This is a genomic window from Streptomyces sp. NPDC048370 (assembly GCF_043200825.1).
Lineage (GTDB): Bacteria > Actinomycetota > Actinomycetes > Streptomycetales > Streptomycetaceae > Streptomyces.
Window position 1 is genome coordinate 417,230 of the sequence record NZ_JBICYI010000003.1, and the last position, 225,881, is coordinate 643,110.

The window sequence follows — 225,881 nt, forward strand, 5'->3', positions numbered from 1 at the left end:
CGAGATCGACACCCGCACGCTGGAAGCGACCGGTGCCACGCTGAGCTACGACATCCGCCCGGGCGGGTCCGGCGGGGCCGGCGGGTCCGGCGGGTCCGGCGAGCCGGCGACCGCACCGCTGTTCCTGATCGGTTCGCCCATGGACGCGTCGGGCTTCCTGACCCTGGCGTCCCACTTCACCGACCGGACCGTCATCACCTACGACCCCCGGGGCATGGCCCGCAGCGTCCGCACCGACGGCGCGGCCGAGTCGACGCCCGAGGAGCACGCCGACGACCTGCGCCGGGTCATCGAGGCGGTCGGGGCGGGCCCGGTGGACGTCTTCGCCAGCAGCGGCGGCGCCGTCAACGCGCTCGCCCTCGTGGCGGGCCGCGGCGACCTCGTGCGGACGCTCGTCGCCCACGAGCCGCCGACGGTGCAGGTGCTCCCGGACCGGGAGGCGGCGCTCGAGGTCTGCGCGGACATCCGCGAGACCTACCTGCGCGCGGGGATGGGCCCCGCCATGGCGAAGTTCATCGCCGTCAGCGTCCGGAAGGGCCCCTTCCCGACGAACTGGGCCGACGAGCCCGCCCCCTCGCCCGCCGCCTTCGGCCTGCCGACCGAGGACGACGGCTCGCGCGACGACGCGCTGCTCGGGCAGAACCTGCGCACGTGCACCGGTTACGTCCCCGACTTCGACGCGCTCAGGGCCGCGCCGAGCCGCATCGTCGTCGCCGTCGGCGAGGAGTCGGAGGGCGAGCTCGCCCACCGCGCGGGCGTGGAGGTCGCCGCCGCACTGGGCACGGAGCCCGCCGTGTTCCCCAGCCACCACGGCGGCTTCCTGGGCGGCGAGTACGGCCAGCAGGGCGCGCCGACGGAGTTCGCGAAGGCGCTGCGGGACGTACTGGAGGCCTGAGAGGCGCTCGGACGGCCCGGGTTCTGGAGGCGCCGGGTCCTGGAGGCTCCGTACGGGTCCTAGGCGCGCTCGCCCAGGACCCGCACCGCCTCCACGATCAGCTCCCAGAAGCCGGGGACGTCGACCTCCATGCCCACGTCCGCGTTCGGCGAGCGGCCGGTCACCCCTTGCAGGTCCACGACCGTCGCGCCGCGCGTGTACGTGCCGGTCAGCTCGATCGAGACCGCCGCCCGCACCAGGCTGATCAGCGACGGGTCGATCAGGTGCGCCACGGTGAGAGGGTCGTGCAGCGGCGGGGCGTCGAAGCCGTACACCTCGCGGTAGGTGGCGGCGAAATAGGTGAGCAGCTCGACGCAGAGCCGGGAGAGCGGGGTGCCGAGCGCCGCGATCCGGGCGACGACGTCGGGGGTCGCCCGGGCCTGGTGGGTGGCGTTGAGCCCGAACATCGTGACAGGCAGCCCGCTGGAGAAGACGATGTCCGCCGCCTCCGGGTCGCAGAGGATGTTGAACTCGGCCGCCGGGGTGGTGTTCCCGCGCCCGGTCGAGCCGCCCATCAGCACGATCCGCTCGATCCGGGGGGTCAGCTCCGGGTGGGCGAGCAGGAAGGTGGCGATGTTGGTGAGCGGCCCGGTCGGGACGAGCGTCACGGGCGCCGGGTGCGCGAGGAGGGTGTCCCGGATCAGGGTGCGGGCGTCGCGCGGGTCCTGCGGGACGTCGGGCTTGCCCTCGCCGAAGCCGGGGCCGTCGAGCCCCGAGCCACCGTGGATGTCCTCGGCGACACGCTGTTCGCGGTCCTGCGCCCCGTGCAGGGGCCGGTCACTGCCGGCCGCGATCGGCACGTCGCGGATCCCGGCGACGGAGCAGACGCGGCGCGCGTTGAGGGTGGTCTTCTCCACGGTCTGGTTGCCCGCCACGGTGGTGACGGCCAGCAGCTCGACGGCCGGATGGGCGGCGGCGAGGAGGATGTTGAACGCGTCGTCGTGACCGGGATCGCAGTCGAGGATCACGGGTACGGGCATACCTCCACCGTCCCACAGCCCCGCCCGCCCGTCACGAGTCGCGGGACGGGCGGGCGCGCCGGGTACGGGCCCGGTCGACCGTCGGTGACGTCCTGAGCGCGGCGCTCGTCGGAGGGCGTCATGAGCCCTTGGCGCTGCGCGCCGCGCGCACGGCGGCCGCCGCGTCCACGTCGCCGAGGCCGGGGTGTCGAGCCTGTACGGCTGGAGGGCGGTCGAGTCGTTCCCGGCGGCGGCGACGACCACCGCGCCCTTGGAGTTGGCGGCGGAGATGGCCTGGTTGAGGATGCCGCCCTTGAGGAGACGGGCCATCAGGCCGGACTCGCCGAGGGAGAGGTTGATGACGTCGGCGCCGTGTTCGGCGGCCCGGACGATGCCCTTGGCGGCCCGGTCGACAACCGGCCGCAGCGGCACGCATCTTGAGAGCGCTAAGCGCATTGTTCTAGTAGAGTACGAACAATCGCTCGACCGGGAGGTTTCCATGAACCACGCCCCGACCCCTGGCGCACTCCACGCCCCGACCCGGCTGCGCGCGTTCGCCGCGCTGCCCTTCCTGCTCGCGCTCGCGCTGCACCTGACCGTGCTCGCGGTGTCGGGCGACCGGCTGCCCGACCCCCTCGCCACCCACTTCGCCCCCGACGGCCGTGCCGACGGCTGGACCGACCCGACCGCGTTCGCACTGATCAGCGCCGGTCTCCTCGTCGGCCTCGGCACCGGCTGGACCCTGCTCGTTCGGCGCGCCGCGCTCTGGGGCGCGTGGCTGACCGCCGGCGCCACGGGGGCGCTGTTGGCCCTTCTCGTACGGGACAACCTCGACGCCACCGACCCGGCGCAGGTCGTCTCGCCGCTCGCCAACCTCACGGTCGCGGCGGGCGCGGGCGGGATCGCCGCGCTCGTGGGGTGGGCGCTGACCCGGCTCGTACCGCCCGAGGACGCGCCCCGGGAGACACCGGATCGGCAAGGGGAGACGCTGCCGCTCGGGCCGAGCGAGGTCGCCGGCTGGTCGCGCGTCGTGGACTCGCGCCCGATGGGCGTCACGGGCGCGGTCCTGGTGGCGGCCGCCCCGGTGGCCCTGCTCCTGACGCCGTGGCCGGTCGGGCTCGCCCTCGCCGCCGGTGGCGTCCTCGTCCTCGGCACGGCCCGGGTCAGGGTCACGGTCGACCGGCGCGGTCTGACCCTGCGCCCGGCGCTCGCACCCTGGCCCCGTGTGCGGGTCCCGCTCGACGAGGTCACGGGCGCGAGCGCCCGGGAGATCGACGCCTTGGCGGAGTTCGGTGGTTGGGGCTACCGCGTCCGCGCCCACCGCACGGGCATGGTCATGCGCTCGGGCGAGGGTCTGGTCGTACGGCGGGAGGGCGGCCGGGAGTTCGCGGTCACCGTGTCCGACGCACGGACGGCCGCCGCCCTGTTGAACACCCTGGCCGAACGGCGTGGGAGGGTCTGACCATGCTCTTCCGGGTCGACCCCGCCTCCGCCGTACCGCTCGGCGACCAGATCGCCGCCTGCGTGCGCGGGGCCCTCGCCGACGGTTCGGCGAGCCCCGGCGAGCGCCTCCCGGCCGCCCGGGAGCTCGCCGACTCGCTGGGCGTCAACGTCCACACCGTCCTGCGCGGCTACCAACGCCTGCGCGAGGAGGGCCTGATCGAGCTCCGCAGGGGCCGGGGCGCGGCCATCGTCCCCGGCGCCCCGGTGGGCGCCCGCGCCCGCCTCGCCGAACGGGCCAGGGAGCTCGTCACCGAGGCCAGGGGCCTTGGCCTGACGGACGACGAACTGCTCTCCCTGGTCCGCGGCGAACTCCTCTGACTCAGCCGCGCTTCGTGGGCGCCCCGACGCAGGCCCACCGGTCCCCGTGCCCCGTCCACCGGAAGACGGCGGAGCCGTCGGGGCTCACCCCGAAGAGCCCGCCGCTGCCGAACACGAACGTCCGGCCGGGCTCGGCCCTTTGTCCGCGGACGACAAGCCGCCCCGCCCCCCGCTACCGCAGCGTCCGCACCGGCGCCCCCGCCAGGAACGCCTCGATGTCCTCCACCGCCTGGCCGAAGTAGCGGTCGTAGTTCCCCCGCGTCACGTACCCCAGGTGCGGAAGCGCCAGGACGTTCGGCAGGGAACGCAACGGGTCGTCGGCCGGGAGCGGCTCCGTGGGGAAGACGTCGAGGCCGGCGCCGGCGATCCGGCCCTCGCGGAGGGCGTCCAGCAGGGCGGGCTCGTCCACCAGGCCCGCCCGTGAGGTGTTGATCAGGTACGAGGACGGGCGCATCGCCCGCAGTTCGGTCTCCCCGATCAGGTTCCTGGTCCTCTCCGAGAGGACCATGTGCAGGGAGACGAAGTCCGAGCGCTCCAGCAGCTCCCGCTTCTCCGCCGCCCGCGCGACCCCGTGCTCCGCCGCCCGCTCGTCCGTCAGGTTCGGGCTCCAGGCGACGACCTCCATGCCGAAGGCGAGCCCCACCCGCGCCACCCGGCCGCCGATCTTGCCGAGGCCGACGAGTCCGAGCGTCCGGCCGGCCAGGTCCGTGCCGACGGTCGACTGCCAGGGGCCGCCCTCGCGCACCGCCCGCGCCTCGGCCGGTACGTGCCGGGCGAGGCCGAGGATCAGCGCCCAGGTCAGCTCGGCGGGCGGCTCGGAGCTGCTGGCCGTACCGCAGACCGTGATCCCGAGCGCGGCGGCCGCCGCCAGGTCGATGGAGGCGTTGCGCATTCCCGAGGTGACCACGAGCCGCAGCCGGGGCAGGCGCTTCAGGAGCTCGGCGTCCAGCGGGGTCCGCTCCCGCATGACGACGAGGATCTCGCAGTCCTCGACGGCGGCGACGAGCGCGTCCCGATCGGTGAGGTGCTCGTGCAGGACGCGTACGTCGACGCGGTCGGCGAGCGGGCTCCAGTCGGCGGAGGAGAGGGCGACGCCCTGGTGGTCGTCGAGTACGGCGCAGCGGTGCTTCATGCCCTCATGATCGCGCGGCGGGGCGATCGTACGACAGGGGGCCGGGCCGTGCGTCGCGGTGCTGCGGCAGCCGGGTGACGGTAGGCGATCGGACCTGCCCGGAGCGACAAACCCACCACCCGACCGGAGAATTGGCCTGATTTGTACCACGGAGGGAGAACGCATGAGCTCGACGGACCTCCCCGCCGATGTGCCCCGCCAGGTGGCGCATGCGGAGGTGAGCCGAAAGCCGGCCGTGCCCACGATGACCTGGGTGACCCTGGCGCTGATGACCACCGCCTCGGTGGCGAGCCTGCGCGCCGCGCCCACGATGGCCGTCTACGGCCTGGCCTGTGTGTTCCTCTACCTCGTCCCGGCGATCGTGTTCCTGCTGCCGACCGCGCTCGTCTCGGCGGAGCTCGCCTCGGGATGGAGCGGTGGTGTCTACCGCTGGGTCTCCGAGGGCCTCTCCAAGCCGCTCGGATTCCTCGCGGTCTGGTGCCAGTTCGCGATGACGATCTTCTACTACCCGAGCCTGCTCGCCTTCGTCGCCTCCACCATCGCGTACATCATCGATCCGGCGCTGGCCGCCAACGGCCTCTACACCGCGATCGTCATCATGGTCCTGTACTGGACGGGCGTCTGGGTCTCGTCGCGCGGGACGAAAGCCCTCGCGGGGCTCTCCAGTTGGGGCCTGATCATCGGCACGCTCGTCCCCGGCACCGTCCTCGTCGTCCTCGGCCTGGTCTTCCTCGGCCAGGGCAACCCCTCGGCCGCGCCGATGACCTCCAGCCATCTGCTGCCGCAGTGGACGGGCCTGGCCAGCCTCGTCCTGATCGTCAACAACTTCCTCTCGTACTCGGGCATGGAGATGAACGCGGTCCACGTCTCCTCGCTGAAGAACCCGGGCAAGGAGTACCCGAGGTCGATGTTCCTGGCCGTCGGGCTCGTGCTGCTGATCTTCATCCTTCCGGCGCTCGCGATCAGCTGGGTGGTCCCGGCGGACAAGCTCAGCCTGACGGCCGGTGTGATGCAGGCGTTCCAGGCGTTCTTCTCGTACTTCGGTGTCGGCTGGATGACCCCGATCGCCGCCGTGATGCTGATCGCCGCCTCCCTCGGCGGCATGCTGACCTGGCTGGCCGGGCCGTCCAAGGGCCTGCTGGAGATCTCCCGCAGCGAGGGCTATCTGCCGCCGTTCCTGCAGAAGCTCAACAGGTTCGGCATCCAGCAGAACATCCTCGTCACCCAGGGCGTGGTCACCTCGGCGATCGCCCTCATGTACGCGCTGATCCCGAACGTGTCGAGCGTCTACTGGATCTTCTCGACGATCACCACCCAGGTGTATCTGATCGTCTATCTGCTGATGTTCGCCGCCGCGATCCGGCTGCGGAGGACCAAGCCCGACCACCCCCGCGGCTACCGGGCGCCCGCCCTCGTCCTGATCTGCAGCGTCGGTCTGCTGTCCTCGCTCGCCGCGCTCGCCATCGGCTTCGTCCCGCCCTCGCAGTTCGGCAGCGGCAGCGTCTGGTCGTACGTCCTGCTCATCGGCGCCGGCCTGGTGATCCTGGGCCTGCTGATCCCGTGGCTGTTCCTGAAGTTCCGCAAGCCCGGCTGGCGTACGGCCGCCGCGAGCTCCCCGCCCGGCACGCCCACCGCCACCGGAGGCGCCTCATGAGCCCCACCCGGTTCGCCTCCCAACACAAGTGGATCTACCTCGGCGCGATCGTCGTCCTGGTCGGCATGGTGATCGTCGGCCTGGTCCAGTACCGCGCCGTGAAACGCGACAACCAGACGGCCGCCAAGGCCGACGAACTCGCCGAGGAGCTGGCGAAGGCCGGCTACCCGGTGCCCGACCAGGAGACCACCGAATTCCTCCTCGGCACCGACGGCGGCGATGTCTGCGAGGACCCGGGCAGCGCCCTGACGAAGGCGCTCAGCCGCCTCCAGCAGCTCTCCAACGGCGCCACGGGTCCCGGCGCGCGGCCGGTCATCGCCGACAGCGCGGCGATCGGCGCGGAACGGATCGTGCTCCAGGTCTACTGCCCCGACAAGGTGGACGACTTCGACGAGAGCGTCGCGGACCTCAAGACCGACGAAACGGTACGCCGATGAGTACGCCAGGATCCCCCGACTCCCCCGACTCCCCGGACCGCTCGGGCTCTTCGGGTTCCAACGGCGAACTCGAAGCGCTTCGGGCGCGGATCGCCGCCCTGGAGACGGAGGCCGAGGCCGCGAAGGCCCGGCCGCCGCGCCACCGGCTGCGCTCCTTCTTCGCCGCCCTCCTGATCGTCCTCGGCTGCGTCCTCGCCCCGCTCGGCATCGTCGCCGCCTGGACGGCCGACGAGGTCGGCGACACCGACCGTTACGTCGCCACGGTCGCCCCGCTCGCCTCCGACCCCGACGTCCAGGCCGCCGTGGCGAACCGGGTCACCGGCGCGGTCATGGAACACATCGACCTGAACGCCCTCCTGGAGGGCGTGGCCCCCGACCAACGCCCGCTCCTGGCCAAGGCCCTGGGCCGGCTCGGGAGCTCCCTGGAGAGCGCGGTCCAGAGCTTCGTCCACGACAAGGCGGAGGAGATCGTCGCCTCTGACGCCTTCGAGACGGTCTGGACCGACGCCAACCGGGCGATCCACACCTCGGTCGTCCGCGCCCTGACCGGCAGCGGCGAAGGGGCGGTGGAGATCAAGAACGACACGGTGACGCTCGACCTCGCGCCCGTGATCGAGCGGGTCAAGCAACGCCTGGTCGAGTCCGGGCTCACCGTCGCCGAGAAGATCCCCGAGGTGCACACCGACTTCACGGTCCTCAAGTCCGACGACATCGGGAAGGTGAAGACCGGCTTCCGGCTCCTCCAGCTGATGGGCCTGTGGCTGCCGGTGCTCGCCGTGCTGCTCGCGGCGGCCGGTGTGCTGCTCTCCGCCCACCGCCGCCGCTCCCTGATCGCGGCGGCCCTCGGCTTCGCCGCGGCGGCGGTGATCCTCGGCATCGGCCTGACCGTCTTCCGTACGGTCTATCTCAACGCCCTGCCCGAAACCGTCTCGCAGGCCGCGGCCGGCTCCGTCTACGACGCCATGATCCGGCTGCTGCGGACGACGATCCGGATGGTGGTGGTCCTGGGGATCGTGCTCGCCCTGGCGGCCTGGCTGTCCGGGCCCGGGCGGTGGGCCACGGTGGTCCGCCAGTTGTGGGACTCGGGCATCGCGGCGACCCGGACGACGGCCGACCGCGTGGGTCTTCGCACGGGCCCGGTCGGCCCGTTCGTGGCCCGGCACCGGGTGTGGATCACCTGGATCCTGGTGGCCGCGGCGGTCGTCACGTACGTCCTCTGGGACCGTCCGACGGGCTGGGTGGTCGTGGGCCTGGCGCTGGCGCTGCTCTTCGCGCTGGCGGTGACGGCCTTCCTGGCGGAGGGGGAGGGGGCGGGGGAACGGGAGCCCGATCCCGTAGGGAAACCCACGTAGGGCTCACTTCCCGGTCTCGCCGATCTCCCCGGTCTCGCCGATCTCCCCGATCCGGACGAGGGCGAGGGTGATGTTGTCGGGTCCGCCCGCGTCGATGGCGGCCTTCCACAGCTCGAAAGCCGCCTTGCCGTCGTCGTGCAGGCGCAGCAGCTCCTCGATCTCCTCCTCGGGCACGGGGTCGGTAAGACCGTCGCTGCAGACGAGGTAGCGGTCGCCGGGGGCGAGCGGGAAGTCGGCGACGTGCGGGACGACGGCGTCGTACGTGTGGCTGCCGCCGAGGGTCTGGGTGACGGCCGATGTGGTGCGGTGCCCGGGCGCGGGCGGCGGGCTGTCGTCCACGCTGACCTGGCGGAGGCCGTTCCCGGAGGCGTGGAAGACCTTGCTGTCGCCGACGTTGAACGACAGGAGCGACTCCGGCAGGACGAGGGTGCCGGCGACCGTCGTACCCATGGTGGCCAGCTCGGGGCGGCTCTCGGCGGCCGCGTACACGGCCCGGTTGCAGACCTGCAGGGCCTCGCCGACCGTCTCCGTACCGTCGAGCGCGGGCCCGAGCGCGGCGAGCCGCCGGACCACCAGGGCACTGGCCACCTCACCGGCAGGCTGCCCGCCGAGCCCGTCGGCGACGGCCACGAGGAGGGGCCTGTCCAGCGGGAACAGCAGGGTCTGGGGGCTGTCGGTGACCGTCCCGCACAGGGTCCAGGGTCCGACGACGAGGCTGTCCTCGTTGTGCTCGCGCAGGAGCCCGGCGTGGCTCAGGGCGGTTACGGCGATGTAGGGGGCCACGGCTCCGCCTCCTCGTCCTCACGGCCCGTACGTCCCTCCCTCACCCCCATTGTCGCTCCGGCATGCGGGGTGCGGCCCGGCGTCGCACGCTGGTCTCCTGAGCCGCCTGTCCGCCGGGGAAGGCCGGGGAAGGCCGAGGAAGGGACGTCCGTCGATGTTCGCGAGGCTGAGCACGTACCAGGGGTCACCGGTTCCGCCCGACGGCGACCTGACCGCCAAGTCCGAGGCGATCGTCAAGCTGGTCGAGAACCTCCCGGGCTTCCGGGGCGCGTACTACCTGGTGGACCGGGAGACGGGCAAGGCGCGGTCGCTGACCCTGTGGGAGGACGAGGACGCGATGGTGGAGAGCGAGGAGGAGGCGGCCCGGGTCAGGGCCGAGTCGTCCCAGCGGGAGGGGCAGCAGGTGGTCTCGGTGGACCACTTCGAGGTGGCCTTCGTCCGCCTGGCTCCGTAGCGCGTCGAGGAGCTGATCCGATCGGCGTGGCCGCCGCCCACACCGGGCGGCGGCCACACCGTCATGGTCGGTCCGTCATGGGCGGACCGTCACCGTCAGGCGGCGCGGCGGGCGTGCGTGCCCTGGCCCGGGTCGCCGTAACCCAGGTCCTCGCACGGGTACTCGTCGCCGTAGCCCATGTCCTTGCAGGGCTCCTTGCGGCTGTTCGTCAGCCGGGCGGTCACGCTCTCGTGGTCGGCGTCGACGACGTACGGACCGGAGACGGGGTCGGCGGGCAGGACGTACCCGCTGGGGACTGCCGTCTCGCGCACGTAGTACGTGCCCTCGTCGAGGTCCTCGAAGGCGCAGACGCCCACGCTGCTCGTGGTGCACGCGGTCCCGACCCGGTGGTCCGGGTTGATGCCGATGGTCTGGAGGCCGGTGGTGTCATTGGTCTCCTGCCAGAGTTCGAACACCGCGCCACCGAGCGGCTGTCCGGTCTTGGCGTCCACCTTGGTGACGGTGAGGGAGCCGTCGACGGGCGGGACCGTGGTGGGGGTGTTGGCGGCCTGGACCGTCACGCCCTGGGCGGCGTTCTGCTCGGTCAGGACCAGCGGCCCGAAGACGTTCGGGTCGGGCAGGTCGTAGCCGTCGGGGGCCCTGGTCTCCTGCCAGTAGTACGTCCCGGTCTCCACGGTCCGCGAGCAGGCACCGTCGGTGTCGGTGGTGCACAGCGCCCCCACCTGCGTGTCGGGGTCGCCGCCGTTCGGCTGGAGGCCGGCGGTGCCGTTGGTCTCCTCCCACAGCTGGAACCACGCCCCCGCGAGCGGCGCGCTCGTCCCGGAGTCCGTCTTGACCACCTTCACCACACCGGTGACGGGCTGCGGCGCCCCGCAGTCGGGCAGGTCGCCGGTGAACGGGTACGCGTGGAACTCCTGGCCTCCGCCGCCCGTGGCGGCGCTGGTGTGGGTGAGCGAACCGGTGGTCAGGAAGCGCCCGTTGATGCCCGGCAGGGTGACGGTGGTGGTCGAGGACTGCTCGCCGAGCAGGAAGCTGCCCTGGAACTGTCCGGTGCCCGACAGGTTGACCGTCGTCGCGTCGGGGATGTTCCACAGCAGCCGCTCGCGGTAGGCGTTGAGCGGGTCGGTCCTGTCGTCGATGCCACCGCTGTAGGTGTTGATGGTGCGGTCGGCGCCCAGGACGTTGACGAGGATCGTCGCGTTCGCCGGGATGCCGGCGAAGACGACACCCTGCTGCTGGCCGTTGGTCCGGGTCATGTCGAAGTCGACGTTGAAGACCTGGAGCGCCGAGCTCCCGTCACCGGTGAAGAGCGTCCGGTGGTCCTGGTTGACGGCCGTGCCGGTGGGCGTCCGCGGGGTGCCGTCGACGCGGGCGTAACAGCGGCTCGCGGTGGTCAACCGGTCCCGCAGGGCGGTGTACGGGGCGGTGGCGTCGGCGTCCTTGACGAGGCTGCCCTTCACCACGCCGGTGACCGTACCGGCATGGCGTACGACTCCGGCCTCGGCGAGGACCTGCTGGTCCGTCGCGACGGTGATGTCGCCGCCGGTGGTGAGCCAGTCCGTGCCGGCTTCCGGGGGGACGCGGGATCCGACGCCGGCCTCGCCGACGTTGTAGTTCCGGCCTGCCCGGGGGTTCTTGTCCATGTCGAAGTCGTCGAGGACGACGACCCGTCCCTCGGCCTCCGCCGCGGAGCCGCGGACGAGGAAGTCGTCGCCGACGAAGACGTTGATCGCGTTGTCCCGGTGGACGATGTCCTTGTTGTTGATCCCGGGGAAAGGACCCGGCGGGCAGTCGCCGGGCACGCAGGGCCCGAGCCCGCCCGGGAGCGGCGCGGCCTGCGCGGGCGTGGCGCCGGGACCGAGGACGAGGACGGGTACGGCCGCGAGGGCGGCGGCGTAGGCGAGTCCGGCGGCTTTGGCGCGCGTTCTGGCGCGCGCCCGGAGCCGGACACTCGTGGGTGTTCTCATGATTCGGAGTCTGTGATTCCGCCCTCGGGCCCACCACGGGAGGCCCTCGGCGTTGGGCCTTCCGGCAGCCCCGCTCACCGGAAGGCATGAGCCCACCCCGCCAGTCGGCTCAAGCACGGCCCCCAGCGCCGGCGCGTCCCACCGACGTCAGTCGTCGACGGCCGCCGGGGCCGCCGTCAGCCGGGTTCGATGGTGAACAGCCCCAGGGTCCCGGTCAGCAGGAAGAGCTGGCGCAGCTGATCCGGGACGGGGCCGACCAGGACGAGCCGCTGGTGGCTGAAGTGCGCGGCGAGCAGTTCGTGGAGGAAGGAGGAGTCCCCGAATCCGACCTGGGAGATGTCCAGGACGGTCTGCCGACTCCCCTCGTGCCGGGCATCGGCGAGGGCCTCGTGCAGACACAGCACGCTCTCGATGTCGAACTCGCCGCTCGCGGAGAGCAGAGCCGTGCCGGGCTCGGGCGAGGGTTCCCGCACGACCCACGCCGTACGGACCGGCGCCCTGTAGGTCCGCCGCCGATTGTTCTCGATCATCATGGCGAGTCCCTCAGCCGGAAGAACCCCGCGATGGATCACCTGCGCGCACCTCCATTGTCCCGCACGCCGTGCGGTGAAGGGCGGTTCGGGCGGCGAATGGCTTGGGGGGCGCGGGGTATACCGGTCGCGACCACGGGGGTACGGGGCAAGGGGGGAACGGGCATGGCTCGACGGGGCGACAAGGACCGGCTCGGCTGCACGATCTTGGCGGTGGTGCTCCTGCCGTTCATCGTCGGCCTGGCCTACGTGCTGGTGATGGCGGTCTGGCGGATCGGCCGAGCCCTCTTCACCCGGGGCATTCCGCTGCTGGCCTCGGGGGACGCGGGCGCGTGGAAGCTCGTCCTGTTCCTGAGCCCCCTGGTGGCCACGATCGCCTTCATCATCTGGCACGCGGGCAGGGACGGGCCCAGCCCGGTGCCCGGCCGGAGGGTCTATCAGGGCGAGGACTGGGTCTGGCAGCCCGACAGCCAGGAGCTCCCCGGCACCCGCCCGGGCCCCGGGAACCCGCCGACCCCGAAGCCGACCCCGAAGCCGACCCCGAATCCGAAGCCGCGAGACGGCGTTGGAGGCCCAGACCGCTGACCTGGGACCTGGGCTGTTGTCAGCTGAGGCCGAGGTCGAGGCAGACCACGAGCACACAGAGGTCCGCTGGCGACGTCCCCGGCGTGCCGGCCGAGCCGTCGCCGTCCGGGGTCGTGGGCGCGGCCGGCTGCGTGGACGGCGTGTCGGCCGGGGCGGCCGGGGCCGCAGGCGCCGCCGGGGCCGCGGTGGCCGGGGATGTCCTGGCCGGCTGCGGGGCGGCGGCCGCCGGGACCGTCGTACGAGGCTGGGTGCGCGGCTGCGTGGCCTCGCGGGGCGCGGTGGCGTCGTACGGGCGCGGGCCTTCGGGCGGGAGCGCCTGTGCGGGAGCCGCGGGCGAGTCAGGCGTGGACGAGTCGGACGTGGGCGTGGGAGGCGTCGGCGAGGAAGGGCGCGTGCCCGGCGGTATGGACGTCGGCCGGGTGTCCTGGCCCGCTTCTTCCCCGGTGGAGCCGAGGCCCGCGTTCTCCGGCGCCGTGGCCGCCTGTGCCTGGTCGCCCGACTGCCGGTCCATCGCGGCCACGGTCAGACCGCCGCCCACGAGTGCGAAGGCGGTCGCGACCACGGCCCGGCGCTGGTTCTTCCGCCACCGCTCACGCTGGCGACGCCGCGCCGCCCGCCCTTCCGGCACGGTCGGCACATCGACGAGGTCCTCGGCCTCGACCGCGGCCGTCGTGGCCATCGCGGTTGCAGGGGCCGCCGTGACCGTCGTCGCCATGGTGGCCGAGGCCGGGGCGATCCGACCGCCGACGAAGTCCGGGGCGATGTCGGGGGCGTACGCACCGCACCCGGGGCACACCAACGCGCCGTTGAGGTGCCGCCGACACGAGGAGCAGTAGTCCATTTCCCGGTTCCCGGTCTTCCTGAGTTGACATGCCGTCGACCCGCCGGGGCGGCGGTCCGGTCACGTGCGCAGAGCGATCGAGCGGCCAGTCACGCTAACGAAGCTCTCGAAAGACTGTGCGCAGCCTGTGTGAGGCTCCTGTGGGGATTCCCCCGGGTTCGGATGACAGGGCGGATGTCGGACACGGTCGTGCGGCGTGGTGCGGCGTCGTGCGGTGTCGTGGCGCGTCGTGCGGCGGCGTGGCGCATCGTGCAGTGTCGTGCCGTCTCGTGCAGCGTCGTACAGATCCGTGAGCCGGATCAGCAGCCGGAGAGTTCCGGAACCGAGTGCCTGGTCAGGCCTCCCGGGGGCCGGCGGCTTCCACGGCTAGCCTCCGGATCATGCTGCGTATCGCCGACACCCGTACCGGCCACCTCGTGGAGATCCCGTCCGTCAGCCGCCATCTGCTGAGCATCTGCGTCCACCTGCCGCTCGGCGACACCGGGATCGGCATGACGGACATGCGGGCGCTCCTGGTCGGTGACGTACTGGCGCGCACGGCGGAGTTGCACGGCCTGCAGTCCCGTACGTTCCTCACCACGCCGGACCTGCCGGAGGAGCGGGCCGTGGCGCTCGATCGCGTCATGTCCGCCCTTGGGATCCACCCGCCCGCCACCGTCGGTGTCCACCGTCCGAACGGAACGCTCTGCGCCACCGCCGACGTTCACGTCCACGCGCACGCTTCCGCGGTGCGGGACGAGGCCGGCGGGGTACGCGTCGAGGTGGGGGAGATCGGCCCGGCGGCCCCGGAGGGGACCGATCCGCTGGCGGTGAGGCTGCTCGTGCTCGGCCACGCCCACCGCACGCCGGTCACGGTCACCGGGACCGCGCTCGACGAAGCCCGGCGGACGCTGGAGCACTGGCGGCAGCTGGTGGCCGGCTGGGCACAGGAACCGTCCAGGCCGGTCCCCGCCGACGTGCTGCGGGACGCCCATGCCCTGCTGGCCGACGATCTCGGCGTACCCGCCGTCCTGGACATGCTGGTCACCCTCGCGGAGAGCGCCGACGTAGCGGCCGGTGCCAAGTTCGAGACGTTCGCGTTCCTCGACCGCGTCCTCGGCCTCGACCTCGCGCGCGAGGTGGGCCACCAGCACCGGGCGGCGACGTAGAACGTCGGGGTGCATGGGCCTCACGGAGGCGGTCGTCACAACGGCCCCAGCGCATTCACTCCGCCGAGGCCGCCCTTCCGGATCGTCACACGTGAGCGTGGCCGATCCTGCTTCGATTCTACGACTTCGCCCGTCGTGCGGCCTCGTCGTCCGGGCGCTCCGTCTCAGCCGCCGCGTTCCTCCTCCTCGGCCTCCATGCGCCTGATTCCCTGGTGCGTCAGGGAGACCATCGAGGGTGTGTTGCCCGGCTCCCAGTCGACGCTGATCAGGCCCTCGCCGGCGAGATAGGTGCAGGCGGCGGCCAGGTCCTCCTCCGGGATGCGCAGGTCGTTGCGGAGCTTCCGCCCGGGGACTCCGAGGAGACGGTTGCCTTCGGTGGCTTCGTAGAGGGCGGTCAGGACCCGCTCGCGGTAGACCTGTCGCTCGCGGAGGGTCGCCATGATCGAGTCCTTGGGTTCCTCGGGTGCCTTGGGTTCATGCGACGGCCCGATGCTTCTCAGACCTCGTCGACGTGGGTGCCGATGTGGGCGGACGGTCTGCTGGCGGTGAGCCAGGAGCGGGCGGGGCCCGCGACGGACCGGGTGTTGACCGTGAGGTGGAGCCTGGTGCCGCCGTCGGGCGCGGGGTAGCTGCGCTGTTCCGTCCCGGCGAAGGAGTGCCGGAGCACTTCGGCGACCGCGCGGGCGGCTTCGGGGGTGGCGGCGACGATACGGATCTCGGCGTGTCCGGCCGAGGGCAGGGTGGCGGTGTCGGCGGGGTACAAGGGCGTGGTCCCTTCGAGGGCGAGCGAGAGGCCGGGCGGGTGGGTTGTCCCGGGTGTCGGGTGCCCCACCCGCGGCCTTCGGTCGGAGGAGTGGTCCGAGGGGGTGGTTCGAGGTCGTCAGGAGCCGGTCAGGCCGTCAGGGCCGTCAGGGCCAGGTGCCGGCGACCTTGCGCCGCGAGGCCTGTTCCCTGAGGCGGGAGGCCTGCTGCTCCCTGGGGCGCGAGGCCTGCTCCGTCGGCGGGTGGGGGCCGTGGCCGGGGGGCCGGCTGATGGCCGGGTAGGCGTCGCTGAAGTGGTAGGCCGCGATGCGTGAGTCGTGCTGGGCGTTGAGCCGATGGATCAGGCGGATGCCGAGCACGATCAGGAAGGCGCCTGCCGCGAGCGTGATCAGGGTCTCCATGGGGGGTCATCTCCGGGTGTTCCCCGGCAGGGGGATCATCCGCGAGCCGACGACCGGGTGACGGAGGGGCGCCGGGGCGGACCCGCCGTCGGTCTCCCAGGAGTCCTCGCCGATGCGGGCTTCCTTGCGGCTACGGGCGTCCAAGCTGTTCCGGGCGTCCCGCATACCGCGGCCGGTCGCCGCTTCGTCGGACATCAGCACACCGGCGGTGAGGACGCTGCCGGGCAGGGCAGCGGCGTCCATCAGCCGGGCGGCCGCGGCGGGTTCGGTCTCGGGCGGGATCACCAGCAGGTCGCAGCGGCCGACGGTGTACGAGAGCAGGATCAGCTTGTCGGGATCCTGTTCCGTGAACCAGCCGACGTGTACCAGGTGCCCGGTGACGGGGACCTTGTGCGGTACGACGGGCCAGGTGGTGGGGTTCACCATGACGCGTGTGACGCGTCCGAAGTTCCCCTCCAGCGCCTCGACCAGTGAGGGAAGCTCGGCGGCGAGGTCGCGCGAACGAGGCCACCAGGCGCCGTCCAAGAGGCCGGCGAGGGTGGTCTTCGGCGTCAGCGACAGGCGCGCCGAAAGCGGGGGAGCGAGGGTGGCGGTCATGATGCGGACCCGTCTCCGGGCCGCCCTGCAGGGCGGCCCAGTGCCTTGATCGCCGGAAACGACGTCCGCGTGGGAGCGGGTGTTCGAGTTACTCCCGGTACCTCCACCGTACTCCGCCCCATGGCCCGGCGAGTCGTTTCTGACCAGGCGATTTCCCGCCGGGCGGACCGGGAGGAGGAGCAGCCCCGCCCCAACGCCGCGGAGTACCGTGAGACCACGGCGCCATCTCGCCGGCCATGAGGTGTCGGCGGCCCGCGTAGGCAGGCGGACGACCATGGCCGAATCTGACGTTCCCACCCCTCGCGAGCTCGGGAAGCTCCTTCCGGACGAGATCCACCGAGCGGTGAAGCCGGGCACGGCCGTGCTCCGGCTGCGGACGACGCACTCCCGCGAAGGCGTCCTCGACGGCGCCTGGTGGCCCCGCTCCCGTGACGTCGCGACCGAGCTGCCCGCCCTGATCCAGGCGCTCACCGCGCACCTCGGCCCCATCACACGGGTCGGCCTGGACACCGCCGCGTGGGATGAGGTGCCGACCCGGGTGGTCGTCGACGGCCGACTCGTGCACCTCGACTCCTTCCCCGTCGGGGACGACACCGTCCTCATCACCCGTGGCGACAACGACCACTTCGCGCTGCTCGTGGTCCCGCCCCGCACCACCGCCGACGCGGCCCGCCTGGCGATGGCCCGTGCGGTCGACGCAGCCAACATCACCTCCGCCGCACAGATCCTCATCGCCCCTGTTCCCGACAGCGACTCCACCGAGTTGACCCGGTGAAACCCGCCGCGGCGTCCCGCGTTGGTGCCGTGGGCGACCAGGAGGCAGTCTGGGAAGGAGCAGGTCGCAAGCCACGACCCGGCCGAAGGAGCTCAGGATGATCGGGATGGCGGATATCCGTGAGTGGCGTGCACAGGACGTGATGGACGCCGGAGGGCACAGGATCGGAGTGCTCGAGGCGATCTACGTGGACACCAGCACGGACGAGCCGGCCATGGCCACGGTCCAGATCGGCCTGCCGACCCGCCACCGCCTGGTCTTCGTCCCGCTCGACGGGGCGGTCGTCGGGCCGGGCTATGTGAGGGTCGCGCACGACAAGGCGCTGGTGAAGCAGTGCCCTTCGATCGGCATGGACGACGTGCTCCCCTTCGAGGATGAGGGAGCCGTCTTCCAGCACTACGGCCTGGCCTACCAGCCGGGGCCGAACGGCGAGCGGCAGTTGGCCCGCCGCTGAGCCCGGCTCGACCGAGGAGGTGTCCCTCGTGGTTCTCGTCCTGGCCCTGATCGTCGTCGCGCTGGTGCTGGGCATCATCGGCGCCACCGCCGAGGGGCTGCTCTACCTGCTGTTCATCGGCATCGTCGTGCTCGCGGTGGCCATCGTCTACGTCGGCATGCGCCTGCGCCACTCCCAACGCCCGCGCCTGCGCTGACCCGTCACGCGCTGATCCGTCACACGCTGATCCGTCACGCGCTGATCCGTCACACGCTGATCCGTCACGCGCTGACCCGTCACGCTCGCTCGGGGCCGCCGACGGCCTGCGGGTAGCGGAACAGGCCGGCCGGGTCGTACCGGCGCTTGACCGCGACCAGGCGCTCGTAGTTGGCGCCGTAGTAGGCGTGCTGCCAGTCGCGCAGGTCCGGGTCGGGGAAGTTGACGTAGGCCGCGTCGGTGTGGAACCGGCGGCGGAGCGTGCGGTACATCGCCCGGGTCTGCTCAAGGAGCGCGTCCACGTCGGCGGGTGCCGTGCCGGGCTTCCACTGGGTGCCGATGTCGATCACGAACGTGGCTCCGCGGTGGGGGTAGGCGGTCTCGTCCGGGCGCGGCGCGCCGCTGGAGCCGCCCATGGCGAAGAGCGTCACATAGCCGGGGGCCTTGGCCGGTCCCGGACGCCACGAGCGGGCCCACTCGACCACCGCGGTCACGGTGTCCGGGGTCACCCACCGGTCGGGGACGAGGGACTTGCTGGCGTGGGACTCCACCGGCAGGGTGCCCTTGAGGAAGCCCTGCGCGTCCCAGAAGCTCTGCTCCTCGACGAACGCCTTGGTCGGACCCAGCTTCAGCAACGCCCCGAGGACGGCGCGCAGCGCCTCCTCGGAACCGAGCCGGTGCCCGAGCACCGACACGGAGGTCGTACCGTCACCCGCCTTCTTGAAACCGACGCGCAGATCGAAGTCGTTGCCGAGGTCCGCGTCGAGGACGTGCTGCACCTCGTCCATCACCCGTACGCCCGCCTCCAACGCGAAGGTCAGGTCGAAGACGGTGGCGCGCAGCCGGTTCACCGGTACGGCGTCGAAGACGAAGGCGGTGTTGATGCCGAAGTTGCCGCCCGCCCCGCCGCGGCAGGCCCAGAACAGGTCGGCGTTCTCGTCGTCGGCGGCCCGCACCACGGTCCCGTCGGAGAGGACGAGACGCGTCTCGGCGAGCCGGTCGCAGGTCAGGCCCCACTTGCGGTCGTTGAACCCGAGCCCGCCCCCGAGCGTCAGGCCGGCCACACCGACGCCGGGGCAGCGCCCGCCGGGGAAGTACAGACCCGAGTCCCGGGCCGCGTACACGTCGGAGTTGGTGGCTCCACCGCCCAGGTGCAGGCGGTCTCCCCGCGGCACCACGTTCTTGATCGGCCGCAGACTGATCACCAGGCCGCGCGTGGTCGAGAACCCGGCGTAGCTGTGGCCGCCGGAGCGCGCCGCGAAGGGAACCCCGTGCTTCGCGCACCAGCGGACCGCCGCCGCCACGTCGCCCTCGGAGGCACAGCTCAGCACCCCGGCGGGACGGACGGAGGCGTAGCGCCGGTTGTTGGCGTCGGCATGGGCGGCGTAGTCCTGATCACCCGGGCGGTACAGCCGCGCGGCCGGGCTCACCGACCGGCGCAGCTCCCGCCAGGCGGCGGGCTCGGGGCGCGGTCCGGCGGCGGCCGCCACAGGCTGCTGCCCGCCATGTCCCCAGGCCAGGGCGGCCCCGGCCGCTGAGGCCGCGCCGCCGCGCAGGACGACTCGTCGGCTGATTCGGCTGTTCTGCACCGCAGTTCCCTTTCGCCGTCACTCCATGACCGGGGCTCACGATGGAGCGGAGGGTGGAGGCGCGGGAACCCTGACACTCGAGGCCGGTCGCGGTTCACGCGAACGAGCGCGGCGGACCGGGCATCCGCTCAGTGCCGAGCAGCGGTCATCGAGCAGCGGTCATCGAGCAGCAGTCACCGAGTGGATGAAGTCCCGCAGCCGCTCGACGTAGAGGCGCATGTTCTTGTGCGCGATGTCGGTGTCCGGATGGCGGCTCGCCAGGTGCAGCCCCTCGTGGAGCCGGTTGACCCAGACGCAGGCCTGGGTGCCGTACGACACCCGGATCAGGCCGTGGACCGTCCAGTCGACCCACCGCTCCGAGCCGGGAAGGGCACGGCCGTCGACGAACGAGACGATCGAGTACAGGTCCGGGGACGTCGGGCGGAAGTCCGGACCGAGCAGGTCGAGCACGCGGGCGAGGGGGACGCGGGACAGCCTCCGGTTGGCGCGCAACTGGTCGCGCACGTTCCGCAGCGCGGCGGGGAAGTCGGGCACCTGGGCCGCGGCCAGCTCGACGGGGGCGCCGCCGACGTACCAGCCGACGGACTCCGACCACTCCGACTTCGCCCGTGTGTGGAAGGGCACGACCGTGCGGTACACGGTCTGTCCGTCGAGCTCGTGGGCGATGAGGCCGGTGGCGGCGAGGAGTCCGATGAGGCTTCCGCCGTAGGGCCGGCAGTACGCCTCGAACGCGGCGGCGGCGTCCGCGTCGACGAGCATCTCGCTCATGAGCGTCTGGGGCGCCAGGGTGCCCGGATCCTGGCCGAGGTCGATCGGGAAGCTCGGGAGCCCTCCGCCGCACCGGCGGATGAACTCCCGCCAGTGGGCGACGATGTCGTGCTCCTCGTCGATCCGGTCCGCGTCCTCCCGCTCGACCTGGCAGAAGTCGACGTAACTGCCGGGCGGCGGGGTGTCCCGCACGGCGCACCGCTCGACTCCGGCCGCGTAGAGCTCGTGGACCTCGGCGGGCACCCGCTGGAGGGAGTACGAGTCGACGTTGCTGTGGTCGAAGGCCATGTACACGCTGGCGCCGTCGTCCCTGACGACCGCCGCGTACAGGAAGTTGGGCCACCCGAGCGAGTCGGCCGCGACGTCGAACCGGTCCTGGAGGTGCTGGACGAGGCCCGCCGCGTCGGGGAAGTCGCCGACCGACTCGCGGTGCAGCGTCACGTCCCGGGCGTCGAGCGTGAACCGCCGCATCTCGTCCCCGACCCAGCGGAACCCGCTGCGCAGCGTCTCGTGCCGCAGCGTCCAGCGGCGCAGCGCGTCACCAAGGGCGTCGAGATCGACCCTGCCGGGAACGTCGAACGCGATACCGAGCCAGGTCGGTACGAACAGCCCGCCCTCACGGACGCTCCTGGACGTCCTGATGTGGGATTCCTGGAGGTACGCCGGGGGGCGGGAGTCCTCGGGCAGCGCGGCGGCCTTGGTGACGGTGGCCGCCGAGAGCGACCATTCCACGAGCCGCCCGGGCCTGACCTCGCACCGCTGGATGTCTGTGACACGCACGACGGGCTCCGATCACGGGGGGAGAGGTCACCACCTGCGCGGCACCCGAACCAACAACGACACCGGAGACGTCGGGTCACACCACGGGCGAGTTCGGACGTGGCGAGGTCAGGCCGCCGCCTCCGCCCGTGCGCGGCTCCGGGTCTCCTGTCGTACGACTCGCCGGCGCCGGGACGGCATGCCCAGGGTCGGGTTGGCGACGCCCCAGGCCGCGCCCTTGCAGATCAGTTCCTTGTAGCGGGCGGCCAGGCGGCCCGTCAGGGCCTTGTCGACCGCTTGGTCGTCGGCGGTGACGAACTGGATCAGGCCCTCCTTGCGGCCGAGGGAGATGCACTGCTGGGAGTAACGGATGGAGACCTGGGGGACCTTGGTGTCGGCGAGACGGGCGGCGATGGCGTCGGCGGCCTGCCAGGCCATGGGGACGCCCGAGGCGCAGGACATGCGCAGCGGCTTGTCGCCCGGGCCGATCGCCATCGCCGCGTCGCCCACGGCGTACACGTCCGGGTGGGAGACCGAGCGCATCGTGGCGTCGACCGTGATCCGGCCGTCGTCGGCGAGCTCCAGGCTGGTGGCCGCGGCGATCGGGTGGACGGCGAAGCCGGTGGTCCAGACGGTGACGTCGGCGGGGACGGTCCGGCCGTCGGCGGTCGTCAGGCGGTCCGCCTCCACGGCGTCGACCGCGGTGTTTTCGTGGACCGTGATGCCGAGTCCGTCCACCACCTTCCGCAGGTGGCTGCGGCCCTTCTCCGAGAGCCAGTCGCCGAGGGCGCCGCGGGCGGCCAGGGCGACGTCGAGGTCGGGGCGGGCCTCGGCGATCTCGGTCGCGGCCTCCAGGCCGGTCAGGCCGCCGCCGACCACGACGACGGTCCGGCCGGCGTCGAGGGCGGCCAGGCGGTCGCGGAGGCGCAGGGCGCCGGGTCGGCTGGAGATCTCGTGGGCGTGTTCGGCGGTGCCGGGGACGCCCCCGTCGTTCCAGCCGCTGCCGAGGGCGTGGACGAGGGTGTCGTACGCCAGTTGCTCCCGCTCGTGGCCGTTCGCGGCGGCGACCGTCACCGTCTTGCGGTCCACGTCCACGGCGGTCACCTTCGCGAGCTTCAGCTCCACACCCGTGCCCGCGAACATCTCGCCGAACGGGCGGGGCCTGAGGTCCTGGCCGGCCGCGATCTGGTGCAGCCGGACGCGCTCGACGAAGTCGGGCTCGGGGTTGACGAGGGTGATGGTGACGTCCTCGTGGTGCAGCCGCTTGGCGAGGCGGCCGGCGGCGACGGCACCGGTGTAGCCGGCTCCGAGGACGACGATGCGGTGCTGCATGTCCGTGCTCCTGTCTGGGCGGGGGCTGCCGTTGTCCGGCGTGGTCTCGCACCTTGAACCGGACAGCCCACCGATCCCTGACAGGATCCTGATGTGACCCGCGTCACATAGGCTCCACGCCCCCTCAGAGGGTGTGGAGCGGCCCCTCCCCGTGGTCCGAGGCGGCCCACTGCTCGGTGGCGCGGACGAGCTTGTCGGGGTTGACCTGGCTGCGGATCGCGGCGATGCCGTCCGCGGTGACCTCCAGGCAGGTGATCGCGACGACCCGGCCGTCCACGACCGCCACGATGGCGGGCCCGCCGTTGGCGGTCGTGGCGTAGATGTCGGGCGCGCCGCCGACATGGGCCCGCTTGGCCGGGCTGGGCTTGAACAGGCCGCGCATGAACGTGGCGACCGCGCGCGCGCCCTCGAACGCCTTCGCGCGCGCCAGGACCTTCCCACCACCGTCGCCGACCGAGACGGCGTCCTGGGTGAGCAGCCGTACGAGGGGTTCGGTACGGCCGCTGGTCGCCGCGGCCAGGAACTCCTCGACGATCCTCCGGGCGGCGACCTCGTCGATCTCGGTGCGTGCCTTGCCGTCCGCGATGTGCTTCTTGGCCCGGTGGTAGGTCTGCTGGCTGGCGGCCTCGGTGATCTCCAGGATCTCGGCGATCTCCCGGTGCGGGTGGTCGAAGGCCTCGCGCAGCACGTACACCGCCCGCTCGCCCGGCGACAGGCGCTCCAGCAGCACGAGGACGGCGTACGACACGGAGTCGCGCTGCTCGGCGGTGTCGGCGGGGCCGAGCATCGGGTCCCCGGCGAGCAGCGGCTCGGGGAGCCACCTCCCGACGTACGTCTCGCGCCGGGCGCGCGCGGAAGTGAGCGCGTTGAGGCACCAGTTGGTGAGGACCTTCGTCAGCCAGGCCTCGGGCACCTCGATCCGCCCGACGTCGGCCGCCTGCCAGCGCAGGAACGTTTCCTGTACGGCGTCCTCGGCCTCGCTCGCCGAGCCGAGCAGCCGGTAGGCGATGGCCTCCAGCCGGGGCCTGGCACTCTCGAACCGGTCCACGTCACTCGCGATCAAGGCCATGCCGCGATCCTAGGCGCCCGACGGACGGAGGCCCAGGTCTCTGGCCCGGGCCCTCGTGGGTGCTTGAGACGGCCTAGGCTCCGGCGAGCCCGGCGGAGCCTGGGCGTCGGCGGACGAGGAAGCGTACGCTACCCGGGCCCGTTCGTTCTGGGGTCAGTCTCGAAGAGCGCGGGTCACGCCGCTTGAGTACACCTACTCATCCCCGCCCTCCCTCCGTACCTGGTCGGAGCCGACGTCAGGCGTCGTTGCGGGGGACCACCAGGCCGGATTCGTAGGCGAGGATCACGAGTTGGGCGCGGTCGCGGGCGTGGAGCTTGGTCATGGACCGGTTGATGTGGGTCTTCGCGGTCATCGGGCTGATCACCATCCGGTCGGCGATCTGGTCGTTGGACAGGCCCTGCGCGACCAGGGTGACGGCCTCGCGTTCCCGGTTCGTCAGCTCCTCAAGACCCGTGCGGGCGCCGGTGTCGAGTGGCTGGGCGACGTACCGGTTGATCAGTTTGCGGGTGATCGACGGGGCGAGCAGGGCGTCTCCGCGCGCGGCGACGCGTACGGCGTGGAGGAAGTCCTCCGGCACGATGTCCTTGACGAGGAAGCCGGTCGCGCCCGCGCGAAGTGCGTCGAAGACGTACTCGTCGAAGCCGTAGTTGGTGAGGATGACGACGCGCACGCCGGCCAGGGCCGGGTCCGCCGCGATGTGCCGGGTCGCCTCGATGCCGTCCATGACGGGCATCTGGACGTCGATGAGCGCGATGTCGGGCAGGAGTTCCCTGACCAGGGCCAGGCCCTCTCGTCCGTCGCCGGCCTCGGCCACCACCTCGATGTCGTCCTCGAGGTCGAGGAGGGCGCGGAATCCGCTGCGGAGGAGCGGCTGGTCGTCCACCAGCACGACACGGATCATGACGTCCGCTCCACGGGGAGTTCGGCCTGGACGGTGAATCCGCCGCCCGGGAGTGGTTCGGCGCGCAGTCGGCCACCGAGAGCGGTGACCCGCTCGCGCATGCCGAGCAGCCCGAAGCCGGCCGTGGGGGAGGTGCCAGGCGATGCCTTGCCGTCGTCGTCGACGCGTATCGCGACGGCGTCCGGACGCCAGTCGATCCCGACCGACGCCGTGGCGGCGTGCGCGTGACGGGCGATGTTGGTGAGCGACTCCTGCACGATCCGGTAGACGGTCCGGTCCACCGCGGTCGGTACGTCGTGTCGCTGTCCCCCGACCGTCAGAGTCGCGTCCAGGCCGATCGCGCGAGCCTGTTCCACCAGGTCCGGGATGTCGTCGAGGCCGCGTGGCGGGGCCGTGTCGTCGTCGCGCAGCGCCTCCAGCGTCGCGCGCAGTTCCCGGCTCGCCTCACGTCCGGCCGTCTGGATGGCCAAGAGGGCCTCCGGCACGTCCTCACCCCGCCTGCGGGCCACATGGACGGCGACGTCCGCCTGCACCTTGATGATCGAGATCTGGTGAGTGAGGGAATCGTGCAGTTCCCGCGCGATGCGCAGGCGCTCGTCATCGGCACGGCGCCGTGCGGTTTCCTCCCGGGTGCGCTCGGCCTCGTCCGCCCGCTGCTCGGCCTGCCGCAGCGCCTCGCCCGCGGCCCCGGCGGCGATCAGCCAGGCGATCTCCAGCGCGCCCCGGGACTGCGCGAGCGCCTCACTCATGTCGTGCGTGCCCGAGACCAGGGCGGCGACAGGGAGGGCGGCGAGCATGGCGACGCTCGCTGCGATCGTGAGGGTACGGCGGCCGGCCCGTACGGCCGCGTACACGGCGAACAGGTAGGCGACGGCGGCCACGTCGAAGCCGGCCGCCTGGTACCCGACGGCGCACAGGCCGGTGACGGCCAGGACGGCGATCGGGGCACGGCGGCGCGCGACGAGGACGAGGCCGCCGGCCGTGAGGAGCGCGTAGCCGAGCAGGTCGACCGGGCCGAGGCCGGTGGTGGAGTGCCGGCCGGAGAGGCCGGTGACCAGCAACGCGGCGGCCACGCCGATGGCGATCGCGCCGTCCGTGACGGCCGCTCGTCCATCGGCTCGCAGGCCGGACCGTGCTGTGCTGCTCATGCGCGCAACCTACCCACGTACCGCCTCTGCCGAGTCCGTCCCAAGGACGAGGGGCCGGCTACCGCGCGCGCGGTACATCCGCGGTGTCTGCCGCTTCCGTGGCAGCGCGAAGTGTCCGCGTCCGTCGGACGACCGGAGGTGGGTCCGGCGGACATGCTCGGAGGACATTCCGTCGCAGGAGGAGAAGGAGTACGCCATGTCCGTCCGATACGCGCTTGCCGAGGTCCAGCCGGTCGCCGCCAGTGTCTTCCACGTGAGCGCCGGGCGGGCGGGCGCCACCACGGCCGCAGTCCTCGGGCTGATCGGAGTGGTCGCCGGCTGGCGGGCCCTCCGTCGTGCTTGGCGCCCCGGGGCCGTCGTCGCCCTGTCGGCGGGGTTGATCGCCATGGTTCTCGGTGGCCTCGTCGCGGCCACCGCCTCCGGCGGCCTCGGCACCGGCAACGGCCTGGGCGGGGCCTATGTCGGCCTGTTGGTGGGGCTGATCGCGACCACCCTCGGCGGACGGGCCCTGACCCGCTTCCGACCGACCGGCTGACACCTGCCGAAGTGTGACCCGCGTCACACATGCCGCCTGTCAGGAATCGGGTCGCTGTCCCGCTCAAGTCACCGAGAGCCCAGCGGAGCGAACCGACAGGAGCATCACATGAAGCACCGCATCGTCGTCCTCGGCGCCGGCTATGCCGGGTCCTACGTGGCTGGGAACCTGGCCCGCCGACTGTCCCCGGCCGACATCGAGATCACCGTGGTCAACGCTGTGCCGGACTTCGTCGAGCGGCTGCGGCTGCACCAGCTCGCGGCCGGCCAGGAGATGGGAACCACGAAGCTCGCCGACATCTTCGCGGGCACGGGGATACGGCTGCGCCTGGCCCGTGTCAGCGCCATCGACCCCGAGCGCCAGGTCGTCGCCGTGGCCGGCGCGGACGGCGCTGAGGAACTCGGCTACGACACGCTTCTCTACGCGCTCGGCAGCCACGGTGACGACCGGAGCGTGCCCGGCGCGGCTGAGCACGCCTTCGACGTCGCCGCCCGGCCCTCGGCGCTGCGCCTGCGCGAGCGTCTGGACGGCCTGCGGGAGGGCGGGAGTGTGGTGGTCGTCGGCGACGGGCTGACCGGCATCGAGACCGCGACCGAGATCGCCGAATCCCGGCCCGGCCTGTCGGTGGCGCTGGTCGCTCGTGGCGAGTTGGGCGCCCGGCTCTCCGCCGGAGCCCGCGGCCACCTGCGTCTGGCCTGCGACCGGCTGGGCATCACCGTCCTGGAGCACACCGGCGTCGAAGCCGTCGAAGCGACGCGGGTACTGCTCGCCGACGGTACGGCCCTGGCGTCCGATGCCACTGTCTGGACGGCAGGCTTCGCGGTCGCCCCGATCGCCGCCGCTGCCGGGCTGGAGGTCACCGAGAGCGGTCGGATACTCGTCGACCGCACCATGCGCTCGCTCTCGCACCCGAACGTCTACGCCGCCGGAGACAGCGTCCATGCCATCGGTGCCAACGGCCTGCCGCTGCCGATGTCCTGCGCTTCGGCCGGTTCCACCGGCATGCAGGCCGTGAAGGCCATCGTGGGACGCCTGACCGGCAGCAAGATCGGGCACGTCAAGCTGGACTACGTGGCCAACCACATCAGCCTCGGCCGGCAGGACGGGATCCTGCAGATGGTCGACCACGAAGGACGGGCGAAGCCGAAGTACCTGAGCGGCCGGAAGGTCGCGCGGATCAAGGCGGGCATCCTCAAGATGTCGCTGTGGGCCAGCTCGCACCCGACCTTCTGCCTGCCCACGCGCAGGCGCCACCTCGGCGCCGCGCCGGATGCGTCCGCCGAGGGCGCGACCTCGTACGCGAGCCCGTCCGCGACCCCGAACGCGAGCCCGTCCGCGATCCCGAACGCGAGCCCGTACGCGTCGGATGCCCGGGCCGACAGGGCGGCCGCGTAGCCGCCTAGGGTGGTCCGCGTGGACATCACCGCCAGCGATCGGTTCGACACCAGCCGGTTCGAGGCCAGCCGGAACCGGCTGGCCTCGCTCGCGTACCGTCTGCTCGGCTCGGCCTCCGACGCCGAGGACGCCGTTCAGGACGCGTTCCTGCGCTGGCAGGCCGCCGACCGGGAACGGATCGACGTGCCGGAAGCGTGGCTGACCAAGGTCGTCACCAACCTGTGCCTCGACCGGCTCCGCTCGGCACAGGTGCGTCACGAGCGAGCGGCCGGCGCTTGGCTGCCCGAGCCGCTCCTGGAGGGCGACCCGATGCTCGGCCCGGCCGACACCTTCGAGCAGCGCGAATCGGTTTCCTTGGCCGTGCTGACCCTGATGGAGCGCCTCTCGCCGGTCGAGCGGGCCGTCTACGTCCTGCGCGAGGCCTTCTCGTACAGCCACGCGGAGATCGCCGCGATCCTCGACATCACCGAATCGGCGAGCCAGCAGCATGCCCACCGGGCCCGGATCCGGGTCGCGGCCGAGCGCCGCCGAGGCGGTGAGGCCGACCCCGCGTCCGCGCGTCGGGTCGTCGAGGAGTTCCTCGCCGCCGCCGCGTCGGGGCGCACCGAACGGCTGGTGGCGCTGCTCACCGACGACGTGATGGCACTCTCGGACGGCGCAGGGCTGGCCAAGCGGCTGCTGCGGTACAAGACGCCCGAGCAGGTTGCCTCGCACGTGCGGGCCGGCTTCAAGCCGACGGAGGCGAAGCGGCGGCTGGCAGGCGGCTCACCCACGTTCCATTTCGCATGGGTCAACGGCTCCCCGGCGGTCCTCGCCGTGCTCGACCACCGGGTCGTGGGCGCCGTGGCGTTCGAACTCCGTGAGGGGAAGGTCGCGTCCCTCCGCGGCATCGCCGCGGCGGGCAGGCTCACGCGCCTCAGCGAGGCGTGGCGGCGGTACGAACCCGACGCGCCGGTCATCGGCTCATGGTGACCGGATCGGCCGACCAGTTCTTCGACCGTACCTACCCAGCTGGTACGGCGTGACCGCGCCGGCGAGCCGGTGCGGCGGGAGCGGCGGGAGCAGGTAAGAGCCCGCCGGCCGAGCAGTGTGCCGAACAGCCCCCGAATCCCTGGTGCGATCGTCCACTGTGTACGGCCTTCCGGGGGACGTCAGACTGCCCGTATGACTGACACCGAACTCGTGGCATCCGCTCGGCTGCGCTCGGCACCGCTGGGCTTCGGCGCCGGCGCTCTGGTGGGTGTGCTGGGCGGGATGATCGGTCTGGGCGGCGCGGAGTTCCGACTCCCGCTCCTGATCGGGATGTTCGGCTTCGCGGCGCTGTCGGCCGTCATCCTGAACAAGGCGATGAGCTTGGTCGTCGTGGTCACCGCGTTGCCCGCGCGCCTGGCCGCCGTCTCCTTCGGCGAGCTCGGCGCCCACTGGTCGATCGCGGTCAACCTGCTGGCCGGGAGTCTGCTCGGCGCATGGGCGGGAGCCTCGTGGGCCGTGCGGATGCGGTCCGCCACCCTCTACAAGGTCCTCGCGATCCTCATGGTCGGCATGGCTGCCGCCCTCGTCGTCACGCACACCACCGCCGTGGGATCGCTCGCCCTGCCGACCGTCGTCCAGGTGGTGGCCGGAGTGGCCGCCGGGTTCGGCATCGGGGTGGTCGCCGCGATCATGGGCGTCGCGGGCGGCGAGCTGCTGATCCCCACGATCGTCCTGCTGTACGGAGCGGACATCAAGCTGGCGGGAAGCCTGTCCCTGCTGGTGTCCCTCCCCACGATGCTCGTCGCGTTCGCCCGCTACAGCCGCGACGGCAGCTTCGCCGTCCTCCGCGCCAACCTGCGCTTCGCCGGACTCATGGCCACGGGCTCGATCGCCGGTGCGCTCCTCGGCGGACTCCTGCTCGGGGTCATCCCCGACCTGGTCCTCATCCCCGCACTCGCGGTCATCCTGCTGATCTCAGCGACCAAGGTCGCCCGCCACGCCTGACCGGCAGCAGCCACCGGCCAAGTGCCTCTTCGAGAGCGCGAATGCGCACAACGAAGAAGGCCCAGGTCGCCCCCGAAGCGAGCCGCTGTGGCCGATCGTCTGCGCTCCACCTGCCCGTGCGGCAGATCAGGAGGGCAGACCTTCATCCTCGCCTTTTCAGGGCACGTGCCACGCCGGGGAGTTTTTCGTGGAGGAGACGGCCGGCCAGTGCGCCGCCGAAGAAGACGACGCCGACCCCGACCAGCCAGGACTGGATGACCAGGACGGTACCGATCGGGCCGTAGGTGACGGCGTTGGACGCGATCAGCGGTGAGAAGACGAGCCGGGAGAAGGCTCGGAGGCCGAGGAGCCCGGCCATGGTGGTCACCGCCCCCGGCAGCAGGGCACGCCAGGGGACCCGGCCACCGAGCAGCATCCGCTGGGACCACCAGAAGAACAGGACGCCACTCAGCACCGTGATCACCCCGCGGGCGGGAGCTGCGCGCCACAGCGGCGTGACCGCGGACAGGAAGAGGACTCCGATGAGGACGGCGAGCCACACCACATGCCGCCACCTGGCCCAACCGCGGGCCGGGGGCAGATCCCACACCTTCTCGTAGCCGCTCTGCACTGTCGCCCCGAACGACATCCCGAAAACGGCGAGCACCGCGAGGCCGAACGCCGTCATGGTCCGCAACGTCTGGCCCGGCAGAGCGAACAGCCGCTCGATGTCCCCCTTGGCGGCCTCCGAGACGCCGAGGCCATCTCCGAGCCACTGCGCGAATCCCCGTCCGCTTGTCGGATCCGCCGCGGACACGACGATCAGCAGGGGTACCAGTGTGAGGAACCCGAGCGCCGCGAAGCCCAGCGAACGCTGCCACAGGTCGAGATCGCTCACCTGTGTCCATCGGCGCCCGGCACGCACACGGCGGGACGTGCGGCGCAACCGCCCGAACAGAGATGAACGGCCCACGCCGCCGGACGAGTTCCCCTTGCTAGGACGCACTGGGGCGTGCCCCCGAGCCCGCAGACCCGGCCGGCTGTTCAGCGGTGGTCCGGTGCACAGCGGCTTTGCGCCAGCGGGCTTCGCAGAACGAGTAGAGGCCGAACAGCACGAGACCCACAGCGGCGGCGATCAACAGGGCAGGCCCCGCGGGCGTGGCGGCGAACGAACGCAACGTCTCGTCCAGGCCCTTCGCCTGGCTGGGGTCGTACCGCACCGCGGCCAACAGGACGGACAGGCCGGCCCCGGCCGCGACCACGCCGCACGCCGCGCCGCCGACGATGCCCAGTATCGCGACGACCCGCCGCGTCGCCGGGCGCATCTCTTCCGTCCGGAGATTCTCCTCGAACTTCCGCATCAGGCTGCGCACCAGTACCACCGCGCCCACGGTGATCAGGACGGCCCCGAACACGCCGACGATCACCCGGCCGCCCGGCCAGTCCAGCACCCTGGCGGTGTACTCCTTGGACGTCTCGTCACTGGGGCGGCCGCCGGCGGATCCGCCGACCAGCGCCGTCTGCACTACGCCGATACAGATCACCGTGTAGAACACCGCCATCCCCAAGGAGCCCAGACGCCGGCTCCACTTGTCGCCGCCCTCCACCGTCTGTCCGAACGCCGCCTCGGCCAGCCGCCACAGCGCCATCGCAGCCAGCCCCACCACCAGCGCCCACAACACAGCCCGGCCGAACGGCTGCTCGCCGAGGGTCCCCACCGCGCCGGACCGGTCGGCCTCCTTGCCGCTGTCGCTGCCGAGGCCGATCCGCACGGCCAGAATCCCCACCAGTACGTAGAGCACCCCCCGGGCACAGAGCCCGACCCTGGACGCGACCTCCACCGCACGACTGTCGGCCACACGCCGCCCCCGCGACTTGGGCTGAGCCGCACTGTCCTGACTGCGCTCCATGCCTGGCACCTCCATGGGCCGGACCCCACTGACAGCGAACCGCCGGCCGGGGCGGGCGCCGCAGGTCAGAGCCGGTGTCCGACGGCGTCCCTGGCGCGCCCGCGGTGTGCGGACGGACCGCGGTGCCACGCCGGCCGACGCGGCGGCCAGGACCGGGAATCCGAGGCTGACGGGCATGACGCCATCCCCAGGTCTGTTCCCTGTCTCTCCACGTTAGGGCTGTCCCATCCCGGAAGTCACGTCCAGGTACGGACCCGCCCTGCGTACAGGGACCGGGGGGCGGACCTCGCGCGGGCTTCTGCTCGTGAGTAATCCGCCGCCAAGCCTCGGGGTTGCACCCGTCGGTTGATGCCGACGGGGAGCGGACTCACCTCAAGCCGAGTCCGGCGGCGCGTCGGATGTGGCGTCGCGGCGGTATTCGGCGTTGATGCGCTGGGCCTCTTCGAGCTGGTCTTCGAGGACGATGATGCGGCAGGCGGCCTCGATGGGGGTGCCCTGGTCGACCAGTTCGCGGGCGCGGGCGGCGATGCGCAGCTGGTAGCGGGAGTAGCGGCGGTGGCCGCCTTCCGAGCGCAACGGGGTGATGAGGCGGGCTTCGCCGATGGCGCGGAGGAATCCTTGTGTGGTGCCGAGCATTTCGGCGGCCCTGCCCATGGTGTAGGCGGGGTAGTCGTCGTCGTCGAGACGGCCGTACGAGTCATCTGCTGTCATTTGCACCTCTCTGGGAAACGCATGGAGGGGCCCTGGTGCCGTACTGGCACCAGGGCCCCGAAGGAACTACTACACCACCTGCCGGCCCTGATACTGCGCCGGCGTTCTGTGTCCGCGGACCCGACTTGACTGCTGTCGGGGGCGCGGGGATCGCGGTTGCTTGACCGGAGACCACCTCACTACCGATGTCCTGCGGTACCCGGGTTCACGACTTCCGCCCGGGCGATCCTGATGGCGCGGGTTCCTCCGTTCTTCCTCGGTGATCAACTACTTACGGGGTACTGCGCACTGCACTCACGGGTGCCGCATCTGCCATGACCACGGTCCCGCTGCGGCGGCCCCTGATCACTGCGGGCCACCCGGTCCGGCCGCCAGTCCCGTCGCCGTCCTGCAACATCCCTGGCTTCGGAACTCCACCGCCGCACCGTCCTGCGAACTGCAACCACCTGTACTGCTGGTACCGCTTGCCCGGCAGTTCATCTCTGCCGGGCCCTGCTGTCTCTCTGGGCTACGAGAGAAACCATAGCCACGCCACCATCCAATGTCTACTCCGGCCGGCATAGATTTTCGTGTGTCCGGTGGACAGGTAATCGACCTCGAACGGTGACGCGAAGGATCGCAGTGTTATCGCGGCGTCCTGTGAGGTGTCTTCCCGGGGGAGGCGGGTCGGGCGGTGGCGGGGCTCGCGATGGGCGAGGAGGACCGCTGTGAGGTTCCGGGTCAGGGCTGCGGGGTGTGGGAGCGGCGTTGGTCGCTTTCGTCGCGGAGGTCTTCGGTGCGGCGGGTCAGGTCGTCGACGCGCTTGGCCAGCTCGGGTTGGAGAGGGGTCAGGTGGGCGTGGGTGCGTGCGAGTGGTTCGAGGAGCAGGGTGGGGTCGCTGTGCGCGAGGGCCGCGGAGAGGTCGGCCTGTGTGTCTGTGGGCAGGGCGTCGAGGGCGGTGATCTGTCCGGCGAGTTGGCGCAGGTCGGCGGCGTTCGATCGGGCCCAGGCCGTGATGGTGCGGTCGGCGGCCCGGCGGTCGCGGACGGTCTGGACGCGCTGTTCTCCGGTGGTGCCGGGGTTGCCGGGGCGTACGCGGAGGTAGCGCCGTTCGGCGGCCTGTCGGCTGGTGACGCCGAGGGGATGGGCGAGATCGGCCCAGCTGGCGCCGGCGTCGCGGGCGGCCTCGATGAAGCCGGGCTCCCATGCGGCGAGCTGTTCGCGCAGCTCACGCAGGAGGAGGAGGGCGGCGAGTGCTTCCTCCGGGGAGCCGTGAGGTGTCGTGTCGGGGGTGGTCGCGGACCGGGCTGCCCGTACGGCTTCGTCGATCGCGGCCAGGGCGGCGAGCGCCGCGGGAAAGGTGACCGGTTGGTCGGCTCCTGTCACAGGATCACGCCCTCTTCGTCATGTCGTCCATCCGTTGACATTCAGCTTGTCGTCGTTCGGATGACATGCTACAACGGAGGCAGATGAAGCGCATTGGCAGTCACTGCCTGATCCCACTGGAGGTGTTTCGCGATGTTGATGCGCACCGACCCGTTCCGCGAGCTCGACCGTCTCGCCCAGCAGATGCTGGGTACGACCGGCACCTGGTCACGGCCTTCCGCGGTGCCGATGGACGCCTACCGTGAGGGTGACGTCTACGTCATCGCCCTCGACCTGCCCGGCGTCGCGCCGGACGCGATCGACATCGACGTCGAGCGGAACATGCTGACGGTCAAGGCCGAGCGCCGCCCCGTCGCGAAGGCCGACGACGTGCAGATGGAGCTGTCCGAGCGGCCCCTCGGCGTCTTCTCCCGGCAGCTGATGCTGGCCGACACCCTCGACACCGAGAAGATCACGGCCGACTACGAGGCGGGCGTGCTCACGCTGCGCATCCCGATCGCCGAGCGCGCCAAGCCCCGCAAGATCACCATCGGCCGGGGCGACGACCGCAGGCAGATCAGCGGCTGAACCGTAGGAAAGACCGGGAGTGGAGGGCGGAAGCCTTTCCCCCTCCTCCGTCCTCCGCTCCCCGCATCCATGTATGCGTCCATGTACGCGCAAGGGGGCCGTGATGAGACCGCGACGGCAGAGCTTCCTCGACAAGGTCCAGGAGCGCGGCGACTACAGCTCGCCACAGGAGGCCGAACGCGCCGCCCGCACCGTGCTGGCGCTGCTCGGCGCCCATCTGGTCGGCGATGTGCGGGCCGCACTCGCTGCCCGCCTGCCGGAGACCTTCGCCCTGGTGCTCCTCAACCCGCTCCAGGCCGCTGAGCCCCTCTCACCGGAACGCTTCGTACGCGCGACGGCCGCCTGGATCGAAGGAGCCACCGAACGGACAGCGGCCTGGGACGTCAGCGCCGTCCTCAGCGTCGCCGCCGACGCGGCCGGCGAGGAACTGACCGCCCGGATACTCCTGCAGCTCCCGCCCGGCTACGACCTCCTCTTCGGCCGGCCGCACCACCCCCGGTGAGCCGGCAACCCTGAAACGTGTTCGCTCCCCCGGTCCCACGGGCCGGGCCCGAAGAGAACGGCGATCTCCACCGGCATGACTCTTCAGACCGAGACCACGACAACAGCCGCTCACGGCAGCATCACCAGCGCGGCGCCCTACTCCCAGATGCTCGAGCGTGTGCGCTACGAGGGCGCCTACCCCACCCTCGAACGCGCCGACGAAGCCGTGCGGTCAGTGCTCGCCGCTCTGGGGCGACAGCTCGTCGGCGACGAACGCGTCGACCTCGCCGCACGCCTCCCCGGCGAGGCCGCCCTCGTCCTCACCGCCCAGGTCCCCGCCGTCACACCCCTCACCGGGTGGGAGTTCGTCAAGGACCTCGCCCAGCGCACGGGCAGCACACCCGCCGGCGCCCGCTGGAACATCGGCGCCGTCCTCGCCGCCGTATCCCAACTCGCCGGACCCGAACTCCTCGACCGCATCATCAGCCAACTCCCCTCCGGCTACGCCCTCCTCTTCGGCAAAGCCGAACTCCACCAACCCCGGCACGGAACCACCTCCTGCTGAACCGTCCCCCGCATGTGCACCCCCGACCTCAACAGCGCCACCGGAGCTCCGGCCGGCACATGGTCAACCGGTCGCCATGGCGACCTCGGTCACGCGGCGTGCCTCTGGTGGGAAGACGGTGACGGCGCTTCTCGCCCAGTGGCACGACCGGTTGAGGGGAGGAGGGGACGACCCGTGAATAGGATCGGCTCTCATGTCGAAGCTTGACGAGCTGCTCGTTGACATTGCCACGCTGGTGGAGTCCGGGCAGAGCAATCAGATGTCCCTGACGGTGGTCACCGGTGGAGCTGTCATCACCGGCCGACTGGCGCCCGAAGCGGTATGGAGGCAGCGGGTCTCGGAGGTCCTGGCGGACTCCGCCCGCCTGGGAGAGTTCTCCGCCGCCTTCACCGCTACGACACGGAGGGACGGACCGCCCGAGTATCTGCACTTCCACATGGCGCGGATTCTTCAGGGCACGGTGGGGATCCCGGAGACGGGCGGGATGTACCGCATCTCGATCGCGAATGTCAGCGCCTGGACCATGGGCGACTTCAGCTACTCCGATCACTGACTTCGCGCCCCGAGGGAAGCCCGTCCGCCGATACGCGAGAGGGCCCGACCGGCGGGTGCCGGTCGGGCCCTCTCGGCTGCCCGGGTGTCAGCTCACGTTCGCCCGTGGGCCACGGTCAGGCCGCTGCCGGGGCGCCGAGCATCGCGGAGGCGTGCTGGAGGGGGTTGAGGCCGCGGGCGGGCGCGGGGGCGCCCTGGGCGTCGTCCTGCTCGCCCACGACGGACGGGGTGACGATCCGGGGACGTACCGCCCGCCCGATCGTCAAGGCGGTGGCCGAGGCGAGCGGCCCGCCGTCGCCGGAGAGGTCGCGCAGCTGGAGCCGGTCCGTGTAGACGGCGCTGTCGCGGACGGCGGTGAGCTGGGTCCGGGTGACCAGGCCGGTGCACTGACCGTCGTTGTCGCAGACGAGCAAGTGCCCGGTACGGGCCCCGGCCATGACGGACAGGGCCACCTCGACGGTCATGTCGTCGCAGACGTGTGGTCCGGCCGGGTCCACGGCGTCGACCACCGTCCTGGGCGCGAGGGTGGCCTGCGTCGAGCAGTGCTGCATCTGGACCGGCGTCACAACGTGCCTCCTGCGGAGATGGGTCAGCTTCCGGATCACGTGGCGCTCAGGCTGCCGCGCCAACGGAACGCCGGCCGCCGGCGCCCCGGGCGGCCGAGGCGGGGCCGCGCCGGCCGCGGGAGGTCGTGCCGCGCTTGCGCTGTTCGGCGGGCGGCGCGGAGATCGTCACGGGGATCCCGGAGGGGGTCCGCGCGCCGGTGATCCGGGTGAGTGCCTCCTCGCCGGAGCGGACCTGGGTGGTCTCGGGCACGATGCCGGCGGCGGCCATGAGGCGGTTCATGTCGCGGCGTTGGTTGGCGGTGACCAGGGTGACGACACTGCCGGACTCGCCGGCCCGCGCGGTACGGCCGCCGCGGTGGAGGTAGTCCTTGTGGTCGGTCGGCGGGTCGACGTTGACGACGAGGTCGAGGTTGTCGACGTGGATGCCGCGCGCCGCGACGTTCGTGGCGACGAGGACGGTGACGTGCCCGGTCTTGAACCGGGCGAGGGTGCGGGTGCGCTGCGGCTGGGTCTTCCCGCCGTGCAGGGCGGCGGCCCGGACACCGCAGCCGAGGAGGTCCTCGGTGAGTCGGTCCACGGCGTGCTTGGTGTCCAGGAACATGATCACCCGGCCGTCGCGCGCCGCGATCTCCGTCGTCAGCCGCTGCTTGTCGGCGCCGTGCACGTGCAGGACGTGGTGTTCCATCGTGGTGACCGCCCCCTGGGAGGGGTCCACGGAGTGGACGACGGGGTCGGTGAGGTAGCGGCGGACCAGGAGGTCGACGTTGCGGTCCAGGGTCGCGGAGAACAGCATGCGCTGGCCCTCGGGGCGGACCTGGTTCAGGAGCGCGGTGACCTGCGGCATGAAGCCCATGTCGGCCATCTGGTCGGCCTCGTCCAGGACGGTGATCGCGACCTGGTTCAGCCGGCAGTCGCCGCGGTCGATGAGGTCCTTGAGGCGGCCGGGGGTGGCCACGACGACCTCGACGCCGCTCCGCAGCGCGTTCGCCTGCCGGCCGATCGGCATGCCGCCGACGACGGTGGCCAGGCGCAGCTTCACGGCGCGGGCGTAGGGGGTGAGGGCGTCCGTGACCTGCTGCGCGAGTTCCCGGGTGGGGACCAGGACGAGCGCGAGCGGCTGACGGGACTCGGCGAGCTGTCCGGCGGTGCGGGCCAGCAGGGCCAGGCCGAAGGCGAGGGTCTTGCCGGAGCCGGTCCGGCCGCGGCCGAGGACGTCACGGCCCGCCAGGGAGTTCGGCAGTGTCGCCCCCTGGATCGGGAACGGCACGGACACGCCCTGAGCCGTGAGCGCGGCCAGCAGGGTCTTCGGCATGTCGAGATCGGCGAACGCCTCGACGGCGGGCAGCGCCGGAGTGATCGTCTTCGGCAGGGCGAACTCCCCTTGCACCGGGGCGGGCCGCCGGCCGGAACCGCCCGACCGGCTCGGACCTCCCGAACGGCTCGGACCTCCCGAACGGCTCGGCGCGGACGAACCGAAGCGACCTCCCCGGCCTGTTCCGGCGGAGGAGTCGTACGTGTGGCCGCCGTTGCGGCGGGTGCGGGAGGAACGGCTGTTCGTGCGTGTGGGGTTCATTCAGAACCTTCCTTTGATACGGCGCGTATCGAGGAATTCCCGCGCGGAGAAGCGGCATGGGTAATCACAGGCACGGGCCGAAGGAAATGCGAAAGCAGGCGGCTTGGCTCAGGACGAGAAATTGTCGGCACAAGCGGGCGTGAAAGAAGTATGAGAGACGCAGGTGCGTGTGAGGACTCTGCGAAATGCACGCAGCTGGGGCCCGCACCCCGAGGGATGCGGGCCCCAGCTACGTATTACGCGTCAGCGTCAGGCGGGAACGATGTTCTCGGCCGTCGGGCCCTTCTGGCCCTGCGCGATGTCGAAGGAGACCTTCTGGCCCTCCTGGAGCTCGCGGAAGCCCTGGGCGGCGATGTTCGAGTAGTGGGCGAACACGTCAGGACCGCCACCGTCCTGCTCGATGAAGCCGAAACCCTTTTCCGCGTTGAACCACTTCACGGTGCCAGTAGCCATGTCATATCTCCTTGGGGCAGTACGCCGGCGTCCGTACCGTACGGACGCCGTGTCGCCGCGATGATGCCCTGCCCGGAAAATGACCGGAAAAAGCGCTTCCGTGCGGCGCGTGACCGGCCGGAGGCGCTTGAAGCTTTTTGGGTACCACAACTGCAACTGAGTTCGACAGTAGCACGGTCACCGTGGTCCGTGTGCGTCGAATATTTCGCCCTGTGTGTCGATGGTAAAAACCCTCTCCGCGGTGGTCGTTAAAATCTCAGGCCGCGAACACAGGTATTCATTCAGAGTGTCGGACGGTGACCGACGCGGCGACCCTGTGCGCCGGTGCTGCCAGGTGGCGTTCGGTGTCCAGTGCGGCTTGGCAGCCGCCGGCGGCGGCGGTGATGGCTTGGCGGTAGGTGTGGTCGACGTCGCCGGCGGCGAAGACTCCGGGCAGGTTCGTACGGGTGGAGGGCGCCTCGACCTTGATGTAGCCCTCGTCGCCCAGTGGCGGCACCAGGTACCTTGCGCCGCTGGTGGGCGGCGCGGATTGACGCGTCCGTGGTCATCCCGAGCGGACCGCTGCCCAACTCGATGACTCGTGCGCGCCTCCGAGAGGAACTTGGCGCTCGACAGCGGCCCGAAGCTTCCGCGAGGCGAGGCCCGGCGGTCCGGTGCGGCTGGACGGGTGTAGTTCGGTACCCGACTCCGGCGCCGTCCGCCGGGAGCGCCGCTCGGCCGGATTACATGGGCCTGCGCCTCGGCGCGGGGCGTGCCGGTGCCCTTCACGGGCCCGGACCCGACCACTGGAAGAGCACCATGGCAGAGCGCCACCCTCGCAACCGCACCGGCCGCACCCCGCTACGTCGCGGGCTCGCCGCCGCCGTGCTCGCGGTCGGCATGCTGACGGCTTCGACGGCACCCGGATACGGGACCGGCCCGACCACGCCGGCGCCCGGCCCCCAGTTCACGCCGTTGACGGCGGCCGTGATGACCGAACCGGCGCCGTTCCGGGCCACGGACGGCAAGACGCACCTCTCGTACGAACTGCTCACCACGAACGCACTGTCCAGCAGCGCAAAGGTGCGGCTCGACCGGGTCGAGGTCCGGGACGCCCGCACGCACCGGGTGGTGGGCTCGCTGAGCGGGCAGGCGCTGGCCGATGCCGCCAACCCGGTGGGTGACCCCCTGCCGGGTGCGGACGGGTACACGCCGGCGCCCCCGGGGCCGACGCCGACCGTCATCCCGGGCTCCCAGCAGTGGGTCATCTGGCTCGACCTGATCCTTGATCGCGATCAGCGGGTGCCCAAGGCCCTCGAACACCACCTCTCGGGTGCTGTCGTCACCGCCTCCGGCTCCTCCGCGTTCGAGGAGACGGTCCAGGTCACCCCGACCGACCGCGCCGCGCCGCTGAACCTGGACGCGCCGGTCCGTCCCGGCACCTGGTACTCCAGCGAGTCGTGCTGCGGCAACACCCACCACCGCCGCGGCCTCGGCCCGATCAACGGGCGCTTCTACGTACCGCAGCGCTTCGCGATCGACTGGTACCGGGTCGGCGAGCAGGGACAGACCTGGGAAGGCGACGCCGCCCGGCTCACCAGCTACCTGAGCTACCGGCAGCCGGTCGTGGCGGCGGCCGGCGGCAGGGTCGTGGAGGTCCAGGACGGGATCCCGGACAACACGCCGCCCGTCACCCCGCCGGTCCCGCCGATCGAGGAGACCGTCGGCAACCACGTCACCGTGGAGGTCGGGCCGGGCCGCTTTCTGCTCTACGCCCACCTGAAGCCCGGCTCGCTCAGGGTCCGGGAAGGCGACCACGTCGAACCCGGCCGGGTCCTCGGCCTGATCGGCAACAGCGGCAACTCGACCACGCCGCACCTGCACTTCCAGGTGATGACCACGCCCGAGTTCTTCCCGACCGACAGCCCGCCGTTCACCTTCCGGAAGTTCCGCGTCGTCGGCCAGGTCGAACCCCGCCTCTGGGACGACAACCTGGGCACCCAGCCGACCGGCGTCCTCCCGATCACGCCCTCGCCGTACGACGGCCCCCACCGCGCCCGGTACCCGCTCGACCGCGAGGTACTGGAGTTCTGACCGCTCCCGGCCGCCCCCGGCGCGTGACGCCCGGGAGCCCCGGACAACAACGAAGGCCCTGGTCTCCGACCAGGGCCTTCGCTCACGAGCGGATGACGGGAATCGAACCCGCGCTACAAGCTTGGGAATCACCGAGGCCCAGCTTGGGCACCCCTGCCTGACCTGCGGAAACGGCTCCTTTGGTGGCGCTTCTCGCTGGCTCGGCGATACCCATGGTGACCGCTGTTCACCGCCTCGAAGGGCACGGATGGGGCACGACCAGCTTCCTCGGAGATACGGCGCTTCCTCCGCGTGTCGGATGCCCGGTGATCAGTCGTCGGGTGGGCTTTCCGCTTCCTGGAGTCTCTCGGCGATGTCATCGGCCCACTCCTGAGCCCACCGGCGCAGCTCGATGGTCTGCTGGTCGTCGAGTCCGTAGGCCGCGAATTCGGTGTCATCGATCCAGTCCGCGCCGGCGAGCCGGGCCTGAAGGTCGGAGAGGTCGAAGCTGTCACGGGCGTGGCGGCGGCCGAGCTCTTCGAGCTCGATGTGACTCCAGCGATCCGTTGCCGCTCGGACGTCGATCAGGTCACGCGCCAGGCCCCGGTCTGCCAGCGCGCGAACCTTCGTGCCGACCACGTCCTCCAGGGAAAGCACCAAGCCGTGCTGAGTCCTCACAGGCGGACGCCAGAGTGCTTCCTTGAGGACATCGACCTCGCACTCCTCGCCGGTGGAGGTGTCGGTGACGATCAGCCGCGCGGACAGCGGGTCGGTTTCCAACGCTCGTACCTGCCAGCCGCGTTGTTCCAGCCCGGCGCGCACGGTGGCGGCGATCTTCTCCATCGGTTCCGGGTTCTCGGTGGCAACATCGAGGTCCTTGCTGAGCCGGTCGACCAGGCCATGTGCCTGGACGGCGTAGCCACCCGTGAGCACGAGCGGGTAGATATCGCCCACGGCGAGGACATCCGCGAGGAGCCGCCGGTGCAGTTCCGTGAGATTCACGCAGCAGCCTGGGCGTCGGGCGTCAGTTCGTTGAAGGCGTCCTCCCACACATCGCGGATGTCCCGGCTGATCAGTGTGCGCAGGACGGGCCACATGGCGACGAGCAGTTCCCGGTTCAGGTAATGGACCAGGTCATCGTGCTGCCCCTCGGCCAGCACGATCCGATAGCAGCTCATCCGCAATCGGGGCTGGTCCAGGTCGAACCGAGACAGGCCGGACCACGCGAGATGCAGCGGAAGGTCGACGTGGCCGTGGGCGGGGCCGCCGAGCTCCGAGAGCTTGGCGGGAAGCCGCCTGGCGAATCTGGTGCGGCGGAGCTCGGGAACGCTGGGCGTGGCTGCCATACCTTGATTATTCCGCAAGAGGGCGAGGCGGCCCCGTGATTCCGGTACAGGTAACACCCGGCTCAGAGCTTCTACCCGGCCGCAGTGGCGGTAACGCCGCCGTAAGGGCAGGTCAGAGTACTCATGCGACACCTCCGGCGAGACAACGCAGTGCCCATACCCTCCGCGTGCCCCATCTCGCGGGGCTGAAGGGTGTACGAACGGCGAGACTGGCCTGCCAACAAACAAGCCCCAGGTCGCTGACCTGGGGCTTCGTTCACGAGCGGATGACGGGAATCGAACCCGCGCCACAAGCTTGGGAATCACCCGGCACCTGGGCGTGCGCATTGCGCCTGACCTGCAGGAACGTGCGCGGATGGCCTCGTCTTGGATGCTTCGTAGGGCCCCTTGCTGACCGCTGTTCACCGCCCCTACCGGCACGTCGTGGCACGGCGTCCCGTCGAGGGGGCGGGGAGGCGTCTTCCCTCAGCCATGGCGGGGCCGCAGGCTGTTGTGCCTGCGGCCCCGCTCCGGCGTCGGGGTCAGGACGGGTCGCCGTACTGGAGGCCGCGTCCGTTGGTGCCGACGTAGACGCGGCCGTAGGTGTCGGGGTCGCCGGTGATGACGCCGACGCCGCCGATGCTGCCCCACTGGTGGGCGTCGTCGTTGACGCGGAGCCAGGTGGCGCCCTTGTCGGTGGAGCGGAAGACGCCGGTGACCTCCTTGACGGTGCCGATCAGGTACAGGGCCTGGTAGGAGGCGCCGGGTGCGGCCTTGCCGAAGCCGAGGGCGGAGGCGGACTGCACCGTCGTGAGCGTGGTGAAGGTGCGGCCGCCGTCGGTGGAGTGCAGCAGCCCCTTGTCAGCGCCGGCGATCCACAGGTCACCGGCGATGCCGGGGACGGCCGTGAGCCGGCCGGTGGGCAGGTTGCCGGCGCGGGCGGTGAAGGTCGCGCCGCCGTCGGTGCTGGCGTGGAGCGTGCCGCCGGACAGGGAGTAGAAGGTCCTGGCCGAGGAGCGGTCAGTGACGACCACGGCGTCGGTGCCCAGGCCGCTGACCCTCGACCAGCTCGCTCCCTTGTCGGTCGAGCGGTACGGGGCCTGGCCGGCCTGGGTCCAGACGATGGTCGAGCCGTCCGCCGCGAGCGCGACACGCCCGTCCTGGGCGCCGGTCACCGGCTCCGCCCTGAAGCCGTTCCAGCTGATGCCACCGTCGGTGGAGTAGGCGCCGTCCTGCGCGCCGCCCCGGCCGACACGGACCATCACCGAGGGGTTGGACTGGGCGAAGTCGATGTCGGTGCTGTTGGTCATCATCGGGTTGTTCAGCCGCCCGGAGGGCACCTTGGTCAGGTCGTCGTGCCGGAAGCCGCCCTGGTCGCCCATGGAGGTGATGACGGTGGCGCCGCCGGGAGGGGCGATCGCGTCCATCAGCGCGGTCTCCTCCAGCCCTCGGGCGCCCATGCTCCAGTGGCTGGTGCCGCCGCTGTCGGAGGCATGGGCGTCCTTGCTGCGCAGGATGCCGTTGCCGGTGCCGTACAGCACGTGCCCGGAGTCGAAGGGGTCGATGGCCAGGGCGGTCATCCAGTGCCCGGTGTGAGTGCCGACGTAAGGAGCGCCGGAGGCTTCCCGCACCGACTTGTCGGCCAGTGCCTTCCAGCTCGAACCGCCGTCGGTGGTCCGGTAGATCTCGTCCTCGGGCCACCAGCGGCCGAGGGTGGTGACCATCACCGTGGACGGCTTCTGCGGGTCGACGGCCAGACCGGAGAAGCCGTAACTTCCCTGGGACGGGGAGATGTTCTTCCACGCCCCGCTGCCCGGCGTGTACTTCCACACCGAACCCGCCGTCACGCCGTTGGGTCCGAGATTGTTGGTGTACGTCAGGTACAGCGAGCCGTCACCGGAGAGCACGCCGTGCTGCGGCATCTGGCCGGCGGGCTGCCCGGAGACGGCCTGCCAGGTGCTGCCGCCGTCGGTGGAGCGGTAGAGGGAGGTGGACCTGTCGGCGACGCCGACGTAGATCGTCCTGCTGCCGGCCGGGCCGTACGTCACGAAGGAGATGCCCGCACCACTGCCCGCCCCGTCCTTGACGGGGAACGAGGAGACCTGACTCCATGTCGCGCCGTGGTCGGTGCTGCGCCACAGGCCGTTCTTACGGGTGCCAAGCAGCAGGGTGCCGTTGTTCGCGGGGTCGATCACCAGCCGTTCGCCCGCCCCGCGGCCGTCCTCGTTGGCGCCCAGCTTGAAGGGCAGATCGGTGCGCTTGAAGGTGCGGCCACGGTCGGTGGAGCGCAGGATCGCGCCGTTGCCCGCCCAGCTGTTGGTGTAGGTGCCCGCCCCGAGGTAGAGCCGGTCGGGGTCGACGGGGTCGGTGGCCAGCGAATCGATGCCCAGCAGGTTCCAGTCCTTCTCGCCGACCCAGTCGGTCAGCGGGATCCACTGCTCGGCCGCGGCGTCCCAGCGGTAGGCGCCGCCCATGTCGGTACGCGCGTACAGCAGGCCCTTCGCACGCGGGTTGAACACCAGCCCGGTGACGTAACCGCCGCCCACCACCTGGGCGTTCTTCCACGCGTACGGTCCGGTCCCGGTGGCCGCGGCCTCGGACGTCTTCACCAGCTTCCACTGCTGGTTGGTGCTGCCATGGCCGCCGTACTGGATGACCGCCGCGCCGTCGGCCGTGGAGCCTCCGGAGACGTCCAGGACCTGGCCGCTCCTGCGGGAGGTGAAGGTGACGGCGTCGGAACCGCTCACCTCGTCGATCCGCCACTCCTGAGAGGCGGAGGAGCTGTCGGTCTGCTGCTCGGCGGCAGCCGCCCGTGCGGTCGAATCGCCTGCTATGCCCAGCACTTTGCCGCTGTTGCGGTTCACCAGTTCGTAGTAGCCGTCGCCGGCGGGTCGCAGCTTCCACTGCTGGTTGGCGGTGTTCTGGTCGGTCCACTGCTGGATACGGGTGCCGTCGGCGGTGGAGAAGGCGTTGACGTCCAGCACCTTGCCGCTGCGTACGGAGACCAGCCGGTAGTAGGCATTGCCGTCGACCGTCGCGGCCTGCGAATCATCCTGCACGAACAGGAGATACGGCACGACGAGAGCGGGCGCTCCGAGCAGCAGTCCTGTCGCGGTCCAGCGACGGCGGTGACGCCCGCGGCGCCCACCGTTCGTGGGGTTCTTCATGGGGGGTTGTTTCTCCTTGCGTATCACCGTGGATCGGGCAGTCAGCGCTGCAGGGTGAGGACACCCGGCCGGTACGGCAGCCGGTCGTAGGGACCGCCCGCGGTGGGGGACTTGCCCTGGTAGAGGAACCGAAGGTTGCAGGGGTCGATCGTCATGGTCTGGTCGGGATTGTCACGGACCAGGTCACCGTGGCTGATGTCGTTGGTCCAGGTGGCACCGCTGTTCGCCTTGCCCGCGAAGGGGCTGCTCTCGCTGCCGGCCTGCGGGGTCCACGAACCGCTCAGGCTGGAGGCCGTGAACGAGCGGAAGTAGCGCCCCTGCGCACCCTTCGCCTCGACGATCATGAGGTACTGCTGCCGGCCCTGGACCTTGTAGACCTGGGGGGCCTCGAACAGCTTGGCCTCCGTGTCGCTCATGACCGTCGTGTACGAAGAGCCGAAGCTGCCCGGGAAGTTCCCGATCGGCATGCTCGCCCGGTAGATCTTGCCGTTGTCACCGGCGAAGAACAGGTACATGTTCTGGTCGTCGGCGATCAGGGTCTGGTCGATCGGGCCGGTGGGGGAGTCGGTGCGCGGGATGCTGCCGGTGAACAGCGGCTGCGGCGCGGACCAGCCGTCGGGGTTGGTGGGGTCGCTCGACGTGCGGTAGATGAAGGGCCACTGGCCCCACTGGTACGCGAGGACCCAGATCTTCTTGGGCGCGAAGTAGAACAGCGTGGGCGCGACCGCGGGCTGGCTCATCGCCTTCTGTCCGGCGGACGCCATGTCCGACCAGTTGGCGAAGGGACTGAACGTCATCGAGCCGTACGTCGATCCGTTGAAGTTCGACCCGTAGACCAGGTGCTTGCCGCCCAGCACCACGTTGGTGAAGTCCTTCAGCGAGGCCCACCCGTTCGCAGGCTGCGCCAGGGCACCCGTCGAACTCCACTTGTACGTCGACGGAAGCGCGCACGTGCCGCCGCCCGATCCGGACGGTGCGGTCCACTTCTGGTTGCCGACGCCCCCACAGGCGTGCAGCTGGATCTTGGTGCCGTTGGCGGTGGCCGCGCCGACGGCGTCGAGGCACAGCCCGGACTGGACGCCGGTGATCGTGCCGTTGGTGTTGATGTTCCACTGCTGGTTGGTGCCGCCGTTGCAGTCCCAGATGACCACCGCGGTGCCGTTGGTGGTGCCCTTGCTCTTGGCGTCCAGGCACTTGTCGCCGTGGATCTTCAGCTGCTTGCCGGCGGTGTGGGTCCAGCGCTGGTTGGCCTGGCCGCTACAGTCCCACAGCTGCGCCTGGGTGCCGTTGGCGGTGGTGGAGGCGGGGATGTCGATGCAGCGGCCGGAGGCCACGCCCTTGATCTCTCCCGTACTGGTACCGGTACCAGTACCGTCGGCCGGCTTGGTCGGGGTGGTACCCGGGCCGGAGCTGAGTGCACTCATGACGGCGGCGTACGCGGGCTTGGGCTTGCCGTTGTTGTCGAACAGCAGCGGGCTTTCGCCGCTGCGCCAGGAGTCGCTGTCACGAACGCCCCACACCGTGATGCCGGTGCAACGAGCCACGGACAGACAGGCTTTGACCGCGTCGGCGTAGTGGGTGGGCGATGCCTGGGCGATGTCGAGCTCGGTGATCTGGACATCGACGCCCAGGGCGGCGAAGTTGGCCAGGGTGGTCTTGAAGCTCGCCGGCGGGCCGCCCGCTCCGAAGTGGCTCTGGAGCCCGACGCAGTCGATGGGAACGCCGCGGGACTTGAAGTCCTTGACCATTCTGTAGACGCCCTGGGTCTTGGCGTCCGACCAGTTCTCGATGTTGTAGTCGTTGTAACAGAGCTTGGCCGAGGAGTCGGCCGTACGGGCGGTGCGGAACGCTTCCTCGATGAAGCCGTTGCCCAGGACCTTCTGGAACACCGAGCTGCGGAGCTGGCCGCCGGGGCCGTCGGCGAACGCCTCGTTGACCACGTCCCACGCGTAGATCTTGCCCTTGAAGTGGGTCATCGTGGTGGTGATGTGGCGGTTCATCACGCTGCGCAGCGTGTTCGAGTCGCCGATCGAGCCGACCCAGGCCGGGAGCTGCGAGTGCCAGACCGCGGTGTGGCCGCGCACGCGCTGGCCGTTCGCCTTCGCACGGTCGACGATCCGGTCGGCGGGGCCGAAGTTGAAGGTGCCGCGGGACGGCTGGACGGCGTCCCACTTCATCTCGTTCTCCGGGGTGATCATGTTGAACTCCCGGTCGGCGATCGCGGTGTACGCCGGGTCGCCGAGCCTGCCGGCGGCCACAGCGGTGCCGAAGTACCTGCCCGAGGGGGCCGCCTGCGTACCCAGGTTCGCGGCTCCGGCGGAGCTGGGGAGGAGCGTCACGACACCGGCCACCACCGCCGCGGCCGACAGTCCTACCGTCACTGTTCGGCGACGCCGGCTGAGCCGGTGCAGGCCCTTCATGATTCTCCTCGGGGGTCGCGGGTCACCCTGGGTGCCGTGATCGTGGGGGCGTGTCGCGTCATGGGAGGGGCTTTCTTCCGGGGATACGTCAAAGGGGGATGTCGGGGAACCCGCCACGCCTGCCCGTCTTGGTGAGCGGCGGGAAGAGCACCCCATGCAATGGAGGCTTCCGCGCTCGCCGTCTCGTAACGGAAAAGTCGCGCCGTCCGGACGATTGCTCAGTGATGCATCTCGCGGGCAGAAAGCGTTATGCCGAGCCCCGCGGTCTGGTCGTCGCTGTGGAATGGGCACGCCGCCCTGATCACCGGTGAAGGTTTTCGGAATGGCGGCAGCCGTCCATGAATACGGACCGAAGCTGGATCACATGCTCAAGGAGCGGTTCTCAGGCCCAGGACCTGCGCAGGATGAAGGAAGCCTGGCCGGCGAAGGCCCGAGTGCCGTCGGACCCATCGAGCCAGACGCCACCGTCGCGGTGGCGGATGACCGATCCCGGATAGTTGTGCGCGTGCAGGGTCACCGACCCGGCGACCGCCCCCGGGCGCGGACAGAAGGTGGCGTCTTCACGGAACAGCTCGCTGCCGTCGTCGGTGCTCAGCCGCAGCCGCAGGTCACGATGGCGCAGATACCGGCCGTCGGCGGCGCGGAAGGTGACGCACCGTGTGTCGGCCAGCCCGCCGATGACCGTGAAGGTGACCCGCTGGCGTGTCCGCGCGCTGCTGGACGCGGAGACTCGGCCGAGCGTCGCGAAGTCGCCGGTGTACGTGAGGTACAGGGCGGGCTGGTCCACGGACTCCAGCGACTGTGCGCCCAGCGGAACAGTGCCTGCGGAGGCGGACGGACTCACCGGGGACGGTTCGGCCGACGTGGTGGTGCGCGACGGGATCGGCGTGGGAGTGCCGACCGTGGGGTTGCCGACCGTAGGAGTGGCGATGACCCCGGGCTCCCGATGCGCCGGTTCGGGCCAGGTCGCGTAGGTGGCGGTCCCGGCGATGAGCACCGCGCCGGTGGCGAGGCTCACCAGCGGATGAGCGGTCACCGCGCTGAGTTTGCCGATCAGCGCACTGTGCAGACTGCCTCCCGCGGTCGCCGTCGCGGTGCCGACGGCGGCGTGTGCCGTGGCCAGCCCGGCGGCGCTCGCGGCCGTACCCGACAGCAGGCCCTTGGCGGCCAGCGCGGCGACGAGCCCGGCAGGGACGGCCAGCGGCGCGAGGCTGAGGAGCAGTAGTTCGGCCGGAACCCGTTCTGTCGTCGTCGCCATGCACACCGGGCAGCCGCGGGTGTGCCGCGCGATCCGCTTGCGCCACACCGATGCGGGGAGACCGTCCCAGCCGACGACGGTCTCGTTCAGCCGCGGACAGCGCGGGTCGGCCTCCAGCGCGGCGACGATCGCCCGGCTCAGTTCCAACTGCTCGCGCATACGCTGCAGGCGTACTCCGACGTGGGCGACGGTGAGTCCCGTCGCGGCGGCGATGTCGTCACGGCTCAGCGAGCCGGCGCGTTCTTGCCACCACAGCGACAGCAGCGCCCGTTGGTCCTCGTCGAGCCACCGGCCGGCTTCGACGGCCTGCCGGCGCTCGTCCGAGAGATGCAGACGCAGGATGGTGACGTCCTCGGGTTCGGCCCCGGCGTCCGGTATCTGGCGTGCCTCGTCGATGACCGTGGTCCGGTCGGCGAAGGTGCGTTGCCGGTGCCAGTGGGTGTTGATCTGGCGGAGCGTGATCGACACCAGCCAGGACCGGAAGCTCTCCGGGGCACGCAGGGCGGGCAGGTCGCGCACCACGCGCAGCAGGGTCTCCTGGACGACGTCGTCGGCGTCGGCGTGTCCGCTCAGCGCTCGCCCGACGATGTTGTAGACCAACGGCAGGTACGCGGCGATCAGCTCCTCGCGCGCCCGATCGTCACCGGCCTGCGCCGCGACGACCAGCTCCGCGTGGTCCGCGTCCATGAGCCCCATTCCCACCTCCCTCAGGGAAGCGGTCTTCCCTCAGGGAAGCGATCCGCCGAGTACGGCGCCTCACCCTAGCGTCGGCAAGGTACGCGGCCAAAGCCTGTGCCGTGGGCCAACGGACCGGCCCGTGCCGACTTTGGAGGGCCCGGTACCACGTGTTGTGGACTTGTCGGTGGTGCTCCATGGCCGACTCCCACAGATCATCTGGGTGCGTTCGAGTAGCCGGCGGCCAACTCGTGGACGGCCTATTCATGGAGGAGCCCCGGGCCCGTGGAACCAGGCGTCACCGAACGGGACTGGCCAACCTGGCGATGCTCCGCCTGGCCAACCTGGCCGCCCGCACCCTCAGCGAGTCGGAGTCTCCGCTCCACAGGCGGCTCACGGCGCTGTAGTACCCGGCACGGCAGCCTCGGCGGATTCCGGCCTGGCCGGGTCTCGCCATCCGACGGACCGGACGGACCCTGCAGTCATGGCGCGCTCGTGGTGCGTGGCCTCCGCATCGGTCCGGACGACAAATAGCCCCCAGGTCTCTGACCTGGGGGTCTGTCGTGGAGCGGATGACGGGAATCGAACCCGCGCTATAAGCTTGGGAATCACCGCCGCCCAGATCGATCATCTTATGCCTGACCTGCGAAAACGATGCCTGGTGCGGCGCTTCCCGTTGGCTCGGCGATACCCGTGGTGACCGCTGTGCACCGCCCCGAAGGGCACGGTTGGGGCACGACTGGCTTCCTCAGAGATGCGGCTCTTCCTCGCTGTGTACGGTGCTCGGTGATCAGTCGTCGGGTGCGCGCGGCCTTTCGGCGGGTCATGTGTGGGCGAGCTTCGTCGCCAGCGACTGGAACCAGGCGCCGTGGGAGAAGGGTTCGGGTGGACCGACTTCCATACCGAGTTCGGCGGCTGCCAAGGCGTAGTCTCCCTCGTCCAAGGGAAGGGCGAGTAGTTCGTGGAGCTCGCCTACGAGGCGCGCGACCAGTTGAGGGTCGGTGGTGGCCGAGTAGTCGGCGACGGCGGTGTCGTGGTCGGCGAACTCGTCGACGATGTCCTGTGAGAACCATCCCCCGAGCAGTTGCGCGAGTTCAGGGAATCGCGCGTGCCACTCCCAGTGTGTCTGTGGGGTCGACGGTTCCGGTACGTCGCCTTCCTCGATGCTCTTCTTCAGGTGGTCCGCCAGGACCCTCAGCCAGTCGCCGATCTCCGACTGGGGCATCCCGGTGTCCGGGATCGAGTAGAACTCGCCCAGGCCGTGCCGGATGCGGCCCGGAGGATTGCGGCTGTACTCGCGCAGCTGACGTTCCGCCTCGGCGATGGCCGAGGGACGGGTGTGCCAGGTGTGCCGGAGGTACGCGTCCAAGGCTCGGCTGCGCCGCTCCGGGGTGTCGTCGGCCGGCTTCCCCAGGTACGCGCGCATCACTTGGTCCAACTCGCCATACCGGTGGTCGTGTTCGAGGGGCTTCATCGACATGCGCGCGTGACCTCTAGAGGTAGAACGGAACGGTCGTGTGGACGACAAAGCCGACCGGGCTCCAGGGCTCGCGCCGCAGCACCACCCGCGCCGCGCGGACATCGACGGGCCCACGGCCCGCCAGCAGGTCACCCTCCAGCTGCACTCGTCCCACCGGCTCGTCGCGGGACGGCCAGGCGGCCTCGATCGTGAGCCGGGTCCGGGTGTTCTGGGCGAGCCAGCGGTGGATGGCCTGCTCGTTGGCGGTCACCACCTGCTGGGTGGCCCAGTGGGCGGTCTCCCGGTCAGGGTAGGAGGCGGAACGGGTCAGCACGGGTGCATCCTCTCAAATCTCCAGTTCAGGAGCTGCGCTCGTACGGATCGGCGGGCGGCTCAGTAGTCGGAGAAGTTCCAGAACATGCCGACCTCGGTCTTTGAGACGACGATCAGGCCGTAGTCCTCCGAGTAGACGCTTAGCGGGTTGTACGCCCAGTCCGACGAGGTGAAGTCGAGGGTGCCCCGTACATGGCCGGGTTTGTTGGCGTTGGTGTGGTAGGTGGCCTCGTCCCCGTACCGAGCGAGGATCGTGCGCGCCATCTCCCGCAACTCCTGCTCGCTCTCTTTGAAGCGCCTCAGATTGCTCAGGGTGCAGCTGTCGTCCGTGAGGGCCAGGAGGAGGTTCTCGGCACTGTCCCGGTCGATCTGCTGGAGGCGCGGGGCGATGTACTCGGGTGGGTGGGCGACGAAGGGGTACGCGGGAGATGCCTGACGCTCCGGGTGCTCTGCCTCGTCATCGAGACCGGCCCAGCCTCGCGGGTCCGGGACTCGGGTCATCAGCGCGATGACGTCGAGGATCCAGTCCTCGTGGCGGCGCGGGCCTGTGGCGTCGTATGGGGACGCGTCCTCGTACAGGTGGCGTACCGCAGCTTCCCAGGATGCCTGGTCGACGGACATGTATGGGCGGCCTTTCTCAGTGGGGCGCTAGGACTTCGAAGGCATCGAGGTCATGACGGTGAAAGGCGGGGTGCGGCTGCTGTCGTACCGAATCCGCGTGTCGATGCCGGTGACGTCGTACGCCTTGGCGTCCATGCCGCCCCGCTTGTATCCGGACAACGGGTCCTGGTCGTCGATCGGCTGCTTGTTCACGCTCTTGCCACTCGTCTCGCCGTTCGGAGCGGTTGCGTGGAAGTCTTGGACCATTCCTTCCTGCGGCGGGGGAGGGCCCTTGATCCACGCATCGATGGCGGCCTTGTTCTGGTTGAGGTTGTACTCGGTCAGTTCCTCCGCCCGCCGGTAGTTCGGGAATGCGGAAGAACCGCTGGGCTTCGGCTTGCCGTGCGGCCACGCCACGGTTGGGTGGCCCGACTGCTGGTCACGCAGGCGCTGCGCGAGCTGCTCGTCGGTCTTGCCGACGTGTTTGTCCAGGGTATGTCCGCCCGCCATGTACTCGTTGGCCGCGAGGTTCAGGTCGTAATTGCCCTTCGAATCAACCTTCAGCCAGAGCTGCGAGTCCTTGAACTCCTCAAGAGCTCGCGCCCCGAAGCCGTGGCCACGGGCGACGCCGGCCTCGAATTTGGGTGCGCTCAGGTACGCCTCGTCCAGAGGGCCCTCGAGTGCCTCCATACGAGTGGTGAGCCCCGCCAGGATGCCGGTGTACGTGTCGACGATCCGGTTCAGCTTGGCCGTGTCGATGTTCAGCACGGTCTTGACGTCGAAGGAAAGGATCAGGCCCGCACCCTTGCCGATCACGGACGTGACGGTACCGAGGAGACTCTTGGGGTCCTTGGGCTTCGCGAGGTCCTCGACGATCTCCTTGGCGGCTTTCAGCATCGCACGCTGGAGTTCGTCCGCGACATCGCGGTTCAGGTCGACGGCGGCTTCCGCGTACTCGCGCAGGATGGTGGCGATGTTGTCGGCCGTGTCTTTCAACACGGCCATCACCGGCTCGCTGCCCGTCGGTACGTGGGGGGTGCCCTGGCCCGAGTTGGCCGTCTGCGCCCACTGGTAGCCGTGCCGCTGCTGCCCCCACGCGGTTGCGCCCCACAGAGCTCCGCAGAAGGTCCGCATGGCGGCTTCCCAATCGGCCTGCTGGTGGTTGGTGATGGTGCCCACGGCTTGGGTGAGCTGGTCCGCCACCGTGGCCCCCGTGATGGACACGTTCATCCAGCTGTGGCACAGGGAGTTCAGGTAGTGCTGCTGTGGGAAGGGGTGGACGTCCGCCACCCGGCCGACCCGGAAGACGTGCTTGCACAGCGGCTGTAGTACGTCCCGGACGATCTCGGGGATGCCTTCCATCAGGCCACGCAGGATGTCGTCGCCGCCGTCGTCGTCCCCCCATTTGATGTCGGGCACGGAGCCGAAGTTCGGCTCCTTGTCGATGACGGTGGGTCGCGGGCGTTGTTCGGGTGTTGTCCCCGGCTTGGGATGGGCCGCCGCGTCGGCCTTGGTGTAGGCGTTGGCCGTCTCGGTGAATCCGACGGCGACGCCGCCGACACTGAGCACGGACCGGGCCCAGACCTCCAGCCAGCGGTCGCCGACCTTCTTGTACGCCTGGGCGAAATTCCGCGCCTCGGTGCCGGCGCCCCCGGCATCGGGGTACTTGCCCAGCTCCTTCAGGAGCCTGTTGGCACCGCGAACAAGGAAGTCCTGTTGCACGGCGACCCGTCCGGAGACCGCCCAGAGGTCCCTGGGCTTGACGTCGATGATGCCGCTGCCGCTCGGCGGTTGCGCCGGGGAGGGACCGACCATCAGGCGCCGCCTCCCCAGCCTTCGAGTACAGACCGGTTGGCCGCGGCGTAGTTGAGGTGTCCCTTGACCACCACCTCGTGAAGCCACGCCTGGGCGGCCTTGAGGTCGTCGGCCGAGTGGCTCCACTTGTCCAGCTCGTCGATGAAGGCTTCCCGCGCCTCGCCGTCCCAGCTCAAGACGGCTTTGGCGGCTCGCCCGTACAGGGTGTCCAGCTTCTCGTTGAGGACGCGGAGGATCTCCTCCAGGTCTCCCGAGAGACGCTGCAGGGTGGTGAAGTCGACGGTGATCCGGTCGTCGTCCGTCATGGCGTACCCCCGTGGTTCAGATGTCCAGAAGTCGGCTCTTCGGCCGGGCCTCGTCCGGTGCGGGCCCCGGGTCGGGCACGGTGAGGGCCCGGGCGGCGGCGGCCACGTCCTGTCCCTCCTGAATCCTCCGGAACCGTGCCAGGACGTCGAGTTCTTGCTCGGTAAATCCGTCGCGCGAGGCGCGCATGGCGGCTTCGAGGAGGACCATCACCTGACGGATGCGTACAGCGTCCTCAGCGGCACCGCGGTGCAGGGAGCGATACGCCGTGGCCGTGGGTCCCTGCCAGCCTGCGGCGATCCTGTCGACGACCGCGTCCATCCTGCGGATCTGCTGCTCTAGATAGCCCTGCATCTCGTCGAGGTCGTCCGCCAGTCTCGTGAGACTGTCCTCCGAGACACCCAGATCGGCGTTCCCCACCCTGAGCCCCCGCTCGTCGCGACGTTCGCAAGAACCTCAACATACGAATGCTGAGCCTAGCGGGTAACGACGAAGCCCCAGGTCATTGACCTGGGGCTTCGTCGAAGAGCGGATGACGGGAATCGAACCCGCGCTATAAGCTTGGGAATCACCGATCTCCGAGGGTCCAGCAGGGCTCTGAGCAGGGTAAACGGGTGCCATGGGGAACCTTAAGGCTTCCCATGGCACCCGCCGTTTACCGCTGTTCCCCGTCCCGTCTGGCACGGGAGTGGCACGGAGCGCTTAAGTCGCCGACCCGTACGTCACCGGATGGCCAGCTCGGTCAACTCGATGTTCCAGACTCGATCGGCCCGAACTCTGAGGACAGTCGTTCGCCCCCCGTCCGCAGAGCGTCCGAAGAAGTCGACGAACTCCCCGACAGTCATGAAGTCGGTGGCTGCGACCGTGCGTTGGTCGTCGTACCCTTTGTTGATCGTGTAGGTGTTCACCGAGATCAGCCCTTCGACCGCTTCGGGTCGCTGCCGGGGGCAACGGTGTTCTGCTCGCGCACCTGGCCATTCTTCCCCCGGATGCGTACTTCCCCGCCTCCGTCGTTGCTCAGGATCTCCTTGGCGCGGGCGATGGCCTGTGCCTGTGTGGGGAGGACGGCGCTAGCCCGCTCAGAGCCGGGCTTGGTTACAGCCCAGCCCTCTTCGCGCGGGGATACGTCTCTGGTGTTCGGCCGGTCTGCCACGGCAGTTCCTTTTCCGAGGTCTACCGCGCAGGCCCGCCACCTTGGAAGAACTGGAAGATGTCGGTAGGGTCCAAGGGCGCGACCAACGCACTAGGTCCCATGCCACGCGTCCGACCTCAATCGGGCCCCTTGGCTGGGGCCTGCTTTGGTTTGACGAGATAAGTGAAGCACCTCCGACTGCCCGTCAGCAAGCAACACCCCAAGATGTGGGGTCTGGGCGCTCGGCGTTCCACAACATGTGGACCTCGTGGGCATGGGTCAGCAACAGGGTACTGCTCCCCACTGACAACTCCGGGTGCGTCACCCGTGGCTGGTGGGTGGTCAGGCCTTGTGCCCGGGGGTGCGCATCCGGTTCCCACCACTCACCCCAAACTTCCATCCCGTCTGCCATCGACCCACACGTACGTGGAGCTGGCGCGGTGCCGGGCGTCCAGGTGGAGCGCGCCACTGTACGAACGACCTGGACGCCCGGTGCCGTGTCTGCTCGGCTTGTCCTGGGTCGATGGCAGACGGGATGGAAGTTCCCCGCCTCAGCACCCCACCGGCCGGCACCCGTGCACGGTGCCCCCGCCATCCCGGAGCCTGAGGCCCCCGCCGGAGGCATGTCCGTGACCGTTGGAACCAGAGGCCGTTGGGGCTCGACTCATGCCCTTGGGCCTATCCCGTCTTGCAGGGGCGGGCGTCGGCGCAGCGGGGGCGGAGCGGGCCGAAGGCAGGAGCGGCGCCCCGAGCGGAGCCGGGAAGCCCGCCCGGCGGAGCGGAGCGCAGCCGGGTGCTTGATGAGGTAGAGAAACCTGTAACAGCTCCCCTACGGGCAGATGTACGCGATCGTCGCGTCGTCGTGCTGCTTGCTCCGGGGCCATTGGCTGAGGTCGGGGTCGGACCGCTCCGCTTCGCGGACCTGCCGGATCACGTTGTCGGGGCCATTGTGGGCGAGTAGGTCCAGACAGCCCCGCCAGTCGGTCGCATGGAACGTGGTCACGAGTCGCGCTGCGCCGTCGCTCAGCAGGGCCGCTGCCTGGACACCGGATGCGCTCTCCGCGCCGGTGAGGGCCTCGGTTGCTGCTGCCGGGTCTGCCGCTGCTACCCAGTATCCGCCTGGCGTGTTGCGGAGACTGCGTTCCTCTCTGACGAGGGCCTGATGGGCTTCTCTCTCTGCTTCCGACCCAGGAGCTGCCGCCGCGAGAGCCTCGCGGGCTTGTTGTGCCACGTGGGCAAGACGATCGTCTGTCGTGCTCGTGACGACGTCATCGCTGTCCACGAGGACCGTGCAGTCCCCCAGGACCAACCATTCGAAGAGGTCGCCTCGCATCCGGGCGATGGCCACCGTCGCGGATGGCGAGAGTGGATCATCGACGGCGCAGGTGTCCCGGTGCAGAGCAGCCGTGGACTCGATGGCCACGGCAAGGCACTCGGCGAGTGGACACTCCTGTCTGGCGGCCTCGGTGTGGAGGCGGGTGCCCAACTGGCTTACGTACCAGGCGACTCCGTGAGTGCACCCCGATTCCATGCCGGGCGCCATGCCGGCACCGTCCAACACCACGACCACAGTGGGGCTGGACATTGCGAAGTCCTCGTTCGCCCCATGGGGTCGCGCGTAGCTGGCCTGGCGTACGCGCACGTTAGGCGGTCTCGTGGATCAGGACGTCGCTCAGGGCCCGACTGCCGGTGATCGCCTTGGTGCCCGGCTCGTAGTCGGCGGTGACCACCATGGAGAACGGGGCGGTACCCGCCTCCTTGTAGAGGCTGGCGATGCTCTCGGTGAGGAAGTGGGCCACACCCAACGAGCCCACGGCGTGAACGCCTGCGATGAGAAGGAAGGTGCCCTTCCCGTCGGGTCTGGGCAGTCGGCCGAGATAAGCGATGTCCGCGGGTGTCGGGTCTTCGGGGCTGTCGCTGGGGGAGGTGTGAACCGTGCCGCTTCCCCGCTCGATCAGGGCCCAGCGTCCGTCGGGCAGGGTCTCGAAAGCCAACCTTGGATCGTTGCCCAGAGCCTCGGCGGTGACGGGCGACGTCTTGGGTCCGCAGACGACGATGAGGTCATCGCGGTTGAGGTCGATCTCGCCTGAGGTCGGGATGTAGCCCAGATCCCCTTCGAGCTGGAGCTGATGCGCCAGTGCCAGCAGCTTCTGACCCGTGGAGCTGTCTTCGAGTGCCACGTAGTCCCGCTCCCCCGGCCGCATGGGGACGAGTACCTGTACGTCCTGGGTGCCGAGGAACACTCGCTCCGGCGGCGGGCCGGCGTCACGGAGCTGCGCAACGCGCGCCCGGCTGACGCCCATGAGCTTCGCCACGTCCGCCATCGAGCGCCCGTGATCACGAAGCCACGCGATGCTCTCCTTGCGCATGCGGGAGGTCTCGACAACGGCGGCCTGGAGCTCCCCCATCAGGTCCACGGCGGCCTTCACGCGGAGCGCGTGATCTTGCATGGCGGCGACGCGCCGCACTTCGTCAATCACGGCGAACACCTCGCGAAAGCGGACGGGGAACTGTCTTCATACCCGACATGCTAAGGGGGGCTTGACACCTCGCACCAGTCGCGTGCATCTTAGGTGGTAACCCCCCCTTAACGGAGCGGGGGTTCGACGCTCGGGCTGTTAAGCCCCCCTTACCGGGAGAGTGGACATGCCGTCCTTCAAGATCGACCTTTCGACTGCCGTGGTCTTCGTCGCGACCGCGCCGACTCCGAAGCTCGTGAGCAAGCAGACCGGTGAGCGCGCCATGGACCGGGAGACCGGTGCCGGGCTGTCCACGGTGGGCCTGCTGATCTCGGACGAGGGTGAGGGCAACCTCTACCAGGTGACCGTTCCGGAGACCGGGCTTCCCGACGGTCTGGCGCCGGGCATGCCGGTGTCGGTGATCGGCCTCAAGGCTCGGGACTGGGAGAACACGTTCAACGGCCAGGCCCGGCACGGCATCTCGTTCCGTGCCGTCGCCCTCACGGCTGGGGTCTGAACATGACGGATCTGTCGACGTTATGGGAGGTCGGCCTCCCTCTGGCCGGCGCCGCCGGTGGCCTCGGCTACGCGAAGGTTCGTGCCCCGCGCCTGTACTGGTCGCTGGTCGGACTGCCGGTCGCCCAGGCGCGGTTCGCGATGACGTACCGCTCCACGATGGACGTCTGCGGGCTGACGGTGCAGCCGTCCCGACTGCGGGCGTTCATGGTCCGCAACGTCGCCCGCCGCAGTGACGTGCAGCCGGTGCCGCCGAAGGTCCGGCGGGTGCGGGGTTCCTCGACCGGTATGCGGGTCACGCTCCGCCTCCCCGCCGGTCTTGAGCCCGCCGACGTGGTCGCTGCGTCCGAACGGCTGCGGCACGCCTGGGGTGTCCACTCGGTCAACCTGGTGGAGACCAAGCCGGGGTTCGTCGAGCTGAGGATGACCGGCTACGACGTTCTGCGTCGGGTGAAGATGCCGCGCCGCAGAACGTCGGGCCCGATGACGGTGCCGGTCGCGCTGCGGGAGGACGGCACGGCATTCGTACGGGACTACCTGAAGGTCCCTCACGCGCTGACGCTCGGCGCGAACCAGTCGGGCAAGTCCATGTACCAGCGCAACCTGATCGCCGGACTCGCCCGGCTGCCCGTCGCCCTCGTCGGGATCGACTGCAAACGGGGAGTCGAACAGCGCGGATACGCGCCCCGGCTGTCGGCCTTCGCGACCTCACCCGAGGAAGCCTCCGGGCTCCTGGATGCGCTGGTGAGTGAGATGGAAGCCCGCTTCGACCTGCTCAGCGAGTTCGGCGTCGCCGATGTGTGGGCTCTGCCTGAGCAGGTGCGGCCCGTGCCGGTCGTGCTCCTGGTGGACGAGGTCGCGGAGCTGTTCCTCATCACAGGAAAGAAGGACGAGGGACGCCGGGACCGGATGGTTACGCAGATGATTCGCCTTGGGCAGCTGGCCCGTGCGGCCGGCATCTTCCTGGAGGTCTGCGGCCAGCGGTTTGGCTCCGACCTCGGCAAGGGCGCCACCACGCTGCGTGCCCAGCTCACCGGCCGGGTCGTCCATCGTGTCAACGACAAGCAGACCGCTGAAATGGGCTTGGGCGACATTGCCCCGGACGCGGTGGTGGCAGTGACGACGATCCCGCCGGACCGGCCCGGTGTCGCGGTGGCCGGTGACTCCTCCGGCGGCTGGTCCCGCATTCGTACACCCGAGTTGAGCGCGGCCGACGCTGCCGCGACCTGTGTCCAATACGCGCATCTGACGCCGGACGTTCCGGCCCTCGCCGCGTACCGGCCGGTGGCCCCCACCCCGGCCTCCGCCGAGTCCGTCGAGCTGCCCGTGCCGCTGGTGAAGCCGATTCCGGCGACGGACTGACACCCCCTTCCCTCCCGGTCGGCGTGACCTCCTCACGCCAGGTCCTTACCCGACCCATGCCTGAAAGGAGGTGAACCATGTTCCGAACCCTCCGGTTCGACGCCGTGCTCATCCAGGCCGTCATTGCTGGGGCCCTGTCCTTCTCCCACTTGCACGACCTGGCTCAGGCCGCCGGGCAGGACGGCTGGAAGGCGTGGGCCTACCCGGTCAGTGTCGACCTGCTGTTGGTCGCCGCCTGGCGCCGGATGCGCACGGACGGGGGCAACCGCGATGCCTGGCTCTGGTTCGCCATCGCCCTCGTTGCCTCGCTCGGCGCCAACGTCGCCACCGCCGGAATGCTCGACATGAACGACGTTCCCCCGTGGCTGCGCATCCTGGTCGCCGGGTGGCCCGCGCTCGCCTTCCTCGGCGGCACGCTCCTCGCCCACGCACACGCCCCAGTGCCAAAGCCGGAACCGGCGCCCGTAGAGGAGTCCGCGCCGGATCTGACCGTGGAGCGCGCTCCGGAACCGGCGCCCGAGCTGCCGCCGGCCGGTCCGTCCCCGCAGGAAGTAGCGCCGGATCATGCCTCGTTGGCGCCCACCGTGCCCGTTCCACCCGCACTGCTCGACCACGCCCGGAAGATCGCGGACGCCCACCGTGCCCAGACCGGCGCTCCGATCGACGCGGCAACCCTCCGCGCTCGCCTCGGTCTTTCCGCCGCGCTGGCGGACTCGATCGCCCTTCAACTCGCCTGACACGAAAGGAGAAAGACCCATGCGCCCGAACCGCTTCCACAACGTGATCCGCATCGGCCCCGTACAGGTCGGCACCCTCAACGACGGCCGGGGCCTCACCAAGCACACCGCCGTGTGCACCGCCCCCGGCTGCGACTTCTCGGCCGACTACAACACCCGTGCCGCCGCCGAACTCGCCGCCCGCACCCACCGCTGCAACCCGCGCTGACCAAGGAGACCGCCTCGTGGACGTCCCGCTCTGGCTCGCCCTGATCCTCGTCGGCGCCCTCGGCATCAAGCTCATCCGCCCGCCCTGGTGGCTCGTCGCCTTGATCCTCCTCGGCGGCTACCTCCTCGCCGACAGCTTCCTCGCCCCCGCCATCGACACCGCGATCACCAAGTAGGGAGACCCGCCATGTTCCGACCGCACGTCCCGGTCAACCCGCTCCCGACCGGCCTCGTCAGCCCGCTCATCCAGTTCACCGCCCCCGCGACCACCGTCGAGCCGATGGCCTGCAACCACGACCACACCTCCGCCCCGGTGCCGGTCGCCACGTCGCGCTCCACGGTCCAGCTCACCCCCGGCAGCGCGATCGCCCTCGCGGCTGGCGGTGGTGCCGTGGTCCTGGTCGTCGGCACCGTCCTCGTCTCGCTGCTCCTCGCCGTCACCATCACCGGCGTCTCCGTCGCCCTGGTCGCCGTCGTCCTGCGGCTGCTCATCCGCGACATGCAGAAGGGCCGGTGACCAACGTGGACACGCAGACGATCGCAGCGGCAGGCTTACCGGCCCTCGGGTGGGCCCTGCACGGCGGACTGCTCTGGCGCCGCCTGGCCACCGCTCGCCGGGACCCGCTGACCGGCCTGCACACCCGTGCCGGTTGGACCTCCCGCGCCGACCACCTCATCACCCGGCACCCGAATGCCCTCGTGGTCCTGGTCGACCTGGACAACTTCAAGGCCATCAACGACACCCACGGCCACGCCGCCGGAGACACCGTGCTCACCGCGACGGCCGACCGCCTCACCGCTTGGTGCGGACGCCACGGCACCGTTGCCCGCCTCGGCGGAGACGAGTTCGCCGCCATCGTCACCGACCCCGCGCACACCGCCGGCCTTCCGGCCCTCCGCGCCGCGCTGGACCAGCCGGTCACACACCAGGGCCACACCCTGCGGGTCTCCGCGTCGGTCGGGCACTGCCACCGCGAACACCTGCCGATCCCGGCCCTCACCGATGCCCTCTCGACGGCTGACGCCTCGATGTACGCGGCCAAGGGCCACGGCAGGCGCCACACACGCTGAGCGGCCCCCGGAGCGGCCTCGGTCGCCAAACTTCCGCCGCCCCGGGCGCCTCAACCCCACTTCAGATCCAACGGACCCGAAAAGGGAAAGCCCATGATGCCCCAGCCCCTGACCCCGCGCGTCTGCTCCCACTGCGACGGCTTCCCCGTCGTCCACATCACCACCGGCACCACCAGTCCGAACGGGAGTCGCCGCACCTTTCCGGCCACCTGCCCGGCCTGTAAGGGCACCGGCACCCGCACCACGTCGGCCCCGCTCGTGTCGGCCGGGTGGTGACCGGCATGAACCATCTCTCCATCTCTGGACACCTGACGCCGGAGACTCGCTGCCGTGTCACCCGCTTCCCCGACAGCTCCCGCCCCTTCGTCAGCCTCCGGGTCGAGGGCGAAGCGATCGAAATCGCGTTCCTCGCCTCTCCCGGCTCCGCCGAGTCCCTGCGTGCCCTCGCAGCTGCCGCGACCGAAGCCGCCGCCGCTCTCGACACCCTCACCGCGCACGGGAAGTGACCACCTTGACCGACGCCCCCACCCTGGCGGGCCTGGACCCGGCCACCCTGAGCGACCTGCTCCGGCTGGCCGGGTCCTCCGGCTTCGACCGCCTCACCGACCAACTCCGCCGCACCCAGGGATGCGCCGCGCCCATCCGCCTCTCCGGCGGCACCAAGACCCTCGACCCCGCCACACGGACCGTGCTCCACGCTTACACGACCGACGCCGAGCCCGGCGGGGTCCTGCGTGTGGCCTGCGGCAACCGCCGGGCCTCCCGCTGCCCCGCCTGCGCCTGGACCTACGCCGGGGACACCTACCACCTGATCCGTGCCGGACTCGTCGGCAACCCGGACAAGGGCACCCCTGAGACGATCCGCGATCACCCTCGCGTCTTCGCCACACTCACCGCCCCGTCCTTCGGCCCGGTCCACAACCGCCCCGGAACCCGCCCATGCCGCTGCGGCACCTGGCACCAGGAGGACGCGCCCGAACTCAGCACCCCGCTCGACCCGGAGACGTACGACTATGCCGGGGCGGTGCTGTGGAACAACCACGCCTCCGAACTGTGGCGCTACTTCACGATCTACCTCCGCCGCGAAATCGCCCGCCGCGCCGGCCTCACCCAGACCGCCGCCCGCGACCAGTCCCGCGTCTCCTTCGGCAAGGTCGCCGAGTACCAGAAACGCGGCGCCGTCCACTTCCACGTCGTCATCCGATTCGACGGGCCCGACGGCCCCCACACCGCACCCCCGGCCTGGGCCACCCTCGACCTCCTGACGGACGCCATCAAGGCCGCCGCCGCCCGCGTCCACGTGCCCGTGCCCGCCGCGCCCGAGTACGGCGTGGACCAGGACGTGAAGCTCACGTGGGGCAGTCAGCTCGACGTTCAGCCCATCGGCGCCTTCGGCCAGGGCGAAGACCTCACCGAACAGGCCGTGGCCGCCTACGTCGCGAAGTACGCCACGAAGTCCGCCGAGAACACCGGAGCCGTCGACCACCGCGTGGGCAACAAGGAAGCCCTGATCCTCCTCGACGTCCCGGACCACCCCCGACGCCTCATGGAAGCCTGCATGGACCTCGATCCGGCCTACCCGGACCGGAGACTCCGCGCCTGGGCCCACATGCTCGGCTTCCGCGGCCACTTCTCCACCAAGTCCCGCCGCTACTCCACCACCCTCGGCGCCTTACGCCAGGTCCGCGCCGACTACCGCGCTGCCCAGCAACGCGCCTCCCTCGGCCTGCCAGACCCCGATGAACACCCGGAGTCCACCGTCCTCGTGGTCGCCCACTGGAGCTACGCGGGACAGGGCTCCACCCCAGGCGAGTCCTGGCTCGCCGCCAACATCCGCCGCGACATCCAACACAACCGCGAAATCGCCCGCGAAGAACTCATGGGGGAACGAGATGAGTGATCGATACCTGTCCGTCGTCCAGGTCGCCGAACTGCTCGGCACCACGGTCCGGTTCCCTCGGCGTCTGGTGGCTGAGCGGCGCATCCGGTACGTGAAGGTCGGGACACACGTGCGCATCCCGGAGAGCGCCGTTCAGGAGTACATCGACGCCCACACCGTCGAGCCCGCCCGTCCCCGTGCCCGCTCGCGTTTCGGGAGGGCTGCCTGATGGCCAACAGCCGTGGTCGGCGCCGCCGGTTCGGAGCGATTCGCAAGCTGCCCTCGGGCCGGTTCCAGGCGAGGTATCCCGGGCCGGACGGCGTGATGCGGCCGGGGCCCGACACATTCGCCACCACTCGGGACGCGGATGACTGGCTCGCCGAGAAACAGACCGAGATCAAAAAGGGGGACTGGCGGGACCCGGATGCCGGGGCGGTGAGCTTCGCGGAGTACGCGCTCCAGTGGGTCGAGGAGCGCGACCTGGAGGAGACGACCGAGGAGCTGTACCGGCGGCTGCTCCGGCTGCATCTCCTGCCGACATTCGAGGACATCGACCTGGACGAGATCACCCCGCCTCGGGTGCGTACTTGGCGTGCCGAGCGTCTGAAGTCCACGGGCCCGACGACCGTCGCCAAGTCGTACCGGCTGCTCAAGGCCATCATGGAGACCGCCACAGACGACGAGCTGATCCGGCGCAACCCGTGCCGGATCCCAGGGGCGGGCAAGGAGACACCGCGAGAGCGGCCCACCGCCACCGTGGACCAGGTCGACGCCGTCGCCAAGGCCATAGGGCCGCGCTGGCGCCTCATGGTCTACATCGCGGCCTACGGTCCCGCCCGGCCCGAGGAGCAGGCAGGACTTCGGCGCCCGGACGTCGACCTCGCCAACGTCGGAGTCTGGGTCCGCCGCGCCGAGCCCGAGCTCAACACCGGCCGCCGTGCGCCCGGCGACACCAAGAGCGAGGCGGGCAAGCGCTTCATCGTCCTGCCGGCCTTCATGGCGAAGGACCTCAAGACGCACATGTACCTCTACGCCGAGCAAAAGCCCGACGGGCTGCTCTTCGTGGGGGAGCGGGGTGCCCCCTTCCGGCGTACGACGTTCGGTCGGAAGTGGAAGGAGGCGCGTAAGGCGGCTGGGCTGCCGGAGGGGTTCACCTTCTACGACCTCCGCCACACCGGCCACACGCTCTCGACGCAGTCCGGCGCCACGCTCAAGGACACGATGGTGCGCGCGGGCCAGTCCTCCGAGAAGGCGGCCATGATCTATCAGCACTCGAACCTTGAGCGGCAGAGGGAAGTGGCGGCCGGGATCGACGCCCGCGTGCAATCCCTCCGTGCCAAGGCTTCTGGCACGGATCTGGCACGGGAGCCCTAGACAGGTCTGGACAACACAAAAGCCCCGGGTCTCTGACCTGGGGCTTTGCTATGGAGCGGATGACGGGAATCGAACCCGCGCTATAAGCTTGGGAAGCTCATGTTCTACCATTAAACTACATCCGCCTGGCGGCCGTTGATCAGTGCCGCAGACTCGGACACTGTACCCCATCGCGAAGTCGCGGCGTACCTCCCTGTGACGGAGTGCCGCCTGGAGACGTGTCCTGTTCATCCCCTAATGTGGCTGTCTCGTCCACCACTTGTCGGGGAAGGGACTTGATGGGTTCGATGGAGCGCACCGTCGTTCGATGTGCCGAAGGGCATGTGTTCAGTACCGCTTCGTTCCCGTTGCAGCAGCTCGGTGCCGGGCGGATCGGGCCAGGGCGGCTCATCCGGTGTCCACGGTGTGCGCGGCTGCGGCACGCGGTGCCCGTGGAGCTTGAGCGGCGCTGATGGCGGCACGGGCGCGGAGCCTTCCCGGTCGTCTCGATTGGGGCAGGTCCGCGCCCTCTGCGTATCGTGGGGGCGTGCTTCTCTCAGACAAGGACATCCGGGCCGAGATCGACGCCGGGCGGGTCCGCATCGACCCGTACGACGAATCCATGGTGCAGCCCTCGAGCATCGACGTGAGGCTTGACCGCTTCTTCCGGGTGTTCGAGAACCACCGCTACCCCCACATCGACCCCGCCGTCGAGCAGCTCGACCTGACGCGTGAGGTCGAGCCCGAGGGCGACGAGGCGTTCATCCTGCACCCCGGCGAGTTCGTGCTCGCCTCGACCTACGAGGTCATCAGTCTCCCCGACGACATCGCGTCGCGGCTCGAGGGCAAGAGCTCCCTCGGGCGCCTCGGGCTCGTCACGCACTCCACCGCCGGGTTCATCGACCCCGGTTTCTCCGGGCACGTGACCCTGGAGCTGTCGAACCTCGCCACCCTGCCGATCAAGCTCTGGCCGGGGATGAAGATCGGCCAGCTGTGCATGTTCCGGCTGAGCTCGCCCGCCGAGTTCCCGTACGGCAGCGAGCGGTACGGCTCGCGCTACCAGGGGCAGCGGGGGCCGACCGCCTCGCGCTCCTTCATGAACTTCCATCGGACCCAGGTGTGACAGCAATGAGTGACGTACGGGAGAACCTCACCTACGAGGGATTCGGGCGCGCGATCCGCGAGCTCGCGCAGACCATCGCCGACGACGGCTACGAGCCCGACGTCGTGCTCTCCATCGCCCGCGGCGGCGTCTTCGTCGCCGGCGGTCTGGCCTATGCCCTGGACTGCAAGAACATCCACCTCGTGAACGTGGAGTTCTACACCGGGGTCGGCACCACCCTCGAAATGCCCGTCATGCTCGCGCCCGTCCCCAACGCGATCGACTTCAGCGACAAGAAGGTCCTGATCGCCGACGACGTCGCCGACACCGGCAAGACCCTCAAGCTCGTCCACGACTTCTGCGTCGACCACGTCGCCGAGGTCCGCTCCGCCGTCATCTACGAGAAGTCGCACTCCCTCGTGAAGTGCGAGTACGTGTGGAAGAAGACCGACGAGTGGATCAACTTCCCCTGGTCCGTCGAGCCGCCCGTCGTCCGCCGAGAGGGTCAGGTTCTCGACGCCTGAGCCCCCATGGGTGACGCGAAGGCCCCCGCCGTGTTCGGTGGGGGCCTTTCCTGTGCCTTGTGCCTTGTGCGTCGTACGTCTTGGCTACAGCATGCCCAGCTTGATCAGCGACAGCAGCGCCACCAGCTGGATCGCCGACGCGCCCAGCGCCTTCGGCCACGGCAGGTCGTGCGAGCGGCTCACCATCATCGTGAAGAGCGCGCCCGCCGCCAGCCAGGTCAGCCAGCCGAGGACCTGCACCAGGCCGTTCTCGCCACCCAGGAAGAGCGCGAAGACCAAGCGGGGCGCGTCCGTGATCGACATGATCAGCATCGACAGGCCCACCGTCGGCTGCCAGGCGCCGTCACCGCCGAGCTGGCGCGCCAGCGTGTGCGTCACCACGCCCATGATCAGGCCGGCCACGACGAAGCCCACGCCCGTCATCAGGACGTACGGGATCGCCGTCGACAGCGTCGCGTTGATCGCCTCGTCGCGCGCCTTGTCGAAGCCGAAGATCGCCAGCAGGCCGTAGAGGAACGTGACAGTCAGCGCAGGGCCCCAGACCGCGTGGTCCCGCATCTGCAGGAACGTCGGGCCCGGGCGCAGCACGATGCCGCTCAGGAGGGCCTTCCAGGGCAGCCGCGGGCCCGTCGGGACGGGGGCGGCGCCCGCGTTGTACGTCGCCGCGTCGCCGTAGGGGTCCTCGTTCACGCTGAACATCTGCGTGTGCCCCGGGGTGTTCGCCGCGTAGCTCTGCTGCTGATGGTGCTGCTGCGGCGCCCCGTACGGGTCCCCGAAGTACTCCGGCTCCCCGTATCCGCCGCCGCCCTGCTGCGGGGCCTGCTGGGGCCACTGCTGCTGCGGGTGGGGCGGCGGGGCCGCGTTGTACCCGTACGGCGCCTGCTGCGGTTGTTGTTGCGGGGGGCGGTTGTCCCGGCCGCGTCCGTTCCTGAATCCAGCCACGTCATCGAACGTACCCGTTCCTGCTGTGGCTCCGCTCCTTCGCCCCTGAGCTGCCACTGAGCTGTGACATCCCCTAGGGGGTACCCGGGGGCTTTACAGGGTTGGCGGCCAGGTCTCGGCTGATCGTTACAAAGCCTACGGATCGCCTAGACATCGCATCCGTAGCTTTGTGGATGTCGCAGGACGAAACGCACGAAACCGACATTCGAGGGGCTCCTCATGCGCGTCACCCGCCGCACCATCCGTACCGCCGCGATCGCCACCGGCACCATCGCCGCCCTGACCCTCCCCGCCGCCGGGGCCTTCGCCGCCGAGAGCCCGGCCGCCGACCGGCAGGTCACCCAGGAGGACCAGAGCGTCGGCGACCAGGGCGACCAGGGCGACCAGGACCGTGGCACCGGCGACCAGGACCGCGGCACCGGCGACCAGCAGGTCGTCCCCGACAAGGGTGACCAGGACAACCAGGGCGACCCGCAGAAGCAGACAGACCCGCCCGTCGAGCGCGCCTTCATCAAGTCGTTCAAGCTCGCCGACGGCTCGGTCGCCAAGGTCTACCAGACGGGGACGGACGAGTACGTCGCCGAGATCTGGGCCGGGGGCTCGCTGATCGACACCCTCACCACCACCGGCAGCCCTGCCTACGGGCAGAACAACGGCCTCCACGTCGTCCTGCAGCCCGACGGCAGCGTCACCTCCTGGGTCGAGGGCAACCCCACCCCCAAGCCCACCCCCACCCCGAAGCCCAAGCCCAAGCCCACGCCCGACAAGCAGGGCGACAAGAAGGTCGAGAAGAAGAAGGCCGCGAAGAAGGCCTCCTCCGTCACCATCACCATGCCGGACGGGCGCCTCGCCAAGCTGGTGAAGAGCCCCGGCGGACCCCGCGTCGTGATCTCCATGCCGAACGGCCACCACCTCGGCACCCTCGACCTGAAGAACCCCACCGCCACCAACGACGGCTGGACCTACAAGATCGCCGTCGCGGGCAAGGGCCAGTACAAGTTCGTCGTCATCGACACCCCGAAGCAGGGCGGCAACAGCTGGGTCTACGACTTCCACGGCAAGCTGATCGAGAAGTACCAGGTCCAGAAGGGCAAGACGGGTACGAAGACCGCCACCACCGTCGTCGTCCCCAAGGGCACCGTCCCCAAGGGCGGCGTGAAGGCCGGGGCCGAGAACGTCTCCGACACCTCCGACCAGGCCGCCCTCATCGGCGCCGGCGGCGGTCTCGCCGCCCTCGGAGCCGCCGGGCTCGGGTTCGCCCTCTACCACCGCCGCGCACAGCGGTAGGCGCGCACAGCAGTAGGGCCGACGCAACGCAGAAGGGCCGCCCCGCGCATCTCGCGCGGGGCGGCCCTCCGTACGACGTACGCGTCCTACTCGGCCGACACCGGCTCCGCCTCGTCCGCCTCGGCGTCCTCCGGCTCCGGCTTCGTCTTCACCGAGTCGAGCAGCAGCTGCGCCACGTCCACGACCTGGACGGACTCCTTGGCCTTGCCGTCGTTCTTCTTGCCGTTGACCGAGTCGGTCAACATGACCAGGCAGAACGGGCAGGCGGTGGAGACGATGTCGGGGTTCAGGGAGAGGGCCTCGTCGACGCGCTCGTTGTTGATGCGCTTGCCGATCCGCTCCTCCATCCACATCCGCGCGCCACCGGCGCCACAGCAGAAGCCGCGCTCCTTGTGACGGTGCATCTCCTGCTGACGCAGGCCCGGGACGGCCGACATGATCTCGCGCGGAGGCGTGTAGACCTTGTTGTGGCGGCCCAGGTAGCAGGGGTCGTGGTACGTGATCAGACCCTCGACCGGCGTCACCGGGATCAGCTTGCCCTCGTCGATGAGGTGCTGGAGCAGCTGCGTGTGGTGGATGACCTCGAACTCGCCGCCCAGCTGCGGGTACTCGTTCGCGATCGTGTTGAAGCAGTGCGGGCAGGTCGCGACGATCTTCTTCGCCGACTTCGGCTTCTTGGTCGACTCGTCCTCGTCATCCTCGCCGAACGCCATGTTCAGCATCGCGACGTTCTCCTGGCCGAGCTGCTGGAACAGCGGCTCGTTGCCCAGGCGGCGGGGCGAGTCACCCGTGCACTTCTCCTCGCCGCCCATGATCGCGAACTTGACGCCCGCCATGTGCAGCAGCTCGGCGAAGGCCTTGGTGGTCTTCTTGGCCCGGTCCTCCAGGGCGCCCGCGCAGCCGACCCAGTACAGGTAGTCGACCTCGGTGAGGTCCTCGACGTCCTTGCCGACGATCGGGACCTCGAAGTCGACCTCCTTGGTCCACTCGACGCGCTGCTTCTTGGCCAGACCCCAGGGGTTGCCCTTCTTCTCCAGGTTCTTGAGCATCGTGCCGGCCTCCGAGGGGAAGGCGGACTCGATCATCACCTGGTAGCGGCGCATGTCGACGATGTGGTCGATGTGCTCGATGTCGACCGGGCACTGCTCCACGCACGCACCGCAGGTGGTGCAGGACCACAGCACGTCCGGGTCGATGACGCCGTTCTCCTCGGCGGTGCCGATGAGGGGGCGCTCGGCCTCCGCGAGAGCGGCGGCGGGCACACCGGCCAGCTGCTCCTCCGAAGCCTTCTCGTTGCCCTCCATGTCCTTGCCGCCGCCGGCGAGCAGGTACGGCGCCTTGGCGTGCGCGTGGTCCCGCAGCGACATGATCAGGAGCTTGGGGGAGAGCGGCTTGCCGGTGTTCCAGGCGGGGCACTGCGACTGGCAGCGGCCGCACTCGGTGCAGGTGGAGAAGTCGAGGATGCCCTTCCAGGAGAACTGCTCGACCTGGGAGACACCGAAGACGGCGTCCTCGGCCGGGTCCTCCCAGTCGATCTCCTTGCCGGCCGTCGTCATCGGCTGGAGCGCGCCGAGGGCGGTGGAGCCGTCGGCGTTCCGCTTGAACCAGATGTTCGGGAAGCCGAGGAAGCGGTGCCAGGCCACACCCATGTTGGTGTTCAGCGAGACCGTGATCATCCAGGTGAAGGACGTGACGATCTTGAGCGCCGCGAAGAAGTAGGTGAGGTGCTGGATCGTGCTCAGGTCGAGGCCGTCGAGCAGCGCGATCAGCGGGTACGAGGCGAAGAAGCCCGGCTCCCAGCTCGTCACGTGGTGCTGGACGCCTTCGAGGGCGCGCAGCGTCATGATGCAGACGCCGACGATGAGGATGACGGCCTCGACGAAGTACGCCTGGCCGGTCTTGGAGCCCGCGAAGCGCGACTTGCGGCCCGCCTTGTTCGGCTTGCTGAGCTGCCGGATCACGATGAGGGTCACGATGCCGAGGACCGTCATCAGGCCGAGGAACTCGGTGAAGATCTCGTACGGCAGCCAGTCGCCGATGATCGGGATCAGCCAGTCGGCCTGGAAGAGCTGGCCGAAGGCGTTGACGATCGTGAGCAGCAGCGAGAAGAAGCCCACGGCCACGAACCAGTGCGCCACGCCGACGACGCCCCAGCGGTTCATGCGCGTGTGGCCGAGGAACTCCTTGGCCAGCGTGATGGTGCGCTGCGTGGGGTCGCCGGTGCGCGAGCCCGCGGGCACGGGCTGGCCGAGCTTCACGAAGCGGTAGATCTGCGCGGTGGCGCGGCCGAACAGCGCGACGGCCACCACCGTGATGGCGATCGACACGATGATCGCGGCGAGTTGCATGAGGGGCTCCTCGGGCGGGCCTGCGAGGCGGGAGTGCCGGCACTCTCCAGTGACGTACCCGGCACTGTCGAGTGTGGCACTACTAAGCGGTAACTTATTCAGTCCGTGCTGAGATTACCGCCTCACGGCGCCGCCCTGTAGCGGCGCCCGCGGTGATCTGTGTCGCTCAGGCAAGCCTTGCCGACCGGCTCCGCCCCGCCGTCGAACCGCTCGCCGCGCGACGCCTGCGGACTGCTGGAAGCGTACGCGCCAGGATGGCCAGGTCCATGCCGAGCCAGTGATGGTCCACATAGTGGAGATCGAGCAGCTCGCGCTCCTCCCAGGGCAGCTCCGAGCGCCCGCTGATCTGCCAGAGCCCGGTCATGCCGGGGCGTACCGAGAGCCGGCGGCGGGACTCGCCCACGCACTCGCGGTGTCCGGGGGTGAGCGGGCACGGGCCGACCAGGGACATCTGTCCCCGTACGACGTGCAGCAGGAGGGGCAGTCCGGCCAGCGGGCTCTTCGTGCGGAACGTGAGCATGGTGAAGGCCTGTCCGCCCCGGCCCGCGACGGCCCTGCGGCGCAGCACGCCGCCGGCGCCGGCCTTCGCGCAGGCGAGGGAGAGGGTGACGGCGGCGATCAGGGGGGAGAGGGCGGCCAGTAGGGCGAGTCCGCCGAAGAGGTCGAGTGCGCGCTTGGCCGTCATTCCCCCACACCCTTTCGAGTGACATTCATGGGATATTCGTGGGATACGCCCGCTTTGCCCGGCAGGGGTAACCGGACTCTCTCACGGGGGTGGGGCCCGGGCGGGGCAATGACGCGCCATGGGCGCCTCTTTGAGCGACTCTCAGGGTGAAGAGTTGAGTCGCCTCCACTCAGGTCTGTTGACGCACTCGACCTCGTCGTGCATCCTTGAGTCAGTTCCACTCAAGTCGGTCAGCTGGAGGAATTGAAATGGCACGTGCGGTCGGCATCGACCTGGGCACGACTAACTCCGTCGTCAGCGTTCTGGAAGGCGGCGAGCCCACCGTCATCACCAACGCCGAGGGTGCCAGGACCACGCCGTCCGTCGTCGCCTTCGCGAAGAACGGTGAGGTGCTCGTCGGCGAGGTCGCCAAGCGCCAGGCGGTCACCAACGTCGACAGGACCATCCGGTCGGTCAAGCGCCACATGGGCACCGACTGGAAGATCGAGATCGACGGGAAGAACTTCAACCCGCAGCAGATGAGCGCCTTCATCCTGCAGAAGCTGAAGCGGGACGCCGAGGCGTACCTGGGCGAGAAGGTCGTCGACGCGGTCATCACCGTCCCGGCGTACTTCAACGACTCCGAGCGTCAGGCCACCAAGGAGGCCGGTGAGATCGCGGGCCTCAACGTCCTGCGCATCGTCAACGAGCCGACCGCGGCCGCCCTGGCCTACGGCCTGGACAAGGACGACCAGACGATCCTCGTCTTCGACCTCGGTGGCGGCACCTTCGACGTGTCGCTCCTGGAGATCGGCGACGGCGTCGTCGAGGTGAAGGCCACCAACGGTGACAACCACCTCGGTGGTGACGACTGGGACCAGCGCGTCGTCGACTACCTGGTGAAGCAGTTCGCCAACGGCCACGGCGTCGACCTGGCCAAGGACAAGATGGCTCTCCAGCGTCTCCGCGAGGCCGCGGAGAAGGCGAAGATCGAGCTGTCGTCCTCCACCGAGACGTCGATCAACCTGCCGTACATCACCGCCTCCGCCGAGGGTCCGCTGCACCTGGAGGAGAAGCTCACCCGGGCTCAGTTCCAGCAGCTGACGGCCGACCTTCTGGAGCGCTGCAAGACGCCGTTCCACAACGTCATCAAGGACGCGGGCATCAACCTGTCCGAGATCGACCACGTCGTTCTCGTCGGTGGCTCCACCCGTATGCCGGCCGTCGCCGAGCTCGTCAAGGAGCTGACCGGTGGCCAGGAGGCCAACAAGGGCGTGAACCCGGACGAGGTCGTCGCCATCGGCGCCGCCCTGCAGGCCGGTGTCCTCAAGGGTGAGGTCAAGGACGTCCTGCTCCTCGACGTGACCCCGCTGTCGCTTGGTATCGAGACCAAGGGCGGCATCATGACCAAGCTCATCGAGCGCAACACCACGATCCCGACCAAGCGGTCCGAGATCTTCACGACGGCCGAGGACAACCAGCCGTCCGTGCAGATCCAGGTCTACCAGGGCGAGCGCGAGATCGCGGCGTACAACAAGAAGCTCGGCATGTTCGAGCTGACCGGTCTGCCGCCGGCCCCGCGTGGCGTCCCGCAGATCGAGGTCGCCTTCGACATCGACGCCAACGGCATCATGCACGTGACCGCGAAGGACCTGGGCACGGGCAAGGAGCAGAAGATGACCGTCACCGGCGGCTCCTCGCTGCCGAAGGACGAGGTCGACCGGATGCGCCAGGAGGCCGAGCAGTACGCGGACGAGGACCACCGTCGCCGCGAGGCCGCCGAGTCCCGCAACCAGGGCGAGCAGCTCGTCTACCAGACGGAGAAGTTCCTCAAGGACAACGAGGACAAGGTCCCCGGTGACGTCAAGACCGAGGTCGAGACCGCCGTCGCCGAGCTGAAGGAGAAGCTCAAGGGCGAGGACACCGCGGAGATCCGTACGGCCACCGAGAAGGTCGCGGCCGTCTCCCAGAAGCTCGGCCAGGCCATGTACGCCGACGCCCAGGCCGCGCAGGGCGCCGCGGGCGACGCCCCGCAGGGCGAGGCCAAGGCCGACGACGACGTCGTGGACGCCGAGATCGTCGACGACGAGAAGCCCGGTGACGCGAAGGGCGGCGCTGCCTGATGACGGAGGAGACCCCGGGCTTCGAGGAGAAGCCCGACGTCCCCTCCGGCGCCGACGACGCCGCCGAGTCCGCCGAGACCCCCTCCACGGAGGAGGGCTCGGCGGCCCCGGCCGGGGACGCCGCACAGACGGCCGGCCTCACGGCACAGCTGGACCAGCTCCGCAGCGCGCTCGCCGAGCGCACCGCGGACCTCCAGCGGCTCCAGGCCGAGTATCAGAACTACCGCCGACGGGTGGAGCGTGACCGGGTCACCGTCAAGGAGATCGCGATCGCGGGCCTCCTGACGGAGCTGCTGCCCGTGCTCGACGACGTCGGCCGGGCCCGTGACCACGGCGAGCTCGTGGGCGGCTTCAAGTCGGTTGCCGAATCGCTGGAGACCGTCGTCGCCAAGATGGGTCTGCAGCAGTTCGGCAAGGAGGGCGAGCCCTTCGACCCGACGATCCACGAGGCCCTGATGCACAGTTACGCACCGGACGTCACGGAGACGACCTGCGTGGCGATCCTGCAGCCGGGGTACCGGATCGGCGAGCGGACCATTCGGCCCGCGCGCGTGGCGGTGGCCGAACCCCAGCCCGGGGCGACGCCGGCCGCGAAGGAAGAGAAGTCGGCAGACGAGGAGAGCGGTGGCCCCGAGGAGGGCTGACGCGAAGATCGTCCGGGAGGAGGGACGTCGATGAGCACGAAGGACTTCGTCGAGAAGGACTACTACAAGGTTCTCGGCGTCCCCAAGGACGCCACCGACGCCGAGATCAAGAAGGCGTACCGGAAGCTCGCCCGCGAGAACCACCCGGACGCCAACAAGGGCGACGCGAAGGCGGAGGCGCGCTTCAAGGAGATCTCCGAGGCGAACGACGTCCTCGGTGACCCCAAGAAGCGCAAGGAGTACGACGACGCCCGCGCGCTCTTCGGCAACGGTGGCTTCCGGGCCGGTCCCGGCGGGCAGGGCGGCTCGTTCAACTTCGACCTGGGCGACCTCTTCGGCGGCGCCCAGGGACCCGGCGGGGCGGGCGGCGGGGCCGGCGGCTTCGGCGGCGGCCTCGGCGACGTCTTCGGCGGACTGTTCAACCGGGGCGCGGGCACCGGCGCGGGCACGCGTACGCAGCCGCGCCGCGGCCAGGACATCGAGTCCGAGGTGACGCTCAGCTTCACCGAGGCCGTGGACGGCGCCACGGTGCCGCTGCGGATGTCCTCCCAGGCGCCCTGCAAGGCCTGTTCGGGCACCGGCGACAAGAACGGCACGCCCCGCGTGTGCCCGACCTGTGTCGGCACCGGCCAGGTCTCGCGAGGCAGCGGCGGCGGCTTCTCGCTGACCGACCCGTGCGTGGACTGCAAAGGCCGCGGCCTGATCGCCGAGACCCCCTGCGAGGTCTGCAAGGGCAGCGGGCGGGCCAAGTCCTCCCGCACCATGCAGGTACGCATCCCCGCCGGCGTCTCCGACGGGCAGCGGATCCGGCTGCGCGGCAAGGGCGCTCCGGGCGAGCGCGGCGGACCGGCCGGCGATCTGTACGTCGTCGTCCATGTCGACGCCCACCCGGTCTTCGGCCGCAAGGACGACAACCTGACCGTCACCGTGCCCGTCACGTTCGACGAGGCGGCGCTCGGCGGCGAGATCAAGGTGCCGACGCTCGGCGGCCCGGCGGTGACGTTGAAGCTGCCGGCCGGCACGCCCAACGGCCGGACGATGCGCGCCCGCGGCAAGGGCGCGGTCCGCAAGGACGGGACGCGCGGCGATCTGCTGGTGACGGTGGAGGTCGCGGTGCCCAAGGAGCTCGACGACAAGGCCCGCGAGGCCCTTGAGACCTACCGTCAGGCGACGGCGGGCGAGGACCCCAGGGCAGAGTTGTTCCAGGCCGCGAAGGGAGCTTGACCCGATGGACAGCCGACCGGGACGCAGCCGCAATCCGTACGAACTGACCGACGAGACGCCGGTGTACGTCATCTCGGTGGCGGCCCAGCTCTCGGGTCTGCACCCGCAGACCCTGCGTCAGTACGACCGCCTCGGCCTGGTCTCTCCCGACCGTACGGCCGGGCGTGGTCGGCGCTACTCGGCCCGTGACATCGAACTGCTCCGCACGGTGCAGGCGTTGTCGCAGGACGAGGGCATCAACCTGGCTGGCATCAAGCGCATCATCGAGCTGGAGAACCAGGTCGCCGCGCTCCAGCAGCGCGTGGCCGAGCTGTCGGCGGCCGTCGAGGGCGCGGCGTCGGCGATGCGCCAGCGCGAGGCGCAGGTCCACGCCTCGTACCGGCGCGACCTGGTGCCGTACCAGGACGTGCAGCAGGCGAGCGCGCTGGTGGTCTGGCGCCCGAAGCGCACCGGCGAGTAGCGGTTCTCGTACGAAGCCCCCTCCACGGACGGTGGAGGGGGCTTCGTCGTGCTCGTAGCCGTAGCCGTAGCCGTAGCCGTAGCCGTAGCCGTACGGGAACGGCTACGGGATGAGCTCCGCGACGATGTTCGTCGCCGTGTCCCACCACGGGGCGCCTCCGGTGCCGAAGGCGGCGGCGAGGGTGGTGCCGACGGCCCGGTCCAGGGGGGTGGGTTCGGTGTCCGGGGCCCAGTCGGCGTCGGCGGTGCCGTCCCCGCTGGACTCGAACGTGCCGAGGGGGCGTCCGTCGCGGAGCAGCCGGCTCTCGACGTACGAGCAGGGGACGAGCCGGTAGCGGGTGCCGGAGACGGTGGCGTCGACGCGGTACGAGCGCCGCAGGAGCCGCCCCCGGCCGGGGCGGATCCGCGCGGGCGCGCCGTCGACGGTGAGGGTGAGGCGGGCGGCGGCGCGGGTGCCGATGGGGATCAGCGGGTCGGGTTCGTCGCCGGGGGCGCGGACCAGCTCCACCGTGGGCAGCTCATGGCCGGAGACGCGGAGGGTTCCGGCCGGTCCGTCGAGGTCGATCTGTACGTACAAGGTCAGTGATCCTGCTCCAGAAGCCCGGACTGGGCGATGAGGTATCCGAGTTGCGCGCGGCTTCCGCTGCCGAGCGCCGAGGCGAGTTTGGCGATGTGGGCCCGGCAGGTCCTGACGTTCATGCCGAGCCGGCGGGCGATGGCCTCGTCGACGTGGCCCTCGACGAGGAGTTTGGCGATGGATCGCTGGATGCCGCTGATGCCGTCGAGCGGCGGCTGGTAGGTGACCGGGTTCTCCAGCGGGATCGCCTGCAGCCAGAACTGCTCGAAGACGCCGACGAGGTACTCGACGAGGCCGGTGTGGCGCAGTTCGAGGGCGACCTGGCGGTCCCGGCTCGCGGGCACGAAGGCGACCTTGCGGTCCACGATGATGAGGCGGTCGATGATCTCCTCGAGGGTGCGGACCTCGACCTCGGGGCCGATGCGCTCCAGATAGGCCAGGGTGATCGGCTGGTGCCGGGCCGTGTGCTGGTAGAGCGTGCGCATGCGGATCCCGCGGCCGAGGAGCGGCCGCACGCGGCGCAGGGCCTCGCCGAAGGTGGTGGCGCTGCGGCCGCTGCCGGGCTGCACGGTCAGCAGCTCCGAGGAGCACTCGGCCACGACGCGGTCGAGGGAGGTGTTGATCCTCGTGAGGCCCTCCAGGACGGTGATCGCGTGCGTGGTGGAGGGGTCCTGGGCGCTGACGTTCATGAATGGCTCGAACGCGTCGGAGAGTTCGATGCTGAGGCGTCTACGCTCCTGGATCTCCTTCTCGATCGGGAGGAGGAGACGGGCCAGGGCGGCCGAGGGGGGAACCGGCCGGAGCCACTGCACGTCGTCCGGGTCGGGCCTGAGGAGGTCGAGGTCCATCAGGCAAGGTGTGGATTCGATGTCCGACCGGGGGATTCTTCCCGTTCGCAGGGCCTCTTTATAGACCCGTGTGCCCGCTTCGCACAGCTCGGCGTGCGTATGAGGATGCCCCGTTTTATCCGGTTCTATTCGCATATGTACACCCCCAGGCTTTTCCGATACAGGAACATGATGCATTGAGCCAGTGGTGGAAACGTGAGGAGTGAGCCATCGTCGTGCCTGCGGGGGAGCAGGAGATACACACCAAGTGAGGTTGCTCGGTCATGGCCAAGAAGCTCATACGCACCGTAGTTGGTGTCGCGTTCATAGCTGCTGCCGCGGTCGGCGCGGTGGCGGCCAGTGGGGACCCGGGCTGGGGCGTCGCCCCGCAGCAGGTCGTCGCCAAGGCGAGTGACCCGGGCTGGGGAGTCATCAAGGCGAGTGACCCGGGCTGGGGCGTTGCGCCCGCGGCCGTGGCCGACCCTGGTTGGGGGTCCGTGGGGGCATGACGGTTCCCGAAGATCCTCGATTCCGGCGTGAGATGGCGGCTGCCTACCGCTCGGGGTGGCATTTCATCGACCTCGTCACAGCCGTGCCGCACGGTGGCGATTCGTTGATGGTCACCCTCTTCGGTGAGCCCATCATCATCAGGCGCGGGGACGATGAGGATATTCGCGCCTACCGATGTCTCCGGAAGCCACGTGGCGCCCCGCAGCCCGTCCGCTGTGCCATCCGGTACGGCATGATTTTCGTCAATCTCGACCAGCGTGACCACCAGCTCGTCGAGCCAGAGACCATCACCGCCACCCCCCGCAGTGCCTGAGCGGTTCCCCCGTCGTTCAAGATCGCTCAGGTACTTCCCCCACACAGCGGCGCCATCGCGGACCTGAAACGCGATGGCGCCGCTGTGCTGTGCCCGTAAGACATCCCGTAAGACATCCATGTCCGGACGTCAGGCCCGGCCCATCGCCCGCGTCAGCGCGATCTCGATGACCACCCGGTCCGGGTTCGGCGCCGGTACCCGGCCGTAGCGGCTCGCGTAGCGGTCCACCGCGTCCGCGACGACCTCCGGCTCCGTACGGATGCGGGCCACGCCCTCCAGCGTCGCCCAGCGGCCCTTGTCCACCTGGCAGACCGCCACGCGCGCGCCCTCGGCGCCCGCCGCCAGGACGTTGGCGACCTTGTGGCTGTGCTTGTTGGTGATGACCCGGGCGATGCCCTTCTCGCCGCCCTCGGGGTCGTACGTCACGCCCACCGCCACCACGTGCGGGGTGCCGTCCGCGCGCGGGGTCGTCAGGGTGCACATGTGGTACTCGCGCCAGAAGCTGAGATACGAGTCGTCCGGGTTCCGCGGGTCAGTCGCCATGCCCGGAACCTACCCGTGGCAGAGGTCTGTGCGACACCTTGAGCGGAATAGACTCAACTTTGTGTACGCTGGACGAGTCATGGACCGTGTGGAGCGCACACCGAGGAGGAGAGAGCGCACGTGGACGCCGAACTGACCAACAGGAGCCGGGACGCGATCAACGCGGCGACCAGCCGTGCCGTGTCCGGCGGGCACGCCGACCTGACCCCCGCCCATCTTCTGCTCGCGCTGCTCGCGGGTGAGGACAACGAGAACATCGTCGACCTGCTCGCCGCCGTCGAGGCCGACCAGGCCGCTGTACGGTCCGGAGCGGAGCGGCTGCTGGCCGCCCTGCCCAGCGTGACCGGATCCACGGTCGCGCCGCCGCAGCCCAACCGTGAGCTGCTCGCCGTCATCGCCGATGCGGCCGAGCGGGCCAAGGAGCTCGGGGACGACTACATCTCCACCGAGCACCTGCTCATCGGGATCGCGGCGAAGGGCGGACAGGCCGGCGAGGTACTGGCCCAGCAGGGGGCCGGTGCGAAGAGGTTGCTCGACGCGTTCGAGAAGAGCAGGGGAGGGCGCCGGGTGACCACACCCGACCCGGAGGGTCAGTACAAGGCGCTGGAGAAGTTCGGCACGGACTTCACGGCCGCCGCGCGCGAGGGAAAGCTCGACCCGGTCATCGGGCGCGACCAGGAGATCCGGCGCGTCGTCCAGGTCCTCTCCCGCCGCACCAAGAACAACCCGGTCCTCATCGGTGAGCCCGGCGTCGGCAAGACCGCCGTCGTCGAGGGCCTCGCCCAGCGGATCGTGAAGGGCGACGTCCCCGAGTCCCTCCGGAACAAGCGGCTGGTCTCGCTCGACCTCGGCGCGATGGTCGCGGGCGCCAAGTACCGCGGCGAGTTCGAGGAGCGCCTGAAGACCGTCCTCTCCGAGATCAAGGCCAGCGACGGCCAGATCATCACCTTCATCGACGAGCTGCACACCGTCGTCGGCGCGGGCGCCGGCGGCGACTCCGCCATGGACGCCGGCAACATGCTGAAGCCGATGCTGGCCCGCGGCGAGCTGCGCATGGTCGGCGCGACGACCCTCGACGAGTACCGCGAGCGGATCGAGAAGGACCCCGCCCTGGAGCGCCGCTTCCAGCAGGTCCTGGTCGCCGAGCCGAGCGTCGAGGACACCATCGCGATCCTGCGCGGACTCAAGGGCCGGTACGAGGCCCACCACAAGGTCCAGATCGCCGACTCCGCGCTCGTGGCCGCCGCGACCCTCTCGGACCGGTACATCACCTCCCGCTTCCTCCCCGACAAGGCCATCGACCTCGTCGACGAGGCCGCCTCCCGGCTGCGGATGGAGATCGACTCCTCGCCCGTCGAGATCGACGAGCTCCAGCGCTCCGTGGACCGGCTGCGCATGGAGGAGCTCGCGCTCAAGAACGAGACCGACCAGGCGAGCAGGCAGCGCCTGGAGAAGCTCCGCCGCGACCTCGCCGACCGCGAGGAGGAGCTGCGCGGGCTCACCGCCCGTTGGGAGAAGGAGAAGCAGTCCCTCAACCGCGTCGGCGAGCTCAAGGAGCAGCTCGACGAGCTCCGCGGCCGCGCCGAGCGCGCCCAGCGCGACGGCGACTTCGACACCGCCTCCCAGTTGCTCTACGGCGAGATCCCGGCCCTGGAGCGGGAGCTGGCGGAGGCGTCCGAGGCCGAGCAGGAGGTCTCCAAGGACACGATGGTGAAGGAGGAGGTCGGCCCCGACGACATCGCGGACGTGGTCGGCGCCTGGACCGGCATCCCCGCGGGACGTCTCCTGGAGGGCGAGACGCAGAAGCTGCTGCGCATGGAGGACGAGCTCGGCAAGCGGCTCATCGGCCAGTCCGAGGCCGTACGGGCCGTCTCCGACGCCGTGCGCCGCACCCGCGCCGGGATCGCCGACCCCGACCGTCCCACCGGCTCCTTCCTCTTCCTCGGCCCCACGGGTGTCGGCAAGACGGAGCTGGCGAAGGCGCTCGCGGACTTCCTCTTCGACGACGAGCGGGCCATGGTCCGCATCGACATGTCGGAGTACAGCGAGAAGCACTCCGTCGCCCGGCTCGTCGGCGCGCCCCCCGGCTACGTCGGCTACGAGGAGGGCGGCCAGCTCACGGAGGCGGTCCGCCGCCGCCCGTACAGCGTGGTGCTGCTCGACGAGGTGGAGAAGGCGCACCCGGAGGTCTTCGACATCCTGCTGCAGGTCCTCGACGACGGCCGGCTCACCGACGGCCAGGGCCGGACCGTGGACTTCCGCAACACCATCCTGATCCTCACCTCCAACCTGGGCAGCCAGTACCTGGTCGACCCCCTGATCGGCGAGGACGAGAAGAAGCAGCGGGTCCTGGAGGTGGTCCGGTCCTCCTTCAAGCCGGAGTTCCTCAACCGGCTCGACGACCTGGTGGTCTTCTCGGCCCTCGACAAGACCGAGCTGGGCCGGATCGCGCAGCTCCAGATCGACAGGCTCGCCAAGCGGCTCGCGGACCGCCGCCTCACCCTGGAGGTCACCCCCGAGGCCGTGGCCTGGCTCGCCGACGAGGGCATGGACCCGGCGTACGGCGCGCGTCCGCTGCGCCGGCTGATCCAGACCGCGATCGGCGACCGGCTCGCGAAGGAGATCCTCGCGGGCGAGGTCCGCGACGGCGACACCGTCCGCGTGGACCGCTTCGAGGACGGCCTGATCGTGGGCGCGGCGCAGTAGGCCGTGGACGCGGCGCGGTAGGTCGTGGGTGGGGCTCGGCAGGTCGTGGGCGCGGCGCGGGAGCGCCGTCGCCCGCGTCCGCTCAGACCGTGAACGGCATGACGTGTACGAGGGCGGTGTCCCCGTCCTCGTACGTCACCGTCACGTTCACCGCCGCCGGGCCCCCGGGCTCCGGCGGTGTCTCCTGGACGTCCAGGCACAGGTCCGTCTGGCAGTACGAGCGGACCTCGCCGCCCGGATAGGTGCCGGCCAGCCAGCCGGCGACCTCGGCGCGCGGCATCCGGAACTCCGCGTTCACCTGGGTGTCCAGCCAGTTGCTGACCGTGCAGTGCGGGTCCCGCGCGCTCTTCGGCATGGTCGCGTTCGCCCAGTCCATGGCCTCGGCGCAGTCCATCGGCTGCGGCTTGCCCATCTCGTCCCAGGCCATCGCGCCCCAGACGAGCAGGGCCAGCGGGCCCCCGCACACGATCGAGACGAGTGCCGTCACCCAGATCCATGTCGACGCGCGCGGCCGGACCGGCGGCACCTTTTTCCCCGTGGTCTTCCCCGTGTATTCCCCCATGGGCCCCGAGTTTGTCAGCCCGCAGCGGATCGCGGGAGGCGGGGCTTGCGCCGGACCGCCCGCCATGGGGGAGGATGGCGGCAACCGTACGAAGGGATATTCACGGTGAGCATCGACCCGTCCTCGATTCCGAATTTCGGGGGCCAGCCCCAGCCTCAGGCCGCAGGACCGGCGGGCCCCGTCGTCCCCGACCAGGACCTGGTCAAGCAGCTCCTCGACCAGATGGAGCTGAAGTACGTCGTCGACGACGAGGGTGACCTCGCGGCGCCGTGGGAGGAATTCCGCACGTACTTCATGTTCCGTGGCGAGGACGACCAGCGTGTCTTCTCGGTCCGGACCTTCTACGACCGCCCGCACTCGGCGGACGACCGCGCCAGGATCCTCGACGCGATCGACGACTGGAACCGCCGCACCCTGTGGCCGAAGGTCTACACGCACCTGCACGAGGAGGAGGACGGCTCCGCGACCCTCCGCCTCATCGGCGAGGCGCAGATGCTGATCGGCACCGGCGTCGCGCTGGAGCACTTCGTGTCCTCCACCGTCAGCTGGGTCCGTGCCTCGATCGAGTTCGACAAGTGGCTCGTGGAGCAGTTCGGCCTGGAGACCCCCGAGGACAAGGAGCCCGAGGGCGAGTAGCCCCCGGCTCCGGCTCTTCTACAGGGCCATGCGCGCGAGCGTCAGCGCGTACGCCCCGAAGCTGAACGACAGCCCGGCCAGGCCCGCGATCACCACGATCGCGGCCCTCGGCCGGGCTTTCGTCAATGCCTGGGCCAGCGGGAAGAGCAGCGGGAACGCGGGCAGCAGGAAGCGCGGCTTGGACTCGAAGAACCCGGAGCCGCCGACCGTGATGAGCACCAGGACGGCCGTGTAGACCAGGATCGGCAGCGGCGGCCGCTCCACCAGGGCGAGCAGCGCGAAGAGCAGCACCCCGGCGCCCGTGAACAGCAGCGCCGTCGCGAAGCCGAACTGCGTCGGCCCGTGCAGCATGTCCCGGACGAAGAGCAGCGCGCCCTTCCCGAGGTCGAAGCGGGAGGTCCAGCCGTCCTGGACGGCGAAGTAGCCGCCGAGCAGATCGCCGCGCCGCGCGCCCACCCAGAGTAGGTACGAGAGCCAGCCGAGCGGCGCGAGGCCTGCCCCCACCCACACATGAGGATCGACCCGGCCGCGCCCGCGCCACAGCTCGTACGCCGCCGCCACCAGGACCGCGGTCGCGATCGCGATCCCGTTGGGGCGCGACAGCCCGGCGAGGGCGGCCAGAGCGCCCGCCCACAGCCAGCGGTGGGTGAGGAGCGCGTACAGCGACCAGGCGGCCAGGGCCGTCATCAGCGGCTCGGTGTACGCCATCGACAGCACGATCGAGTGCGGCAGCAGGCCCCAGAGCAGCACGAGCAGGACGGCGGTGGGCCGCCCGTACAGCCGCTCGCCGATCAGGAAGATCCCCCAGGCCGCCGCGCCGGCCGCAAGCCAGGACAGCAGCAGCCCGGCCGTGCCGCCCTCGACGGGCAGGACTGCGGTGACGGCGCGGACGAGGCCCGGGTAGAGCGGGAAGAACGCCAGGTCGGACTGGACGACCCCGTCGGGCCAGTGGACCGTGTGGCCGTAGCCGTGCGCGGCGATCCGGGTGTACCAGCCGGAGTCCCAGGACGTGGCGAGCAGCGCGCGGGGCGAGCGCCCGATGTGCCAGGCCCAGAGCGCGAGCACCAGCATCCCGGTCAGCCGTGCGGCGGCGAAGAGGCCGAGCGCGGGCGCGGCCCGGTGCAGCGAGGCCCGCCAGCGCGGGACGCTCCGGACAACAGCGGTCGACGCCGGGCGGTCGAGAGTCTCGGCGGACAGGGTGCACCTCCGTGCGCACGGGAATCGGGATAGGCCCGGCAAATCGGTCTACCCGACAATCGATGCGGCACGGAGGGGGCGCGCGCGAGCGAGGGGCCCACCCGGGTGAAATAAACCCAGGTGGGGCGCGGCTCACCTCACGAGCCTCGTCGGTCCTGTCAGCCCTGTCGGCCCTGTCGGTCCCGTCGGCCCGCTGGTCCCGTCATTCCCGTCAGCCCGCCAGGCCCTTCAGTCGTGAGACCGCCTCCTCGAGGACATCGACGCCCTTGCAGAACGCGAAGCGGACGAAGGGCGCGCCCTCCGCGCGGTGGTCGTAGAAGACGGCGTTCGGGATGGCGACCACGCCCGCGCGCTCGGGCAGGGCCCGGCAGAAGGCGAAGCCGTCGGACTCGCCGAGCGGCCGGATGTCGGTGGTGACGAAGTACGTCCCGGCCGGCCGGTACACGCCGAACCCCGCCCGCGCGAGCCCGTCGCTCAGCAGGTCGCGCTTGGCGCGCAGATCGGCGCGGACGGAGTCGAAGTACGAGTCGGGCAGCCGCAGCGCCTCGGCGATCGCGTACTGGAACGGCCCGGAGGCCACGTACGTGAGGAACTGCTTGGCGGACCGTACGGCGGCGGTCAGCTCCGGGCTCGCGGTGATCCAGCCGACCTTCCAGCCGGTGAACGAGAACGTCTTGCCCGCCGAGCCGATGGTGACCGTGCGCTCCCGCATCCCCGGGAGGCTCGCGATCGGCAGGTGTTCGGCACCGTCGAAGACCAGGTGCTCGTAGACCTCGTCGGTGACGACGAGCAGGTCGCGGGCGACGGCGAGTTCGGCGATCGCGGTCAGTTCGGCGCGGGTGAGGACGGTGCCGGTGGGGTTGTGCGGGGTGTTGAGCAGGATCAGCCGGGTCCGGTCGGTGACGGCGGCCCGCAGCTCGTCCAGGTCGAGGACGAAGCGACCTTCGTGGGGGCGCAGGGTGACGGGGACGCGGGTGCTGCCCGCCATCGCGATGCAGGCGGCGTACGAGTCGTAGTACGGCTCAAGGGCGATCACCTCGTCGCCCGGCTCGACGAGGGCGAGCAGCGTAGCGGCGATGGCCTCGGTGGCGCCCGCCGTGACGAGGACCTCGGTGTCGGGGTCGTAGCCCAGGCCGTACCGCTTCAGCTGGTGCTCGGCGACGGCGGTGCGCAGCTCGGGTACGCCGGGGCCCGGCGGGTACTGGTTGCCGCGTCCGTCGCGCAGCGCACGCACGGCCGCCTCGCGGATCTCCTCGGGGCCGTCGGTGTCCGGGAAGCCCTGCCCGAGGTTGATCGCCCCGGTTCTGGCGGCAAGCGCCGACATCTCGGCGAAGATCGTGGTCCCGAACTCGGCGAGCCGGCGGTTGAGCAGCGGTCGTGTCATGCCCGTCATCCTGGGCCGAAGCTCTGGACTTCCTCAAGTGCGCTTTGGGGGCGCACCGGGCGGGGCATCCCCCTCGCACAGACCTACGGGGGTGTCACACATGGAATTTCTGGTCATCGGATTCATCGGACTGATCGTGGTGGTGGGCTTCGTGTCCGCCGTCGGCGGGTCGCGCAACGGCGGCAGGCGTCGGCGCGGCGGCTGGTCGGACGGCGGCGGGGGCGGTTGCGGCTCGTCGGGCGGCGGTTCGTCCTGCGGTGGTGGAGGTGGCGGCTGCGGCGGGGGTGGCGGCGGCGACTGACACGGGGCGAGAGACACGGGGGCGACTGGCACGGGGCAGTCGCCCCCGCGATACCCAGGTGCCCGGCGCTTCAACATCCGCCGGGCACCTTCGTGTTGGAGCCACGGAACAGGTTTGTTTGAACAATTGAACTGTGGGGTCCCCGAAGGGGATGGAAACCACGGCAAGTTGGGTAAAAGCGCTGCGAGTCGCTCGAAGTCCGTGATTCCCTCGCTGTTGATAAGAGACAGCCCTCGGACCGTGTGTGGACCCGAGCCGGCGATCCCCCACTCCCGTTGATCCCTTTCTCCGGGGCGCCCCCGGCCCACCCGTCAAACCGTGTTTGCGGAGCCGACCCATGCTCACGACCCTGAAGACCTCCTACACCGATACGCGTGCGGCCGATCTGGCCTGGGCGCTCGGGCGCGAGCCGCTGCCCGCCCTCGCCGTGCTCGACCTCGAACTGACTGGCGCCAAGCTGCAGTTGCGCCTGCTCGGCGCCTCCCATCAGGTGCTTCTGGAGGAAGAGGAGCGCAGCTGCTCCGAGACCGTCGCCTGTATGCCCGGCAGCAGTACGCCGCTGCCGCTGGGCGTCTCCAAGCGCATCGGCGGCTGGGAGTACGAATTCGCCGCCCGCGTCGAGAAGCTCAACCACGGCTCCTTCGCGGGCCGCGCCCAGGAGTTGCTGGCGCTGGTCGCCGACCATCCCAACGGCCTCGCGGGGACGTTCCCCGGCTCCCCGCACGCCTTCACGGCGATGCTGGCGCAGCGCCACGAGGGCCAGGTGCGGTGGCGCACCTGGCACGCGTACCCGCAGGAAGGGCAGTTGGTGGTCACCAGGACCCAGATCGGCGTCCGTATGTCCGCTTCGCTGTAACGCGCCGCCCAGAAGCCTCAGATGCACTCGTGTGGGTGACAAGCGGCGACAGATGTGTGACGTAGCGTTACGAACATGATCGATCCGCCCCTGACGATGCCACCCAAGAGGGTGACGCGGCCGCCCGTGCGGCCGACCACGGTGCGGTATCCGGTCCTCGTCGTCGTCTTCGTCTGTGCCGCCTGCGGTCTCGTCTACGAACTGGAACTGGTCGCGCTCGCCTCGTACTTGATCGGCGACTCGGTCACCCAGGCCTCCGTCGTGCTCTCTTTGATGGTCTTCGCGATGGGCGTGGGCTCGCTGCTCGCCAAGCGGCTGCGCTGCCGTGCCGCCGTCGGCTTCGGCCTCGTCGAGGGCGCCCTCGCGCTGATCGGAGGCTGTTCCGCCCTCGTGCTGTACGCGGCCTTCGCCTGGCTGGGCGAGGCGCGGTACGTCGTGGTGGCGTTCTCACTCGCCATCGGCGTACTCATCGGGGCGGAGATTCCGCTCCTCCTGTCCCTGATCCAGCGCGCGGAGTCGTCACCTTCGCCGGGAGTGCGGGAGGGCGTTCTGGACGGCGTTCGGGAGGGCGGGCGCGACGGCGTGTGGGAGGGCGGGCGCGCGAAGGAGAGCGCCGCCGATCCGGCCGGGACCGTCGCCGACCTCTTCGCCGCCGACTACGTGGGCGCGCTGGTCGGCGGCCTCGCCTTTCCGTTCCTGCTGCTGCCCTGGCTCGGCCAGCTCACCGGCGCGCTCGTCACCGGCGGGGTGAACGCGGTGGCGGGCGGGGGCCTGGTGCTGTGGCTGTTCCGGCGCGACCTGACGGGCCGGTCCCGGGCGCTGCTCATCGGCATGAACGTGGCCGTCCTCGCCGTCCTCGCCACCGCCACCGTCCTCGTCGACGACTTCGAGGCGGCCGCGCGCCGCGCGGTGTACGGGGACGACGTGCGGGTCGCCGTCCGGACCGACCTCCAGGAAGTGGTGGTGACGGGGGAGCGCGGCAGCCCGCCGGACCTCTTCGTGGACGGACGGCTGCGGGCCGGCGGCGAGGACGCCTCGCGGTACCACGAGTCGCTGGTGCACCCCGCGATGAACGGGCCGCACGCGCGCGTGCTGATCTTCGGCGGCGGTGACGGCCTCGCCGCCCGCGAGGTGCTGCGCCACGCCGGGGTCCGCTCGGTCACCGTCGTGGAGATCGACCCCGGAGTCGTACGGCTCGCCAGGACGAACCCCGAACTCACCGCGCTCAACCGCCACGCCCTGCTCGACCCGCGCGTCCACGTCGCCTTCGCGGACGCGTTCCACTGGCTGCGGGGGGCGGCGGCGACGAGGCAGGAGGAGACGGTCGCGGGGCCGCGCGAGCGGTACGACGTGGTGATCTCCGACCTTCCCGACCCCGGGATCTCGGCCGGAGCGAAGCTGTACTCCGAGGAGTTCTACGGCCTCGCCTCCCGCGTCCTCGCCGACGAAGGGCGGCTCGTCGTCCACGCCGGCTCGGCCGCCGCCTCTCCCCGTACGTACTGGACCGTGGACTCCACCCTCCGCGCGGCCGGCTTCGCGACCCGCCCCTACAGCGCGCACGGCCGCGGGGCGCACGTCGCCGCGGGCCCCGACCGGGCCGACCGCTCGGGCGGTACGGACGCGGGGGCGGCGGACGCCGGGGCGGCCGACTGGGGGTACCTGCTCGCGACGGCGGGCACCTACCCGCCCGAGCTGGCCCTCCCCGCCGGCACGCCCCCGCTGCGGTCCCTGACGCCCGGCGCCCTGGCGACGGGAGCGCGGGCCGTCGAGCGCACCCGGGACGAGCGGGCCACCCCGCCGCCGCCGTCGACGCTGGTCCACCCGCGGTACGGCGGCTGAGACCGGGACCGGGACAAACAGGCGACGGCGGCGCCCGGGCTGAGTAGGCTCGGCTTCCATGGAGCATGAGGTGTTCGTTCCGGTACCGGCCGAGGTTCTCCGAGAGACCCTGACGGACCCCGCACGGGTGGCGCGCTGCGTCCCCGGCCTCCAGCAGGACGCCGACGCGGAGGCGGGTCCGCTCGCGGGCCGGCTGAGAATCCGGGCCGGCGGCCACACGATCACCTACCAGGGCGTGCTGCGGCTCGCCGAGAAGAGCGGGGTCGTCGCCGTCGAGGGCAAGGGCACCGAGGTCCGCGGCAAGGGTTCGGTGAGGCTCTCCCTGGCGATCGCGCTCACCCCGGTGGCCGACGGGACGACCCTCACCTTCACCGGCAGCGTGAAGCCGGTCGGCCGGCTCGCCGACCTTCCCGAGGAGGCGCGGGAGTCGGCGGCCCACCGGCTGATCGAGAAGTTCACGACGTCCCTGACGGCGGCCGTGAACGGGACGTCGAACGGGACCTCGGCGGGGACTCCGAACGGGCCTTCGGCCGGAACCGCGAACGGGGACGCGAACGGGACCGGCGCCCCTGAGGCCCAGGCCGCCGACGCCGAAGCGCCTCCCGCCCCCTCCCTCGACCCGGACCTCGATGTCGACGCCGAGGACGAGGACGAGGACGAGGCCGACAGTGACAGCGACGGGGTCGACGACGGTGTCGAGGAGCCCCACCGCCCGACCGTCTTCGAGACGCCCGTCCCCCCGCCCTCCCTCGACCCCTTCCAGGGCGGCGACTTCGAGGACGCGCCCGTCGAGTACCCCGCCGAACCCCCCGCCGCCGAGGCCGCCCACGCCCGACGGACGATGATCGGGCGGAGCGCCGAGGAGGTCGACCACGCGCCGCCGCGCGGCCGGTACGCGCCCGTCCCCGCCCCGGAGACCAGCTCGGCGGGCGCCACCCTGCGCTGGATCGCCCCCGCCGCCGCCCTCGCGATCGCCTCCGCGGTGGTCGTCGGCCGGGCGCTGCGCCGCCGACGCTGAACCCCGTCTACTGTCGGGGCGTGAGCAAGCAGACGCGACTGACGGCGGGCGACGCCGAGTTGACCATCAACCCCGACAACGGCTGCCGGATCGAGAGCCTGCGCATCGGCGGCACGGAGCTGCTGCGCCAGGGCGAGCGGTACGGCTGCTTCCCGATGGTGCCCTGGTGCGGTCGGATCGAGCTGGGGCAGTTCCGCGACGGCGGAGTGAAGCACCAGATGCCCCTCAACTCCCCGCCGCACGCCATCCACGGCACCGGCCGCGACGCCGTGTGGAAGGCCGCCCGGACGGCGGACGTCGACGGCGTGCGCACGGCGGCGTTCACGTACGAACTCGGGGACCCGTGGCCGTACTCCGGCCGGGTCACCCAGACCTTCGCGCTCACCGAGGACGCGCTCACGCTCCAGCTCGGAGTGGAGACGTACGCCGACTCCTTCCCGGCGCAGGCCGGCTGGCACCCCTGGTTCAACCGGAGTCTCGACGGCGGCGCTCCCGCACGCCTCGACTTCACACCCGAGTGGCAGGAGGAGCGCGGCGAGGACCATCTCCCCACCGGACGGCGGATCGGCCCGACCCCCGGCCCCTGGGACGACTGCTTCGGGATGCCGGGCGGTGTCGACGTCACGCTCACCTGGCCGGAGCAGCTGGAGCTGAAGGTGACGAGCCGCGCCGAGTGGGTCGTCGTCTACGACGAGCAGGAGGCGGCGGTCTGCGTCGAGCCGCAGTCCGGCCCCCCGAACGGCCTGAACACGCTCCCGCGGTACGTGACCCCGATCGAGCCGCTGGAGATCGCGGCCACGTGGGCCTGGCGGCGGCTCTAGGGGATGTCGGGCGGGCTTTAAGCTCGTGGGCATGACTGACGTACGCGCTGACCTGCTCCAGCAGATCAAGGACAAGGCCGTGGTGCACGGCAAGGTGACCCTCTCCTCGGGTCTGGAGGCCGACTACTACGTCGACCTGCGCCGGATCACGCTGGACGGCGCCGCCTCTCCGCTCGTCGGTCAGGTCATGCTCGACCTGACCGCCGACCTGGAGTTCGACGCCGTGGGCGGCCTGACGCTCGGCGCCGACCCGGTTGCGACCGCGATGCTGCACGCCTCCGCCGCCAAGGGGAAGCGCCTGGACGCCTTCGTCGTCCGTAAGGCCGCCAAGGCCCACGGGATGCAGCGCCAGGTCGAGGGCCCGGACATCAAGGGCCGCCGGGTCCTGATCGTCGAGGACACCTCCACCACCGGTGGCTCCCCGCTGACCGCCGTCGAGGCGGCGCGCGCGGCCGGCGCCGAGGTCGTCGCGGTCGCCACGATCGTGGACCGGGCGACGGGCGCCGGCGAGAAGATCAGCACCACGGCGGGCGTGCCGTACGTCTACGCGTTCGCGCTGGACGAGCTGGGTCTCGCCTGATCGACGCCGAGCGATCGCGCAGAGTGACCGAGGCAAAGTCGTGACTTAGGTCCCGCAGCCGCCCCGCGGCGGCGCTGACCTGGGGCTTTGAGTGGGGGCGGAGTGTTTCACGTGAAACGCTCCGCCCCTTCGTCCTGGTGTCCGCGGGAGAGTCTGGAAAGATGGGCCCCGACGATGACGTCGCCCCAGGTCAGGGTCAAGTAACGCACCCACCCGCACATCACAAGGAGCGGACGAATGCCCATCGCAACCCCCGAGGTCTACAACGAGATGCTCGACCGGGCGAAGGCAGGCAAGTTCGCCTACCCGGCCATCAACGTGACCTCCTCCCAGACCCTGCACGCCGCGCTGCGCGGCTTCGCGGAGGCCGAGAGCGACGGCATCATCCAGATCTCGACCGGTGGCGCCGAGTTCCTGGGCGGCCAGCACAACAAGGACATGGTCACGGGCGCCGTCGCCCTGGCGGAGTTCGCGCACATCGTCGCCGCCAAATACGACATCACGGTCGCGCTGCACACCGACCACTGCCCGAAGGACAAGCTGGACGGCTACGTCCGCCCGCTGCTCGACATCTCCGCCGAGCGCGTCAAGGCCGGTCGCAACCCGCTCTTCCAGTCGCACATGTGGGACGGCTCCGCCGAGACCCTCGCCGACAACCTGGCCATCGGCCAGGAGCTGCTCGCCAAGGCCGCCGCCGCCAAGATCATCCTTGAGGTCGAGATCACCCCGACCGGTGGCGAGGAGGACGGCGTCACCCACGAGATCAACGACGAGCTGTACACCACGGTCGACGACGCGATCCGTACCGCCGAGGCCCTGGGCCTGGGCGAGAAGGGCCGCTACCTGCTGGCCGCCTCCTTCGGCAACGTGCACGGCGTCTACAAGCCGGGCAACGTCGTCCTCCGCCCCGAGCTGCTCAAGGACCTCCAGGCGGGCGTCGCCGAGCGCTTCGGCAAGGCCAACCCGTTCGACTTCGTCTTCCACGGCGGCTCCGGCTCGACCGCCGAGGAGATCGCCACCGCGCTGGAGAACGGCGTCGTGAAGATGAACCTCGACACCGACACCCAGTACGCCTTCACGCGTCCGGTCGTGGACCACATGTTCCGCAACTACGACGGCGTCCTGAAGGTCGACGGCGAGGTCGGCAAGAAGTCCACCTACGACCCGCGCACCTGGGGCAAGCTCGCCGAGGCCGGCATGGCCGTGCGTGTGACCGAGGCGTGTGCCGCGCTGCGCTCGACCGGCACGAAGCTGAAGTAAGCGGTACGGAGTAAGCGGTACGGAACGAACGAAGGGCCCGGCACCTGGTGGTGTCGGGCCCTTCGCATCTCCCGCATCTCCCGTATCTCCCGCACCCCCCGCACCCCCCGCATCCCGCACATCCCGCACATCCCCAGGAGGCCTGAGTGACGACGACGTACGACTTCGACCGTGAGATACCCCGGCAGGGCACCTGGTCGGTCCAGTGGGACGGCATCGCGGACCGCTTCGGGGTGTCCGACCTGCTCCCGTTCACCATCTCCGACATGGACTTCGCCTCCCCGCCGGAGGTCCTGAGCGCGCTGAAGGAGCGAGTCGATCACGGGGTGTTCGGCTACACGGACTGGCGGCTCGGCGAGTTCCGGACGGCGATACGGGACTGGTACGCGACCCGGCACGACACCGCGCTCGACATCGAGACGCTGGTCTACGCGCCGTCCGTCCTGAGCCAGCTCTCGCAGCTCCTCCAGATGTGGACCGAGCCCGGCGACGGGGTGGTCGTACACACGCCGACGTACGACGGCTTCCGCAAGGCGATCACGGGTCTGGGGCGCGAGCTGCGGGGCGTACCGGTCGGGGACCTCGGGGCGCTGGACGCGGAGCTCGCGCGGCCGGACAGCCGGATGCTGCTGCTCTGCTCGCCGCACAACCCGACGGGCCGGGTCTGGCGGGAGGAGGAGCTCGCGGAGTTCGCACGCCTCGCCGAGCGCCACGGGGTCGCGGTCGTCAGCGACGAGATCCACGCGGACCTGGTGACCGACGGCCACCGCCACCTCCCATGGCTCCGCTTCGCGGAGCCGGGGCGGGGCCGCCGGTGGGCGCTGATCACCTCAGGCACCAAGTCCTTCAACTTCCCGGCGCTGAGCGGCTCGTACGGGGTCATCGGCGACCCGGACGAGCGGGAGGAGTTCATCCGCCGGATGCAGACGGGCGAGGGCCTCGCCTCCCCGGCGGTCCTCTCGCTGACCGCCCACATCGCCGCGTACCGGCACGGCGGGGCATGGCTGGACGAGCTGAGGGCGTACGTGGCGGGCACGATGCGGATGGTCGAGGAGCGGCTCCGGGACGGCCTGCCGGGCGTCACCTGGACGCCCCCGGAGGCCGGCTACCTGGCCTGGATCGACCTGCGCCCGCTCGGCATCGACGACACCGTGCTCCAGCTCGACCTGGTGGAGACCGAGAAGGTCGCGATCATGCCGGGCACCGTCTACGGTCAGCCCGGCTTCGTCCGACTGAACGTCGGCTGCCCGAGGAAGAAGGCGGCGCGCGGGGTGGAGGCGCTGGTACGCGCGGCCACCAGGCTTCGGGTGGCCTGAGGCAATCAGGGCCTCGCGGGGGCGGCACCGGACGTGCACGGCGCCGCCCCCGCGAGGACCATGGCAGGCATGGATATCCGGCTGAGTTCCGGGACCGGGCGGTGGATCGTCTTCACCACCGTGCTCGGCTCGGGGATGGCGCTGCTCGACTCCACCGTCGTCAACGTCGCCCTGCCCCACATCGGCGAGGACCTCGACGCCGACATGGCCGTGCTCCAGTGGACCGTCAACGCCTACATGCTCACCCTCGCCGGGCTGATCCTGCTCGGTGGGGCGCTCGGCGACCGGTACGGGCGGCGGCGCGTGTTCGTCGTCGGGATCGTGTGGTTCGCCGTCGCCTCGCTGCTGTGCGGGCTCGCGCCGAACGCCGGGGTGCTGATCGCCGCCCGCGCCCTCCAGGGCGTCGGCGGCGCCCTGCTCACCCCGGGCTCGCTCGCGCTGATCCAGGCGAGCTTCCACCCGGACGACCGGGCCAAGGCCGTCGGGCTCTGGTCCGGTTTCGGCGGGGTCGGCGCGGCGATCGGGCCGTTCGTCGGCGGCTGGCTGGTCGACGGGCCGGGCTGGCGGTGGGTGTTCCTGCTGAACGTGCCGTTGGCCGCGCTGTGCGTGCCGGTCGCGCTGCGCCATGTGCCCGAGTCGCGCGACGAGTCCGCCCACGGCCGCTTCGACGTCCTGGGCGCCTTCCTGGGGGCGGCCGCGCTCGCCCTCGTGACGTACGCGCTGATCGCGGAGGCGTGGTGGGCGGCCGGGCTCGGGGTCGTCGTCGGGGCGGCGTTCGTCGTCCTGGAGCGGCGCAGGCCCGAGCCGATGGTGCCGCCGTCGATCTTCGCGTCGCGGCAGTTCACGGTGGTCAACCTGGTGACGCTGTGCGTGTACGCGGCGCTCGGCGGCTTCTTCTTCCTGGCCGCCCTCCAGCTCCAGGTGGTCTCCGGCTACTCCGCGCTCGCGGCGGGGACCGCCATGCTGCCGACGACCGTGCTGATGCTGCTCCTCTCGGCGAAGTCGGGCGAGCTGGGGGAGAAGATCGGGCCTCGGATCCCGCTGACCGTGGGGCCGCTGTTGTGCGCGGTGGGGATGGTCCTGATGCTGCGGGTCGGTGAGGACGCCCATTACGTGCAGGACGTCCTGCCGGCGATGGCCGTGCTCGGTCTCGGTCTGACCGTCCTGGTTGCCCCGCTGACCGCGACCGTCCTGGCCTCGGTGGACGTGGCGCGGGCGGGTCTGGCGAGCGGGATCAACAACGCGGCGGCGCGGGCGGCCGGCCTCCTCGCGGTGGCGGCGCTGCCGGCGCTCGCCGGGATGGGGCCGGAGGCGTACCGCTCGGCGGAGGAGTTCGGGGAGACGTTCCGGCGGGCGATGCCGATGTGCGCGGGGCTGATGGTGGCGGGGGCGGTCCTGGCCTTCGCGACCGTGCGGAAACCGGTCGGCGAGGCGGACTGCCACCCGGAGTGCAAGGTCCACTGCGGGGTGACGTCGCCCCCGCTGGACCCGGGGGAACGCGCGGCCGAGGGCGGAGGCGGCGGGCCCGCCCCCGACGGGCGTTCGAGCCCGGGAGATCGATGACGGTCCGCTGAGGCAGACTTGCCCCATGGCCATCCACGAGAACCTGCTGGGGGGACCGCCCCCCACCCACCTGCCCGACGATCCTGAGCCGCGCGAGCTGCTCGCGGCCGGCACGGCGCCGGCGGACGTCGCCGCGAAGTACCCGACGTCCTCGCTGGCCTGGGCCCAGCTCGCCGACGAGGCGTTCGAGCGCGGGCGCGTCGTCGAGTCGTACGCGTACGCCCGTACCGGCTACCACCGCGGCCTGGACGCGCTGCGCCGCAGCGGCTGGAAGGGCCACGGCCCGGTGCCGTGGGAGCACGAGCCGAACCGCGGCTTCCTGCGGGCCCTGCACGCGCTGGCGCGGGCGGCAGGGGAGATCGGCGAGAAGGACGAGTACGAGCGCTGCTCGACGTTCCTGCGGGACTCCTCGGAGACGGCCGCCGAGACCCTCGGCTGACCTACGAGGACTACGCACAACGCACAACGCACAACGCACAACGGTCGACGCACGACGGTCGACGCACAACGCACGACGCGCCGCGTGGCCCCCGGGTCGCGCGGCGCGTTCGTTCGATCGTGTTCGAAGGTGCCGGTACGATCCTTCGGACCGTTGTAGCGAGAGCAGCCGGCATAGAGGCCCCCACCCTCTTCCCCCCAACCGGCCGACGCAGGGGAGAAGTCTGTCTTGGGCAAGCGCGCCGCAGCACCCGCGGGCCGGAGACGCACGCAGAGCCGACGTCGCGGCCGGGGCCGGTCCAGGCGGAGCCCCATAGGTCGCCTCGTCCTGCCGACGCTCGCGCTCGTCACCCTCGCCCTCGGCGGCGGCGCCGCCCTCGCCCACTACAACAGCGGCGCGGAGACCGGACCCGTCGACACCGCGGCCGTCCTCCCGACGGGCGAGCCGACCACGGCGATCCCCACCACGCCCAAGGCGACGACCCCGACCCCGGCGCCGACCACCGCCAAGCCGAAGCCGAAGCCCAAGCCCCCGAAGCCGAAGGTGCCCGAAAGCGGCGCCGGTACCTTCACCGCGGCCCAGTCCTCCGGCGCGGCCGTCGGCACCGGCGGCACCCTGCGCCGCTACCGCGTCCAGGTCGAGGACGGCATCGACCTCTCCGCCCGTGAGGCGGCCGCGGAGATCGAGCGGATCCTGGCCCACCCGCGCGGCTGGGCCGCGCACGGCCGGGGCCGGTTCCAGCTGGTCACCGAGAACGCCGATTTCGTCATCCGGATCGCCACCCCTGACACCGCCGACAAGCTCTGTCTCGCCGTGGGCCTCAACACCCACGGGGAGCTCAACTGCGAGACCACCCAGGGCGTCGTGGTGAACCTGAAGCGCTGGCTGCTGGGCTCGCCGACGTTCACCGGCACGCCCGCCGAGTACCGGCATCTGATCATCAACCACGAGGTCGGGCACGAGATCGGGATCCGGACGCACATGACCTGTCCGGGCGAAGGGAAGCTCGCCCCGGTGATGATGCAGCAGATCAAGGGGCTCAAGGGCTGCCGTTCGAACGCATATCCGTATGACGAAGATGGGAGCTACATCCAGGGGCCGATCGTGCCATGATGCGCATGGGACCGCGCGCGACGAGGCGGGCGGGCCCGAGGGGACCGGGGCTCCACTTTCTCTCACGGAAGGAGCGGACCGCTACCCGGTAGTTGCGTATCGAGGAGACAGAAATGTCCACCTTCCCCGATGCCTCCGGAGCCGGATCGGTCGACGCACCGAACCTCGACTTCGCGGGCACGACGCCGTACGAGGACTACGTACAGGCGGACGTACTCACCCACCTCCAGCACCTCCGCTCCGATGATCCGGGCGAGATGGTCTTCCTGGTCACCACCCAGGTCATGGAGCTGTGGTTCACCGTCATCGTCCACGAGTGGGAGACCGCGAGCCGCGCGCTGCGCGAGGACCGCGTCCCCGTGGCGATGGACGCGCTCAAGCGCTCCGTGCGCGAGCTGGAGGCGCTGAACCAGTCCTGGCGGCCGCTGGCCCAGCTCACCCCGGCGCAGTTCAACTCCTACCGCGCGGCCCTCGGCGAGGGTTCCGGCTTCCAGTCGGCGATGTACCGGCGGATGGAGTTCCTGCTCGGCGAGAAGTCCGCGTCGATGCTGGTGCCGCACCGCGGGGCGCCCCGGGTCCACGCGGAGCTGGAGAAGGCGCTGCAGGAGCCGAGCCTGTACGACGAGGTCCTCAGGCTCCTCGCCCGGCGCGGGCTGCCCGTGCCGGACGCGGTGCTCGCCCGGGACCTGGCGAAGAAGTACGAGCCCTCGACCGAGATCGAGGAGATCTGGGCCGGGATATACGCCGACGCCGACCAGAACGCCGAACTCGTCCGGCTGGGCGAGGCGCTGAGCGACGTCGCCGAGCTGATCTGGCGATGGCGCAACGACCACCTCGTCGCCACCCGGCGGGCCATGGGCTCCAAGACGGGCACCGGCGGCTCCGCGGGCGTGGCGTGGCTGGAGAAGCGGGCGCAGAAGAACGTCTTCCCCGAGCTGTGGACGGCGCGCAGCCGTGTCTGAGTCCTTGCGCGAGAACGCGCTCCACAGGGACGCGGACGACCCGCTGGCGAAGTTCCGTGAGCGGTTCGTCCTGGACGAGGCGACGGTCTACCTGGACGGGAACTCGCTGGGCGCGCTGCCCGCGCACGTGCCCGACCGGATGGCCGACGTCATCACCCGCGAGTGGGGGCGGCTGCGGATCCGCTCCTGGGACGAGAGCGGCTGGTGGACCGCGCCCGAGCGGATCGGCGACCGGATCGCCCCGCTCGTCGGCGCCGCCCCCGGCCGGATCGTGGTCTCCGACTCGACCAGCGTGAACGTCTTCAAGGCCGTCGTCGCCGCCACCCGGCTGAGCACCGACGACCGGGACGAGATCCTCGTCGACGCCACGACGTTTCCCACGGACGGGTACATCGCGGAGTCCGCGGCCCGGATGACCGGCCGCCGGATTGTGCCCGTCGACCCGGCGGGCATCGCGGCCGCGGCGGGCCCGCGCACGGCCGCCGCGCTCGTCAACCACGTCGACTTCCGTACCGGTCGACTCCACGACCTGCCGGGGATCACGGCCGCGCTGCACGCGGCGGGCGCCCTCGCGGTCTGGGACCTGTGCCACAGCGCGGGCGCGCTGCCGGTCGGCCTGGAGGAGCACGGCGTCGACCTGGCGGTCGGCTGCACGTACAAGTACCTCAACGGCGGCCCCGGTTCGCCCGCGTACCTGTACGTCGCCGAGCGCCACCAGGCCGCCTTCGACTCCCCGCTGCCGGGCTGGAACTCGCACGCCGACCCGTTCGGGATGACCCCGGGCTACGAGGCGGCAAAGGGCGCGGTCAGGGGCCGGGTCGGTACGCCGGACATCCTGTCCCTCCTCGCCCTGGAGTCGGCGCTCGACGTCTGGGACGGCGTCGCCATCGAGGACGTACGGGCCAAGTCCCTCGCCCTCACGGACTTCTTCGAGGAGTGCGTGGCGGCGTACGTGCCGGCCGGCCGGGTCGAGTCCGTCACGCCCCGGGCGCACGGCGAGCGCGGCAGCCAGGTCGCGCTGCGGTGCGCCGAGGCGCCCGCCGTCATGGCGGAGTTGATCCGGCGCGGGGTGGTGGGCGATCTGCGCCGCCCGGACGTGCTCCGGTTCGGCTTCACACCGCTGTACGTCGGCTTCGCGGACGCGGAGCGGGCGGCGCGGATCCTGGCGGAGGTCCTCGCGGACGTTCCGGCGGGCGTACCCGCCTAGGCGCCCCGCCCGGGCACCTGCCTGGGCGCCCTGCCTGGGAGCTGCCCGGGCAGCCGCCCAGGTACCTGTCGGGAGCGGGTCCGACCTCGTCGTCCGAGGTCGGACGGTCCGATGATCGCTTGATCTGTGGGGGCGTCAGTGCTGATACGGTCCCCGCAGGTCAGGCCAATTCGGCCCCGTCCCCGAGAGGTTGGAACAGCATGCCGGACCCCGCCGCGCGCGACGCCGCCGAAGAAGCGTCGGCGTTCTCGCACCCGGCCGTCGCCCCGGACGCGTCCGCCGCGTACGGCGATCACCCCGACCAGGTCGTCGACTTCTACGCGCCGCGTGACGGCCGCGAGCGGGCGCCGCTCGTCGTCGCGCTGCACGGCGGTGCCTGGCGGGCGCCGTACGACCGGCAGCATCTGACCCCTTTCGTGGACTTTCTCGCCCGCCGGGGGTTCGCGGTCGCCAACGTCGAGTACCGGCGGGGCGGCACCATCCCCCGGCAGGGCGGTACGGGACCGGTCGCCGGCCGCTGGCCGGAGACCTTCGACGACGTGGCCGCCGCCCTCGACGCCGTACCGAGGCTGGCCGCCGAGCACCTTCCGCAGGCCGACCCGCGCCGGATCGTGCTCACCGGCCACTCCGCCGGCGGCCACCTCGCCCTCTGGGCGGCCGCCCGGCACGTCCTCGCCCCCGACGCGCCCTGGCACCTCCCCGCGCCGCCCGCGCTGCGCGGGGTGGTGGCGCTGGCCCCCATCGCGCACTTCGACCGGGCCGTGGAGCTCGGGGTGTGCGGTGGGGCGGTGACCGAACTGCTCGGCGGTGAGGGCGAGTTCGACGTACGGGCCCGGCACGCCGACCCGGCCCTGCTGCTGCCGACCGGGATCGCGACGGCGATCGTCCAGGGCCGCGACGACGTCGTCGTCCCGCAGGCCGTCGCCGACGCCTATGTGGAGGCGGCGGCGAAGGCGGGCGAGACGGTCGGTCTCACGCTCCTCCCGGACGTCGGCCACTTCCCCCTGATCGACCCGGCGGCCGACGCCTGCGCGGTGGTCGCGGAGGAGATCGCCCAGCTGGCGTTCTGACCACGGAAGACGGTGCACGGCCGCGTAGTACTTGGGACGGACGCGGGAGGATCCGCCGTCATGGTGACGACCGCGTCCGGCGCCCCCCGTACCGTTGCAGACGTGACAGAAACCCGTGAAACGAGCCGTGCCCCCGAGTTCCGCCTGGCCCAGGGCGCGCTCGGCGGGCTGCGCCAGGACCTCATCCACAACGCCTTCGACTACCGGCCGCTGCCCCCGATGGCGGTCGAAGGACCGGTGACCCGGCGCCTGCCGGAGCGGATACGCGAGATGGCCCGCTGGACCCCGCACGCGATCGTGGTCGGCTTCGCCTTCTTCCTCTTCGCGGTGGGGACGACCGTCACGTCCGGCCAGGGCCTCTTCGTCGTCGTGTACGCGGGGCTGCCCGCCCTGGTCGTGCTGCTGACCCTGGTCCGCCCGGTCCTCGCGTTCTGGGCGTCGCTGGCCATCACGCCCTTCGTCACCGTCCTCGGCTCGTTCGGCGACGGCTGGCCGTGGGGTCCGACCTCGGGCACGGCCCACGTGGTGGTCATGACGGTGGTGGCCGCCCGGACCCGGCCCCGTACCGCCGCCTGGATGTGGGCGGTCTCCGCCGTCTACGCCTTCCTCGCCACCGGTCTCCTCGCCCGGGGCACCGGTCCCGAAGCCTTCGCCGTCCTCTTCCCCTCCGCGCTCGCGCTCCTCGTCGTGACCGTCTTCCAGGTCCGCCGCCAGGCCACGCAGGAGGTCACCGCCCAGCTGACCGTGACGGCCGTGGAACGCTCCAAGAGGACCCTCCTCGAAGAGCGCACCACCATCGCCCGCGAGCTCCACGACGTCGTCGCCCACCACATGTCGGTGGTCGCCATCCAGGCGGAGGCCGCGCCCTACCGCGTCGAGAACCCGCCGCCGGAGCTGGAGCAGGCCTTCGTCACCATCCGCGAGAACGCGGTCGCCGCCCTGACCGAGCTGCGGCGCGTCCTCGGTGTCGTACGGGCGGAGGACTACGAGGCCCCCGACGCCCCGCAGCCCACGCTCGCCGACCTCGACGGTCTCGTCGGCAACGTCCGCGAGGCCGGGCTCGACGTGGAGAAGACCGTCACCGGCGCGGTGCGGGAGCTGCCGCAGGGCGTGGAGCTCTCGGCGTACCGGATCATCCAGGAGGCGCTCTCCAACGTGCTGCGGCACGCGCCGGGTGCGGGGGCCAAGGTCGAGGTGTCGTACGTCCTCGGCGGCCTCGGTCTGCGGATCGTGAACGGGCCGGCGAGGGGACTCGTCAAGCCTTCCCCCGGGGCCGGTCACGGGCTGACCGGGATGCGCGAGCGGGTGACGATGCTGAACGGCGAGATGACGGCCGAGCCGACCGAGGACGGCGGCTTCGAGGTCACGGCGTTCGTCCCCGTGATCCGTGAGGAGGCGGACCAGTGATCCGGGTCCTGATCGTCGACGACCAGATGATGGTCCGCGAGGGCTTCTCGGTGCTGCTCGGCGCGATGCCGGACATCGAGGTGGTCGGCGAGGCCGTCAACGGTCGCGAGGCGATCGCCCAGGTCGCCGCCCTGCGCCCGGACGTGGTCCTGATGGACATCCGGATGCCGGAGCTGAACGGCATCGAGGCGACCCGCGAGATCGTGGCGGCGGACGCGGACGCGAAGGTCCTTGTCCTGACGACCTTCGACCTCGACGAGTACGTCTACCAGGCGCTGCGCGCCGGGGCCTCGGGCTTCCTCCTGAAGGACGCCTCCGCGCGGCAGCTGGCCGACGGGGTGCGGGTGGTCGCGGCCGGTGAGGCGCTGCTCGCGCCGACCGTGACGAAGCGGCTGATCACCGAGTTCGCGCGGGCGGCCGAGGCACCGAAGGTGCCGGCGCTCGCCCAGATCGGGGAGCTGACGGAGCGGGAGACGGAGGTCCTGGTGCTCATCGCGCAGGGCCTGTCGAACGCGGAGATCGCCGACCATCTGGTGGTGGCCGAGTCGACGATCAAGACGCATGTGAGCCGGATCCTGGTGAAGCTGGGGCTGCGGGACCGGACGCAGGCGGCGGTCTTCGCGTACGAGGCGAGACTGGTGCAGGTCGGAGGGTAGGACCGGTCCAGGTGGGCCGGTAGGTTCCGTCCATGGACGCTTCCTTCGATCCCTGGTCGCCGGCCTTCATCGCGGACCCGTACCCCGCCTACGCCGAGCTGCGGGCGGCGGGCCGCGCCCACTGGTACGGGCCGACCCGGCAGTGGCTGATCCCGCACCACGAGGACGTGTCGGCGCTCCTGCGGGACCGGCGCCTGGGCCGTACGTACACGCACCGCTTCACGCACGAGGAGTTCGGGCGTACGGCACCCCCTGCCGCGCACGAGCCGTTCCACACGCTCAACGACCACGGGCTGCTCGACCTGGAGGCCGGTGACCACACGCGGATCCGGCGCCTGGTGTCGAAGGCGTTCACCCCGCGCACGGTGGAGAATCTGGCGCCGACGGTACGGAGGCTGGCGGCGGAGCTGGTCGGCGGCCTGGTGGAGCGGGGCGGCGGCGACCTCCTCGCCGATGTCGCCGAACCCCTCCCGGTCGCGGTGATCGCGGAGATGCTGGGCGTGCCGGAGGAGGACGAGGAGCGGCGGATGCTGCGGCCGTGGTCGGCCGACATCTGCGGGATGTTCGAGCTGAACCCCTCGGAGGAGACGGCACGGCGGGCGGTGCGGGCGTCGCTGGACTTCTCGGCGTACCTGCGGGAGCTGATCGGGCGGCGGCGGAAGGACCCGGGGGAGGATCTGATCTCGGGCCTGGTGGGGGTGGAGGAGCTCACCGAGCAGGAGATGATCTCCACGTGCGTGCTGCTGCTCAACGCGGGGCACGAGGCGACGGTGAACACGACCGTCAACGGCTGGTGGACGCTGCTGCGGCACCCGGAGCAGCTGGCGGCGCTGCGCGCGGACCCGGCCGGACTGTTGTCCACAGCTGTGGAAGAAATCCTGCGCTACGACACGCCTCTGCAGATGTTCGAGCGGTGGGTCCTGGACGACATCGAGCTGGGTGACGTCAGGATCCCGCGCGGCTCGGAGGTGGCGCTCCTCTTCGGCTCGGCCAACCGCGACCCGGCCCGCTTCACGGACCCGGACGTCCTGGACCTCGCCCGCGCGGAGAACCCGCACATCACGTTCGGCGCGGGCATCCACTACTGCCTGGGCGCGCCGCTTGCCCGCATGGAACTGACCGCGCTCTTCGCGGAGTTGCTCACGTCCGCTCCGACCCTCCGCCTGGCGGCGGAACCCGAGTGGAACCCGGGGTACGTCATCAGGGGCGTCCCCGAACTGCTGGTGGAGCTGTAGAAACACGCGGGTAGCACCACGAGGGCCCCGTTTCCGGGGCCCTCTCGGTCATGCGGTCATGCGGTCATGCGGTCACGCGGTCAGGCCGTCACGAGGTGATCAGGTCACGTCGGCGCAGGCGCCACAGGCGTCGCCGTCAGGGCCGCCGCCACGGCGACGAGGGTGAGCGCCGGGGCCCACGCCATGTCCTGGCAGGAAGCCGAGCGACCAGCCGAGCACGGTCCCGCGCTGCAGCCGCCAGGCCGGCGCCCCCGCCGTGGCGAGCCGGCCCTCCGCCGGACCGGGGCGGGTCGGCAGGAAGCTCATGCCCACATCGCGCCGACCGGCGACGGACGGCGGAGACGGCGGAGTTCTTCGAGTTCCTCCAGAAGGAGATGCTGAGCCTGCTGGACCGCTGGCGGGACCACAAGGCGGCGAAGGGGTCCGAGGCCTAGGCCTCGGCCGGGGCGGAGGTCGAAGCGGCCGGCTCGCCCTCGGAGCCCGCGTCCCCGACCGCGTCCCCGACCGCGTCCTCGTCCCCGTCCTCGTCCTCGCCCGGCTCCCAGCGCAGCAGGTCGCCCGGCTGGCACTCCAGTACCTCGCAGAGCGCGGCGAGCGTCGTGAAGCGGACCGCCTTCGCCCGGCCGTTCTTGAGTACGGCCAGGTTGGCCGGGGTGATCCCGACGCGTTCCGCGAGCTCGCCCACGGACATCTTCCGGCGGGCCATCATCACGTCGATGTCGACGGCGATCGGCATCAGATCACCTCGTCCAGTTCGGCCCGCATCGCCGTCGCCTCGACGTCGCGCGCGACGGCCTGGGCGAGGAGCGTGCGCAGGACGAGCACGATCAGCGCGACGCCCAGGATGGCCAGGCCGATCCCGCCCATGATGACGGTGACGCCGGGGTCGTCACGCTGGCCCGGTGCGTTGAGGGCCGTGACCGCGAACCAGACGAGGGCGGCCGCCACGATCGCGCCGATCACGACGTCCACGTACCGGAAGGCGGTGTGGGAGAAGACGGTTCCGCGTCGCACCATCGTCACCAGCCGCCAGACGCAGACCAGGGCGACCTGGGCCGACATCAGGCCGAGGATCGTGAACACGCGCAGCGGGGTCAGCGGGAGGGACCCGTCCTCCGGGTCGTTCCCGCTGATCAACGTCCACACCATGAGTGCCTGCACGAGCACCGAGCCCGCGAGCACCACCGCGAGCACGGCGCGCAGCGCCAACACCGTCAGTCTTCCCATCGCCATCGCTCCTTCGATCGAGTCACGATGGGAATCTATTGAAAAACGATAGGTGTGGCAAGTGGGAAGGATCGGCCCGTCCTCGGGAAGGATCGGTCCGTCCTCACGTGACGGTGCCGCGCCACGGCTACGGCTTCGGCAGCGTCAGCCCCCAGGCGCCCTCCCGGACCGTCCACGTCCGCCGCCGGACCGGGCCCGAGACCACCGTGTCCGCGCGGTAGCGGAAGTCCGGGCCCGAGACCGTCAGGGTGCGGGCGTCGGCGTGGACGGGCGGCGCGGACGGGGGCTGGACCGTGATCACGGCCAGGCCGGCCAGGGACCGTACGCTCACCCCCTCCACCGGCGCGCCCACATCGCTGAGCAGAACGCCGTCCGCCTCCACCCGCAGCCGGTGGACGCGCGGCGCGATCTGCACGGGGGCCGGGTGCACCAGCGTGCGGACCAGGGAGCGGCAGGTGTCCCAGACGGTCGGCGCGGCCGGGGCCGGCACCACCGGGCTCCGCCCCGCCGGGATGCTCAGATCGCCCAGAACGACCCCGTCGCTGTCGTCGACGAGCAGGTCGAGCCGGTGCGCCACCCCGTCGAGCACCGCCCGCGCGGCCGCCACCGCGCCGCGCGGCACGCCGAGTGCGTACGCCACTTCCAGCGAGCCGGGCGCCCCGATCGGCACGAGGGACAGCGCGCCGTCCGCGAGCTCACGCTCCCGGTGCAGCAGCGTCACCGTGCGTAGCAGTGCGCGGTCGTCGCCGACCACCACCGGGCGCCGGGAGCCGCGCCGGGCAAGGGCCCGGGAGAATTCCTCCGGGCTGTCCGGAAGGCAGATCTTCGCCTCTGCTCCCGCACACAACACATCTTTCGCGATCCGTACGGACTCGCCGTCATTCCGGCGGGCGACCGGGTCGATGACCACCAGCAGCTGGTCGTGAGCCGACACCTCGGTCCTTCCTCGGGTAGCATCTTTGTGCAAGAGCCCCTTGCGCTATTGCGCCAGGGGCTTCGTCTATTCCGGGGCACACCGGTGAGGCGGCCTCGGCCCCTGACCTTGGACATGCCCCACCCGGAAGGGGTGTACGCCTGTGCCCGCACTTGTGCTGCTCGGTGCTCAGTGGGGTGACGAGGGCAAGGGAAAGGCCACCGACCTCCTCGGTGGATCCGTTGACTATGTAGTGCGTTACCAGGGCGGCAACAACGCCGGCCACACCGTCGTCGTCGGCGACCAGAAGTACGCGCTGCATCTTCTCCCTTCCGGAATCCTCTCCCCGGGGTGCACCCCGGTGATCGGAAACGGTGTCGTCGTCGACCCGGCGGTCCTGCTCTCCGAGCTGAGCGGACTGAACGAGCGAGGCGTGGACACGTCGAAGCTCCTGATCAGCGGCAACGCGCATCTGATCACTCCGTACAACGTCACCCTCGACAAGGTGACGGAACGGTTCCTCGGCAAGCGCAAGATCGGCACCACGGGACGCGGCATCGGCCCGACCTACGCCGACAAGATCAACCGCGTCGGCATCCGGGTCCAGGACCTGTACGACGAGTCGATCCTCACCCAGAAGGTGGAGGCGGCGCTGGAGGGCAAGAACCAGCTGCTCGCCAAGCTCTACAACCGCCGCGCGATCGACGCCGCCCAGATCGTCGAGGAGATGCTCCAGTACGCGGAGCAGATCAAGCCGTACGTCGCGGACACCACCCTGATCCTCAACAACGCGCTGGACGAGGACAAGGTCGTGCTCTTCGAGGGCGGTCAGGGCACGCTCCTGGACGTCGACCACGGCACGTACCCCTTCGTCACCTCCTCGAACCCGACCGCGGGCGGCGCCTGCACCGGCGCCGGCGTGGGCCCGACGAAGATCAGCCGGGTCATCGGCATCCTCAAGGCCTACACGACCCGTGTCGGCGCGGGCCCGTTCCCGACGGAGCTCTTCGACGCGGACGGCGAGGCGCTGCGCCGCATCGGTGGCGAGCGCGGTGTCACCACCGGCCGTGACCGTCGCTGCGGCTGGTTCGACGCGGTCATCGCGCGGTACGCGACCCGCGTGAACGGCCTGACGGACTTCTTCCTCACCAAGCTCGACGTGCTGACGGGCTGGGAGCAGATCCCGGTCTGCGTCGCGTACGAGATCGACGGCAAGCGCGTCGAGGAGCTGCCGTACTCGCAGACCGACTTCCACCACGCGAAGCCGATCTACGAGATGCTGCCGGGCTGGTCCGAGGACATCACCAAGGCCCAGACCTTCGCCGACCTGCCGAAGAACGCGCAGGCGTACGTGAAGGCCCTGGAGGAGATGTCGGGTGCTCCGATCTCCGCGATCGGCGTCGGCCCCGGCCGGACCGAGACGATCGAGATCAACTCGTTCCTGAAGTAGCTCCACCCGTAGCACCGCGCCGAGGGCCCGCACTCCGTACTCCGGGGTGCGGGCCCTCAGCCGTGCCCCGCAGGCATTCCGTGTATCGCGGGCGTATCGAAAACCGCATACGCCACCGCAACAGCCGTCCGTCTTGAGTGAGCGCATGAACCACACCCTCCGCACCCGCGTGCTCCTCGGTCTCGCGGTCCTCGGTCTGGCGGGCGCCTTGTTCGTCGTGCGCGGGCCGCTCATGATGTCCGCCCCGAGGTGCGTGGCCGGGCGGTGGCACGGCTGCCTCGACACCTTCAACGGTGTGGTGCTCATGACGTTGGTCACGCTGCCGCTGGCCGTGCTGGTGGCGTGGGCCCTGGCGCGCCGTCGGCGGGCCGCCGGTGTCCCGTCCGCGTGGCGGATGTCGCTGGCCGAGGTCGGCATCGTCCACGGGACGGTGCCGTTCGTGTGGATGACGATGATGCCGGGCGGCGGGGCCGGCATCGTTCCCGCCCGGGTGAGCCTGGTGCCGCTGCGGGACCTGGTCACGATGGGGCCACTCGGGATCGGCGGCAACCTGCTGGTCTTCGCGGCCCTCGGATTCTTCGCCCCGATACGGTTCGCGGCGCTGGCGTCCGTGCCGCGGATCCTGGCGCTCGGGGCGGGTTGCTCGGTCCTCGTCGAGCTCGCGCAGTACGTCCTGCAGCTCGACCGGGTGTCCTCCGTGGACGACGTCCTGGTCAACGCCACCGGCGCCGTACTGGCCGGCCTCGCGTCGCGCCGCTGGTGGCGCACGACGGCCGAGGAGCCTTTGCATACGCCGGCGATATGCCGCGCTGCTTAGGCTTCCGCCATGCGCGTACTGATCGTGGAGGACGAGCCCTACCTGGCCGAAGCCGTCCGTGACGGTCTCCGCCTTGAGGCGATCGCCGCCGACATCGCCGGCGACGGCGACTCCGCCCTGGAGCTGCTCGGCGTCAACTCCTACGATCTCGCGGTCCTCGACCGCGACATTCCAGGACCCTCCGGCGACGAAGTCGCCCGGCGCATCGTCGCCTCCGGCAGCGGCATCCCGATCCTCATGCTCACCGCCGCCGACCGGATCGACGACAAGGCCTCCGGCTTCGAGCTCGGCGCCGACGACTACCTCACCAAGCCGTTCGAGCTGCGGGAGCTCGTCATGCGGCTGAGGGCGCTCGACCGCAGACGCGCCCACGCCAGGCCCCCGGTCCGCGAGCTCGCGGGCCTGCGGGTCGACCCCTTCCGCCGTGAGGTCTTCCGCGACGGACGGTACGTCGCGCTCACCCGCAAGCAGTTCGCCGTCCTCGAAGTCCTCGTCGCCGCCGAGGGCGGGGTCGTCAGCGCGGAGGAGCTCCTCGAACGGGCCTGGGACGAGAACGCCGACCCGCTCACCAACGCCGTCCGCATCACCGTCTCCGCACTGCGCAAGCGGCTCGGCGAGCCCTGGATCATCGCCACGGTGCCCGGCGTCGGCTACCGCATTGACACCGGCACGACGCACGGCCCCACGCATTGATGAGGAGACGCCCCGGGCTCAGCGCCCGACTGAAGCTCACCCTCAGCTACGCCGGATTCCTTCTCGTCGCCGGCGCTCTCCTGATGGCCGTGGTGTGGGTGTTCCTGCTGCGCTACGTCCCCGACAACCCTCAGGGCCTGCTCGGGATCTCACCCAACCGCTACCTCCTCGTGCGCACCTTCGCCCCCGCCGCGGCCCTCGCCATGGCCTTCCTCCTGGTGTTCGGCCTGCTGGGAGGGTGGATCCTCGCGGGCAGGATGCTCGCACCCCTGACGCGGATCACGGACGCGGCACGGAGGGCCGGGAACGGATCGCTGTCCCACCGGGTCCGTATGGAAGGCCGCAGGGACGAGTTCCGTGAGCTCTCCGACGCGTTCGACTCGATGCTCGACACGCTCGAATCACACGTCGCCGAGCAGCAACGGTTCGCCGCGAACGCCTCCCACGAACTGCGCACCCCGCTGGCGATCTCGCGGACCCTCCTCGACGTGGCCCGCAAGGACCCCACGCGGGACCGGGGCGAGCTCATCGAACGCCTCCACACCGTCAACACGCGGGCGATCGACCTCACCGAGGCCCTTCTGCTGCTCGGCCGAGGCGAGCGCGGAACGTTCACCCGGGAGCCGGTCGACCTGTCCCTCACCGCCGAAGAGGCCGCCGAAACGCTGCTGCCGCTCGCCGAACAGCGCGGGATCACGCTCGACGTCACCGGCGGGACGACACGGACGGCCGGCTCCGCCGAGCTCCTGCTGCGGATGGTGACGAACCTCGTCCAGAACGCGATCGTCCACAACCTCCCCGCCGGCGGCACCGTGACGGTCCACACCGAGGCGCACGGCGACGCGAGCGTGCTGCGGGTCGAGAACACCGGGCACCCGCTCCCGCCGGAGCTCGTACCGACCCTCACCGAGCCCTTCCAGCGGGGCTCGGAGCGCGTACGCACCGACGAGCACGCCGGCGTCGGCCTCGGCCTGGCCATCGTGCACAGCGTCGTCCGCGCTCACGACGGGACCCTCGACCTCACCCCGCGCCCGACGGGCGGTCTGCTCGTCACGGTCCGACTGCCGGGGCGAGCCGGGTGTCCCGCCCCACCTTCTCCCAGGCCGTGAGGTCGCCCCGGACCTGGTCCAGGTGGACCAGGATCGTGTCGATCGAGTCGTCGCCCAGGGCCAGGCGCAGCGGTGTCTCGCCACCCTGGTCGTCGGGATGTCCACCAGCCCGGGCCGGGGCGGTCTCCTGCCCGCGATCCGCTGAACTCCGGGACGACTGGCTGGCCCTGGACGCCCGGGGCGGCCGCGAGCCGGTGATCGGCGGCGAGATCGCCAGCACGGACGAGACGTACGAGGCACTGGTCGCAGGACTCGGCATCTGCCTGGTGGCCACGGGCAACGCGCCGCTGCTCACCCGGGGCGGGGTCGTCGTACGCCCCGTGGACGGGCTCTCCCCGTCCCGTTTCGCCCTGGCCTGGCGCGCGGACGACACCCGCCGCTCGGTCCAGGACTACGCGCGGGCGGCAGCCACCCCGTGACAACGCGCCGAGGACTCCCTAGCGGCGGTAGTACTCGCCCGGCTCGCCGTCCAGCATCGGATGGAGGAGCAGCCGCTCCCGCCCCTTGAAGCGGTCGATCGTCAGATAGCCGCCCGTACCGCCGCGTTCGCAGTCCCGGTCCGAGGCGTCCGGGTCGGAGGTGCCGGGGGCGATCACGAGCGGCGGCCCTGCGGCGGCGAGCAGCGAGGTGAAGGTGCAGGTCACCGTGTCCGCCGTCAGGGCGCCCTCGTCGTCCAGGCGGGGGAAGCTGCGCTGGAGGCGGACGACGGGCGAACCGATCGGACCCTGGGTGATCGTGACCTCGTCGGAGTAGCGGTCGGCGTTCTCGCCGTAGATCAGCGGGTCGTTCTCCGACTTCCACGACCCGACGAACGACTCCGGGACGATCGACGCGCCGGAGCGCGCCTTGCGGAAGGTGGCCTTCGCCGCGCCCGAGGACCACTCCAGGACGTCGGGCGAGCGCAGGGTCAGGGTCTGGTGGGCGAGCGGGGTGCACCGCTGGGACGGGACGCTGGTGGTGACGTCGGACTCGCCGAGGACCACCTTGTCCTCGTCGGCGGAGACGAGCCGCGAGCGGCCCATGCACATCTGCTCCTCCGAGGTACGGGTGTAGACGGCGGCCTTGGCGCCCGCGGCGCCCTGCACGATCTCGATCCGGGCCGCGTCCCTCGGGCTGTCGACGGAGCCGCGCAGCACGCCCTCCCAGGCCCCCAGGAAGGCGGCGGGCACGATCCCCGCCGGGCGGGGAGCCACGCTCGTGCTCGCGGACCCGGCCGGGTTCTTCCGCCCGTCCTCGCCCGCGTTCGCGTCGGGCCAGAAGCCGTACGTGAGCCCCGCGGCGGCCGCGACGACGAGGGCGGTGGCGGCGGCGACCAGGCCGGTACGGCGGGTGCGCGGCGGCTTCGGTACGGGCGTGGGGTCGTCAGGACCCGAGGCGGGGCCCGAGGCCGAGCCCGGACCCGAGCCCCGACCCACGCCCACCGCCGCCGTCGGTGTCGGCTCCGCCTCCAGGATCCGGGCCGCGTGGCGGCCGAGCCGCGCCAGGACGTCCGCCGGGAGCCAGGGGTCGGCCACCGTGATCGTCTCGACCAGCTCGGCGGCCGAGGGGCGACGCGCCGGGTCCTTCGCGAGGCAGGCCCGGACCAGGCCGCTCAGCTCGGCCGGGAGGTCCGTCAGGTCCGGCTCGTCGTGCGCGATGCGGAACATCGTGGCGTGGACGCCGCTGTCCGCCGTACCGAACGGGGAGCGGCCGGTCGCCGCGTAGACGAGGACCGAGCCCAGGCAGAAGATGTCGGAGGCGGGCGTCAGCTTGTCGCCGCGCACCTGCTCGGGCGACATGAAGCCGGGCGAGCCGACCAGCGCGCCGGTGCTGGTGAGTCCGCCGTCGGTGACGGTCTCCACCGCACGGGCGATGCCGAAGTCGATGATGCGCGGGCCGTCGACGGTCAGCAGGACGTTCCCCGGCTTGAGGTCGCGGTGGACGAGCCCGGCGGTGTGCACATGGGTGAGCGCGCGGGCGACCCCGGCGGCCAGCGTGCGGACGGTCGCGGGCGGCAGCGGCCCGAACTCGTCTCCCACCACGGCCCGCAGCGAGGGACCGGGGACGTAGCCGACGGCCACCCAGGGCGCCTCGGCCCCCGTGTCCGAGCCGAGGACCGGGGCCGTGCCCGTGCCGCCGACCTGCTCAAGGGCGGCGACCTCGCGGGCGAACCGGCGCCTGAACTCGTCCTGCGCGGCAAGCTCGGCGTGCACCACCTTCACCGCGACCGTCCGGCCGCCCGCCGAACGCGCCAGGAACACCCGGCCCATCCCGCCGGCGCCGAGCCGCCCCAGCAGACGGAACGGGCCGATGCTGACCGGGTCTTCCGCGTTCAAAGGCTCCACCAAAGGCTCCACGACCGAAGAGAATGCCAGACCGCCCGGGTGGGGTGTCGTGATCCGTGTCGTCATCCCTCGCCGCAGATCCGCAGACCCTTGGGCGTCGCGCAGGGCAGATGGCCGTGGGTGCGGATGACGTCCTGCCCGCGCCCCTGGCGCAGATAGGTGAGGAAACTGGAGGTCAGCGAGTCGGCCGGGGGTTCGCCCCAGGTGTAGGCGTACTCGATCTCCCGGTACGGGTACGACGACGCGCCGATCTCGTCCACGTTCGGGACGCGGCCGTCGACGGCCACCCGATGGAGGCCCTTCTGCCCGCTCACGGCGCGGAGTTCGGTGTACCCGATGGCTCCCGGCAGCTTGGCGACCGTGGACAGCACCTGGGCGGTGCTGTCCAGTTCGCAGCGGGTGACCGGGGCCTCGCGGTCGTCCCGGTTCTCGCAGTCCCGGGAGGAGTTCGCGGGCTCGTTGCGGCCGAGGACCCGGCGCTGGAAGACCTCGCGGGTGCCGGAGTTGGCGTCGCGGCTGACCAGCAGCACCCGGCGGTCCGGGCCGCCGGGGATCTGCTTCCAGTTGTCGATCTCGCCCCGGTAGAGGGCGCGGATCTGGTCGAGGGTGAGGTTCTCGACCGGTATCCCGTCGTTGAGGACGAGCGTGAAGAGGGAGACCGCGACCATGCTCTCGCGCAGCTGCGGGAAGCCGCCGGGCTTGCGCCCGTCGGAGAGCGCGACGACCGCGGGGGCGCCCTTGCCGCTCGCCGCTCCGGCCGCCGCCAGCTCCCGTATCCCCGCCGTCGAGCCGTGGGCGTCCACCACGATCGTGGACCCCTCGCAGTCCTTCTCGTACTTCCGCGCCAGCTCCCGCACCGCCGGGGCGAACGCGGTGGACCCTGTGACCTTGAGGGTGCCCCGGGCGCAGCCGATGGGCGGCGGGTTGTCGCTGCGGACGATGATCGTGGCGAGGGTGACCACGCAGGCGGCCAGGACGAGGGTGATGTTCCGGGCGGCGGGGCTGAAGGTCGGGGTCCTGTCGTCGACGCTCCTGGACTCGTTGCGGTGGACGTCCACCGCGTCCCGGAAGCCGGTGATCTGGATCGCGCGCTCCGTCACGCCGCCGGAGAGCATCACGAGCAGCTTGAAGTACTGCTTGCGCTCCAGGGAGACCTTGGGCATCAGGACGGACTTGCCCTGCTTGCGCAACCCGTGCCCCGCCCGCATCTCGTCCCGCACCGGTTCGTACTCCTGCGGGATCGTGGCGACCACGGCCATCACGTCCTTGTCGCTGAAGGTGATCTTCAGCCCCTCGGACTCCGTCGACGGCACGTAGTCCCCGTGGTCGATGTCGCGCTGGCCGTCGTTCTCGATCCGCAGCAGGACCAGGGTGGAGCCGTTCCTGGTGATGTCGCCGTCCCGCAGGGTCAGGGTGCCGGCGGTCTCGCCGCCCTCGCGCAGGGGCGTGTTCAGCTGCACGCGGTACCCGAGCCGCTTGCCCCGCTGCTGGAAGCGCTCGTACGCGACCACACCGGCGGAGACGAGGACACCGAGGAGCGCGGTGACCACGGCGATGACGTTCTCGGCGGTGACCCAGTCCACGGACGTGACGGTACGGACGTGTGTGCGGTTCCGTGGGGGAGGTCGCTCTCCGCCACCAGGAGTTCTCCCTTCGTTCAGCTCGCCCCCTCGGGCCGGGCACGGGTTGGCCGAACAACGGTTGCCGGGGCTGTGGACCGTGGGTGTAATGGCCACGAGGGGGCCAGGCGGAGAGGAACCCCATGCGTGTCGTCGAAGTGACCGCCTACGGCGGCCCTGAGGTCCTGAGAATGGCCCGCCGGCCGGAGCCCGAGGCCGGTGAGCGGCCCGGAATGGTCCGGGTGCGGCTGAAGGCGGCCGGGGTGAACCAGGCCGACCTGCGGATCCGCGCGGGCCGGTACGCGGACGTCGTCGGTCCGCTGAAGCCCCCGTTCGTCCTCGGGACGGACTTCGCGGGCAAGCTGATCGACCCGGTGCCCGGCCTGCCGGCGGGCACCCGGGTGGCCGGTTTCGTCCCCTGGTTCGAGGAGCTGAACGGCGAGGGTACGTACGCCGAGGTCATCTGGTCCGCCCCGGAGTGGCTGGCCCCGATCCCGGACGACGTGGACTACACCGTGGCCGCCTCCGTGCCGCTGGCCGCGGCCACCGCCCAGCGAGGCCTGGACGAGCTGGCGCTCCCGCAGGGGGCGACGCTGCTCGTCTCCGGGGCGAGTGGGGTGGTGGGCCGCTTCGCGGTCCAGTTCGCCGCCGCGGCCGGGCTGAGGGTGGTGGCCATCGCGCACGAGGGCGACCAGCACGAGCTCAAGGTCCTCGGCGCCGAGCACAGCGTCCTGCGGGGCCCCCACGACGAGATCATCGCGCGGGTGGCGGAAGCGGTCCCGGAGCGGGTGGACGCCGTCTTCGACGGCGCCTTCCACGGCGCCCCGCTGCTGCCGGCGGTGAAGGACGACGGCGCCTTCGTCGCGCTCGTCCCCGACCGCGCGCCGGCCGCCGAGCGGAACATCCGGGTGGTGACCGTCCTCGGCCGACCGGACGCGGCCCGGCTGAAGGAGACCCTGGAGAAGGTGGCGGCACGGGAGCTGATCACCCGGGTGTCCGACGTGATGCCCCTTGAGGAGGTCGCCGAGGCCCACCGCAGGGCGGAGGCGGGCCACCGCCCCGGCCGCATCGTGCTGATGATCTGATCGCGAGATACACGGAAGGCGCCGAGCCCCACGGGGTGCTCGGCGCCTTCGTCGTAGGGGAGTTGAGAGCGACGGAGGGGGCTTGGGGGGCCTGAGGGGCCGTAGGAACCGGAAGTGGAACCGGAACCAATCACCGTCACAAGAGTTGGTCTAGACCTTGACAGGTCCAGACCAAAAGCGCTTCGCTTGGCCTTCCCCCACGGAAGGCGAGCGCATCATGCGACGACTGCTCATACTCCTCTCCGCACTCTGTACGGCCATCGGCCTGGCCGTCTTCCTCCCCGCCACCACCGCCGGCGCGGCCCCCGCCTGCGTGGGCGCCTGGAACTCCTCCAGCGTCTACACGGGTGGCATGACCGCCTCGTACAACGGCCACAACTGGTACGCCAAGTGGTGGACCCAGAACGAACGCCCCGGCTCCTCGGACGTCTGGCGCGACGAGGGCACCTGCGGGGGCGGCACGACCCCGCCGCCTTCGACCGGATTCGTGGTCTCCGAGGCCCAGTTCAACCAGATGTTCCCGAGCCGGAACTCGTTCTACACGTACAGCGGCCTCACCGCGGCCCTCAGCGCCTACCCCGCGTTCGCCACCACCGGCGGCGACACGGTGAAGCGCCAGGAGGCCGCCGCGTTCCTGGCGAACGTCAGCCACGAGACCGGCGGTCTGGTCCACATCGTCGAGCAGAACACGGCCAACTACCCGCACTACTGCGACAGCGGCCAGCCCTACGGCTGCCCCGCAGGCCAGGCCGCGTACTACGGCCGAGGCCCCATCCAGCTCTCCTGGAACTTCAACTACAAGGCCGCCGGCGACGCCCTCGGCATCAACCTCCTGAACGACCCGTACCGCGTCGAGCGCGACGCTGCCGTCGCCTGGAAGACCGGCCTCTGGTACTGGAACACCCAGAACGGCCCCGGCACGATGACCGGCCACAACGCCATGGTCAACGGCGCGGGCTTCGGCCAGACGATCCGTTCGATCAACGGCGCCCTCGAATGCGACGGCAAGAACCCGGCGCAGGTCCAGAGCCGGGTCACCAAGTACCAGCAGTTCGCCCAGATCCTGGGCGTGTCCACGGGCGCGAACCTGTACTGCTGACAGCTCTCCGCAAGACGTGACGGTTCCCGGGATCCTCGGCGGAGGGCCCCGGGAATCGTTGTCATCCGTCCGTACGTGCCTTCGTCAGTACCTGTTGACGAAGCCCCAGAAGCTCGAACCCTGCCGCTGGCAGTAGCCCGAGGTCGCGGGAGTGGCCGCGATGTGGCGCTGGACGCCGGTGTTGCACTGTGCCTCGGTCGAGTACGACGACAGGCAGCGGTAGCCCGCCCGCGGTGCCGGTGAGGCGGGCGGCGGCGGGCAGGACAGGATCACCACGTCGGACACCCGCGCCGGGGCCGGAGCGGCCTGTGCGGGAGCGACCATGGCGCCCAGGACGAGTGCCGCCCCGACACCCGTACTCGCGAGCAGCTTGCGAACCATCATGCTGTTTCCCCCTCCAGGGACCGACAGACCTGACGGAGCGCCACTCTGGTAGCCGAACGGGGACGACCGAAAGACCCGCCCCCGTCCGGGACATGTCCGGGACAACGTCCCGCGACGTCAGTGCCCTCTGGGTCAGCCCTGGCCGCTTGCACGGAAGTGCTGCGGAACACCGTCGTCGGGCCCCTCGCACTCTGCCCGGAAGTACCTTCCGCCACGCCGTCGCCGTCGGCTTGAGTGGGAGGTTGCCGACGATTCCCGGAGGGCGGAGCCCGATGCGCGAGCGCCAGACCAAGGAAGCCATCGAGGAGCAGGAAGGCCGCGGGGCGAGGCGCGCGCCCGCCGGGACCGATCACCACCACGACCATCACCACCACCGGCATGAACTCCTGGGCCTCCAAAGCGCGAGGGGCAACGCCGCCGTCGTACAGATGCTCCGTGACGCCGGTCATCCCGGGACCCGGGGCGAGGCCGAGGCGCCCGCGATCCAGCGGGCGGTGACCGTCGGCGGCGCGAAGGTCGAGGACCCCGTCCAGCACCTCATGAGCAGCGGGATGGACAACTTCCTCTCGGACACCGGCAAGGTCGTCCTGGGCTACCTCAAGCGCCCCGACTTCCCCGCGTCCTTGGACGTGAAGGACAGCGACGAGCTGCTGATCGAGGTCGACAAGATCGCCGCGATGATCGACCTGGTCCACTCGATCAACTCCAGTGGAATCCTCGGTCGCAGGACGATGAATCAGCAGGGCATCGCGCACACCGGGTCGAACGACGGCGGTAACTCGACGGCGCTGGCCGTGAACGTCCTCGACGCGCGGACGGCCCAGGGCCCCGACGACATCCAGGGCGTGGTGGACCAGTCGCTGACCTCGCGCGACAACGGCAGTTTCAGCGTCGCCATGGAACGCCCTCAACAGGAGGACATGATCCTCGCCGACCTGGCCGAGGTGTCCGACGGCGGCGGTCTTTCGGCCGCGGAGCTCGAAGGCCTGCGGAAGGACGCGGCGGGCGACGAGAGCATGCTCGGGATGCTGGTGAACCACATGAAGAACCAGAAGCTGTCCGACGCGCAGAGTGAGGTCGTGGCCCGGTACACGGCGCTGCTCCAGGCGCGGACGCAGAACACGGCGATGGCGATCATCGACGATCCGGGCGCCGACGTCGCCAACCTCTCCGCCGGCACCCGGGCGTACGAGTCCGACGTGCCGGCCGATGTGATCCCGGCGGACGGGGCCGGCGGCTTCACCTCCCTCGTCCTGCCCGGGTGGTTCGAGCCGTACGGTCCGCTGCTGATGCTGAGGGAGTGGCCGCCCGGCGTCGAGCTGAGCTTCGCCGGGAACAGGAAGGTCACCGCCCACTACCGCGCGGCGGGCCAGGACTGGCCCATCACGGTCGACGCACCGGACTACGGCTCCCAGATCGGCAAGAAGCTCCAGGAGTTCAAGCTGATCGCCACGCACATCCTGAAGACGTCCGGCAGCATCTGACGAGATCTCGAGATCTCAGGGGGCTTCCTCCAGCGCCTCCAGTGCCTCCAGCGCCCTGGAGAGCCGTTCCAGGACCCGTACGGTCTCCTCGAAGGCCTCCAGGCCCCCGAGTTCGCGCGTCAGGCGCTCCGCCAGGTCCGCGTGGCCCGGGTCGATGCGCCGGATCGCGGCGCGGCCCTCGGGGGTCGGGGTGAGGAGCTTGGCGCGGCGGTGGGCCGGGTTCGGTTCGTACGCCGCGAGGCCCCGCTCGACCAGGAGGTCCGCGATCCGCTGGACGCTCTGCCGGGTGATGCCCATGGCGCGGGCGATCCCGGCGACCGGCAGCGGCTCGGGGAGCACGGCGCCCAGGACCTGCCACCACGCGGCGGTAAGCCCTGCGGGCTCGGCCAGCTTCTCGGAGACGCCGAGGAACTGGCCGTTCAGCCGGAAGACGCCGAGGGCCGTACGGGACAGGGCGTCCTGCTGCTCCCGGCTCACGCGTTCAGCTCCTCGTACGCCGCCGGGTCCGAGTCGTGGAAGAGGCGGTACCAGGCGTCGAGCTTGGCGCCCTCGAAGGCGCCCATCCTGCCGAGCACCTCGCGGGCGAAGGCCACGGGCTCGGTCGGCCCTGCGGTGATCAGGTCGCCGTCGGTGACCGCGTCCGCGTCGACGTAGTGCTCGCCGCCCCGGTAGCCGGTGGCGGCCAGGTAGAACGAGACGGCGCTGGTGTGCGGGCGGTCGTCGAGGAGGCCCTCGCGGGCGAGGCCGGCCGTGGCGCCGCAGATCGCGGCGACGGGGACGCCCGCGTCGAGGAAGCGGCGGGCGGCGGCCGCGAAGGGGGCGAGGTCGTCGCCCGTGTCCCAGAGGTCGGCGCCCGGGAGGATCAGCAGCGCGCTCTCCTCCGGCCGGAGGTCTTCGAGGGAGAGGTCGGGGAGGATCCGCGTCCCGCCGACGGTGGTGACGGGCTTGTCGGCGACGGGACCGACGGTCCTGACCGTGAAGCCGGAGCGGGCGAGCCAGGCGGTGGCGTGACCCGTCTCCCAGTCGGCGAGGGTGTCGTAGACGGCGAGGTGGACGGTGCGGGACATGGGGAGCCTCCTGCGTGGTGTCGATGCCGTGCAGTGCTTGGCCGTGCCGGTGCTTATGACAGAAGACTGTCATGATGACAGCAAGCTGTCAATGGAGATGAGGCTCGTGTGCTCACGGGCGGGCGCGGCAGCCAACCTGTCTGGTCCGCCCCGGTCTCGGTGGACAAGATGGTCATGGCCGCTCCGACCTGCGCGTACTTACCCTGGACGCATGACCCCTCATGTCGCCCCCGTCGTTCCCGATCCGCAGGCCGGCGCGGCCGTGAAGGCCGCGGACCGCGCGCACGTGTTCCACTCCTGGTCCGCCCAGGGCCTGATCGACCCGCTCGCCGTCGCCGGCGCCGAGGGTTCGTACTTCTGGGACTACGAAGGCAACCGCTACCTCGACTTCACCAGCGGCCTCGTCTACACCAACATCGGCTACCAGCACCCGCGCGTGGTCGCCGCCATCCAGGAGCAGGCCGCGAAGCTCACCACCTTCGCGCCCGCCTTCGCCATCGACGTACGCTCCGAGGCCGCACGCCTCATCGCCGAGCGCACCCCCGGCGACCTGGACAAGATCTTCTTCACCAACGGTGGCGCCGAGGCCGTCGAGAACGCCGTACGGATGGCCCGTCTGCACACGGGCCGCCACAAGGTGCTCTCCGCCTTCCGCTCGTACCACGGCGCCACCTCCACCGCGATCAACCTGACCGGCGACCCGCGCCGCTGGGCCTCCGACACCGGCTCCGCGGGCGTCGTGCGCTTCTGGGCGCCGTTCCTCTACCGCTCGCCGTTCTACGCCGAGACCGAGGCGCAGGAGTGCGAGCGCGCCCTCGCGCACCTTGAGGACACCATCGCCTTCGAGGGCCCCGGCACGATCGCCGCGATCATCCTGGAGACCGTCCCCGGCACCGCCGGCATCATGACCCCGCCGCCCGGCTACCTCGCCGGCGTCCGCGCGATCTGCGACAAGTACGGCATCGTCTTCGTCCTCGACGAGGTCATGGCGGGCTTCGGGCGTACGGGCAAGTGGTTCGCCGCCGAGCACTTCGACGTCGTGCCCGACCTGATGACCTTCGCCAAGGGCGTGAACTCCGGCTACGTACCCCTCGGCGGTGTCGCCATCAGCGCCGAGATCGCCGCGACCTTCGACAAGCGGCCCTACCCGGGCGGACTGACCTACTCCGGTCACCCGCTCGCCTGCGCCGCCGCCGTGGCCACCATCCAGGTGATGGAGGACGAGAAGGTCGTCGAGCACTCCGCCCACATCGGCGAGACCGTCCTCGGCCCCGGCCTGCGCGATCTCGCCGAGCGCCACCCGTCCGTCGGCGAGGTCCGCGGCATGGGCACGTTCTGGGCGCTCGACCTGGTCAAGAACAAGGAGACCCGCGAGCCGCTCGTCCCGTACAACGCGACGGGCGAGGCCAACGCCCCCATGGCGGCCTTCGGCGCGGCGGCCAAGAAGCACGGCCTGTGGCCGTTCATCAACATGAACCGGACCCACGCCGTCCCCGCCTGCAACGTCTCCGAGGCGGAGGCCAAGGAGGGCCTCGCCGCCCTCGACGCGGCGCTCTCCGTGGCCGACGAGCACACCGCGTAACAGCGCGGGCGTCGCGCCCGGGTCGCGTAAAGGAGAAAAGCGTCACGGAGCAGGACCCTCCGTCTGGTCTAGGGTGTCCCAGAGCCGGACGGAGGGGGCCGACCATCATGCCCGCGAGCGGAGCTGTCACCCGCAACACCCTGCGGCGGCAGATCGCGGACGCGCTCCGTGACGAAGTGCTCGCCGGGCGTTTGCAGCCGGGCGAGGAATTCACCGTCAAGCAGATCGCCGAGCAGTACGGCGTCTCCGCGACCCCGGTCCGCGAGGCCCTCGTCGACCTCTCCGCGCAGGGGCTCCTCGACTCCGACCAGCACCGCGGCTTCCGCGTGCACCAGTTCACGATCGCCGACTACCGCGGCATGGTCGAGGCCCGCATGCTCGTCGTGGACGGCATCTTCCGCCGCCACGACCCCCTCGTGCACCCGCCGGGCCCCGACGTCTCGCGCGGGGTCGCGCTCGTCTCCATACGGCGCCGCGGCGAGGCGGCGGCCCGGGCGGCCCGCGCCGGCGACCTCGACATCCTCATCGGCTACGACATCCGCTACTGGCGCGAGCTGGCCCGGCTGGTCTCCGACAACGACTACATCGCCGACTTCCTGCACCGGCTCCGCGTCCAGGCCTGGGTGTTCTCCGTGCCGTACCTGCGCTCGGACCGGGACGTCCTCGGCTGGCTGTGGAGCGGGCACGTGGACCTCGTCGACGCGCTGACCCTCGGCGACGCGGCCGCCGCGGTCGAGGTGATGCGGGCGTACAACCGGCAGTCCCTGGAGTGGGCGGACCGCCTGGAGACACGAACCCGCTGACCGGACCGTGGGTCAGGGGTGTCGGAGGGTGCGTCGAGGGGCAGGTCCCCACCGGGTGTGCGGCGCGGACCGTGCCGACTACCCTGGCCGTCCCTGCAACTGACGGAGAGCGAGCCTCCCTTGGCCTGTGACCTGTGGCTGGTCCCGCTGGTGGACGTGCTGTGCCACAGCCCCGACAACCCCTTCGCCGAAGAGATCGCCGCCTACGACAAGGCCCTGACCGCGTCGGGTCTGCCGACCGTCCCCGTGTACGCGTACATGCCGGGGCTCTCCGGCGACGTCGCGCCCATCGCCGGGTTCGACTACGACGCCCTGCACTTCCTGCGCCGCGCCTACCTGCTGCAGCTCTGCGGCCTGCCCGTCGAGCCGGTCGGCGAGCTCGGCGGGGACTACGAACAGCTCCTGGAGATGTTCGAGTCGGCCGCACAGCAGTCCCACCTCGTCTGGCACTACGACCACGCGGGGGCCTATGTGCCCGTGGACTTCCCGGCTCCGCTCTCCAGCGACGAACTCCTGGAGGGCGGCGGCCCGCTGGGGTCCTCGCACGGGCTGCTGCGGGAGCTCGAGCTCGTCGCGCCCGCGATCGGGATCGACCCGGCCAACCCGCCGGCCCCGCCGCTGCCGCCGGAGCGGCCGACCTCCCTGGAGGAGCCGGCCAGGCCGATCGCGTACGACGACAGCCCGTTCGCGCGCGAGCGCCACGTGTGGCTCGGCCTGCACGCGGCGGCGACCAGGAGCCTCGGCCAGGGCTCGATGATCATCCTGAGCTGAAGGTCGTCGAAGGTGGAGGGGCGGCCCGAAAAGACGGGGCCGCCCCTCCATTCATGTCCACGTACGCGGACGGTCAGCGCGGTTCGGGTGGACGCTGCCTCGGCATGTTCGGGCGGGTGCCCGGCGGGAGCGGGAAGCGGGACGACGGGTGGGCGCCCTCGGGGCGGGACGGGCCCGCGCCGACCGCCTGCAGGGCCAGCGGCGCGGGGCCGGAACGGAACTCGATCATCCAGTCCGCCGTCTCGGCCCGTACGAGCTCGGTCACGTCCTCCGAGAACCGGCGCAGCACCCCGAGGCACCGCTCCGCCGCCTCGCTCGCGGTCCCCTCGGTGGGCCCGAGGACCTCCCGTACGCTCTCCGACGCCCAGTCGAACTGCAGGGCCTGCAGCCTGCGCTGCACCGCCTGCGCCGTCGCCACGTCCCTTATCCAGCCGGACGTCAGCCCGAAGTACCGGTCGCAGGCCATGCACGCGGCGCCGAGCAGCAGGGACAGGTACCCCCAGCCCGCCGCCCCGTCCGGCGCGACGTCGGTCAGGTCGAGCAGCGGCAGGGCGGCGCCCACGACGACGCCCAGGGCCGTACCGACCCGCAGGGCCCGGGCGCAGCGGCGCTTCCAGACCCGGTCGGACAGGTACCACTCCGCGGTGCGCAGCGCGTTGGACTCGACCCAGCGGTACAGCTCGTCCAGACGCTCCGCGGGCTCGCCCCAGTCGCCGAGCGGGAACGGTGTCCCGGTCAGATCGCGGTGCGCGGCGGACCGCCCGGGCTGCCCCGGTCGCCCAGGCTCCCCGGGGGGCGGCTGCGGCGGCTGCATCTCCGGCTGCTGGCTCACCGGGGCACTCCTCTGTTCAGCTCAGCGCTCGTGGCCTTCTGTGACGTGCGGTGCACGTGGTGCCTGCCCTTCCTACCGCCGAATGGTGGGCTGTGGGCCCGGAATCCCGGGATTTCCGCCCGCAAGGGGGTCTTGATCAGGTAGAGGAGCCCGCAGTTTCTCACTCGAAAGAGTTGTGGCGGCAGGCCGGGCATGGACCACGTAGGCTCGGCATACCGAACATCAGTCGTCCCGGTGTCCTGCGGATACCGGCGAAAATGCCAGGAGTGACCGTGATTCCCGGTGGTGGCCAGCCCAACATGCAGCAGCTCCTCCAGCAGGCCCAGAAGATGCAGCAGGACCTCGCGCGCGCCCAGGAGGAGCTCGCCGCGACCGAGGTCGAGGGCCAGGCGGGCGGCGGTCTGGTGACGGCCACGGTCACCGGCTCGGGCGAGCTGCGCGGCCTGGTGATCGACCCCAAGGCGGTCGACCCGGAGGACACCGAGACCCTGGCCGACCTGGTCGTCGCCGCCGTCAAGGCCGCCAACGACAACGCGCAGCAGCTCCAGCAGGACAAGCTGGGCCCGCTGGCGCAGGGCCTGGGCGGAATGCCGGGCCTGGGCTTCTGAGCCGGTTCGCGGGCCTGGGCTTCTAAGGCGCCCCGGCAGCCACTACCGTAAGAAACAAGCACTTCTGAGAAGGGCGTTCCGTTGTACGAAGGCGTGGTTCAGGACCTCATCGACGAACTGGGCAGGCTGCCCGGCGTCGGTCCCAAGAGCGCCCAGCGGATCGCCTTCCACATCCTCCAGGCCGAGCCGACCGACGTGCGCCGTCTCGCGCACGCGCTCCTGGAGGTCAAGGACAAGGTCAGGTTCTGCGCGGTCTGCGGCAACGTGGCCCAGCAGGAGCAGTGCAACATCTGCCGCGACCCGCGCCGGGACCAGACGGTCATCTGTGTGGTCGAGGAGCCGAAGGACGTCGTGGCGATCGAGCGGACCCGCGAGTTCCGCGGCCGCTACCACGTGCTCGGCGGCGCGATCAGCCCGATCGAGGGCGTCGGCCCCGACGACCTGCGCATCCGGGAGCTGCTCGCGCGGCTCGCGGACGGTTCGATCACCGAGCTGATCCTGGCGACCGACCCGAACCTGGAGGGCGAGGCCACCGCGACGTACCTGGCGCGGATGATCAAGCCCATGGGCCTCAAGGTCACGCGCCTGGCGAGCGGCCTGCCGGTCGGCGGCGATCTGGAGTACGCCGATGAGGTCACCCTGGGGCGTGCCTTCGAGGGGCGGCGACTGCTAGATGTATGACGACAGGGTCTGCGCGCCCGCGCCCGCGCTCGAAGGAGGCACCCGCGATGTCTGATGCCACACTGCACGCGATCACGCAGGACCCGGACGACTTCGCGGTCCAGATCGCCGACTCGATCGAGTCCTTCATCGTGGCGACCACGGAAGTGGCCAAGGGCGACGAGCCCGACAGCGCCGTGCCCTTCCTGCTCCTGGAGATCTCCCAGCTGCTCCTCGCGGGCGGCCGTCTCGGCGCCCACGAGGACATCCTCCCGGACGAGCGGTACGAGCCCGACACGGGCCCTGAGCCGGACGTGGACGACCTGCGCCTGCGCTTCGCGGCGATGCTGGAACCGGTGGACGTCTTCTCCGAGGTCTTCGACCCGTACGAGCCCCGCAAGGCCCCCGTACCGGCCCGGATCTCCGACAACCTCGCCGACATCGTCACCGACCTGCGCCACGGCCTCGCCCACTACCGCGCGGGGCGCACGAGCGAGGCCCTGTGGTGGTGGCAGTTCTCGTACTTCTCCAACTGGGGCCCGACGGCCTCGGCGACCCTCCGCGCCCTCCAGTCCCTCGTCGCCCACGTCCGCCTCGACCAGCCCCTGGCGGCTCTGGACGGCCTGGACACGGACGAGGACCTGACGGAGGACGACCTCGCGGAGGAGGCGGGCCGGGTCATGGCGGAGGAGATCGCGGGACCGCTGGGGCTGGGCCTGAAGCAGTAGGAGCGGCCGGCCTTCGGGGCGCCCGTGGCCCTGCCATCATGGACCGATGACTGGGGGAACGGGCGGGACCGAGGCTTCCGGCGAGCGTTCGGTCGCGGCCGGCGGGGGCATCGGGCGCGTCAACACGGGTGACTTCGTCACCCAGGTCGAGCGCGCCACCTTGCTGCCGCCGGAGGCTTTGACGGTCTCCCCGTCGGGATTGGTCCATCTCCCTGAGCGCACGCAGCTGTTCGTGGGTCGGACCCGTGAACTCGCCTTGCTGGACGAGGGATCGGGAATCCAGGTCCTCTGCGGCCTGGGAGGCATCGGCAAGTCGACGCTGGCGGCGCGCTGGGCGGCGGACCGGATGGCCGACCACACGGTGGTCTGGTGGATCACGGCCGAGACCCCGGCCGAACTCGACGCGGGCCTGGCCGACCTGGCGCGGGCCATGCAGCCGTCGGTGGTGGGCGTACTGCCCGAAGACGCGCTGCGCGAGCGGGCGTTGCAGTGGCTGGGGACCCACGAGGGCTGGCTGCTCGTCCTCGACAACGTCTCCGACCCGGCGGACCTGCGTCCGCTCCTGGCCCGAGCGGGCGGCGGCGGCCGGATCCTGGTGACGTCGCGGCGGGCGTCGGGCTGGCAGGACATCGCGCGGACGGTGGCGCTGGAGGTCCTGGGGCAGGGCGAGGCGGCCGAGCTCTTCACGGGATTCTGCGATGCCGACGACGGACTCGACGCGCTCTGCGCGGAGTTGGGCTACCTGCCGCTCGCGCTGAAGCAGGCGGCCGCGTACTGCGCGGAGGCCGGCATCACCCCCCGTACGTACCGGGAACTGCTCGCCGCGTACCCCGCCGAGATGTTCGCGGCAACGTCGGAGGGCGGCGAGGCGGCCCGCACGCTGGCGCGGGTCTGGCAGGTGACGTTGGACCGGCTGGCGGACACGCCGACGGCCGTCTCCGTGCTCCGGGTCATCGCCTGGTGGGCGCCCGAGGGGATCCCGCGCTGGCTCCTCGAGCCGCTGGGCACGCCTCTGGAGGTCACGGAGGGGGTACGGCGCCTTGCCGCGCACAGCATGATCACGCTGCGGAACGGGGAGCTGACCGTCCACCGGCTGGTGCAGGCCGTGGTCCGTGCGGACCCGGCGGCAGCGACGGCGGCCGCTGCGGCCCGCGAAGTCGCCACGCAACTGCTCCGCAGGGGTGCGTGGTACGCGGTGGACGGCGCGGGTCGGCGGGTTGCCGTCCACGCGGAGGCACTGGCCGGCCATTCCGATCAGGCCGACGACACCGAGGATGCGGCCAGACTGTTCGAGGTGGCCGCACTGTTCTTCCGGTTGGACACGGTCGGGGCCCGGGCCTTGCCGCTCGCCGAGCGGGCGCTGAACTCCATGCGCCGGATCCTCGGCCCGGACCACCTGGACACGCTGCGCGCGGTGCAGCACCTTGCCCTGGCCTTGGAGATGGAGGGCAGCAAGGCGCGGGCGGTCGAACTCCTGGAGGACGGTCTCGCCGCGCGGTTGCGGGTTCTGGGGCCGGATGACCCTGCCACCTTGGAAGCCCGCGAGGGCTTGGCTCGAGTCCTACGGGAGTTCGAACCGACGCGAGCGGAGGAACTGCTCGCCGAGAACGTCGACCACTTTCACCGTCTCCTGGGGCCCAGGCATCCCGACACGATCCAGGCGCGGTACGAGCTGCTCGAAGCCTCCTCTCGCGGGGACCTCGACGTGGTGCTTCTTGAGGAACTCGCCACCGAAGCCGAGCACGCGTCGCCGCAGGATCCCAACGTGGAAGCCAGGATCAAGCGCTCCCTGGCCCTGGCGCTCGCGGCCGCCGGGGAGACGGAGCGCGCCTTGGCCCTTGCGGAGAACGTGATCGAGGATGTTCGGCGCCGCGACGGTGATACCGACGCGCACACCTTCCTCTCGCGCCTCATCGTCGTCCACGTGCTCATGCTGGGTGGACAAGTGGACCGCGGTCGTGTCGTAGGGGCCGAACTGTTGGAGGACTGCCTGCGGACGGTCGGGGAGTGCGACCTGACGCGGCTCGTGCGGCAGCAGATGGAGTTGGGGTAAGGCCGCCCAGCTCCGCTCCTCGCTGCCATCATGGACGCATGGCAACGCAGACGCAGACGCAGCCGCAGAGGCGGTCAAAGGCACTCCTGTGGACCGGTGTCGGCGTCGGTGTCGTCGGGGTCGGTGCGCTGATCGCCGTCGCCCTCGCCGACCTCGGCAAGGCCGACCAGATCGCCAGCGTCACCGGGGCCGTTCTCGCCGCCGTGGGCATCGGGCTCACCCTCTGGGGGCAGTTCGGCAGGGGCGCGGCCGCCCCGCAGGCCGCACCGCCCGCGCCCGGCGTGACCGCCTCCGGCGCGGGCGCCGTCGCGGCGGGCGGCAGCATCGGGTCCGTGGCGACGGGCAGCGGTACGAGCCCGGCACCGGCACCGGCTTCCGCGCCCGCACCTGCCCCCGGGCCGTCCACCACCCCCGCCCCCGGGCCCGTGACCGCCTCCGGCGACCGGTCCGTCGCGGCCGGTGGTGACATCGGGAGCGTGTCGACGGGCGACGCGTGACCGGCGTCGAGCGCGAGGGTGAGCGCGGCGTCGAGGCCGGCGGGGACCGTTCCGTCGCCGCCGGTGGGAACATCGGGCGGGTCGCGACCGGGGACCACGTCACCCAGGTCGAACGCGCCATCCTCCTCCCGCCCGAGGCCCTCGCCCCCGCCGCCTGCCCCGACGGGCTCGTCAACATCCCGCGCAAGGCCGTGCGGTTCGTCGGTCGTGAGCGTGAACTCGGCTGGCTGGACGCGTACTTCGACGGCCCGGACCACCACGTCGTCGCCGTCCGGGGCCTCGGCGGCATCGGCAAGTCGACGCTCGCCGCCCGCTGGGCGACCCTGCGGGCCGGGGGCCACCGGCCCACGTGGTGGATCACCGCCGAGAGCCGTGCCGACCTCGACGCCGGGCTCGCCGCCCTCGCCGGGGCGATGCAGCCCGCACTGATCGACGTACTCCCGCAAGAGGCCTTGCGCGAGCGGGCGTTGCAGTGGCTGGCCACGCACGACGGGTGGCTGCTCGTGCTCGACAACGTGACCGTGGCCGCCGACGTCGAGGCCGTGCTCTCGCGGGTCGAGCGGCGCGGGCGGATCCTGATCACCACCCGGCAGGCAGGCGGGTGGGACGGTCTCGCCGAGGTGCTCGCCCTGACCGTGCCGGACGTGGACGACTCGTACGCGATGTTCGCGCAGGCCGTCACCGGTCTCGGGGACGGGGACGACCGCCGGGCGAGGAAGCTCTGCGCGACGCTGGGACACCTGCCGCTCGCCGTCGCCCAGGCGGCCGCCTACTGCGCCGAGACCCGCACGACGCCCGGCGAGTACCTCGATCAGCTACGGCAGTACCCGGGGGAGTTGTACGAGACGACGCCGGGCGACGGGCGGCAGGCGGTCGCCTGGACCTGGCGGCTCACCCTGGACCGGCTCGTGGCCGCCGATCCGCTCACCGGGACCATCCTGCGCGTCCTCGCGTGGTGGGGGCCCGACCGGATCCCCCGGGACCTCCTCGACCGGCTCGGGCCCACGCCGCGCGTGCGCCGCGCGGTCGGCCGGCTCGCCGCGCACAGCATGGTCACGCTGCACGAGGACGGCGCCGCCTCCGTACACCGGCTCGTGCAGGCCGTCGCCCGCACGGCGGACGCGAGCGATCCGCACCGGCGTGCCGAGGACATCGACCGGGCCCGCCTCCTCGCGGAGGAGGCGCTGGCGGCCGCGCTGCCGCAGGGCGCCGACGGCCGGGCGGAGTGGAGCGCGTGGCGCGAGCTGTTCCCGCACGTCGAGACGTACGTCGGGCAGGTCGACCCGGCGGACGACACCGAGCGCACGGCGGCCATGCTGCACCAGGGGGCCAGGTTCCTGGTGTCGGACAGGGACCTGACGGAGGCGGCGCTCTGGTTCGAGCGGGCGGTCCTCTGCCGGGCGCGGGTGCTCGGCGAGGACCACCCCCAGACCTCGGCCAGCCGTGAGGGCGTCGCCGAGTGCTGGGCCATCGGATGGGACCTGGAGCCGTCGGTCGAGCTCCAGGCGCGGGTGGTCGCCGACCTGGAGCGGGTGCTCGGCGAGGACCGGGCGGAGACGCACGTCGCCCGTGGCCGGCTCGCGATCACCTGGCGCCATCTCGGAGACACGGAAGGCGCGGTCGAGCTCCTCGAGGGGGCGCTCGCCGGGCTCGAACGGCTGCGGGGCCCCGCCCACCGGGACACCCTGCTGGTGCGGAGCCACCTCGGCGTCGCCTACCAGGACGCAGGGCGTCTGGAGGACGCGATCGCCCTGCACGAGCGGACCCTCGACGAGCGGCGGAGCCTGCTCGGTCCGGACCACCCCGAGACGCTGACCTCGCGGCTGAACCTGGCCCGGCTGTACGAGGCGGTGGGGGAGGTCGAGCGGGCGGCGGCGGCGTTCGACGCGGTGGTCGACGACGCCGTACGGGCGCTGGGGGAGGACCATCCCTTCACCACCCACCTGATGCATGTCGAGCCCCCGGGCGGGTGGAGGCACCTGCCGCCCGGGTGGCTTCCCGGCGCGGACTGGTGAGGCCCCCAGCCGCGGGGGGCCCCGCCCCGCCTGCGCCCCCCCGCTGACGCACCCCACCAGGGCCCCCGACCAGGGCCCCCGCCGATGTGAGCCCGCGCACACCTCCGCTCCTCCCCGCGTACCCGCGCCCCTCCCGGGCAGACGGTCTCCCACGGGCGGCCCGGGTTCCACGGTCGTGATCACGTCCTGAGCGGGACATCTCAGGATGCGATATACGGTCGGCGATCCCGGGCCGCTCGTTAAACTGAGCCGACCGCAGTAATGACTGCGGCAGAGACTGATCGAGGAGCGCACGTGGGCCTTGTCGTGCAGAAGTACGGAGGCTCCTCCGTTGCCGATGCCGAAGGCATCAAGCGCGTCGCCAAGCGAATCGTGGAAGCCAAGAAGAACGGCCACCAGGTGGTCGTCGTGGTCTCCGCGATGGGCGACACGACGGACGAGTTGATCGATCTCGCCGAGCAGGTATCCCCGATGCCTGCCGGGCGTGAGTTCGACATGCTGCTGACCGCCGGAGAGCGGATCTCCATGGCCCTGCTGGCCATGGCGATCAAAAACCTGGGCCACGAGGCCCAGTCGTTCACGGGCAGCCAGGCCGGCGTCATCACCGACTCGGTCCACAACAAAGCGCGCATCATCGATGTCACGCCGGGCCGGATCCGTACCGCCCTCGACGAGGGCAACATCGCCATCGTCGCGGGCTTCCAGGGTGTGTCCCAGGACAAGAAGGACATCACCACGCTCGGCCGCGGCGGCTCGGACACGACCGCCGTCGCGCTGGCCGCCGCGCTCGACGCCGAGGTCTGTGAGATCTACACCGACGTCGACGGCGTCTTCACGGCCGACCCGCGCGTGGTGAAGAAGGCGAAGAAGATCGACTGGATCTCCTTCGAGGACATGCTGGAGCTCGCCGCCTCCGGCTCCAAGGTGCTGCTGCACCGCTGCGTCGAGTACGCACGCCGCTACAACATTCCGATCCACGTCCGCTCGTCCTTCTCGGGGCTGCAGGGCACGTGGGTCAGCAACGAGCCGCAAGGGGATCTCAAGGTGGAGCAGGCCATCATCTCGGGCGTCGCCCACGACACCTCCGAGGCGAAGATCACCGTCGTCGGCGTGCCGGACAAGCCGGGCGAGGCCGCGGCCATCTTCCGTGCCGTCGCGGACGCCGAGATCAACATCGACATGATCGTCCAGAACGTCTCGGCCGCCTCCACCGGCCTGACGGACATCTCCTTCACCCTCCCCAAGGCCGAGGGCCGCAAGGCCATCGACGCCCTGGAGCGGACGAAGGACCTGATCGGCTTCGACTCGCTGCGCTACGACGACCAGATCGGCAAGATCTCCCTGGTCGGCGCCGGTATGAAGACCAACCCGGGCGTCACCGCCGACTTCTTCCGGGCGCTCTCCGACGCCGGTGTGAACATCGAGCTGATCTCGACCTCCGAGATCCGCATCTCGGTCGTCACCCGCGCCGACGACGTCAACGAGGCCGTGCGCGCCGTGCACACCGCCTTCGGCCTGGACAGCGACTCCGACGAGGCCGTCGTCTACGGAGGCACCGGACGATGACCCCCAAGCCGACGCTCGCGGTCGTCGGTGCGACCGGAGCCGTCGGTGCGGTCATGCTCCAGATGCTCACGCAGCACGCGGACGTCTGGGGCGAGATCCGACTCGTCGCCTCTCCGCGCTCGGCCGGGCGCAAGCTCGCCGTGCGCGGGGAGGAGACCGAGGTCCTCGCCCTGAGCGAGGAGGCTCTTGAGGGCGCCGACCTCGCTCTCTTCCTGGTGCCCGAGGACATCGCGGCGCGCTGGGCGCCGATCGCCGCCGCCAAGGGCGCGGTGGTCGTGGACACCTCCGCGGCGTTCCGGGCCGACCCGGACGTGCCGCTGGTGGTCCCCGAGATCAACCCGCACGCCGTACGGGTACGGCCCCGGGGCATCGTCGCGAGCCCCGGCTGCTCCACGCTCGCGCTGATCGTCGCCGTGGGCGCGCTGCACGCCGAGTTCGGGCTCGCCGAGCTGGTGGTGACCGCCCAGCAGGCCGCGAGCGGGGGCGGGCAGGCCGGCGTCGCCGCGCTGCGCGCGCAGCTCTCGCTGGTGGCGGGGACCGAGCTGGGCACGCACCCCGGTGACGTCCGGCGGGCCGTCGGCGACGACACCGGTCCCTTCCCCGGTCCTGTCGCGCTCAACGTGGTGCCCTGGTCCGGGGCGCTGACCGCGGACGGCTGGTCCTCCGAGGAGCTGGGGCTGCGCGAGGAGACCCGCAAGATCCTCGACCTTCCCGAGCTGCCCGTCGCCGCGACCTGCGTCCGCGTGCCGGTGGTGACCGCGCACTCGGTCTCCGTGCACGCGCGGTTCGAGCGGCCGGTGAGCGTCGGACGGGCGCACGAGATCCTGGCGACCTCGCCCGGCGTGGTGCTCTTCGACGATCCGGCCTCGGGCGACTTCCCCACGCCCGCCGACGTCGTGGGCACGGACCCGGTCTGGGTGGGGCGGGTGCGCCGGTCGATGGACGACGAGCGGACGCTCGAGTTCTTCGTCTGCGGCGACAACCTGCGCAAGGGCGCGGCGCTGAACGCCGTGCAGATCGCGGAGTCGATCATTCGTCCTGAGCGTCCCGAGGGTTAGGAGCGCCGCCCGGAGGGTCCGGAGCGTCCGGAATTCGGCGACGACTGATCGTTCGACTTTGTAGGATCTGTGAACGGCCTGTGAGCAAGTCGGCGCCAGATGCCCCTTGAACTGGGGTGACGCCATGTTCGACGATGCTCTTCACCCTTGCCGCAACCGGTAGTTGGGTGAGGGGCGTCTTTTTGCGCACCCAAGTGGTGCGGTGCAGTACGCGCTGTGAATACGGGGCATTGGGGAAGAGCGGGTACGCATGAGGGCAATTGGTGCACCGGCAAGAACGGTGGCGTACTCGTACAACCCTGACGGGGGGAAGCGTGTCCAACAGGCGTGGCAGAGGTTCTCGACATCGCGGCGGTCGTCCCGCTCCGTGGCACGCTCAAGGTTCCCGCACGCGCCGGCTACGGCGCGGGCAGCGGCGTCCCTGTGGCGCGCCCGCTCAGGCGACCGCGTCCGGCCGGCGGCATGCCGGTGATCGCCCCGATGCCCGCAGGGACCCGGGCGGCCGGTGTGACCGGCATTCCCTCGCCCCGCGAGAGCGCTGAAGGCACCGTGTCCGCGGGCACCTCCGTCGATCACCTGACCGAGACCTACCGAGCGCACTACCGCTCGCTGCTCGGTCTCGCCGCGCTGCTCCTCGACGACACGGCCTCCTGCGAGGACGTGGTCCAGGAGGCGTTCATCCGCGTCCACTCCGCGCGCAAACGGGTCCGTGACCCGGAGAAGACCCTGGCCTATCTGCGCCAGACGGTCGTCAACCTCTCGCGCTCGGCTCTGCGCCGCCGCATCCTCGGCCTGAAGCTGCTCTCCAAGCCGATGCCGGACATGGCGAGCGCGGAGGAGGGCGCGTACGACCAGCTGGAGCGGGACGCGCTGATCAAGGCGATGCGCGGGCTCCAGCGGCGGCAGCGCGAGGTACTGGTCCTGCGATACTTCGCGGACATGACCGAGGCCCAGGTGGCCGAGACCCTCGGGATATCCCTGGGGTCGGTGAAGGCGTACGGCTCGCGTGGCATCGCGGCGCTGCGCGTCGCGATGGAGGCGACGGCATGAGCTCCGGCGGTACGGGTTCCGGTGGTATGAGCTCCGGTGGTACGAGCTCTGGTGATGCGCGCTTCGGTGGTACGAGCTCCGGTGGTACGAGCGGACTGCCCGACGGTGAACGCGACGACATGGGACACAGGATTGTGAACGACGGGCCGGACAACGAGCGGGCCGACGGCCACGACGACCTCTTCGACGGCGACGAACTGGCGCTGCGACGGCTGCTGCACGGCGCCGTGGACGACCTCCAGCCCTCCGACGGCGCCCTCGACCACCTGCGCCGGGCCGTGCCCGCGCGACGCACCCGCAAGCGCCAGGCCGTCGTCGGCTTCGCCGCGGCCGCCGTGCTGATCGGCACGGCCGTGCCCGCCCTCGTGCACGTCGCCGGCTCCGGCGGCATCACCGCCGACCAGGCCGTCAACGCCGGCCACGGCGAGCAGACGCAGGGCGGCACCGGCTCCGAGACCGGGGTCGAGGGCGGCGGGCAGGGCGCCGGCAAGCCGAGCGGCACCGCGGCTCCCAGCCAGGGCGCCGCCGCCGGCGCCGGCCACGAGGAGGACGCCTCGAACGGCACCACGGGCGGCGGCTCGCAGTCGCCGACGGGCTCCCTCCCGGCCTGCGAGGCCGGGCAGCTGGGCGTCGGTTCGGCGCAGGCCGGCGGTCCCGACGCCGACGGGAAGGTCTACGGCACGTTCCGCATCTCCAACGTCTCCGGCAAGGAGTGCGTGGTGACCGGCGACGGCATCATCGACTTCCAGGCGCGCGGAGCGGCGGACCCGTCCAAGATCACGGTCGTCGCGCACCAGCCGGGGGACGCGGCGAGCGGACTGCCCGACCCCTCGCAGGAATCGGCCGCGCTGGTCCTCAAGCCGGACAACGCGTACGAGGTGAGGTTCGCCTGGGTCCCCGCGGCGACCTGCCCGACCACGACCACCCCGCCGGACCCCGGCCCCGGCCCGGACCCGGAGCCCACCCCGACCCAGGAGCCGACCCCGACCCCGTCGAAGGAGGGCGAGGGTACGTCGACGGGGGCCTCGGGCTCGACCGGTACCGGTGAGTCGGTCGAGGGCACGGCCCCGCAGCTCGGCACGGACGGGACGCCCGCCGACGGCAGCGTCGCGATCAGCCACATCGCCGAGCCGGGCGCCCCACAGGCAGCCACGACGATCCCGAACGCCTGCGCGGGCACCATCTACCGCACGGGCGTCCTGGACGCGTCGTAGCGTTCTGGGGTCCGACGTGGGGCCAGGGGCCGGGCGAGCGGCCAGGAGGCCCGGCGTGCGGCCAGGAGGCCCGGCGTGCGTTCAGGATCCCGGCGCAGCCAGGGGCCCGACACTGGTCGCGTGAAGGCCTAGGCGCGTGGCGGCCCCGGCGCCTGATCGCCTGGAGCCCGTGCCCTGGAGCCCGTCCCCCCGGAGCCCGTCCCCCCGGAGCCCGTCCCCCTGGAGCCCGTCCCTTGGCGGAGCCCCGTCTCCTACAGCCCCAGCCCCAGCGCCTCGTCGCGCTGGGCCTCCGTCTCGCGGCGCAGTAGGCGGAACCACATGAAGACGACGAAGCCCGCGAAGACGAACCACTCCGCCGTGTAGCCGAGGTTCTGGAACGCCTTCAGGTCCAGCGACGTGCCCGCCGCGGCCGCCGCCGGGACGGGGGTCAGTCCGGCGGGGGAGTCCGTGAGCGTGACCCACGCGTCGTAGACCTGGTCGGGGACCACGTTGACCAGGGACCCCGCGCTGATCATGGCGAGCTGCCCCTCGGGGAGCCCGCCGGCCGCGCGGACCCCCTTAGTCCCCGTGGTCTCCGAGGCCTGGAGCGCGCCGACCACGGTGACCTCGCCCGACGGCGGGGCCGGCGCCTTCGCGCCGGCCGGCAGCCAGCCCCGTACCACCGGCAGGGACTTGCCGCCGTCGGTCTTCAGGAGCGTCAGGACGTACGCGCCCGCGCGGCCGTCCAGCTCACGGTCCGGCACCAGGAACTGCTCCCCGTACCGGCCGCTCGCCTCCGCGTGCCGGCCCGAGGTCGCCTTGTCCACCGGCAGCAGCGCGTCCAGCGGCTCGGTCTTCAGCGTGCCCGGGTCCGGGGCCCGCTCCGCCTCCTGGTGGGAGTCGACGCGGTCCTCGAACTTGCCCATCTGCCAGGTCCCCATGAAGAGGCAGAACGGGATCGCCAGCAGAACGAAGACGTTGATCCCCCACCAGCGGGGCGTTTTCAGGAACCGGTACACCCCTCCACGGTACGCAGCCGCCTCACCCCCCGACCGGCCGGGTCCCCAGGTGACGCGCGGCGAAGGCGAGCTCCTGGCGGACCTGCTTGATCCGCTCCTCCACCACCAGGGAGCCGTGCCCCGCGTCGTACCGGTACACCTCGTGGACCGCGCCCCGGGCCGTCAGCCGGTCCACGTAGTTGTCGATCTGGCGGATCGGGCAGCGCGGATCGTTGACGCCCGCCGAGATGTACACCGGGGCCGTGACCCGGTCGACGTACGTCAGCGGGGACGAGGCCTCGAACCGGTCCGGCACCTCCTCGGGAGAGCCGCCGAAGAGCGTCCGGTCCAGCGCCTTCAGGGCCTCCATCTCGTCCGCGTACGCCGTCACGTAGTCGGCGACCGGGACGGCGGCGAGCCCCACCGACCAGGCGTCCGGCTGCGTGCCGAGCCCGAGCAGCGTCAGATACCCGCCCCAGGAGCCGCCCGCAAGGACCAGCTTCGACGGGTCGGCGAGTCCCGAGTCGACCGCCCACGTGCGGACCGCCGCGATGTCCTCCAGCTCGATCAGGCCGACGCGGTGCTTGAGCGCGTCCGTCCACTCCCGGCCGTAACCGGTGGAGCCGCGGTAGTTGACCCGGACCACCGCGTACCCGTGGTCGAGCCAGGCCGCCGGGCCCGAGGCGAAGGCGTCGCTGTCGTGCCAGGTGGGGCCGCCGTGCACCTCGAAGATCGTCGGGAAGGGGCCCTCGCCCTCGGCCGGCCGCTGCACGAGGGCGTGGATCCGGCCGCCAGGGCCCTCCACCCATACGTCCTCCACCGGCACCGAACCGGGCGCCCGCGGGCCCGGCGGGTCGAGGACGACCCCGCCGTCCGTCGAACGCACCCGCGCCGGCTCGGCGGCCGAGGACCACAGGTACTCCACGCTGCCGTCGGGCCGGGCCGTGGCGTCCGAGACCGAACCGGCCGGGGTCTCCACCCGCGCCAGGGCGCCCGTGGCGATGTCGTACCGCCACAGCTCGCTGCGCGCCTCGAAGCTGTGGACGATCAGCAGGCCCGTGCCGTCCGCGTACCACTCCGCCGAGACGTCGCCCGGCAGGTCGAGGCGGAGGTCGGTCTCCCGGCCCGTCGCCACGTCCCACAGCATCGGCTCCCAGCGGCCCCGCCGCTGGTGCCCGACGAGCAGCCGGGTGTCCCCGTCCACCGGCGCGAAGCCGAGCACCGAGAGCCCCAGCTCCTTCGTGCCGCCCTTGGAGTCGTCCAGCTCGGCCACCACCGAGGAGTCCTCGGCGCGCAGCACCCGCAGGGCCTCGTGCATCGCGTCGCCGTGCTCGGTGTGCTCGATCACAAGGAGCGAACCGTCGTGCGAGAGGTCGCCCACGCCGGCCGACTCCGGGTGCCGGTAGATCTCGACGGGCTCCGCCCCGCCCCGTACGAGATGGATCGTGGAGCCCTCCTCGTCCGTCGAGCGGCCGACGACCACCGTGCCGTCCCGGCCGATCGCGAGCCCCGCCGGATACGAGGGCGCTAGCCCGGGCACCGCGGGCTCGTCCGCGCCGCCCTCGAAGGGCTGGCGCATCCAGACCCCGAACTCGTCCCCGTCCTTGTCCGAGAACCACCAGATCCACCGGCCGTCCGGCGACAGCGTGCCGTCCGTCGTCCCGTTCGGCCGGTCCGTGACCTGACGCTGGGCGCCGGTCGCCCGGTCCCAGGCGTACAGCTCGTACGTCCCCGTCGCGTTGGACACGAACAGCGAACGGTCAGGCGCCTCCTCGGCCCACTCGGGCAGGGACACGCGGGGGGCCCGGAACCGCTGTTCCCAGGCGGGGATGTCGGTGATCTCGTTGCTCTCGGTCATGCCCCCCATCATGCTCCGAACGGCGGACATCCCGTCGGCCGCGCCCCCAGCCTGTGGATAACTCCCGGGCGGCGACCCCGAGCGGCGACCCCGAGGCCGACCTCGGCTACGCCTCGACCGTCCGCCAGATGTCCGGCCGGACGTGGTGGATGCGGCGGCCGTCGGAGCCCAGGACCTGGGCCCCGAGCTTGCGGACGCGCAGGGAGAGGGCCGTGCCCGCGATGCGCGGAGGTCTGCGGCTCGGGCTCGCTGCCCGCCGCCGAGGTCCTCGCGGTCCTCGACCGGCTCGCCCCGCTCGCCCTGCTGCCCGTCGACGGCGTCGGCGGTGCCGGGGGCGAGCCCGGCTACTGGATGCACCGCCCGATGCGGGCCGTCGGCGCCCGCCACCTCACCGAACGCGGGGACCGCTGGGCGGTCGTCCTGCACCACCGTAGGTGGTACGTGAAGGTCGCCCGGCGGGCCTCCGACTGGTGGCACGGCGGCCGTCAGGAGGACGCCCGCGCGCTCGCCCTGCGCGAACTCCCCGATCTGACGGCCGCCATGGACCCGACGACCGCCCCCCTGTCGCCGTCGGCCGAGGCGGACACGGCGGTGGAGATCGCCGTCTCGCTGTGGTTCCTCCGGGTGGCCTGCGGGCGGGTCGTCGAGGGCCTGACCCGCCTCCGGCACGCGACCGCCCTGCACCCGGGCCCGCTGCCCGCCCGCGCCCTCTGGCTGGCCGCCTACCTGGAGCTGGAGGCCGGCCGCCCGACCGGGCGGCGGGCTGGAACTGGACGGGTCGGGATGTCATGGCCGAGTCCTGGACGCACTACGCCCGCGTCGAACTCCACTCCTGGGAGGGCGACCTGGCGCGCGCCGAACGCCACGCGGTCCGTGCCCTACGTACCCACCTCCGGCTCGGCTGCGTCGTCGGGGCGGCCTGCGCGGCCGAACTCGTCGCCCGGCTCCGGATCCAGTCGGGCCGCCCGAAGGACGCGGCCCATCTGCTGGGCGCCGTCGACCTGTTGCGGGCCTCCGCCTTCCACGACTCGTACCGCGTCGCGCAGTTCTGCGCCCCGGCGCGCCGGCACAGCGACGGCGCGCTCCGCGAGGCGCTACCGGCCCGGGAACTCACCCGGGCGTACGAGGAAGGTGCCCGCCGCGGCCTGGAGGCGCTGGCGCACGAGACCTCGTAACGAGGTCGGCGCCGCGGTCAGTTCGGGGACCGGTCCGACGCCGATCCCGTTCCGGGAGCTCGGTCGGACGAGCCGTCGATCGACGCGTCGACCGTCTTCGACATGCGGCTGCGTACGACGGCGGTGCCGATGGCGCCCGCGACGGCGGCGGCGCCGAGGCCCAGGGCGAGGACGGACGGGCCGGAGTCGGAGACGACATCGGCGGGAACGGTGGCCGCCGCCTCGGCGGCTGTCCGGAGGGGGTGCATGTCCCCAGGGGACCGGACCGGACGGCACCGGGCCACCCGGCGGACCCCGTTCGGGTCAGAGGAGCGCGGTCGGATGACCGGGCGGCTCACGACAGCCAGGCCATGCCGATCAGGAGGAAGACGACGAAGGCTATGCCGCCGGCGACGGCCGCGGTCTTCCGGGGCCGCCGTCGGGAGAGGGCCGCGAGCCCGCTCTCGGCGCGGCGCGCCTGCCGCCGGGGCGACGCGACGGCGGCATGGGGCGCGGGCCGGGGCGCGGACCGGGTCCCGTACGACCGAGGCGCGGACCGCGCCACGGGCTGGGCCACCGGGCCGGTCCTCGACCGGGACGAGGGCCGTGCCGCGGGCCGTGCCGCGGGCCGTGGCGAGGGCCGTACCGAGGGCCGGGAAACGTGCTGGGGCTGCGGGTTTTCACGCCAGGCGCCCGAGGTGAACCAGTCGGCGATGGCCTGGGCCGGGGGTCTCTGCTCGGGCTCCTTCGCCAGCATGCTGAGGAGGTACCCCTCGAACGCGGCGGGCAGCCCCACCCCGAGCTGCCGGGGCGGCGCGGGCGGGGTGTCGATGTGCTGGTACAGCAGGGCCGTGGCGGTGTCGCCCTGGAACGGGGGCCGTCCGGTGAGGAGTTGGTACAGCACGCAGCCGAGCGAGTACACGTCGGAGGCCGGCGAGGCGGCCCGGCCGAGGGCGCGCTCGGGGGCGAGGTAGAGGCCGGTGCCGACGATCTGGCCCGTGGTCGTGAGCGCGGCGGACGGGTCGTCGACGAACCGGGCGATCCCGAAGTCCGCGAGCTTCACGGTCCCGTCCCCGTCGAGCAGCAGGTTCCCGGGCTTGATGTCCCGGTGCACCACACCCTCCCGGTGCGCGGCGGCGAGCCCGGCGGCGGCATGGGCGGCCACGACGGCCACCCGCTCGGCCGGCAGCACCTGCGGCGGCGCCCCGGGCTCGGAGGCGAGGCTGGTCCCTTCGACCAACTCCATGACGAGGAACAGCTTTCCGTCCCACGTACCGAAGTCGAAGACGCCGACGACGTGCGGATGGCTCAGCCGCGCGGCGGTCTGCGCCTCCAGCCGGAACCGCTCACCGGCGGAAGGATCGGACCCGTGCCCCAGCATCAACTTCACGGCCACGGACCGCCCGAGCACCTCGTCGGTGGCCTGCCACACCTCGCCCATGCCGCCACGGCCGACACAGAGGTGAAGCCGATATCGGTCCGCGACCAGCACCTGAGACCCAGCCTTTCGACGGTCGACAACCTGACAGCAGCACGCGTCGCCGTTCTCCGCCGACCGGCACCGATGCCGTAACAGCGTAGAGCCGCTTGATCGACTTCCCACACACACCCCACCCGCCGCCCTGCGGGGCACCCTCAGGGCGGGTAAAAGGTGCACAAATGAACAAATCGACCGTTTACGGCCAGGCTGATCCCACGAAACGACAGAGGGCAGGTACTGAAATCAGTACCTGCCCTCTGACCTGCTACTCAGCTGTCGGGGTGGCGGGATTTGAACCCACGACCTCTTCGTCCCGAACGAAGCGCGCTGCCAAGCTGCGCTACACCCCGATGTCACTGCTCTGTTCTTCACGTCGCGGCGACATCGATTACTTTAGCCCACCGGCGCCCGGAGACGAAATCCGGTTTTCGCGGCCCCTCACCGCAGGTCGGACGCGGTCCAGGCCGACGATCGCCAGGCCCAGGGCGTAGAAGGCCGCACCCAGGACGAGGGCGTTGACCGCCACCCCGCCGTAGCCGTACTCGGTGACGTCGATGAAGGGGTACGTGTACCGGGTCGGGGCGTCCGGGGAGAGGAGGGTGCCGCGGATCAGGGCGAAGGTCAGGTACGCCGCCGGGGCCGCGAGCCACTGGGCGGCGTGGCGCGGGCGCAGGGCGCCCGGGAGGGTGAGCAGGAGCCAGTCGAGGGCCGTGCCGATCGGGGTCACGGTGTGCAGGAGCTGGTTGGCGACCGCCTTCCCGCCCGTGAGCCGCGCGATCTCCGCCGCCTGGTTGAACTCGCTCGACCCGTTCGCAAGGACGAAGTGGAAGACGAGGCCCACCACCGAGATGCACAGCAGCACCCCGCCCGTCCACAGCGCCGGCAGCGCCGGCCGGCCGATCCAGGCGCGGCGGGCCGAGAGCGCGAGGACGACCGCGACCGCGATGTTCGACCAGATCGTGAAGAAGCTCAGGACGACAGGCACGCTCCCGAGGACGCACTCGATCACCACGCCCGTCGCCGCCGCGAGCGCGATCAGGCTCCGGAAGACCGCCGCGACGGGGCGACGGACGGTGGGTATGACGGCGGAGGCGGGCACGGCCGCGGCGGAGTTCGGCGTGAGCATTCCCCCACCGTAAAGCCGTCCAACCAGAAGAGAGCGGTCAGTCGCGCGCGGTCAGCGTCAGGAGTGTCGCCTCCGGCGGGCAGGCGAACCGGACCGGCGTGAACCGGTTCGTGCCGCACCCCGCCGAGACGTGCAGGAACGAGGTCCGGCCCGCCACCGTGTGCGTGGAGAGCCCCTTCACCCGGTCCGTGTCCAGGTCGCAGTTGGTGACCAGTGCGCCGTAGAAGGGGACGCACAGCTGACCGCCGTGCGTGTGCCCCGCCAGGATCAGCCCGTAGCCGTCCGCCGTGAACGAGTCCAGCGTCCGCAGGTACGGGGCGTGGACCACGCCCATCGAGAAGTCCGCCGACACGTCGGGGCCGCCGGCCACCCGCTCGTACCGGTCCCGCTTGATGTGCGGGTCGTCAAGGCCGGTGAAGGCCAGCTCCAGGCTGCCGGGCAGCTTCAGCCGGCCGCGCGTATTGGTCAGGTTCACCCAGCCCGCCTCGTCGAAGGCGTCCCGCATGCCCTCCCACGGGTTGTGCACCGCGCCCACCACCGGCTTGTTGCCGTTCAGGCCGTGGCGCCCCTGGGCCTTCTCCATGAGGTAGCGGGCGGGGTTGCGCAGCCGGGGCCCGTAGTAGTCGTTGGAGCCGAAGACGTACACGCCCGGGAACTCCATCAGCGGGCCGAGCGCGTCCAGGACCTCGGGGACCGCGTCCGTGTCCGAGAGGTTGTCGCCGGTGTTCACGACGAAGTCCGGGCGCAGCCCCGCGAGCGACTGCAGCCACGCCCGCTTCTTGCGCTGCCCGCACACCATGTGGATGTCGGAGACCTGAAGGACCCGCAGATCCCGCATCCCGCGCGGGAGCACCGGGATGGTCACCCGGCGCAGCCGGAACGAGCGGGCCTCGAAGCCCGCCGCGTAGACGATTCCGGCCGCGGCCGTCGCCGTGAGACCTGCCGTGATCTTCAGGGGGATCCCGTACCGTGCGCGCATCCCCCCATCGTCGCAGACCCGATGGGCGGAAATGCGCGGGCGGGTGGGGCGGGGCACCTGACACACTTGGGGCATGACCACGCTCAAGGCCAAGCTGCAGGACGACCTCAACGCCGCCATCAGGGAGCGCGACGAGCTGCGCTCCTCGACGCTGCGGCTCACCCTCACCGCGATCACCAAGGAGGAGGTCGCGGGTACGACCAAGCGCGAGCTCTCCGACGACGAGGTGCAGAAGGTGATCGCCCGCGAGGCGAAGAAGCGCCGCGAGGCCGCCGAGGCCTTCGCCCAGGGCGGTCGCGCCGAGTCGGCCGAGCGGGAGAAGGCGGAGGGCGTGCTCCTCGACGCGTACCTGCCGAAGCAGCTCGACGACGCGGAGCTGGAGCAGATCGTGGCCGCGGCCGTCGCCGAGGCCAAGGCCGCCGGCGCCGAGGGCCCGCGCGCGATGGGCGCCGTCATGAAGATCGTGAACCCGAAGGTCGCGGGCCAGGCGGAGGGCGGTCGCGTGGCGGCCGCGGTGAAGAAGCTGCTGGCCGGCTGAGACACCGCCGCTGGTCGAGACACCGCCGCAGGCCGAGACACCTGCCGTAGGTACGAACCGTGCGAACGGTACGAAGAGTGCGAACGGTACGAACTGCTGAGGGCGCCCCCGCCGCGCGGGAGGCGCCCTCAGTCATGTCCTACGCGTACGCCCTACGGGCCGTTGCCGCCGTTGCCGCCGCCCCGGCCGCCGGTCCCGGTCCCGCCGATGATGCCCGGCGGGAGGGTGATCTCCGGGATGTCCCCGTCGCCCGGCTTGTTGGGCTTGCCGGGCTTGTTGTCGTCGTCCGGCTGACCGGGCTTGTCCTTCTCCTTGTCCTCGGGCTTCTCGCCGCGCGGAACGGAGATGGGGGCGAACGGCGGCGTCTCGGAGGCGTCCAGCGCCCCGCGCATCGCGATCTTCCAGATCGGGCCGGGGAGGCAGCCACCGCAGACCTTGGGGTAGTACTGGCCGCCGATGGTGATGCGGAACATCGACTGCTTCTCGCCGACGTCGTCACCGACCCACACGGCCGTGGACAGGTTCGGGGTGTAGCCGACGAACCAGGCGTCCTTGCGGTCGTTCGTCGTACCCGTCTTACCGGCGTTGTCGCGGTCGCTCAGACCCGCCTTCGTACCGGTGCCGTCCTCGACGACGCCCTTCAGCATCTGGTTGACGGTGTCGGCCGTCCGCTCGCTCATGGCCCGCGAGCACTCGGTCTGAGGCACCTTCAGCTGCTCGCCGTTGGCCGTCTTGATCGACTCGATGGCGATCGGGGTGCAGTACGTGCCGCGGTTGGCGAAGGTCGCGTAGACGGCGGCCATGTCGAGCGGGGTGGCCTCGATCGAGCCGAGCGTGATCGAGGGGCTCTCCTTGATCTTCTTGCCCAGCTCGCGCTCGTACCCGACGTTCTTCGCCATCTGCACGGTCTCGCACAGGCCGGCCATCTGCTCCAGCTTGGCGAAGTAGGTGTTGATGGACTTGCCGAGCGCGCTCGTCATGTCCCAGGTGCCGGTCTCGGACTTGAGCTCGTTGCCGACCTTCCAGTCCGCGTACCCGGCCGGCTTGCCGTCGCAGCGCGTGTACGAGTTCTCCGGGACGGTGATCTCGTAACCGGAGGAGAAGCTCTGCGCCGGGCTAAGCCCCTTCTCCAGGGCGGCCGCGGCGGTGATCGGCTTGAAGGTCGATCCGACCTGGAAGCCGTACGTCGTGCCGCCCATCTTGCTGCCCACGGCCAGGTTCAGCGTGGTCTGGTGCGCCTTCTGGTCGAGACCGTACGGCCGCGACTGACCCATCGACAGGATCTTGCCGCTGCCCGGCTGGACCTGGACGACCGAGGCGGCGACCGGGTCGTCCTCGTTGACGTGGGCGACGGCGGCCTCGTTGGCCGCCTCCTGGGCGCGCGGGTCGAGCGTGGTCCGGACGGTCAGGCCGCCGAGGTTCCACAGCTTCTGCCGCTCCTCGACCGTCTTGCCGAAGACCGGGTCGTTGAGGATCGTCTTGCGCACGTAGTCGCAGAAGAAGCCGGCGCCGTCGACGGCGGTGATGCAGCCGTTCTTCGGGGTCTTCACCTTCAGCTTGATCGGCGCGGCCTTCGCCTTGTCCGCCTCGGCCTGGCTGACGTCCTTCACGTCGGCCATCCGCTGGAGGACCACGTTGCGGCGCTTCGTGGCTTCCTGGAGGTCGTTGATCGGGTCGTAGCGGCTCGGCGACTGGACGAGGCCGGCCATCATCGCGGCCTCCTCCAGCTTGAGGTCGGCGGCGGGCTTGGAGAAGTAGCGCTGGGCCGCCGCCTCGATGCCGTAGGCCTGCTGACCGAAGAAGGTGATGTTGAGGTAGTTCTCGAGGATCTTCTTCTTCCCCAGCTCCTCCTCGACCTGGATCGCGTACTTCAGTTCGCGCACCTTGCGGCCGATGGTCTGCTGGGTGGCCTGGGCGACCTTCTCGGGGTCGTCACCGGCCTCCTCGACGAAGACGTTCTTCACGTACTGCTGCGTGAGCGTGGACGCGCCCTGGGCCACGCCGCCCGACTGGGCGTTGCGGTTGATCGCGCGCAGCACGCCCTTGAGGTCGATCGCCCCGTGCTCGTAGAAGCGCGAGTCCTCGATCGCGACGATCGCCTTCTGCATGTACGGAGAGATCTTCTCCAGCGGCACGACCTTCCGGTCGCGCGAGTACACGGTGGCGAGCGTGCCGCCCTCGGAGTCGAGGATGGTGGTGCGCTGACTCAGTGGTGGCGTCTTCAGGTTGGACGGGATCTCGTCGAACCCCTCGACCGTCCCCTTCGCCGCGAGCCCCAGTGCACCGGCCGCGGGCAGGGCGATGCCCGCCAGCACGGCTCCGGAGAGCACACTGACACCGAGGAACTTGGCGGCCTGCTGGGTCCCGGTCAGACCACCGCCCGAGCGCTTCTTTGCCATGAGGGCAGCCTAATCCGTAGTGATGAGCGTTCCGTAGGAGCAGGGGTCCCTCGGAGCGTTCGAGTACCAGACCGTGACATCCGACGGCTGTTCGCCGGGCCGCCGGGCGCCGACGTTCCCATTCGCCGGACACACGGACAGGCCTTGGCCTAAGCTGCTCCCAACTGTCACAGCAGTGTGGTTCCGCATCAAGACCCGGGCGTGACATCGGCAGCAATTCCCTTGGCCCCGAACCTTGGGAACCCCCTGCCCGATTCCGCCCCATGCGTCACTCCACGCCCCAAGTGGCCCCGCCATAGCTGGGCGAACTGTACCGGTTCGCCGGTTTTGACTCGGATGTCCTCCGGTCACTCCTCTGGGTGATCTGCCGCGTACGCATAGTCCGTTCGGGCCATTCAAGATTGGGCCCGAAGGGGGTGTTGCGCTGTGCCCACCTTCCGTAACGTCACCAACTGGCAGCGGTGAATATGCCGCTACCGCCGTGGGGGAGCCTCGATTCGGGAGAGGACGGCGCCGGTATGGGCTGGGTAGCTGACTGGAGTGCGCAGGCGGCCTGCCGCACTACCGATCCGGATGAACTTTTCGTGCAGGGAGCGGCGCAGAACAGGGCGAAGGCGGTGTGCACCGGGTGTCCGGTGCGGACCGAGTGCCTGGCCGACGCCCTCGACAACCGTGTGGAGTTCGGCGTGTGGGGCGGCATGACGGAGCGCGAGCGCCGTGCCCTGCTGCGCCGCCGGCCGACCGTCACCTCGTGGCGGCGCCTGCTGGAGACCGCGCGGACGGAGTACGAGCGGGGAGCGGGCCTGCTGCCCGTGGCGATGGAGGACGACGCGACGTACGAGGCGTACGCGGCGGTGGGCTGACCCGCCCGATGTGATGGCGTGTGATGGCGTCCGGCTCGGAGCGAAGACACTCGGCTCAGAGCGACGGCATCGGCTCAGAGCGGAGGCATGCGGCTCGGAGCGACGGCATCGGCTCACGGCGAAGACATGCGGCTCAGAGCGACGGCATCCGGCCCGCCGTGAGGCGCTCGCCGATGGCGCGGAGCCCGTCCAGGTCGTGTACGTCACCCGGCAGGGCGGCGACCTCGGCGACGGCCACCTCGGGGTGGAGCGCCGTGAACCGGTCTCGTGTGCGCTGTTCGCGCGCGAGCACCTGCATCCGCTCGGCATGGAGACGGAGCAGGCCGGCGGTCAGCTGCTGGATGTCATGTGCGTCGGCATCGGCCTCGTCGGCTGTGGGGGCAGCCTCGGTGCTCGGCTCGATACTCGGGGCGGTGCCTGTGGTGGTGGTGCCGGCGGCGGTCGCGGTGTCTGACGGCTCGTTGGGGGCAGTGGCACGGGAGCCACGCCCTCCAGCCTTCCCAGCCCCCTGATCCACAATGCGCCCCTCGTCAAGATTTTCCGCCGCGGCCCGCGCCCGCTCGGCCGACAGCCGGGCGGCGCCACTGCCGTGCACGCGGTTCAGGACGAGACCCGCAAGCGGCATCTCCTCGGCCGCAAGCCGTTCCACGAAGTACGCCGCCTCGCGCAGCGCGTCCCGCTCCGGCGTCGCGACCACGAGGAACGCCGTGCCCGGCGCCTGGAGCAGCTTGTACGTCGCGTCCGCCCGGGTCCGGAAGCCGCCGAACATCGTGTCCATCGCCGCCACGAACGTCTGCACGTCCTTCAGGAACTGACCCCCGAGCAGCTTCCCCAGCGTCCCCGTCATCATCGACATCCCGACGTTCAGGAACTTCATCCCCGCCCGGCCGCCCATCTTCGCCGGGGCCATCAGGAGCTTGATGAACTTCCCGTCCAGGAAGGACCCGAGCCGCTTCGGCGCGTCCAGGAAGTCGAGCGCGGACCGGGACGGCGGGGTGTCGACCACGATCAGGTCCCACTCGTCCCGGGCGCGCAACTGCCCGAGCTTCTCCATCGCCATGTACTCCTGCGTACCGGCGAAACCGGCCGACAGGGACTGGTAGAAGGGGTTCTCCAGGATCGCCCGGGCCCGCTCGGCGTCCGCGTGCGCCTCGACGATCTCGTCGAAGGTCCGCTTCATGTCGAGCATCATGGCGTGCAGCTGCCCCCCGTCGGATCCCTTGATCCCGTCCACCTCGCGGGGCACGTTGTCCAAGGAATCGATCCCCATCGACTGCGCGAGCCGTCGCGCCGGGTCGATCGTCAGGACGACGACCTTGCGGCCCCGCTCCGCCGCCCGTACGCCGAGGGCGGCCGCCGTCGTCGTCTTCCCGACACCGCCCGCGCCGCAGCAGACGATGATCCGGGTGCCCGGGTCGTCGATGAGCGGATCGAGCTCGAGGACCGGTACGGAGTCGAGACCGTTTACGGGTACCGGTACGGAGTCCAGACCGTTCGCCGTGCCGTTCACCGGACCCGTCACGCGCCCACCCCCTGTTTCCGCAGCTCCTTCGCCAGCCGGTACAGGCCCGCGATGTCCGCCCCGTCCCCCAGGAACGGGAGTTCGGACGTCGGTACGTCCAGCCCCATGAGCACCGCCCGCTGCTCGCGCTCCAGCTCCACCCGCTGCGCGTGCTCGGCCGCCTGCTCGAGGAGCGGCTCGACCAGCTTCGTACCGCCCCTGACGCCCGCCGCCGCGAGGGTCCGCGCGACCGCGTCCCGATGGTCGCCGGAGGCCGCCCGTACCGCCGCCTCGTCGAGGACGTGCGGGCGGACCATGTTCACGATGACGCCGCCCACCGGCAGTTCGGCCGCGCGCAGCTCCGCGATGCCGTCCGCGGTCTCCTGGACCGGCATCTCCTCCAGGACGGTCACCAGGTGCACGGCCGTCTCCGGGGACTTCAGGACGCGCATCACGGCCTGCGCCTGATTGTGTATCGGGCCGATCCTGGCCAGCCCCGCCACCTCGTCGTTGACGTTGAGGAAGCGGGTGATCCGGCCGGTCGGGGGCGCGTCCATGATCACGTGGTCGTAGGTGTAGCCGCCGTGCTTCTCGCGCCGGCGGACCGCCTCGCAGGCCTTGCCGGTCAGCAGCACGTCCCGTACCCCGGGCGCGATCGTCGTCGCGAAGTCGATCGCGCCGAGCTTCTTCAGGGCGCGGCCCGCGCTGCCCAGCTTGTAGAACATCTGGAGGTAGTCGAGGAGGGCGCGCTCGGCGTCGATGGCCAGCGCGAAGACCTCCCCGCCGCCCGGAGCGACGGCGATCTTGCGCTCCTCGTACGGAAGCGACTCCGTCTCGAAGAGCTGTGCGATGCCCTGTCTGCCTTCGACCTCCACGAGGAGGGTCCGCTTGCCCTCCGTCGCGAGGGCGAGCGCGAGGGCGGCGGCGACCGTCGTCTTACCGGTACCACCCTTGCCGCTGACGACCTGGAGCCTGCTCACGCCTTCGAGCCTAACCACTGGAGCGCTCGCCTAAGCAGGAGGCTGCCTGTGGCAGCGGATACAGTCGGCTCCATGACCAAGTGGGAATACTCGACCGTGCCCCTTCTCGTGCACGCGACGAAGCAGATTCTGGACACCTGGGGCGAGGACGGGTGGGAGCTCGTCCAGGTCGTTCCCGGCCCGAACCCCGAGCAGCTCGTGGCCTACCTGAAGCGGGAGAAGTCCTGATGAGCGAGGCCGTGAACGGCGCCGTCGAGGCGAAGCTCGCCGAGCTGGGCCTGACCCTGCCGGCGGTCGTGCCGCCGCTGGCCGCCTACCAGCCGGCCGTGCAGTCGGGCGTGTACGTCTACACCGCGGGCCAGCTCCCGATGGTGGACGGCAAGCTTCCGGTGACCGGCAAGGTCGGCGCCGAGGTCACCGCCGAGGAGGCCAAGCAGCTCGCCGCCACCTGCGCGCTGAACGCGCTCGCGGCCGTGAAGTCGGTCGCCGGTGACCTGGACCGGATCAAGCGGGTCGTGAAGGTCGTCGGCTTCGTCGCCTCGGCCGCCGACTTCACCGGCCAGCCGGGCGTCATCAACGGCGCCAGCGAGCTGCTCGGCGCGGTCCTCGGCGACAAGGGCGTGCACGCGCGCAGCGCGGTCGGCGTGACGGTGCTCCCGCTCGACGCCCCCGTCGAGGTCGAGGTCCAGGTGGAGCTCGTCGACGCCGAGGTCAAGGCCTGACCCGGAAGCCGTGCGTCGGCTGACCTGTCGTCGGTGCGACGGCTGACCCGTCGCCCGTGCGTCACCCGACGCCTCGCCCGTACGCCAAGAGCCGGTTCTCCCGTCCAGGGGGAATCGGCTCTCGTGCATGGCGGTAGTTGCGCATACCATCCGCCCATGCCGAATGGTCAGTGGTACCCACCGGAATGGCCCGACCGCATCCGCGCCCTCGCCATGGGTGAACTCACCCCGGCGACCCCCAGGAGGGCCGCCACGGTCCTCCTGCTGCGCGACGGCACGGACGGGCCGAGCGTCCACATGCTGCGGCGGCGCGCCTCCATGGCCTTCGCGGGCGGCGCGTACGCCTATCCCGGCGGCGGGGTCGACCCGCGTGACGAGCACCCGGTGCGCTGGGCGGGCCCCTCCCTGGAGAGCTGGGCCGTCCGCCTCGGCGTGGCGGGTACGGAAGAGGCGCAGGCGATCGTCTGCGCGGCCGTGCGCGAGACGTACGAGGAGGCGGGCGTGCTGCTCGCCGGGGAGACCGCCGACTCCGTGGTGGGGGACACCACCGGCGAGTCGTGGGAGAAGGACCGGGCGGCCCTTGTCGCCCGCGAGCTGTCCTTCGCCGACTTCCTCGACCGGCGCGGGCTCGTGCTGCGTTCGGACCTGCTCGGCGCGTGGGCGCGCTGGATCACGCCGGAGTTCGAGCCCCGGCGGTACGACACCTGGTTCTTCGTGGCCGCCCTGCCGGCCGGGCAGCGCACCCGCAACGCCTCGTCGGAGGCCGACCGTACGGTCTGGATCCGCCCGGCGGAGGCGACGGCCGGCTACGACCGGGGCGAGTTGACGATGATGCCGCCGACGGTCTCGACCCTGCGCGTGCTCACGCCGTTCGGCTCGGCCGCGGAGGCGCTGGCCGCGGCGGGGGACCAGGACCTGACTCCCGTACTGGCGCAGGCGCGCCTCGAAGGCGACGAGCTGATCCTGAGCTGGCCGGGCCACGAGGAGTTCACCAAACACATCCCGTCGGGCGGGGGTGCGGACGCGGACTCGGGCACGGATGCCGACTCGGGCGCGGACGCCGGCCCGGGCGCGGACGCCGGCCCGGGCGCGGCCTCGGGACCCGCTTCTCGGCCCGATTCCTCCGAGCGTGGGGGTGCGCGATGACCGCCGCCGGTTCGCTGCCGGGGCAGCCCCGGGGTGGGGTCCTCTCCGGGCCCGCCACCGCCCGTGCCGTCAACGTCCTCGCGCCCAATCCGTCCGCGATGACCCTGGACGGCACCAACACCTGGATCGTCTCGGAGCCCGACTCCGACCTCGCCGTCGTCATCGACCCCGGGCCGCTCGACGACGGTCACCTCCGCAACGTCGTCGCGACCGCCGAGAAGCTGGGCAAGCGCGTCGCGCTCACCCTCCTCACCCACGGCCACCCCGACCACGCCGAGGGCGCAGGACGGTTCGCCGAGCTGACGGGGACCCGGGTACGGGCCCTGGACCCGGCGCTGCGCCTCGGCGACGAGGGCCTCGCGGCCGGGGACGTCGTCACGGTCGGCGGTCTGGAGCTGCGGGTGGTGCCGACGCCCGGGCACACCTCGGACTCGTTCTCCTTCCATCTCCCCGCCGATCAGGCCGTCCTGACGGGGGACACGATCCTCGGGCGCGGCACGACGATCGTCGCCCACCCCGACGGGCGGCTCGGCGACTATCTGGACTCGCTGCGCCGGTTGCGCTCGCTCACCGTCGACGACGGCGTCCACACCGTGCTGCCGGGCCACGGGCCGGTCCTGGAGGACGCCCAGGGCGCGGTGGAGTTCTACCTCGCGCACCGCGCCGGGCGGCTCGCCCAGGTCGAGACGGCCGTCGAGAGCGGCCACCGGACCCCCTCGGAGGTCGTCGCCCATGTGTACGCGGACGTGGACCGTTCGCTGTGGCCGGCCGCCGAACTCTCCGTACGGGCGCAGCTGGAGTACCTGCGGGAGCATGGCCTGATCTGACCCCACCGCATCCCACCCCCGAGGGCGCGCCGCACGCTTCGTGCTTTACGCTCCGCCTACATCTGGCCTTGGTTCTCGGGGGGAAAGCTCATGTTCGTCCTAGCGATATTGCTGCTGATCGCAGCGGTCGTCCTGTTCTTCGTCAGTCGGTCCAACGGCTCGAAGGGCCTCAAGCTGGGGGCGCTCGGTGCGGTCCTCGCCGGCGCCTTCTCGCTGATCGCGAGCATGACGTACGTCGTCAGCGCGTACGAGGTCGGCGTCCCGGTCGCGTTCGGCAAGGTGGGCGAGCCGATGACCTCGGGCATGCACGTGAAGTCGCCGTTCACCGACGTCACGACCTTCTCCACCCGCCCCGTCGACCTCAACCTCTCCGACAAGGACGTGGTCGAGGTCCGCTCCTCGCAGGGTGGCGTGATGGAGGTCGAGGTGACCGTGAAGTGGGCGGTCACGCCGTCCAAGTCCGTCGAGCTGTACCGGCTCGCGGGCAGCGAGGAGTCCATCCAGCAGCGGCTGGTCTACCCGGACAGCCGGGAGATCGTCCGCAACGTCTTCGCGCGCTACACGAGCGAGCAGGGCTACGCCAGCGACCGCGAGAAGATCAACGCCGAGATCGGCACCCTCATCAAGGAGCGCCTCGCCCCGCGCGGCATCGACGTCACCGCCGTCAACCTGCGCAACGTGAAGCCCTCGGCGGCCCTGCAGACCCAGATCGACCGCAAGATCCAGCAGCAGCAGGCGACCGAGCGCGCCACCGAGGCGGCCCGTACGGCCAAGGCCGAGGCCGACCGGCGCCGTATCGAGGCCGAGGGCATCGCCCGCGCCAACAAGATCCTCAACGACTCGCTGACCGACAAGGTCCTGGCGAACCAGTGCATCGAGGCCTACAAGGAGGCCGCCGCGAAGAACCCGGTGTACGCGGTTCCGTGCGGCAGCGGCACGGGGAACCCGCTGATCGTGGACGGTACGAAGCGGTAGGCACGGGTCCGTACGTGAGAAGGCCGCCCCGGTCATGTCGACCGGGGCGGCCTTCTCGTATCCGTACGGGGATCCGCTAGCGCGAGCGCTTCGCGAGCCGCTCCACGTCCAGCAGGATCACGGCGCGGGCCTCCAGGCGGAGCCAGCCGCGCTGGGCGAAGTCCGCCAGGGCCTTGTTGACCGTCTCGCGGGAGGCGCCGACCAGCTGGGCCAGCTCCTCCTGGGTGAGGTCGTGGACGACGTGGATGCCCTCCTCCGACTGCACGCCGAAGCGGCGCGACAGGTCGAGGAGCGCGCGGGCGACACGGCCCGGCACGTCGGAGAAGACCAGGTCGGACATCTGGTCGTTGGTCTTGCGGAGGCGGCGGGCGACCGCGCGCAGCAGGGCGGTGGCCACCTCGGGGCGGGCGTTCAGCCAGGGCTGGAGGTCGCCGTGGCCGAGGCCGAGCAGCTTGACCTCGGTCAGCGCGGTCGCGGTGGCGGTGCGCGGGCCCGGGTCGAAGAGCGAGAGCTCGCCGATCAGCTCGCCGGGGCCGAGGACGGCCAGCATGTTCTCGCGGCCGTCGGGCGAGGTGCGGTGGAGCTTCACCTTGCCCTCGGTGACCACGTACAGGCGGTCGCCGGGGTCTCCCTCGTGGAACAGCGCGTCGCCACGGGCGAGCGTCGCTTCACTCATCGAGGCGCGCAGCTCCGCGGCCTGCTCGTCATCGAGCGCCGCAAAGAGCGGGGCGCGCCGCAGAACGTCGTCCACGAGTTCTCTCCTATGTCGACCTGCTCAGGGGACCTTGATCCCATGATGCCGGACGCACAAAACAGTGCGATCAATCACAACAAGTTTGACGTACCGAACCGCCCGTCCGTACGTCAGGGCCCCGATTGGGTCCTCATCGGCCGTGCCCGGGGCGGATGTCGGTGGGGGCGCTTAGGCTGGCCGGGTGTCCAACTCGCCGGTGAGAGCGCAGGCCAAGGGGGCTGGAAGAGTGTCGGCCAAGGGTAATTCCGCCGTGGGCGAACAGGGTGCGTCGAAGCGGACAAATGCCGCGAAACGTACAGGGAATGCGGCCCCGAAGCCCGCCGCGGAGGCGGATACGAAGGCGGCTACGAGGGCGAGCGCGAAGGCGCCGAAGGCGAGCGCGGCGACCTCGAAGGTCGCCCCGAAGACTGCCGCGAAGACCGGCGAGAAGACCCCGAAGACCACCCCGAAGACCGACGCGAAGGCTTCGAAGCCCGCCGCGAAGGCCTCGAAACCGGAATCCCGGCTCGGGATGGTCCGCCGGGCCCGGAAGATCAACCGGGAGCTGGCCGAGGTCTATCCGTACGCCCACCCCGAGCTGGACTTCCGGAACCCCTTCGAGCTGCTCGTCGCCACGGTCCTCTCCGCCCAGACCACCGACCTCCGGGTCAACCAGACCACCCCCGCGCTCTTCGCCGCGTACCCGACGCCCGAGGACCTGGCCGCCGCCGTTCCGGAGGAGGTCGAGGAGCTGATCCGGCCCACGGGCTTCTTCCGCGCCAAGACCAAGTCGATCATGGGCCTCGCCGCGGCCCTCAGGGACGACTTCGGCGGCGAGGTCCCCGGCCGCCTCGAGGACCTGGTCAAGCTGCCGGGCGTGGGCCGCAAGACCGCCTTCGTCGTCCTCGGCAACGCCTTCGGGGTGCCCGGGATCACCGTCGACACCCACTTCATGCGCCTCGCCCGTCGCTGGAAGTGGACCGAGAGCGACGACCCGGTCAAGATCGAGGCCGAGGTCGCGGAGATCTTCCCGAAGAGCGAGTGGACGATGCTCTCGCACCGGGTGATCTTCCACGGCCGCCGGATCTGCCACGCCCGCAAGCCCGCCTGCGGCGCCTGCCCGATCGCCCCGCTCTGCCCGGCGTACGGAGAGGGCGAGACGGACCCGGAGAAGGCGCGGAAGCTCCTGAAGTACGAGAAGGGCGGCTTCCCGGGCCAGCGCCTGAACCCGCCGCCGGACTACCCCGGCCGCCCGGCCGCCCCCGCCCCCGGCGTGGCCCCGGGGGCCGAGTGAGCCCAGGCCCGAGGGGAACGAACCCACGCACGGATCGCGTTGTGAAACACGGGGGTGCCTGCCTATGACGCGCACGCAAGCAGAGACGGAAGCAGAGACGGACGCAGAGAACGGGACGACGACCGGCCGGCCGGCGGCCGGGCCGCCGACGATCGACGGCGTGCCGCGCGGGATCGGTACCGGCGGGCTCGTGCGCCGGGACGGACTGCCGGACTGGCTCGCCCCCGTCGACCGGGCCGCCCGCACCGTCGAGCCCGAGCAGCTCAGCCGCTTCCTGCCGCCCGCGAGCGGCGCGGGACGCCAGTCCGCCGTCCTCATCCTCTTCGGCGAGGGCGAGCGCGGTCCCGAGCTGCTCCTCATGGAGCGCTCCGGCTCGCTCCGCTCGCACCCGGGCCAGCCCTCCTTCCCCGGCGGTGCCCTGGACCCGGAGGACGGCGCACCGGCCGAGGGAGGACTGCTGCGGGCCGCCCTGCGCGAGGCCGAGGAGGAGACCGGCCTCGACCCCTCGGGCGTCCAGCTCTTCGGCGTCCTGCCCCAGCTCTACATCCCGGTCAGCGGCTTCGTCGTCACCCCCGTCCTCGGCTGGTGGCGCACCCCCACCCCGGTCGGGGTCGTCGACCCCGCCGAGACCGCCCGGGTCTTCACCGTCCCCGTGGCGGATCTCACGGACCCCGCCAACCGCGCGACCGCCGTGCACCCCAGCGGTCACAACGGCCCGGCGTTCCTCGTCGCATCCGCTCTGGTCTGGGGTTTTACCGCCGGAGTGATCGACCGGCTGCTGCACTACGCCGGGTGGGAGAGACCGTGGGACCGGGCCAAGCAGGTCCCGCTCGACTGGCGCTCATGACAGGCTGATCAGGCCAGGCCCGGGGCGAGGACCGGGCTGCGGCGACCGAAGACGAATCTGCGAGGCTATTGACGGTGAACGTGCTGGACATCCTGTTGCTGCTCGCCGCCGTATGGTTCGCGATCATCGGTTACCGCCAGGGCTTCGTGGTCGGCATCCTGTCGGTCATCGGCTTCCTCGGCGGCGGCCTCGTCGCCGTCCTGCTGCTCCCGATCATCTGGGACCAGCTGACGGACAACTCCGAGGTCTCGACCACGGCGACCGTCGTCTTCGTGGTCGTCGTGATCGTCTGCGCCTCCGTCGGCCAGGCCTTCACCACCCACCTCGGGAACAAGCTGCGCCGCCACATCACCTGGTCACCGGCGCGCGCCCTGGACGCCACCGGCGGCGCGCTGGTCAACGTGGTCGCCATGCTCCTCGTCGCCTGGCTGCTCGGCTCCGCCCTCGCCGGGACCTCGATGCCCACGCTCGGCAAGGAGGTCCGCAGCTCCAAGGTGCTGCTCGGCGTGGAGCAGGTGATGCCCGATCAGGCGTCGACCTGGTTCACGAACTTCACCTCGGCGCTCGCCCAGAACGGCTTCCCGCAGGTCTTCAGCCCCTTCGCCAACGAGCCCATCACCGAGGTCCGCCCGCCGGACCCGGCGCTCGCCGGCAGCCCGGTCGCCGCCGAGGCCAAGCGCGCCATCGTCAAGGTCGTCGGTACGGCGCCGAGTTGCGGCAAGGTCCTCGAAGGCACCGGCTTCGTCTTCGACCGGCGCCGGGTCATGACCAACGCCCATGTCGTCGGCGGCGTCGACGAGCCCACGATCCAGATAGGGGGCGAGGGCAAGCTGTACGACGCGAAGGTCGTCCTCTACGACTGGCAGCGCGACATCGCCGTACTGGACGTGCCGAACCTGGACGTCGAGCCCCTGCAGTTCACCGAGAAGGACGCCCGGAGCGGCGACAGCGCGATCGTCGCGGGCTTCCCCGAGAACGGCTCGTACGACGTCCGCTCGGCGCGCGTCCGGGGCCGTATCAACGCCCAGGGCCCGGACATCTACCACCGCGGCGAGGTGCGCAGGGATGTGTACTCCCTGTACGCGACGGTCCGTCAGGGTAACTCCGGCGGCCCGCTGCTCACCACGGACGGCAAGGTGTCCGGTGTGATCTTCGCCCGCTCGCTCGACGACAAGAACACCGGCTACGCCCTGACCGTCGACGAGATCCGCGAGGACATCGTCAAGGGCCGCACGGCGACCCAGCAGGTCGACAGCCAGGGGTGCGCGCTCTGAGCGCCGAGGAGGAGGGGGGCATGCCCGGGGTCAGTCCCGGGTGTGCCTGAGCCGGGCCGAGACCCAGCGGGCCCGGCGGCGCAGGATGCGCGGAATGCCGATGCCTTGCACGGGATACGAACGGCCCTGTTCCTGTGGGCCGCTCCTCTCGTGGGAGCCCGACCCTGCGGTCGAGCGGCGGTTGCGTGCTGTGTCACCGTAGTCGTGCGTCCAGCCCATACCCCGACGTCTGCCCGTGGCCCAAGGTCGGTAACCGCCCCGGGGCCCGCCAATTGGAGTATGCGCCGGGCACATGGCCGTTCGTAGAACGGAAGTACGCCGAGGATGCGCCGACGAGGAGCCGACGACGCGCCGACGGTGTGTCAGCGGGGCGACGACGGTGTGTCAGCGGGGCGACGACGGTGCGTCAGCGGGGCGCGGGCCGGCCGCAGGCCAGGCGCCGGGCAGGCGTCAGCGGTCGGGCTCGGGGTCCTTGAGCCAGTTGATCAGCTCCGTGGAGAACGCCACCGGGTCCTCCTCGTGGGGGAAGTGCCCGAGGCCGTCGAAGAGCCGCCAGCGGTACGGCGCCTCCACGTACTCGCCCGAACCGGCGGCGCTGCGCGTCCGCATGACCGGGTCCATCGAGCCGTGCAGATGCAGCGTGGGCACCCGCACCGGGCGCTTCATGCGCCGGTTGAACTGGATGCCGTCGGGCCGCGCGAGGGACCGCACCATCCACCGGTACGGCTCGATCGAGCAGTGCGCCGTCGACGGGATGCACATCGCCCGCCGGTACACCGCGATCGCTTCCTCGTCCGGCAGACCGGGGCCTGACCAGTCCTCGATCAGCCGCCCCACCAGGGCCGCCTCGTCCGCGACGAGCTGACGCTCCGGCAGCCACGGGCGCTGGAAGCCCCAGACGTGCGATCCGGCGCGGGACTGCGAGACGTCCGAGAGCATCGCCGAGCGCCAGCGGCGCGGGTGCGGCATCGAGGAGACCGCGAGCCGGCGCACCAGCTTCGGCCGCATGACCGCCGCCGTCCAGGCGAGGTACCCGCCCAGGTCGTGGCCGACGAGCGCCGCGTCCGGCTCGCCGAGGGAGCGGATGACGCCGGTGATGTCGAGCGCCAGGTTGGCGGGGTCGTAACCCCGGGGCGTACGGTCGCTGCCGCCGACCCCCCGCAGGTCCATGGCCACGGCCCGGAAGCCGGCGTCCGCGAGAGCGGGCAGCTGGTGGCGCCAGGTCCACCAGAACTGCGGGAAGCCGTGCAGCAGCAGGACGAGCGGCCCGTCACCCATCTCGGCGATGTGGAAGCGCGCGCCGTTGGCGGCCACATCGCGGTGGGTCCAGGGGCCGTCGATCCGTACGGGACTGCCGACAGGACTCCCGCTGCCGTTGCTGCTCTCAGGGACGGTCATACGGACGAGCGTCCCACAGCCGCGGCCTTCTCCTGGACCGCGCCGGGCAGAGCCACCTGTTCGGGGCGGGGGTGCGGCTTGGCGTTCTGCAGGACCGCGGCGGTCTGCTTGGCCGAGGCGATGGACTTCTCCGGCGGCTTGACCTTCTTGAACTTGGCGTAGGCGAGCAGCCCGAGCAGCCCCGCGAGCAGCACGTTCGCCGCGAAGGAGAGCAGGAAGCACCAGGCGAGGTTCCAGCCTCCCTCGCCGTTGTGGCCACCGGTCCAGGCGTTGATGCCGTACGCGAGCGCGAAGCTCAGCATCGGCAGCGAGAAGAGGAGCACCGTGGCGGCCGTCGCACCGGCCGCTCCGCCGATGGCCCCCCGCTTGACGTCCTGCCGGATCTCGGCCTTGGCCAGGGCGAGCTCGTCGTGCACCAGCGCGGACATCTCGGCGGTCGCCGAGGCGACCAGCTGACCGAGGCTGCGCTCGGCTCCGTTGACCGGGTCGCTCATCGCTGCTCCCTCTTCTCTTCTACGGTTCCGACCTCAGATCATGCCGGACTGTCGCCGTCATCGCGCGATGCCCCCGCCAGTTCGGCACGCCGACGGTGCTCGGCGGCCTTCCGCTCGTGGATCTCGGCCATCCGGAGGTGGTACGCCGGGTTGTCCTCCTCGTAGATGTCCGGGATGCCGTCCTCGTCCTCGTCGCGGTCCTCGTCCGCCATCAGCGCCTCGTACTTGCGTACGCGCAACTTGAGCAGGATCGTGGCGAGGACGGCCGCCGTGAGCGAGCCGATCAGGACGGCCGCCTTGACCTCCTCGGTGAGCGCCGCGTCGCCCTCGAAGGCCAGCTCGCCGATGAGGAGGGAGACGGTGAAGCCGATGCCGGCGAGGGAGGCGACGGCGAAGACGTCCGGCCAGGCCAGGTCGCTGTTGAGCTCCGCGCGGGTGAAGCGGGCCGCGAGCCAGGTGCCGCCGAAGATGCCCAGGGTCTTGCCGACCACCAGGCCGAGGATCACGCCGAGGGTGACCGGGTTGGTGGAGATGTCGGCGATGGTCTTCCCCGTGATGCCGACACCGGCCGAGAAGAGGGCGAAGAGCGGCACGGCCAGGCCGGCGGAGATCGGCCGGACCAGGTGCTCGATGTGCTCGCCGGGGGAGTGCTCCTCACCCTCGCGCCTGGTGCAGCGCAGCATCAGGCCCATGGCGACACCGGCGATGGTGGCGTGGATGCCGCTGTTGTACATCAGGCCCCAGATGGTCAGGGCGAGCGGGACGTAGATGTACCAGCCGCGGACGCCCTTGCGCAGCAGCAGCCAGAAGATGCCGAGGCCGACGAAGGCGCCGCCGAGCGCGGCGAAGTTCAGGTCGCTGGTGAAGAAGACGGCGATGATCAGGATGGCGAAGAGGTCGTCGACGACGGCAAGGGTGAGCAGGAACGCGCGGAGCGCGGACGGCAGCGAGGTGCCGATGACGGCGAGGACCGCGAGGGCGAAGGCGATGTCCGTGGCCGTGGGCACGGCCCAGCCCTGGGTGGAGCCGTCGCCGATGACGTTGATCACCGTGTAGACGAGGGCCGGCACGGCCATGCCGCAGATGGCGGCGATGACGGGGAGTGCGGCGGCCTTGGGGTCGCGCAGCTCGCCCGCGACCAGCTCGCGCTTGAGCTCGATACCGGCGACGAAGAAGAAGATCGCGAGGAGGCCGTCGGCCGCCCAGTGCTGGATCGAGAGGTCCAGGCCGAGCGCGGCCGGGCCTATGTGGAAGTTCCGTACCGTCTCGTAGCTGGCGCTGAGGGGGGTGTTCGCCCAGACCATCGCGGCGATGGCGGCCACGAGCAGGAGCACGCCACCGACGGTCTCGGCGCGCAGTGCGTCGGCCACGAACCGTCGCTCGGGCAGCGACAGACGGCCGAGGAACTTGCGGTCGGTGGGGGTGGGCGCGGGCGCGGGCACGGTGGGTGACCTCCGGTCGGGTGGGCAGCACAAAGCACATGCCGACCAGACTTCCCGGCGCACCTAGGTATTTCTGTCGCGTCTCTGACGCGATCTTTACTTTACCTAACGAGCGGGGGTTGTGTCCGGTGATCTTCACTTTAAGTACAAGACCGCACTCCGGCCCGTTGTGGAAAAAGGGCGCCCACCCCAGGTGACCTGGAGTGGGCGCCCTTGAAAGCCGGGGTCGAAGCCCGGAGCAAGGCCCGGGTCGAAGCCCAGGTCAAAGCTCGGGTCGAAGCCGGGTCTCAGTCCTCGCTGGACGCGCTCGGCAGCTTCGTCTGGATGAGGTCCATGACGGACGAGTCCGTGAGCGTCGTCACATCGCCGAGCTCCCGGTTCTCCGCCACGTCCCGCAGCAGGCGCCGCATGATCTTGCCGGACCGGGTCTTCGGCAGCTCGGCCACCGGCAGGACGCGCTTCGGCTTCGCGATCGGGCCGAGCGTCGTACCGACGTGGTTGCGCAGCTCTGCGACGAGGCCTTCGTCCTCGCTCGCCGAACCGCGCAGGATCACGAAGGCGACGATCGCCTGGCCGGTCGTCTCGTCGGCCGCGCCGACGACCGCCGCCTCGGCGACGGACGGGTGCGAGACGAGCGCCGACTCGACCTCGGTGGTCGAGATGTTGTGCCCGGAGACGAGCATGACGTCGTCGACCCGGCCCAGCAGCCAGATGTCGCCGTCCTCGTCCTTCTTCGCGCCGTCGCCGGCGAAGTACTTGCCCTCGAAGCGGGACCAGTACGTGTCGAGGAACCGCTGGTCGTCGCCCCAGATCGTGCGGAGCATCGACGGCCACGGCTCGGTCAGGACCAGGTAGCCGCCGCCCCCGTTCGGGACCTCGTTGGCCTCGTCGTCGACGACGGTCGCGGAGATGCCCGGGAGCGGGCGCTGGGCGGAGCCCGGCTTGGTCTCGGTGACGCCCGGCAGCGGCGAGATCATCATCGCGCCGGTCTCGGTCTGCCACCAGGTGTCCACGATCGGGGTCTTCCCGGCGCCGATGTGCTCGCGGTACCAGACCCACGCCTCGGGGTTGATCGGCTCGCCGACCGAGCCGAGCACGCGCAGGCTCGACAGGTCGAACTTCGCGGGGATGTCGTCGCCCCACTTCATGAACGTGCGGATCGCGGTGGGCGCCGTGTAGAGGATCGTGACGCCGTACTTCTGGACGATCTCCCAGAACCGGCCCTGGTGCGGGGTGTCCGGCGTGCCCTCGTACATGACCTGCGTCGCGCCGTTGGCCAGCGGTCCGTACGTGATGTACGAGTGCCCGGTCACCCAGCCGATGTCGGCGGTGCACCAGTAGACGTCGGTCTCCGGCTTGAGGTCGAAGACGGCGTGGTGGGTGTAGGCCGCCTGGGTGAGGTAGCCGCCGGAGGTGTGCAGGATGCCCTTGGGCTTACCCGTCGTACCGGAGGTGTAGAGGATGAAGAGCGGGTGCTCGGCCTCGAACGCCTCGGGGGTGTGCTCGGCGGACTGGCGGGCGACGATGTCGTCCCACCAGACGTCCCGGCCCTCGGTCCACGCCACGTCCTGGCCGGTGCGGCGGACGACGAGGACCTTGCCCACGCGGTCCACGCGGCCGAGGGCCTCGTCGACGGCGGGCTTCAGGGCGCTCGGCTTGCCGCGGCGGTAGCCGCCGTCGGCGGTGATCACCAGCTTGGCGTCGGCGTCCTCGATACGGGTGGCGATGGCGTCGGCCGAGAAGCCGCCGAAGACCACGGAGTGCGCGGCGCCGATGCGGGCGCAGGCCAGCATCGAGACGACGGCCTCGGGGATCATCGGGAGGTAGATCGCGACCCGGTCGCCCTTGGTGACGCCCAGCTCGGTCAGGGCGTTGGCGGCCCTGGAGACCTCGTCCTTGAGCTCGGCGTAGGTGATGGCGCGGCTGTCGCCGGGCTCGCCCTCGAAGTGGATGGCGACCCGGTCGCCGTTGCCCGCCTCGACGTGGCGGTCCACGCAGTTGTACGCCACGTTGAGCGTGCCGTCGGCGAACCACTTGGCGAACGGCGGGTTCGACCAGTCGAGGGTCTCGGTCGGCTCGGTGGCCCAGGTGAGGCGCTTCGCCTGCTCGGCCCAGAAGCCAAGCCTGTCCGCCGCGGCCTGCTCGTAGGCCTCCGCCGTCACGTTGGCGTGCGCGGCCAGCTCGGCGGGCGGCGCGAACCGCCGCTCCTCCTTGAGCAGGTTGGCCAGGCTTTCGTTGCTCACGACATCTCCCTTTCCCAGGGCGTCCTATGTGCCTATGTGTCCCGCGTCATAGCTCATCAGTCAGATGGCCGGGTGACAAGAGCCTCCAGGCAATTGGTTTAGACCTGTGAGGCGGTGGGGGTGCGCGGTGGCCCCTCCGTCCCGAGCGGTGGGACGAAGGGGCCACTCAGTCTCACGGACCCGCGGGCGGGATGGTTCAGGACGCGCGGGCCTCCGTTCGATCGTCGATCATGGACGGCGTGATCGGCTCGCCGGTCCGGTCGTCGGCCGGGTTGTCTGTCAGGTCGCCGGGCGGTGTCTGACTGGACGGGCCGGACGGACTGGGTGTGGTGGGTGTGCTGGACGGGCCGGACGAGTTGGCCGGGCTGGCCGGGGTCGACGGGCCGGACGGTGCGACCCGGTCGAAGACGTCCTCGTAGCGGTGCTGTTCGTCCGGTTCGGCCAGCAGGTACGCCTGCGCCTCGCCGACGTGGAAGTACATCCCGTGGAGCGTCAGCGTCCCCTCGGCGAGTCGCCGCGCCACCGACTCGTACGCCCGCAGGTGCTCCAACTGCTGCACCACGTTGGTCAGACAGAGCTGCTCCACCGCGTCGGCCGGCAGCCGCCCCGAGATCCGCGCCCAGGCGTGGCTGCGGCTGGCCATCCGCTCCAGGCTGGGCAGCCCGTGGCGCAGCCACCGCCGCAGCGGGGTCCGCGGGGCGTCCGGCGCGCTGCTCATGAGGGCCTGCATCGCGCCGCAGCCGGAGTGTCCGCAGATGGTGATCGACTGGACCCGCAGCACCTCCACCGCGTACTCGATCGCCGCCGCCACCGAGTCGTCGCCGCTCTCCTCGCCGGGCAGCGGAACGAGATTGCCCACGTTCCGTACGGTGAACAGGTCGCCGGGCCCGCTGGAGGTGATCATGCTCGTGACCAGGCGGGAGTCGGCGCAGGTGAGGAAGAGCTGCGAGGGGCGCTGGCCCTCGCGGGCGAGTCGCGCGAGTTCGTCGCGCACCAGCGGGGCGGTGTTGCGCTGGAACTTGCCGATACCGCTCGCCAGCTGGTGACCGGTCGCCCGGCGCGTCTCGTCGACGGGGTGGTGGTGCCCGCCGCAGTGGTTGCGCCAGGGGGTCCAGGGGCGGCAGCAGGCGTGGGACGACGTCGTGTCGGGTTCGGCGATCCGCGCGCCGGTCATCTCCACCGCGCCGCCGTGCCGCACATGGCTCGCCTGCCAGTCGTGCAGGGTCTCGTACGCCGCGTGGTCCATGAAGGACCCGTCCAGTTCCACGACCACCCGGGCTCCTTGGGGTAGTTGGTGAAGCGCCCGGCTCAGCCGGGGTACGGCGAGGAAGGTCAACTGCCCGCGCACACGCACCTGGTGGGCGCCGTCCCGCTCCTCGCGGGTGATGCGGGTCTTGGTGAGGCGGTGCATGGCGACGGCGGTGGCCACCGCGATGCCGAGCGCGACGCCTTCGAGGATGCCGACGAGGACGACTCCGCTGAGCGTCACCGCGTAGACGAGGACCTCGCGGTGCCGGGTGACGCTGCGGATGTGGGTGATGCTCACCATCTGGATGCCGACCACCATGACGAGCGCGGCGAGCGCGGGCAGCGGGATCAGATCGAGGACGGGGACGAGGAGGAGCGCGGCAAGCACGATCCACAGGCCGTGCAGCATCGTGGAGTTACGGCTCACGGCGCCGGCGGAGACGTTGGCGACGCTGCGCACCGCGACCCCGGCGACCGGGAGCCCGCCGAGCGCGCCCGAGACGACGTTCGCCGCGCCCTGGCCCGCCAGCTCGCGGTCGAGCCGGGAGCGGGGCACGCCGTGGCCGTGGTCCGCGCGGGCGGCCACCAGCTTGTCCACGGCGACGGCGGAGAGCAGCGACTGCACGCTGGTCACCAGCGTGATGGTGAGGACGCCCGCCGCGATGCCGAGGACGGGGCCCTCCGGCAGTCCGGGCAGCGCGTGGCTGCTCCAGGAGGGCAGGTCGACGCGCGGGACGGCGAGCCCGGAGAGCGCGGCGGCGGCCGTCGCGGCGGCCACGGCGGCGAGGGCGGCCGGGATCTTCCGCAGCAGCCCTCCCGTACGTCCGGGCAGGCGCGGCCATAGTAGGAGCAGGCCGACGGTGAGGGCGCTGATGGCCAGCGCGGCCGTGTGCACGTCGGTCAACTGCGCGGGCAGCCCGAGGACGTTGTCCACGGCGGAGCTCTGGGGCGTGCCGCCGAGCACGATGTGGAGCTGCGCGAGGGCGATGGTCACGCCGATGCCGGCGAGCATGCCGTGCACGATCGCGGGGGAGACCGCGAGTGCGGAGCGGGCCACCCGCAGGGCGGACAGGCCGAGTTGGGCGAGCCCGGCGAGGACGGTGATGGCGCAGGTCGTGCGCCAGCCGTAGCGCTGGATCAGTTCGGCGGTGACCACCGTGAGGCCCGCGGCGGGGCCGCTGACCTGGAGCGGCGACCCGCCGAACCGGCCGGCGACGATGCCGCCGACGGCGGCGGCCACCAGGCCGGCCTGGAGCGGGGCTCCGGTGGCGAGCGCGATGCCGAGGGAGAGCGGCAGCGCGATCAGGAAGACGGCGATCGAGGCGGACACGTCGGCGCCCGCGATGCGGAAGCGGCGCGCGGGGCCGTCGGGTGGGCTGTGCGGTCGCTGGTCGGGGGTACGGCGAAGGGGTGGGCAGATCGTCATGTGTTCCCGTCTTCTCCGGGGCTGCGCGGTCGCGGCTCGTGCGGGACGAACGTGGGGGTCGCGGCCGTGGGTCACGGTGTGCAGTGGCGGGATGACCGGGCGAGTATCAACGCTCGGTAAATGGATCGTAATGGAGAGTAAAGACTGCGGCATTATTTTCGGGGCAAACAGGGCAATGATTCACCGGTTGGGGTGACACTCGGTCGCCGTGCCGCTTGTCGTTTCATCATTCCGGAGTCCGTAGTGCGACGTTGACGCCGCTCGCACCCCGTACGGAACCGAGGAGAGGTGGGCGGATGTCAGCCGCCGGGAGAAGGACCACAGTCCGCAGGAGGGCACTGGGCGCCGGTGCCCTCGCCGTCGCTCTGATGACCGGCCTCGCCGGTTGCTCGGATCCGTCGGGGACGACCCCGCCCACGGGCGCCCCCGGGGCGAAGAAGCCCGCCCCGGCCGCCGCGCCGAACGCGCCGCGCCTGATCGGGGACGGCTCCACCGCCTTCACCGGCGCGCAGCCGCGCCAGCCCGTCTGGGAGAAGCTGAAGCCGGGGCAGAAGCCCCCGCAGTTCGTGGTGTTCTCCTGGGACGGCGCGGGCGAGGACAGCCAGAAGCTCTTCTCGCACTTCCGCAAGGTGGGCCAGAAGTACGACGCGACCATGACGTACTTCCTCAGTGGCGTGTACCTGCTGCCCGAGGACAAGCGCACGCTCTACGACCCGCCGGGCCACGCGGCGGGCCGCTCGGACATCGGCTTCAACGACGCCGAGGGCATCCGTGCCACCGTCCGCGAGCTGCGCGGCGCCTGGCAGGAGGGCAACGAGGTCGGCACGCACTTCAACGGCCACTTCTGCGGACCGGAGAGCGGCGTCGGCACCTGGTCGGTCGAGGACTGGAAGAGCGAGATCAAGCAGGCCAAGTCCTTCGTGAAGAACTGGAAGTCGAACTCCGGCCTGACCGCCGAGCAGCCGCTGCCGTTCGACTACGACAAGGAGCTGGTCGGCGCCCGCACCCCCTGCCTGGAGGGTCGCCAGAACTTCGTGAAGGCCGCGTCCCAGCTGGGCTTCCGCTACGACACCAGTGGCGTCAACGACCAGATCTGGCCGAAGAAGGACCACGGCCTGTGGGACCTGTCGATGCACCTGGTCCCGGTGCCCGGCCGCGCGTTCCAGACGCTGTCGATGGACTACAACTTCATGGTCAACCAGTCGGGTACCAGGACCCAGGGCGACCCGTCCATGCACGCGTACTGGGGCAATCAGATGCGGGACGGCCTGGTGCAGGCCTTCAACCGCTCGTACCACGGCAACCGGGCGCCGGTGATCATCGGCAATCACTTCGAGTCCTGGAACGGCGGCACGTACATGCGCGCCATCGAGGAGACCATCGCCACGGTGTGCGTGCAGAAGGACGTGAAGTGCGTGTCCTTCCGGCAGCTCGCGGACTGGCTCGACGCCCAGGACCCGGCGGTGATCGCGAAGATGCGGACCCTGAAGGTCGGCGAGGCCCCGGCGGGCGGCTGGGCGACCTTCCTGGCCCCCCAGCCCGTGGCTCCGTCCGAGCCGCTGGCTCCGTCCGAGCCGCTGGCCCCGTCCGAGCCGCTGGCCCCGTCCGAGCCGCTGGCTCCTTCGGAGCCCCTGGCCGGGGCGGCCCCGGCGCTCAGGAAGCCCGCCCAGAACTGACCCTTCGGCCGGCCGGCCGTCAGCTGGGCTGGGGGACGGCCAGCTCCTCGCCGAGGACGAAACCGGGGTCGACCTGCGCCGCCAGGTCGACCCCGGTCTTGGCGTTGCCCCAGCTCTCCGCGTTCCGCAGGTGGAAGTGGACCATCTGGCGCGTGTACCGCTCCCAGTCGCGATCGGCGTACGAGTCGTCGGCCGCGTTCTGGAGGGCCTGGAGCGCCATCCGGTTGTCCGCCTCCAGGAGCTCGAAGCGGGACGGCCGGCCCTTCTCCATTCCGCGCACCCAGTCCGAGTGGCCCACCGTCACCAGCAGGTCGTCGCCCACCTCGGCGCGCAGGAAGTCCACGTCGTCCTGGCCCTGCACCTTGTTGCCGACGACCTTGAGTGCGACACCGAAGTCCCGCGCGTACTCCTTGTACTGGCGGTAGACCGACACGCCCTTGCGGGTCGGCTCGGCGACCAGGAACGTCATGTCGAAGCGGGTGAACATCCCCGAGGCGAACGAGTCCGAGCCCGCCGTCATGTCGACGACCACGTACTCGTCCACCCCGTCGACCAGGTGGTTCAGGCACAGCTCCACCGCGCCCACCTTGGAGTGGTAGCAGGCCACGCCCAGGTCGGACTCGGTGAACGGGCCCGTCGCCATCAGGCGGATGTCGCCGTCGTCGAGGCGCACGGTCCGCGCGCAGGCCTCGTAGACCGGGTTGTCCTCGTGGACCCGCAGCAGCCGCGAACCCTCCCCGGGCGGGGTCGTCTTGATCATCGAGTCCGCCGAGGTGATCCGCGGGTTGGAGCCCCGCAGGTACTCCTTGATCATCGGCAGATGCGCGCCCATCGCGGGCAGCGCCGCCGCCTGGGCCTCGTCGAGCCCGAGCGCGGCCCCGAGATGCTGGTTGATGTCGGCGTCCACCGCGACGACGGGGGCTTCATTGGCGGCGAGATGGCGGATGAAGAGCGAGGACAGCGTGGTCTTGCCGCTGCCGCCCTTCCCTACGAAAGCGATCTTCATGTTCACGAAGCGTAGCGGCATGATTGCGTCGGGTGGTCAAGGTCCGTGAAGAAGACCACTCCAACGTGGGGTGGGCGTCCCGGGCGCGTAGCCTCCCTACTTATGAGTACGCACGCCTCTGACCCCCTGGCCGCCCTCGGCTCCCTGCCGGGCGTCGCCGACTCGGTGGACTCCGTACGCAAGGCCGTCGACCGGGTCTACGGACACCGCGTGATGCGGCGCCGCAGCAACGAGATCACCTCCGAGGCCGCCCTGCGCGGGGCGCGCGGCTCGGCCGCGCTCTCCGGTGCCGACTGGGCCCTTGAGGAGGTCCGCCGACGCACCGACTTCGGCGGCGACAGCGAGGCGCGGACCGTGGGCGCGGCCCTGCGGCTGGGCGCCGAGGCGGGCCAACTGCTCTCCATCTGGCGCCAGTCGCCGCTGCGGGTGCTCGCCAGGCTGCACCTGGTCGCGGTCGGCGACGCGGCGCTCGGGGCTGCCCCGGGCGAGGTGGCCGACTCGGTCGGCAGGCCTCGGCAGCTCGGCGAGACGGTCGACGAACCGCTGATCGAGGCGCCGCTGCCGGACCCGGCGGAGGTCGCGGGGCGGCTCGACGGACTCTCCGAGTTGATCATCGCGGGCGGTACGGCCCCGGCGCTGGTGACGGCGTCCGTGGTCCACGGCGAACTGCTCGCGCTGCGCCCCTTCACCTCGTACAACGGGCTGATCGCCCGGACCGCCGAGCGGATCGTGCTGATCGGCAGCGGGCTCGACCCCAAGTCGATCTGCCCGGCCGAGGTCGGACACGCGGAGCAGGGGCGGGCGGCGTACGTCGCCGCGTTCGAGGGGTACCTGTCGGGGACTCCGGAGGGCATGGCCGCCTGGATCGCCCACTGCGGGCGGGCCGTGGAGCTGGGGGTCCGGGAGTCGACGGCGGTCTGCGAGGCGCTGCAGCGCGGCGCGGCCTGATTGCTGTCCGTCGGCCGCTCGACCGGCCGGAAAAGGGTTGCGGCGGTACCAGTCCTGGTACCGCCGCTGGCACGTCTGCCGAGTTACCAAGCGTCCTCGATATGTGCCCATCAGGCGGGGACTTTGCCCATCGCCTGGTGCGGCTGGCCCGTAATCGACGGGTCGACGTCGCGTGGGTGCTCAGCTTCTGTGCATGGTCCGTGGGGCCTTCTTGCTCAACAGGTGATCCTCTCGGATGTCCTAGGTCTCGCGGGCCTGATTCCTTTCTACTCCTGTCGAGTGGGAAGCGAAAGTCCTAGCTCCACTTCTTTACTTTCGCCTCAAATCCGGGCAAAGCGATCGGCAAGGGCGGAGTGGCGGCGCCGGTTGGCGTACCAGACGAGACCGGCGGTCGCGGCGGCCGCGCCCACGGCGGCTGCGGCGAGGAGGGCGGGGCGCGGCGGCATCCGGAACGCGGGCAGCCGCTGCTTGAGCCGGACGGGCTTCTCGAAGGACAGGATCGGCCAGTCCCGGGCGGTGGCCTCCCGGCGGAGCGTGCGGTCGGGATTGACCGCGTAGGGGTGGCCCACGGCCTCCAGCATCGGTACGTCGGTCGCCGAGTCGCTGTACGCGTAACAGCGTGAGAGGTCGTACCCCTCCGACTCCGCGAGCTCCCGGACCGCCTCCGCCTTGGTGGGGCCGTAGGCGTAGTACTCCACCTCTCCGGTGAAGCAGCCGTCGTCGCCGACGACCATCCGGGTGGCGACGACCCGGTCGGCGCCGAGCATCTCGCCGATCGGCTCCACCACCTCGGCGCCCGAGGTCGAGACGATCACGACGTCACGGCCGGCGGCGTGGTGCTCCTCGATGAGGGACGCCGCCTCGTCGTAGATGATCGGGTCGATCAGCTCGTGCAGGGTCTCGGCGACGAGCTCCTTGACCTGCGAGACGTTCCATCCTTTGCAGAGCGCGGAAAGGTATTCCCGCATCCGCTCCATCTGATCGTGGTCGGCGCCGCCCACGAGGAAGACGAACTGGATGTAGGCCGTCCGCAGGACGGCACGGCGGTTGATCAGTCCGCCTTGGTAGAAGGACTTGCTGAAGGTCAGCGTCGACGACTTCGCAATGACCGTCTTGTCCAGGTCAAAGAAGGCGGCTGTGCGCGGCAACGAGTGGTTTTCCACGAGCCGAGCATAGGTGCCCGCCATTCGGCGTACGCTCGGGCGTGTGGGTTTGCCTGAGAAGGCTCTCGGGTACACCATGGAAGTCACGGATCGTTCGCGACCGTGCTAACCCGGTCCGGCTCCTCCCCCCCCGAGTCGGCCGGAGAGACGACCCCCGCTCTCCCCCCCGGCGGGGGTCGTCGCATGTCCGGACGCGTTTTCGTCCGCCGGATCCTCATCTCTCCCCCTCTCCGCGGCCGGGTGGCCGCGATGGCGTCATGCCCTCGTTTCGTCACTCAGCGTAGCGGTCGGGATGCTCTCCGGACATCCCCGGTATGGGGCACGGGGATATTCACAAGGGCTGGGTTATCCACAGCTTTTGAGCAAGATCCACACGATTTCCGGGATGGCGCCACGGTGATTCCGACCGCGAACTCCGCGGACGGAAGGAATCCCCGATCTCGGCCGCGCGACGGCCGCGGACGGGATCGCATCGACAGGGGGCGTGTGCTGTGGCCGGAACCATGACTTTCAGAACTGCGGGAGCCGCGAGGGCGGCGAGGACGGCAGGGGCAGCGGGGGCTTCGCGACCGGACCGGGCTTCGTCGCCGGACCGGGCGGCGGGGGCTGCGCGGGGCGACAGGGCGTCGGGTGCGGCGAGGGCTTGGCGGCCGGGCGGGGCGTCGGGTGCGGTGAGGCCGTCCGGTGCCGGCCGGGCGGCCGGGCCGCTGATCGTGACCGAGGACCTCGCGCTTCTCGACGACCTGCTGCGGCTGTGCGCCGCGGCGGGAGCCGAGCCCGAGGTGCACCACACGGTGCCGGAGCACCGCGCCAGTTGGGGCGACGCCCCGCTCGTCCTGGTCGGCGACGACGCCGCGGCCCGCTGCCGGGGCGCGGCGCGCAGGCAGGGGGTGATCCTCGTCGGCCGGGAGCGTGAGGATCCCGACGATCCCGAGGTGTGGCGACGGGCCGTCGAGATCGGCGCCGACTGCGTGCTGCGGCTGCCGGACGCCGAGAGCTGGCTCGTCGACCGCATCGCCGACGCGGCCGAGGGCGCGGGCCGACCGGCCCTGACCGTCGGCGTCATCGGCGGACGCGGCGGAGCCGGGGCCTCCACACTGGCCTGCGCGCTCGCGCTGGCCGCCGCGAGGACCGGGCGGCGCACCCTGCTCGTGGACGGCGACCCGCTCGGGGGCGGGCTCGACGTCCTGCTCGGTGGGGAGCGGGCCGAGGGCCGGCGGTGGCCCGACTTCGTCGCCTCCAAGGGGCGGGTCGGCGGCGGCGCCCTGGAGGAGTCGCTGCCCTCGGTGCGCGGGCTGCGGGTGCTCAGTTGGGACCGGGGCGACGCGGTCCTCGTCCCGGCCGAGGCCATGCGAGCGGTGCTCGCGGCCGCCCGCAGGAGGGGCGGCATCGTCGTCGTGGACCTGCCCCGCCGGATCGACGAGGCGGTGACGGAGGCGCTGGCCCAGCTGGATCTCGGACTCCTCGTCGTCCCCGGCGAGTTGCGGGCCGTCGCCGCCGCCCACCGGGTCGCCTCCCTCGCTGGCGGGGTGCTGAGCGACCTGCGCGCGGTGGTGCGCGGGCCGTACGCGCCCGGGATCGACGAGCAGTGGGTCGCGGACACCCTGGGGCTGCCGCTCGCCGGGGAACTCCCGCACGACCCGGGCCTCCTGGCCGCCCTCGACCGCGGGGCGCCGCCGGGCGGCGAGGCGCGCGGACCGCTCGGCCGGTTCTGCGCCGCGTTCTGGGAGTGCGCGCTCGCCCCGGAGGCCGTCTCATGACCGCCACGACGCACGGGGGCGGCGCGGGGCTCCTGGAGGCGGTGCGGCAGCGGCTCGCCGAGAGCGGGGCCGAGCCGACACCGGCCAGGGTCGCGGCGGCGCTGCGGGCGCAGGGCCGGCTCCTGGGGGACGCGGAAGTCCTGGGCGCGGCCGAGGCATTGCGCAGCGAACTGGTCGGCAGCGGACCGCTGGAGCCGCTGCTCGCCGATCCCGCCGTCACCGATGTGCTGGTCTCCGGCCCCGACCGGGTCTGGGTCGACCGGGGCGCCGGTCTCGAACTGACCGAGGTCCGCTTCCCGGACGCTCCGGCCGTGCGCCGGCTGGCGCAGCGGCTCGCGGCGGTCGCCGGACGGCGCCTGGACGACGCCCGGCCCTGGGTGGACGCCCGGCTCCCGGACGGGACGCGGATGCACGCGGTGCTGCCGCCCGTGGCCGTCGGGTCGACGTGTCTGTCGCTGCGGGTGGTGCGGCCCCGGGCCTTCTCCGTGGGGGAGTTGACCCGGGCGGGCACGGTCCCGCCGGGCGGGGAGCGGATCCTGCGGGCCCTGATCGAGGCCCGGGTCTCGTATCTGATCTCCGGAGGGACGGGGTCGGGGAAGACGACGCTCCTGTCCACGCTGCTCGGCCTGGTCGGCGAGCGGGAGCGGATCGTCCTCGCCGAGGACTCCGCCGAGCTCCGGCCCGACCATCCGCACGTGGTGCGCCTGGAGGCGCGACCGGCGAACCAGGAGGGCGCGGGTCTGGTGACCCTGCGGGACCTGGTCCGGCAGGCGCTGCGGATGCGGCCCGACCGGCTCGTGGTCGGCGAGGTGCGGGGCGGTGAGGCGGTCGATCTGCTGGCCGCTCTGAACACGGGCCATGAGGGCGGCTCGGGAACGCTCCACGCCAACACGGCGGCGGACGTACCGGCCCGCCTCGAAGCCCTCGGGACGGCCGCAGGGCTCGACCGGGCGGCGCTGCACAGCCAGTTGGGGGCGGGCCTCTCGGCCGTGCTGCATCTCGTACGGGATCGGGCGGGGCTCCGGCGGATCGCGGAGATCCATGTCCTGGAGCGGGATCGGGAGGGGCTGGTGGTGACCGTGCCCGCGCTGCGCTGGGGAGCCGCCGGGTTCGAGCGGGAGCGGGGCTGGGAGCGGCTGCGGTCGCTGATCGGGGGTGGCTCGTGACGGGGGAGCAGTGGGCGGTGGCCCAGGGCGCGGCGGTGCTGTGCGCCGTGGCCGCGCTGTGGCGGGTGGCCGAGCGGGAGCAGGGGCTGCGCAGGGCGCGCCTGGTGCTCGCGGGCGTGGGGGCTGTGGGGGACCACCGGGATCCGGGGCTGACGGGGCCGTCGTTGCGGGCGGTCGGCGTGCGCTGGTGGGCCGCCGTGCGGGGGCGGCGGGCCTGGCTCTGCCTACCGGTGGCGGCGGTGTTGGCGGTGCTCGGGGAGTCACCGCTGCCCTTGGTGGCGGGGGCGCTTGCGGTGCCGCTGGTGGGGCGCCGGCTGCGGGACTCGGCGCTCCGCAGGGAGCGGGAGGCGCGGTCCGACGCGGTGGTGGGTCTCTGCGGCGCGGTCGCGGCCGAGCTGCGGGCGGGGCGGCAGCCCGCACCCGCCCTGCTGTTCGGCCTCAGGGCGACCGGGGCGCTCGGGCCGCAGGAGGAGGCGGAGGTCCTCGCGGCGGCCCGGTTCGGCGGCGATGTGGCGCGGGCGTTGCAGAGCGCCGCGCGACAGGACGGGGCGGACGGGCTGGCCGGTCTGGCGGCCTGCTGGCAGGTCGCGGTGGACGGCGGCGCGGGGCTGGCCGCAGGGCTCGACCGGCTGGAGGCCGCGCTGCGGGAGCACCGGGACCAGCGGGAGAGGCTGCGGGCCCAACTGGCCGGGGCCTGGGCGACGGTGGCCGTCCTCGCGGTACTCCCGGCCGTCGGGCTCGTCCTTGGTTCGGCGCTCGGGGCGCGCCCGCTGTACGTGCTGCTGCACACGCCGGTGGGCCTCGGGTGTCTGGCCGTCGGCGCGGCCCTGGAAGCGGCCGGCCTGTGGTGGGCGGGCCGGATCGTCCGAGGAGGGGAGCGGGTGTGACCGGAGTGGCGGGTCTGGAGGACCTTGCTGGTCCTGGCGGGGAGTTCGTCCACAGGCTGGGGGCGGGCGTCGTGCTCGCCTCGCTCGCCTGGGCGGCCTGGACGGTGGCCGACCGGCGCCGCGAGCGGCGGACCAGGAAGCGGATCGAAGCTCTCCTGGAGATCGAGCCGGCCCGCGGCCGACGGTGGCTCGGGAGTGGATGTCCGCTCTGGCTGCGGACCTGGGCCGCCCCGCTCGGGGCGGCGGCCGTCGGCTGGGCGCTCATCGGAGGGGTGTTGGGGGTCCTGGCGGGGGCCGCGGCGGGCTGGGGCGTACGACGGTGGAGCGCGCGCCGCGTCCAGGCGACCGGCGACGAGGAGGCCGTACGGCAGCTGCCGCTCGCGGCCGACCTGTTGGCGGCCTGCGCGTCCGCCGGAGCGGGGCCCGGCGAGGCGGCGGAGGCGGTCGGGAGGTCGCTGGGCGGACCGGTCGGCGAGCGGCTGATGCGGACTGCTGCCGAGCTGCGGCTCGGCGGGGAACCGGCCGACGTGTGGCGGAGGTTCGGCGAGATACCCGGCGCCGAGGGCCTGGCCCGCTGCCTGGAACGGGCCGGCTCCTCCGGGGCGCCCGCCGCCGAGGCCGTCTCACGGCACGCGGCCGACCTGCGCGCCGACCGGGCCCGCAAGGCGGCGGCCCGGGCCCAGCGGGCCCAGGTCCTGATCACCGCGCCCGTGGGGCTCTGCTTCCTGCCCGCCTTCCTGGCGGTGGGAGTGGCCCCGGTGGTGATCGGCCTCGCGACCGGACTGCTGCGGAACTGACCGAAGACACCACGAACACGACACGAACTCGATGACGAATACGAACACGACGACGACATATGGGGGTTGGCATGACGAGGATGAAGAAGCAGCTCGGGCGACGGGCGGGCGCGTGGGGGCGGGCCCGGCGGGCGGCCGCCCGGGGCGACGCGGGGATGACCACGTCGGAGTACGCGATGGGGACCATCGCGGCCGCCGGCTTCGCGACGATCCTGTACAAGATCGTGACCAGTGGTTCGGTCTCCGGAGCGCTGGAGTCCGTGATCGGGAAGGCGCTCGATGCGCCGTTCTGACGACCGGGGCGCCGTGACCGTGGAGGCGGCGATGGCCCTGCCCGCCCTGGTGGTGTTCACGATGGCCCTGGTCTGGGCGCTCGCCGCCGCCGCGGCGCAGATCCAGTGCGTGGACGCGGCGCGGGCCGGGGCGCGGGCGGTGGCCAGGTCGGAGCCGGTGTCCGGCGCCGAGGCCGCCGCCCGGGCGGCCGCGCCGGAGGGCGCCAGGGTCTCGGTCACCCGTTCGGGCGAGCTGTGGCGGGTGACGGTGGAGGCACCGGCCCCCGGGCCCGGCGGGATGGGCCTGACGCTGCGCGCCGGAGCGGCGGCGCTCGCCGAGGACACGGTGGGGGTGGCGGCGCCGTGAGCGCGAGCAGGAGAGCGGGAGGGCGCGCCATGACGGTGGCAGGGGCGCCGCGCACCGGCTCCACGGCTGCGGCCTCGTCTGTGGCTGTGGTCGCGGCTGCGGCGCGGGCCGGCGGGCGGGACCGGGGAGTGGCGACGGTGTGGACGGCCTTCGCGGCCTGCGTCCTGTGCGTGGTGTTCGGTGCGGTTCTCGCGCTGGGGCAGGCGGTGGCCGCCCGGCACCGGGCGGGCGGGGCCGCGGACCTGGCCGCGCTCGCCGCCGCCGATCGGGCCCTGTGGGGCGAGGAGACCGCTTGCGCGGCGGCGGCCCAGGTCGCGGACGCGCAGGGGGCGGCCGTGGTGCGGTGCTCGGTGCGGGGCGACGTCGCGGATGTGACGGCGGCGGTGCGCCTCGGGCCGTACGCACCGGCGGTCAGGGCGCGGGCGGGGCCTCCTCCGGCTCTGCCGGGGCTTCCCGCAGCAGTTCCGTGAGCAGGCGCACGGCGCCGCGCTTGTGGAGCGGGTCGTTGCCGTTGCCGCACTTGGGGGACTGGATGCACGAGGGGCAGCCCGCCTCGCACTCGCAGGAGGCGATCGCCTCCCGGGTGGCCGTCAGCCAGGCGCGGGCGGTGTGGAAGGCCCGCTCGGCGAAGCCCGCGCCGCCCGGATGCCCGTCGTAGACGAAGACGGTGGGCAGCAGGGTGTCGGGGTGGAGCGGTACGGACACCCCGCCGATGTCCCAGCGGTCGCAGGTGGCGAAGAGCGGCAGCATGCCGATGGAGGCGTGCTCGGCGGCGTGCAGGGCCCCGCCGAGGATCTCCGGGTTGATCCGGGCGGCGTCGAGCTGGTCCTCGGTGACCGTCCACCACACGGCCCGGGTGCGCAGGGTGCGGGGCGGCAGGTCGAGCTTGGTCTCGCCGAGCACCTCGCCGGTGATCAGACGTCGGCGCAGGAAGGAGACGACCTGGTTGGTGACCTCGACGGAGCCGTAGCAGAGACGGCCGGCTCCCCAGGGGATCTCGGTGTCGGTTTCGAGGACGGAGATGGAGGTGGTGTCCCGGGCGGTGGTCGAGTACGGCGGGGAGGCCTCCTCGACCAGGGCCACGGAGTCCTTCAGGTCGAGGGTCTTCACCAGGTACGTACGGCCCTGGTGGAGGTGGACGGCGCCCTCGTGGACGGCGGTGTGCGAGGCGGCCTCGTCGACCGTGCCGAGGAGGCGCCCGGTGGCGGCCTCCACGATCTGGACGGGGTTGCCGCCGCCGCCCCGGATGTCGGTCAGGTCGGCGGCCCGCTCGCGGCGGGTCCAGTACCAGCCGGTGGAGCGTCGGCGGAGCAGTCCGGCGGCCTCCAGCTGGGGCAGCAGGTCGGTGACGGCCGGGCCGAAGAGGGCCAGGTCGTCGTTGGTCAGCGGCAGCTCGGCGGCGGCGGCGCAGAGGTGCGGGGCGAGGACGTACGGGTTGTCGGGGTCCAGGACGGTCGACTCGACCGGCTGCTGGAAGAGCGCCTCGGGGTGGTGGACCAGGAAGGTGTCCAGCGGGTCGTCCCGGGCCACCAGGATCGCCAGGGCGCCCTCGCCCGAGCGGCCCGCACGGCCCGCCTGCTGCCACAGGGAGGCCCGGGTGCCCGGATACCCGGCGATCACCACGGCGTCCAGGCCTGAGACGTCCACGCCCAGCTCCAGGGCGGTCGTGGCGGCAAGCCCGAGGAGCTCGCCCGAGTGCAGGGCGCGCTCCAGGGCCCGGCGCTCCTCGGGCAGGTAGCCGCCCCGGTAGGCGGCGACGCGGTGGACCAGGGAGCGGTCGACCTCGGCGAGACGCTCCTGCGCGATGACCGAGATCAGCTCGGCGCCGCGCCGGGAGCGGACGAAGGCGACCGAGCGGACGCCCTGGATCGTCAGGTCGGTCAGCAGGTCGGCGGTCTCGGCGGTGGCCGTGCGGCGTACCGGGGCGCCCTGCTCGCCGTGGAGCTCGGTCAGCGGCGGCTCCCAGAGGGCGAAGACCAGCTCGCCGCGCGGGGAGGCGTCGTCGGAGACCTCCGCGACCGGCAGGCCCGTCAGCCGGCCTGCGGCGAGGGCGGGCTCGGCGGAGGTGGCGGAGGCGAGGAGGAAGACGGGGTCGGCGCCGTACCGGGCGCAGACGCGGCGCAGACGGCGCAGCACCTGGGCGACGTGGGAGCCGAAGACGCCCCGGTAGGTGTGGCACTCGTCGATCACGACGTAGCGCAGGGAGCGCAGGAAGGACGACCACCTGGGGTGGGAGGGGAGTATGCCCCGGTGCAGCATGTCGGGGTTGGTGAGGACGTAGTTCGCGTACTGGCGGACCCACTCGCGTTCCTCGACGGGCGTGTCGCCGTCGTAGACGGCCGGCCGGATCCGGTTGCCGAGCGGAGCCGCCAGCTCACGGACCGCGCGGCGCTGGTCGGCGGCGAGGGCCTTGGTGGGCGCCAGGTAGAGCGCGGTGGTCCCCCGGCCGTTGGCGGCCTCGGAGCCGTCCAGGAGCGTCGAGAGGACCGGCGCGAGGTAGGCCAGCGACTTGCCCGATGCGGTGCCGGTCGCGATCACCACGGATTCGCCGTCCAGGGCGAGCTCGGCGGCCTCCGCCTGGTGGGCCCAGGGGTGCTCGATGCCCGCCGCCTGGATCGCGCTGATCACCTCCGGTCGGATGCGATGCGGCCAGACTGCATGGCGACCCTCCCGGGCGGGCAAGTGCTCCGTATGAGTGATGCGCGCGTTCCGGCTCTCGCCCGAGGAGAGCCGGTCGAGGACCATGCCGGGGGAGGGGCGGTTGCCCGTGTCCCCGGCTGGACGACTGGGGCGGTGATTCTTGGCCATCGGCACCGAGTGTGTCACTGGCGTGACGGACAATGCTCCCAAGGCGTCGTGCATGGCTGCTGGTAAGTGATTGAATGCCATCGCGGCTGGCGATCCGTCCCCCGACTCCGCCGGGGAGACTTGAGGGGCGACCGCTCGATAGCAAGGTGCTGGAGGATCCGTGGACCTGTCCCTGTCGACTCGCAATGTGTCCGGCCCGAGTGGCGACCGTACGGTCGTCGAGGTCGGTGGCGAGATTGATGTATATACCGCGCCCAAGCTGCGCGAGCAGTTGGTCGAGTTGGTGAACGACGGCAGCTACCACCTGGTTGTCGACATGGAGGGCGTGGACTTCCTCGACTCGACCGGCCTCGGCGTGCTGGTGGGCGGCCTGAAGCGCGTGCGCGCGCATGAAGGCTCGTTGCGCCTGGTCTGCAACCAGGAGCGCATTCTCAAGATCTTCCGGATCACTGGTCTGACCAAGGTGTTCCCCATCCACACCACGGTCGACGAGGCCGTCAACGCCACCGACTGACGGCCGACCGAGGTCGGAAGAAGGAGTGGAGAACCGGGCCCGACACGCCCGGTCCTCCGAGTTGCCCGCCCAGACGTTTCCAGGGGGACCGTATGGCCACCGTTGAACTCCGCTTCAGCGCCCAGCCCGAGCACGTCCGCACGGCCCGCCTCGTGGCGGCCGCGGTGGCGCGCCGGGCCGGGGTGGACGAGGCGGTCCTCGACGAGGTCAGACTCGCCGTCGGCGAGGCCTGTTCCCGTGCGGTCGGGCTGCACCGCAGCAACGGCGTCACCACCCCCGTCCGGGTCGTGCTGACCGAGGAGGAGAAGTCCTTCTCCATCGAGGTCGGCGACGAGGTGCCGGGCGCGGGCGTGGCGGCGGCCGATGCCGCCGGTGTGCCCGGTGCGCGGGGCGACGCTCCGGCCGAGGAGTTCGACGACGCCGACGGCGAGGACGAGATGGGTCTCGCGGTGATCCGCGGGCTCGTCGACGACGTCGAGGTGCGGGCCGGCGAGGAGGGCGGAGTCATCAGGATGAGCTGGCCGACGACGCCGGCGGTCGCGCTTCCCTGACCGAGGCTCCACCGACGAGATCATGAAATGAGGCCCTGCCGAGCAGGGCCTCTTTTCATTTCTCTAGATCATCGATCATGTGTCAATGCTTTGGGCCCATTACCGCATTCGGTGGGAAGATCATGGGTAATGGGGAATTCCATTTGCGGCGCCCTGTTTTGATCAGGTTCCGCTCCCTACAATCCGTCCATCTTGAGCTCGCAACGTCAAGGAGGACGAATGGCGGGGCTCTTCAACCCAGAACTGACCGGACACCCCACTTCTCTCGCCGCAGCGGTACTCACGGACGAGAACCGTACGATCGTGATCGTCATCGCGGCCGTCGCGCTCGCGGCCCTGCTCGTCGCCCAGGTGCTGACCCGTCAGGTGCTGGCCGCCGGTGAGGGCACCGACTCGATGAAGAAGATCGCCGCCGCCGTACAGGAAGGTGCCAACGCGTATCTCGCACGGCAGTTGCGCACACTCGGGATCTTCGCCGTCGTCGTGTTCTTCCTGCTGATGCTGCTGCCCGCCGACAACTGGTCGCAGCGCGCCGGACGTTCTCTGTTCTTCCTGGTGGGTGCGCTTTTCTCGGCGGCCACCGGATACATCGGCATGCGACTCGCCGTACGCGCGAATGTGCGAGTGGCCGCGGCCGCACGAGAGGCGACCCCGGCGCCGGGTGAACCGGAAAAGGATCTGACGGCCGTCTCGCACAAGGCCATGAAGATCGCTTTCCGTACGGGCGGTGTGGTCGGCATGTTCACCGTGGGCCTCGGCCTGCTCGGTGCCTCCTGCGTCGTCCTCGTCTACGCGGCCGACGCGCCCAAGGTTCTGGAGGGCTTCGGCCTGGGAGCCGCGCTCATCGCCATGTTCATGCGTGTCGGCGGTGGCATCTTCACCAAGGCCGCCGACGTCGGCGCCGACCTCGTCGGCAAGGTCGAGCAGGGCATCCCCGAGGACGACCCGCGCAACGCCGCGACCATCGCCGACAACGTGGGCGACAACGTCGGCGACTGCGCGGGCATGGCCGCCGACCTCTTCGAGTCGTACGCCGTCACGCTCGTCGCCGCCCTCATCCTGGGCAAGGCGGCCTTCGGCGACCTCGGCCTCGCGTTTCCGCTGATCGTCCCGGCGATCGGCGTGGTCACCGCGATGATCGGCATCTTCGCGGTCGCCCCGCGGCGCGCCGACCGCAGCGGAATGTCCGCCATCAACCGCGGCTTCTTCATCTCCGCCGTGATCTCCCTCGCCCTGGTCGCCGTCGCCGTCTTCGTCTATCTGCCGTCCTCCTACGCCGACCTCAAGGGCGTCACCGAGGCCGGGATCCACGACCACCCCGGCGACCCGCGGATCCTCGCCCTGGTCGCCGTCGCCATCGGCATCGTCCTGGCCGCGCTGATCCAGCAGCTCACCGGCTACTTCACGGAGACGACCCGGCGCCCGGTCAAGGACATCGGCAAGTCCTCGCTCACCGGCCCCGCCACCGTCGTCCTCGCCGGCATCTCCATCGGCCTGGAGTCCGCCGTGTACACGGCGATGCTGATCGGTCTCGGGGTCTACGGCGCGTTCCTGCTCGGCGGTACGTCGATCATGCTGGCGCTCTTCGCGGTCGCCCTGGCCGGCACCGGGCTGCTCACCACCGTCGGTGTGATCGTCGCCATGGACACCTTCGGCCCGGTCTCCGACAACGCGCAGGGCATCGCCGAGATGTCCGGCGACGTCACGGGCGCGGGCGCGCAGGTCCTCACCGACCTCGACGCCGTCGGCAACACCACCAAGGCCATCACCAAGGGCATCGCCATCGCCACGGCCGTCCTGGCGGCGGCCGCGCTGTTCGGCTCGTACCGTGACGCCATCGCCACGGCGGTCTCCGACGTCGGGGCCAAGGCCGGCGAGATGAATCTCTCGTTGGACATCTCGCAGCCCAACAACCTCTTCGGGCTGATCCTCGGTGCCGCGGTGGTCTTCCTGTTCTCGGGCCTCGCGATCAACGCGGTGTCGCGCTCGGCCGGCGCGGTGGTCTACGAGGTGCGGCGGCAGTTCCGCGAGCACCCCGGGATCATGAACTACACCGAGAAGCCCGAGTACGGGCGCGTGGTCGACATCTGCACCAAGGACGCGCTGCGCGAACTCGCCACGCCCGGACTGCTCGCCGTCCTCGCGCCGATCGCGGTCGGCTTCTCGCTCGGCGTGGGCGCACTCGGCGCGTACCTCGCCGGCGCGATCGGCACGGGCGCGCTGATGGCCGTCTTCCTCGCCAACTCCGGCGGCGCCTGGGACAACGCCAAGAAGCTCGTCGAGGACGGCCACTACGGCGGCAAGGGCAGTGAGGCGCATGCCGCGACCGTCATCGGCGACACCGTCGGCGACCCGTTCAAGGACACCGCGGGACCGGCCATCAACCCGCTGCTGAAGGTGATGAACCTGGTCGCCCTGCTGATCGCGCCCGCCGTGGTGCAGTTCAGCTACGGCGACGACGCGAGCGGCGGAATGCGGGCCCTGATCGCGATCCTCGCGATCGCCGTCATCGTCGGCGCGGTCTACGTCTCCAAGCGGCGCTCCGTGGTCGTCGGCGACGACGCGGACGGCGACGTGGGTGACGAAGGCAACGCCGCGCGGCGTTCGCCGGCCTCACCCGATGCTCCGGTGATTTCGTAACACCAGCTCAGAAGGCGGGCGGGCAGTACGTTCTGACGTACTGTCCGCCCGTCGCACGTCCGGAGTGAGGCGTGTCTCCCTTGGTGCAATCGGCTGCAATATGGGATGAATCCGTCGCACGAAAGGTGGATGTCGCCCGCTCGGCGTGTATGTTCCGGGGCCGAGAGCCTTGGAAGGGACCGATCCGGTGAACAAGAAGCTTGCTGTCGCGCTGTCAGGCGCCGCTGTGCTGGTGCTCACGCTGTCCGGCTGCAGCGACGACGGCGACAAGGTGAACGACTGGGCCAAGACGGTCTGCGACCAGGCGAAGCCTCAGATCCAGAAGCGGGCCGACGCCCAGCAGCTGATCATCTCGACGGCCGCGGACGGCAAGCCGGCCGACATCCAGGCCGCCGACTCGAAGGCCTTCCAGGACATCGCCGACGCGGACCGCGCCCTCGCCAAGGCCATCGAGGGCGCGGGGGCGCCGCCCGTCGACAACGGCGAGAAGCTCCAGCAGGACGCGGTCAAGGAGCTCAACGCCACGGCGGTGGCGTACGAGGGGCTGAAGAAGCAGGTCGACCAGCTCGACCCGAGCAACCAGCAGAAGTTCGCGGACGGTCTGCAGGACGTCGCCGACGGCCTGAAGAAGATCGAGAAGATGGACCAGGACGCGCTGGCCAAGCTGCAGTCCGGTGAGCTGGGCACGGCCATGGCGAAGCAGCCCGGCTGCCAGAAGGCCACCCCGTCGCCCGCCGCGACCGGCTCGGCCTCCCCGAAGGCGGGCTCCACGCCGTCCGGCAAGGCTTCCGCCAAGCCGTCGGGCTCCGCGAGCAAGACCACGGAGTAACGCCCGCCGGTCGGAGACCGTACAGCTCGTACCGGCCGCGCGGCGCAGGTCCGTACGAAGGCCCCGGGACGAGCCCGCCTCGCCCGGGGCCTTCGCGTGAGCCCCGGGCTCTTCGCGTTCGCGTGAGCCCACCGTGCCCTTCGCGTAGCCCCGGGCTCTTCCTGTGTCCCGTGCCGGGCGGGGCTGACGCGGCATTGTCGGTGGCGGCCGCCACAATGGTGGGGTGAGTAAGACCAGCCTGACCTCCCGCCTCCCCTTGCCCGCGCGCGCCGCCCGGCTCCGCGAGGCCCTCCTCGCCGCCGACTTCACCGCCGACGGCCTGCTCGAACTGCTCGGCGCCCCCGCCTACGCCGCGCTCGCCCGCAGCGAGACCGTGCCCGCGCTGCGCGCCACCCGGGGGGACTCCGCGCTGGAGACCCTCGTGCGGCTCTTCCTGCTCCAACGCCCCGTCTCCCACGCCCGCGCCGCCGCCGCGCTGCCGCTGGAGGAGTGCCTTGAGGACGGCTGGCTGGTCCGCCCCGCCGAGGACGGTGACGAGCAGGTCGGCGAAGGGGAGGCCGGTGACCGGCAGGTCGCGGCCGGCGTGGACATCAGGCCCTTCGGCGGGCCCGACGGACAGGACTGGTTCATCGTCTCCGACCTGGGCTGCGCGGTCGGCGGGGCCGGCGGCATCGGCAGCAAGGAGGAAGGTGTCGTCCTCGGCGTCGGCGGCGCCTCCACCACGCTGGCCGGCATCACCGTCCGTACGCCGGTCTCCTCCGCGCTCGACCTCGGCACCGGCTCCGGCATCCAGGCCCTGCACGCCGCCCAGCACGCCACGCTGGTCACCGCGACCGATCTGAACCCGCGCGCCCTGGACTTCACCCGCCTCACCCTCGCGCTCTCCGGAGCCCGCGAGGCCGAGCTGCTGCAGGGCTCGCTCTTCGAGCCGGTCGACGGTGACACGTACGACCTGATCGTCTCGAACCCGCCGTTCGTCATCTCCCCCGGCGCCCGCCTCACCTACCGCGACGGCGGCATGGCCGGCGACGACCTGTGCCGCACGCTCGTGCAGGAGGCCGGGGAGCGGCTGAACGACGGCGGATACGCCCAGTTCCTCGCCAACTGGCAGCACGTCGAGGGCGAGGAGTGGCAGGACCGGCTGCGCTCCTGGGTGCCGCGCGGCTGCGACGCCTGGGTCGTGCAGCGCGAGGTCCAGGACGTCACGCAGTACGCCGAGCTGTGGCTGCGGGACAGCGGCGACCACCGTGCGGACCCGGCGGAGTACGCGGTGCGGTACGGGGCGTGGCTGGACGAGTTCGAGGCGCGGAAGACCAAGTCCGTCGGCTTCGGCTGGATCACCCTGCGGAAGAACGCGGCGGTGGCCTCCGGCGCGGTCGAGCCGTCGATCGTGATCGAGGAGTGGCCGCACCCGGTCGAGCAGCCGCTCGGCGACACCGTGGTCGCCCACTTCGAGCGCCAGGACTATCTGCGGTCGCGCGACGACGCGGCCCTGCTCGCCGAGCACTTCACCCTCGCGCCGGAGGTCGTGCAGGAGCAGGTCGGGCTGCCGGGCGCCGAGGACCCGGAGCACGTGGTGCTGCGGCAGAACCGGGGCATGCGGCGCGCGACCAAGGTGGACCACGTGGCCGCGGGGTTCGCGGGCGTCTGCGACGGGACGCTCAGCGCGGGCCGGATCCTGGACGCGATCGGTCAGCTGATGGGCGAGGACCCGGTGCTGCTGCGGGACCGCACCCCGCAGGCCATCCGGCTCCTCGTGGAGGAGGGCTTCCTGCTCCCGGCGAGCTGATCCCGGCGAGCTGATCGCGGAGGTCTGTGCCCGGAGATCTGTTCCCCGCGACCTGATCGCGTAGGTCTCTTCCGGCAGCCCGATCCCGACCCGGTGCCCCCCAGCCAGGCGTGACCCCCGACACGCCCCGGCCGGCCGCGATGTGACGAACAATGCGGCCGGGGGTGGGGTACCGGCCATATTCGTGAACCCGTACGGGACCCTCCGCGTCGTTCACCCGGAATTCGCACCGGCGACGCCGGAAGGTGCCAGCCTCGGCCTCCAGGGACCACCAGGGCCTGTGAAGGGAACGGGGTAGGGGCATGGAGAGCGGGCCTGCGATCTTCGCCGGAACGGCGTTCGCGCTGTTCGGAGCCGCACTGCTGCTGTGGACGGGGGTGCGCGTGGCGCACGGCGAACCGGTCGCGCAGGGGGTCGCCACGCGGGTCGCCGCCACGCTCACGACGATCTTCGGACTGGGCTTCCTCCTCCTCGGGGTGTGGTGCTTCGGACGGGTGTGACGAGGTCGTTCCGCTTGGCCGCGCCTCACCGGACCAGGAGTCCGGGCGGCAGGAATGCCAGAAGTCGGGTTACCGTTCGAGTGGCCGTTGCGGGCTTTCGCCGTTTGACACGGGGGCGGGTTGTACCGTCACACTCCGCAGCGACGGCAGCGTCACCGTGCGTGCCGCCGCCGTGCGTGCCGGCGGAGCGCCAGCGCCGTACGTGCCACCGAGCGTCGACCGGAGAGAAGAGCGAAGTTGTCCCCGACCAGCGAGACCGCACAGGGCGGCCGCCGACTCGTCATCGTCGAGTCGCCTGCCAAGGCGAAGACGATCAAGGGCTACCTCGGCCCCGGCTACGTCGTCGAGGCGAGCGTCGGGCACATCCGCGACCTCCCCAGCGGCGCCGCCGAGGTGCCGGAGAAGTACACCGGCGAGGTGCGCCGTCTCGGTGTCGACGTCGAGCACGACTTCCAGCCCATCTATGTCGTCAACGCCGACAAGAAGGCGCAGGTCAGGAAGCTCAAGGAGCAGCTGGCCGGGGTCGACGAACTCTTCCTCGCCACCGATGAGGACCGCGAGGGCGAGGCCATCGCGTGGCACCTCCTCGAGGTCCTGAAGCCCAAGGTCCCGGTCCACCGGATGGTCTTCCACGAGATCACCAAGGACGCGATCCAGGAGGCCGTCCGCAACCCGCGCGAGCTGAACAAGCGCATGGTGGACGCCCAGGAGACCCGCCGCATCCTCGACCGGCTGTACGGCTACGAGGTCTCGCCGGTCCTGTGGAAGAAGGTCATGCGCGGCCTGTCCGCCGGCCGCGTCCAGTCCGTCGCCACCCGCCTCGTCGTCGAGCGGGAGCGCGAGCGCATCGCCTTCCGCTCCGCCGAGTACTGGGACCTCACCGGTACCTTCTCCACCGGCCGCGCCGGGGACCCCTCCGACCCGTCGTCGCTGGTCGCGCGGCTGAACACGGTCGACGGAGCGCGCGTCGCCCAGGGCCGTGACTTCGGCGCCGACGGCAAGCTGAAGAGCGCGAACGTGCTCCACCTCGACGAGGAGAAGGCGCGGGCGCTCGCCGCCTCGCTCTCCGACACCTCGTTCAGCGTCCGGTCGGTCGAGTCGAAGCCGTACCGCCGCTCCCCGTACGCCCCGTTCCGTACGACCACCCTCCAGCAGGAGGCGAGCCGGAAGCTGGGCTTCGGGGCGAAGGCGACCATGCAGGTCGCGCAGAAGCTGTACGAGAACGGCTTCATCACCTACATGCGTACGGACTCCACGGTCCTCTCCGAGACCGCCGTCTCGGCGGCCCGCGCGCAGGTCACGCAGCTCTACGGCGCCGACTACCTGCCGGAGAAGCCGCGTGTCTACGCGGGCAAGGTCAAGAACGCGCAGGAGGCGCACGAGGCGATTCGCCCTTCGGGTGATCGTTTCCGCACCCCGGCGGAGACCGGTCTGACCGGCGACCAGTTCCGGCTCTACGAGCTGATCTGGAAGCGGACCGTCGCCTCCCAGATGAAGGACGCGACCGGAAACTCGGTCACGGTGAAGATCGGCGGCCGGGCGGCCGACGGCCGGGACGCCGAGTTCAGCGCCTCCGGCAAGACGATCACCTTCCACGGCTTCATGAAGGCCTACGTGGAGGGGGCCGACGACCCGAACGCCGAGCTGGACGACCGCGAGCGCCGGCTGCCGCAGGTCGCCGAGGGCGACGCGCTGTCCGCCGAGGAGATCACGGTCGACGGCCACGCCACCAAGCCGCCGGCCCGCTACACCGAGGCCAGCCTGGTCAAGGAGCTCGAAGAGCGCGAGATCGGCCGCCCGTCGACGTACGCGTCGATCATCGGCACGATCCTGGACCGCGGCTACGTCTTCAAGAAGGGGACGGCGCTCGTGCCGTCGTTCCTCTCCTTCGCCGTGGTCAACCTGCTTGAGAAGCACTTCGGCCGGCTCGTCGACTACTCCTTCACCGCCAAGATGGAGGACGACCTCGACCGCATCGCGCGGGGCGAGGCGCAGGCCGTGCCGTGGCTGAAGCGCTTCTACTTCGGCGAGGGCGCGGGCGCCGCCACGGGCGGTGCGGCCGACGCCGGGAACGGCGACGGCGACCACCTCGGCGGTCTGAAGGAGCTGGTGACCGACCTCGGCGCGATCGACGCCCGGGAGATCTCCTCCTTCCCGGTCGGCGACGGCATCATGCTGCGTGTCGGGCGGTACGGCCCGTACGTCGAGCGCGGCGAGAAGGACACCGAGGGCCACCAGCGGGCGGACGTGCCCGAGGAGCTCGCGCCCGACGAGCTGACGGTCGCCTACGCGGAGGAGCTGTTCGCCAAGCCGAGCGGCGACTTCGAGCTGGGCGTGGACCCGGTCAGCGGGAACCAGATCGTCGCCAAGGACGGCCGGTACGGCCCGTACGTCACCGAGATCCTGCCCGAGGACACCCCGAAGACCGGCAAGAACGCGGTGAAGCCGCGGACCGCCTCGCTCTTCAAGTCCATGGCCCTGGACACGGTGACGCTGGAGGACGCGCTCAAGCTGATGTCCCTGCCGCGCGTGGTCGGCACCGACGCCGAGGGCGTCGAGATCACGGCGCAGAACGGCCGCTACGGCCCGTACCTGAAGAAGGGCACGGACTCGCGCTCGCTGACGGACGAGGAGCAGCTCTTCACGATCACGCTCGACGAGGCGCTCGCGATCTACGCGCAGCCCAAGCAGCGTGGCCGGGCAGCCGCGAAGCCGCCGCTGAAGGAGCTGGGCACCGACCCGGTCAGCGAGAAGCCGGTGGTCGTCAAGGACGGTCGCTTCGGCCCGTACGTGACCGACGGCGAGACCAACGCGACCCTGCGGACCGGGGACAGCGTCGAGGACATCACGCCCGAGCGCGGCTACGAGCTGCTCGCGGAGAAGCGGGCCAAGGGGCCGGCGAAGAAGACGGCCAAGAAGGCGCCCGCGAAGAAGACGGCCGCCAAGAAGGCCGCTCCTGCGAAGAAGACGGCGGCCAAGAAGACGGCCGCGAAGAAGACGACGACGGCGAAGACCGCCGCGGCGAAGAAGACGACGGCCGCTGCCGCGAAGAAGACGGCGGCGAAGTCGGAGTAAAGCGGAACCCCGCGCTCTGCGGCGGGGTCTTGTAAGGGGCGGGGGCAAGGGACCCCCGCCCCTTACACGTTCCCCGGGTCCCCGACGTTTGTTCGGACGGAGGCCACGGGGAGTAAGTGGGTCCGGATAGGGTGGACGGATGACGCGAGCAGAGCAGCCAGACTCCGACGTCGCGCTTGTCGCAGACTCCAAGGAGCGTGCCGTACGGGCGCTTTTGCGCCATCAACCGTTGCGACGGTTGTGGAGCGCCCAGTTCGTCGGCGGGACGGGTGACGCACTCGCCGTGCTCGTCCTGGTGCTGCTCGGGCTCCAGGCGGCCGTCTCCGAGCAGGCCTTCGGGGGCGGATACCGGGGCGCCGCGCTCGCCGTCGCCGCCGTGATCGGCGCCCGCACGCTGGCCTCGGTGCTGTTCGGAGCCGTCCTGCTCGGCCCGCTCACCCAGCTGACCGGGCCCAGCGGGCCTCTCGACCGGCGCTGGACCATGATCGGGGCCGACGGCCTGCGGATCGCGCTCCTCGTCATCGCACCGCTGTGGATCGACTGGACCCCGGACAAGGCCCTCGGGTTCCTGCTCGGCACCGTCTTCGTGGTCGGCGCCGCCGAGCGGCTGTGGACCGTCGCCCGCGAGGGCGCCGCCCCCGCGCTGCTGCCCGCGCCGCCGCTGGAGGGCGCGGCCGTACGCCCGCTGCCCGACCACCTCGACGCGCTGCGCCGCCTTTCGCTGCGGACGGGCTTCCTGGCCGTACCGGCCGCGGCCGCCGCGCTCCTGGCCGCGACGCTGCTCAGCAACCTGCTGGGCGCGGGCATCGACTGGTTCACGCTGCATCAGGCCGCCCTCGGCTCGTACGTCGCCGCCGGTCTCTTCGCCGCGTCCGTCTCCGTCCTGTACTTCGTGGAGCTGCCCGGCGGGCAGACCCCGAGGCCGCGCTCGCCGCTGGAAGGCCTGCGTCGCCCCACCACCGAGAAGGGCCGCACGGGCGCGGTCGGACTGCTCGTCATCGCCTGCGCCACGGTCGCCGGAGCCGTCGCGGCCGCGGCGGCGGTCGCCGTCCTGCACGCGTACGACCTCGGCGGCGGCCCGGTCACCTTCGCGCTCCTGATCCTCGCGCTGAGCGGCGCCACCGCCGTCGGCATCCGGACCGCGAGCTCCGTGCTCACCGTGCTCTCCCGCCGCCGGATCCTCGCCCTCGCGATCGCCCTCACCGGGATCGCGCTGCTCGCGATGGGCCTCGTCCCTGACACCGCCACGGTGCTGCTCCTCTCCGTACTCGCCGGGTACGCGGCCGGGGTCGCCGCCAACACCGGCCACACGCTCGTCGACCAGGAGACCGAGGAGGCCCGGCGCCCCCGGGTCACCGAGCACCTCCAGGCCGTCGTCCGGGTCGCCATGGCCGTCGGCGCGCTCGCGGCGCCGCTGCTCGCCGCCGCGATCGGCCCGCACCGGCTCGCGTCGGGCAGCTTCGTCTTCGCCCACGGCGGAGCCGCGTTCACGCTGATGCTGGTCGGCGCGCTGCTGCTGCCCGTCGCGGCCCTCGTCCTGGCCAAGACCGACGACCGGTCCGGCGTACCGCTGCGCCGCGACCTGCGCGACGCGCTGCGCGGCGCCGACCCGGTCCAGGCGCCCGCGTCCACCGGCTTCTTCATCGCCCTTGAGGGCGGCGACGGCGCCGGGAAGTCCACCCAGGCCGAGGCGCTCGCCGAGTGGATCCGCGCCAAGGGCCACGAGGTCGTCGTCACCCGCGAACCGGGCGCCACCCCGATCGGCAAGCGGCTGCGCTCGATCCTGCTCGACGTCTCCAGCGCCGGGCTCTCGAACCGCGCCGAGGCGCTGCTGTACGCCGCCGACCGCGCCGAGCACGTCGACTCCCTGGTCAAGCCCGCCCTGGAGCGGGGCGCGGTCGTCATCTCCGACCGGTACATCGACTCGTCCGTGGCCTACCAGGGCGCCGGGCGGGACCTGTCGCCGACCGAGATCGCCCGGATCAACCGCTGGGCGACCGCCGGACTCGTCCCGCACCTGACGGTGCTGCTCGACGTCTCTCCGGAGGTCGCGCGGGAACGGTTCACCGAGGCCCCTGACCGGCTGGAGTCCGAGCCGCCGGAGTTCCACGCGCGCGTGCGGGCAGGTTTCCTCGCCCTGGCCGCCGGTGACCCCGGCCGCTACCTCGTCGTCGACGCCGGCCAGGAGCCGGAGGCCGTCACCACCGTCGTACGGCACCGGCTCGACCGGATGCTGCCGCTGTCCGAGGCCGAGGTGAAGGCCCAGGAGGAGGCGCGCCGGAAGGCCGAGGAGGACGCCAGGCGCCGGGCCGAGGAAGAGGCCGCGCGCAAGGCGGAGGAGGAGCGGCTCGAGCGCGAGCGCCAGGAGCAGCTCGCCAAGCTCCGTGCCGAGGAGGAGGAGCGCAAGCGCCAGGAGGAGGAAGAGGCGCGCCGCCGCGAGGCGGAGCGCCAGGCCGAGGAGGCCCGCCGCCGCGCCGAGGAGGCCCGGGTGGCCGCCGAGGAGGAGCGCAAGCGGCGCGAGGCCGAGGAGAAGGCCCGCCGCGCGGAGGAGGAACGCCGCCGCAAGCAGGCCGAGGAAGAGGCCCGGCTGCGCGCGGAGGCGGAGGAGCGCCGCCTGGAGAAGCAGCGCAAGGCCGAGGAGGCCCTGCTGCGTGCCGAGGAGGCCCGCCGCCTGGCCGAGGCGGCCGCGGCGAAGACGGCGGAGGAAGCCGCGAGGAAGGCCGCGGCGGAGGCTGCGGCCGCCGCGGAGGCGGAGCGAGTGGCTGAGGCGGCGCGTGCCGCGGAGGCCGCGAAGGCCGCGGAGGCCGCCAAGGCGGCTGCGGTGGCCAAGGCGGCGGAGGCGAAGAAGGCGGCGGAGGCCGCTGAGACCCGACGTCGGGCCGAGGCCCAGGCCGAGGCCGAGAAGGCGGCGCGCGAGGCGCGTACGGTCAAGGAGTCGGCGAACGAGATCACGGTCCCGACGCCGGTCGTCAAGCCGGAGGCCCCGACCGACCCCCGGACCGGTACGTCGTCCGGCACGTCGTCCGACGCACCGTCCGACGACGTGACGCAGACCGTGCCGGTGGTGTCTCCGAACGAGATCACCGTCGCCACGCCGGTCGTACGGCCGGACGCTCCCCGCTCCGACCGCCCCGAGCGTCCCGAGGAGCGGACGACCGTTCTCCGTCCCGTGAGGGACGCGGAGGAGACGACGGTTCTGCCGCAGGTGCCGGCCGTCGACGAGACGGCGGTGCTGCCTCCCGTACGGGACACGGACCCGGCCGACCGGGTTCCGCCGGGCATCTTCCGCGACGAGCCGACCGGATCGAACGAGCCGACGGGATCGAACGACCGGACCGGGGCGAACGAGCGGACGGGATCGAACGACAGGACGCGCGAGCTGCCCCAGCTCGACGAGCAGGGCCGTCCGAAGCGCCGCTCCGACTGGGCGGAGGAGACCCCGCTCGACGACCTCCCGACCCTGGCGGACGAGCTCCTCGGCCCGCACGACGACGAGAACGACGGCCGTCGGCGGGGCCGCGGTCGCTGAGTTCCGGCGCCGGACCGGCTCCGCAGAGCGGCGTCGGTTCCGGCGGCGGGCCCGGGTGTCAGTGGGGTGCCCCACAATGGAGGGCGTACCTGAGGAGGGCACATGGGCGTATGGGACGACTTGGTCGGACAGACGCGGGTCGAGGAGCAGTTGGCCGCGGCCGCGCGGGACGCCGACACGTTCGTGACCGCCCATGCCGCCGGTGAGCCCGTCGCCGAGGCGTCCAAGATGACCCACGCCTGGCTCTTCACCGGGCCTCCCGGCTCCGGGCGGGCGACGGCGGCGCGGGCCTTCGCGGCCGCGCTGCAGTGCGTGAGCCCCGACCGGGCGCTCGGCGGGGCGCCGGGGTGCGGGTTCTGCGACGGCTGCCACACCGCGCTCGTCGGGACCCACGCCGACGTGGAGGTCGTCCGCACGGACCTGCTCTCCATCGGTGTGAAGGAGACCCGTGAGCTGGTCAGGCGCGCCCAGCTCTCCCCGGCGGGCGGCCGCTGGCAGGTGATCGTCCTGGAGGACGCCGACCGGCTCACCGAGGGCGCGGGCAACGTGCTCCTGAAGGCGGTCGAGGAGCCCGCGCCGCGCACGGTCTGGCTGCTCTGCGCGCCCTCCCTGGAGGACGTGCTGCCCACCATCCGCTCCCGCTGCCGCCACCTGACCCTGCGGACGCCCCCGGTGGACGCGGTCGCGGACGTGCTCGTACGCAGGGACGGCATCGACCCCCAGGTCGCCGCGGCCGCCGCCCGCGCCACCCAGGGCCACATCGACCGCGCCCGCCGCCTCGCGACCGACGAGCGCGCCCGGGCCCGGCGGGCCGTCGTCCTCAAGCTGCCGCAGCGGGTCGGCGACATCGGCGGCTGCCTCAAGGCGGCCCAGGAGCTGATCGACGCGGCAGGCGAGGACGCCAAGCAGGTCGCCGAGGAGGTCGACACCAAGGAGACCGAGGAGATGAAGGCCGCGCTCGGCGGCGGCCAGGGCGGGCGGATGCCGCGCGGCACGGCCGGCGCGATGAAGGAGCTGGAGGAGCGCCAGAAGCGCCGCAAGACGCGTACGCAGCGCGACAGCCTCGACCTCGCGCTCACCGACCTCACCGGCTTCTACCGCGACGTGCTCACCCTGCAACTCCGTACGCGTGTGCCGATCGCCAACGAGGACGTACGGGACGCGGTCGAGCGGATCGCCAGGGACACCGCACCCGAGCGGACCCTGCGCCGGATAGAGGCGGTGCTCGCCTGCCGCGAGGCACTGGACCGGAACGTCTCCCCGCTGCTCGCGGTCGAGGCGATGACGATGGCGCTGCGGGACTGACCCCGGGCCGCCGGGGGACGATTGGACACGGTGCGTACTCGTCCGGATACGCTCCGGGCATGGATTCCAGGCGTTTGCTCCGTACCTCCGCGACGGCCCTCGCCGCCGCGGGACTGATCCTCTCGGGCTGTACGGGCGGCAGCGACGCCGCCGCGCCCGCGGGCCCGTCGGCGGCGACCTCGCGGGTGGCGGCCGCCACGCCCGATCCGGCGCTGCGGACCTTCTACGGGCAGAAGCTCACCTGGCGCGACTGCGGGGTGCCGACGTTCCGGTGCGCGACGCTCCGCGCCCCGCTCGACTACGCGAAGCCGGCGGCCGGTGAGATCAAGCTGGCCGTCTCCCGGGTCGCGGCCACCGGCCCCGGCAAGCGCCTCGGCTCGCTCCTGGTCAACCCGGGCGGACCGGGCGGCTCCGCCGTCGGCTACCTCCAGGGCTACGCGGGCATCGGCTACCCCGTGCCGGTCCGCGCCCGGTACGACATGGTCGCCGTCGACCCGCGCGGGGTGGCCCGCAGCGAACCCGTCGAGTGCCTGACGGGCCCGCAGATGGACACGTTCACGCAGGTCGACCAGACCCCCGACGACGGGGCGGAGACCACCGCCCTCACCGGTGCCTTCAAGGGGTTCGCGGCGGGCTGCGCGACGCGTTCGGGCGAGGTCCTGCCGCATGTCTCCACGGTCGAGACGGCGCGGGACATGGACATCCTGCGCGCCGTGCTCGGCGACGAGCGGCTGAACTACGTGGGCGCCTCGTACGGGACCTTCCTCGGCGCCACGTACGCGGAGCTGTTCCCTGGCCGCGTCGGACGGCTCGTCCTGGACGGGGCGATGGACCCCTCGCTGCCCGCGATCGACCTCGCCCGCGACCAGACCGCCGGCTTCGAGACCGCCTTCCGGGCCTTCGCGGCCGACTGCCTGCGGAAGCCCGACTGCCCGCTGGGCACGGAGTCGGTCGACGCGGCCTCCGACAACCTGAAGGCCTTCTTCCGTACGGTCGACGCCGAACCGGTGCCGACCGGCGAGAGCCGCGAGCTCGGCGAATCCCTGGCGACGACCGGGGTGATCGCGGCGATGTACGACGAGGCGGCGTGGCCGCAGCTGCGCGAGGCGCTGACGCGGGCGATCGGCGGCGAGGGCTCGGGCCTGCTCGCCCTTGCCGACAGCTACTACGAGCGCGAGGCGGACGGCACGTACACGAACCTGATGTTCGCCAACACGGCCGTGAACTGCCTGGACCTCCCGGCGGCCTACACCGGCCCGCCGGACGTCGAGAAGGCGGTCCCGTCCTTCGAGAAGGCGTCCCCCGTCTTCGGTGAGGGCCTCGCCTGGGCGGCCCTGAACTGCGCCTACTGGCCCGCCCCCGCGACCGGCCGCCCCCACCGCATCACCGCCGAGGGCGCCGCCCCGATCGTCGTCGTCGGCACCACCCGCGACCCGGCGACCCCCTACAAGTGGGCCCAGTCCCTCGCGGACCAACTGACCTCCGGCACGCTCCTGACCTACGAGGGCGACGGCCACACGGCCTACGGCCGGGGCAGCGACTGCGTCGACTCGGCGATCAACACCTACCTCCTCGACGGCACACCCCCGAAGGACGGCAAGCGCTGCACGTGAGGGGGTGTCCTGGACCACTCGGAGGGTGGTCAGGAGCACCCCGGAAACTGTGTAGACTTGGCGAGGCCGCTGCGCCCACCATGGGAACGCACGGCATGCCGCCTTAGCTCAGTTGGCCAGAGCAACGCACTCGTAATGCGTAGGTCTCGGGTTCGAATCCCGAAGGCGGCTCGGAATTACCCCAGGACTCACTCGCCGTGACCTGGGGTTTTTTCATGCCCTGGTGGGTGCGCGGCGCAGGATTCGGGGTCGGCGGCCGGCGTCTCCACCGGCTCCTCGAGGTCGGCCCCGCACCCCGTCGTCGACGACCTCGCCCGTCTCCTCAGCGCCGTCGTCGTCCACACACAGCACAGTCCTGCTGATCGGCTGGGGCGATAGAGGGGTTCGGGAGATGGGATGGGGTGGGTGTTGTGGGGGGTGGGGTGGGTGGATCAGGGTGGTGGGGGAGCTTGAGGCAGTCGGGGCCGTCGGTCCGGCGTGTAGGTGGAGGTGCGGCGTGGAGCGGTTCACCGTTGTCGTCAACGGGGAAGAGCAGTACTCGATCTGGGCCGAGGGGCGTGAACTGCCCGTGGGCTGGCGGGACGTGGGTGTGGCCGGGACCAAGGAGGAGTGCCTCGCGCACATCGACGAGGTCTGGACCGATCAGCGGCCGTTGAGTGTGCGGTAGCGGGGGCCAGGGTCTTTCGTTTGGATCATGCCGGGCTCGCCTGATCCAAACGAAAGGCCCTAGGCCTGTGGGGGTAGCCAGCCTCGTTGGACTGCCCTTGCGCCGGCCTCGAAGCGGCTGCGGGCGCCGAGGCGGTCCATGAGGACCGTGGCGATGCGGCGGGCCGTGCGGTGGGAGACCCCCAGGCGCTTGGCGATGCCCTCGTCCGTGTGGCCCTCGGCCAGCAGGCGCAGGGTCGCGGCCTCCTGGTGGTCGAGCTCGCCCTCGTCCCGGCGGGGTGCCTCGCCCAGCGGGCGGGCGTTGGCCCAGATCGTCTCGAAGAGGGTGCACAGGGCCGTCAGGATGCCTTGCCCTGTGAGGACGACCCCGCCCTCGCTGCTGTCCTCGCTGTTGACGGGGATGACGGCGGTCGTGCGGTCCACGACGGTCATCCGGAGGGGGAGCGTGGCGATCGTGCGGACCTGTCCACCCAGCTCCGTCAGCCACTTGGCGTGCGCCACGCTCGCCGGGCTGTTGCGCACGCTGTCCAGGTAGATGGTCCGCATCGTGACGCCCCGGGTGAGGAGCCGTTCGTTGAGGGGACGGGAGGCCGCCATGTTCGCCTCGGTCTGCGCGCCTCCGGGGGCGAAGACCATCACCTCGGTCCTGACGTTCTCGGTGAGCATCGCGAGCCGGGCCCGGATGTCGTTCAGATGGGCCAGGTGTTCCACGCCGACCGGTGGGCCGGCCGGGCGTAGCTCTTCGTACTCCGAGATCAGCCGTTCGGCGGCCGCCCGGGCGCCGGCGATCCGCTGACGCTGGAGCTCGAACTCGGCCTGGCGCCGGGTCAGCAGGTACTCCAGACCGACCTCGGGGTTGACCGCTCGCGGTGGCGTCGACGCGTCGGCCGGGTGTCCGGTGGGGTACTGGGCGAGGGAGAGCTCGGCCAGCCGCTGCCAGGCCTCGCGTACGGATTCCTCCGGCATGCCGAGCCGTTCGGCGAGCGCGTCCGCCGGGGTCTCGGGGTGGGTCAGCATCGCCCGGTACACGGCCTCGGTCGGTTGATCCAGTCCCAGCGGTTCGAGCATGCGTTCCCCTCCGTTCGTCCCCGCCATTATCCCCGGGGTGGCCGAAACGGCGCGGAGGTGGCCCCATTGGGTCAGGACCCAATCGGGCCACGCGGAAGCCTTTCCTCCCTGTGTGACCAGTGGTGATGCTGTGGGCACCGAGACCACATCGCCACAGGGGGACGTTCGTCATGTTTCGCGTTCGTATGGTCCAGGCCGCCGCTTTCCTCGCCGTCACCGCCGCCGCGCTCCTCGCGCCCGCCGCCGTCGCGCAGGCCGACGCCCCGGTGCCGCCGCCGGCCGCGGCCGTGGTCACCGAGCCGGTCCAGGACGGCACCGAAGACATGGGCTGGCAGTGACCGCCCTGGTCGTTTCCGCGCGGGGCAGCGCATGGACCTGAAGCAGCTCACCACCTTCCACCGGGTCGCCACCATGCTCAGCTTCACCCGGGCCGCGGCGGATCTGAAGTACGCGCAGTCCAGCGTGACCGCCCAGGTCAAGAGCCTGGAGGTGGCGCTGGGCGTGGAGCTCTTCGAGCGGCTGCGGGGGCGCATCCGCCTCACGCCGGCCGGTGAACGGCTCGTTCCGTACGCGGAGCAGATCCTCTCCCTGGTCGAGGAGGCCCGGGACCGGACGACCGGCCAGGGGGAGCCGTCGGGGGTGCTCACCATCGGCACGATGGAGAGCTTCACCTCGTATCGGATGCCCCCCGTGCTCGAGTACTTCCACCACCGCTATCCGCGGCTCCAGCTCGCCCTACGGCCCAGTCTGTGCGCGGACACCTGCGAGTCCCTGCGGCAGGGCACCTTCGACCTCGGCTTCCTCATGGAGCCCGAGACCGAGCACCCCGGGGTCAGGACCGAGGTCCTGGGCTCCGAGCCGCTCGTCGCGGTCGCCGCGCCGGGCCACGTCCTCGCCGACACCCTCGACCTCTCCACCGCCGATCTGCGTACCGTGCCGATCCTGGCGCCCGAACCGGGCTGCTCGTACGGGGCGATGTTCGAGGCGGAGCTCAACGGCGGGGCCGCCGAGCCCGTGCCGCTGCTGCAGTTCGGCAACATCGAGTCCATCAAGCGCGGGGTCTCGGCCGGGCTCGGCATCAGTGTGCTGCCCGCGATGGCGGTGGCCGCCGAGGTCGAGGCGAAGTCGCTGACGGTCCTCGATTGGAAGGCGCCGTTCGAGGTGTACACCCAGATCGCCTGGCGGTACGGCCGCCGGCTCACGCACGAGATGCGGGTGTTCATCGACTGGACCATCCGGTTCATGGAGCAGGAACGGCCTCGGCCGGCCTGCTGAGGGGATGAAGGGACCTCTCGACGGCACGGCTCACAGCGCGCCGCGTGCCAGCAGTTCCTCCACGATCCGTACGGCGTCCAGCGCGCCCCCGACCCGGAGGTTGTCGGTGGCCAGCCACAGCCAGAAGCCGTCGGACGCGGTGGCCGCGACCCTGATCCGGCCCACATGGACGCGGTCCGGGTCGCCGAGGTCCGCCGGGGTGGGCGCCCCGGGGGAGTCGTGGACCGTGACCCCGGGCAACGCCCGCAGCAGGGCGACCAGTTCCGTACGGTCCACAGCCGCACGGCACTCCACCCACACCGCCGCGCCCTGCCCACCGACCACGGGGACCCGCACGCAGGTCGCCGTCACGTCGAGGCCGGGCAGGCCGAGGACCTTGCGGATCTCCTCGGTCAACTCCCGTTCCTGGCGGGTGGAACCGTCCTCCAGCGTGTCGCCGATGCCCGGCAGCACGTTGAAGGCGAGCGGCGGAGAGAACACCGCCGACACCGGCGTGGCCTGCGGGTCCTGCAGAACGGTCCGCGACCCGTCCTGGAGCTCCTCGATACCGGCGTGCCCCGCGTCCGACGCGCCCTGGTACGTACTGACCACGATCCGCCGGACCCCCCAACGGCGCTCCACGTCCCGGACCACCCGTACCACCGGGACCGCGGCCGCGCCGGGCACCGCGATCACCCCGCCGGGCGGGCGGCGGTCCAGCCGGTCCGCGTCGAGTTCCGTGACGACGAGCGGGGTGTCCGGCGCCGTCCGGAAGGCCGAGGTGCTGTCGACGACCAGCGCGCCGTGCGCCACGGCGACCGGGACCCACGCGCGGCTGACGTCGGCGCCCGCGCAGAAGAACGCGACGTCCACGGAGCGGAAGTCGAAGCCGGCGAGGTCGGCGACCCGGTGGTCGTGGCCGTCGACGCGGATCGTCCGGCCCGCCGAGCGCGCGGAGGCCACCAGGTGCAGCTGCCGGTACGGCAGCCCGCGGTCCTCGATGAGTTCGAGCAGGGTCCCTCCCACCGCGCCCGTCGCGCCGACGACGGCGATACGGGGGGCGGCGGCCGGGGCATCGGCCTGGAGCATGGGCTTCTCGGATCCGCTAGGCAGGGGCGCCGCAGCCTCACCGGCCGCCGCTTCCCGGGCAGGAGGAGGAGGCGGCGGCGGTCGGCTGCGCGGCCGTGGGATCCGGAGGGCGACCCTGTGGGAGTACGTGCCGGACACACGGCAGTGGGGCGGGGCGCGATCGGCGCCGGTTCGATCATCGGGGTCATCGGGGGGCTCGGCAATGGGTGCCCGTACGGGCATCTTCGATGGCTCCCATCAGTGGGAACGATCGGGTCTGTCCGTTGTCGAGCCGCTGTCGACGTCGATCGGGAAGCCGCTGACGCGCCCGACCGAGAAGTCACCGACGCACCCGACCTCGCACCCGACCGAGAAGTCACCGACGCACCCGACCTCGAAGCCGCCGACGGACCCGCCAACGGACTCGCCCTCGAACCCGCCGTCGGAGCCGACCTCGAACCCGCCCTCGACCCCGACCTCCTACCCGCCCTCGAACGCGTCATCGGAAAGTCCGAATCCCGGCATCGGAACTCCCGTCTGGCGAGCGTTGACCGGCACGTGGGCTTGGCGAAGGCTGTGGCCGGTCTTGATCGGTCGGAGGGGTCGATCGGACGGGTCGGCCGCAGGGGGCGGTCGGCCGGATCGGTCGGCCGGAGGGCCGAGGGGGCGACCAGCCCTCGGGGAGTCGGACCGCACCACGCGAAACGGGGAGTTCATGCTGCATGCCGTGAAGGTCGTCGGAATCGGGGGGTCCTCCCGGCCCGGCTCGACGGCGGAGCTGGGTCTTCGGGTGGTCCTCGCGGAGGCCGCCCGGCTGGGCGCGGAGGTCAGCCTCGTCGGCGGTGCCGACCTGGTCATGCCGCTGTACGACCCGAGGGCGGCGAGCTGCCCGCCGCCGGCGCGACGGCTGCTCGACGAGATCGCCTCCGCGGACGGGGTGGTCCTGGCCAGCCCCGCGTACCACGGCACGGTGTCCGGGCTGCTGAAGAACGCCCTGGACCACACCGAGGAGCTACGGGACGACGCCCGGCCCTACCTGTCCGGCCGGGCGGTCGGCTGCCTCTCCGTCGGCATGGGCTGGCAGGGGGCGGTGACCACGCTCGCCGCGCTCCGGGACATCGTGCACGCCCTGCGCGGCTGGACCACGCCGCTCGGGGTGGCGGTCAACAGCGCGACCGCCGGTTTCGGCCCCGACGGGCAGTGCGACGACCCGCACATCCAGCGGCAGCTCACCGCGATGGCCGGCCAGGTCGTCGAGTTCGCCGAGGCGCGCCGGGCCCATCAGGCGCTCCGGGCCGAGGCGGTGGCCACCCGATGACCGGTACCGCCGACTCCCACTGTCCCGACGCCGACTCCCACTGTCCCGACGGCGTGCACGGTCCGGGCGACCATGCTCACCGTTCCGGCGACGCCCACCGTCCGGCGGCCCTCCCCTCCACCCCCTGGATCCGCTGCTTCCACCCGAAGCCCGCCGCCCGGCACACCCTGGTCTGCTTCCCGCACGCGGGCGGTGCGGCCAGTTACTACTTCGACCTCTCCGCCGCCCTCGACCCGGACATCGAGATGCTCGTCGTCCAGTACCCGGGCCGTGAGAACCGCCTCTTCGAGGAGCCCGCCGCCACCGTGGCCGAGTTGGCGGACGGTGTGTTCGAGGCGCTGAGCCCCCGGTTGCCGCGGCGGCCGGCCTTCTTCGGGCACAGCATGGGCGGGGTCATCGCCTTCGAGGTCGCCCGCCGCCTGGAGCGGGCCGGCGCCCTCGCCCCGCACGCCCTCGTCCCCTCGGCGAGCTCCGCGCCCTCGGTCCGTACGGAACGAATGCCCGCCTCCCCCGCGGAGGAGGAGAGCGACGACGCCGTCCTCGCCCGCGTCATGGGCCTCGGCGGTACGCGGGAGAACGTGGGCCAGGACCCCGAGTTGATGCGGCTCGTCCTCCCGGCGATCCGGGCCGACCTGCGCGCCCTGGAGGCCTACCGGGCCGCCGAGGGGGCGGTCGTCGGCTGCCCGGTCACCGTCTTCGTGGCCGATGCCGACCCCGACGTACCGCCGGCCGAGGCGGACGCGTGGGCCGCCCACACCACCGCGGAGGCCGAGGTCCACCTCTTCGAGGGCGACCACTTCTATCTGGGGTCCCTGCCCCCGAGGTTCCTCGCCCTGCTCCAGGACGCCGTTCGCCACTCTCGCACCGGGGTTTCACACGCATGACTGCCATGGGATTCGTCGAGGAAGAACTCGCCCAGATGTGGGCCGAGCTGCTGCACACCACCACCGCCGACGTGACGCTCGACGCGGACTGGCGCGCCCTCGGCGGCCGGGCGCCCGCCGTCCAGCTGCTCGCCGACCGGATCGACGACGAACTCGGCGTGCACGTCGAGCCGGAGGCCCTCGCGGTCGCTGCCACCCTGGAGGGGATGGCCAAGCTCGTACGGGACGCCATGGCCGCGCGGACCGCCGCCGTCAGGACCGCCCCGGTCGCCACGGGGCCCGCGGCATCACGCGCCGAGGACCGGCCGAAGCGTCCCGTGCTGTCGTTCGCGCAGCAGCGCCTGTGGTTCATGCAGCAGATCGACCCCGACACCACGCTCTACAACGTGCCGACCGTGCTCCGGATGCGCGGCGCCCTCGACCGGGACCGGCTCCGCCGCGCCCTGCGCGCGCTCGTCGCCCGGCACGAGGTGCTCCGCACCACCTACGAGGCGCCCTCCGGGATCCCGCACCAGGTCGTCGCGGAACCGTACGCGGCAGCAGGTGTGTTCGACCTGCCGTACCTGCCCTACACCGACCTCTCCGGCGCCGCCGACCCCTCGGCCGAGGCGGCGCGCCTCGCCGCCGAGGAGGGCCGGTGGGTCTTCGACCTCGCCGCCGCCCCGCCCGTGCGGGCCAGGCTGCTCGGGGTCGCGGCCGACGAGCACCTGCTCGTGGTGACGTTCCATCACATCGCCGTCGACGGCTGGTCGGTGGAGATCTTCTTCCGCGAACTCGGCCTGCTGTACGGCGACGAGGGCGCCGGGACCGTCCCCGCCCTGCACTACGCCGACTTCGCCGCCTGGCAGCGCGAGTGGCTCCAGGGCGATGTCCTGGAGGCGCTCACCACCCACTGGCGGGCGGTGCTCGGCGAGGACCCGCAGGCCCTCGCCGTACCCACCGACCGGCCCCGGCCCCGGGGACGCTCCTTCCGGGGGGCCGTCGTCACCCGCGAGCTCGGGCCCGAACTCACCGCCCGAATACGGCGGTTCGGCCGGTCCGAGCGGGTCACGCTCAACATGACCCTGCTCGCCGGTTTCCAGGCGCTCCTCGCGGGCTGGTCGGGGGCCGAGGACATCACCGTCGGCACACCGGTCTCGGGGCGCACCAGGCCGGAGCTCCAGGAGCTCGTCGGCTGCCTGATCAACATGGTCCCGGTCCGGGTCCGGGTGGACGGGAACCCCGACTTCCGGGGGCTGCTCGCCCGTACCCGTACCGCGCTGATCGACGCCTCCGCCCACCAGGACCTCCCCTTCGACAAGCTGGTCGAGGCCCTGGTCTCCCGGCGCAGCCGCGACTTCCTGCCCGTGTTCCGGGTGATGTTCAGCTTCCTGAAGGAGCAGTCAGAGCCGGTCTTCCCCGGCCTCGACCACTGCGCCCTGGACCTCACGGGGCCCCAGGACACCGCCAAGTACGACCTCAGCCTCTACGCGCAGGAGAGCGGCGCGGGCGTCGCGCTGACCCTCGAATACGACACCGATCTCTTCGGACCGGACACCCCGGCCGAGCTGCTGGCCGCCTACGAGCAGGCGCTGGACGACGCGACGACCTTCCCGGGCACACCGGTCCTGGAGCTCGACGCGGTCCGGTTCCGGGCGTCCGGCTCCGACGGCTCTGAGAGGAACACCCACCGTGACCGTTGACGCAGTGCCCACGGCAGGGCCGGGCGGCACCATCGACGCCCGGTTCGCACGGCAGGCGGCCGAGCGGGGCGACGCGATCGCCGTGACCGGCACCGACGGCCGGCTGACCTACCGGCAACTCGACGGGGCCGCCAACCGCCTCGCCCACCATCTGCGGAGCCTCGGCGTCGGCCCCGAAGTTCCCGTCGCCGTCTGCATGGAGCGCACCACGTCCCTGGTGACGGCGCTGCTCGCGGTGCTCAAGGCCGGTGGCGCGTACGTGCCGCTGGACCCGGCGAGCCCCGACGACCGGATCGCCTTCACCCTCGCGGACGCCGGGGCCACGGTCCTGGTGACCGACCGGGCCGGGCGCGGCCTGCCCGTCGCCCACACCGTGGTGACCGGCACCGAAGGCCCCAGCCCCGACGGAACCGGCACCACCGGCACCGACCTCTCCGCGTACCCCGACACCGCGCCCGAGGCGCCCGGCACCGGTCCGAACAGCCTGGCGTACGTCATCTACACCAGCGGCTCGACCGGCACCCCCAAGGGCGTCATGGTCGAGCACCGCAACGTCACCGGCCTCCTCGACGGCACACGCCGCCACTTCGGGTTCGGGCCCGACGACGTGTGGTCGATGTTCGCCTCCGCCGCGTTCGACGTGTCGGTCTGGGAGACGTGGGGCGCCCTCCTGCACGGCGGCCGGCTCGTCGTCGTACCGGAGGAGACCCGGCGCGCCCCGCAGGAGCTCCACGCGCTGCTGCACCGCGAGCGGGTCACCGTCCTGAACCAGACGCCCGCCGCCTTCCGCCAGCTGATCCGGTACGAGCAGGAGGCGCGGCCCACCGCCCTGGACGCGCTGCGGCTCGTGGTGTTCGCGGGGGAGGCGCTGCCGCCCGAGATGCTCCGGCCGTGGATCGCCCGCTACGGCGACGACCGGCCGGAACTGGTCAACATGTACGGGATCACCGAGACCACCGTGCACACCACCTACCGCCGGATGACCTCGGCCGACCTCGACGCCGGGGCCGGCAGCGTGATCGGTGGCGCCTTCGACGGCTGGACCATGACCGTCGCCGCGCCCGACGGCACCGAGGCGCCGGCCGGTGAGGCGGGCGAGCTGTTCGTCGGCGGCGCCGGAGTGGCCCGCGGCTACCTGGGCCGCCCCGCGCTCACCGCCGAGCGGTTCCTGCCCGACCCGGACGCGACGGTGCCCGGCGCCCGCCGCTACCGCTCCGGCGACAGCGCCCGGCGCACCGCCGACGGCGACCACACCTACCTGGGCCGCCTGGACCACCAGGTCAAGGTGCGTGGCTACCGCATCGAGCTCGGCGAGATCGAGAACACGCTCACCCGGCACGCCGCCGTCCGCGACTGCGTGGTGACCGTCGACGAGGACTCCGTCGGCGAGCCGCGCCTGGTGGCGTACTGGGTGCCGGCCTCCCCGGCCTCCACCGCCTCCCCGGCCTCCACCGCCTCCCCGGCCTCCCCGGACGCCGTCGCCGGCGTCGACGGCACGGGCACGGTCGAGCTGCGCGAGCACCTGGCCCTCACCCTGCCCGCCTACATGCTGCCCAACGTCTTCGTCGCCCTCGACCGGCTGCCGCTGACCCTCAACGGCAAGGTCGACCGCCGCGCCCTGCCCGCGCCGGAGGCCGTCCGCCCCGACCTGGGCGGCGGGTTCGAGGCGGCCGGTACGCCCGTCGAGAAGGCCCTCTCGGAGATCTGGGCCGAGGTGCTCTCGGTCGACCGGGTAGGGCTCGACGACGACTTCTTCGACCTCGGCGGGCACTCGATGCTCGCGACCCAGGTGGTGGCCCGCACCAAGGAGCAGTTCGGGGTCGCCGCGACGCTACGGCTCTTCTTCGACCGGCCGACGGTACGCGAACTCGCGGAGGCCGTCGACGAGCTGATCGCCGCACAGTCCATCAACCACCCGCACGGGGAGAACGCATGACGCACGAGACGGAACTGCCGCTGCCCGAGCAGTCCGTGGCCATCATCGGGATGAGCGGCAGATTCCCCGGAGCCGGCGACGTCGACGCCCTGTGGCGCATGGTGGCGGCGGGCGAGGAGGGCCGCCGCGACTACTCCGACGAGGAGCTGACCGCCGCCGGGGTGCCCGAGCGGCTGCTCGCCGACCCGGCCTTCGTGAAGGCGGGCTTCCCGCTCGACGGGTTCGACCGCTTCGAGGCCGACTTCTTCGGCGTCACCCGGTCCGAGGCCGAACTGATGGACCCGCAGCACCGGTTGCTCCTGGAGACCGCCTGGCAGGCCCTGGAGCGGGCCGGCTACCCGGCGGGCACCTTCGAGGGCCGCACCGGCGTCTTCGCGGGCACCTCCGGCAGCGGCTACCTGCGGGAGCGGATCGACGGCTCCGGCGACTCCGGCGGTGACGGGCGGATCTCCGACGAGATCCAGGTCGCCATCGGCAACGACCCCGGCATGCTCGCGCTGCGCGTCTCGTACAAGCTCGGTCTGACAGGCCCCAGCTTCACCGTGCAGAGCGCCTGCTCCTCCTCACTGGTCGGCGTGCACCTGGCGGTGCAGTCGCTGCTGAGCCGCGAGTCCGACCTGGCGCTCGCCGGCGGTGTGGCGGTACGGGAGTTCGAGCCGGGCGGCTACCGGTACGAGGAGGGCGCGATCCTCTCCACGGACGGCCGATGCCGGCCGTTCGACGCCGACGCCTCCGGCACGGTCTCCGGCGACGGCGTCGCCGTGGTCGTCCTGAAGCGGCTCGAGGACGCGGTCGCCGACGGCGACCACATCCACGCCGTGATCCGCGGCTCGGCCGTCAACAACGACGGCTCCGCCAAGATCGGTTTCACCGCGCCGTCCGCGCAGGGCCAGGCCGAGGTCATCGCCGAGGCCCTGGCCGTCGCCGACGTCGAGCCCGGCACGATCCAGTACGTCGAGGCGCACGGCACCGCCACCCCGCTCGGCGACCCCATCGAAGTGCAGGCGCTCAACGAGGTGTTCGGGCCCGACGCGGCGGCCGGAACGGTCCACCTGGGTTCGGTGAAGTCCAACATCGGCCACCTCGACGCGGCGGCCGGTGTCGCCGGTCTGATCAAGGCCGCGCTCGCCCTGGAGCAGCGTTTCGTCCCGCCGACCGCGCACTTCCGCGCCCCCAACCCCCGACTCGCCCTCGACAAGGGCCCCTTCAAGGTCAGCGGCGAGGGGACCCCGTGGCCCGCGACGGCCGGCGGCACACCGCCGCGCGCCGGGGTGAGCGCCTTCGGCATCGGCGGAACCAACGCGCACGTGGTCCTGGAGGCCGCGCCCACCGCTCCCCCTCGGGCGGCGGACGCCTCCGGCGACTGGCAGGTGCTTCCGCTGTCGGCGCGTACGCCCGAGGCACTGGCGACGGCCGCCGAGCGCCTCGCGGACGCGCTCACCGCCACGGACGTGGCGCTCGCGGACGCCGCCCACACGCTGCAGGTGGGCCGCGCCGAACTGCCCCACCGCCGGGCCGTCGTGGCCGACAGCCGGGAGGACGCGGCCGCCGCGCTCCGTCAGGTCAAGGCGGGCGCGGTCGCGGGCAGGGACGACGCGGCGCCCGCCGTCGTCTTCCTCTTCCCGGGCCAGGGTGCCCAGTACCCGGGCATGGGCGCGGACCTGTACCGCACCGAGCCGGTCTTCCGCGAGGCGTTCGACGCGTGCGCCGAACTCCTCCTGCCCCAGCTGGGCTGGGACGTCAGGGAGGTGGCGTTCGCCGCCGACGGCGAGGAGAGCAGGGAGCGGCTGCGGCAGACGCTCTACACCCAGCCGACCGTCTTCGCCCTCGACTACGCCACCGCGCGGCTGCTCCTCTCCTGGGGGATCCGCCCGGACGCGATGACCGGCCACAGCCTCGGCGAGTACGTGTCGGCCTGTCTGGCCGGGGTGTTCGGTCTGGAGGACATCCTGCGGGTGGTCGCCCGGCGCGCGCAGCTGATGCAGGACCTCGCACCCGGCCGGATGCTGTCCGTGCTCCTCGACGAGGAGACGCTCACCCGGGCCCTGGACGGCCGGGCGACGATCGCCGCCGTCAACGGGCCCGGCTCCTGCGTGGTCGCCGGTACGCCCGAGGAGGTCGCCGAGGCCCGCCGCGTCCTGGAGGCCCAGGGCGTGTCCGTACGGGAGCTCGAGACCTCGCACGCCTTCCACACCGCGCTTGTCGAACCGGCCCTGCCCGGCCTGGAGGAGGTGCTGCGCTCGGTCACCCTGAACGCGCCGCGCACCCCGTTCCTCTCCAACGTCACCGGCACCTGGATCACCGACGAGCAGGCCACCGACCCGGCGTACTGGGTCGCCCACACCCGTCGCGCGGTGCGCTTCTCCGACGGCATCGCGGCCCTCGCCCAGCGCGGCCCGACGGTGTTCGTCGAGGCGGGACCGGGCAGCCAGCTCGGCGGCCTGGTCAAGACCCACACGGAGCACGGGCCCGTCGTCACCCTGCTGCGCAAGCCGCGGGCGGGTGCGGAGGCGCGCCCCGAGGGCCGTGGCGTCCGCGAGGGCCTGGCCGAGCTGTGGAGCCACGGCGTGCCGGTCGACTGGGCGGCGCTGCACACCGGTCAGGACCGCCGTCGGGTGCCGCTGCCCGGCCATCCCTTCGAGGGCCGGAGCTTCCTGCTGCCCAAGGCGGCCGCGGCGAGCACCGTGCGGACCGACCCGTCGAGGTGGACCTACGCCCCGGTCTGGCACCGCGCCCCCGCGCCCGCCGCCCCCGAGGGGAAGGCGCCCGCGGCCTCCTGGCTGCTCCTTGCCGACGGCCGCGGCCTCACCGACGGGTGGGCCGACGCGCTGCGCGAGCGCGGCGAGAGCGTCACCGAGGTGCGCAAGGCCGCCGCGTACGCCCGTACCTCGGTGCACGGCTACGAGGCCGACCCGGCGAACCCCGAGCACCTGGGCCGGATCCTCAAGGAGCTGCGCCAGGACGGGCTGAGCCCGGACCGGATCCTGCACGCCTGGGCGGTCACGGACGCGGAGGACACGACCGGGCGACCGGCGCCCGAGCGCCACGCGAGCGGGCGACCGGCAGCGGAGCACCACGCGAGCCTGCGACCGGCAGCGGAGCACCACGCGAGCCTGCGACCGGCGGCCGAGCGTCACGCGCACGGCATGGCCGTCGGCTTCCACAGCCTGGTCTCGCTGGCCCAGGCGCTCGGCGAGAGCGGCACCGACACCCCCGTACGCATCGACGTGCTCACCGACCACCTCCAGGACGCGCACGGCACGCCAGTGACGCACCCGGAGCGGGCCGCCCTGTACGGCGCGGTGACCGTGCTGCCGCAGGAGTACGCCTGGCTGAGCTGCCGGTCCATCGACGTCGGCCCGCCGGAGGACGCCGCCGCGCGGACCCGGCTCACGGCGCAGCTGACCGCCGAACTGGCCGGGCCCGGCACCGAACCGCTCGTCGCCTACCGGGGCGCGCAGCGGCTGACCCGCGCGTTCGCGCCGGTCGAGCTGGCCCCCGTGCCCGTCGAGCGGGCCTGGAAGGCCGGCGGCGGGTACCTGGTCACCGGCGCCTCGGGGGAGGCCGGGCTCGGCTTCGCCGAGCAGCTCGCGGAGGCGGGCGCCCGTCTGGTGCTCGTCGGCGACCCGGCGTTCCCGGCCCCCGCCGACTGGCCCGGCCTGCCCGCGGGCCCCGAGCGGGACCGCGCCGGGCGGCTCGCCGCGCTGCGCGCCGCCCACCCGGACGCCGTCACCTACCGGTCCGCCGACCTGGCGGACCCGGACGAGGCACGCCGGACCGTCGAGGAGGCCCGTGCCCTGCTCGGTGCCGTCGACGGCGTCCTGCACTGCGCGGACGCGCGGGGCACCGGCCTGGTGGCGCTCAAGACGCGCGAGGACTTCGAGACCGTGCTCGGCGCGCGGATCCGCTCGACGCTGCTCCTCGACGAGCTGCTCGCCGACGACGACCTCGACTTCTTCCTGGCGGGCTCGGCGACCACGGGCATCGTCGGCGGCTTCGGCCAGGCCGACAACTGCGCGGCCGCCGCCTTCCTGGACGCCTTCGCGGCCGCCGCATCGGCCGAGGGGCGGAACGCCGTGACCCTCGACTGGGCGCAGTGGGAGTGGGACGACTGGTTCGAGCGGCAGATGGCCGGACTGCCCGAGGTGCGCGAGCTGTACGAGCGGCTGCGCCGCAGCCAGGGCATCCCGGTCGCGGACGGCCTGGCGCTCGCCCGCGCCGCGCTGGCCGGCGGGCTGCCGCAGCTGGTGGTCTCCCGGGCCGACTTCCAGGACGTCCTCGCCGACCAGCAGGGGCTGACCGCGACCTCGTTCACCGACGCCCTGGGCAGCGGTCGGGCCGAGGACAGCGACTGGGACCCGGCGACGGTCTGGCCGGACGACGAACTGGCCCAGTCGGTGGCGCGCGTGTGGCAGGAGATGCTCGGCGCGGCCCCGATCGGCCCGGACGACGACTTCTACGACCTGGGCGGCAACTCGCTGTTCGCCATCCAGATCGTGGGCCGGCTGCGGCAGGCGCACGGCGACTTCCCGATGAGCGCCGTCTTCGAGGCGCCCACCGTTCCCGGGCTCGCGGCGGCGATCCGCGCCCACCAGGCCGAGTCCATCGGCCTGGACGAGTTCGAGGCGATGCTGCGCGAGGTCGAAGCCCTCTCCGCCGCCGAGGCCGAACAGAAGCTGAAGGGTGAGCGCTGACCATGGCTGACGACACGAACACCGAGACCCGGAAGGCGCAGGCGCGGGCGCTTCAGGAGCGGCTGGCCTCGCTGACCCCCGAGCAGCGGGCGGTCCTGGAGCGCTCGATGCGCGAGCGGGGCCTCAAGGGGCCCGCGGGCGTGGACACGGGGGAGAGGTCGGCCGCGGGGCGGCAGGCCGCCGCCCCGCGCCGGACCCGCCGCGACGGCAGCGTCATGGAGTTCAGCCTGTTCTTCTTCTCCGGCGACGGCACCGCCGCGGGTCCCGGGAAGTACGACCTGCTGATGGAGAGCGCCCGGTACGGCGACGCCAACGGCTTCGCCGGGATCTGGGTGCCCGAGCGGCACTTCGTGGACTTCGGCGGGCTCTACCCGAACCCGTCCGTCCTGGCCGCCGCCATCGCCGTACAGACCGAGCGGATCCAGATCCGTGCGGGCAGCTGCGTCCTGCCCCTGCACCACCCCGTGCGGGTGGCCGAGGAGTGGGCGGTCGTCGACAACCTCTCCGGCGGGCGGGCCGCGCTCTCCGCCGCGTCCGGCTGGCACCCCGACGACTTCCTCCTCGCCCCCGGCGACGGGCAGGCGCGCTACCCGCGCCGCAAGGAGGAGATGTTCGAGGCGATCGGGACGATCCAGCGGCTGTGGGCGGGTGAGAACGTCGAACTGCCGCGCGCCGACGGCTCCTTGCAGTCCGTACGCACCCTGCCGCGCCCCCTGCAGCCCGAACTGCCCGTGTGGGTGTCGGCGCAGGGCAGCCCCGAGACGTTCGTCAAGGCCGGTGAGGCAGGCGCGTACCTGCTGACCGGGCTCGTCGCCCAGCGGCCCGCCGATCTGAAGGACAAGATCGCGGCCTACCGCGAGGCGCTCGTCGGCGCCGGGCACGACCCGCGCCGCGCCAAGGTCACCGCGATGGTGCACACCTTCCTGGACGCCGACGAGGACACCGCACGGGAGATCGTGCGGAAGCCGCTGACCGACTACCTGAAGACCTTCCTGGCCCAGCAGGACAGCTTCGGCAGCGAGTACTCCAAGCTCTCCGAGGCCGAGCGGGACGTGATGCTCAACGCCACCTTCGAGCGCTACTTCGACTCCCTCGCGCTCCTCGGCACGCCCGACAAGTGCGAGTCCCTCGTCGAGGACCTCGTCGACATCGGCGTCGACGAGGTGGCCTGTCTGGTCGACTTCGGCCTCGGCAACGACCAGGTCCTGAAGGGCCTGGAACACCTCACCGAACTCAAGAACCGGTACCGGGCCACGCCCGAAGGAGAGCAGTCGTGACCGAACTCGCCAACCGGCTGGCCGGCCTCACCCCCGCCCAGCGGGCCCTGCTCGACAAGAAGATGCGCGAGCGCACCCAGGCCCCCGCGACGCTCGCGCCCGTTCCGAGACGCAGCGGCGGCAACCGGATCCCGCTCACCGTGGACCAGGAACGCATCTGGCTCATCCACCAGTTCGACACCGAGGACCCGCTCTACAACGTCTACTTCACGTCCAAGCTCCACGGCGAGCTCGACCGGGACGCCCTGCAGCGCGCCACGGACGCCTTCGTACAGCGCCACGAGGCGATGCGGACCACCTTCGAGCAGGACGGCCACGCGCCCGTCCAGGTCGTCCACGACTCCATGACGGTGCCCGTCCGCCACGTCGACCTGCGGTCCGTCCCCGCCGACGAGCGGGACGCGGAGCTGGCGCGCCTGGCCACCGAGGAGATGCGGGCCCCGTTCGACCTGGTCGAGGGGCCCCTCCTGCGGATCGCGATGCTGCGGACCGCCGACGAGGAGCACGTGCTCCTCGGCACCGTCGACCACCTGGTCTGGGACCGCGGCTCGATGGGCCTCTTCAACGCCGAGTTCGCCGAGTTCTACACGGCGTTCGCCACCGGCCGCGAGCCGAAGCTGCCCGAGATCGAGCTGCACTACGCGGACTACTCCGAGTGGCAGCCGCAGTGGCTGCGCGAGGAGGTCGCCCACAAGCACCTGCCGTACTGGAAGAAGCAGCTCGCCGGCTCCGAACTGGTCCTGGAACTCCCCACCGACCGGCCCCGCCCGCCGCTGATGACCTCCAACGGCGCCCGCTACCAGTTCCCGCTGACCCCGGAGCTGACGCAGGCGATCCGCGACCTCGCCAAGGGCGAGGACGTCACCGTCAACATCGTGCTCCTCGCGGCCTGGCAGACACTGCTCGCCCGGCTCAGCGGCCAGGAGGACGTCGTCGTCGGCACGACCTCCTCGACCCGGAGCAGGCCCGAGACCGAGCCGATGGTCGGCTACTTCCTCACCATGCTGCCGCTGCGGACCACGGTCGCGCCCTCGATGACCGTGCGCGAGCTGCTCCAGGCGACCCGCTCCACCATGCTGGGCGCCTTCGACCACCACGACATCCCGTTCGGCACCCTCCTGGACGAGCTCGACCTCGTACGGGACCCCAGCCGCACGCCGATCTACCAGGCGTCCTTCATCCTCGTGGACTTCCTCCACGAGGAGCCGCCGCCGATGGCCGGGCTGCGCGTCGAGGAGCTGATGCTCGACAACGCCACCGCCAAGGACGACGTGATGCTCGGGTTCCTCGACGACCCGGCGCTCGCCGCCGACCACCTCCACGGCCTCTTCGAGTACAACACCGACCTGTTCGACGAGTCCACGATGGCCCGGATGGCCCGGCAGGTCGTCCGCGTCCTGGAGCAGATGACCGAGGACGCCGGACGCACCGTCCGCGACCTGTCCCTGGTCGACGCCGCCGAGGCGCACACCCTCCTCGTCGAGTGGAACGACACCGCGGCCGAGCGCGAGCCCGGTCTCTGCCTGGAGGACCTGGTGGGCCGGCAGGCCGCCGCCACCCCCGACGCCGTCGCCGTCTCCTGCGGGGCGGAGCAGCTGACGTACGCCGAACTCCTCGACCGCAGCGGCCGCTTGTCCTCCCACCTCCAGGCCAGGGGCGTGACGCGGGAGACCGTCGTCGGCGTCTGCCTGGAGCGCTCGGTGGACCTCGTGGTCGCGCTGCTCGCCGTGCTGAGATCGGGCGGCGCCTATCTGCCCCTCGACGCCGGCTACCCGGCGCAGCGGCTCGCGGACATGACGGGGGACGCGGGCGCCGCGTTCCTGCTGACCCGCTCCGGGCTGCTCGACGCGCTGACGGAGTGCCCCGGCGAACGCGTCCTCCTGGACACCGACGCCGAGGCGATCGCCGCCGCGCCCGCCACCCCGGCCGCGCCCGCCTCCGGCGAGGACCGGCTCGCGTACGTCATCTACACCTCGGGCTCCACCGGCCGCCCCAAGGGCGTCGAGGTCACCCACCGCAACCTGGTCAACCTGCTGCTCGCGATGGCCCGGGAGACCGGGCTCGCCCCGGGCGACACCCTCGCCGCCGTCACGCCCGTCACCTTCGACATCGCGGGCCTGGAGCTGTACGCGCCGCTGATCAGCGGGGCACGCGTGCACATCGTCACCAAGGAGCAGGCCGTCGACGGCCGGCGTCTCGCCGAGCTGATCGGCGAGAGCGACGCCACCGTCATGCAGGCCACGCCCGCCACCTGGCACCTCCTCGTCGAGGCCGGCTGGCGAAACGACGGCTCGCTGCGGGTCCTGGTCGGAGGCGAGGCACTGCCCCCGTCCCTCGCCGAGCGGCTCGTGGCCGGGCCGGGCCACACCTGGAACGTGTACGGCCCCACCGAGACCACCATCTGGTCCACCTTCCGGCGCCTGGACAGCGGCACCGAGCAGATCTCCATCGGCCGCCCGCTGGACAACACCCAGGTGTACGTCCTCGACGAGCGCCTCGCGCCCGTGCCGGTCGGCATGCCCGGCGACCTGTACATCGGCGGCACCGGCGTGGCCCGCGGCTACCGGGGCCGCCCCGGACTGACCGCCGAGCGGTTCGTGCCCGACCCGTTCGGCACGACCCCGGGCGCCCGCCTCTACTTCACCGGCGACAAGGCGCGGCTGCGCGAGGACGGCACGCTCGTCTTCCTCGGCCGGAACGACGGCCAGATCAAGCTGCGCGGCTTCCGCATCGAACTGGGCGAGATCGAGGCCCGGTTGGAGGAGCACCCGGCGGTGCGCCGCGCGGTCGCCCTGGTCCGCGAGGACCGGCCGGGCGACAAGCGGCTGACCGGCTACGTCGAGAGCGCCGACGGGACGGTCACCGCCGAGCAGCTGCGCGAGCACCTGCGCGGCACGCTGCCCGACTACATGGTCCCCGCCGCGATCGTCCGCCTGGAGACCTTCCCGCTGAACACCAGCGGCAAGATCGACCGGCGCGCTCTTCCCGCCCCGGCCGTCGAGCGGGACGCGGCGAGCTACGTCGCGCCGCGCGACGCCGTCGAGCTGGAGGTCGCCCACATCTGGGAGGAGGTCCTCGGGGTCTCCCCGATCGGCCTCCACGACCGCTTCTTCGACCTGGGCGGCCACTCCCTGCTCGTCCTGCGCCTGATGGCCGAGATCGAGAAGCGGTTCGGGCAGCAGCTGCCGATGGCCGCGATCTTCCAGGGCGCCACCGTCGACCGCTTCGCGCGCATGCTGCGCGAGGGCTACCGGGCCGAGACCGGAGTGCACCTGGTGGAGCTCGGCTCCGGCACGGGCACCGGCTCCCCGGTGTTCTTCGCCCACCCGGCCGGCAGCGAGGTCGTCTGCTACCTGCCGTTCGCCGAACTGGTCGAGCCCGTCGGCCGGCCCTTGTACGCGCTGGCCTGCCCGCCGCCGGTCGAAGGGAAGCTGCCGTTCGACGGCTTCGGCGACCGCGCCGCCCAGTTCGCCGCCCTGATCCGCGAGACCCAGCCGGAGGGCCCTTACACGCTGGCCGGCTGGTGCTACGGCGGCGCCAACGCCTTCGCCGTGGCGGGGGAGTTGGAGAAAGAGGGCGCAGAGGTGTCCGTCGTCATGATGGACGCGCACGCGCCCGCCGTGGTCGAACCCGGCTCCGAGCCCGACCCGGCCGAGATCGTCGAGGCCATCGCCGCCAACCTCCAGTGGGACTACGGCGACCGGCTCAAGCCGCTCGCCGAACTCCGGACCATGGACACCGAGGAGCACCTCGACTACCTGCTCGACATCGCCCGCGCCTCCGGCTACGTGCCGCCGGACGCCGGCCAGGAGCAGATCCGGGACATCCACACCCTGTGGGTGGCGAACCTGCGGCTGATGTGGAACTTCCGGCCCGCGCCCGTCAAGGGCAGGGTCACCCTGATCCGCGCCGCCGAGGAGACCTGGGACCTGGCCTCGTCCTGGCGGGAGCTGACCGGGCAGAGCTTCGACGTCCGCGAGGTCGCCGGAAACCACTACACGATGATGCGCCACCCCCACATCGAGGGCGTCGCCACCGTGCTCAACGACGTACTGAACACCGGCACGCCCGGTGACGGAGGCGACCATGCTTGAGCTCCTGAAGGACCGTACGTACATCCGCTACTGGCTGGCGGTGGTCGCCTCCTTCCTCGGTGACGCCATCACGAAGATCACCCTGATCTACGTCGTAGCCACCGAGACCGACGACCCGGTTCTCTACGTGTCGCTCGTCGTCATCGCGCAGCTGCTGCCCTTCGGGCTGCTCGGCGCCTTCGTCGGGCCGCTCGCCGACCGGCTGCCGGCCCGGCTCCTCATGGTCGGCTCCGACCTGGTCCGGATCGTCCTGGTCCTCGCGATGATCGTCGTACGGGACTCCCCGCTGATCCTGCTGGTGCTGATCCTGCTCAGCGGCATCGCCAAGGCCTTCTTCGAGACGGCGCGCATCACGGCGATCCCGCTGATCGTGCGCGGGCACAGCATCCCGACCGCGGTCGCCCTGTTCCAGTCCACCAACCACACGCTGAACCTGATCGGCCCGGCCCTGGGCGGACTGCTCATCGCCTTCGGCAGCGTCACCGTCGTCTTCGTCCTCGACGCCGCGACGTTCGCGATCTCCGCCGTCCTCCTCGCCAGCATGGCCGTGCTGCGGGAGGTGCCCGTGAAGGGCGCCGACAGCGGGCGCGAGGGGTACTGGAAGTCGCTGCGCACCGGGGTCTCCGGGGTGCTCGCCGTCCCGTCGCTGAAGTTCCTCGCCATCGTCATGGTCCCGGTGATGCTGGTCCTCGGCCTGTTCACCACCAACCTCAACTCCCAGCTCCTGAACGTCTTCGAGCTGCCCGCCACCAGCTTCGGCCTCGCGCAGGCCGGGTTCGGCGCGGGCAGCGTCATCGGCGCGCTGACCGGGCCGCCGCTGGTCCGCCGCTTCTCCGACCGCAAGCTGCTCATCGGCTCGATCGTGCTGTTCGGCGCCTCGCTGCTGCTGCTCGCCCCCACCGGGGCGGTCTGGGACGCCACCGACCGGGGCGCGCTCGGCCTGGTCGTCGTCCTGGCGTGGTGCCTGGTCGCGGGGCTCGGCTCCGGGCTCTTCCAGGTGCCCGTCGCCAACACGCTGCTCAGCGACCTCCCGGAGGAGCTGCGCGGCCGCGGGGTCGGCCTGCTCAACGCCCTGATGGTCAACTTCACCGTCGTCGGCGTCGTGGTGGGCGGTCTGCTCGCCGGTCTCGTGGGCATCGCGGGCTCGATCGTGTGGGCCGGCGGCGTCCTGGTGGCCGCCTCGCTCGTCCTCCTCGTCCCGGCGCTGCGCGGCGGCTCCGGCGACACGGCGGGCGTGCCGGAAGCGGAGGCCGTCAAGTGAGACCGCGCCACCTTCCGCTCAGCCCCGCGCAGCGGCGGCTGTGGGCCCTCGGCCGGCTCCGGCCCGGCGACCCGTTCTTCAGCATCCCCTTCGCCGTCACCGTCGAAGGCCCGCTCGACGTCGCCGCGCTGCGGCAGGCCCTGGACGCCCTCGTCCTGCGGCACGACGCCCTGCGGGTCCGGATCGCGCGGGACGCCGACGGGGAGCCCGTCCAGGAGATCGGCGCCCCGCCGGCCCTGGAGACGGACCCCGTCGAGGTGACGGAGGAGGCGGCGGCCCAGCTCGCCGACGCCTTCGCCGCCACCCCCTTCGACCTCGACGGCGGCCCGCTGCTGCGGGTGCGGCTGCTGCGCCTCGGCGCGGAACGGCACCAACTCCTCGTCGGCGTCCACCACATCGTCTTCGACGGCGCCTCACTGGAGCTCTTCACCACCGAACTCGCCGCCCTGTACGGAGCGTTCGCGCAGGGCCACGAGCCGGCCAAGGCTCTGCCCCGGCCCGCCGGCGGGTACGCGGAGTTCCTCGCCCGGCGCACCGCCGAGGACGAGCAGGCACGCGCCGAGCGCCTCGCCTACTGGACGAAGCGCCTCGCCGGCGCCCCCGACCTGCTCGAACTCCCCCTCTCCGGGCCCCGCGCGGCCCGTGCGGGGCAGCGGGGCGGCCGGGTCACCGTCTCCGTACCGGAGTCGGTGGTCGAGCCGCTGCGGCGCCTCGCCCGTACGAAGCGCGCCAGCCTCTTCATGGTCCTGAAGGCCGCCGTCGACGTGGTGCTCAGCCAGTACGGCGGCACCGACGTGCTCACCGGCATGGCCCTCTCCGGCCGGGACACCACCGACAGCGCCGGCGTCGTCGGCTACCTCACCCGGCCCGTGGTGCTGCGCGGAGACCTCTCCGACGACGCGGAGTTCACCGACCTCGTCGGCCGGGTGCGCGGCGACCTGCTCGACGCCCTCGACCACCCCGACCTGCTCGTCGACGAGGTCATGGACGAGCTCGGGCTCGGCCGCGATCCCAGCTACCACCCGCTCTACCAGGTCATGTACACGCACGCGCCCGCCGCGACCGTGCACGAGGCCGCAGGCGCCCGGATCCGCGCGGCCGAGCTGCGGCTGCCGACCATGAAGACCGACCTGGCGATCGACACGATCGAGACCGACGAGGGCCTTCTCGCCCTCGTCGACTTCCGCACCGACCTCTTCGAGCCGGCCACCGCCGAACTGCTCCTGGCGCGGCTGCGGACCGTCCTGGAGCGGATCGGCGCGGACCCGCGCGCCAGGGTCTCCGCCCTGCTGCGCACCGAGGCCCCGGCGCCCACGGAGGCGTACGAGGACGAGAGCCGACTGCACGACCTGGTGGCCGAGCAGATCGCCCGCACCCCCGACGCGGTCGCCGTGACCGCGGGGACGCGCGGCTGGACCTACCGCGAACTCGACGAGGCGGCCGACCGGGTGGCCGCCGCCCTGCGGGCGCGCGGGACAGGACCGGAGACCCCGGTCGGGGTCTGCGTGCCGCCGTCCTTCGCGCTTGCCGCGGCGCAGCTGGGCGTGGTCAGGGCGGGCGGCGTCTGCGTCCCGCTCGACCCCGCGCTGCCCGCCTTCCTGCTGCGGCTCGCCGTCGACGACGCGGGTCTGCGGACGGTCCTCGCGGACGCGTTCTCCGGTGCGCTCTTCGACCACACCCGGGTCGAGGTCCTGGACGTGGAGGACCTTCCCCACGACCCGACGGACCTGCCCCCTCCCGTACGCGTACAGGCGCGCAACGCCGCCTGGATCCTGCGGACATCGGGGGTCACCGGAGAGCCGCGCGCGGTCGTCGCCGAGCACCGCAACCTGGTGTCCCGGCTGCGCTGGGCCCACCGGGAACTGCCCGCGGACGCGCTGGACGCGGTGGCCCTGCTCGCCCCGCCCGACTCTCCGGCCGCCTTCCTGGAACTGTTCGGCCCGCTGACCCGCGGCGGCCGTGCGGTCGTCCCGACCGGCCGCGACGAGGCCACCGTCCTCGCCGTACCCGCCGAGCTGTTCACGGGCGGCGGCCGTTCCACCACCGTCCTGACCCACGGCGAGCCCCTGTTCCCGAGGGCGCTCGACGCCGGGCGGGAGCTGTACCAGCTGTACACGTCCGCCGAGACGGCCGGCCCCGTGCTCGCGGGACCGGCCGAGGCCCACGGCGCGGTGGGCTTCGGCCCCGTTCCCCTCGGCCTCCCGGCCGGGGCGAGCGCGTACGTCCTCGACAGGTTCGGCGCGCCGGCCGTGCCCGGCGCCCTGGGCGAGCTGCACATCGGCGGACCGGCCGTCACCCGGGGCTACCTGGACCGGCCGAGCCGTACCGCCGAGCGCTACCTGCCCGACCCGTTCGCCGCCGAGCCCGGCGCCCGGATGTACGCCACCGGCGACCTCGCGCGCCAACTGCCCGACGGACGCTTCGTGTTCGCTGGGCGGGCCGCCGACCGCGCCCGCGCCCGGGGCGTCCGGGTGGCCGCCGTCGACGTCGAGGCGGCGCTGCTCGCCCATCCCGACGTGGTGCGCGCCCAGGTCCTCGTGGACCCGGCCGACGGCACCCTGGGCGCGGCCGTCGCGGCGCGGACCGGCAGCGGCCTGACCGCCGACGCCCTCCGCACCCATCTGCGCGACCTGGCCCCCGGGTACCTGATGCCCGCCCGGCTGCACGTGGTCGACGCGCTGCCGCTGCTGCCCGCAGGCCGCCCCGACCGGGAGCGGACCGCGGCGCTGCTCGCCGAGGCCGCCGAGCGGGCCGGGCGGGCGGCCGAGGACGCCGAGGCGCGGCCGGTGAGCGACACCGAGCGGACCGTCGCCGCCGCCTGGGAGCACGTCCTCGGACGGGCCGTCGGTCCGGCCGAGAACTTCTTCGACGTCGGCGGCAACTCCCTTCTGCTGATCCGGCTCCGCGACCGGCTCCACACCGACCTGGGCCGGGACGTCGACGTGGTGGACCTCTTCCGCCACTCCACCGTCCGCGCCATGGCCGCGCTCCTCGGGGCCCGGATCCCGCACCAGCCGTCCGCATCAGAGGCCTCCGCCACGGAGCGCGCCCACGGCAGAGCGCAGGCCCGCGCCGAGGCCATGCGCGCCCGCGGCCGCACCCGCCCGACCGGTACACCGACAGCGAGGAACCGATGAACCAGCGGCAACCACGCACGCTCTACCAGCTGTTCGAGGAATCGGCGCTGCGTCACCCGGACCTTCCCGCCCTGGAGATCGGCGACGAGGTCCTCACCTACGGCGAACTGCGGGCCCTCGCCCTCACCCTCGCCGACCGCATCGCCCGCAAGCACGGCTCGCTGCCCACCCGGGTGGCCCTGGCGGCGCACCGTACCGTCGCCGCGTACGCCGGCTACCTGGCGGTCCAGCGGCTCGGCGCGGGCGTCGTCCCGCTGAACCCCGACTACCCCGAGCAGCGCAACCTCGACATCGCCCAGCGGGCCGGCGCCGAGGTGGCCCTCGTGGCGGGCAGGACCGCAGAGCTGTTCGCGCGGCTGCCCGAGCGGCACCGGCCGACCGTCCTCGAACTCGACGAGGCGGAGCGCGCCGAGGGCGCCGCCGTGGACGTGCTGGAGCGGTCCCTGCCGGCCGTGCCCACGGACGTCGACCGCGAGGCGTACCTGCTGTTCACCTCCGGCTCGACCGGCCAGCCCAAGGGGGTGCCGATCCGGCACCGGCACGCCGCGGCGTACCTCGCGCACACCATCGCGCGGTACGAGGTCGCGCCGGGCGCCCGGCTCACCCAGACCTTCGGCCTGACCTTCGACGCGCACCTCTTCGACCTGTTCGGGACGTGGGGCGGCGGCGGGACGCTGGTCGTGCCGCTCGCCGCCGACCTGTTCCGGCCCGTCGACTTCATCGTGGAGCGGCGGCTCACCCACTGGTTCTCGGTGCCGTCGGTGGTCCGTGAGGCGCAGCGGCTCGGCAACCTTCCGCCGGGCCGCGCGGTCACCCTCAAGCACAGCATGTTCGGTGCGGAGCCGGTCACCGCCCAGCACGCGGAGCTGTGGCGGGCGGTCGCCCCGCACGCGCGGATCCACAACGTGTACGGGCCCACCGAGCTGACGGTCTGCTGCACCAACCACGGCCTGGACGGCGACAGTTCGCAGTGGCCGGCCTTCTCCAACGGCACCGTCCCCATCGGCGTCGCCTTCCCGGAGATGGAACTCGTGCTGCTCGACGAGGACGGTCTTCCCGCCGACGAGGGCGAGCTGTGCGCGCGCGGACCGCAGCGCTTCGACGGCTATCTCGACCCGCGCGAGAACGCCGGCCGGTTCCTCTCGTACGAGGAGGGCGCGGGCCCCGCCGTCGGTTACGACGGCCGTACGGAGCTGACCGACCGCCACTGGTACCGCACCGGCGACCGGGTCCGCCGCGAGAACGGGCTCCTCGTGCACTGCGGCCGCCTCGACCAGCAGGTCAAGGTGCGGGGCTTCCGCGTTGAGCTGGGCGAGGTCGAGGCGGCGATGCACCGCCACCCGTACGTCATCGACGCCGCCGTGCTCGCCCTGCCGGGCGCGGACGGCGAGACGGAACTGCTCGCGGCCTACGCGGGCCGCGAGGTGGAGCCCGCACGGTTCGACGCGTGGCTGCGGGAGGTGCTGCCGCTGCACATGGTGCCCGGCACCCTCACGCACCTGGCCGGCGGGCTCCCGCTCAACGACAACGGCAAGACGGACCGCAAGGCACTGGCGCGGATCCTCGGCACCTCGGAGGGGTCATGACCGACGCGCTGGAGTACTGGCGTACCGAACTGGCGGGCCTGGAGCCGCTGGAGCTGCCCACGGACCGGCCGCGTACCGCGGACCGCACCGCCGCCACGGTCCACGTCGACCATGTCGACCGCGAGGTCCCGGACGTCACCGCCCGGGCGTTGCGCAAGGCCGCCGCCGAGTACGGCACCGGGCTGCCCGCCGTCCTGCTGGCCGCCTACCAGGTGCTGCTGGGGCAGTGGTCCCGGACGCGCGACCTCGCGGTGGGCGTGCCCGGCGCGGGCGGCTCGGACGGCGCGGTCGGCGCGGTCGGCTCCGACAGTTCCGACGGCTCCGGCGGTTCCTTCGCGGTCGTACGGGCGGACCTGACCGGCGACCCCGCCTTCGGCGCGCTCGCGGCGGCGGCGGACGCGGCCCTCGCACGCGGCAGGGAGGCGGCGCCGCCGCTCGCCCTCCTCGCCTCGGAGCCGTCCCTCGGCGCCGACACGAGCCGCCACCCGCTGGTCCAGGCGCTGTTCACGGACACCGTCGAAGCCCACACGGGCCGGGGCTGCCCGCCTGACCTGGTGCTCGGGCACGAGGACAGGGACGCGCGGCTCACCGTCCGCGTCGGGTACGCCACCGACCTGTTCGACGCCGCGAGCGCCGAGCGGTTCGCCGGGAACTACCTCACGCTGCTCACGACGATCGCCGAGACCCCGGACACGGCCCTGAGCGGCCTCGACCCGCTGACCGCCGCCGAGCGCGCGCACCTGCTCGCCGACCGGGGCGTCGGCAGGACCGGCCTCTCCACGGGTCCCGGCGTGGCCGAACTCGTCGCCGCGCAGGCGGGACGGACCCCCGACGCCGTCGCCGTCGTCTTCGGCGCGCAGGAGGTCACGTACGGGGAGCTCGACGCCCGCGCCGACCGTCTCGCGCACCACCTGCGCGGTCTCGGCGCAGGCCCGGACGTGCCCGTCGCGGTCTGCCTGGAGCGCGGCCCCGAGCTGATCGTGGCGCTGCTCGCGGTGCTCAGATCGGGCTCGGCGTACGTACCGCTCGACCCGCACCACCCCGTCGACCGGCTCCGGTTCGTCCTGGCGGACACGGCCGCGCCGGTCGTCGTCACCCAGGAGTCGCTGCGCGAGAAGCTGTCCGCCGGCGCCGCCGACGCGCCGCGTACCGTCGTCGCCGTCGACACCGACCGCGCGGCGATCGCCGCCGCCGAAGCCGGTGGACCGACGGCGGACGCCGGACCCGAGCACCTCGCGTACGTCCTCTACACCTCCGGCTCCACCGGCACCCCCAAGGGCGTCGCCGTCACCCGGGGCGGCTTCCTCACCCTGCTCCACGGGATGCGCGAGACGTTCCCCGCGCCCGCGTGCGAGCGGGTGCTCTTCACCACCTCGGCGACGTTCGACATCGCCGGCGTGGAGGTGTTCCTGCCGCTGATCACCGGCGGCCGGATCGTCGGGGCGACCCAGGACCAGATCCACACGCCCCACGCCCTCGTGGAGCTGATCGACCGGCACGCGGTCACCCTCGTCCAGGCCACCCCGTCCGCCCTGCGGCCGCTCCTCGACGCCCTCGGCGACCGGCCGCGCGCCCTGGAGATCTTCGCCGCGGGCGAGGCGCTGCCGGCCGAGCTCGCCGCGCGGATGCTCCGCGTCGCCACCCGCGTCCTCAACGGCTACGGCCCGACGGAGACCACCGTCTACGCCTCCGTCGCCGAGATCACCGGCACCGACGGTGTCATCCCCATCGGGCGCCCGACGGCGGGCACCGCGCTGTACGTCGTCGACGACACGGACCGCCCGGTCCCCGTCGGCGTACCCGGCGAACTCCTCGTCGGCGGTGCCGGCGTGGCCCGCGGCTACCTGGGGCGCGAGGACCTGACCGCCGAGCGGTTCGGCGCGAACCCCTTCGCCGAGGGGCGGCTGTACCGCACCGGCGACCTGGTGCGCTGGCTGCCCGGAGGCGAACTGGAGTTTCTCGGCCGCCTCGACCACCAGGTCAAGGTGCGCGGCTTCCGCATCGAACTCGGCGAGATCGAGGCCGCGTTGCTGGCCCATGCCGACGTCGAGACGTGTGTCGTCACCGTCCGCGAGGACGCCCCCGCCGACTCGTCCGCCGCCCCCGCCGCCCCCGCCGCCCCCGCCGCCCCCGCCGCCCCCGGCGAGAAGGCGCTCGTGGCGTACGTCGTCCCGGTGCCCGGCACGGCCCCCGGCATCGGGGCGCTGCGCGACTGGTGCGGACGGACCCTGCCCGGCTACATGGTGCCCGGCGTGTACGTCTTCCTCGACCGGCTGCCGCTCACCACCAGCGGCAAGACCGACCGGACGGCGCTGCCCGCGCCCGACGGTGAACGCACCGGCCTGGAGGCCGAGTTCGTGGCGCCACGCACCCCCGCGGAGCGGGCGGTGGCCCGGACGTTCGGCGAGGCGCTGTGGGTCGACGAGGTCGGCGTGCACGACGACTTCTTCGACCTGGGCGGCGACTCGCTGACCGCGACCCGGGTGGCGCTCGCCCTCCAGGTGGAGTTCGGCCTGGAGATCCCCGTGCGCGCCCTGTTCACCCATTCCACCGTCGAGTCGCTGGCGCGGGCGCTGACCGCCGCGCGTCGCGCCGGCGCCTTCCCGGCCGGAGGCTGACCCATGACCGGTACCGGTACCGACACCACCGGCGGGCTCCGCGAACAGCCCGTCCTCCTCGTCGTCTACGACGCGGGGAGCCTCGCCCCCACCCGCCTCGCCGAGGCCGCCCAAGGGGTGGGCTGCGCGCTCGTGTTCGTCACGGCCGACACCGCGCACGCCCAGGAGATGGTCCCCACCCTGGAGATGGTCGGCACCGTCGTGAACACGGCGGGCCGCACCGAGGCGGAGACCGTGGAGACGCTGCGCGCGCTGGACCCCGCGGGCATCATCACCTTCAGCGAGTTCCAGATCGCGACCACCGTCCGGCTCGCCGAGGCCCTCGGCCTTCGCTACCACCGGCCGGCCGACGTCGAGGCGATCACCCACAAGGACCTGCAGCGGCAGCGGTTCGCCGAAGTCGGCGTGGACAGCGTGCGCTTCCGTACGCTCACCGGGCCCGAGCAGGCGGACGAGGCGATCGCCCATGTCGGACTGCCCGCGATCATCAAGCCGGTGATCGGCGCGTCCAGCCGCAACACCGTCTCCGTCACCACCGCCGAGGAGTGCCGGGCCGTCCTCGACGGGATCTTCGCGGGCTCCGACGGCGGACCGGCCGAGACGGCGGTCATGCTGGAGGAGCTGCTGATCGGGCGGCCGACCCCGGCGCCCTGGGGCGACTACATCGCGGTGGACTGCGTCGCCGACGGCGACGACGTCCGTCCTGTCTTCGTCACCAGCAAGTTCGCGCTCGCGGAGCCCTTCCGCGAGCGCGGCGGCTACGGCGGCTTCTCCGTGGTGCCCGAGGCCGAGGAGCGCGCGGTCCGCGACCTGGCGTGCGCGGCGGTCCGCGCCCTGAACATCCACGGCGTCGCCGACGTCGAGATCAAGCTGACCGCCGAGGGCCCCCGGGTCATCGAGGTCAACGGCAGGCTCGGCGCCTGGGTCGACGACCTCGCGGTCCGCTCCGGCACCTCCGACCCGGCGCACGTCGCCGTCGCGGCGGCCCTCGGCCTCCCGTACGAGACGCCCGAGGTCAAGCGGGGCGGGCCGATCGCCTTCCACTACCTGACGGTGCCGCCCGTCGGGGCCCGCCGGGTGCGCTCCATCCGCAACGTCTCTGCGCTGCGCCGCCTCCCGCGCGTCGACCGGGTCGTCGTGCTCGCCGAGCCGGGCGCCGACGTGGACTGGCGGATCGGCGCGCGCGGCAACACGGCGGCCGTCATCGGCTCCGCCGCGACCCATGAGGAACTGGCCGCGACCGTCGCCGCCATCGAGAGCGTGGACTGGATCGACTATGAGTGAGTTCACCGGAGCGGCCGGACTCGCCGGACCCGCCGGACCCGCCGTCCGCCCCTTCGCCGTCTTCGACCTGGACGGCGTCCTGGTCGACACGCAGGACGCCGAGAACGGCGGGCTCGCCCACGTCGGCGAGTTGATGGGCCTGCGCCTGGACAAGGAGCAGCGCGACGAGCTGTTCTCGGGCAAGAAGATGCAGGAGTGCCTCGACCTGATGGCGGACCTGACGGGGACCGCACCGCCACGGGACGCCATGGCGATCGCCCGCGCCATGTGCGAGGAGCTGATCGGCGACCGGATCGAGCCCATCGACGGCGTCGCGTACGCCCTGGAGCAGCTCGCCGCCGCCCTCGGCGACCGGATGTGCGTGGCCTCCAACAGCCCGCTGGGGATCATGGACAGCCGGCTGCGCAAGGCGGGGATCCTGCGCCACTTCGAGGGCCGGCTCTTCTCCGCGTACGACATCGGCGCCTGGAAGCCCGATCCGAAGCTGTTCCTCTGGGCCGCCGAGCAGTGCGGTGTCACGCCCGACGAGTGCGTCGTGATCGAGGACAGCCCGGTCGGCGTGGACGCCGCCCTGGGCGCAGGGATGCGCGTGCTGCAGTACACCGCCGACCCGGCCGAAGGGCCGCACCGCGAGGGCGCGGTCACCTTCCCCGCCATGCGCCTGTTGCCCCGACTGGTCCTCGAATCACCCCTCATGGCGCCCGTCGCGCCGTCCCTCGCCGCTGCCGCACACCTCGGAGGTACCGCATGAGCAACGCCCGAAAGATCATGGTCCTCGGCGCGGGCGACATCGGCCGCCGCGTCTTCCACGAGCTGGCGCACAGCCCGAACGACCGCCACGTCCAGCTCGTCGGCCGCGACGAGGAGACGGTGCTGCGCGCCGCCAACCTCACCAGATTCTGCAGCGTCCAGCGCGGCTGTACGACCACGGTCAGCCACGCGCAGACCGACATCACGGACGTGGCCCGGACCGCCGAGCGGATATCCGCGTTCGACCCCGACATCATCTTCCTGGCCGTCAGCTACCAGGCCTGGTGGGTCATCTCCACCCTGGAGCAGGACGCCTTCAAGCGGGTGTACGCCGCCAACTTCGGCCCCTGGCTGCCCATGCACCTGGTGCCGGTGATGAAGGCCATGGAGGCCGTCCGGCTCGCCGGCAGCCGCGCCCTCGTCGTCAACGCCGCCTTCCCCGACGCCGTCCACCCCGCGCTCGCCGCGATCGGCCTCTCGCCGGACATCGGCATCGGCAACGTCGCCAACAACGTCCCCGGGATCACCTCGGTCGCCGCCGACGAGCTGGGCCGCTCCACCGCCGACGTCGAGGTGCGCCTGGTCGCCCACCACTACGTCTCGCACCGCCTGTCCCGTACGGGCAACAGCGGCCCCGCCGCCATGGGCCTCGGCATCCGTGTCGACGACAGGGACGTCACCGCCGAGCTCGACGTGGCGGCGCTCCTGAACCGGCTGCCCGCCGAGTACCGCCGCACCGGCGGCCTGCCCGGCCAGACGATGACCGCGTCCTCCGCGCTGAGTGTCCTGGAGCCGCTGGCCGACGAGCGCGACGCGCTCGTCCACGCGCCCGGCGTGGACGGGGCGCTCGGCGGCTACCCGGTGGCCATCGAGAACGGCAAGTTCCGGGCCGTCCTGCCGGACGGCATGACCCCGGAGGAGGCGCACGCGATCAACGTCTCCGGCTCGGTGCAGGACGGCATCGGCGAGATCCGCGCGGACGGCACCGTCGTCTTCGAACCGTCGGCGATGGCGATCCTCGCGGAGGAGATCGGCTACGACTGCCCCGAGATGAAGCTGTCCGAGGCCGAGGGCCGTGCCCAGGAGATCGCCGAGCGCTTCGCGGCGTACCGCGAGCGCACCACGAGGTGACACCGGTTCACCTGCCGCGCGTGTGGCAGTGGCGGGTCTCCGGACACCTCCCGGAGGCCGCCCGCCACGCGCCGGTCCTGGACGCCGCCGAACACGCCAGGCTCGGCGCCCTCCGCGCGGAGGCCGACCGGGACCGGTACCTGGTCGCCCATGTGGCGCTCCGCCGCGTCCTCGGCGAGCGCCTCGGCCTGGCGCCCGCGGCGGTACGGATCGTGCGGCGGCCGTGCACGGACTGCGGCGGCCCGCACGGCCGGCCCGTCGTCGCGGGCGACACCGGCACGCACTTCTCGCTCTCCCACGCCGGTGACCTGGTGGCCGTCGCCGTCGCGGAGGTCGCGGTGGGCGTCGACGTCGAGGAGGTGCCGCCGCCGGACGTGGTCGCGGCGACCGCGCCGACGGTGCTGCACCCCGAGGAGCTCCGCGAACTGGCCGCGCTCCCCGAGGCCGCCCGGCCGGCCGCGTTCGCGCGCTGCTGGACCCGTAAGGAGGCCTGTCTGAAGGCCCTGGGCACCGGCCTGAACACACCGCCGGCCACGGTCCGCGTCGGCACCGGGCTCCGGGCCGTGGCTCTCCCCGGCCGGCACCAGGCCGACGTACCGACGCTGCCGGGGTACGCGGCGGCGGTGGCCACGCACGAGGCCGTGACCGACGATCAGGGAAAGGGATGCACATGAGGCTGTTGCTGCTCGGGGGAACGGACTTCGTGGGCCGCGCGGTCGCCGAGGCCGCGCGCGACCGGGGCTGGGACGTGACCGTGTTCCACCGGGGCGAGCACCCGGCGCCGCCCGGCGTGCGGGTCCTGCGGGGCGACCGCACCGAGCCGGACGGCCTCGACGCGCTCGCCGAAGGCGCGGGGGAGTGGGACGCGGTCGTCGACACCTGGTCGGGCGCACCGCGCACGGTCCGCGACACGGCCCGCCTGCTGGCCGGCCGTGTCGGACGGTACGCCTTCGTCTCCAGCCGCTCGGTGTACGCGTGGCCCGCACCCGCGGGGCTCGACGAGTTCGGACCGCTGGCCGAGGGCGACCCGGACGCCGACGCCACGGACTTCGCCGCCGACAAGCGGGGCGCCGAGCTGGCGGTCGTCCGCGAACTCGGCGCCGAACGCGCGCTCCTGGTCCGCCCCGGCCTGATCCTCGGCCCGCGCGAGAACGCCGGCCGCCTGCCCTGGTGGCTGGCCCGGATCAGCCGCGGCGGCGTGGTCCCCGCGCCGGGGCCGCGCGACACCCCGCTCCAGTACGTCGACGCCCGCGACCTCGCCGACTGGCTCCTGGACGCCCTCGACAAGGGGCTCCACGGCCCGTACAACCTGGTCTCGGAGCCGGGCCGCACCACCATCGGCGAACTGCTCGACCTCTGCGTCCGCGTCACCGGCTCCACGGCCCGCCTGCACTGGGCGACCCCGGAGGAGATCGAGGCGGCCGACGTCTCGCCCTGGACGGACCTCCCCCTGTGGGCACCCCCCGGCACGGACTTCCACGCCGCGATCCACGCGGGCGACGTCACCCGCGCCCTCGCGACGGGCCTCGCCTGCCGACCGGTCGAGGAGACCGTCGCCGACACCTGGGCCTGGCAGCGGGCGGTGCCGGAAGGCGAGTTGAAGACCGCGGCCGGGCTGAGCGAGGAGGCGGAGCGGAAGCTGCCGGCGGCTCGGGACGAAAGACCCTAGGGGCTGTCCGGCAGGTGGGCGGCGGTGGCGGTGCGCGGCCGGAGGACGTAGAAAGCCGGGACGCGTGCCTGCACGATCACGTCACGTTCTGCCATGTTGAGCTACGAAGAGGACACCATGAGCACCGCCTCCGGACAGATACCCGCCGCACCGGACGAACTCGCCCCCACCGAGCGCACCCGCCTCCGCAGGATGCGCCACAAGGGCAGTCACCTGCGCGCCGATCTGGAGGCGGTGCTCGCCGCCGGTTTCCTCTGCCACCTCGGCGTCACCGTCGACGGCACCCCGATGGTGGTGCCCACCGTCTACGGAACGGAGGGCGACCGCCTCTACCTCCACGGATCGGTCGCCAGCCGCAGCC

Annotated in this window: 209 protein-coding genes, 3 tRNA genes and 2 pseudogenes (1 of these 214 cut by a window edge); 133 read left to right on the plus strand and 81 right to left on the minus strand. The window is 71.8% G+C overall.

The window, feature by feature from the left end; translation table 11 throughout:
* Window positions 1–4 precede the first annotated feature (4 nt).
* Window positions 5–895: an alpha/beta fold hydrolase gene (locus ACGFYP_RS09240; protein WP_393489165.1), complete on the plus strand. Its 891-nt coding sequence runs from the start codon at window positions 5–7 to the stop codon at window positions 893–895.
* Window positions 896–954: 59 nt separating this feature from the next.
* On the opposite strand, the gene ACGFYP_RS09245 is transcribed toward ACGFYP_RS09240, so the two are convergent.
* On the minus strand, window positions 955–2,325 hold the full coding sequence (locus ACGFYP_RS09245; protein ID WP_393488277.1) for a nucleoside hydrolase: 1,371 nt from the start codon (window positions 2,323–2,325) through the stop codon (window positions 955–957).
* Window positions 2,326–2,392: 67 nt separating this feature from the next.
* Here ACGFYP_RS09245 and ACGFYP_RS09250 point away from each other — a divergent pair, with 67 nt between their 5' ends.
* On the plus strand, window positions 2,393–3,355 hold the full coding sequence (locus tag ACGFYP_RS09250; RefSeq protein WP_393488280.1) for a hypothetical protein: 963 nt from the start codon (window positions 2,393–2,395) through the stop codon (window positions 3,353–3,355).
* 2 nt (window positions 3,356–3,357) lie between these two features.
* Window positions 3,358–3,714: a GntR family transcriptional regulator gene (locus tag ACGFYP_RS09255; RefSeq protein WP_393488284.1), complete on the plus strand. Its 357-nt coding sequence runs from the start codon at window positions 3,358–3,360 to the stop codon at window positions 3,712–3,714.
* A gap of 172 nt (window positions 3,715–3,886) precedes the next feature.
* On the opposite strand, the gene ACGFYP_RS09260 is transcribed toward ACGFYP_RS09255, so the two are convergent.
* Window positions 3,887–4,846 (minus strand): D-2-hydroxyacid dehydrogenase family protein, encoded by a 960-nt coding sequence (locus ACGFYP_RS09260; RefSeq protein ID WP_393488286.1) that lies wholly within the window; start codon window positions 4,844–4,846, stop codon window positions 3,887–3,889.
* Between the two features lie 163 nt (window positions 4,847–5,009).
* Here ACGFYP_RS09260 and ACGFYP_RS09265 point away from each other — a divergent pair, with 163 nt between their 5' ends.
* From ACGFYP_RS09265 to ACGFYP_RS09275, 3 genes are read left to right on the plus strand one after another with little or no spacing between them, the layout of a single operon-like run.
* Window positions 5,010–6,500, plus strand: coding sequence for an APC family permease (locus ACGFYP_RS09265; protein WP_393488289.1), 1,491 nt, complete (start codon window positions 5,010–5,012; stop codon window positions 6,498–6,500).
* Window positions 6,497–6,937 carry a hypothetical protein gene (locus tag ACGFYP_RS09270; RefSeq protein ID WP_393488291.1) on the plus strand — a complete coding sequence of 147 codons (441 nt, stop codon included), beginning with the start codon at window positions 6,497–6,499 and terminating at the stop codon, window positions 6,935–6,937. Before ACGFYP_RS09265 ends, ACGFYP_RS09270 begins: the two co-directional genes overlap by 4 nt.
* Entirely contained in the window at window positions 6,934–8,289 is a 1,356-nt protein-coding gene (locus ACGFYP_RS09275; protein ID WP_393488294.1) for a hypothetical protein, read from the plus strand. The genes ACGFYP_RS09270 and ACGFYP_RS09275 overlap by 4 nt, the downstream gene beginning before the upstream one ends.
* Before the next feature lie 3 nt (window positions 8,290–8,292).
* Here the strand turns inward: ACGFYP_RS09275 and ACGFYP_RS09280 are convergent, their stop codons facing one another.
* Window positions 8,293–9,072, minus strand: coding sequence for a PP2C family protein-serine/threonine phosphatase (locus tag ACGFYP_RS09280; protein ID WP_393488296.1), 780 nt, complete (start codon window positions 9,070–9,072; stop codon window positions 8,293–8,295).
* 154 nt (window positions 9,073–9,226) lie between these two features.
* Between ACGFYP_RS09280 and ACGFYP_RS09285 the strand changes: the two genes are divergently transcribed.
* A complete protein-coding gene (locus tag ACGFYP_RS09285; protein ID WP_361959795.1) occupies window positions 9,227–9,526 on the plus strand; it encodes a hypothetical protein in 300 nt (99 codons plus the stop codon).
* Window positions 9,527–9,621: 95 nt separating this feature from the next.
* Here the strand turns inward: ACGFYP_RS09285 and ACGFYP_RS09290 are convergent, their stop codons facing one another.
* Window positions 9,622–11,493: a choice-of-anchor A family protein gene (locus ACGFYP_RS09290; protein WP_393488300.1), complete on the minus strand. Its 1,872-nt coding sequence runs from the start codon at window positions 11,491–11,493 to the stop codon at window positions 9,622–9,624.
* A 176-nt stretch (window positions 11,494–11,669) separates the two neighbouring features.
* Entirely contained in the window at window positions 11,670–12,026 is a 357-nt protein-coding gene (locus ACGFYP_RS09295) for an STAS domain-containing protein (protein ID WP_393488304.1), read from the minus strand.
* A 162-nt stretch (window positions 12,027–12,188) separates the two neighbouring features.
* Here ACGFYP_RS09295 and ACGFYP_RS09300 point away from each other — a divergent pair, with 162 nt between their 5' ends.
* Entirely contained in the window at window positions 12,189–12,608 is a 420-nt protein-coding gene (locus ACGFYP_RS09300; RefSeq protein WP_393488306.1) for a hypothetical protein, read from the plus strand.
* Between the two features lie 19 nt (window positions 12,609–12,627).
* Here the strand turns inward: ACGFYP_RS09300 and ACGFYP_RS09305 are convergent, their stop codons facing one another.
* Complete coding sequence (locus ACGFYP_RS09305; RefSeq protein WP_393488311.1) at window positions 12,628–13,449, minus strand: hypothetical protein; 822 nt, start codon at window positions 13,447–13,449, stop codon at window positions 12,628–12,630.
* 380 nt (window positions 13,450–13,829) lie between these two features.
* Between ACGFYP_RS09305 and ACGFYP_RS09310 the strand changes: the two genes are divergently transcribed.
* Window positions 13,830–14,597: a hypothetical protein gene (locus ACGFYP_RS09310; RefSeq protein WP_393488315.1), complete on the plus strand. Its 768-nt coding sequence runs from the start codon at window positions 13,830–13,832 to the stop codon at window positions 14,595–14,597.
* Window positions 14,598–14,761: 164 nt separating this feature from the next.
* Here the strand turns inward: ACGFYP_RS09310 and ACGFYP_RS09315 are convergent, their stop codons facing one another.
* The 4 genes from ACGFYP_RS09315 to ACGFYP_RS09330 all read right to left on the minus strand — a co-directional run bounded on the left by ACGFYP_RS09315 (window position 14,762) and on the right by ACGFYP_RS09330 (window position 16,357).
* Window positions 14,762–15,037 (minus strand): hypothetical protein, encoded by a 276-nt coding sequence (locus ACGFYP_RS09315; RefSeq protein ID WP_361968845.1) that lies wholly within the window; start codon window positions 15,035–15,037, stop codon window positions 14,762–14,764.
* 56 nt (window positions 15,038–15,093) lie between these two features.
* Window positions 15,094–15,360, minus strand: a complete 267-nt coding sequence (locus tag ACGFYP_RS09320; protein WP_393488318.1) for a hypothetical protein — start codon at window positions 15,358–15,360, stop codon at window positions 15,094–15,096.
* 145 nt (window positions 15,361–15,505) lie between these two features.
* On the minus strand, window positions 15,506–15,760 hold the full coding sequence (locus tag ACGFYP_RS09325) for a hypothetical protein (RefSeq protein WP_393488321.1): 255 nt from the start codon (window positions 15,758–15,760) through the stop codon (window positions 15,506–15,508).
* 6 nt (window positions 15,761–15,766) lie between these two features.
* Window positions 15,767–16,357 carry a DUF5994 family protein gene (locus ACGFYP_RS09330; RefSeq protein ID WP_393488324.1) on the minus strand — a complete coding sequence of 197 codons (591 nt, stop codon included), beginning with the start codon at window positions 16,355–16,357 and terminating at the stop codon, window positions 15,767–15,769.
* Between the two features lie 274 nt (window positions 16,358–16,631).
* Here ACGFYP_RS09330 and ACGFYP_RS09335 point away from each other — a divergent pair, with 274 nt between their 5' ends.
* The 3 genes from ACGFYP_RS09335 to ACGFYP_RS09345 all read left to right on the plus strand — a co-directional run bounded on the left by ACGFYP_RS09335 (window position 16,632) and on the right by ACGFYP_RS09345 (window position 17,782).
* Window positions 16,632–17,132 carry a DUF5994 family protein gene (locus ACGFYP_RS09335; protein ID WP_393488327.1) on the plus strand — a complete coding sequence of 167 codons (501 nt, stop codon included), beginning with the start codon at window positions 16,632–16,634 and terminating at the stop codon, window positions 17,130–17,132.
* A 97-nt stretch (window positions 17,133–17,229) separates the two neighbouring features.
* Complete coding sequence (locus ACGFYP_RS09340; protein ID WP_393488330.1) at window positions 17,230–17,586, plus strand: PRC-barrel domain-containing protein; 357 nt, start codon at window positions 17,230–17,232, stop codon at window positions 17,584–17,586.
* Window positions 17,587–17,614: 28 nt separating this feature from the next.
* Entirely contained in the window at window positions 17,615–17,782 is a 168-nt protein-coding gene (locus ACGFYP_RS09345; RefSeq protein ID WP_393488333.1) for a hypothetical protein, read from the plus strand.
* A gap of 79 nt (window positions 17,783–17,861) precedes the next feature.
* On the opposite strand, the gene ACGFYP_RS09350 is transcribed toward ACGFYP_RS09345, so the two are convergent.
* From ACGFYP_RS09350 to ACGFYP_RS09375, 6 genes are all read right to left on the minus strand, one after another.
* On the minus strand, window positions 17,862–19,370 hold the full coding sequence (locus ACGFYP_RS09350; protein ID WP_393488335.1) for an FAD-binding oxidoreductase: 1,509 nt from the start codon (window positions 19,368–19,370) through the stop codon (window positions 17,862–17,864).
* Window positions 19,371–19,529: 159 nt separating this feature from the next.
* Complete coding sequence (locus ACGFYP_RS09355; RefSeq protein ID WP_393488338.1) at window positions 19,530–20,918, minus strand: condensation domain-containing protein; 1,389 nt, start codon at window positions 20,916–20,918, stop codon at window positions 19,530–19,532.
* A gap of 108 nt (window positions 20,919–21,026) precedes the next feature.
* Window positions 21,027–22,229: an NAD(P)/FAD-dependent oxidoreductase gene (locus ACGFYP_RS09360; protein ID WP_393488340.1), complete on the minus strand. Its 1,203-nt coding sequence runs from the start codon at window positions 22,227–22,229 to the stop codon at window positions 21,027–21,029.
* 124 nt (window positions 22,230–22,353) lie between these two features.
* The gene (gene sigJ / locus ACGFYP_RS09365; protein ID WP_393488342.1) at window positions 22,354–23,298 is read right to left on the minus strand and encodes an RNA polymerase sigma factor SigJ; all 945 of its coding nucleotides are present in this window, start codon (window positions 23,296–23,298) and stop codon (window positions 22,354–22,356) included.
* 235 nt (window positions 23,299–23,533) lie between these two features.
* Window positions 23,534–24,199 carry a response regulator gene (locus ACGFYP_RS09370; protein WP_393488344.1) on the minus strand — a complete coding sequence of 222 codons (666 nt, stop codon included), beginning with the start codon at window positions 24,197–24,199 and terminating at the stop codon, window positions 23,534–23,536.
* Window positions 24,196–25,347: a sensor histidine kinase gene (locus tag ACGFYP_RS09375; protein ID WP_393488347.1), complete on the minus strand. Its 1,152-nt coding sequence runs from the start codon at window positions 25,345–25,347 to the stop codon at window positions 24,196–24,198. Before ACGFYP_RS09375 ends, ACGFYP_RS09370 begins: the two co-directional genes overlap by 4 nt.
* 196 nt (window positions 25,348–25,543) lie before the next feature.
* Between ACGFYP_RS09375 and ACGFYP_RS09380 the strand changes: the two genes are divergently transcribed.
* The 4 genes from ACGFYP_RS09380 to ACGFYP_RS09395 all read left to right on the plus strand — a co-directional run bounded on the left by ACGFYP_RS09380 (window position 25,544) and on the right by ACGFYP_RS09395 (window position 29,254).
* Window positions 25,544–25,882: a DUF6223 family protein gene (locus ACGFYP_RS09380; protein ID WP_393488350.1), complete on the plus strand. Its 339-nt coding sequence runs from the start codon at window positions 25,544–25,546 to the stop codon at window positions 25,880–25,882.
* 108 nt (window positions 25,883–25,990) lie between these two features.
* Window positions 25,991–27,277: an NAD(P)/FAD-dependent oxidoreductase gene (locus tag ACGFYP_RS09385; RefSeq protein WP_393488354.1), complete on the plus strand. Its 1,287-nt coding sequence runs from the start codon at window positions 25,991–25,993 to the stop codon at window positions 27,275–27,277.
* Window positions 27,278–27,295: 18 nt separating this feature from the next.
* The gene (locus tag ACGFYP_RS09390; protein WP_393488358.1) at window positions 27,296–28,249 is read left to right on the plus strand and encodes a sigma-70 family RNA polymerase sigma factor; all 954 of its coding nucleotides are present in this window, start codon (window positions 27,296–27,298) and stop codon (window positions 28,247–28,249) included.
* A 192-nt stretch (window positions 28,250–28,441) separates the two neighbouring features.
* Window positions 28,442–29,254, plus strand: coding sequence for a sulfite exporter TauE/SafE family protein (locus ACGFYP_RS09395; RefSeq protein WP_393488361.1), 813 nt, complete (start codon window positions 28,442–28,444; stop codon window positions 29,252–29,254).
* Between the two features lie 142 nt (window positions 29,255–29,396).
* On the opposite strand, the gene ACGFYP_RS09400 is transcribed toward ACGFYP_RS09395, so the two are convergent.
* From ACGFYP_RS09400 to ACGFYP_RS09415, 4 genes are all read right to left on the minus strand, one after another.
* Window positions 29,397–30,131 carry a YhjD/YihY/BrkB family envelope integrity protein gene (locus ACGFYP_RS09400; RefSeq protein WP_393488363.1) on the minus strand — a complete coding sequence of 245 codons (735 nt, stop codon included), beginning with the start codon at window positions 30,129–30,131 and terminating at the stop codon, window positions 29,397–29,399.
* 97 nt (window positions 30,132–30,228) lie between these two features.
* Complete coding sequence (locus ACGFYP_RS09405) at window positions 30,229–31,143, minus strand: DUF1206 domain-containing protein (RefSeq protein ID WP_393488366.1); 915 nt, start codon at window positions 31,141–31,143, stop codon at window positions 30,229–30,231.
* Between the two features lie 372 nt (window positions 31,144–31,515).
* Entirely contained in the window at window positions 31,516–31,854 is a 339-nt protein-coding gene (locus ACGFYP_RS09410; protein ID WP_361968811.1) for a MerR family transcriptional regulator, read from the minus strand.
* Between the two features lie 720 nt (window positions 31,855–32,574).
* The gene (locus ACGFYP_RS09415; RefSeq protein WP_393488371.1) at window positions 32,575–33,219 is read right to left on the minus strand and encodes a type III effector protein; all 645 of its coding nucleotides are present in this window, start codon (window positions 33,217–33,219) and stop codon (window positions 32,575–32,577) included.
* A 132-nt stretch (window positions 33,220–33,351) separates the two neighbouring features.
* Between ACGFYP_RS09415 and ACGFYP_RS09420 the strand changes: the two genes are divergently transcribed.
* From ACGFYP_RS09420 to ACGFYP_RS09435, 4 genes are all read left to right on the plus strand, one after another.
* A complete protein-coding gene (locus ACGFYP_RS09420) occupies window positions 33,352–33,786 on the plus strand; it encodes an Hsp20/alpha crystallin family protein (protein WP_393488375.1) in 435 nt (144 codons plus the stop codon).
* A gap of 103 nt (window positions 33,787–33,889) precedes the next feature.
* Complete coding sequence (locus tag ACGFYP_RS09425) at window positions 33,890–34,288, plus strand: DUF2267 domain-containing protein (RefSeq protein ID WP_393488379.1); 399 nt, start codon at window positions 33,890–33,892, stop codon at window positions 34,286–34,288.
* Window positions 34,289–34,435: 147 nt separating this feature from the next.
* The gene (locus ACGFYP_RS09430) at window positions 34,436–34,834 is read left to right on the plus strand and encodes a DUF2267 domain-containing protein (protein WP_393489168.1); all 399 of its coding nucleotides are present in this window, start codon (window positions 34,436–34,438) and stop codon (window positions 34,832–34,834) included.
* A gap of 193 nt (window positions 34,835–35,027) precedes the next feature.
* Window positions 35,028–35,387 (plus strand): hypothetical protein, encoded by a 360-nt coding sequence (locus ACGFYP_RS09435; RefSeq protein ID WP_393488382.1) that lies wholly within the window; start codon window positions 35,028–35,030, stop codon window positions 35,385–35,387.
* A gap of 115 nt (window positions 35,388–35,502) precedes the next feature.
* Here the strand turns inward: ACGFYP_RS09435 and ACGFYP_RS09440 are convergent, their stop codons facing one another.
* The 4 genes and pseudogenes from ACGFYP_RS09440 to ACGFYP_RS09455 all read right to left on the minus strand — a co-directional run.
* Window positions 35,503–35,952 (minus strand): CBS domain-containing protein, encoded by a 450-nt coding sequence (locus tag ACGFYP_RS09440; RefSeq protein WP_393488385.1) that lies wholly within the window; start codon window positions 35,950–35,952, stop codon window positions 35,503–35,505.
* 46 nt (window positions 35,953–35,998) lie between these two features.
* On the minus strand, window positions 35,999–37,525 hold the full coding sequence (locus ACGFYP_RS09445; protein WP_393488388.1) for a DEAD/DEAH box helicase: 1,527 nt from the start codon (window positions 37,523–37,525) through the stop codon (window positions 35,999–36,001).
* A gap of 249 nt (window positions 37,526–37,774) precedes the next feature.
* Window positions 37,775–37,978: a cold-shock protein gene (locus tag ACGFYP_RS09450; protein ID WP_030939356.1), complete on the minus strand. Its 204-nt coding sequence runs from the start codon at window positions 37,976–37,978 to the stop codon at window positions 37,775–37,777.
* 277 nt (window positions 37,979–38,255) lie between these two features.
* Window positions 38,256–38,465 (minus strand): annotated as a pseudogene (locus ACGFYP_RS09455) (thioredoxin-disulfide reductase); the annotation flags it as partial.
* A gap of 311 nt (window positions 38,466–38,776) precedes the next feature.
* Between ACGFYP_RS09455 and ACGFYP_RS09460 the strand changes: the two are divergent.
* Window positions 38,777–40,051: a M23 family metallopeptidase gene (locus ACGFYP_RS09460; RefSeq protein WP_393488395.1), complete on the plus strand. Its 1,275-nt coding sequence runs from the start codon at window positions 38,777–38,779 to the stop codon at window positions 40,049–40,051.
* A gap of 309 nt (window positions 40,052–40,360) precedes the next feature.
* Here ACGFYP_RS09460 and ACGFYP_RS09465 read toward each other — a convergent pair whose 3' ends face one another.
* From ACGFYP_RS09465 to ACGFYP_RS09535, 15 genes are all read right to left on the minus strand, one after another.
* Window positions 40,361–41,032: a nucleotidyl transferase AbiEii/AbiGii toxin family protein gene (locus tag ACGFYP_RS09465; protein ID WP_393488397.1), complete on the minus strand. Its 672-nt coding sequence runs from the start codon at window positions 41,030–41,032 to the stop codon at window positions 40,361–40,363.
* Complete coding sequence (locus ACGFYP_RS09470; RefSeq protein WP_384525240.1) at window positions 41,029–41,376, minus strand: transcriptional regulator; 348 nt, start codon at window positions 41,374–41,376, stop codon at window positions 41,029–41,031. Before ACGFYP_RS09470 ends, ACGFYP_RS09465 begins: the two co-directional genes overlap by 4 nt.
* 521 nt (window positions 41,377–41,897) lie before the next feature.
* On the minus strand, window positions 41,898–44,522 hold the full coding sequence (locus tag ACGFYP_RS09475) for an RICIN domain-containing protein (protein WP_393488400.1): 2,625 nt from the start codon (window positions 44,520–44,522) through the stop codon (window positions 41,898–41,900).
* 41 nt (window positions 44,523–44,563) lie between these two features.
* Window positions 44,564–46,942, minus strand: coding sequence for a non-reducing end alpha-L-arabinofuranosidase family hydrolase (locus ACGFYP_RS09480; RefSeq protein WP_393488402.1), 2,379 nt, complete (start codon window positions 46,940–46,942; stop codon window positions 44,564–44,566).
* 382 nt (window positions 46,943–47,324) lie between these two features.
* Entirely contained in the window at window positions 47,325–48,896 is a 1,572-nt protein-coding gene (locus tag ACGFYP_RS09485) for a sigma-70 family RNA polymerase sigma factor (protein ID WP_393488404.1), read from the minus strand.
* A gap of 802 nt (window positions 48,897–49,698) precedes the next feature.
* Window positions 49,699–50,355: a contact-dependent growth inhibition system immunity protein gene (locus ACGFYP_RS09490; RefSeq protein WP_393488406.1), complete on the minus strand. Its 657-nt coding sequence runs from the start codon at window positions 50,353–50,355 to the stop codon at window positions 49,699–49,701.
* Between the two features lie 13 nt (window positions 50,356–50,368).
* A complete protein-coding gene (locus tag ACGFYP_RS09495; RefSeq protein WP_393488409.1) occupies window positions 50,369–50,668 on the minus strand; it encodes an RNase A-like domain-containing protein in 300 nt (99 codons plus the stop codon).
* A gap of 59 nt (window positions 50,669–50,727) precedes the next feature.
* A complete protein-coding gene (locus tag ACGFYP_RS09500; RefSeq protein ID WP_393488411.1) occupies window positions 50,728–51,288 on the minus strand; it encodes a hypothetical protein in 561 nt (186 codons plus the stop codon).
* A 27-nt stretch (window positions 51,289–51,315) separates the two neighbouring features.
* Window positions 51,316–53,082, minus strand: a complete 1,767-nt coding sequence (locus ACGFYP_RS09505) for an RNase A-like domain-containing protein (protein ID WP_393488413.1) — start codon at window positions 53,080–53,082, stop codon at window positions 51,316–51,318.
* On the minus strand, window positions 53,082–53,387 hold the full coding sequence (locus tag ACGFYP_RS09510; protein ID WP_393488415.1) for a WXG100 family type VII secretion target: 306 nt from the start codon (window positions 53,385–53,387) through the stop codon (window positions 53,082–53,084). The genes ACGFYP_RS09505 and ACGFYP_RS09510 overlap by 1 nt, the downstream gene beginning before the upstream one ends.
* A gap of 16 nt (window positions 53,388–53,403) precedes the next feature.
* Entirely contained in the window at window positions 53,404–53,805 is a 402-nt protein-coding gene (locus ACGFYP_RS09515) for a WXG100 family type VII secretion target (RefSeq protein ID WP_393488417.1), read from the minus strand.
* 302 nt (window positions 53,806–54,107) lie between these two features.
* Window positions 54,108–54,293: a hypothetical protein gene (locus ACGFYP_RS09520; RefSeq protein ID WP_393488420.1), complete on the minus strand. Its 186-nt coding sequence runs from the start codon at window positions 54,291–54,293 to the stop codon at window positions 54,108–54,110.
* A 5-nt stretch (window positions 54,294–54,298) separates the two neighbouring features.
* Window positions 54,299–54,538: a DUF2188 domain-containing protein gene (locus tag ACGFYP_RS09525; RefSeq protein WP_393488424.1), complete on the minus strand. Its 240-nt coding sequence runs from the start codon at window positions 54,536–54,538 to the stop codon at window positions 54,299–54,301.
* 808 nt (window positions 54,539–55,346) lie between these two features.
* Window positions 55,347–56,102: a protein phosphatase 2C domain-containing protein gene (locus ACGFYP_RS09530; RefSeq protein WP_393488427.1), complete on the minus strand. Its 756-nt coding sequence runs from the start codon at window positions 56,100–56,102 to the stop codon at window positions 55,347–55,349.
* A gap of 58 nt (window positions 56,103–56,160) precedes the next feature.
* Entirely contained in the window at window positions 56,161–56,997 is an 837-nt protein-coding gene (locus ACGFYP_RS09535; protein WP_393488430.1) for a sigma-70 family RNA polymerase sigma factor, read from the minus strand.
* Window positions 56,998–57,163: 166 nt separating this feature from the next.
* On the opposite strand from ACGFYP_RS09535, the gene ACGFYP_RS09540 reads away from it, so the two are divergent.
* The 12 genes from ACGFYP_RS09540 to ACGFYP_RS09595 all read left to right on the plus strand — a co-directional run bounded on the left by ACGFYP_RS09540 (window position 57,164) and on the right by ACGFYP_RS09595 (window position 64,122).
* On the plus strand, window positions 57,164–57,493 hold the full coding sequence (locus tag ACGFYP_RS09540; RefSeq protein WP_393488433.1) for a hypothetical protein: 330 nt from the start codon (window positions 57,164–57,166) through the stop codon (window positions 57,491–57,493).
* Window positions 57,494–57,495: 2 nt separating this feature from the next.
* Entirely contained in the window at window positions 57,496–58,854 is a 1,359-nt protein-coding gene (locus ACGFYP_RS09545; RefSeq protein WP_393488436.1) for an FtsK/SpoIIIE domain-containing protein, read from the plus strand.
* 77 nt (window positions 58,855–58,931) lie between these two features.
* Window positions 58,932–59,591 (plus strand): DUF2637 domain-containing protein, encoded by a 660-nt coding sequence (locus ACGFYP_RS09550; protein WP_393488438.1) that lies wholly within the window; start codon window positions 58,932–58,934, stop codon window positions 59,589–59,591.
* 19 nt (window positions 59,592–59,610) lie between these two features.
* On the plus strand, window positions 59,611–59,799 hold the full coding sequence (locus tag ACGFYP_RS09555) for a mobile element transfer protein (protein WP_393488440.1): 189 nt from the start codon (window positions 59,611–59,613) through the stop codon (window positions 59,797–59,799).
* Window positions 59,800–59,815: 16 nt separating this feature from the next.
* Window positions 59,816–59,974: a hypothetical protein gene (locus ACGFYP_RS09560; protein WP_393488442.1), complete on the plus strand. Its 159-nt coding sequence runs from the start codon at window positions 59,816–59,818 to the stop codon at window positions 59,972–59,974.
* 11 nt (window positions 59,975–59,985) lie between these two features.
* Window positions 59,986–60,315 carry a SpdD-like protein gene (locus ACGFYP_RS09565; RefSeq protein WP_393488444.1) on the plus strand — a complete coding sequence of 110 codons (330 nt, stop codon included), beginning with the start codon at window positions 59,986–59,988 and terminating at the stop codon, window positions 60,313–60,315.
* Between the two features lie 5 nt (window positions 60,316–60,320).
* Window positions 60,321–60,869 carry a GGDEF domain-containing protein gene (locus tag ACGFYP_RS09570; RefSeq protein ID WP_393489172.1) on the plus strand — a complete coding sequence of 183 codons (549 nt, stop codon included), beginning with the start codon at window positions 60,321–60,323 and terminating at the stop codon, window positions 60,867–60,869.
* Window positions 60,870–60,962: 93 nt separating this feature from the next.
* A complete protein-coding gene (locus ACGFYP_RS09575) occupies window positions 60,963–61,145 on the plus strand; it encodes a hypothetical protein (protein ID WP_393488447.1) in 183 nt (60 codons plus the stop codon).
* A 5-nt stretch (window positions 61,146–61,150) separates the two neighbouring features.
* The gene (locus ACGFYP_RS09580; RefSeq protein ID WP_393488449.1) at window positions 61,151–61,375 is read left to right on the plus strand and encodes a hypothetical protein; all 225 of its coding nucleotides are present in this window, start codon (window positions 61,151–61,153) and stop codon (window positions 61,373–61,375) included.
* Window positions 61,376–61,380: 5 nt separating this feature from the next.
* Window positions 61,381–62,769 carry a replication initiator protein RepSA gene (repSA, locus tag ACGFYP_RS09585; protein ID WP_393488452.1) on the plus strand — a complete coding sequence of 463 codons (1,389 nt, stop codon included), beginning with the start codon at window positions 61,381–61,383 and terminating at the stop codon, window positions 62,767–62,769.
* On the plus strand, window positions 62,762–62,977 hold the full coding sequence (locus ACGFYP_RS09590) for an excisionase family DNA-binding protein (protein WP_393488454.1): 216 nt from the start codon (window positions 62,762–62,764) through the stop codon (window positions 62,975–62,977). The genes repSA and ACGFYP_RS09590 overlap by 8 nt, the downstream gene beginning before the upstream one ends.
* Window positions 62,977–64,122: a tyrosine-type recombinase/integrase gene (locus ACGFYP_RS09595; RefSeq protein ID WP_393488457.1), complete on the plus strand. Its 1,146-nt coding sequence runs from the start codon at window positions 62,977–62,979 to the stop codon at window positions 64,120–64,122. The genes ACGFYP_RS09590 and ACGFYP_RS09595 overlap by 1 nt, the downstream gene beginning before the upstream one ends.
* A gap of 51 nt (window positions 64,123–64,173) precedes the next feature.
* On the opposite strand, the gene ACGFYP_RS09600 is transcribed toward ACGFYP_RS09595, so the two are convergent.
* Window positions 64,174–64,247: transfer RNA gene (locus tag ACGFYP_RS09600), tRNA-Gly, on the minus strand.
* A 401-nt stretch (window positions 64,248–64,648) separates the two neighbouring features.
* Here ACGFYP_RS09600 and dcd point away from each other — a divergent pair.
* Together dcd and ACGFYP_RS09610 are read left to right on the plus strand one after the other, a co-directional pair.
* A complete protein-coding gene (gene dcd / locus ACGFYP_RS09605) occupies window positions 64,649–65,224 on the plus strand; it encodes a dCTP deaminase (protein ID WP_056653242.1) in 576 nt (191 codons plus the stop codon).
* A 5-nt stretch (window positions 65,225–65,229) separates the two neighbouring features.
* The gene (locus ACGFYP_RS09610; RefSeq protein WP_361669786.1) at window positions 65,230–65,727 is read left to right on the plus strand and encodes a phosphoribosyltransferase; all 498 of its coding nucleotides are present in this window, start codon (window positions 65,230–65,232) and stop codon (window positions 65,725–65,727) included.
* Between the two features lie 84 nt (window positions 65,728–65,811).
* Here ACGFYP_RS09610 and ACGFYP_RS09615 read toward each other — a convergent pair whose 3' ends face one another.
* Complete coding sequence (locus ACGFYP_RS09615) at window positions 65,812–66,669, minus strand: Yip1 family protein (RefSeq protein WP_361956960.1); 858 nt, start codon at window positions 66,667–66,669, stop codon at window positions 65,812–65,814.
* A gap of 219 nt (window positions 66,670–66,888) precedes the next feature.
* Between ACGFYP_RS09615 and ACGFYP_RS09620 the strand changes: the two genes are divergently transcribed.
* Window positions 66,889–67,956: a hypothetical protein gene (locus ACGFYP_RS09620; RefSeq protein ID WP_393488463.1), complete on the plus strand. Its 1,068-nt coding sequence runs from the start codon at window positions 66,889–66,891 to the stop codon at window positions 67,954–67,956.
* Between the two features lie 86 nt (window positions 67,957–68,042).
* On the opposite strand, the gene ACGFYP_RS09625 is transcribed toward ACGFYP_RS09620, so the two are convergent.
* Both ACGFYP_RS09625 and ACGFYP_RS09630 read right to left on the minus strand, forming a co-directional pair.
* Window positions 68,043–70,304, minus strand: coding sequence for a (Fe-S)-binding protein (locus ACGFYP_RS09625; RefSeq protein ID WP_361956954.1), 2,262 nt, complete (start codon window positions 70,302–70,304; stop codon window positions 68,043–68,045).
* 166 nt (window positions 70,305–70,470) lie between these two features.
* Window positions 70,471–70,989, minus strand: a complete 519-nt coding sequence (locus ACGFYP_RS09630; protein ID WP_393488467.1) for a sugar transferase — start codon at window positions 70,987–70,989, stop codon at window positions 70,471–70,473.
* 248 nt (window positions 70,990–71,237) lie between these two features.
* Here ACGFYP_RS09630 and dnaK point away from each other — a divergent pair, with 248 nt between their 5' ends.
* Genes dnaK through ACGFYP_RS09650 form a run of 4 tightly spaced genes read left to right on the plus strand, consistent with a single transcriptional unit; the run spans window position 71,238 to window position 75,419 of the window.
* The gene (dnaK, locus tag ACGFYP_RS09635) at window positions 71,238–73,091 is read left to right on the plus strand and encodes a molecular chaperone DnaK (protein WP_361956948.1); all 1,854 of its coding nucleotides are present in this window, start codon (window positions 71,238–71,240) and stop codon (window positions 73,089–73,091) included.
* A complete protein-coding gene (grpE, locus tag ACGFYP_RS09640; protein WP_361956945.1) occupies window positions 73,091–73,735 on the plus strand; it encodes a nucleotide exchange factor GrpE in 645 nt (214 codons plus the stop codon). Before dnaK ends, grpE begins: the two co-directional genes overlap by 1 nt.
* 30 nt (window positions 73,736–73,765) lie before the next feature.
* A complete protein-coding gene (dnaJ, locus tag ACGFYP_RS09645; RefSeq protein ID WP_393488473.1) occupies window positions 73,766–74,959 on the plus strand; it encodes a molecular chaperone DnaJ in 1,194 nt (397 codons plus the stop codon).
* A 4-nt stretch (window positions 74,960–74,963) separates the two neighbouring features.
* Window positions 74,964–75,419 (plus strand): heat shock protein transcriptional repressor HspR, encoded by a 456-nt coding sequence (locus tag ACGFYP_RS09650; protein ID WP_361956939.1) that lies wholly within the window; start codon window positions 74,964–74,966, stop codon window positions 75,417–75,419.
* A gap of 102 nt (window positions 75,420–75,521) precedes the next feature.
* Here ACGFYP_RS09650 and ACGFYP_RS09655 read toward each other — a convergent pair whose 3' ends face one another.
* Window positions 75,522–75,995, minus strand: coding sequence for a hypothetical protein (locus ACGFYP_RS09655; protein WP_393488477.1), 474 nt, complete (start codon window positions 75,993–75,995; stop codon window positions 75,522–75,524).
* Window positions 75,996–75,997: 2 nt separating this feature from the next.
* Window positions 75,998–76,978, minus strand: coding sequence for a helix-turn-helix transcriptional regulator (locus tag ACGFYP_RS09660; RefSeq protein ID WP_393488479.1), 981 nt, complete (start codon window positions 76,976–76,978; stop codon window positions 75,998–76,000).
* Window positions 76,979–77,106: 128 nt separating this feature from the next.
* On the opposite strand from ACGFYP_RS09660, the gene ACGFYP_RS09665 reads away from it, so the two are divergent.
* Both ACGFYP_RS09665 and ACGFYP_RS09670 read left to right on the plus strand, forming a co-directional pair.
* Window positions 77,107–77,331, plus strand: a complete 225-nt coding sequence (locus ACGFYP_RS09665) for a hypothetical protein (protein WP_361956931.1) — start codon at window positions 77,107–77,109, stop codon at window positions 77,329–77,331.
* Window positions 77,328–77,645 carry a (2Fe-2S)-binding protein gene (locus ACGFYP_RS09670; protein ID WP_361956928.1) on the plus strand — a complete coding sequence of 106 codons (318 nt, stop codon included), beginning with the start codon at window positions 77,328–77,330 and terminating at the stop codon, window positions 77,643–77,645. Before ACGFYP_RS09665 ends, ACGFYP_RS09670 begins: the two co-directional genes overlap by 4 nt.
* A gap of 129 nt (window positions 77,646–77,774) precedes the next feature.
* Here ACGFYP_RS09670 and ACGFYP_RS09675 read toward each other — a convergent pair whose 3' ends face one another.
* A complete protein-coding gene (locus ACGFYP_RS09675; protein WP_361956925.1) occupies window positions 77,775–78,188 on the minus strand; it encodes a pyridoxamine 5'-phosphate oxidase family protein in 414 nt (137 codons plus the stop codon).
* A gap of 120 nt (window positions 78,189–78,308) precedes the next feature.
* Here ACGFYP_RS09675 and clpB point away from each other — a divergent pair, with 120 nt between their 5' ends.
* Window positions 78,309–80,894, plus strand: coding sequence for an ATP-dependent chaperone ClpB (gene clpB, locus ACGFYP_RS09680; RefSeq protein WP_393488482.1), 2,586 nt, complete (start codon window positions 78,309–78,311; stop codon window positions 80,892–80,894).
* Between the two features lie 82 nt (window positions 80,895–80,976).
* Here the strand turns inward: clpB and ACGFYP_RS09685 are convergent, their stop codons facing one another.
* Window positions 80,977–81,456: a hypothetical protein gene (locus ACGFYP_RS09685; protein WP_393488483.1), complete on the minus strand. Its 480-nt coding sequence runs from the start codon at window positions 81,454–81,456 to the stop codon at window positions 80,977–80,979.
* 105 nt (window positions 81,457–81,561) lie between these two features.
* Between ACGFYP_RS09685 and ACGFYP_RS09690 the strand changes: the two genes are divergently transcribed.
* Window positions 81,562–82,092 carry a YbjN domain-containing protein gene (locus ACGFYP_RS09690; protein ID WP_361956916.1) on the plus strand — a complete coding sequence of 177 codons (531 nt, stop codon included), beginning with the start codon at window positions 81,562–81,564 and terminating at the stop codon, window positions 82,090–82,092.
* Window positions 82,093–82,110: 18 nt separating this feature from the next.
* Here ACGFYP_RS09690 and ACGFYP_RS09695 read toward each other — a convergent pair whose 3' ends face one another.
* Together ACGFYP_RS09695 and ACGFYP_RS09700 are read right to left on the minus strand one after the other, a co-directional pair.
* Window positions 82,111–83,331: a glycosyltransferase family 39 protein gene (locus ACGFYP_RS09695; RefSeq protein WP_393488486.1), complete on the minus strand. Its 1,221-nt coding sequence runs from the start codon at window positions 83,329–83,331 to the stop codon at window positions 82,111–82,113.
* A gap of 169 nt (window positions 83,332–83,500) precedes the next feature.
* Complete coding sequence (locus ACGFYP_RS09700; RefSeq protein ID WP_393488488.1) at window positions 83,501–84,682, minus strand: pyridoxal phosphate-dependent aminotransferase; 1,182 nt, start codon at window positions 84,680–84,682, stop codon at window positions 83,501–83,503.
* A gap of 91 nt (window positions 84,683–84,773) precedes the next feature.
* On the opposite strand from ACGFYP_RS09700, the gene ACGFYP_RS09705 reads away from it, so the two are divergent.
* The 17 genes from ACGFYP_RS09705 (at window position 84,774) to ACGFYP_RS09785 (ending at window position 102,316) form a co-directional block, all read left to right on the plus strand.
* The gene (locus ACGFYP_RS09705) at window positions 84,774–84,974 is read left to right on the plus strand and encodes a hypothetical protein (RefSeq protein ID WP_393488490.1); all 201 of its coding nucleotides are present in this window, start codon (window positions 84,774–84,776) and stop codon (window positions 84,972–84,974) included.
* A gap of 337 nt (window positions 84,975–85,311) precedes the next feature.
* A complete protein-coding gene (locus ACGFYP_RS09710) occupies window positions 85,312–85,830 on the plus strand; it encodes a DUF2617 family protein (RefSeq protein WP_393488492.1) in 519 nt (172 codons plus the stop codon).
* Between the two features lie 75 nt (window positions 85,831–85,905).
* Window positions 85,906–87,669 carry a spermidine synthase gene (locus ACGFYP_RS09715; RefSeq protein WP_393488494.1) on the plus strand — a complete coding sequence of 588 codons (1,764 nt, stop codon included), beginning with the start codon at window positions 85,906–85,908 and terminating at the stop codon, window positions 87,667–87,669.
* A 58-nt stretch (window positions 87,670–87,727) separates the two neighbouring features.
* On the plus strand, window positions 87,728–88,687 hold the full coding sequence (locus tag ACGFYP_RS09720) for an SRPBCC family protein (protein WP_393488496.1): 960 nt from the start codon (window positions 87,728–87,730) through the stop codon (window positions 88,685–88,687).
* Window positions 88,688–88,707: 20 nt separating this feature from the next.
* Window positions 88,708–89,508, plus strand: a complete 801-nt coding sequence (locus tag ACGFYP_RS09725) for an aldose 1-epimerase (RefSeq protein ID WP_393488498.1) — start codon at window positions 88,708–88,710, stop codon at window positions 89,506–89,508.
* A gap of 31 nt (window positions 89,509–89,539) precedes the next feature.
* Window positions 89,540–90,088, plus strand: coding sequence for an orotate phosphoribosyltransferase (gene pyrE / locus ACGFYP_RS09730; protein WP_393488500.1), 549 nt, complete (start codon window positions 89,540–89,542; stop codon window positions 90,086–90,088).
* Window positions 90,089–90,325: 237 nt separating this feature from the next.
* Window positions 90,326–91,348: a class II fructose-bisphosphate aldolase gene (gene fbaA / locus ACGFYP_RS09735; protein WP_361956889.1), complete on the plus strand. Its 1,023-nt coding sequence runs from the start codon at window positions 90,326–90,328 to the stop codon at window positions 91,346–91,348.
* Between the two features lie 146 nt (window positions 91,349–91,494).
* A complete protein-coding gene (locus ACGFYP_RS09740; RefSeq protein WP_393488502.1) occupies window positions 91,495–92,664 on the plus strand; it encodes a MalY/PatB family protein in 1,170 nt (389 codons plus the stop codon).
* A 69-nt stretch (window positions 92,665–92,733) separates the two neighbouring features.
* Window positions 92,734–94,227: an MFS transporter gene (locus ACGFYP_RS09745; protein ID WP_393488504.1), complete on the plus strand. Its 1,494-nt coding sequence runs from the start codon at window positions 92,734–92,736 to the stop codon at window positions 94,225–94,227.
* A 25-nt stretch (window positions 94,228–94,252) separates the two neighbouring features.
* Window positions 94,253–94,666 carry a DUF3151 domain-containing protein gene (locus ACGFYP_RS09750; RefSeq protein ID WP_393488509.1) on the plus strand — a complete coding sequence of 138 codons (414 nt, stop codon included), beginning with the start codon at window positions 94,253–94,255 and terminating at the stop codon, window positions 94,664–94,666.
* 228 nt (window positions 94,667–94,894) lie between these two features.
* A complete protein-coding gene (locus ACGFYP_RS09755) occupies window positions 94,895–95,779 on the plus strand; it encodes a DUF3152 domain-containing protein (RefSeq protein ID WP_393488513.1) in 885 nt (294 codons plus the stop codon).
* Between the two features lie 113 nt (window positions 95,780–95,892).
* Window positions 95,893–96,741, plus strand: a complete 849-nt coding sequence (locus tag ACGFYP_RS09760; protein WP_361956874.1) for a tryptophan 2,3-dioxygenase family protein — start codon at window positions 95,893–95,895, stop codon at window positions 96,739–96,741.
* Window positions 96,734–97,948: a kynureninase gene (kynU, locus tag ACGFYP_RS09765; RefSeq protein ID WP_393488518.1), complete on the plus strand. Its 1,215-nt coding sequence runs from the start codon at window positions 96,734–96,736 to the stop codon at window positions 97,946–97,948. Before ACGFYP_RS09760 ends, kynU begins: the two co-directional genes overlap by 8 nt.
* A 200-nt stretch (window positions 97,949–98,148) precedes the next feature.
* Window positions 98,149–99,018, plus strand: a complete 870-nt coding sequence (locus ACGFYP_RS09770) for an alpha/beta hydrolase family protein (RefSeq protein ID WP_393488522.1) — start codon at window positions 98,149–98,151, stop codon at window positions 99,016–99,018.
* Window positions 99,019–99,078: 60 nt separating this feature from the next.
* Window positions 99,079–100,425 (plus strand): sensor histidine kinase, encoded by a 1,347-nt coding sequence (locus ACGFYP_RS09775; RefSeq protein WP_393488525.1) that lies wholly within the window; start codon window positions 99,079–99,081, stop codon window positions 100,423–100,425.
* The gene (locus ACGFYP_RS09780; protein WP_393488529.1) at window positions 100,422–101,081 is read left to right on the plus strand and encodes a response regulator; all 660 of its coding nucleotides are present in this window, start codon (window positions 100,422–100,424) and stop codon (window positions 101,079–101,081) included. The genes ACGFYP_RS09775 and ACGFYP_RS09780 overlap by 4 nt, the downstream gene beginning before the upstream one ends.
* Before the next feature lie 32 nt (window positions 101,082–101,113).
* Entirely contained in the window at window positions 101,114–102,316 is a 1,203-nt protein-coding gene (locus ACGFYP_RS09785) for a cytochrome P450 (RefSeq protein ID WP_393488533.1), read from the plus strand.
* A 99-nt stretch (window positions 102,317–102,415) separates the two neighbouring features.
* Here the strand turns inward: ACGFYP_RS09785 and ACGFYP_RS09790 are convergent, their stop codons facing one another.
* The 4 genes from ACGFYP_RS09790 to ACGFYP_RS09805 all read right to left on the minus strand — a co-directional run bounded on the left by ACGFYP_RS09790 (window position 102,416) and on the right by ACGFYP_RS09805 (window position 104,477).
* Complete coding sequence (locus ACGFYP_RS09790) at window positions 102,416–102,622, minus strand: hypothetical protein (protein ID WP_393488535.1); 207 nt, start codon at window positions 102,620–102,622, stop codon at window positions 102,416–102,418.
* 124 nt (window positions 102,623–102,746) lie between these two features.
* On the minus strand, window positions 102,747–103,052 hold the full coding sequence (locus ACGFYP_RS09795) for a helix-turn-helix domain-containing protein (protein WP_393488538.1): 306 nt from the start codon (window positions 103,050–103,052) through the stop codon (window positions 102,747–102,749).
* Window positions 103,052–103,543: a DUF2975 domain-containing protein gene (locus tag ACGFYP_RS09800; protein WP_393488542.1), complete on the minus strand. Its 492-nt coding sequence runs from the start codon at window positions 103,541–103,543 to the stop codon at window positions 103,052–103,054. The genes ACGFYP_RS09795 and ACGFYP_RS09800 overlap by 1 nt, the downstream gene beginning before the upstream one ends.
* 127 nt (window positions 103,544–103,670) lie before the next feature.
* A complete protein-coding gene (locus ACGFYP_RS09805) occupies window positions 103,671–104,477 on the minus strand; it encodes a diacylglycerol kinase (RefSeq protein ID WP_393488545.1) in 807 nt (268 codons plus the stop codon).
* A gap of 142 nt (window positions 104,478–104,619) precedes the next feature.
* Between ACGFYP_RS09805 and ACGFYP_RS09810 the strand changes: the two genes are divergently transcribed.
* From ACGFYP_RS09810 to ACGFYP_RS09830, 5 genes and pseudogenes are all read left to right on the plus strand, one after another.
* Complete coding sequence (locus ACGFYP_RS09810) at window positions 104,620–105,906, plus strand: adenylosuccinate synthase (protein ID WP_361956839.1); 1,287 nt, start codon at window positions 104,620–104,622, stop codon at window positions 105,904–105,906.
* 145 nt (window positions 105,907–106,051) lie between these two features.
* Window positions 106,052–106,723, plus strand: coding sequence for a VanZ family protein (locus tag ACGFYP_RS09815; RefSeq protein ID WP_393488549.1), 672 nt, complete (start codon window positions 106,052–106,054; stop codon window positions 106,721–106,723).
* A gap of 9 nt (window positions 106,724–106,732) precedes the next feature.
* Window positions 106,733–107,416: a response regulator transcription factor gene (locus tag ACGFYP_RS09820; RefSeq protein ID WP_393488552.1), complete on the plus strand. Its 684-nt coding sequence runs from the start codon at window positions 106,733–106,735 to the stop codon at window positions 107,414–107,416.
* On the plus strand, window positions 107,416–108,525 hold the full coding sequence (locus ACGFYP_RS09825) for a sensor histidine kinase (protein ID WP_393488554.1): 1,110 nt from the start codon (window positions 107,416–107,418) through the stop codon (window positions 108,523–108,525). The genes ACGFYP_RS09820 and ACGFYP_RS09825 overlap by 1 nt, the downstream gene beginning before the upstream one ends.
* A 131-nt stretch (window positions 108,526–108,656) precedes the next feature.
* A pseudogene (locus ACGFYP_RS09830) lies at window positions 108,657–108,944 on the plus strand (LysR substrate-binding domain-containing protein); the annotation flags it as partial.
* Between the two features lie 18 nt (window positions 108,945–108,962).
* Here ACGFYP_RS09830 and ACGFYP_RS09835 read toward each other — a convergent pair.
* Entirely contained in the window at window positions 108,963–110,849 is a 1,887-nt protein-coding gene (locus ACGFYP_RS09835) for a serine/threonine-protein kinase (protein WP_393488557.1), read from the minus strand.
* A 62-nt stretch (window positions 110,850–110,911) separates the two neighbouring features.
* A complete protein-coding gene (locus ACGFYP_RS09840; RefSeq protein ID WP_393488559.1) occupies window positions 110,912–112,432 on the minus strand; it encodes a substrate-binding domain-containing protein in 1,521 nt (506 codons plus the stop codon).
* 179 nt (window positions 112,433–112,611) lie between these two features.
* Between ACGFYP_RS09840 and ACGFYP_RS09845 the strand changes: the two genes are divergently transcribed.
* On the plus strand, window positions 112,612–113,553 hold the full coding sequence (locus tag ACGFYP_RS09845; RefSeq protein WP_393488561.1) for an NADP-dependent oxidoreductase: 942 nt from the start codon (window positions 112,612–112,614) through the stop codon (window positions 113,551–113,553).
* Window positions 113,554–113,770: 217 nt separating this feature from the next.
* Window positions 113,771–114,652 (plus strand): glycoside hydrolase family 19 protein, encoded by an 882-nt coding sequence (locus ACGFYP_RS09850; RefSeq protein WP_393488563.1) that lies wholly within the window; start codon window positions 113,771–113,773, stop codon window positions 114,650–114,652.
* An 84-nt stretch (window positions 114,653–114,736) separates the two neighbouring features.
* On the opposite strand, the gene ACGFYP_RS09855 is transcribed toward ACGFYP_RS09850, so the two are convergent.
* The gene (locus tag ACGFYP_RS09855; protein WP_393488565.1) at window positions 114,737–115,036 is read right to left on the minus strand and encodes a hypothetical protein; all 300 of its coding nucleotides are present in this window, start codon (window positions 115,034–115,036) and stop codon (window positions 114,737–114,739) included.
* 272 nt (window positions 115,037–115,308) lie between these two features.
* Between ACGFYP_RS09855 and ACGFYP_RS09860 the strand changes: the two genes are divergently transcribed.
* On the plus strand, window positions 115,309–116,520 hold the full coding sequence (locus ACGFYP_RS09860; protein ID WP_393488567.1) for a hypothetical protein: 1,212 nt from the start codon (window positions 115,309–115,311) through the stop codon (window positions 116,518–116,520).
* 15 nt (window positions 116,521–116,535) lie between these two features.
* Here the strand turns inward: ACGFYP_RS09860 and ACGFYP_RS09865 are convergent, their stop codons facing one another.
* On the minus strand, window positions 116,536–116,997 hold the full coding sequence (locus tag ACGFYP_RS09865; protein WP_393488569.1) for a MarR family winged helix-turn-helix transcriptional regulator: 462 nt from the start codon (window positions 116,995–116,997) through the stop codon (window positions 116,536–116,538).
* The gene (locus ACGFYP_RS09870) at window positions 116,994–117,587 is read right to left on the minus strand and encodes a DJ-1/PfpI family protein (protein ID WP_393488571.1); all 594 of its coding nucleotides are present in this window, start codon (window positions 117,585–117,587) and stop codon (window positions 116,994–116,996) included. The genes ACGFYP_RS09865 and ACGFYP_RS09870 overlap by 4 nt, the downstream gene beginning before the upstream one ends.
* 211 nt (window positions 117,588–117,798) lie before the next feature.
* Between ACGFYP_RS09870 and ACGFYP_RS09875 the strand changes: the two genes are divergently transcribed.
* The 3 genes from ACGFYP_RS09875 (at window position 117,799) to ACGFYP_RS09885 (ending at window position 120,743) form a co-directional block, all read left to right on the plus strand.
* Window positions 117,799–119,169: an aspartate aminotransferase family protein gene (locus ACGFYP_RS09875; protein ID WP_393488574.1), complete on the plus strand. Its 1,371-nt coding sequence runs from the start codon at window positions 117,799–117,801 to the stop codon at window positions 119,167–119,169.
* Between the two features lie 107 nt (window positions 119,170–119,276).
* Window positions 119,277–119,972: a GntR family transcriptional regulator gene (locus ACGFYP_RS09880; protein ID WP_361956798.1), complete on the plus strand. Its 696-nt coding sequence runs from the start codon at window positions 119,277–119,279 to the stop codon at window positions 119,970–119,972.
* A gap of 120 nt (window positions 119,973–120,092) precedes the next feature.
* A complete protein-coding gene (locus ACGFYP_RS09885; protein WP_361956795.1) occupies window positions 120,093–120,743 on the plus strand; it encodes a hypothetical protein in 651 nt (216 codons plus the stop codon).
* 73 nt (window positions 120,744–120,816) lie between these two features.
* Here the strand turns inward: ACGFYP_RS09885 and ACGFYP_RS09890 are convergent, their stop codons facing one another.
* Complete coding sequence (locus ACGFYP_RS09890; RefSeq protein ID WP_393489177.1) at window positions 120,817–121,557, minus strand: SLATT domain-containing protein; 741 nt, start codon at window positions 121,555–121,557, stop codon at window positions 120,817–120,819.
* A gap of 290 nt (window positions 121,558–121,847) precedes the next feature.
* Here ACGFYP_RS09890 and ACGFYP_RS09895 point away from each other — a divergent pair, with 290 nt between their 5' ends.
* The 10 genes from ACGFYP_RS09895 (at window position 121,848) to ACGFYP_RS09940 (ending at window position 133,024) form a co-directional block, all read left to right on the plus strand.
* The gene (locus ACGFYP_RS09895) at window positions 121,848–122,183 is read left to right on the plus strand and encodes a YbaB/EbfC family nucleoid-associated protein (protein WP_385148259.1); all 336 of its coding nucleotides are present in this window, start codon (window positions 121,848–121,850) and stop codon (window positions 122,181–122,183) included.
* An 81-nt stretch (window positions 122,184–122,264) separates the two neighbouring features.
* The gene (gene recR, locus ACGFYP_RS09900) at window positions 122,265–122,864 is read left to right on the plus strand and encodes a recombination mediator RecR (protein WP_361956789.1); all 600 of its coding nucleotides are present in this window, start codon (window positions 122,265–122,267) and stop codon (window positions 122,862–122,864) included.
* A gap of 47 nt (window positions 122,865–122,911) precedes the next feature.
* Window positions 122,912–123,571, plus strand: a complete 660-nt coding sequence (locus ACGFYP_RS09905) for a DUF5063 domain-containing protein (protein ID WP_361956786.1) — start codon at window positions 122,912–122,914, stop codon at window positions 123,569–123,571.
* A 46-nt stretch (window positions 123,572–123,617) separates the two neighbouring features.
* The gene (locus tag ACGFYP_RS09910) at window positions 123,618–125,624 is read left to right on the plus strand and encodes a tetratricopeptide repeat protein (protein WP_393488582.1); all 2,007 of its coding nucleotides are present in this window, start codon (window positions 123,618–123,620) and stop codon (window positions 125,622–125,624) included.
* Window positions 125,625–125,662: 38 nt separating this feature from the next.
* The gene (locus tag ACGFYP_RS09915; RefSeq protein ID WP_393488586.1) at window positions 125,663–126,121 is read left to right on the plus strand and encodes a hypothetical protein; all 459 of its coding nucleotides are present in this window, start codon (window positions 125,663–125,665) and stop codon (window positions 126,119–126,121) included.
* Entirely contained in the window at window positions 126,118–128,136 is a 2,019-nt protein-coding gene (locus tag ACGFYP_RS09920; RefSeq protein WP_393488591.1) for a tetratricopeptide repeat protein, read from the plus strand. The genes ACGFYP_RS09915 and ACGFYP_RS09920 overlap by 4 nt, the downstream gene beginning before the upstream one ends.
* A 294-nt stretch (window positions 128,137–128,430) precedes the next feature.
* Window positions 128,431–129,702 carry an aspartate kinase gene (locus ACGFYP_RS09925; RefSeq protein WP_361956774.1) on the plus strand — a complete coding sequence of 424 codons (1,272 nt, stop codon included), beginning with the start codon at window positions 128,431–128,433 and terminating at the stop codon, window positions 129,700–129,702.
* Window positions 129,699–130,760, plus strand: a complete 1,062-nt coding sequence (locus ACGFYP_RS09930; protein ID WP_393488598.1) for an aspartate-semialdehyde dehydrogenase — start codon at window positions 129,699–129,701, stop codon at window positions 130,758–130,760. Before ACGFYP_RS09925 ends, ACGFYP_RS09930 begins: the two co-directional genes overlap by 4 nt.
* A 462-nt stretch (window positions 130,761–131,222) precedes the next feature.
* The gene (locus tag ACGFYP_RS09935) at window positions 131,223–131,810 is read left to right on the plus strand and encodes a SigE family RNA polymerase sigma factor (protein WP_393489183.1); all 588 of its coding nucleotides are present in this window, start codon (window positions 131,223–131,225) and stop codon (window positions 131,808–131,810) included.
* 119 nt (window positions 131,811–131,929) lie between these two features.
* On the plus strand, window positions 131,930–133,024 hold the full coding sequence (locus ACGFYP_RS09940) for a hypothetical protein (protein WP_393488601.1): 1,095 nt from the start codon (window positions 131,930–131,932) through the stop codon (window positions 133,022–133,024).
* Window positions 133,025–133,275: 251 nt separating this feature from the next.
* Here ACGFYP_RS09940 and ACGFYP_RS09945 read toward each other — a convergent pair whose 3' ends face one another.
* Entirely contained in the window at window positions 133,276–134,022 is a 747-nt protein-coding gene (locus ACGFYP_RS09945; protein ID WP_393488604.1) for an SURF1 family protein, read from the minus strand.
* Window positions 134,023–134,044: 22 nt separating this feature from the next.
* Window positions 134,045–135,859, minus strand: coding sequence for a prolyl oligopeptidase family serine peptidase (locus tag ACGFYP_RS09950; protein WP_393488607.1), 1,815 nt, complete (start codon window positions 135,857–135,859; stop codon window positions 134,045–134,047).
* A 788-nt stretch (window positions 135,860–136,647) separates the two neighbouring features.
* On the opposite strand from ACGFYP_RS09950, the gene ACGFYP_RS09955 reads away from it, so the two are divergent.
* A complete protein-coding gene (locus ACGFYP_RS09955; protein ID WP_393488609.1) occupies window positions 136,648–137,034 on the plus strand; it encodes a hypothetical protein in 387 nt (128 codons plus the stop codon).
* Window positions 137,035–137,051: 17 nt separating this feature from the next.
* Here ACGFYP_RS09955 and ACGFYP_RS09960 read toward each other — a convergent pair whose 3' ends face one another.
* The 5 genes from ACGFYP_RS09960 to ACGFYP_RS09980 form a co-directional block, all read right to left on the minus strand.
* Window positions 137,052–137,282, minus strand: a complete 231-nt coding sequence (locus ACGFYP_RS09960) for a hypothetical protein (protein ID WP_393488612.1) — start codon at window positions 137,280–137,282, stop codon at window positions 137,052–137,054.
* Window positions 137,283–137,368: 86 nt separating this feature from the next.
* The gene (locus ACGFYP_RS09965; protein ID WP_393488615.1) at window positions 137,369–138,505 is read right to left on the minus strand and encodes a serine/threonine-protein kinase; all 1,137 of its coding nucleotides are present in this window, start codon (window positions 138,503–138,505) and stop codon (window positions 137,369–137,371) included.
* Between the two features lie 264 nt (window positions 138,506–138,769).
* Window positions 138,770–138,843: transfer RNA gene (locus tag ACGFYP_RS09970), tRNA-Pro, on the minus strand.
* Between the two features lie 38 nt (window positions 138,844–138,881).
* Window positions 138,882–139,619 (minus strand): Pr6Pr family membrane protein, encoded by a 738-nt coding sequence (locus ACGFYP_RS09975; protein ID WP_393488618.1) that lies wholly within the window; start codon window positions 139,617–139,619, stop codon window positions 138,882–138,884.
* A gap of 37 nt (window positions 139,620–139,656) precedes the next feature.
* A complete protein-coding gene (locus ACGFYP_RS09980; protein WP_361956744.1) occupies window positions 139,657–140,598 on the minus strand; it encodes a metallophosphoesterase in 942 nt (313 codons plus the stop codon).
* Between the two features lie 73 nt (window positions 140,599–140,671).
* Here ACGFYP_RS09980 and ACGFYP_RS09985 point away from each other — a divergent pair, with 73 nt between their 5' ends.
* A complete protein-coding gene (locus tag ACGFYP_RS09985) occupies window positions 140,672–141,136 on the plus strand; it encodes a GatB/YqeY domain-containing protein (protein WP_361956741.1) in 465 nt (154 codons plus the stop codon).
* 152 nt (window positions 141,137–141,288) lie between these two features.
* Here the strand turns inward: ACGFYP_RS09985 and ACGFYP_RS09990 are convergent, their stop codons facing one another.
* Window positions 141,289–143,535, minus strand: a complete 2,247-nt coding sequence (locus ACGFYP_RS09990) for a transglycosylase domain-containing protein (protein ID WP_393488623.1) — start codon at window positions 143,533–143,535, stop codon at window positions 141,289–141,291.
* A gap of 518 nt (window positions 143,536–144,053) precedes the next feature.
* Between ACGFYP_RS09990 and ACGFYP_RS09995 the strand changes: the two genes are divergently transcribed.
* Window positions 144,054–144,398 carry a WhiB family transcriptional regulator gene (locus tag ACGFYP_RS09995; RefSeq protein WP_026058363.1) on the plus strand — a complete coding sequence of 115 codons (345 nt, stop codon included), beginning with the start codon at window positions 144,054–144,056 and terminating at the stop codon, window positions 144,396–144,398.
* A 133-nt stretch (window positions 144,399–144,531) separates the two neighbouring features.
* Here the strand turns inward: ACGFYP_RS09995 and ACGFYP_RS10000 are convergent, their stop codons facing one another.
* Together ACGFYP_RS10000 and ACGFYP_RS10005 are read right to left on the minus strand one after the other, a co-directional pair.
* A complete protein-coding gene (locus ACGFYP_RS10000; protein ID WP_393489187.1) occupies window positions 144,532–145,887 on the minus strand; it encodes an ArsA family ATPase in 1,356 nt (451 codons plus the stop codon).
* Window positions 145,888–145,916: 29 nt separating this feature from the next.
* The gene (locus ACGFYP_RS10005) at window positions 145,917–146,879 is read right to left on the minus strand and encodes an ArsA family ATPase (RefSeq protein WP_393488628.1); all 963 of its coding nucleotides are present in this window, start codon (window positions 146,877–146,879) and stop codon (window positions 145,917–145,919) included.
* A gap of 72 nt (window positions 146,880–146,951) precedes the next feature.
* On the opposite strand from ACGFYP_RS10005, the gene ACGFYP_RS10010 reads away from it, so the two are divergent.
* The 5 genes from ACGFYP_RS10010 (at window position 146,952) to ACGFYP_RS10030 (ending at window position 150,549) form a co-directional block, all read left to right on the plus strand.
* Window positions 146,952–147,107 (plus strand): DUF4177 domain-containing protein, encoded by a 156-nt coding sequence (locus tag ACGFYP_RS10010; protein ID WP_361956731.1) that lies wholly within the window; start codon window positions 146,952–146,954, stop codon window positions 147,105–147,107.
* An 11-nt stretch (window positions 147,108–147,118) separates the two neighbouring features.
* Window positions 147,119–147,601 (plus strand): RidA family protein, encoded by a 483-nt coding sequence (locus ACGFYP_RS10015; RefSeq protein ID WP_361957007.1) that lies wholly within the window; start codon window positions 147,119–147,121, stop codon window positions 147,599–147,601.
* Window positions 147,602–147,757: 156 nt separating this feature from the next.
* The gene (locus ACGFYP_RS10020; RefSeq protein WP_393488632.1) at window positions 147,758–148,747 is read left to right on the plus strand and encodes an NUDIX hydrolase; all 990 of its coding nucleotides are present in this window, start codon (window positions 147,758–147,760) and stop codon (window positions 148,745–148,747) included.
* Window positions 148,744–149,574, plus strand: a complete 831-nt coding sequence (locus ACGFYP_RS10025; protein WP_393488636.1) for an MBL fold metallo-hydrolase — start codon at window positions 148,744–148,746, stop codon at window positions 149,572–149,574. The genes ACGFYP_RS10020 and ACGFYP_RS10025 overlap by 4 nt, the downstream gene beginning before the upstream one ends.
* Before the next feature lie 90 nt (window positions 149,575–149,664).
* Entirely contained in the window at window positions 149,665–150,549 is an 885-nt protein-coding gene (locus ACGFYP_RS10030) for a prohibitin family protein (RefSeq protein WP_393488639.1), read from the plus strand.
* Window positions 150,550–150,625: 76 nt separating this feature from the next.
* Here the strand turns inward: ACGFYP_RS10030 and ACGFYP_RS10035 are convergent, their stop codons facing one another.
* Window positions 150,626–151,300, minus strand: coding sequence for a Crp/Fnr family transcriptional regulator (locus ACGFYP_RS10035; RefSeq protein WP_015034542.1), 675 nt, complete (start codon window positions 151,298–151,300; stop codon window positions 150,626–150,628).
* Between the two features lie 253 nt (window positions 151,301–151,553).
* Here ACGFYP_RS10035 and nth point away from each other — a divergent pair, with 253 nt between their 5' ends.
* The 3 genes from nth to ACGFYP_RS10050 all read left to right on the plus strand — a co-directional run bounded on the left by nth (window position 151,554) and on the right by ACGFYP_RS10050 (window position 154,697).
* Entirely contained in the window at window positions 151,554–152,576 is a 1,023-nt protein-coding gene (gene nth, locus ACGFYP_RS10040) for an endonuclease III (RefSeq protein ID WP_393488644.1), read from the plus strand.
* A 64-nt stretch (window positions 152,577–152,640) separates the two neighbouring features.
* Complete coding sequence (locus ACGFYP_RS10045) at window positions 152,641–153,423, plus strand: NUDIX hydrolase (RefSeq protein ID WP_393488647.1); 783 nt, start codon at window positions 152,641–152,643, stop codon at window positions 153,421–153,423.
* Between the two features lie 74 nt (window positions 153,424–153,497).
* Window positions 153,498–154,697: a MarP family serine protease gene (locus ACGFYP_RS10050; RefSeq protein ID WP_361956717.1), complete on the plus strand. Its 1,200-nt coding sequence runs from the start codon at window positions 153,498–153,500 to the stop codon at window positions 154,695–154,697.
* A gap of 30 nt (window positions 154,698–154,727) precedes the next feature.
* Here ACGFYP_RS10050 and ACGFYP_RS10055 read toward each other — a convergent pair whose 3' ends face one another.
* The 6 genes from ACGFYP_RS10055 to ACGFYP_RS10080 all read right to left on the minus strand — a co-directional run bounded on the left by ACGFYP_RS10055 (window position 154,728) and on the right by ACGFYP_RS10080 (window position 162,948).
* Window positions 154,728–154,916, minus strand: coding sequence for a hypothetical protein (locus ACGFYP_RS10055; protein ID WP_361956714.1), 189 nt, complete (start codon window positions 154,914–154,916; stop codon window positions 154,728–154,730).
* A gap of 231 nt (window positions 154,917–155,147) precedes the next feature.
* Window positions 155,148–156,095: an alpha/beta hydrolase gene (locus ACGFYP_RS10060; protein ID WP_361956711.1), complete on the minus strand. Its 948-nt coding sequence runs from the start codon at window positions 156,093–156,095 to the stop codon at window positions 155,148–155,150.
* Entirely contained in the window at window positions 156,092–156,589 is a 498-nt protein-coding gene (locus ACGFYP_RS10065; RefSeq protein WP_393488657.1) for a phage holin family protein, read from the minus strand. The genes ACGFYP_RS10060 and ACGFYP_RS10065 overlap by 4 nt, the downstream gene beginning before the upstream one ends.
* 38 nt (window positions 156,590–156,627) lie before the next feature.
* Complete coding sequence (gene nhaA / locus ACGFYP_RS10070; RefSeq protein WP_393488659.1) at window positions 156,628–158,031, minus strand: Na+/H+ antiporter NhaA; 1,404 nt, start codon at window positions 158,029–158,031, stop codon at window positions 156,628–156,630.
* Window positions 158,032–158,318: 287 nt separating this feature from the next.
* Window positions 158,319–160,274, minus strand: a complete 1,956-nt coding sequence (gene acs, locus ACGFYP_RS10075; protein WP_393488663.1) for an acetate--CoA ligase — start codon at window positions 160,272–160,274, stop codon at window positions 158,319–158,321.
* Window positions 160,275–160,470: 196 nt separating this feature from the next.
* On the minus strand, window positions 160,471–162,948 hold the full coding sequence (locus tag ACGFYP_RS10080; protein WP_393488667.1) for a bifunctional SulP family inorganic anion transporter/carbonic anhydrase: 2,478 nt from the start codon (window positions 162,946–162,948) through the stop codon (window positions 160,471–160,473).
* A gap of 296 nt (window positions 162,949–163,244) precedes the next feature.
* On the opposite strand from ACGFYP_RS10080, the gene ACGFYP_RS10085 reads away from it, so the two are divergent.
* Window positions 163,245–164,624: a hypothetical protein gene (locus ACGFYP_RS10085; protein ID WP_393488672.1), complete on the plus strand. Its 1,380-nt coding sequence runs from the start codon at window positions 163,245–163,247 to the stop codon at window positions 164,622–164,624.
* A gap of 19 nt (window positions 164,625–164,643) precedes the next feature.
* Here ACGFYP_RS10085 and ACGFYP_RS10090 read toward each other — a convergent pair whose 3' ends face one another.
* Window positions 164,644–165,630: an ATP-binding protein gene (locus ACGFYP_RS10090; protein WP_393488676.1), complete on the minus strand. Its 987-nt coding sequence runs from the start codon at window positions 165,628–165,630 to the stop codon at window positions 164,644–164,646.
* A gap of 102 nt (window positions 165,631–165,732) precedes the next feature.
* On the opposite strand from ACGFYP_RS10090, the gene ACGFYP_RS10095 reads away from it, so the two are divergent.
* Window positions 165,733–166,578: an oxidoreductase gene (locus ACGFYP_RS10095; RefSeq protein ID WP_361956692.1), complete on the plus strand. Its 846-nt coding sequence runs from the start codon at window positions 165,733–165,735 to the stop codon at window positions 166,576–166,578.
* A 320-nt stretch (window positions 166,579–166,898) separates the two neighbouring features.
* Here the strand turns inward: ACGFYP_RS10095 and ACGFYP_RS10100 are convergent, their stop codons facing one another.
* Entirely contained in the window at window positions 166,899–167,765 is an 867-nt protein-coding gene (locus tag ACGFYP_RS10100) for an HAD-IB family hydrolase (RefSeq protein ID WP_361956689.1), read from the minus strand.
* 647 nt (window positions 167,766–168,412) lie between these two features.
* On the opposite strand from ACGFYP_RS10100, the gene ssd reads away from it, so the two are divergent.
* From ssd to ACGFYP_RS10135, 7 genes are all read left to right on the plus strand, one after another.
* The gene (gene ssd / locus ACGFYP_RS10105) at window positions 168,413–169,501 is read left to right on the plus strand and encodes a septum site-determining protein Ssd (protein WP_393488681.1); all 1,089 of its coding nucleotides are present in this window, start codon (window positions 168,413–168,415) and stop codon (window positions 169,499–169,501) included.
* Entirely contained in the window at window positions 169,498–170,667 is a 1,170-nt protein-coding gene (locus tag ACGFYP_RS10110; protein WP_393488683.1) for a TadA family conjugal transfer-associated ATPase, read from the plus strand. The genes ssd and ACGFYP_RS10110 overlap by 4 nt, the downstream gene beginning before the upstream one ends.
* A complete protein-coding gene (locus ACGFYP_RS10115; RefSeq protein WP_393488686.1) occupies window positions 170,664–171,554 on the plus strand; it encodes a type II secretion system F family protein in 891 nt (296 codons plus the stop codon). Before ACGFYP_RS10110 ends, ACGFYP_RS10115 begins: the two co-directional genes overlap by 4 nt.
* A gap of 5 nt (window positions 171,555–171,559) precedes the next feature.
* Window positions 171,560–172,351: a type II secretion system F family protein gene (locus ACGFYP_RS10120; RefSeq protein ID WP_393489189.1), complete on the plus strand. Its 792-nt coding sequence runs from the start codon at window positions 171,560–171,562 to the stop codon at window positions 172,349–172,351.
* A gap of 80 nt (window positions 172,352–172,431) precedes the next feature.
* The gene (locus tag ACGFYP_RS10125) at window positions 172,432–172,644 is read left to right on the plus strand and encodes a DUF4244 domain-containing protein (RefSeq protein ID WP_393489191.1); all 213 of its coding nucleotides are present in this window, start codon (window positions 172,432–172,434) and stop codon (window positions 172,642–172,644) included.
* Window positions 172,631–172,990: a TadE family type IV pilus minor pilin gene (locus ACGFYP_RS10130; protein WP_393488689.1), complete on the plus strand. Its 360-nt coding sequence runs from the start codon at window positions 172,631–172,633 to the stop codon at window positions 172,988–172,990. Before ACGFYP_RS10125 ends, ACGFYP_RS10130 begins: the two co-directional genes overlap by 14 nt.
* A 29-nt stretch (window positions 172,991–173,019) precedes the next feature.
* Window positions 173,020–173,460 (plus strand): Rv3654c family TadE-like protein, encoded by a 441-nt coding sequence (locus ACGFYP_RS10135; RefSeq protein ID WP_393488692.1) that lies wholly within the window; start codon window positions 173,020–173,022, stop codon window positions 173,458–173,460.
* Here the strand turns inward: ACGFYP_RS10135 and ACGFYP_RS10140 are convergent.
* Window positions 173,402–175,879, minus strand: coding sequence for a DEAD/DEAH box helicase (locus tag ACGFYP_RS10140; RefSeq protein ID WP_393488694.1), 2,478 nt, complete (start codon window positions 175,877–175,879; stop codon window positions 173,402–173,404). The two genes, ACGFYP_RS10135 and ACGFYP_RS10140, sit on opposite strands and share 59 nt — an antisense overlap.
* A gap of 79 nt (window positions 175,880–175,958) precedes the next feature.
* Here ACGFYP_RS10140 and ACGFYP_RS10145 point away from each other — a divergent pair, with 79 nt between their 5' ends.
* The 12 genes from ACGFYP_RS10145 to ACGFYP_RS10200 all read left to right on the plus strand — a co-directional run bounded on the left by ACGFYP_RS10145 (window position 175,959) and on the right by ACGFYP_RS10200 (window position 192,810).
* Window positions 175,959–176,312 (plus strand): STAS domain-containing protein, encoded by a 354-nt coding sequence (locus ACGFYP_RS10145; RefSeq protein WP_137988538.1) that lies wholly within the window; start codon window positions 175,959–175,961, stop codon window positions 176,310–176,312.
* Window positions 176,313–176,404: 92 nt separating this feature from the next.
* On the plus strand, window positions 176,405–176,863 hold the full coding sequence (locus ACGFYP_RS10150; RefSeq protein ID WP_361956661.1) for an ATP-binding protein: 459 nt from the start codon (window positions 176,405–176,407) through the stop codon (window positions 176,861–176,863).
* Window positions 176,864–177,082: 219 nt separating this feature from the next.
* Window positions 177,083–179,503 (plus strand): sodium-translocating pyrophosphatase, encoded by a 2,421-nt coding sequence (locus ACGFYP_RS10155; RefSeq protein ID WP_393488698.1) that lies wholly within the window; start codon window positions 177,083–177,085, stop codon window positions 179,501–179,503.
* A gap of 187 nt (window positions 179,504–179,690) precedes the next feature.
* Window positions 179,691–180,332, plus strand: a complete 642-nt coding sequence (locus tag ACGFYP_RS10160; RefSeq protein ID WP_361956655.1) for a small secreted protein — start codon at window positions 179,691–179,693, stop codon at window positions 180,330–180,332.
* A 223-nt stretch (window positions 180,333–180,555) separates the two neighbouring features.
* Window positions 180,556–182,121 carry a methyltransferase gene (locus ACGFYP_RS10165; protein WP_361956652.1) on the plus strand — a complete coding sequence of 522 codons (1,566 nt, stop codon included), beginning with the start codon at window positions 180,556–180,558 and terminating at the stop codon, window positions 182,119–182,121.
* A gap of 302 nt (window positions 182,122–182,423) precedes the next feature.
* Window positions 182,424–182,621 carry a hypothetical protein gene (locus tag ACGFYP_RS10170; protein WP_361956649.1) on the plus strand — a complete coding sequence of 66 codons (198 nt, stop codon included), beginning with the start codon at window positions 182,424–182,426 and terminating at the stop codon, window positions 182,619–182,621.
* 237 nt (window positions 182,622–182,858) lie between these two features.
* A complete protein-coding gene (gene topA / locus ACGFYP_RS10175) occupies window positions 182,859–185,696 on the plus strand; it encodes a type I DNA topoisomerase (RefSeq protein ID WP_393488706.1) in 2,838 nt (945 codons plus the stop codon).
* Window positions 185,697–185,835: 139 nt separating this feature from the next.
* Window positions 185,836–189,225, plus strand: a complete 3,390-nt coding sequence (gene tmk, locus ACGFYP_RS10180; protein ID WP_393488709.1) for a dTMP kinase — start codon at window positions 185,836–185,838, stop codon at window positions 189,223–189,225.
* 102 nt (window positions 189,226–189,327) lie between these two features.
* Window positions 189,328–190,530: a DNA polymerase III subunit delta' gene (locus ACGFYP_RS10185; RefSeq protein WP_393488712.1), complete on the plus strand. Its 1,203-nt coding sequence runs from the start codon at window positions 189,328–189,330 to the stop codon at window positions 190,528–190,530.
* 59 nt (window positions 190,531–190,589) lie between these two features.
* Entirely contained in the window at window positions 190,590–192,143 is a 1,554-nt protein-coding gene (locus tag ACGFYP_RS10190) for an alpha/beta hydrolase (protein ID WP_393488715.1), read from the plus strand.
* Between the two features lie 97 nt (window positions 192,144–192,240).
* Window positions 192,241–192,314: transfer RNA gene (locus ACGFYP_RS10195), tRNA-Thr, on the plus strand.
* Between the two features lie 325 nt (window positions 192,315–192,639).
* Window positions 192,640–192,810, plus strand: a complete 171-nt coding sequence (locus ACGFYP_RS10200) for an MbtH family NRPS accessory protein (protein WP_361956619.1) — start codon at window positions 192,640–192,642, stop codon at window positions 192,808–192,810.
* Window positions 192,811–192,869: 59 nt separating this feature from the next.
* On the opposite strand, the gene ACGFYP_RS10205 is transcribed toward ACGFYP_RS10200, so the two are convergent.
* Complete coding sequence (locus tag ACGFYP_RS10205) at window positions 192,870–193,877, minus strand: helix-turn-helix domain-containing protein (protein ID WP_393488717.1); 1,008 nt, start codon at window positions 193,875–193,877, stop codon at window positions 192,870–192,872.
* A 170-nt stretch (window positions 193,878–194,047) separates the two neighbouring features.
* Between ACGFYP_RS10205 and ACGFYP_RS10210 the strand changes: the two genes are divergently transcribed.
* Both ACGFYP_RS10210 and ACGFYP_RS10215 read left to right on the plus strand, forming a co-directional pair.
* On the plus strand, window positions 194,048–194,215 hold the full coding sequence (locus tag ACGFYP_RS10210; protein ID WP_393488720.1) for a hypothetical protein: 168 nt from the start codon (window positions 194,048–194,050) through the stop codon (window positions 194,213–194,215).
* Between the two features lie 31 nt (window positions 194,216–194,246).
* Window positions 194,247–195,152, plus strand: coding sequence for a LysR family transcriptional regulator (locus ACGFYP_RS10215; RefSeq protein WP_361956610.1), 906 nt, complete (start codon window positions 194,247–194,249; stop codon window positions 195,150–195,152).
* A 30-nt stretch (window positions 195,153–195,182) separates the two neighbouring features.
* Here the strand turns inward: ACGFYP_RS10215 and ACGFYP_RS10220 are convergent, their stop codons facing one another.
* A complete protein-coding gene (locus ACGFYP_RS10220; RefSeq protein ID WP_393488722.1) occupies window positions 195,183–196,220 on the minus strand; it encodes an aspartate-semialdehyde dehydrogenase in 1,038 nt (345 codons plus the stop codon).
* Between the two features lie 694 nt (window positions 196,221–196,914).
* Here ACGFYP_RS10220 and ACGFYP_RS10225 point away from each other — a divergent pair.
* The 17 genes from ACGFYP_RS10225 to ACGFYP_RS10305 all read left to right on the plus strand — a co-directional run.
* Window positions 196,915–197,517 carry an NADPH-dependent FMN reductase gene (locus tag ACGFYP_RS10225; RefSeq protein WP_393488724.1) on the plus strand — a complete coding sequence of 201 codons (603 nt, stop codon included), beginning with the start codon at window positions 196,915–196,917 and terminating at the stop codon, window positions 197,515–197,517.
* Window positions 197,514–198,401, plus strand: a complete 888-nt coding sequence (locus ACGFYP_RS10230; protein WP_393488726.1) for a thioesterase II family protein — start codon at window positions 197,514–197,516, stop codon at window positions 198,399–198,401. The genes ACGFYP_RS10225 and ACGFYP_RS10230 overlap by 4 nt, the downstream gene beginning before the upstream one ends.
* Entirely contained in the window at window positions 198,398–200,083 is a 1,686-nt protein-coding gene (locus tag ACGFYP_RS10235; RefSeq protein ID WP_393488729.1) for a condensation domain-containing protein, read from the plus strand. Before ACGFYP_RS10230 ends, ACGFYP_RS10235 begins: the two co-directional genes overlap by 4 nt.
* A complete protein-coding gene (locus ACGFYP_RS10240) occupies window positions 200,073–202,019 on the plus strand; it encodes an amino acid adenylation domain-containing protein (RefSeq protein ID WP_393488731.1) in 1,947 nt (648 codons plus the stop codon). Before ACGFYP_RS10235 ends, ACGFYP_RS10240 begins: the two co-directional genes overlap by 11 nt.
* Window positions 202,016–206,713: a beta-ketoacyl synthase N-terminal-like domain-containing protein gene (locus tag ACGFYP_RS10245; RefSeq protein WP_393488733.1), complete on the plus strand. Its 4,698-nt coding sequence runs from the start codon at window positions 202,016–202,018 to the stop codon at window positions 206,711–206,713. The genes ACGFYP_RS10240 and ACGFYP_RS10245 overlap by 4 nt, the downstream gene beginning before the upstream one ends.
* Before the next feature lie 2 nt (window positions 206,714–206,715).
* Entirely contained in the window at window positions 206,716–207,990 is a 1,275-nt protein-coding gene (locus ACGFYP_RS10250; protein ID WP_393488735.1) for a MupA/Atu3671 family FMN-dependent luciferase-like monooxygenase, read from the plus strand.
* Window positions 207,987–212,084: an amino acid adenylation domain-containing protein gene (locus ACGFYP_RS10255; RefSeq protein ID WP_393488738.1), complete on the plus strand. Its 4,098-nt coding sequence runs from the start codon at window positions 207,987–207,989 to the stop codon at window positions 212,082–212,084. Before ACGFYP_RS10250 ends, ACGFYP_RS10255 begins: the two co-directional genes overlap by 4 nt.
* Entirely contained in the window at window positions 212,077–213,345 is a 1,269-nt protein-coding gene (locus tag ACGFYP_RS10260) for an MFS transporter (protein WP_393488740.1), read from the plus strand. Before ACGFYP_RS10255 ends, ACGFYP_RS10260 begins: the two co-directional genes overlap by 8 nt.
* Window positions 213,342–216,482: a condensation domain-containing protein gene (locus ACGFYP_RS10265; protein ID WP_393488743.1), complete on the plus strand. Its 3,141-nt coding sequence runs from the start codon at window positions 213,342–213,344 to the stop codon at window positions 216,480–216,482. The genes ACGFYP_RS10260 and ACGFYP_RS10265 overlap by 4 nt, the downstream gene beginning before the upstream one ends.
* Window positions 216,479–218,068 carry an AMP-binding protein gene (locus ACGFYP_RS10270; RefSeq protein ID WP_393488745.1) on the plus strand — a complete coding sequence of 530 codons (1,590 nt, stop codon included), beginning with the start codon at window positions 216,479–216,481 and terminating at the stop codon, window positions 218,066–218,068. The genes ACGFYP_RS10265 and ACGFYP_RS10270 overlap by 4 nt, the downstream gene beginning before the upstream one ends.
* On the plus strand, window positions 218,065–220,686 hold the full coding sequence (locus ACGFYP_RS10275) for an amino acid adenylation domain-containing protein (protein WP_393488747.1): 2,622 nt from the start codon (window positions 218,065–218,067) through the stop codon (window positions 220,684–220,686). Before ACGFYP_RS10270 ends, ACGFYP_RS10275 begins: the two co-directional genes overlap by 4 nt.
* A 3-nt stretch (window positions 220,687–220,689) precedes the next feature.
* The gene (locus tag ACGFYP_RS10280; protein WP_393488749.1) at window positions 220,690–221,970 is read left to right on the plus strand and encodes an ATP-grasp domain-containing protein; all 1,281 of its coding nucleotides are present in this window, start codon (window positions 220,690–220,692) and stop codon (window positions 221,968–221,970) included.
* Window positions 221,963–222,721 carry an HAD family hydrolase gene (locus ACGFYP_RS10285; RefSeq protein ID WP_393488751.1) on the plus strand — a complete coding sequence of 253 codons (759 nt, stop codon included), beginning with the start codon at window positions 221,963–221,965 and terminating at the stop codon, window positions 222,719–222,721. Before ACGFYP_RS10280 ends, ACGFYP_RS10285 begins: the two co-directional genes overlap by 8 nt.
* Window positions 222,718–223,851, plus strand: a complete 1,134-nt coding sequence (locus tag ACGFYP_RS10290; RefSeq protein WP_393488754.1) for a hypothetical protein — start codon at window positions 222,718–222,720, stop codon at window positions 223,849–223,851. Before ACGFYP_RS10285 ends, ACGFYP_RS10290 begins: the two co-directional genes overlap by 4 nt.
* Entirely contained in the window at window positions 223,848–224,525 is a 678-nt protein-coding gene (locus ACGFYP_RS10295; RefSeq protein ID WP_393488757.1) for a 4'-phosphopantetheinyl transferase family protein, read from the plus strand. Before ACGFYP_RS10290 ends, ACGFYP_RS10295 begins: the two co-directional genes overlap by 4 nt.
* Window positions 224,522–225,520 carry an NAD-dependent epimerase/dehydratase family protein gene (locus tag ACGFYP_RS10300; RefSeq protein ID WP_393488760.1) on the plus strand — a complete coding sequence of 333 codons (999 nt, stop codon included), beginning with the start codon at window positions 224,522–224,524 and terminating at the stop codon, window positions 225,518–225,520. The genes ACGFYP_RS10295 and ACGFYP_RS10300 overlap by 4 nt, the downstream gene beginning before the upstream one ends.
* A gap of 117 nt (window positions 225,521–225,637) precedes the next feature.
* Window positions 225,638–225,881, plus strand: partial view of a pyridoxamine 5'-phosphate oxidase family protein gene (locus ACGFYP_RS10305; RefSeq protein WP_393488763.1) — the 5' end (the start) only. It continues 452 nt past the right edge of the window; the window shows 244 of its 696 coding nt (coding positions 1–244); it begins with the start codon at window positions 225,638–225,640; its stop codon lies off the right edge, out of view.

Excerpts from the sequence above, each read along its gene's own strand:
- ACGFYP_RS10185 (WP_393488712.1), top strand. The coding sequence starts at position 189,328 with ATGGGCGTATGGGACGACTTGGTCGGACAGACGCGGGTCGAGGAGCAG.
- pyrE (WP_393488500.1), top strand. The coding sequence starts at position 89,540 with ATGACTGACGTACGCGCTGACCTGCTCCAGCAGATCAAGGACAAGGCC.
- dnaJ (WP_393488473.1), top strand. The coding sequence starts at position 73,766 with ATGAGCACGAAGGACTTCGTCGAGAAGGACTACTACAAGGTTCTCGGC.
- ACGFYP_RS10110 (WP_393488683.1), top strand. The coding sequence starts at position 169,498 with ATGACCGCCACGACGCACGGGGGCGGCGCGGGGCTCCTGGAGGCGGTG.
- ACGFYP_RS09595 (WP_393488457.1), top strand. The coding sequence starts at position 62,977 with ATGGCCAACAGCCGTGGTCGGCGCCGCCGGTTCGGAGCGATTCGCAAG.
- ACGFYP_RS09935 (WP_393489183.1), top strand. The coding sequence starts at position 131,223 with ATGCCGGTGATCGCCCCGATGCCCGCAGGGACCCGGGCGGCCGGTGTG.
- ACGFYP_RS09540 (WP_393488433.1), top strand. The coding sequence starts at position 57,164 with ATGCCGTCCTTCAAGATCGACCTTTCGACTGCCGTGGTCTTCGTCGCG.
- ACGFYP_RS09825 (WP_393488554.1), top strand. The coding sequence starts at position 107,416 with ATGAGGAGACGCCCCGGGCTCAGCGCCCGACTGAAGCTCACCCTCAGC.
- ACGFYP_RS10270 (WP_393488745.1), top strand. The coding sequence starts at position 216,479 with ATGAACCAGCGGCAACCACGCACGCTCTACCAGCTGTTCGAGGAATCG.
- ACGFYP_RS10060 (WP_361956711.1), bottom strand. The coding sequence starts at position 156,095 with ATGACCGTCCCTGAGAGCAGCAACGGCAGCGGGAGTCCTGTCGGCAGT.
- dnaK (WP_361956948.1), top strand. The coding sequence starts at position 71,238 with ATGGCACGTGCGGTCGGCATCGACCTGGGCACGACTAACTCCGTCGTC.
- tmk (WP_393488709.1), top strand. The coding sequence starts at position 185,836 with ATGACGCGAGCAGAGCAGCCAGACTCCGACGTCGCGCTTGTCGCAGAC.
- ACGFYP_RS10045 (WP_393488647.1), top strand. The coding sequence starts at position 152,641 with ATGACGCGCACGCAAGCAGAGACGGAAGCAGAGACGGACGCAGAGAAC.
- ACGFYP_RS09890 (WP_393489177.1), bottom strand. The coding sequence starts at position 121,557 with ATGCAGCCGCCGCAGCCGCCCCCCGGGGAGCCTGGGCGACCGGGGCAG.
- ACGFYP_RS10210 (WP_393488720.1), top strand. The coding sequence starts at position 194,048 with ATGTTTCGCGTTCGTATGGTCCAGGCCGCCGCTTTCCTCGCCGTCACC.
- ACGFYP_RS09745 (WP_393488504.1), top strand. The coding sequence starts at position 92,734 with ATGGATATCCGGCTGAGTTCCGGGACCGGGCGGTGGATCGTCTTCACC.
- ACGFYP_RS09300 (WP_393488306.1), top strand. The coding sequence starts at position 12,189 with ATGGCTCGACGGGGCGACAAGGACCGGCTCGGCTGCACGATCTTGGCG.
- ACGFYP_RS09590 (WP_393488454.1), top strand. The coding sequence starts at position 62,762 with ATGAGTGATCGATACCTGTCCGTCGTCCAGGTCGCCGAACTGCTCGGC.
- ACGFYP_RS09820 (WP_393488552.1), top strand. The coding sequence starts at position 106,733 with ATGCGCGTACTGATCGTGGAGGACGAGCCCTACCTGGCCGAAGCCGTC.
- ACGFYP_RS09500 (WP_393488411.1), bottom strand. The coding sequence starts at position 51,288 with ATGTCCGTCGACCAGGCATCCTGGGAAGCTGCGGTACGCCACCTGTAC.
- ACGFYP_RS09285 (WP_361959795.1), top strand. The coding sequence starts at position 9,227 with ATGTTCGCGAGGCTGAGCACGTACCAGGGGTCACCGGTTCCGCCCGAC.
- ACGFYP_RS09550 (WP_393488438.1), top strand. The coding sequence starts at position 58,932 with ATGTTCCGAACCCTCCGGTTCGACGCCGTGCTCATCCAGGCCGTCATT.
- ACGFYP_RS09875 (WP_393488574.1), top strand. The coding sequence starts at position 117,799 with ATGACCCCTCATGTCGCCCCCGTCGTTCCCGATCCGCAGGCCGGCGCG.
- ACGFYP_RS09665 (WP_361956931.1), top strand. The coding sequence starts at position 77,107 with ATGGCCAAGAAGCTCATACGCACCGTAGTTGGTGTCGCGTTCATAGCT.
- ACGFYP_RS09425 (WP_393488379.1), top strand. The coding sequence starts at position 33,890 with ATGAGACCGCGACGGCAGAGCTTCCTCGACAAGGTCCAGGAGCGCGGC.
- ACGFYP_RS10205 (WP_393488717.1), bottom strand. The coding sequence starts at position 193,877 with ATGCTCGAACCGCTGGGACTGGATCAACCGACCGAGGCCGTGTACCGG.
- ACGFYP_RS10030 (WP_393488639.1), top strand. The coding sequence starts at position 149,665 with ATGTTCGTCCTAGCGATATTGCTGCTGATCGCAGCGGTCGTCCTGTTC.
- ACGFYP_RS09330 (WP_393488324.1), bottom strand. The coding sequence starts at position 16,357 with ATGACCGCCACCCTCGCTCCCCCGCTTTCGGCGCGCCTGTCGCTGACG.
- ACGFYP_RS10135 (WP_393488692.1), top strand. The coding sequence starts at position 173,020 with ATGACGGTGGCAGGGGCGCCGCGCACCGGCTCCACGGCTGCGGCCTCG.
- ACGFYP_RS09435 (WP_393488382.1), top strand. The coding sequence starts at position 35,028 with ATGTCGAAGCTTGACGAGCTGCTCGTTGACATTGCCACGCTGGTGGAG.
- ACGFYP_RS09870 (WP_393488571.1), bottom strand. The coding sequence starts at position 117,587 with ATGTCCCGCACCGTCCACCTCGCCGTCTACGACACCCTCGCCGACTGG.
- ACGFYP_RS09785 (WP_393488533.1), top strand. The coding sequence starts at position 101,114 with ATGGACGCTTCCTTCGATCCCTGGTCGCCGGCCTTCATCGCGGACCCG.
- ACGFYP_RS09800 (WP_393488542.1), bottom strand. The coding sequence starts at position 103,543 with ATGGGAAGACTGACGGTGTTGGCGCTGCGCGCCGTGCTCGCGGTGGTG.
- ACGFYP_RS09750 (WP_393488509.1), top strand. The coding sequence starts at position 94,253 with ATGGCCATCCACGAGAACCTGCTGGGGGGACCGCCCCCCACCCACCTG.
- ACGFYP_RS10250 (WP_393488735.1), top strand. The coding sequence starts at position 206,716 with ATGGCTGACGACACGAACACCGAGACCCGGAAGGCGCAGGCGCGGGCG.
- ACGFYP_RS10155 (WP_393488698.1), top strand. The coding sequence starts at position 177,083 with ATGGCGGGGCTCTTCAACCCAGAACTGACCGGACACCCCACTTCTCTC.
- fbaA (WP_361956889.1), top strand. The coding sequence starts at position 90,326 with ATGCCCATCGCAACCCCCGAGGTCTACAACGAGATGCTCGACCGGGCG.
- ACGFYP_RS09405 (WP_393488366.1), bottom strand. The coding sequence starts at position 31,143 with ATGGAGCGCAGTCAGGACAGTGCGGCTCAGCCCAAGTCGCGGGGGCGG.
- ACGFYP_RS10140 (WP_393488694.1), bottom strand. The coding sequence starts at position 175,879 with ATGGCATTCAATCACTTACCAGCAGCCATGCACGACGCCTTGGGAGCA.
- ACGFYP_RS10010 (WP_361956731.1), top strand. The coding sequence starts at position 146,952 with ATGACCAAGTGGGAATACTCGACCGTGCCCCTTCTCGTGCACGCGACG.
- ACGFYP_RS09250 (WP_393488280.1), top strand. The coding sequence starts at position 2,393 with ATGAACCACGCCCCGACCCCTGGCGCACTCCACGCCCCGACCCGGCTG.
- ACGFYP_RS09995 (WP_026058363.1), top strand. The coding sequence starts at position 144,054 with ATGGGCTGGGTAGCTGACTGGAGTGCGCAGGCGGCCTGCCGCACTACC.
- ACGFYP_RS09450 (WP_030939356.1), bottom strand. The coding sequence starts at position 37,978 with ATGGCTACTGGCACCGTGAAGTGGTTCAACGCGGAAAAGGGTTTCGGC.
- ACGFYP_RS10230 (WP_393488726.1), top strand. The coding sequence starts at position 197,514 with ATGACCGGTACCGCCGACTCCCACTGTCCCGACGCCGACTCCCACTGT.
- ACGFYP_RS09575 (WP_393488447.1), top strand. The coding sequence starts at position 60,963 with ATGATGCCCCAGCCCCTGACCCCGCGCGTCTGCTCCCACTGCGACGGC.
- ACGFYP_RS09410 (WP_361968811.1), bottom strand. The coding sequence starts at position 31,854 with ATGACAGCAGATGACTCGTACGGCCGTCTCGACGACGACGACTACCCC.
- ACGFYP_RS09815 (WP_393488549.1), top strand. The coding sequence starts at position 106,052 with ATGAACCACACCCTCCGCACCCGCGTGCTCCTCGGTCTCGCGGTCCTC.
- ACGFYP_RS09620 (WP_393488463.1), top strand. The coding sequence starts at position 66,889 with ATGCGCGTCACCCGCCGCACCATCCGTACCGCCGCGATCGCCACCGGC.
- ACGFYP_RS10225 (WP_393488724.1), top strand. The coding sequence starts at position 196,915 with ATGCTGCATGCCGTGAAGGTCGTCGGAATCGGGGGGTCCTCCCGGCCC.
- ACGFYP_RS09905 (WP_361956786.1), top strand. The coding sequence starts at position 122,912 with ATGTCTGATGCCACACTGCACGCGATCACGCAGGACCCGGACGACTTC.
- ACGFYP_RS09315 (WP_361968845.1), bottom strand. The coding sequence starts at position 15,037 with ATGGCGACCCTCCGCGAGCGACAGGTCTACCGCGAGCGGGTCCTGACC.
- ACGFYP_RS09720 (WP_393488496.1), top strand. The coding sequence starts at position 87,728 with ATGGAGCATGAGGTGTTCGTTCCGGTACCGGCCGAGGTTCTCCGAGAG.
- ACGFYP_RS09375 (WP_393488347.1), bottom strand. The coding sequence starts at position 25,347 with ATGAGCAGCACAGCACGGTCCGGCCTGCGAGCCGATGGACGAGCGGCC.
- ACGFYP_RS09705 (WP_393488490.1), top strand. The coding sequence starts at position 84,774 with ATGGAATTTCTGGTCATCGGATTCATCGGACTGATCGTGGTGGTGGGC.
- ACGFYP_RS09980 (WP_361956744.1), bottom strand. The coding sequence starts at position 140,598 with ATGCGCGCACGGTACGGGATCCCCCTGAAGATCACGGCAGGTCTCACG.
- ACGFYP_RS10290 (WP_393488754.1), top strand. The coding sequence starts at position 222,718 with ATGAGCAACGCCCGAAAGATCATGGTCCTCGGCGCGGGCGACATCGGC.
- ACGFYP_RS09930 (WP_393488598.1), top strand. The coding sequence starts at position 129,699 with ATGACCCCCAAGCCGACGCTCGCGGTCGTCGGTGCGACCGGAGCCGTC.
- ACGFYP_RS10125 (WP_393489191.1), top strand. The coding sequence starts at position 172,432 with ATGAAGAAGCAGCTCGGGCGACGGGCGGGCGCGTGGGGGCGGGCCCGG.
- ACGFYP_RS09565 (WP_393488444.1), top strand. The coding sequence starts at position 59,986 with ATGTTCCGACCGCACGTCCCGGTCAACCCGCTCCCGACCGGCCTCGTC.
- ACGFYP_RS10170 (WP_361956649.1), top strand. The coding sequence starts at position 182,424 with ATGGAGAGCGGGCCTGCGATCTTCGCCGGAACGGCGTTCGCGCTGTTC.
- ACGFYP_RS09715 (WP_393488494.1), top strand. The coding sequence starts at position 85,906 with ATGATCGATCCGCCCCTGACGATGCCACCCAAGAGGGTGACGCGGCCG.
- ACGFYP_RS09360 (WP_393488340.1), bottom strand. The coding sequence starts at position 22,229 with ATGCAGCACCGCATCGTCGTCCTCGGAGCCGGCTACACCGGTGCCGTC.
- ACGFYP_RS10130 (WP_393488689.1), top strand. The coding sequence starts at position 172,631 with ATGCGCCGTTCTGACGACCGGGGCGCCGTGACCGTGGAGGCGGCGATG.
- ACGFYP_RS09510 (WP_393488415.1), bottom strand. The coding sequence starts at position 53,387 with ATGACGGACGACGACCGGATCACCGTCGACTTCACCACCCTGCAGCGT.
- ACGFYP_RS09310 (WP_393488315.1), top strand. The coding sequence starts at position 13,830 with ATGCTGCGTATCGCCGACACCCGTACCGGCCACCTCGTGGAGATCCCG.
- ACGFYP_RS09960 (WP_393488612.1), bottom strand. The coding sequence starts at position 137,282 with ATGCACCCCCTCCGGACAGCCGCCGAGGCGGCGGCCACCGTTCCCGCC.
- ACGFYP_RS09985 (WP_361956741.1), top strand. The coding sequence starts at position 140,672 with ATGACCACGCTCAAGGCCAAGCTGCAGGACGACCTCAACGCCGCCATC.
- ACGFYP_RS09915 (WP_393488586.1), top strand. The coding sequence starts at position 125,663 with ATGGCAACGCAGACGCAGACGCAGCCGCAGAGGCGGTCAAAGGCACTC.
- ACGFYP_RS10085 (WP_393488672.1), top strand. The coding sequence starts at position 163,245 with ATGTCAGCCGCCGGGAGAAGGACCACAGTCCGCAGGAGGGCACTGGGC.
- ACGFYP_RS09610 (WP_361669786.1), top strand. The coding sequence starts at position 65,230 with ATGAGTGACGTACGGGAGAACCTCACCTACGAGGGATTCGGGCGCGCG.
- ACGFYP_RS09710 (WP_393488492.1), top strand. The coding sequence starts at position 85,312 with ATGCTCACGACCCTGAAGACCTCCTACACCGATACGCGTGCGGCCGAT.
- ACGFYP_RS09340 (WP_393488330.1), top strand. The coding sequence starts at position 17,230 with ATGATCGGGATGGCGGATATCCGTGAGTGGCGTGCACAGGACGTGATG.
- ACGFYP_RS10065 (WP_393488657.1), bottom strand. The coding sequence starts at position 156,589 with ATGAGCGACCCGGTCAACGGAGCCGAGCGCAGCCTCGGTCAGCTGGTC.
- ACGFYP_RS09770 (WP_393488522.1), top strand. The coding sequence starts at position 98,149 with ATGCCGGACCCCGCCGCGCGCGACGCCGCCGAAGAAGCGTCGGCGTTC.
- ACGFYP_RS10245 (WP_393488733.1), top strand. The coding sequence starts at position 202,016 with ATGACGCACGAGACGGAACTGCCGCTGCCCGAGCAGTCCGTGGCCATC.
- ACGFYP_RS09775 (WP_393488525.1), top strand. The coding sequence starts at position 99,079 with ATGGTGACGACCGCGTCCGGCGCCCCCCGTACCGTTGCAGACGTGACA.
- ACGFYP_RS09325 (WP_393488321.1), bottom strand. The coding sequence starts at position 15,760 with ATGGAGACCCTGATCACGCTCGCGGCAGGCGCCTTCCTGATCGTGCTC.
- ACGFYP_RS09545 (WP_393488436.1), top strand. The coding sequence starts at position 57,496 with ATGACGGATCTGTCGACGTTATGGGAGGTCGGCCTCCCTCTGGCCGGC.
- ACGFYP_RS10090 (WP_393488676.1), bottom strand. The coding sequence starts at position 165,630 with ATGAAGATCGCTTTCGTAGGGAAGGGCGGCAGCGGCAAGACCACGCTG.
- ACGFYP_RS09370 (WP_393488344.1), bottom strand. The coding sequence starts at position 24,199 with ATGATCCGTGTCGTGCTGGTGGACGACCAGCCGCTCCTCCGCAGCGGA.
- ACGFYP_RS09490 (WP_393488406.1), bottom strand. The coding sequence starts at position 50,355 with ATGTCGATGAAGCCCCTCGAACACGACCACCGGTATGGCGAGTTGGAC.
- ACGFYP_RS10150 (WP_361956661.1), top strand. The coding sequence starts at position 176,405 with ATGGCCACCGTTGAACTCCGCTTCAGCGCCCAGCCCGAGCACGTCCGC.
- ACGFYP_RS09470 (WP_384525240.1), bottom strand. The coding sequence starts at position 41,376 with ATGGCAGCCACGCCCAGCGTTCCCGAGCTCCGCCGCACCAGATTCGCC.
- ACGFYP_RS09685 (WP_393488483.1), bottom strand. The coding sequence starts at position 81,456 with ATGGGGGAATACACGGGGAAGACCACGGGGAAAAAGGTGCCGCCGGTC.
- ACGFYP_RS09910 (WP_393488582.1), top strand. The coding sequence starts at position 123,618 with ATGACTGGGGGAACGGGCGGGACCGAGGCTTCCGGCGAGCGTTCGGTC.
- ACGFYP_RS09650 (WP_361956939.1), top strand. The coding sequence starts at position 74,964 with ATGGACAGCCGACCGGGACGCAGCCGCAATCCGTACGAACTGACCGAC.
- ACGFYP_RS10025 (WP_393488636.1), top strand. The coding sequence starts at position 148,744 with ATGACCGCCGCCGGTTCGCTGCCGGGGCAGCCCCGGGGTGGGGTCCTC.
- ACGFYP_RS10100 (WP_361956689.1), bottom strand. The coding sequence starts at position 167,765 with ATGGCGGGCACCTATGCTCGGCTCGTGGAAAACCACTCGTTGCCGCGC.
- ACGFYP_RS09290 (WP_393488300.1), bottom strand. The coding sequence starts at position 11,493 with ATGAGAACACCCACGAGTGTCCGGCTCCGGGCGCGCGCCAGAACGCGC.
- ACGFYP_RS10300 (WP_393488760.1), top strand. The coding sequence starts at position 224,522 with ATGAGGCTGTTGCTGCTCGGGGGAACGGACTTCGTGGGCCGCGCGGTC.
- ACGFYP_RS09305 (WP_393488311.1), bottom strand. The coding sequence starts at position 13,449 with ATGGACTACTGCTCCTCGTGTCGGCGGCACCTCAACGGCGCGTTGGTG.
- ACGFYP_RS10095 (WP_361956692.1), top strand. The coding sequence starts at position 165,733 with ATGAGTACGCACGCCTCTGACCCCCTGGCCGCCCTCGGCTCCCTGCCG.
- ACGFYP_RS09850 (WP_393488563.1), top strand. The coding sequence starts at position 113,771 with ATGCGACGACTGCTCATACTCCTCTCCGCACTCTGTACGGCCATCGGC.
- grpE (WP_361956945.1), top strand. The coding sequence starts at position 73,091 with ATGACGGAGGAGACCCCGGGCTTCGAGGAGAAGCCCGACGTCCCCTCC.
- ACGFYP_RS09395 (WP_393488361.1), top strand. The coding sequence starts at position 28,442 with ATGACTGACACCGAACTCGTGGCATCCGCTCGGCTGCGCTCGGCACCG.
- ACGFYP_RS09940 (WP_393488601.1), top strand. The coding sequence starts at position 131,930 with ATGGGACACAGGATTGTGAACGACGGGCCGGACAACGAGCGGGCCGAC.
- ACGFYP_RS10215 (WP_361956610.1), top strand. The coding sequence starts at position 194,247 with ATGGACCTGAAGCAGCTCACCACCTTCCACCGGGTCGCCACCATGCTC.
- ACGFYP_RS09270 (WP_393488291.1), top strand. The coding sequence starts at position 6,497 with ATGAGCCCCACCCGGTTCGCCTCCCAACACAAGTGGATCTACCTCGGC.
- ACGFYP_RS09555 (WP_393488440.1), top strand. The coding sequence starts at position 59,611 with ATGCGCCCGAACCGCTTCCACAACGTGATCCGCATCGGCCCCGTACAG.
- ACGFYP_RS09475 (WP_393488400.1), bottom strand. The coding sequence starts at position 44,522 with ATGAAGAACCCCACGAACGGTGGGCGCCGCGGGCGTCACCGCCGTCGC.
- ACGFYP_RS10275 (WP_393488747.1), top strand. The coding sequence starts at position 218,065 with ATGACCGACGCGCTGGAGTACTGGCGTACCGAACTGGCGGGCCTGGAG.
- ACGFYP_RS09880 (WP_361956798.1), top strand. The coding sequence starts at position 119,277 with ATGCCCGCGAGCGGAGCTGTCACCCGCAACACCCTGCGGCGGCAGATC.
- ACGFYP_RS09955 (WP_393488609.1), top strand. The coding sequence starts at position 136,648 with ATGGCCGAGTCCTGGACGCACTACGCCCGCGTCGAACTCCACTCCTGG.
- ACGFYP_RS10020 (WP_393488632.1), top strand. The coding sequence starts at position 147,758 with ATGCCGAATGGTCAGTGGTACCCACCGGAATGGCCCGACCGCATCCGC.
- ACGFYP_RS09420 (WP_393488375.1), top strand. The coding sequence starts at position 33,352 with ATGTTGATGCGCACCGACCCGTTCCGCGAGCTCGACCGTCTCGCCCAG.
- ACGFYP_RS09530 (WP_393488427.1), bottom strand. The coding sequence starts at position 56,102 with ATGTCCAGCCCCACTGTGGTCGTGGTGTTGGACGGTGCCGGCATGGCG.
- ACGFYP_RS09275 (WP_393488294.1), top strand. The coding sequence starts at position 6,934 with ATGAGTACGCCAGGATCCCCCGACTCCCCCGACTCCCCGGACCGCTCG.
- ACGFYP_RS09255 (WP_393488284.1), top strand. The coding sequence starts at position 3,358 with ATGCTCTTCCGGGTCGACCCCGCCTCCGCCGTACCGCTCGGCGACCAG.
- ACGFYP_RS09335 (WP_393488327.1), top strand. The coding sequence starts at position 16,632 with ATGGCCGAATCTGACGTTCCCACCCCTCGCGAGCTCGGGAAGCTCCTT.
- ACGFYP_RS10080 (WP_393488667.1), bottom strand. The coding sequence starts at position 162,948 with ATGACGATCTGCCCACCCCTTCGCCGTACCCCCGACCAGCGACCGCAC.
- ACGFYP_RS10260 (WP_393488740.1), top strand. The coding sequence starts at position 212,077 with ATGCTTGAGCTCCTGAAGGACCGTACGTACATCCGCTACTGGCTGGCG.
- ACGFYP_RS09265 (WP_393488289.1), top strand. The coding sequence starts at position 5,010 with ATGAGCTCGACGGACCTCCCCGCCGATGTGCCCCGCCAGGTGGCGCAT.
- ACGFYP_RS09790 (WP_393488535.1), bottom strand. The coding sequence starts at position 102,622 with ATGAGCTTCCTGCCGACCCGCCCCGGTCCGGCGGAGGGCCGGCTCGCC.
- ACGFYP_RS09260 (WP_393488286.1), bottom strand. The coding sequence starts at position 4,846 with ATGAAGCACCGCTGCGCCGTACTCGACGACCACCAGGGCGTCGCCCTC.
- ACGFYP_RS10055 (WP_361956714.1), bottom strand. The coding sequence starts at position 154,916 with ATGGGCTGGACGCACGACTACGGTGACACAGCACGCAACCGCCGCTCG.
- ACGFYP_RS09445 (WP_393488388.1), bottom strand. The coding sequence starts at position 37,525 with ATGAACCCCACACGCACGAACAGCCGTTCCTCCCGCACCCGCCGCAAC.
- ACGFYP_RS10280 (WP_393488749.1), top strand. The coding sequence starts at position 220,690 with ATGACCGGTACCGGTACCGACACCACCGGCGGGCTCCGCGAACAGCCC.
- ACGFYP_RS09860 (WP_393488567.1), top strand. The coding sequence starts at position 115,309 with ATGCGCGAGCGCCAGACCAAGGAAGCCATCGAGGAGCAGGAAGGCCGC.
- ACGFYP_RS09990 (WP_393488623.1), bottom strand. The coding sequence starts at position 143,535 with ATGGCAAAGAAGCGCTCGGGCGGTGGTCTGACCGGGACCCAGCAGGCC.
- ACGFYP_RS09660 (WP_393488479.1), bottom strand. The coding sequence starts at position 76,978 with ATGCGAATAGAACCGGATAAAACGGGGCATCCTCATACGCACGCCGAG.
- ACGFYP_RS09580 (WP_393488449.1), top strand. The coding sequence starts at position 61,151 with ATGAACCATCTCTCCATCTCTGGACACCTGACGCCGGAGACTCGCTGC.
- ACGFYP_RS09700 (WP_393488488.1), bottom strand. The coding sequence starts at position 84,682 with ATGACGGGCATGACACGACCGCTGCTCAACCGCCGGCTCGCCGAGTTC.
- ACGFYP_RS09295 (WP_393488304.1), bottom strand. The coding sequence starts at position 12,026 with ATGATGATCGAGAACAATCGGCGGCGGACCTACAGGGCGCCGGTCCGT.
- sigJ (WP_393488342.1), bottom strand. The coding sequence starts at position 23,298 with ATGGCCTTGATCGCGAGTGACGTGGACCGGTTCGAGAGTGCCAGGCCC.
- ACGFYP_RS09675 (WP_361956925.1), bottom strand. The coding sequence starts at position 78,188 with ATGGCGACTGACCCGCGGAACCCGGACGACTCGTATCTCAGCTTCTGG.
- ACGFYP_RS09505 (WP_393488413.1), bottom strand. The coding sequence starts at position 53,082 with ATGGTCGGTCCCTCCCCGGCGCAACCGCCGAGCGGCAGCGGCATCATC.
- ACGFYP_RS09760 (WP_361956874.1), top strand. The coding sequence starts at position 95,893 with ATGTCCACCTTCCCCGATGCCTCCGGAGCCGGATCGGTCGACGCACCG.
- ACGFYP_RS10190 (WP_393488715.1), top strand. The coding sequence starts at position 190,590 with ATGGATTCCAGGCGTTTGCTCCGTACCTCCGCGACGGCCCTCGCCGCC.
- ACGFYP_RS09950 (WP_393488607.1), bottom strand. The coding sequence starts at position 135,859 with ATGACCGAGAGCAACGAGATCACCGACATCCCCGCCTGGGAACAGCGG.
- ACGFYP_RS09670 (WP_361956928.1), top strand. The coding sequence starts at position 77,328 with ATGACGGTTCCCGAAGATCCTCGATTCCGGCGTGAGATGGCGGCTGCC.
- ACGFYP_RS09795 (WP_393488538.1), bottom strand. The coding sequence starts at position 103,052 with ATGCCGATCGCCGTCGACATCGACGTGATGATGGCCCGCCGGAAGATG.
- ACGFYP_RS10285 (WP_393488751.1), top strand. The coding sequence starts at position 221,963 with ATGAGTGAGTTCACCGGAGCGGCCGGACTCGCCGGACCCGCCGGACCC.
- ACGFYP_RS09430 (WP_393489168.1), top strand. The coding sequence starts at position 34,436 with ATGCTCGAGCGTGTGCGCTACGAGGGCGCCTACCCCACCCTCGAACGC.
- ACGFYP_RS09975 (WP_393488618.1), bottom strand. The coding sequence starts at position 139,619 with ATGCTCACGCCGAACTCCGCCGCGGCCGTGCCCGCCTCCGCCGTCATA.
- ACGFYP_RS10235 (WP_393488729.1), top strand. The coding sequence starts at position 198,398 with ATGACTGCCATGGGATTCGTCGAGGAAGAACTCGCCCAGATGTGGGCC.
- ACGFYP_RS09630 (WP_393488467.1), bottom strand. The coding sequence starts at position 70,989 with ATGACGGCCAAGCGCGCACTCGACCTCTTCGGCGGACTCGCCCTACTG.
- ACGFYP_RS09485 (WP_393488404.1), bottom strand. The coding sequence starts at position 48,896 with ATGGGGCTCATGGACGCGGACCACGCGGAGCTGGTCGTCGCGGCGCAG.
- ACGFYP_RS10220 (WP_393488722.1), bottom strand. The coding sequence starts at position 196,220 with ATGCTCCAGGCCGATGCCCCGGCCGCCGCCCCCCGTATCGCCGTCGTC.
- ACGFYP_RS09625 (WP_361956954.1), bottom strand. The coding sequence starts at position 70,304 with ATGCAACTCGCCGCGATCATCGTGTCGATCGCCATCACGGTGGTGGCC.
- ACGFYP_RS09380 (WP_393488350.1), top strand. The coding sequence starts at position 25,544 with ATGTCCGTCCGATACGCGCTTGCCGAGGTCCAGCCGGTCGCCGCCAGT.
- ACGFYP_RS09845 (WP_393488561.1), top strand. The coding sequence starts at position 112,612 with ATGCGTGTCGTCGAAGTGACCGCCTACGGCGGCCCTGAGGTCCTGAGA.
- ACGFYP_RS09460 (WP_393488395.1), top strand. The coding sequence starts at position 38,777 with ATGGCAGAGCGCCACCCTCGCAACCGCACCGGCCGCACCCCGCTACGT.
- ACGFYP_RS09855 (WP_393488565.1), bottom strand. The coding sequence starts at position 115,036 with ATGATGGTTCGCAAGCTGCTCGCGAGTACGGGTGTCGGGGCGGCACTC.
- ACGFYP_RS09480 (WP_393488402.1), bottom strand. The coding sequence starts at position 46,942 with ATGAAGGGCCTGCACCGGCTCAGCCGGCGTCGCCGAACAGTGACGGTA.
- ACGFYP_RS09385 (WP_393488354.1), top strand. The coding sequence starts at position 25,991 with ATGAAGCACCGCATCGTCGTCCTCGGCGCCGGCTATGCCGGGTCCTAC.